Annotated in this window: 196 protein-coding genes, 10 pseudogenes and 1 riboswitch (2 of these 207 cut by a window edge); of the genes and pseudogenes, 33 read left to right on the plus strand and 173 right to left on the minus strand. The window is 45.2% G+C overall.

The genetic code is table 11. The annotated features are described in order from the left end of the window. The 19 genes and pseudogenes from ASD40_RS25175 to ASD40_RS25270 form a co-directional block, all read right to left on the minus strand. Nucleotides 1-1,953, minus strand: partial view of an AraC family transcriptional regulator gene (locus ASD40_RS25175; RefSeq protein ID WP_057305873.1) — the 5' portion only. 246 nt of this gene lie to the left of the window's left edge; 1,953 of the gene's 2,199 nt are visible here — the first part of the coding sequence; the start codon lies at nucleotides 1,951-1,953; its stop codon lies beyond the left edge, outside the window. Between the two features lie 165 nt (nucleotides 1,954-2,118). Continuing rightward, the gene (locus ASD40_RS25180) at nucleotides 2,119-2,877 is read right to left on the minus strand and encodes a DeoR/GlpR family DNA-binding transcription regulator (protein WP_057305874.1); all 759 of its coding nucleotides are present in this window, start codon (nucleotides 2,875-2,877) and stop codon (nucleotides 2,119-2,121) included. A gap of 29 nt (nucleotides 2,878-2,906) precedes the next feature. Next, nucleotides 2,907-3,455 (minus strand): D-lyxose/D-mannose family sugar isomerase, encoded by a 549-nt coding sequence (locus ASD40_RS25185; RefSeq protein WP_057305875.1) that lies wholly within the window; start codon nucleotides 3,453-3,455, stop codon nucleotides 2,907-2,909. Between the two features lie 3 nt (nucleotides 3,456-3,458). Further along, entirely contained in the window at nucleotides 3,459-4,682 is a 1,224-nt protein-coding gene (locus ASD40_RS25190) for a carbohydrate kinase family protein (RefSeq protein ID WP_082562432.1), read from the minus strand. Nucleotides 4,683-4,684: 2 nt separating this feature from the next. Then, nucleotides 4,685-5,842, minus strand: a complete 1,158-nt coding sequence (locus ASD40_RS25195; protein ID WP_057305877.1) for a Gfo/Idh/MocA family protein — start codon at nucleotides 5,840-5,842, stop codon at nucleotides 4,685-4,687. A 29-nt stretch (nucleotides 5,843-5,871) separates the two neighbouring features. After that, nucleotides 5,872-6,711, minus strand: a complete 840-nt coding sequence (locus ASD40_RS25200) for a class I fructose-bisphosphate aldolase (RefSeq protein WP_235549374.1) — start codon at nucleotides 6,709-6,711, stop codon at nucleotides 5,872-5,874. Nucleotides 6,712-6,960: 249 nt separating this feature from the next. Next, nucleotides 6,961-7,493: pseudogene (locus tag ASD40_RS25210) on the minus strand (ABC transporter ATP-binding protein). A gap of 70 nt (nucleotides 7,494-7,563) precedes the next feature. Beyond that, a pseudogene (sigK, locus tag ASD40_RS25215) lies at nucleotides 7,564-8,085 on the minus strand (RNA polymerase sporulation sigma factor SigK); the annotation flags it as partial. A gap of 129 nt (nucleotides 8,086-8,214) precedes the next feature. Beyond that, on the minus strand, nucleotides 8,215-9,231 hold the full coding sequence (locus tag ASD40_RS25220) for a mannose-1-phosphate guanylyltransferase (protein ID WP_156396878.1): 1,017 nt from the start codon (nucleotides 9,229-9,231) through the stop codon (nucleotides 8,215-8,217). Nucleotides 9,232-9,257: 26 nt separating this feature from the next. After that, the gene (locus ASD40_RS25225) at nucleotides 9,258-10,232 is read right to left on the minus strand and encodes a 3-oxoacyl-ACP synthase III family protein (protein WP_057305881.1); all 975 of its coding nucleotides are present in this window, start codon (nucleotides 10,230-10,232) and stop codon (nucleotides 9,258-9,260) included. A gap of 25 nt (nucleotides 10,233-10,257) precedes the next feature. Beyond that, complete coding sequence (locus ASD40_RS25230; protein ID WP_057305882.1) at nucleotides 10,258-10,794, minus strand: NADPH-dependent FMN reductase; 537 nt, start codon at nucleotides 10,792-10,794, stop codon at nucleotides 10,258-10,260. Between the two features lie 24 nt (nucleotides 10,795-10,818). Then, entirely contained in the window at nucleotides 10,819-12,396 is a 1,578-nt protein-coding gene (locus ASD40_RS25235; protein ID WP_057305883.1) for a nitrilase-related carbon-nitrogen hydrolase, read from the minus strand. Next, on the minus strand, nucleotides 12,389-13,348 hold the full coding sequence (locus ASD40_RS25240) for a sll0787 family AIR synthase-like protein (RefSeq protein WP_057305884.1): 960 nt from the start codon (nucleotides 13,346-13,348) through the stop codon (nucleotides 12,389-12,391). The genes ASD40_RS25235 and ASD40_RS25240 overlap by 8 nt, the downstream gene beginning before the upstream one ends. Continuing rightward, nucleotides 13,323-14,492, minus strand: coding sequence for an MSMEG_0565 family glycosyltransferase (locus ASD40_RS25245; RefSeq protein ID WP_057305885.1), 1,170 nt, complete (start codon nucleotides 14,490-14,492; stop codon nucleotides 13,323-13,325). The genes ASD40_RS25240 and ASD40_RS25245 overlap by 26 nt, the downstream gene beginning before the upstream one ends. 32 nt (nucleotides 14,493-14,524) lie before the next feature. Next, complete coding sequence (locus tag ASD40_RS25250; protein ID WP_057305886.1) at nucleotides 14,525-15,460, minus strand: methylenetetrahydrofolate reductase; 936 nt, start codon at nucleotides 15,458-15,460, stop codon at nucleotides 14,525-14,527. Between the two features lie 38 nt (nucleotides 15,461-15,498). After that, nucleotides 15,499-16,011, minus strand: coding sequence for an MSMEG_0572/Sll0783 family nitrogen starvation response protein (locus ASD40_RS25255; protein WP_057305887.1), 513 nt, complete (start codon nucleotides 16,009-16,011; stop codon nucleotides 15,499-15,501). Nucleotides 16,012-16,063: 52 nt separating this feature from the next. Continuing rightward, on the minus strand, nucleotides 16,064-17,020 hold the full coding sequence (locus tag ASD40_RS25260; RefSeq protein ID WP_082562434.1) for an amidohydrolase family protein: 957 nt from the start codon (nucleotides 17,018-17,020) through the stop codon (nucleotides 16,064-16,066). After that, nucleotides 16,977-17,462, minus strand: a complete 486-nt coding sequence (locus ASD40_RS25265) for an MSMEG_0567/Sll0786 family nitrogen starvation N-acetyltransferase (protein WP_057305888.1) — start codon at nucleotides 17,460-17,462, stop codon at nucleotides 16,977-16,979. Before ASD40_RS25265 ends, ASD40_RS25260 begins: the two co-directional genes overlap by 44 nt. A gap of 3 nt (nucleotides 17,463-17,465) precedes the next feature. Then, nucleotides 17,466-18,605, minus strand: a complete 1,140-nt coding sequence (locus ASD40_RS25270; protein ID WP_057305889.1) for an MSMEG_0568 family radical SAM protein — start codon at nucleotides 18,603-18,605, stop codon at nucleotides 17,466-17,468. 243 nt (nucleotides 18,606-18,848) lie between these two features. Here ASD40_RS25270 and pdxR point away from each other — a divergent pair, with 243 nt between their 5' ends. Further along, nucleotides 18,849-20,288: a MocR-like pyridoxine biosynthesis transcription factor PdxR gene (gene pdxR / locus ASD40_RS25275; protein WP_057305890.1), complete on the plus strand. Its 1,440-nt coding sequence runs from the start codon at nucleotides 18,849-18,851 to the stop codon at nucleotides 20,286-20,288. A gap of 821 nt (nucleotides 20,289-21,109) precedes the next feature. Here pdxR and ASD40_RS25285 read toward each other — a convergent pair. After that, a complete protein-coding gene (locus tag ASD40_RS25285; protein ID WP_057305892.1) occupies nucleotides 21,110-21,979 on the minus strand; it encodes an AraC family transcriptional regulator in 870 nt (289 codons plus the stop codon). A 149-nt stretch (nucleotides 21,980-22,128) separates the two neighbouring features. Between ASD40_RS25285 and ASD40_RS25290 the strand changes: the two genes are divergently transcribed. Continuing rightward, nucleotides 22,129-22,902: a glycoside hydrolase family 78 protein gene (locus ASD40_RS25290; protein WP_057305893.1), complete on the plus strand. Its 774-nt coding sequence runs from the start codon at nucleotides 22,129-22,131 to the stop codon at nucleotides 22,900-22,902. 77 nt (nucleotides 22,903-22,979) lie between these two features. On the opposite strand, the pseudogene ASD40_RS38850 reads toward ASD40_RS25290, so the two are convergent. From ASD40_RS38850 to ASD40_RS25360, 16 genes and pseudogenes are all read right to left on the minus strand, one after another. Continuing rightward, a pseudogene (locus ASD40_RS38850) lies at nucleotides 22,980-23,214 on the minus strand (ABC transporter permease); the annotation flags it as partial. Nucleotides 23,215-23,425: 211 nt separating this feature from the next. After that, entirely contained in the window at nucleotides 23,426-23,857 is a 432-nt protein-coding gene (locus tag ASD40_RS25295) for an ureidoglycolate lyase (RefSeq protein ID WP_057305894.1), read from the minus strand. A 174-nt stretch (nucleotides 23,858-24,031) separates the two neighbouring features. Further along, complete coding sequence (locus ASD40_RS25300) at nucleotides 24,032-24,895, minus strand: carbohydrate ABC transporter permease (protein ID WP_057305895.1); 864 nt, start codon at nucleotides 24,893-24,895, stop codon at nucleotides 24,032-24,034. A gap of 14 nt (nucleotides 24,896-24,909) precedes the next feature. Further along, nucleotides 24,910-25,809, minus strand: a complete 900-nt coding sequence (locus tag ASD40_RS25305; RefSeq protein WP_057305896.1) for an ABC transporter permease — start codon at nucleotides 25,807-25,809, stop codon at nucleotides 24,910-24,912. A gap of 32 nt (nucleotides 25,810-25,841) precedes the next feature. After that, nucleotides 25,842-27,425: an extracellular solute-binding protein gene (locus tag ASD40_RS25310; protein WP_057305897.1), complete on the minus strand. Its 1,584-nt coding sequence runs from the start codon at nucleotides 27,423-27,425 to the stop codon at nucleotides 25,842-25,844. 376 nt (nucleotides 27,426-27,801) lie between these two features. Beyond that, nucleotides 27,802-27,978 (minus strand): hypothetical protein, encoded by a 177-nt coding sequence (locus tag ASD40_RS37465; RefSeq protein WP_156390185.1) that lies wholly within the window; start codon nucleotides 27,976-27,978, stop codon nucleotides 27,802-27,804. Between the two features lie 686 nt (nucleotides 27,979-28,664). Beyond that, nucleotides 28,665-29,444, minus strand: a complete 780-nt coding sequence (locus tag ASD40_RS37470) for a hypothetical protein (RefSeq protein WP_156390186.1) — start codon at nucleotides 29,442-29,444, stop codon at nucleotides 28,665-28,667. Nucleotides 29,445-30,294: 850 nt separating this feature from the next. Next, entirely contained in the window at nucleotides 30,295-31,080 is a 786-nt protein-coding gene (locus ASD40_RS25320; RefSeq protein WP_057305899.1) for an IclR family transcriptional regulator, read from the minus strand. Nucleotides 31,081-31,109: 29 nt separating this feature from the next. Further along, nucleotides 31,110-31,895: an AAC(3) family N-acetyltransferase gene (locus tag ASD40_RS25325; RefSeq protein WP_057305900.1), complete on the minus strand. Its 786-nt coding sequence runs from the start codon at nucleotides 31,893-31,895 to the stop codon at nucleotides 31,110-31,112. A gap of 17 nt (nucleotides 31,896-31,912) precedes the next feature. Beyond that, a complete protein-coding gene (locus tag ASD40_RS25330; RefSeq protein ID WP_321166611.1) occupies nucleotides 31,913-32,320 on the minus strand; it encodes a RidA family protein in 408 nt (135 codons plus the stop codon). 23 nt (nucleotides 32,321-32,343) lie between these two features. After that, entirely contained in the window at nucleotides 32,344-33,177 is an 834-nt protein-coding gene (locus ASD40_RS25335) for an amidohydrolase family protein (RefSeq protein ID WP_057305901.1), read from the minus strand. Between the two features lie 62 nt (nucleotides 33,178-33,239). Beyond that, nucleotides 33,240-34,358, minus strand: a complete 1,119-nt coding sequence (locus ASD40_RS25340; protein ID WP_063860427.1) for a mandelate racemase/muconate lactonizing enzyme family protein — start codon at nucleotides 34,356-34,358, stop codon at nucleotides 33,240-33,242. A 5-nt stretch (nucleotides 34,359-34,363) separates the two neighbouring features. Then, nucleotides 34,364-35,131 carry an amidohydrolase family protein gene (locus ASD40_RS25345; protein ID WP_063870854.1) on the minus strand — a complete coding sequence of 256 codons (768 nt, stop codon included), beginning with the start codon at nucleotides 35,129-35,131 and terminating at the stop codon, nucleotides 34,364-34,366. A 39-nt stretch (nucleotides 35,132-35,170) separates the two neighbouring features. Further along, the gene (locus tag ASD40_RS25350) at nucleotides 35,171-35,908 is read right to left on the minus strand and encodes an amidohydrolase family protein (protein ID WP_057305904.1); all 738 of its coding nucleotides are present in this window, start codon (nucleotides 35,906-35,908) and stop codon (nucleotides 35,171-35,173) included. Continuing rightward, complete coding sequence (locus ASD40_RS25355; RefSeq protein WP_057305905.1) at nucleotides 35,905-36,933, minus strand: Gfo/Idh/MocA family protein; 1,029 nt, start codon at nucleotides 36,931-36,933, stop codon at nucleotides 35,905-35,907. The genes ASD40_RS25350 and ASD40_RS25355 overlap by 4 nt, the downstream gene beginning before the upstream one ends. A gap of 21 nt (nucleotides 36,934-36,954) precedes the next feature. Continuing rightward, a complete protein-coding gene (locus ASD40_RS25360; protein WP_156390187.1) occupies nucleotides 36,955-37,884 on the minus strand; it encodes a U32 family peptidase in 930 nt (309 codons plus the stop codon). A gap of 120 nt (nucleotides 37,885-38,004) precedes the next feature. Here ASD40_RS25360 and ASD40_RS25365 point away from each other — a divergent pair, with 120 nt between their 5' ends. From ASD40_RS25365 to ASD40_RS25395, 7 genes are all read left to right on the plus strand, one after another. Continuing rightward, entirely contained in the window at nucleotides 38,005-38,778 is a 774-nt protein-coding gene (locus ASD40_RS25365; RefSeq protein ID WP_162251310.1) for a creatininase family protein, read from the plus strand. 304 nt (nucleotides 38,779-39,082) lie between these two features. Then, on the plus strand, nucleotides 39,083-40,483 hold the full coding sequence (locus tag ASD40_RS25370) for an ABC transporter substrate-binding protein (protein WP_156390188.1): 1,401 nt from the start codon (nucleotides 39,083-39,085) through the stop codon (nucleotides 40,481-40,483). A gap of 59 nt (nucleotides 40,484-40,542) precedes the next feature. After that, complete coding sequence (locus ASD40_RS25375; protein WP_057305909.1) at nucleotides 40,543-41,421, plus strand: carbohydrate ABC transporter permease; 879 nt, start codon at nucleotides 40,543-40,545, stop codon at nucleotides 41,419-41,421. An 11-nt stretch (nucleotides 41,422-41,432) separates the two neighbouring features. Beyond that, a complete protein-coding gene (locus tag ASD40_RS25380) occupies nucleotides 41,433-42,275 on the plus strand; it encodes a carbohydrate ABC transporter permease (RefSeq protein ID WP_057305910.1) in 843 nt (280 codons plus the stop codon). Between the two features lie 31 nt (nucleotides 42,276-42,306). Then, nucleotides 42,307-43,758, plus strand: a complete 1,452-nt coding sequence (locus tag ASD40_RS25385) for an aldehyde dehydrogenase family protein (protein WP_057305911.1) — start codon at nucleotides 42,307-42,309, stop codon at nucleotides 43,756-43,758. 160 nt (nucleotides 43,759-43,918) lie between these two features. Continuing rightward, a complete protein-coding gene (locus tag ASD40_RS25390) occupies nucleotides 43,919-46,375 on the plus strand; it encodes a hypothetical protein (protein ID WP_057305912.1) in 2,457 nt (818 codons plus the stop codon). A gap of 275 nt (nucleotides 46,376-46,650) precedes the next feature. Beyond that, nucleotides 46,651-49,221 carry a LamG-like jellyroll fold domain-containing protein gene (locus tag ASD40_RS25395; protein WP_057305913.1) on the plus strand — a complete coding sequence of 857 codons (2,571 nt, stop codon included), beginning with the start codon at nucleotides 46,651-46,653 and terminating at the stop codon, nucleotides 49,219-49,221. Between the two features lie 73 nt (nucleotides 49,222-49,294). On the opposite strand, the gene ASD40_RS25400 is transcribed toward ASD40_RS25395, so the two are convergent. The 28 genes from ASD40_RS25400 to ASD40_RS25535 form a co-directional block, all read right to left on the minus strand. Continuing rightward, nucleotides 49,295-50,797: a sulfatase-like hydrolase/transferase gene (locus ASD40_RS25400; RefSeq protein WP_057305914.1), complete on the minus strand. Its 1,503-nt coding sequence runs from the start codon at nucleotides 50,795-50,797 to the stop codon at nucleotides 49,295-49,297. Between the two features lie 41 nt (nucleotides 50,798-50,838). Further along, complete coding sequence (locus ASD40_RS25405) at nucleotides 50,839-51,714, minus strand: SMP-30/gluconolactonase/LRE family protein (RefSeq protein WP_057305915.1); 876 nt, start codon at nucleotides 51,712-51,714, stop codon at nucleotides 50,839-50,841. Nucleotides 51,715-51,741: 27 nt separating this feature from the next. Then, entirely contained in the window at nucleotides 51,742-52,869 is a 1,128-nt protein-coding gene (locus ASD40_RS25410) for a DUF4432 family protein (RefSeq protein ID WP_057305916.1), read from the minus strand. Nucleotides 52,870-52,899: 30 nt separating this feature from the next. Then, nucleotides 52,900-55,344 carry a hypothetical protein gene (locus tag ASD40_RS25415; protein ID WP_057305917.1) on the minus strand — a complete coding sequence of 815 codons (2,445 nt, stop codon included), beginning with the start codon at nucleotides 55,342-55,344 and terminating at the stop codon, nucleotides 52,900-52,902. A gap of 29 nt (nucleotides 55,345-55,373) precedes the next feature. Further along, nucleotides 55,374-56,684, minus strand: a complete 1,311-nt coding sequence (locus ASD40_RS25420; RefSeq protein ID WP_057305918.1) for an aspartate aminotransferase family protein — start codon at nucleotides 56,682-56,684, stop codon at nucleotides 55,374-55,376. Continuing rightward, nucleotides 56,650-59,604, minus strand: a complete 2,955-nt coding sequence (locus ASD40_RS25425; protein ID WP_200957463.1) for a family 78 glycoside hydrolase catalytic domain — start codon at nucleotides 59,602-59,604, stop codon at nucleotides 56,650-56,652. The genes ASD40_RS25420 and ASD40_RS25425 overlap by 35 nt, the downstream gene beginning before the upstream one ends. Before the next feature lie 12 nt (nucleotides 59,605-59,616). Beyond that, entirely contained in the window at nucleotides 59,617-60,516 is a 900-nt protein-coding gene (locus ASD40_RS25430) for a Gfo/Idh/MocA family protein (protein ID WP_057305919.1), read from the minus strand. Beyond that, nucleotides 60,492-61,781, minus strand: coding sequence for a DegT/DnrJ/EryC1/StrS family aminotransferase (locus tag ASD40_RS25435; protein ID WP_057305920.1), 1,290 nt, complete (start codon nucleotides 61,779-61,781; stop codon nucleotides 60,492-60,494). Before ASD40_RS25435 ends, ASD40_RS25430 begins: the two co-directional genes overlap by 25 nt. A 24-nt stretch (nucleotides 61,782-61,805) precedes the next feature. Beyond that, nucleotides 61,806-62,831 (minus strand): Gfo/Idh/MocA family protein, encoded by a 1,026-nt coding sequence (locus ASD40_RS25440; protein WP_057305921.1) that lies wholly within the window; start codon nucleotides 62,829-62,831, stop codon nucleotides 61,806-61,808. Beyond that, on the minus strand, nucleotides 62,828-63,655 hold the full coding sequence (locus ASD40_RS25445; protein WP_057305922.1) for a sugar phosphate isomerase/epimerase family protein: 828 nt from the start codon (nucleotides 63,653-63,655) through the stop codon (nucleotides 62,828-62,830). The genes ASD40_RS25440 and ASD40_RS25445 overlap by 4 nt, the downstream gene beginning before the upstream one ends. A 193-nt stretch (nucleotides 63,656-63,848) precedes the next feature. Continuing rightward, the gene (locus ASD40_RS25450; protein ID WP_235549375.1) at nucleotides 63,849-65,000 is read right to left on the minus strand and encodes an N-acetylglucosamine-6-phosphate deacetylase; all 1,152 of its coding nucleotides are present in this window, start codon (nucleotides 64,998-65,000) and stop codon (nucleotides 63,849-63,851) included. A 59-nt stretch (nucleotides 65,001-65,059) separates the two neighbouring features. Further along, complete coding sequence (locus ASD40_RS25455) at nucleotides 65,060-66,640, minus strand: extracellular solute-binding protein (protein ID WP_057305924.1); 1,581 nt, start codon at nucleotides 66,638-66,640, stop codon at nucleotides 65,060-65,062. A gap of 108 nt (nucleotides 66,641-66,748) precedes the next feature. After that, on the minus strand, nucleotides 66,749-68,437 hold the full coding sequence (locus ASD40_RS25460; RefSeq protein WP_057305925.1) for a hypothetical protein: 1,689 nt from the start codon (nucleotides 68,435-68,437) through the stop codon (nucleotides 66,749-66,751). Continuing rightward, nucleotides 68,434-72,210 carry a hypothetical protein gene (locus tag ASD40_RS25465; RefSeq protein WP_057305926.1) on the minus strand — a complete coding sequence of 1,259 codons (3,777 nt, stop codon included), beginning with the start codon at nucleotides 72,208-72,210 and terminating at the stop codon, nucleotides 68,434-68,436. The genes ASD40_RS25460 and ASD40_RS25465 overlap by 4 nt, the downstream gene beginning before the upstream one ends. Beyond that, complete coding sequence (locus ASD40_RS25470; protein WP_057305927.1) at nucleotides 72,188-73,303, minus strand: alanine racemase; 1,116 nt, start codon at nucleotides 73,301-73,303, stop codon at nucleotides 72,188-72,190. Before ASD40_RS25470 ends, ASD40_RS25465 begins: the two co-directional genes overlap by 23 nt. A 14-nt stretch (nucleotides 73,304-73,317) precedes the next feature. Beyond that, nucleotides 73,318-74,076: an SDR family NAD(P)-dependent oxidoreductase gene (locus ASD40_RS25475; protein WP_057305928.1), complete on the minus strand. Its 759-nt coding sequence runs from the start codon at nucleotides 74,074-74,076 to the stop codon at nucleotides 73,318-73,320. A 53-nt stretch (nucleotides 74,077-74,129) separates the two neighbouring features. Beyond that, nucleotides 74,130-74,525 carry a Rid family detoxifying hydrolase gene (locus ASD40_RS25480; protein WP_200957464.1) on the minus strand — a complete coding sequence of 132 codons (396 nt, stop codon included), beginning with the start codon at nucleotides 74,523-74,525 and terminating at the stop codon, nucleotides 74,130-74,132. Nucleotides 74,526-74,530: 5 nt separating this feature from the next. Further along, nucleotides 74,531-75,817 carry a M20 family metallopeptidase gene (locus ASD40_RS25485; RefSeq protein WP_235549413.1) on the minus strand — a complete coding sequence of 429 codons (1,287 nt, stop codon included), beginning with the start codon at nucleotides 75,815-75,817 and terminating at the stop codon, nucleotides 74,531-74,533. Nucleotides 75,818-75,828: 11 nt separating this feature from the next. Beyond that, on the minus strand, nucleotides 75,829-77,145 hold the full coding sequence (locus ASD40_RS25490; RefSeq protein ID WP_057305931.1) for a hypothetical protein: 1,317 nt from the start codon (nucleotides 77,143-77,145) through the stop codon (nucleotides 75,829-75,831). 16 nt (nucleotides 77,146-77,161) lie between these two features. Next, entirely contained in the window at nucleotides 77,162-78,007 is an 846-nt protein-coding gene (locus tag ASD40_RS25495; RefSeq protein ID WP_057305932.1) for a sugar phosphate isomerase/epimerase family protein, read from the minus strand. Between the two features lie 104 nt (nucleotides 78,008-78,111). Further along, complete coding sequence (locus tag ASD40_RS25500) at nucleotides 78,112-79,050, minus strand: GNAT family N-acetyltransferase (RefSeq protein ID WP_057305933.1); 939 nt, start codon at nucleotides 79,048-79,050, stop codon at nucleotides 78,112-78,114. 39 nt (nucleotides 79,051-79,089) lie between these two features. Next, complete coding sequence (locus ASD40_RS25505) at nucleotides 79,090-80,157, minus strand: response regulator transcription factor (protein WP_057305934.1); 1,068 nt, start codon at nucleotides 80,155-80,157, stop codon at nucleotides 79,090-79,092. Beyond that, nucleotides 80,150-81,964 carry a sensor histidine kinase gene (locus ASD40_RS25510; protein ID WP_057305935.1) on the minus strand — a complete coding sequence of 605 codons (1,815 nt, stop codon included), beginning with the start codon at nucleotides 81,962-81,964 and terminating at the stop codon, nucleotides 80,150-80,152. The genes ASD40_RS25505 and ASD40_RS25510 overlap by 8 nt, the downstream gene beginning before the upstream one ends. Nucleotides 81,965-82,084: 120 nt before the next feature. After that, entirely contained in the window at nucleotides 82,085-84,058 is a 1,974-nt protein-coding gene (locus ASD40_RS25515) for a DUF4838 domain-containing protein (protein WP_057305936.1), read from the minus strand. A gap of 15 nt (nucleotides 84,059-84,073) precedes the next feature. Then, the gene (locus ASD40_RS25520) at nucleotides 84,074-84,940 is read right to left on the minus strand and encodes a carbohydrate ABC transporter permease (protein WP_057305937.1); all 867 of its coding nucleotides are present in this window, start codon (nucleotides 84,938-84,940) and stop codon (nucleotides 84,074-84,076) included. Nucleotides 84,941-84,970: 30 nt separating this feature from the next. Beyond that, entirely contained in the window at nucleotides 84,971-85,939 is a 969-nt protein-coding gene (locus tag ASD40_RS25525; protein WP_082562442.1) for an ABC transporter permease, read from the minus strand. Nucleotides 85,940-86,053: 114 nt separating this feature from the next. Continuing rightward, nucleotides 86,054-87,661, minus strand: a complete 1,608-nt coding sequence (locus ASD40_RS25530) for an extracellular solute-binding protein (protein ID WP_057305938.1) — start codon at nucleotides 87,659-87,661, stop codon at nucleotides 86,054-86,056. Between the two features lie 120 nt (nucleotides 87,662-87,781). After that, complete coding sequence (locus ASD40_RS25535; RefSeq protein WP_057305939.1) at nucleotides 87,782-89,152, minus strand: hypothetical protein; 1,371 nt, start codon at nucleotides 89,150-89,152, stop codon at nucleotides 87,782-87,784. A gap of 229 nt (nucleotides 89,153-89,381) precedes the next feature. Between ASD40_RS25535 and ASD40_RS25540 the strand changes: the two genes are divergently transcribed. Next, complete coding sequence (locus ASD40_RS25540; protein WP_057305940.1) at nucleotides 89,382-91,211, plus strand: hypothetical protein; 1,830 nt, start codon at nucleotides 89,382-89,384, stop codon at nucleotides 91,209-91,211. Nucleotides 91,212-91,268: 57 nt separating this feature from the next. Here the strand turns inward: ASD40_RS25540 and ASD40_RS25545 are convergent, their stop codons facing one another. From ASD40_RS25545 to ASD40_RS25580, 8 genes are all read right to left on the minus strand, one after another. Further along, the gene (locus ASD40_RS25545) at nucleotides 91,269-93,026 is read right to left on the minus strand and encodes a hypothetical protein (protein WP_057305941.1); all 1,758 of its coding nucleotides are present in this window, start codon (nucleotides 93,024-93,026) and stop codon (nucleotides 91,269-91,271) included. After that, a complete protein-coding gene (locus ASD40_RS25550; RefSeq protein WP_057305942.1) occupies nucleotides 93,023-93,790 on the minus strand; it encodes a 6-phosphogluconolactonase in 768 nt (255 codons plus the stop codon). Before ASD40_RS25550 ends, ASD40_RS25545 begins: the two co-directional genes overlap by 4 nt. Before the next feature lie 9 nt (nucleotides 93,791-93,799). Then, nucleotides 93,800-94,420 carry a fumarate hydratase C-terminal domain-containing protein gene (locus tag ASD40_RS25555; protein ID WP_057305943.1) on the minus strand — a complete coding sequence of 207 codons (621 nt, stop codon included), beginning with the start codon at nucleotides 94,418-94,420 and terminating at the stop codon, nucleotides 93,800-93,802. 15 nt (nucleotides 94,421-94,435) lie between these two features. Next, nucleotides 94,436-95,341: a fumarate hydratase gene (locus ASD40_RS25560; RefSeq protein ID WP_057305944.1), complete on the minus strand. Its 906-nt coding sequence runs from the start codon at nucleotides 95,339-95,341 to the stop codon at nucleotides 94,436-94,438. Between the two features lie 21 nt (nucleotides 95,342-95,362). After that, on the minus strand, nucleotides 95,363-95,725 hold the full coding sequence (locus ASD40_RS25565; protein ID WP_057305945.1) for a hypothetical protein: 363 nt from the start codon (nucleotides 95,723-95,725) through the stop codon (nucleotides 95,363-95,365). Nucleotides 95,726-95,813: 88 nt separating this feature from the next. Next, the gene (gene sdhC, locus ASD40_RS36665) at nucleotides 95,814-96,227 is read right to left on the minus strand and encodes a succinate dehydrogenase, cytochrome b556 subunit (protein WP_057305946.1); all 414 of its coding nucleotides are present in this window, start codon (nucleotides 96,225-96,227) and stop codon (nucleotides 95,814-95,816) included. Nucleotides 96,228-96,321: 94 nt separating this feature from the next. After that, nucleotides 96,322-98,058 (minus strand): FAD-binding protein, encoded by a 1,737-nt coding sequence (locus ASD40_RS25575; RefSeq protein WP_057305947.1) that lies wholly within the window; start codon nucleotides 98,056-98,058, stop codon nucleotides 96,322-96,324. Beyond that, nucleotides 98,058-98,780 carry a succinate dehydrogenase/fumarate reductase iron-sulfur subunit gene (locus tag ASD40_RS25580; protein ID WP_057305948.1) on the minus strand — a complete coding sequence of 241 codons (723 nt, stop codon included), beginning with the start codon at nucleotides 98,778-98,780 and terminating at the stop codon, nucleotides 98,058-98,060. The genes ASD40_RS25575 and ASD40_RS25580 overlap by 1 nt, the downstream gene beginning before the upstream one ends. A 123-nt stretch (nucleotides 98,781-98,903) precedes the next feature. Here ASD40_RS25580 and ASD40_RS25585 point away from each other — a divergent pair, with 123 nt between their 5' ends. From ASD40_RS25585 to ASD40_RS25610, 6 genes are all read left to right on the plus strand, one after another. Beyond that, on the plus strand, nucleotides 98,904-99,650 hold the full coding sequence (locus ASD40_RS25585) for a GntR family transcriptional regulator (protein WP_057305949.1): 747 nt from the start codon (nucleotides 98,904-98,906) through the stop codon (nucleotides 99,648-99,650). A 32-nt stretch (nucleotides 99,651-99,682) separates the two neighbouring features. Further along, nucleotides 99,683-100,468: a sulfite exporter TauE/SafE family protein gene (locus tag ASD40_RS25590; protein ID WP_057305950.1), complete on the plus strand. Its 786-nt coding sequence runs from the start codon at nucleotides 99,683-99,685 to the stop codon at nucleotides 100,466-100,468. Between the two features lie 123 nt (nucleotides 100,469-100,591). Beyond that, nucleotides 100,592-100,870, plus strand: coding sequence for a UxaA family hydrolase (locus tag ASD40_RS25595; protein WP_057305951.1), 279 nt, complete (start codon nucleotides 100,592-100,594; stop codon nucleotides 100,868-100,870). A gap of 3 nt (nucleotides 100,871-100,873) precedes the next feature. Further along, entirely contained in the window at nucleotides 100,874-102,031 is a 1,158-nt protein-coding gene (locus ASD40_RS25600; RefSeq protein ID WP_057305952.1) for a UxaA family hydrolase, read from the plus strand. A gap of 203 nt (nucleotides 102,032-102,234) precedes the next feature. Continuing rightward, nucleotides 102,235-103,008 (plus strand): FadR/GntR family transcriptional regulator, encoded by a 774-nt coding sequence (locus tag ASD40_RS25605; protein WP_057305953.1) that lies wholly within the window; start codon nucleotides 102,235-102,237, stop codon nucleotides 103,006-103,008. 60 nt (nucleotides 103,009-103,068) lie between these two features. Next, on the plus strand, nucleotides 103,069-104,118 hold the full coding sequence (locus ASD40_RS25610) for a YeiH family protein (protein WP_235549376.1): 1,050 nt from the start codon (nucleotides 103,069-103,071) through the stop codon (nucleotides 104,116-104,118). A gap of 370 nt (nucleotides 104,119-104,488) precedes the next feature. Here ASD40_RS25610 and ASD40_RS25615 read toward each other — a convergent pair whose 3' ends face one another. Further along, a complete protein-coding gene (locus tag ASD40_RS25615; protein ID WP_057305954.1) occupies nucleotides 104,489-104,776 on the minus strand; it encodes a hypothetical protein in 288 nt (95 codons plus the stop codon). Between the two features lie 503 nt (nucleotides 104,777-105,279). Between ASD40_RS25615 and ASD40_RS25620 the strand changes: the two genes are divergently transcribed. Continuing rightward, a complete protein-coding gene (locus ASD40_RS25620) occupies nucleotides 105,280-105,843 on the plus strand; it encodes a spore coat protein (RefSeq protein WP_057305955.1) in 564 nt (187 codons plus the stop codon). A gap of 751 nt (nucleotides 105,844-106,594) precedes the next feature. Here ASD40_RS25620 and ASD40_RS39505 read toward each other — a convergent pair. From ASD40_RS39505 to ASD40_RS25655, 9 genes and pseudogenes are all read right to left on the minus strand, one after another. Further along, nucleotides 106,595-106,735, minus strand: a complete 141-nt coding sequence (locus ASD40_RS39505; RefSeq protein ID WP_414858799.1) for a hypothetical protein — start codon at nucleotides 106,733-106,735, stop codon at nucleotides 106,595-106,597. After that, on the minus strand, nucleotides 106,680-106,847 hold the full coding sequence (locus tag ASD40_RS38855; protein ID WP_235549377.1) for a hypothetical protein: 168 nt from the start codon (nucleotides 106,845-106,847) through the stop codon (nucleotides 106,680-106,682). Before ASD40_RS38855 ends, ASD40_RS39505 begins: the two co-directional genes overlap by 56 nt. A 130-nt stretch (nucleotides 106,848-106,977) precedes the next feature. Then, nucleotides 106,978-107,652 carry an ABC transporter ATP-binding protein gene (locus tag ASD40_RS25630; RefSeq protein ID WP_057305957.1) on the minus strand — a complete coding sequence of 225 codons (675 nt, stop codon included), beginning with the start codon at nucleotides 107,650-107,652 and terminating at the stop codon, nucleotides 106,978-106,980. 60 nt (nucleotides 107,653-107,712) lie between these two features. Further along, a complete protein-coding gene (gene sigK / locus ASD40_RS25635; RefSeq protein ID WP_082562446.1) occupies nucleotides 107,713-108,279 on the minus strand; it encodes an RNA polymerase sporulation sigma factor SigK in 567 nt (188 codons plus the stop codon). A 361-nt stretch (nucleotides 108,280-108,640) separates the two neighbouring features. After that, on the minus strand, nucleotides 108,641-109,840 hold the full coding sequence (locus ASD40_RS25640) for an MFS transporter (RefSeq protein WP_057305958.1): 1,200 nt from the start codon (nucleotides 109,838-109,840) through the stop codon (nucleotides 108,641-108,643). A 4-nt stretch (nucleotides 109,841-109,844) separates the two neighbouring features. After that, nucleotides 109,845-110,459 carry a nitroreductase family protein gene (locus ASD40_RS25645; protein ID WP_057305959.1) on the minus strand — a complete coding sequence of 205 codons (615 nt, stop codon included), beginning with the start codon at nucleotides 110,457-110,459 and terminating at the stop codon, nucleotides 109,845-109,847. Between the two features lie 320 nt (nucleotides 110,460-110,779). Then, nucleotides 110,780-111,520: pseudogene (locus ASD40_RS25650) on the minus strand (ABC transporter ATP-binding protein). 284 nt (nucleotides 111,521-111,804) lie between these two features. Next, nucleotides 111,805-112,106, minus strand: a pseudogene (locus tag ASD40_RS36670) (SUMF1/EgtB/PvdO family nonheme iron enzyme); the annotation flags it as partial. A 351-nt stretch (nucleotides 112,107-112,457) separates the two neighbouring features. Beyond that, nucleotides 112,458-113,348, minus strand: a complete 891-nt coding sequence (locus tag ASD40_RS25655) for a ketopantoate reductase family protein (RefSeq protein ID WP_057305960.1) — start codon at nucleotides 113,346-113,348, stop codon at nucleotides 112,458-112,460. Between the two features lie 100 nt (nucleotides 113,349-113,448). Here ASD40_RS25655 and ASD40_RS25660 point away from each other — a divergent pair, with 100 nt between their 5' ends. Continuing rightward, the gene (locus ASD40_RS25660) at nucleotides 113,449-114,084 is read left to right on the plus strand and encodes a TetR/AcrR family transcriptional regulator (protein WP_235549378.1); all 636 of its coding nucleotides are present in this window, start codon (nucleotides 113,449-113,451) and stop codon (nucleotides 114,082-114,084) included. A gap of 255 nt (nucleotides 114,085-114,339) precedes the next feature. Here ASD40_RS25660 and ASD40_RS25665 read toward each other — a convergent pair whose 3' ends face one another. From ASD40_RS25665 to ASD40_RS25740, 16 genes are all read right to left on the minus strand, one after another. Then, nucleotides 114,340-114,792, minus strand: a complete 453-nt coding sequence (locus tag ASD40_RS25665; RefSeq protein ID WP_057305962.1) for an SUMF1/EgtB/PvdO family nonheme iron enzyme — start codon at nucleotides 114,790-114,792, stop codon at nucleotides 114,340-114,342. A 91-nt stretch (nucleotides 114,793-114,883) separates the two neighbouring features. Beyond that, nucleotides 114,884-116,230, minus strand: coding sequence for a sulfatase family protein (locus ASD40_RS25670; protein WP_057305963.1), 1,347 nt, complete (start codon nucleotides 116,228-116,230; stop codon nucleotides 114,884-114,886). A gap of 41 nt (nucleotides 116,231-116,271) precedes the next feature. Then, entirely contained in the window at nucleotides 116,272-117,099 is an 828-nt protein-coding gene (locus tag ASD40_RS25675) for a carbohydrate ABC transporter permease (protein WP_057305964.1), read from the minus strand. A gap of 8 nt (nucleotides 117,100-117,107) precedes the next feature. After that, entirely contained in the window at nucleotides 117,108-118,409 is a 1,302-nt protein-coding gene (locus tag ASD40_RS25680) for a carbohydrate ABC transporter permease (RefSeq protein ID WP_082562447.1), read from the minus strand. Nucleotides 118,410-118,503: 94 nt separating this feature from the next. Beyond that, nucleotides 118,504-119,832, minus strand: coding sequence for an ABC transporter substrate-binding protein (locus ASD40_RS25685; RefSeq protein WP_057305965.1), 1,329 nt, complete (start codon nucleotides 119,830-119,832; stop codon nucleotides 118,504-118,506). 108 nt (nucleotides 119,833-119,940) lie between these two features. Next, the gene (locus ASD40_RS25690) at nucleotides 119,941-120,954 is read right to left on the minus strand and encodes a LacI family DNA-binding transcriptional regulator (RefSeq protein ID WP_057305966.1); all 1,014 of its coding nucleotides are present in this window, start codon (nucleotides 120,952-120,954) and stop codon (nucleotides 119,941-119,943) included. A 244-nt stretch (nucleotides 120,955-121,198) separates the two neighbouring features. Next, a complete protein-coding gene (locus tag ASD40_RS25695) occupies nucleotides 121,199-122,398 on the minus strand; it encodes an MFS transporter (RefSeq protein ID WP_057305967.1) in 1,200 nt (399 codons plus the stop codon). 20 nt (nucleotides 122,399-122,418) lie between these two features. Further along, nucleotides 122,419-123,156: a gamma-glutamyl-gamma-aminobutyrate hydrolase family protein gene (locus ASD40_RS25700; protein ID WP_057305968.1), complete on the minus strand. Its 738-nt coding sequence runs from the start codon at nucleotides 123,154-123,156 to the stop codon at nucleotides 122,419-122,421. A 79-nt stretch (nucleotides 123,157-123,235) separates the two neighbouring features. Next, a complete protein-coding gene (gene opp4C / locus ASD40_RS25705) occupies nucleotides 123,236-124,090 on the minus strand; it encodes an oligopeptide ABC transporter permease (RefSeq protein ID WP_235549414.1) in 855 nt (284 codons plus the stop codon). A 76-nt stretch (nucleotides 124,091-124,166) separates the two neighbouring features. After that, on the minus strand, nucleotides 124,167-125,117 hold the full coding sequence (locus ASD40_RS25710) for an ABC transporter permease (protein WP_235549415.1): 951 nt from the start codon (nucleotides 125,115-125,117) through the stop codon (nucleotides 124,167-124,169). A gap of 24 nt (nucleotides 125,118-125,141) precedes the next feature. After that, on the minus strand, nucleotides 125,142-126,116 hold the full coding sequence (locus ASD40_RS25715; RefSeq protein ID WP_057305970.1) for an ABC transporter ATP-binding protein: 975 nt from the start codon (nucleotides 126,114-126,116) through the stop codon (nucleotides 125,142-125,144). Then, nucleotides 126,113-127,123, minus strand: a complete 1,011-nt coding sequence (locus ASD40_RS25720) for an ABC transporter ATP-binding protein (RefSeq protein WP_057305971.1) — start codon at nucleotides 127,121-127,123, stop codon at nucleotides 126,113-126,115. The genes ASD40_RS25715 and ASD40_RS25720 overlap by 4 nt, the downstream gene beginning before the upstream one ends. Before the next feature lie 68 nt (nucleotides 127,124-127,191). Beyond that, entirely contained in the window at nucleotides 127,192-128,604 is a 1,413-nt protein-coding gene (locus ASD40_RS25725) for an amidohydrolase (protein WP_057305972.1), read from the minus strand. 20 nt (nucleotides 128,605-128,624) lie between these two features. Next, nucleotides 128,625-130,289 carry an ABC transporter substrate-binding protein gene (locus ASD40_RS25730; RefSeq protein WP_057305973.1) on the minus strand — a complete coding sequence of 555 codons (1,665 nt, stop codon included), beginning with the start codon at nucleotides 130,287-130,289 and terminating at the stop codon, nucleotides 128,625-128,627. A gap of 220 nt (nucleotides 130,290-130,509) precedes the next feature. Continuing rightward, the gene (locus ASD40_RS25735) at nucleotides 130,510-131,016 is read right to left on the minus strand and encodes a GNAT family N-acetyltransferase (protein ID WP_057305974.1); all 507 of its coding nucleotides are present in this window, start codon (nucleotides 131,014-131,016) and stop codon (nucleotides 130,510-130,512) included. Between the two features lie 93 nt (nucleotides 131,017-131,109). Beyond that, nucleotides 131,110-132,459: an LLM class flavin-dependent oxidoreductase gene (locus tag ASD40_RS25740; protein ID WP_057305975.1), complete on the minus strand. Its 1,350-nt coding sequence runs from the start codon at nucleotides 132,457-132,459 to the stop codon at nucleotides 131,110-131,112. Nucleotides 132,460-132,650: 191 nt separating this feature from the next. On the opposite strand from ASD40_RS25740, the gene ASD40_RS25745 reads away from it, so the two are divergent. The 3 genes from ASD40_RS25745 (at nucleotide 132,651) to ASD40_RS25755 (ending at nucleotide 135,063) form a co-directional block, all read left to right on the plus strand. Next, a complete protein-coding gene (locus tag ASD40_RS25745; RefSeq protein ID WP_057305976.1) occupies nucleotides 132,651-133,436 on the plus strand; it encodes a methionine ABC transporter ATP-binding protein in 786 nt (261 codons plus the stop codon). Further along, nucleotides 133,433-134,101, plus strand: coding sequence for a methionine ABC transporter permease (locus tag ASD40_RS25750; protein WP_057305977.1), 669 nt, complete (start codon nucleotides 133,433-133,435; stop codon nucleotides 134,099-134,101). The genes ASD40_RS25745 and ASD40_RS25750 overlap by 4 nt, the downstream gene beginning before the upstream one ends. 74 nt (nucleotides 134,102-134,175) lie before the next feature. Continuing rightward, entirely contained in the window at nucleotides 134,176-135,063 is an 888-nt protein-coding gene (locus ASD40_RS25755; RefSeq protein WP_057305978.1) for a MetQ/NlpA family ABC transporter substrate-binding protein, read from the plus strand. 350 nt (nucleotides 135,064-135,413) lie between these two features. Here ASD40_RS25755 and ASD40_RS39510 read toward each other — a convergent pair. The 15 genes and pseudogenes from ASD40_RS39510 to ASD40_RS25820 form a co-directional block, all read right to left on the minus strand. After that, nucleotides 135,414-135,507 (minus strand): annotated as a pseudogene (locus ASD40_RS39510) (macrolide ABC transporter ATP-binding protein); the annotation flags it as partial. A 142-nt stretch (nucleotides 135,508-135,649) separates the two neighbouring features. Further along, nucleotides 135,650-135,796: a hypothetical protein gene (locus ASD40_RS37480; RefSeq protein ID WP_156390191.1), complete on the minus strand. Its 147-nt coding sequence runs from the start codon at nucleotides 135,794-135,796 to the stop codon at nucleotides 135,650-135,652. A 127-nt stretch (nucleotides 135,797-135,923) separates the two neighbouring features. Next, the gene (locus ASD40_RS25765) at nucleotides 135,924-136,727 is read right to left on the minus strand and encodes a carbohydrate ABC transporter permease (RefSeq protein ID WP_235549379.1); all 804 of its coding nucleotides are present in this window, start codon (nucleotides 136,725-136,727) and stop codon (nucleotides 135,924-135,926) included. Between the two features lie 30 nt (nucleotides 136,728-136,757). Further along, nucleotides 136,758-137,504 (minus strand): carbohydrate ABC transporter permease, encoded by a 747-nt coding sequence (locus ASD40_RS25770; RefSeq protein ID WP_235549380.1) that lies wholly within the window; start codon nucleotides 137,502-137,504, stop codon nucleotides 136,758-136,760. A gap of 119 nt (nucleotides 137,505-137,623) precedes the next feature. After that, complete coding sequence (locus tag ASD40_RS25775) at nucleotides 137,624-138,991, minus strand: extracellular solute-binding protein (RefSeq protein ID WP_057305981.1); 1,368 nt, start codon at nucleotides 138,989-138,991, stop codon at nucleotides 137,624-137,626. Beyond that, nucleotides 138,988-139,929, minus strand: coding sequence for an amidohydrolase family protein (locus ASD40_RS25780; protein WP_082562494.1), 942 nt, complete (start codon nucleotides 139,927-139,929; stop codon nucleotides 138,988-138,990). Before ASD40_RS25780 ends, ASD40_RS25775 begins: the two co-directional genes overlap by 4 nt. Before the next feature lie 113 nt (nucleotides 139,930-140,042). Further along, complete coding sequence (gene argH / locus ASD40_RS25785) at nucleotides 140,043-141,557, minus strand: argininosuccinate lyase (RefSeq protein ID WP_057305983.1); 1,515 nt, start codon at nucleotides 141,555-141,557, stop codon at nucleotides 140,043-140,045. 38 nt (nucleotides 141,558-141,595) lie between these two features. Next, the gene (locus ASD40_RS25790; protein ID WP_057305984.1) at nucleotides 141,596-142,606 is read right to left on the minus strand and encodes a 1-aminocyclopropane-1-carboxylate deaminase/D-cysteine desulfhydrase; all 1,011 of its coding nucleotides are present in this window, start codon (nucleotides 142,604-142,606) and stop codon (nucleotides 141,596-141,598) included. 11 nt (nucleotides 142,607-142,617) lie between these two features. Continuing rightward, nucleotides 142,618-143,604, minus strand: coding sequence for a cysteine synthase A (gene cysK / locus ASD40_RS25795; protein ID WP_442952728.1), 987 nt, complete (start codon nucleotides 143,602-143,604; stop codon nucleotides 142,618-142,620). A 27-nt stretch (nucleotides 143,605-143,631) separates the two neighbouring features. After that, nucleotides 143,632-144,252 carry a thioredoxin family protein gene (locus tag ASD40_RS25800; protein WP_162251314.1) on the minus strand — a complete coding sequence of 207 codons (621 nt, stop codon included), beginning with the start codon at nucleotides 144,250-144,252 and terminating at the stop codon, nucleotides 143,632-143,634. Between the two features lie 114 nt (nucleotides 144,253-144,366). Next, complete coding sequence (locus ASD40_RS25805; RefSeq protein WP_082562450.1) at nucleotides 144,367-144,678, minus strand: GNAT family N-acetyltransferase; 312 nt, start codon at nucleotides 144,676-144,678, stop codon at nucleotides 144,367-144,369. Next, a complete protein-coding gene (locus ASD40_RS37485) occupies nucleotides 144,679-144,846 on the minus strand; it encodes a hypothetical protein (RefSeq protein WP_156390192.1) in 168 nt (55 codons plus the stop codon). Between the two features lie 123 nt (nucleotides 144,847-144,969). Next, a complete protein-coding gene (locus tag ASD40_RS25810) occupies nucleotides 144,970-145,803 on the minus strand; it encodes a sulfurtransferase (RefSeq protein WP_057305987.1) in 834 nt (277 codons plus the stop codon). Between the two features lie 31 nt (nucleotides 145,804-145,834). Then, nucleotides 145,835-147,139: an LLM class flavin-dependent oxidoreductase gene (locus ASD40_RS25815; RefSeq protein WP_057305988.1), complete on the minus strand. Its 1,305-nt coding sequence runs from the start codon at nucleotides 147,137-147,139 to the stop codon at nucleotides 145,835-145,837. A gap of 23 nt (nucleotides 147,140-147,162) precedes the next feature. Next, nucleotides 147,163-147,378, minus strand: a complete 216-nt coding sequence (locus tag ASD40_RS25820; protein ID WP_235549381.1) for a hypothetical protein — start codon at nucleotides 147,376-147,378, stop codon at nucleotides 147,163-147,165. A gap of 371 nt (nucleotides 147,379-147,749) precedes the next feature. On the opposite strand from ASD40_RS25820, the gene ASD40_RS25825 reads away from it, so the two are divergent. After that, complete coding sequence (locus tag ASD40_RS25825) at nucleotides 147,750-149,168, plus strand: hypothetical protein (protein ID WP_057305989.1); 1,419 nt, start codon at nucleotides 147,750-147,752, stop codon at nucleotides 149,166-149,168. Between the two features lie 23 nt (nucleotides 149,169-149,191). On the opposite strand, the gene ASD40_RS25830 is transcribed toward ASD40_RS25825, so the two are convergent. Beyond that, entirely contained in the window at nucleotides 149,192-149,554 is a 363-nt protein-coding gene (locus ASD40_RS25830) for a winged helix-turn-helix transcriptional regulator (protein ID WP_057305990.1), read from the minus strand. A 174-nt stretch (nucleotides 149,555-149,728) separates the two neighbouring features. On the opposite strand from ASD40_RS25830, the gene ASD40_RS25835 reads away from it, so the two are divergent. The 3 genes from ASD40_RS25835 (at nucleotide 149,729) to ASD40_RS25845 (ending at nucleotide 152,052) form a co-directional block, all read left to right on the plus strand. Then, nucleotides 149,729-150,406: an amino acid ABC transporter permease gene (locus ASD40_RS25835; RefSeq protein WP_057305991.1), complete on the plus strand. Its 678-nt coding sequence runs from the start codon at nucleotides 149,729-149,731 to the stop codon at nucleotides 150,404-150,406. A gap of 18 nt (nucleotides 150,407-150,424) precedes the next feature. Then, complete coding sequence (locus tag ASD40_RS25840) at nucleotides 150,425-151,198, plus strand: amino acid ABC transporter ATP-binding protein (RefSeq protein WP_057305992.1); 774 nt, start codon at nucleotides 150,425-150,427, stop codon at nucleotides 151,196-151,198. Nucleotides 151,199-151,272: 74 nt separating this feature from the next. Beyond that, nucleotides 151,273-152,052 carry a transporter substrate-binding domain-containing protein gene (locus ASD40_RS25845; protein WP_063870856.1) on the plus strand — a complete coding sequence of 260 codons (780 nt, stop codon included), beginning with the start codon at nucleotides 151,273-151,275 and terminating at the stop codon, nucleotides 152,050-152,052. A 310-nt stretch (nucleotides 152,053-152,362) separates the two neighbouring features. Here ASD40_RS25845 and ASD40_RS25850 read toward each other — a convergent pair whose 3' ends face one another. From ASD40_RS25850 to ASD40_RS25920, 15 genes are all read right to left on the minus strand, one after another. Beyond that, a complete protein-coding gene (locus ASD40_RS25850) occupies nucleotides 152,363-153,133 on the minus strand; it encodes an IclR family transcriptional regulator (RefSeq protein WP_235549382.1) in 771 nt (256 codons plus the stop codon). A gap of 55 nt (nucleotides 153,134-153,188) precedes the next feature. After that, entirely contained in the window at nucleotides 153,189-154,715 is a 1,527-nt protein-coding gene (locus ASD40_RS25855; RefSeq protein ID WP_057305994.1) for an HAL/PAL/TAL family ammonia-lyase, read from the minus strand. Nucleotides 154,716-154,756: 41 nt separating this feature from the next. Further along, complete coding sequence (locus ASD40_RS25860) at nucleotides 154,757-155,854, minus strand: DUF917 domain-containing protein (RefSeq protein WP_057305995.1); 1,098 nt, start codon at nucleotides 155,852-155,854, stop codon at nucleotides 154,757-154,759. A gap of 46 nt (nucleotides 155,855-155,900) precedes the next feature. Further along, nucleotides 155,901-157,541 carry a urocanate hydratase gene (locus ASD40_RS25865; RefSeq protein ID WP_057305996.1) on the minus strand — a complete coding sequence of 547 codons (1,641 nt, stop codon included), beginning with the start codon at nucleotides 157,539-157,541 and terminating at the stop codon, nucleotides 155,901-155,903. Nucleotides 157,542-157,584: 43 nt separating this feature from the next. Beyond that, nucleotides 157,585-158,844: a Zn-dependent hydrolase gene (locus tag ASD40_RS25870; protein ID WP_057305997.1), complete on the minus strand. Its 1,260-nt coding sequence runs from the start codon at nucleotides 158,842-158,844 to the stop codon at nucleotides 157,585-157,587. After that, nucleotides 158,841-160,211 (minus strand): dihydroorotase, encoded by a 1,371-nt coding sequence (locus tag ASD40_RS25875; RefSeq protein ID WP_057305998.1) that lies wholly within the window; start codon nucleotides 160,209-160,211, stop codon nucleotides 158,841-158,843. Before ASD40_RS25875 ends, ASD40_RS25870 begins: the two co-directional genes overlap by 4 nt. Nucleotides 160,212-160,315: 104 nt before the next feature. Then, the gene (locus ASD40_RS25880) at nucleotides 160,316-161,233 is read right to left on the minus strand and encodes a DMT family transporter (RefSeq protein ID WP_082562451.1); all 918 of its coding nucleotides are present in this window, start codon (nucleotides 161,231-161,233) and stop codon (nucleotides 160,316-160,318) included. Nucleotides 161,234-161,257: 24 nt separating this feature from the next. After that, nucleotides 161,258-162,091 carry a DUF427 domain-containing protein gene (locus ASD40_RS25885; RefSeq protein WP_057306000.1) on the minus strand — a complete coding sequence of 278 codons (834 nt, stop codon included), beginning with the start codon at nucleotides 162,089-162,091 and terminating at the stop codon, nucleotides 161,258-161,260. A 14-nt stretch (nucleotides 162,092-162,105) separates the two neighbouring features. Beyond that, entirely contained in the window at nucleotides 162,106-163,464 is a 1,359-nt protein-coding gene (locus ASD40_RS25890; RefSeq protein WP_057306001.1) for an LLM class flavin-dependent oxidoreductase, read from the minus strand. A 26-nt stretch (nucleotides 163,465-163,490) separates the two neighbouring features. Further along, nucleotides 163,491-164,432: an ABC transporter substrate-binding protein gene (locus ASD40_RS25895; RefSeq protein WP_057306002.1), complete on the minus strand. Its 942-nt coding sequence runs from the start codon at nucleotides 164,430-164,432 to the stop codon at nucleotides 163,491-163,493. Nucleotides 164,433-164,459: 27 nt separating this feature from the next. Further along, nucleotides 164,460-165,110, minus strand: a complete 651-nt coding sequence (locus ASD40_RS25900) for an ABC transporter permease (protein ID WP_057306003.1) — start codon at nucleotides 165,108-165,110, stop codon at nucleotides 164,460-164,462. Then, nucleotides 165,107-166,249 (minus strand): betaine/proline/choline family ABC transporter ATP-binding protein, encoded by a 1,143-nt coding sequence (locus tag ASD40_RS25905; RefSeq protein WP_057306004.1) that lies wholly within the window; start codon nucleotides 166,247-166,249, stop codon nucleotides 165,107-165,109. Before ASD40_RS25905 ends, ASD40_RS25900 begins: the two co-directional genes overlap by 4 nt. 272 nt (nucleotides 166,250-166,521) lie before the next feature. After that, complete coding sequence (locus tag ASD40_RS25910) at nucleotides 166,522-167,352, minus strand: DUF427 domain-containing protein (protein ID WP_057306005.1); 831 nt, start codon at nucleotides 167,350-167,352, stop codon at nucleotides 166,522-166,524. A 623-nt stretch (nucleotides 167,353-167,975) separates the two neighbouring features. Then, a complete protein-coding gene (locus tag ASD40_RS25915; protein ID WP_156390193.1) occupies nucleotides 167,976-168,737 on the minus strand; it encodes a hypothetical protein in 762 nt (253 codons plus the stop codon). A 526-nt stretch (nucleotides 168,738-169,263) separates the two neighbouring features. Beyond that, nucleotides 169,264-169,704, minus strand: a complete 441-nt coding sequence (locus ASD40_RS25920; protein ID WP_057306007.1) for a CBO0543 family protein — start codon at nucleotides 169,702-169,704, stop codon at nucleotides 169,264-169,266. A gap of 271 nt (nucleotides 169,705-169,975) precedes the next feature. Between ASD40_RS25920 and ASD40_RS25925 the strand changes: the two genes are divergently transcribed. Next, entirely contained in the window at nucleotides 169,976-170,686 is a 711-nt protein-coding gene (locus ASD40_RS25925; protein ID WP_057306008.1) for a hypothetical protein, read from the plus strand. A gap of 292 nt (nucleotides 170,687-170,978) precedes the next feature. Here the strand turns inward: ASD40_RS25925 and ASD40_RS25930 are convergent, their stop codons facing one another. The 23 genes and pseudogenes from ASD40_RS25930 to ASD40_RS26035 all read right to left on the minus strand — a co-directional run bounded on the left by ASD40_RS25930 (nucleotide 170,979) and on the right by ASD40_RS26035 (nucleotide 195,213). Next, nucleotides 170,979-172,211: a M20 metallopeptidase family protein gene (locus ASD40_RS25930; protein WP_057306009.1), complete on the minus strand. Its 1,233-nt coding sequence runs from the start codon at nucleotides 172,209-172,211 to the stop codon at nucleotides 170,979-170,981. A 52-nt stretch (nucleotides 172,212-172,263) separates the two neighbouring features. Then, a pseudogene (locus tag ASD40_RS25935) lies at nucleotides 172,264-173,336 on the minus strand (NADH:flavin oxidoreductase). A 58-nt stretch (nucleotides 173,337-173,394) separates the two neighbouring features. Beyond that, nucleotides 173,395-174,147, minus strand: a complete 753-nt coding sequence (locus ASD40_RS25940) for an amino acid ABC transporter ATP-binding protein (RefSeq protein WP_057306010.1) — start codon at nucleotides 174,145-174,147, stop codon at nucleotides 173,395-173,397. Further along, nucleotides 174,144-174,872, minus strand: a complete 729-nt coding sequence (locus tag ASD40_RS25945) for an amino acid ABC transporter permease (protein ID WP_327205308.1) — start codon at nucleotides 174,870-174,872, stop codon at nucleotides 174,144-174,146. Before ASD40_RS25945 ends, ASD40_RS25940 begins: the two co-directional genes overlap by 4 nt. Nucleotides 174,873-174,904: 32 nt before the next feature. Continuing rightward, nucleotides 174,905-175,030 carry a hypothetical protein gene (locus ASD40_RS39285; protein WP_321166614.1) on the minus strand — a complete coding sequence of 42 codons (126 nt, stop codon included), beginning with the start codon at nucleotides 175,028-175,030 and terminating at the stop codon, nucleotides 174,905-174,907. A 342-nt stretch (nucleotides 175,031-175,372) separates the two neighbouring features. Next, nucleotides 175,373-176,074, minus strand: coding sequence for an amino acid ABC transporter permease (locus ASD40_RS25950; protein WP_057306012.1), 702 nt, complete (start codon nucleotides 176,072-176,074; stop codon nucleotides 175,373-175,375). Between the two features lie 21 nt (nucleotides 176,075-176,095). Then, complete coding sequence (locus tag ASD40_RS25955; RefSeq protein WP_057306013.1) at nucleotides 176,096-176,932, minus strand: transporter substrate-binding domain-containing protein; 837 nt, start codon at nucleotides 176,930-176,932, stop codon at nucleotides 176,096-176,098. A gap of 39 nt (nucleotides 176,933-176,971) precedes the next feature. Continuing rightward, nucleotides 176,972-178,288 carry an LLM class flavin-dependent oxidoreductase gene (locus ASD40_RS25960; protein ID WP_057306014.1) on the minus strand — a complete coding sequence of 439 codons (1,317 nt, stop codon included), beginning with the start codon at nucleotides 178,286-178,288 and terminating at the stop codon, nucleotides 176,972-176,974. After that, a complete protein-coding gene (locus tag ASD40_RS25965; RefSeq protein WP_057306015.1) occupies nucleotides 178,278-179,297 on the minus strand; it encodes an MsnO8 family LLM class oxidoreductase in 1,020 nt (339 codons plus the stop codon). The genes ASD40_RS25960 and ASD40_RS25965 overlap by 11 nt, the downstream gene beginning before the upstream one ends. 24 nt (nucleotides 179,298-179,321) lie before the next feature. Further along, the gene (locus ASD40_RS25970; protein WP_057306016.1) at nucleotides 179,322-179,807 is read right to left on the minus strand and encodes a GNAT family N-acetyltransferase; all 486 of its coding nucleotides are present in this window, start codon (nucleotides 179,805-179,807) and stop codon (nucleotides 179,322-179,324) included. Nucleotides 179,808-180,124: 317 nt separating this feature from the next. Further along, nucleotides 180,125-180,595 carry an Rrf2 family transcriptional regulator gene (locus ASD40_RS25975; RefSeq protein WP_057306017.1) on the minus strand — a complete coding sequence of 157 codons (471 nt, stop codon included), beginning with the start codon at nucleotides 180,593-180,595 and terminating at the stop codon, nucleotides 180,125-180,127. An 869-nt stretch (nucleotides 180,596-181,464) separates the two neighbouring features. Next, a pseudogene (locus ASD40_RS25980) lies at nucleotides 181,465-181,773 on the minus strand (ABC transporter ATP-binding protein); the annotation flags it as partial. A gap of 60 nt (nucleotides 181,774-181,833) precedes the next feature. Then, nucleotides 181,834-182,355: pseudogene (sigK, locus tag ASD40_RS25985) on the minus strand (RNA polymerase sporulation sigma factor SigK); the annotation flags it as partial. A gap of 252 nt (nucleotides 182,356-182,607) precedes the next feature. Continuing rightward, a complete protein-coding gene (locus ASD40_RS25990; protein WP_057306019.1) occupies nucleotides 182,608-183,258 on the minus strand; it encodes an SGNH/GDSL hydrolase family protein in 651 nt (216 codons plus the stop codon). Nucleotides 183,259-183,368: 110 nt separating this feature from the next. Continuing rightward, nucleotides 183,369-184,442 carry a peptidyl-prolyl cis-trans isomerase gene (locus ASD40_RS25995; protein WP_057306020.1) on the minus strand — a complete coding sequence of 358 codons (1,074 nt, stop codon included), beginning with the start codon at nucleotides 184,440-184,442 and terminating at the stop codon, nucleotides 183,369-183,371. A gap of 80 nt (nucleotides 184,443-184,522) precedes the next feature. After that, nucleotides 184,523-187,330: a carbohydrate binding domain-containing protein gene (locus ASD40_RS26000; RefSeq protein ID WP_057306021.1), complete on the minus strand. Its 2,808-nt coding sequence runs from the start codon at nucleotides 187,328-187,330 to the stop codon at nucleotides 184,523-184,525. A gap of 143 nt (nucleotides 187,331-187,473) precedes the next feature. After that, nucleotides 187,474-188,292, minus strand: coding sequence for a carbohydrate ABC transporter permease (locus ASD40_RS26005; RefSeq protein WP_057306022.1), 819 nt, complete (start codon nucleotides 188,290-188,292; stop codon nucleotides 187,474-187,476). Further along, on the minus strand, nucleotides 188,292-189,164 hold the full coding sequence (locus ASD40_RS26010) for a carbohydrate ABC transporter permease (RefSeq protein ID WP_057306023.1): 873 nt from the start codon (nucleotides 189,162-189,164) through the stop codon (nucleotides 188,292-188,294). Before ASD40_RS26010 ends, ASD40_RS26005 begins: the two co-directional genes overlap by 1 nt. 60 nt (nucleotides 189,165-189,224) lie before the next feature. After that, nucleotides 189,225-190,568 (minus strand): ABC transporter substrate-binding protein, encoded by a 1,344-nt coding sequence (locus ASD40_RS26015; protein WP_057306024.1) that lies wholly within the window; start codon nucleotides 190,566-190,568, stop codon nucleotides 189,225-189,227. A 164-nt stretch (nucleotides 190,569-190,732) separates the two neighbouring features. Then, nucleotides 190,733-191,455, minus strand: a complete 723-nt coding sequence (locus tag ASD40_RS26020) for an extracellular solute-binding protein (protein WP_057306025.1) — start codon at nucleotides 191,453-191,455, stop codon at nucleotides 190,733-190,735. Then, on the minus strand, nucleotides 191,401-191,811 hold the full coding sequence (locus tag ASD40_RS26025; RefSeq protein ID WP_057306026.1) for a hypothetical protein: 411 nt from the start codon (nucleotides 191,809-191,811) through the stop codon (nucleotides 191,401-191,403). The genes ASD40_RS26020 and ASD40_RS26025 overlap by 55 nt, the downstream gene beginning before the upstream one ends. A gap of 29 nt (nucleotides 191,812-191,840) precedes the next feature. Continuing rightward, on the minus strand, nucleotides 191,841-193,448 hold the full coding sequence (locus tag ASD40_RS26030) for a response regulator (RefSeq protein ID WP_235549416.1): 1,608 nt from the start codon (nucleotides 193,446-193,448) through the stop codon (nucleotides 191,841-191,843). A 1-nt stretch (nucleotide 193,449) separates the two neighbouring features. Beyond that, nucleotides 193,450-195,213, minus strand: coding sequence for a sensor histidine kinase (locus ASD40_RS26035; RefSeq protein WP_057306028.1), 1,764 nt, complete (start codon nucleotides 195,211-195,213; stop codon nucleotides 193,450-193,452). Nucleotides 195,214-195,584: 371 nt separating this feature from the next. Here ASD40_RS26035 and ASD40_RS26040 point away from each other — a divergent pair. Then, a pseudogene (locus ASD40_RS26040) lies at nucleotides 195,585-196,310 on the plus strand (IS6 family transposase); the annotation flags it as partial. A gap of 231 nt (nucleotides 196,311-196,541) precedes the next feature. On the opposite strand, the gene ASD40_RS26045 reads toward ASD40_RS26040, so the two are convergent. Then, entirely contained in the window at nucleotides 196,542-198,353 is a 1,812-nt protein-coding gene (locus tag ASD40_RS26045; protein ID WP_057306029.1) for a beta-L-arabinofuranosidase domain-containing protein, read from the minus strand. Between the two features lie 194 nt (nucleotides 198,354-198,547). On the opposite strand from ASD40_RS26045, the gene ASD40_RS26050 reads away from it, so the two are divergent. Together ASD40_RS26050 and ASD40_RS26060 are read left to right on the plus strand one after the other, a co-directional pair. Then, nucleotides 198,548-199,423 (plus strand): AraC family transcriptional regulator, encoded by an 876-nt coding sequence (locus ASD40_RS26050; RefSeq protein WP_057306030.1) that lies wholly within the window; start codon nucleotides 198,548-198,550, stop codon nucleotides 199,421-199,423. A 663-nt stretch (nucleotides 199,424-200,086) separates the two neighbouring features. Beyond that, nucleotides 200,087-200,983 carry an AraC family transcriptional regulator gene (locus ASD40_RS26060; RefSeq protein ID WP_235549384.1) on the plus strand — a complete coding sequence of 299 codons (897 nt, stop codon included), beginning with the start codon at nucleotides 200,087-200,089 and terminating at the stop codon, nucleotides 200,981-200,983. A 38-nt stretch (nucleotides 200,984-201,021) separates the two neighbouring features. On the opposite strand, the gene ASD40_RS26065 is transcribed toward ASD40_RS26060, so the two are convergent. From ASD40_RS26065 to ASD40_RS26120, 12 genes are all read right to left on the minus strand, one after another. Next, the gene (locus ASD40_RS26065; protein WP_057306032.1) at nucleotides 201,022-203,733 is read right to left on the minus strand and encodes a glycosyl hydrolase family 95 catalytic domain-containing protein; all 2,712 of its coding nucleotides are present in this window, start codon (nucleotides 203,731-203,733) and stop codon (nucleotides 201,022-201,024) included. Nucleotides 203,734-204,334: 601 nt separating this feature from the next. Continuing rightward, entirely contained in the window at nucleotides 204,335-205,009 is a 675-nt protein-coding gene (locus ASD40_RS26070) for an ABC transporter ATP-binding protein (protein ID WP_057306033.1), read from the minus strand. Between the two features lie 60 nt (nucleotides 205,010-205,069). Continuing rightward, nucleotides 205,070-205,771 carry an RNA polymerase sporulation sigma factor SigK gene (gene sigK, locus ASD40_RS26075; RefSeq protein ID WP_057306034.1) on the minus strand — a complete coding sequence of 234 codons (702 nt, stop codon included), beginning with the start codon at nucleotides 205,769-205,771 and terminating at the stop codon, nucleotides 205,070-205,072. A gap of 183 nt (nucleotides 205,772-205,954) precedes the next feature. Beyond that, nucleotides 205,955-207,556 carry a response regulator gene (locus tag ASD40_RS26080; RefSeq protein WP_057306035.1) on the minus strand — a complete coding sequence of 534 codons (1,602 nt, stop codon included), beginning with the start codon at nucleotides 207,554-207,556 and terminating at the stop codon, nucleotides 205,955-205,957. After that, nucleotides 207,549-209,387, minus strand: coding sequence for a cache domain-containing sensor histidine kinase (locus tag ASD40_RS26085; RefSeq protein ID WP_057306036.1), 1,839 nt, complete (start codon nucleotides 209,385-209,387; stop codon nucleotides 207,549-207,551). Before ASD40_RS26085 ends, ASD40_RS26080 begins: the two co-directional genes overlap by 8 nt. After that, entirely contained in the window at nucleotides 209,329-210,651 is a 1,323-nt protein-coding gene (locus ASD40_RS26090; protein ID WP_162251316.1) for an ABC transporter substrate-binding protein, read from the minus strand. The genes ASD40_RS26085 and ASD40_RS26090 overlap by 59 nt, the downstream gene beginning before the upstream one ends. A 196-nt stretch (nucleotides 210,652-210,847) precedes the next feature. Then, nucleotides 210,848-211,894, minus strand: a complete 1,047-nt coding sequence (locus ASD40_RS26095) for a glycoside hydrolase family 43 protein (RefSeq protein ID WP_200957469.1) — start codon at nucleotides 211,892-211,894, stop codon at nucleotides 210,848-210,850. 29 nt (nucleotides 211,895-211,923) lie between these two features. Beyond that, the gene (locus ASD40_RS26100) at nucleotides 211,924-212,754 is read right to left on the minus strand and encodes a carbohydrate ABC transporter permease (RefSeq protein ID WP_057306037.1); all 831 of its coding nucleotides are present in this window, start codon (nucleotides 212,752-212,754) and stop codon (nucleotides 211,924-211,926) included. 6 nt (nucleotides 212,755-212,760) lie between these two features. Beyond that, the gene (locus ASD40_RS26105; RefSeq protein WP_057306038.1) at nucleotides 212,761-213,660 is read right to left on the minus strand and encodes a carbohydrate ABC transporter permease; all 900 of its coding nucleotides are present in this window, start codon (nucleotides 213,658-213,660) and stop codon (nucleotides 212,761-212,763) included. Between the two features lie 73 nt (nucleotides 213,661-213,733). Then, nucleotides 213,734-215,056: an ABC transporter substrate-binding protein gene (locus ASD40_RS26110; RefSeq protein ID WP_057306039.1), complete on the minus strand. Its 1,323-nt coding sequence runs from the start codon at nucleotides 215,054-215,056 to the stop codon at nucleotides 213,734-213,736. 422 nt (nucleotides 215,057-215,478) lie between these two features. Further along, nucleotides 215,479-216,138 (minus strand): FusB/FusC family EF-G-binding protein, encoded by a 660-nt coding sequence (locus tag ASD40_RS26115; RefSeq protein WP_057306040.1) that lies wholly within the window; start codon nucleotides 216,136-216,138, stop codon nucleotides 215,479-215,481. A 261-nt stretch (nucleotides 216,139-216,399) separates the two neighbouring features. Beyond that, the gene (locus ASD40_RS26120) at nucleotides 216,400-217,134 is read right to left on the minus strand and encodes an MBL fold metallo-hydrolase (RefSeq protein ID WP_057306041.1); all 735 of its coding nucleotides are present in this window, start codon (nucleotides 217,132-217,134) and stop codon (nucleotides 216,400-216,402) included. A gap of 83 nt (nucleotides 217,135-217,217) precedes the next feature. Between ASD40_RS26120 and ASD40_RS26125 the strand changes: the two genes are divergently transcribed. The 3 genes from ASD40_RS26125 (at nucleotide 217,218) to ASD40_RS26135 (ending at nucleotide 221,157) form a co-directional block, all read left to right on the plus strand. After that, a complete protein-coding gene (locus ASD40_RS26125) occupies nucleotides 217,218-218,960 on the plus strand; it encodes a sensor histidine kinase (protein ID WP_057306042.1) in 1,743 nt (580 codons plus the stop codon). Nucleotides 218,961-219,032: 72 nt separating this feature from the next. Beyond that, a riboswitch (purine riboswitch) is annotated at nucleotides 219,033-219,131 on the plus strand. Between the two features lie 58 nt (nucleotides 219,132-219,189). Further along, nucleotides 219,190-220,614: an NAD(P)/FAD-dependent oxidoreductase gene (locus ASD40_RS26130; protein WP_057306043.1), complete on the plus strand. Its 1,425-nt coding sequence runs from the start codon at nucleotides 219,190-219,192 to the stop codon at nucleotides 220,612-220,614. Between the two features lie 180 nt (nucleotides 220,615-220,794). Continuing rightward, the gene (locus tag ASD40_RS26135; protein WP_057306044.1) at nucleotides 220,795-221,157 is read left to right on the plus strand and encodes a LytTR family transcriptional regulator DNA-binding domain-containing protein; all 363 of its coding nucleotides are present in this window, start codon (nucleotides 220,795-220,797) and stop codon (nucleotides 221,155-221,157) included. A 103-nt stretch (nucleotides 221,158-221,260) separates the two neighbouring features. On the opposite strand, the gene ASD40_RS26140 is transcribed toward ASD40_RS26135, so the two are convergent. The 7 genes from ASD40_RS26140 to ASD40_RS26175 form a co-directional block, all read right to left on the minus strand. Further along, entirely contained in the window at nucleotides 221,261-221,659 is a 399-nt protein-coding gene (locus ASD40_RS26140) for a hypothetical protein (RefSeq protein ID WP_056836124.1), read from the minus strand. A 114-nt stretch (nucleotides 221,660-221,773) separates the two neighbouring features. Further along, nucleotides 221,774-223,042: an MFS transporter gene (locus ASD40_RS26145; RefSeq protein WP_057306046.1), complete on the minus strand. Its 1,269-nt coding sequence runs from the start codon at nucleotides 223,040-223,042 to the stop codon at nucleotides 221,774-221,776. After that, nucleotides 223,039-223,488, minus strand: coding sequence for a MarR family winged helix-turn-helix transcriptional regulator (locus ASD40_RS26150; RefSeq protein WP_057306047.1), 450 nt, complete (start codon nucleotides 223,486-223,488; stop codon nucleotides 223,039-223,041). Before ASD40_RS26150 ends, ASD40_RS26145 begins: the two co-directional genes overlap by 4 nt. Before the next feature lie 817 nt (nucleotides 223,489-224,305). Next, a complete protein-coding gene (locus ASD40_RS26160; protein WP_057306049.1) occupies nucleotides 224,306-225,391 on the minus strand; it encodes a lactonase family protein in 1,086 nt (361 codons plus the stop codon). A 75-nt stretch (nucleotides 225,392-225,466) separates the two neighbouring features. Beyond that, entirely contained in the window at nucleotides 225,467-226,105 is a 639-nt protein-coding gene (locus tag ASD40_RS26165) for a DUF2238 domain-containing protein (protein ID WP_057306050.1), read from the minus strand. A gap of 85 nt (nucleotides 226,106-226,190) precedes the next feature. Further along, a complete protein-coding gene (locus ASD40_RS26170) occupies nucleotides 226,191-226,994 on the minus strand; it encodes a VanW family protein (protein ID WP_057306051.1) in 804 nt (267 codons plus the stop codon). Between the two features lie 110 nt (nucleotides 226,995-227,104). Then, nucleotides 227,105-229,612, minus strand: coding sequence for an HAD family hydrolase (locus ASD40_RS26175; RefSeq protein ID WP_057306052.1), 2,508 nt, complete (start codon nucleotides 229,610-229,612; stop codon nucleotides 227,105-227,107). A gap of 97 nt (nucleotides 229,613-229,709) precedes the next feature. Here ASD40_RS26175 and ASD40_RS26180 point away from each other — a divergent pair, with 97 nt between their 5' ends. Beyond that, nucleotides 229,710-230,525: a glycosyltransferase family 2 protein gene (locus ASD40_RS26180; protein WP_057306053.1), complete on the plus strand. Its 816-nt coding sequence runs from the start codon at nucleotides 229,710-229,712 to the stop codon at nucleotides 230,523-230,525. Here the strand turns inward: ASD40_RS26180 and ASD40_RS26185 are convergent. Beyond that, nucleotides 230,514-230,686, minus strand: the end of a protein-coding gene (locus ASD40_RS26185) for a helix-turn-helix transcriptional regulator (RefSeq protein WP_057306054.1). 673 nt of this gene lie beyond the right edge of the window; the window shows 173 of its 846 coding nt (coding positions 674-846); the start codon falls outside the window, past its right edge; its stop codon occupies nucleotides 230,514-230,516. The genes ASD40_RS26180 and ASD40_RS26185 overlap by 12 nt on opposite strands.

Below are 230,686 nucleotides of genomic sequence, written 5' to 3' on the forward strand. Positions count from 1 at the left end.
GGCAACCATTTCAACAGATAACTCCGTATTGGCGTAGCAGCCTTCAATGAAATCTCGGATTCGCCCAAGGAGGTCAGAATTGAGATGCTTTCTTTTCTCCTTAATTCGTTGCATTTCATGAAGAATATAATAAGCGAACCAGAGCTTCATCTGCTCTAAAGTCTCCAATCGCCTTAATTTGCTAACCGCATTATTAAAGTTCGTTAGAATGTCATCTTTCACATACTGAATGGAAAGCTCAGTCGTAATAAACACAGTAAGCAAAAGATGATTGACCGATAGCTTTATTAATTCGAAATGGCACTCTTTTAAAGCATTAAAAATATCATCCAGTGCTCCCCTAATAGGCTCCTCTTTGCCTAGCTTGATTGCATCCAAAAGTGTTTTTAAATGTTGATGCGGATAATCAAACTCATGTTTCAAATTTGCAAAGACGGTTTCATACGTTAGCATGCTGCCTAAGCCGTACACCATTCTATAATGCGCTACTTCCAAAGCAGCTTGAAACGAAGCATGATAATTCGCTGTATCATTTACGTACGTCCCCCATCCTGCGGTGACAGTAGTATCCATAGATTGCTTGAACTGGTCTTGCAGCCTTGTTACTTTATCCAATAGAAGTTGATTATTCATGAAAGCGTTGTCATTATTGATCAATAAAACGATATCTTTATTGATTTCAAGGGATTCATAGGCATGGTTAGGGTGCATGTGCTCGTATATCATATTCTGCAGGCTCAGCCTCATTTGTTTATGTACTTCTTCTGCAACCTCTTCTACTTCCAAAGACGCTACATCAAAATGCTCATCAATTCGAAGGATCAGGATGCTCGTACCCTCTTGCAAATCAACACGCAAAGGAAACTCCAGTTCACTGGAAGCCCGCGGCTCCCTCACTCCGTAGAGGATCTCTTTTAAATAATCGACCTTCAGATTGTTCTTTGATCTCTCTTTCATTAACTCCAAAGTCTCAACAAGTCCACGTAATGGCGATGAAAGCTTCCCGCTCACGAACAATGAGGCTATCCCGCTAAAAGCAAATAAAATGAAGCTGATCCAGATCACAGTGTTTCTAAGTTTACTGATACTGACAACAGCTGCTTGATACGGTACAACATGAAGAAAATGCCACCCCAATTTATTAGAAAAACTATGTGTTACTAACACTTTTTCACCACTTAAGCTAGTGTCAACGAAACTGTTAGTACCCGACTCGGTCAGAATCTTTTTGATAGAGCCTAGAGTGGAGTAGTCCTTCAAAAATTCGCCACCCGTCGGATCCGAAATCACTTTGCCGCTTGAATCTACAATTAGAATGTTACCTTGATCTACCCTTTCGTCTGGATTAATGCCATTTCGAACCGCTTCCTCCTTCACATTTACAATGAGCGCATTGAGAACGGCATTGGTTGATTTATCCCGATTGTAATAAAAAATAGAATACACATTTTCTTCTGGATTTTTGCCCGAAATCAGCTTTAATTTTCGTGGTATCAGCCGGATTTTTGTTTTGGGATCGGAATTTCGCAATAACTCGATAGCTTCGTTATCTATATTCGGGTAGTCGCTCGTTAAAAATGAGGCATTATTCCCATTGTAGATGCCAATCGAATAAATACTTTCATTGATGAAGATGATGTCATTCAGCTTTTTTAAAGAATTGTTTTCTACAATAGGGTCACTCTCAGCGGTATTCATTTGTTGTATGATCGGATATTCGAATGATAATTGTGCGGAAACTTGCATGGCTTGGTTTACGAGATACTCTGTAGAATTTTGGCCTTGCATCAGTGTCCGATAGGACAGCTCATTGATTTGACGAATGGCGCTGTTTGAAAAAATGTGAAATAACCAAATCGAAATAATCGCAATTGCAAGCGTTAACAAAAGAAGATACGCGAAAAAAAACTTGGTAAACATTGCTTTGACAGGAAACCTAGTTTGATCCACCATGACACCCCGCCTTACATTCTTGATAATATTCTATCTCACTTCATTTTATATTCCGTCCATCTGGCTTTTACCATACGTTCACAGAAAAAATCCCTCTAACACAATGAAGCCGTTAAACTCTCGCTGTTGCAAAGTTAACGGCTTTTCAGTAGGGGATCAAATGATTCAGATACTTGCCAAAATTTCCACAGATTGTTCCTTAAAGGCTTCGTCTAACTCTTGTTCAGGACATTGGTCCGTAATAACGCGGTCCGCTGCCTTTAGGCTTGCGAATGAGAATAAGTCCTGCCTGCCAAACTTTGAATGATCCATCACAATGTTTACTTCGGATGCCTGCTGGATAGCAAGTCGTTTGACCTCAGCTTCGTGCATATTGGAGTTGCTGAAGCCATGCTTCAAGGTCAAGCCTGTGGTACCGATAAACGCCCTGTTAAATGCCATTTTCACCAATGCTTCCGCAGCAACGGGACCTACTAAGGTTGAGGTTTGGCCCATCAGCATACCGCCAATAACAATCGTCGAAATCTGCTTTCCTTGCAGCTCAGCAGCAATATTGAGTGCATTGGTAACAACCGTGATATTCAGGTTGGCCTGTATAAACCTAGCCACCTGGAGCGTTGTTGATCCGCCATCAAGAAAGATAGACTCCCCAGGCTGAATCAGCTGCGCGGCTAGTTTACCAATCCTCATTTTTTCTTCAATGAAGACCCCGGACCGTTCGTGTAAGGTAATATCATTACCGACTAATATCGCTCCACCGAACGTTCGCCTAATGTGTCCCCATTGCTCCAGCTTCTCCATATCTCGGCGTAGGGTCATCTCTGTGACCTCGAACATTTCTTTTAATTCAGCCATTTTGACTTCACCGTCGATAGCCATGCGATCTAGAATTTGCTGCTGTCGTTGATTGATAGGGTTTTGCATTTTGAGTGCCTCCGTGTTAGTTGTCGATCCTACTGTTCATCTTCAATAAGCGGCATTCGCTCAATGCGCGGGTCGGTGAATACATCAAACTCATCTCGACTCGTGCTGGAAAATTCAGAAACAACTGCGCCTTCATCCCCTGCTTGAAACCAATGTTTAATGCCCGGCTCAATGGTATACTGATCACCTGGCAATAATTCAATTTCGTGAAACACTGTATAGTAAGCCTCGCTTCCGGCAGGAATTACCGCTTTAAGGCCAGCAGCAGCTTCTCCCTCCACATATAGCCAAACGCTTCCTGAACGGCAGCGAAACGTTTCCATTTTGCCGGGATCATGACCTACTGGAGGATGCTTATGCTCTGGGCAAGTTTGCCTCGGGAACAGGACTAATTCCTTCGCGCAATAACGGTCTGTATTTACATAGGTAATCAATTCGAGGCCTTGTACCTCTATTTGATCGAGCCCGAATGCCGCTACCTCAATGCGCTGAATTTCCCCTTCTGACAATACAATCCCGCTCATCTTTAGTATGTGCGCTGTGCGCTCCTGCGCTTGACGAACTTGGCTTCTTTTCATGGCTTATCGGCTCCTCTTGAATTTTTTATGATGCGGCCCGATCCATACCTGATGCTCATTCAAAACCCAGTTAGGTAAATCTAACTTCATCTCACGCTTAGCCCAACCTTTATTCATACGCTCCCAAACCTCTGAACCCGTTCGAATACCGCTTACGGCATCGGTATGCTCCACATTGAAAGCACCGACACCTACAGCGGTTTGCAGCGCATGCTCAAGATTCATTCCCATCAAAAGACTATATAAAAAACCTGCAATCGTACAATCACCAGCTCCTGTTGTGCCAACAACATCAACTTGATAGCACGATGAAATGATTTCGTTATCCAGCCAATTCTCACGTAAATCTTCCGTAGGTGAACATCCTCCCATTGCTGAAAGACGTGCTTCCTCAGAGGTCGTACGCACATACAGACCGTGCTCACCCAGTTTCAATCCGACGATTGCGGCTCCCATTTCTAGCAGCTCTTCCGCTATCTGAGAAAGAAAGTCTCCTGTAGCAAATGAAATCAAATTTCCCGAGTCTGATTCTCTCATCCACGCTTCATACTGATCCCGATGAAGCATATAAACAATCTCTTCAAAGCTAGGCAGAAACACATCAACATAGGGTAGGGCATATGTTAAAATAGCACGCCAATCCGCGCTGCCTGCATCTGATGCAGGGTCCGGCTTCGCCAAATCAAGGGATACGGTCAAGCCTGCAGTCTTGACCTTCTTAAGCAATAACGCCAGCTCTTCACCATTATTCCTATACATACCTCGCATTAATGGCGGATATCCAAAATGGAATAAACGAGCTTCTTGAAGCTGCTCGTCGCGCAGATCAGCGGCTGAATACGTATCGTTGGCTCCAGTCGAATGCAGAAAAATTCGATCGGTCCGCGGCGGACTAATGACAATCGAATAAGAGCTGTTTTCACCTGGAGCAACGATCATGCCGTCTACTAAGGTTGGATTGTGCTCGCCAAGAATAGATAGTATAGCTTCGCCAAATAAATCATTACCCACTTTCCCCATTAGACGAACATTGCTTCCGAGCCGATGAAGCGCTATTCCTGTATTGGAAACAGCTCCTCCAGTTGAAATAACCGCCTTTCCAACATCAACAAGCTTTCCGGGTACGAATAGCTCATCCAGCCCTATTTGCCCGCCACGAATCGTTGGGATAATATCCAAACAAATATGTCCGGCTACAATCACTTCCGCTTGACTCTGCCTGGGCAAGTTTAGTTCCTCCAGTCAATGGGTATCGTTTGGCCCGTTCGATTCGATGCCAATGCCGCGGTAAAGAGGATATGGCTATTACCCGCTTCTTCAGGCGTAGCACAGTGAAAGGGCTGCCGTTCAACTTTATTGTGAACCAGCTCATCGCAGAATGCTGCCCACATTTGGAGAATAGAATCGGAGAAGCCGAATTCGAAAATACCGCCAGTAATCGTAGCATAGGCTGATTTATAAGGCGTATCCGCCACATGCCAAGCTTGAACCCCGCCTGGCTTGTAGGGTAAGGAGGCCACCTGCTTCGGATTTTTCGTCGTGAATTCGGCAGAAAATTCCGTTCCCGTTATACGGATAAACCAAGTATTGGCATGGCCTGGAGCAATACGTTTCATAGAGAGTACCATTGGGAACTGCTGGCTCTCCGTCTGAACATCACAGGCAAGAATGGCATTATCCCAAGTCTCACATGGCACCATATTTCCGTTGCCGTCAGGCCGGGTTGGCACAATTTTGGATAAGAGCGCTCGCACAGATTGCGGCTTCCAACCAAACCGCATTGGCAGATGCAAGACATGCATGCCTAAATCTCCCATACACCCATATTCGCCATTCGTTGCGATTTGCCTTTTCCAATTAATCGTTTTGGTTGGGTCCAAATCGCTGGAATGCCAAAAGCCTGCTTCAACCTCAATAATTTTCCCGAATTTATTTTCTTGCACCCACGCCACAATTTGTTGCGCCCCTGGGAAAAATGGAAACTCGGAGGAGCATCTAACCATCACATGGGGATTTTCTTGAATGGCTATCTGAATAAGCTTATTCGCCTCTTGATCAATACCGAATGGCTTTTCCCCTAACAGATGCTTGCCAGCCTTGATAATATCTATATAAATTTGAGCATGTAGATTGTGCGGAACGGCGCAGTAAATCGCATCCACATTCGGATTAGCAAGCAATTCTTTATAGTCCGTATATGCAGTTTCCACGCTGGGGACATGCTCTTGAAACCATTGAGTAGTGGAAGCGTTTGCATCACATACAGCTATAATGCTTGGAGCAAAATCGACCTGTGTCAAATGACACCAACGGGCAACCGCGCTGGCAAATTCCTTGCCCATAAGCCCGCAGCCAATAACACCAAAACGGATAATAGTTTTAGTCATACATGCATACTCCTTTTGTATGATTTGTCTTAAATGGATAATTGTGCAAGTGCTTGCTCTGCTGTAGCTCCATGATGAACAATGGACATTAACGCCTTGGTCATTCCTGCAGGATTCGGATGTTGAATGACATTTCGACCATATACGATTCCGGAAGCGCCTTGCCTCATCAATTCAACCGTACGCGTCATGATTTCTTCATCACTTGCTCGGCCTCCCCCGCGTACAAGCACAGGAATACCGGAAGCAATCTCAATGACTCGGGCATATTCCTCTACGTGATCGCATGGATCTGCTTTTATGACATCTGCCCCCAACTCAACCGCCTGCCTAACCAGAGGGAGAATCTTATTGATATCCCCGTCTACCATATAACCACCTTTAGCTTCGTTAGCCAACATGACGAGGGGCTCAACCATTAAGGGCATTGCATACTTCTCACATTCCGTTTTGAGGCGGGAAATGTTCTGTATACATTGATAATGAAGCTCTGGCTGATTAGGCAATAGGAGTAAATTGACACAAACGGATACCGCATCCATACGAACTGCTTGCTCGATTGCTTGATGAATGAGTTCACTGAATACAAAACGAGGAAGAACATTTCCATAGATGTTAGCTGCGTCAGTACGAAGAACAAGCCCCGGTTTCTGACCACCAGGAATCGATTGGAGATGTCTGGCTTGACCGATGCTGAGTTGAATGCAGTTCGGACCTGCTTCCACAATCGTTTCAATCGCTTGCTTCATGTTTTCAATGCCGGATAAGAAACTTACTTCATTAAAAAAGCCATGATCAATAGCAACATCAAAGCATTTCCCCTGCTTGCTGAACATCCGGTTAAGTCTAGGTTTTAGTGACATTGTCATGATTCACCTCACTCGTTTTAATGTTATTTTATAACGCAAATTGTTTGTTTACAACATCTATTTTTCTTTTCAAACACAAGCCTTTGCCCGGGTATTGATTGATTATTTATGAATGCGTTATTCTTTAAGTCAATGTGCATATTTTTTGGAGTTCCTTTAAGTTCGAATACAGTAATCGCATAGTTTAATAAAACAAAAATAAACAAAAATAAACCGGCACTCCTAACGGAGTCCCGGTCCTTATTCAACTTATCCAACCTCACTCAACCGACAATCCCGAAAATACACAACCCGCTTCGCCTCCTGAGCAATGGCCTGATCATGCGTAATCAAGATAATCGTCCTTCTCTGCTCATTCAATCTTTTGAAAATATCCAATATCTCTGCACCTGTCTGAGAGTCCAGCGCCCCCGTCGGCTCATCTGCCAGAATAATCGCCGGATCTCCGGCCAATGTCCGGGCAATCGCAACCCGTTGCTGCTGCCCACCGGAAAGCTCCGAAGGCAGATGCCGCCTGCGGTCCACTAAATCTACGGCTTCCATAGCCTGCATAACTAGCGGCTCCCGCTCTTTTTTACTCATGCCACGATAAATAAGCGGCAGCTCCACATTCTCATATGAATTAAGTCGCGGCAGCAAATTAAAGCTCTGAAAGACGACCCCGATGGTCCCATAATCGCCACGAACTCGCCGTGATCGATCTCTAACGAAACATCATCCAACGCTCGAATCGTTTCGCCGCCCATCACATAATTCTTGCTCACATGCTCCAACTGGATTATGGTCATATTCTTCGCCTCCATTATCTGTGAACAAATAAATGAAGTATGCGACTCCTCCGACTGACCGACCTTACCGTTTCGCCTTATAAAACTCATGATACAGCTTCATCAGCGCCCGCTTCTCAATCCGAGACACTTAGGAGCGGCTAATGCCCAGCTCCTTCGCAATCTCCCGCTGCGTCCGCTTTTCCCCGCCAAGCTCTAACCCAAACCGGCCAACGACGACTTCCTTCTCGCGATCATCCAAGTTCTCCAAATCGCGATAGATTTTACTCTTCTCTATCTTAAGCTGCACCTTATCTACGACATCGTCAGCCTCCGTGCCAAGGATGTCGATCAACGTAATTTCGTTCCCCTCTTTGTCCGTTCCGATGGGATCATGCAGAGATACATCCTTACGCGTTTTCTTCAATGAACGCAGATGCATAAGGATCTCGTTCTCGATGCAGCGAGCCGCAAACGTAGCGAGCTTGGTCCCTTTGTTTGGCGAGAACGACTCGATCGCTTTGATCAATCCGATCGTCCCAATCGAGATCAAATCCTCGAGATCTTCACCTGTGTTGTCGAATTTTTTGAGGATGTCAACACAAAGCAACGTAAATTCCCTCTAAAAATCTGCCCATAATTTTATTAAAAAAGGAGCCCCAAATAAGCAAGCTCCTCCATTTAACAATCATAATAAAAAAGCACTTATATACCTAAAAAGGTTTACAAGTACTTATTAGCGCTGTGACAAATTAAACTGATTAAATACATGTTTCACTTTGTGTGAAGATCCTCGTTTGGATATTAGAATACCATTCTTTGATGCAACAATAATCAAATCTTCGACATCAATTAAAGCAACAGGCACGCTGTCCGAAAGAAACACATTGTTGCTTGATTGAAATTGAAATATTCCGGGTTTTTCAGAAGACATTACCGCAGATTGCCGGAAATACTCGGCAAGGTCTTCTAAAGTGCCTATATCTGACCATCCCGTTTGCAGCAGTACCATTTTAAGACGAGTACTTTTCTGAAAAACTGCTCTGTCGATACTCTCTTCAGGGATACAATCCATATCCGGATAACTGAATTGATTGGAAGATCGTACAATCTGTTTCTCGTAAACTCTATTACTGCTTTCCCAAATGGATGGAGAATGATTTCGAAGCTCTTCTAAAAGAACCCCGGCTTTGAAACAATAAATTCCACTATTCCAAAACCAATTACTCTTTTTCAGAAATTCGACAGCTTGATCAACTCTTGGTTTTTCACAAAAGGAAATAACGTCCTCACCTTCCGCTAGAATGTAACCATATCCTTCATAAGGCCTCGTTGGTCTTATACTGATTGCTGCTAAATAATTCTGTTTAGCAATTTCAGTTGCTCGCTCCACCGCTTTATCATACTCTTCCTGCTGATCAATCCAATGATCGGAGGGAGTCACTAGGACGATTTCGTCGGGCTGGAGTCCGAAGCAAGCCAATGCGATGGCTGCCGCAGTATCGCGAGCACTGGATTCCCATAAGAACTCTATATGACCGCATTGAATTTCTTCCGCCTGACCAATGGCAAGAGAAGAGTGCCTTTCATTTGCAACGACAACCGTTTTATCACAGAGCAGTCGATTTCTTAGGATGGTTTGTTGAAACATGGAAGGTTGACTGCTGAACTTGAGAAACGATTTAGGACTTTCATCATTCGATAAGGGCCATAATCTTCTGCCATGCCCTCCGCAGAGTATTAGGTGAATCATGATTCTCTCACGCTCTCTCTCAATAGCTAGAATCGGATTAACGATGAACCCCAAACAAATCCAGCACCAAACGAAACCATAAGTACCAGGTCTCCGCGCTTTATCCGTCCATCCATTTTGGCTTGATGTAACGTTATTGGAATAGTAGCAGAACAGCTATTCCCATAGAATTGAATCGTTTTAATGATCTTGTATGCTGGCATGCCCAGATTACGGGCAACCGCATCGATAATCCGTTCATTCGCTTGATGAGGGACGACCCAATCAACGTCTTCAGGTCTCAGACCATGAAGCTGTAAAATTTCTTCTGCACCGCTAGTCATCGACTTAACGGCAAGCTTAAACACTTTGGAACCGTCCATCACCATTTTCGCCTTATGTTCAGCTGAGGCAGGATGTCGGCTCCCACCCCCGGGAACAAACAAAGCTTCAAAAGCTCCTCCATCCGCAAGCAATAAGGTAGAGAGTATTCCTGCTCCATTGGTCTCTTCGCTTCTAGAAACAATGACTGCCCCTGCGCCGTCACCGAACAATATGCTGGTAAAAGGATCCGTATAGTCGGTCAGTTTAGACAATGTATCTGCGCCAATGACTAAAATGTTCTTACATGTGCCCAGCTTGATGTACTGCTCTGCGATTTGAAGCGAAGACAGAAATCCAACACAGGTCGAGTGTATATCCATCACCCCAATGCTGCGACAACCTAATCGATGCTGAATTTGACATGCTACTGGAGGGAGAATATGGTCCGGTGTTTCTGTGGCGACAAGGATCATGTCAATGTCCGAAGGAGCGAGACCCGCATCTACCAAGGCGCCAACAGCTGCTTGATAGGCAAAATCGGAGGTCGCTTCTGATTGATCCGCTATTCTTCTTTCTTTAATGCCTGTTCGACTGGTTACCCAATCGTCCGATACCGCGACCATCTTTTCCAAGTCAGCATTGGTCAACCGTTTCTCAGGTAATGAAGATCCTACTCCATTGATCGTTGCGCTGTACATTTCCGCTCACCTCATTTGATGTTTGCTAAGATATCAAGGATTTGGACATATGAAGCACCTGTGCGGCAAGCGCCTGTATACGCTCCACAACGGATGAATCTACAATTCGGTTATTTGAATCAAAATGTTCCCGATTTGCGTATACATAATCCGGTGCCGTATAGGCACGGAAGTAACCTGCAATTGGCTTCAATTGATTTTCGATAACAAGAAAATGCTGATAGGTTCCGCCGGTGCCCACGAAGCCTATAACTTTGTTGCGAAAAGCCGTAGGAGGCAAGAGGTCGAATAGATTTTTTAATGGAGCAGCGAGAGAAGCTTGAAAAATAGGAGTGCCGATGATAAAACAATCCGCAGATAGAATAGCCTTGATTACCTTCTGTGTATCTTCATTATATTCAGCAACTTGTCGCCCATCACAAAACTCTACCTTATAATCTCTTAAATCTAATAGATCAGTCTCTAATCGTTCGTCTAACGATTTCGCATGTTCAACGACTTGTTTCACGGCAGAAGCCGTTTTTTCGCCAATGATCGTTCCTGAAATTCCCAATAGTTTCATTCCGCTCATCCCCTCAAGGTATGGTTAAACCAGCAAGTCATACAGATGCGTCTTCGAGCGTCTCATAAAAGTTCTGCTCCGAGCTGCAGCCGTCATTTCCGGATCAAATTTTTGAAGAAGCGGAGAAGCTTCAAGCCCACTCTCCAAATTCACTTGTCGATGCAAAAACAACAGACTCCCCGATAGCGTTGCGCATGCAAGTACGGCATCGTTCTCGAATGCCCATATCCTTTTCATCCATAAGGTCTCAGAGGTATGGAATGCTCCACTGATCGCGATAATATCCGCCCCTTGCTTAGCTAGAACCCTGTATGATTCCGGAAGCTCCGCATCCTTCTCTGTCAAAAGCCCCACTCTGCCGAATGGCAGCTCGAAAGTGCGAAAGCCCTTCATATTGATACTCTTTTTCGAACCCGAAGCATCCCCCTGAACCTGTTCGTAGGAACCAACAATCCCCTCTGCCCCGATGAGGAATGACTCTATTTTCAAAGAGTTCCCTAGAGAGAATGCGATGTACCCATCGTAAACAGCTGCAAGTTGCTGGAGTTGAATGACAACAACCGCTAATTCATCTGTAGAGGACGCCGAATCATTCGGCAGTTCCAATTCAGGCAGCACATACAATCTATTTTTTGTGAACAAATGAGATTTGGTTTGATCGAGGATGGAGCGAAGCTCCAATAATAGCTTGTCGTTCAATTTGGTTTGGCTCAGCGGACAAACAACAATCTCATAAGGAAGGGGCTCGTTAACCACCCAGGTCTCCCCTTCTTTCCACAAATAGGGTTGGAGCAACAACTCCTGATAAGCTTCAGTCTTTCGGGAATCCAGCAGGCTCCGTCTTACTTGGCGATCTAGGCTGATTTCTCCATATACGATCCCTTCACCGGATAAAAGGGAATGCTGGACATCGCCGTTCTGATCAATAATCGCGCTGCCCCCGGTAAACTGCGCTCCCCGTTCCGTGTCTGATCGGTTGGAAGCAATCCAGAACAGACCGTTCTCCTTGGCGCGCAGGCACCACGTCTTACTAGGAGGATTATTCGAAGCCCCGACCCAGTTTGTCGGGAAAGCGATGATATCCGCCCTCTGAAGAGCGGCTATTCGCGAAGGCTCAAAGTACATGGCGTCCATGCAGATCAAGAGGGCGATTCGCCCAATTTTCGTTTCAAACACCTGAACACCGTCGTTGCCCTCCCGAGCCCACCTTGGGTCTGCGGCAAAAAGGTGCGTTTTGCGATAAGTACCCACAACGCCTTCTGGTCCGATCAGTACTGCGGAGTTATAGTAAGCTCCATTCCCTGAATCGACCTCTGGCAAACCGACAACAACATAACATTGATACTTACGGGCTACCGCGTGCAAAACCTCCGTGGTTGGACCCGGTATCGTCTCCACATAGGGCGAAATTTCTTTCCTGTCCTCCCACACATAGCCACTGCTCGCCATCTCCGGAAACACGATCAGCTTAGCGCCTTGATCAGCTGCATCTTCAAGCATATTCACCATTCGGCAACGGTTATTTTCCACATCTCCAAGTACAGGATTAAATTGCACCGCTGCGACTTTGAAACTGGATAAATCTTCAAGCGTTCTACCCATGCAGCCCCACCACCATCACTTCATTCGCCCAATTAATGAGATCAGCTTCTTCTGTACCCTGCTGAACGATTACACGTGTATCCGTCGTCAACTCGCCGATTACAGCAGCGGCAACCCCTTCCTTAGCAAAAAGCGTTATTATCTCATCTGTTTTACTCGAATCTGCTGAAACAATAAAACCATAACCGGGAAACATGTTCAACCAACGCTCCAGATCAACCTCATCAGGTTTAGGGATGCGATCAAGTTGAACGACTGCGCCACAACCCGTATTTTCAGCCAGCATCGCGATTGTACCTAAGATTCCTGCATTGCTTATATCTCTCGCTGCCGTAGCTAACCCTCTCTCTGCTAGGGTCGGCATTATCTCTAGCTTTCTCTGCAGTTCCTGAGGTTCTTTATTACTGGTACAATCCCACTGGAGATAATGCTTGACAGGTTTCCCATTCAGATCAATTGCGATGAGTAAGGATTGTCCTGCTTTTCCCTGTGTGGCTCTTAGTAAATGGCTTGCTTTGCCAACTATCGCAGTCGCAACCCCTTCTGATTCCTCAGGCAAATAGTGGCCACCGACCATGGGAACACCGAGCTTGCTGCACCCTTCTGCCATCCCTTCTGCGATTAGCGCGGCTTTCTCGTCATCAGGCGCACTGAGCAAATTGACAACTGCCAGTGGACGACCGCCCATCGCATAAATATCGCTTACACTGACAAGCACCGCACAATAGCCAGCCCAGCGAGGCTCATCTTGGACAAGCTTCGGAATAATGCCATCACAGGATACAAGCAAATATCCATCGTTCGTAACTAATATAGCCGCATCATCACCGATTGGATCCAGCATCTTTTCGGGATCCCAAGCAAACATCTTGAGGGGAGCTTGAATGTTTTTTTTGCGGCTAAAGCCCTTAGATATAACAATACGCTCAACGAGATTCTGTAATTCGCCCATGGGACACCAACCTTTTCTCGTAAAATTCGATATGTTTTTCAGCAGCCCTCGCCCACGTATACTGTGAAGCCGTCTCATAACCGTTTATGGTCATTAGTCGGTTACGATCCTTCTCCGATACTGCCTCTGTCATCTTCTCAGCAATAGCTGGGATGTCTTCAGAATCCGCAAGCAGCGCGTTATAGCCATCTCGCATAAATTCTTGAAATACATCGATCGTTGAAGCCACGATAGGAGTCCTGCTAGCCATTGCTTCAAGCAGAGCGAGGCCCCACCCCTCTTTCTTCGAGGTTTGTACATAGCAATCTGCCAATCGATAAAGTTCTTGAACCGTGTCATTGTCTGGAGATCCGATGATCTGAACATCTTCCTGAATGGAAGGTGGCATGATTCGAAGCAGGTCATGAAAATGTTCCAGGTAATATTTATAATCAAAAAGTGTCGTTCCACCGACAATCAATAGATGAGCATCGGGAATCGTTTCTTTTACTCGTTCAAAAGCCAATAGGGTACCGATTGTATTTTTTCTAGGCTCAATTCCGCCAATCGTGAGATAGACGGTTCTATTTTGAAGTCCGTATTTAACTTTCAATGCCTGTTGATCCTGCTTACTTTGAAAAAAGCGGCTCTCCACGCCGTTGTGGATAACCGATGATGGACGACCGTAATCTATTTGCAACCTTTGCTGCCAAGCTTCACTAACCGTGATAAGCGCCTCCGGCAGCATAACGGACCGATTCTGACAATCAACCAGCGCTGGCGTCGTGAAATCGTCAAGATGATGAACGGTTCGAACAAAGAACGGGATTCGCCCCTGCGTCATCAGACGATGCAGCGCATTTGCACTTATGCAATCCTGTACATGATGAATGTCGAAGACTTCTAAAGATTCTTGTGACAACCCTTCTGCATACGTGTCAATGTACCGAAGAATTCTGCTTTCAAACGCTTCATGCTGCTGAACGGCGAACGGAAACACCTTTGTTTCCATTCGTACAGGCCGAAAAAACTGCCTCTCCCCATTCGCGCCAAGAGCGAATACCGTCACGGAACAACCTTGTTCCTTGAGCGCTTCAGCCAAAGCAAGTGTATGCACAACGCCGCCTCTCGGCTTTGTATTATAGGTATAGAGAGCAATTCTCATCTTGCAGCCCTCCTTGGCTTCTTCACTTCTGTTTAAGCTCCTAAAGCTCCGATAGATAGCGGTGTAATCGGCATAAGCCCAGCGGCTTTTACAAGATTATTAACACTGTCCTCTGCGCCGCCGATCGGACGGATATGGACGCCTTTAATGCCTTCAATACGGCGAAGCTGAGTGATCAATTCTGCTGCAATGGCAATTCCTTCATCCTTAGAATCGGAGGCAGCAAGTCTAGCATGGAACGATTCGGGTATGACTATGCCCGGTATTTTTAACGCGGTGTTCACATGATCAGCATTTCTCAGCGGCAGTACACTTGCCATTATCGAGGCTCTTTCGTGAAGTCCGCGTCGGCGAGCTTCAGCCATCCACTCTTCGATCAAATCCATATCGAACACCAACTGGGTCCTAACAAAGTTAGTGCCTTTGTCCACCTTCGATTCAAGGCGGTCGATTAGCTCTTTGATCGGCTTGCCAGCGATATTTTCAACCGTGCCAATTGTAAACTTTGGCGCTTCCTCCATTTGGGTACCGTCAAACAGCTTACCTTCGTCGACCATCTTACGGACGTATCGTACTAACTCCATCGTTTCCAGATCGTACACTTCTTTAGCGTTGGGTTCAGTCCCCACTTTAGCTGGGTAACCGCCAAGAATTGTAATGTTTTTAACACCTAGCGCTGCAAGACCCAACAAATCACTTTGAATCCCCATTCGGTTGCGATCCCTCAGGTTAATTTGTACGATCGGCTCAACACCGACTTGACGGACGAAGAAAGCTCCGACTACGGGGGATAAACGCGCAATGGCGAGCAAGTTATCGCTGAGATCGACGGCATCTACATATCCTCTATAGCGCACCGCCTGTTCAACGAGTGGACGAGGATTCCAATTGCGGGGCGGAATCAATTCCGCGGTAACTAAGAAATTATCGGGTCGCATGGACGACCCGTGACCCAAATAAATAGTCATATTCACTCACCTATTCTTTATTTGTATAGGATTACCGATTAGATTTGGAATGTACTTAAAATAAATGCGCCTGCACGCGAATATTCGATTAAACAATCCTGCAGATCAAGAGGATGTGCGGGTATGGTACCTTCTATCAAATCTTCTTCACGAAGTCCATGGAGCCCAAGACCGAATCGGCATACATACACTTTTCCGCCTTCTTTGATGAACGTTGCCAAACCATCATTTATATTCATTTGCCCCCCGAATGCAGCTTGACCTACTGTTGGAAACCCTCTTGTTGCAAGTGCATTAATGGCACCAGTGCCGTAGAAATAAATAGCCGTTTCATAACCCTTGCGCTGAGCACGGGTCGCTTGCAGAATCGCTACATAAGATAAAGATGATTCATGTGCAATACCATGGATAATAGCAAGAAACTTTTCACCAGGATTTGCTTTGTAGTCGGGGAATATCTTTGTGCCCCCATAAAGTTTTGTGCCATTCGGTAAAGACGGGTGTGGAATCTCGTTCATAGATTGAATTTCAAGTTCTGTAAATTGTGCCATTGTTCATCTTCCTTCCAATTTTTAATTTTTATATGGTTAAGAGGGTTAACCCCTATGCCAACTTCGTAAAGTATTGCTCTTGCGCGTTGCCCCAGAAAATTCTTTCTTTAATTTCGTCAGAGATTCGAGCGCCTTGGATTTTCCAAAATTCGCTTTCATAATCACTCCATGGTTCATCACAACCAAACATAATGCGATCAGCGCCAATACCGGTCTTATCAACTTCTTGAAGGAGATTCCTTACGGCAAAACCAATCGCCCAGCTCGTATCGAGATAAACTTGATAACCGCCTTCGATGAGGTCCTTCCACTGGGAAAGCAGACGAATATGGCCGCTAACGCCCCCACCCATATGTACCAGGTGGATTTTCATATCTTTACCCCAACGCTTAATCAGTTCGAAAAATCCCAATATATCAGACCCACCTCCTGGACTCGTATGAAAGTGAATGGAAATATCCTTCTCCATGGCAGCTTGGAAAATCTTCTCATGTTGTCTAAGCGTAGGCTCATCCCATTTGCGGGGATCTGCTGTTCCACCAAGTAAATAACTCATCTTAAGTGCCCGAATTCCTGGTTCATGAATGAGCTGAAGAGCTTCATCTGTCAAATCCCTATTCTGTGGTAGACCTGAAACCCAAAGCGCTCCCGCTACTTCCCCTGCTCCATCTTGGCACAGCTGAACGACTCTCTTGTTATGTGAAAAGGGCTGTGCCTGAACAGGAATGCCATAGTTAGGAATAATCAACGTCTTTTCGATACCACGGCATTTCATAAAATGATTTAATTCTTCGGTTGTCATCGGACCCGGTTCAGCCGGAGAAATAGGCACCTCTGATTCGTAAAAGGGCCAAGGCGGCAAATCGCCAACATGATTGTGCACGCTGAATACACGTCTTCCAAAGCCCATTGTTAGCGGGATCTCGTGTTCAGGACCCGACTCATGACCGCATGCAGACATAGAATCAGATCCTGCTGCTTTGTTTATGTTTCCGTGCATCATGCACATGTAAATTCGCCTCCATGATTTGATGTGGAAGTCCTTGAGCAAACGTTGGCGCCCCCACTTTGGTCCATCCCAACTTTTCAAATAATTGAACATTCTGCTCCTGCACCTGAGCCCTGAAACAAGGGACTTGCCGCTGCTTCATTTGCTCAACCGCAGCCTCAATCAGGTAAACACCTATTCCTCGAATCCGGTACTGTTCATGAACCGCAAGCCTCCCCCCCCACCATAAAGAGGGAGTGTTCCGATCCGGATAACATCTTACTGTTCCTACAAGGATGGTCCCCTGCTTCCAAATATTGATCGTGATCGACGAAGAATCGTTCTCATCCGCATCACTCTCTTCAAACAGCTGCTGCTCCTCAACGAACACTTGCCGACGCAGCACTAGGGAAGCTTGCGTTTCTATTTTCGTTCCAGCGATGCGAATCTCATAATTTTTCATTCCTCAACTCCCCGTTTGAGCTATCTTCTCGAAAGAAGGAAGGGCAGAGCAAGCTCCACATTTTGCACACCCCGCACTGCTGCCTGATGAAGATAAGCTTTCATCTGCAAGAATATCGGCAACATGCCGGTACATCGTCTCCATGTATTCACTGGAAGGTGGCGGCGAGTCTTCCAGCATCGTTCCGCGAAGCGGCCGTAATGGAACGACAAATGGGTAAACGCCAAGCTCTGCGGCGCGCTTGCATCCTTCTAACGTTTTCTCCATATTTTCACCCATACCCAAGATGACATAGGTACTTACCTGATTGCGGCCAAATACCGCTACAGCCTTCTCGAATGCTGTGTAATAGGTTTCTAAGGTAACGCTGGATTTAGAGGGCATCATCTTGCGCCGCACATCTTCATCGAACGATTCCACATGAAGCCCGATCGTGTCTGCTCCCGCTTCTTTAAGGAATTGATATAAGCTATCATCCGTAGGGGGCTCACATTGAACTTGTATGGGAAGCTTGCTAACCATGCGAATCGCTCTTACGCATTCTGCCAAATAGAGTGCACCCCGATCGATCTCATTCGGTGTGCCTGTCGTTAACGTAATATGTTTAATGCCATCTAGCTTTTCCGCAGCCTGTACGACTTCTGCAAGCTGCTCGGGTGTTTTCATGGCAACTGTATTTCCCGCTTCAAGCGACTGTCCAATGGCGCAAAATTTACACCGCCCGCTAGGAGCCCAGCGAATACAGCTTTGAATGACCGTGCTCGCCAAGACATCAGCTCCGTGCAGCACTGCAATGTGATTGTAAGGGACACCATCTTTAGTCTTGAGATCATAAAAGCGAGGTCTCGCGATCGGATCCACATACATGAGTGTTCTACCCTCATACTGCAAGGAAAGTCCAGATTGTGTTTGTACTAAGGAATAAGGGGAATGTTCAGCAGGACCATTTAGAGTCGGAAGCATGACGGCTTGACCTCCCAGCATAAATGCACGATCATCAGAAGGACCTGCTCCCCCGCGTCTTCCTCCCTCAATTAATCCGGAAGTACGTAAACCTTTATTCTGAAGATCTACTAACCAGCTTGCATCGTCTTGAAAAGATGATGTGTCATCCACACTTTTGATTTGCTTTGTAGGGTTCATTCTACCCCTCCTCTTGGTTATGTTACTTTTCATTACATTCGCGTCTCTTCCAACAATTCATGTTACGTTATATGCCATATCATATCGAAAGAATCGATCGCCTACCCCATCCACCCTACGTTTTTTTTTGCCATCCACTGCTATTCTCATCATCCATCCACTTATTTACCCTTTAGAAAAACATTGATACATACGATTATGTGAGTTAATATGACATATATAAGAATTGTTTGGAGGTGTATGATGAGTTGGTTACCAAACAAAACAAACGGAATCCCTGTTTATAAGCAAATCTCGAATTATATGGAATCTCGAATTATGAACGGCGAATACCCTTCTGGCAGCACCTTACCCTCTGAACGCCATTTGGCTGCAGAACTTCATGTTAACCGCAGTACGATCGTTTCTTCTTACGATGAACTATACGCGATCGGACTCGTTAAACGGGTCAAAGGGATTGGTACCGTAGTCAGCATCGACAATAAAGCAGGAGGTACCTTCAAACGCATTCCAAACTGGGAAGAGTATGTGAAAAGCGGGGTATTTCAATCGAATAATCCTTTGAATCAGCAGATATATAAAATCATCCAATCGGGCGATCAACATATCAACTTTGCTATTGGCGAACTAAGCCCCGATTTGCTCCCGATTCGATTGATGCAAGAGGTTCACAATTCTATGGAAATCAGTGAATTCTTGGGCTATGAACATATGCAGGGGAATATGAAATTGCGGGAAGCGATCACTTCTCACCTCAAGACCTATCGAAACGTAGAAACGAATGCCTCATCAATATTAATTACCTCCGGTGCCCAACAAGCTCTGCATTTGATTATCCAGTGTCTTCTCAAGCCGGGAGATTCCGTTGCTATAGAAGACCCATCTTATGCCTATTCCCTGCCTATCTTCCAATCTGCCGGTCTCAAAACATTTCTTCTGCCGATCGAAGAAGAAGGAATAGACCCTGAGCAAATTGTTTCTTTATACAAAAAACACAGAATTAAGATGGTCTTCCTAAACCCCATTTTCCAGAATCCAACAGGGAATACGATGTCCTATGAAAGACGGAAAAAGGTATTGGAAATTTCAACCCAATACGGAATTGCGGTCGTTGAAGACGATCCCTATAGTGTTACTGGATATGACAATGAGCCCATACGCTCGTTAAAATCCATGGATCAAGACGGTTCAGTTCTCTATATCAGTTCATTGTCCAAAATTATCTCCTCAGGACTGCGAATCGGCTGGATTGTAGGACCTCAAGCCGTGATTCAACGTTTAACTGACGCTAAACAACAGATTGATTTTGGCCACCCGAACTATCCGCAATGGATAGCCGCGCAACTACTTTCCTCCGAAGGCTTTGAAACGCACATCCAGCACTTGCGAATCGGGTTGAAACGAAAGCGAGATATAACTTTACATGCTTTGCAATCTGCATTTAAAGACAATATCGAGTATGGGATTCCAAGCGGCGGGATACATCTCTGGTGCAAGCTGAAGGAGGAATTGAACGAACAGCATTTGTTCAAAGAATGTGTCAAGAACGGAATCGTATTCGCTCCAGGAAGCACGCTTGGTTCAAATGATCGGTACATGAGGTTCACCTACAGTCGAGTTGATGATCACATGATTGAGGAGGGCATTCGAAGATTTGCTGAAGTTATAAAGCCTATCGAATAAAAGAGAATAGAAAAGCCCGGAAATCTTGATGTTCCGGGCTTCTTTCTTATTCAATGAACTCAATCTCAAATGTGTTGCACGAGCGGATAAACCTTCTTAAACGAACTTTGTATTACTTTATTATGATCTAAAGAGCATTCGTTCAAAGGCCCCCCGTTAATTCAAGGAAATCAAAAGGACCGCATCAATGCAAGCTCCTCCACTATTGTTCTGCCAGTCATAAACTTCCCAAATAACTCCATAGTCGGAGGAGTCCCCGTAATTAATTCCAGTAATCATTCTTTGGAACTGTCAGAAAGCTAGCCGAAGGAACGGTAACCGATTTTAATTATTCTTTGATTTGAGTATTAACGAAACGTCAAATAGTCCCCACCCTTTGAAAGGATAGGGACTTCTTTATGACTAAATCAACATTCTCACCCTGAAATACTAATAAACCCTTATAAAACTTGGACAAACATCGCTGTAAACTTATCGGAGATTTCCTGGAATTGTTGTTCGGTGAGCAAAAGAATTTCTTGGAAAGCTAACTTTAACAAATCAACCAATAGCAATAACGTTGTTACTTAGAAACGCTTAGATAATTCAAATAATCTTTCAGACAATGAATACAAATCTTGGATTGAAGCCGCGATCTCTTCTGAAGTAGAAGCTTGAATTTCAATAAGACTGGATTGGTCAATAATTTGAGGTTGTGTACACGAAGCAACGTAAAATTCTTCGGATAATACAATGTTAGGATGATTTTCATATATAAGAACGACAGCCATGGCCGTAAAAATGATCCTCGACTTTCAGTTCAGCTGTTTCCAGCAATTCCTTTAATTAGAGCCACTCTGGCGATAACTGCTCGGTGTTTTTCCGACAATTTTTTTAAATCGTGCAATAAATGAATTGATATCTTTATACCCTACCGCCTCGGCAATTCTACTGATTGCGAGCTGCGAACCGCGTAGTTGTTCGCAGCTTTTTTGGATTCGTAAGTTTTGAAGATAACGATTGAAGGTTTGGCCCGTGTGCTGTTTAAATAAACGTTGAAAATGGCGTTCGCTCCATTGAAACATATCGGACAAATGGGATAGTGTGATATCCTCTGCATATTTTTGTTCTATATAATTAAGAACCTGAAGAAAGTGGGTTCGCTTACTAAGCATTTTATCATATACATCATTTTTCAATCGATAAATGGTTACAATCAACTGCAGTAAAAGGGTATTCAAATAGGTAGAAGTACCACTAAGCGTCAAAGAATATTCCCGATAAAGAGAAAGAAATATATGATCAATCACAGCATCGGAGTCGAAAACTGAATGAAAGGTGAGCGTCTCTTCTTTTAACCCTTCCATATAAGCAATGATTGGCTCATCCGTTACAAAGCTAATTAAGCGATCGATGAGCTGCTGAGTAAATATACAGTTATAGACAATGAGCGGATCTTTTAATGCATCCGTGGAAGTGGGGCGAAAAACATGAGTAACTCCCATGGGAATAACATATAGTTGGCCCTTATGTACGCGTTGAATTTCGTCTTCAATATAATGAAAGCCCTTCCCTTCAGCAACATAAGCCAACTCTATGAATTCATGGGAATGCAGCGGTAAGTTAAAGGTTTCTGTAGCTCGATTGACCAAAAGCATCAAATTACTTGAAAAAAAGTGATCCTCTTTTAGTATATGTTTCGGAGGCTTCATTTTTAGAGCTCCAATCTGAATAATGTCGCTTTTACCTATATGAAATGTCTTTTATACCAAGATAATTGAACAAGATATTTAATATAATTATAAATGAAATGGAACGAAAGGTATATTTACTATCTATCTTTGAAAGGCGGGCAAATAGGATGTCTATTGTCAATAAGCTGCGTTGTGAGTATATGGAGAATCCAATCGGTATCGATGTTGGGCAACCGCGAATTAGCTGGCAAATTCAAACTGATACGAGATCGTGGCTGCAATCTGCTTATCAGATTCGGATTTCAACGGGGGCTGAATTCGCTAGCATACTTTGGAATTCCGGCAAGGTACAATCGGAGCAATCCACTCATGTTGCATTAAAGGGATTAACTTTAAAATCGCGTCAGCGTTATTATTATCAAGTACGGGTTTGGAGTGATCAAGATGAATCGTCAGATTGGTCTGTGACTGCTTTTTGGGAAATGGGCTTGCTGCAACCAGGTGATTGGAAAGCTGAATGGATCAGCGCTCCAACCAAGCAATTCCCCATGGAAAGTGAACATTGTCCGTTGTTCAGACATGCGTTTAAAGTACACTCCACAGTGAAGAGTGCCCGAATTTATGCGACTAGCTTAGGGCTCTATGAAATTAAACTAAACGGTCACAGAGTAGGAGAAAATTATTTCACGCCACTCGCCTCCATATCAAAGCCTATCCGCTGCAAAGAGGATCGGAATCCATTCGCGTTGTCCCATAGTTTTGTTACTAAATCCGACAGGCACCAATCTCCAAAGCTGAGCGTCTGCGGTTCTTTCGCCAGACAGCCGCCGCTATCCACGGCAAAATTGCCGATCAAGAAAGCATTCCCTGCGCGAACCAGAAGTTTCACAGCCGAAACTATAACCAGGCAAATCCGAAAGCAACCAAGCTGGAGGAAATGACCGTCGTAAACAAAAGTCCTGCCATCAACAAGAAGAAATGACAAGTTTGTTTCTGCGAAAAAGTCTAGTGTCCCATGCCCCTTTTCAGATTCATAGAACACCCAGTACTTGGATGATAGAAAAATGATCGAAGTTGAAGCTGCGATAATGAGTAACATAATCCATGCAAGACTGGAGGCATATCCCATTTGCAGTTGGCTAAAAGCGCGTTCATACAAATTTAGGGCAAACATAGGTAGAGTTCATAGGTCCGCCCTGCGTAATAATCATAGCCGGTGTGAACATTTGAAATGCCCCAATGATCCCCAATAATTCTCGAACCCATTACTTACCTGCCCCTTTCCGACTTTTAGCCTGAATTTTATTAAACTTACCTGCCCGTCAATGAAATCAAAAAAAGGAGCTGCTTCAAAGCAAGCTCCGACACTGTTATTTCCCGGTAGGCAAATGGCATCTCGAGAACCCGATAATGTTTCTACTCTAAAACGGAACCATTTTCAGAGCACTACTTCTAACAAGTCCTCTACTCGCCGATCAAGCCAACCTTAAATTCTTGCGCCAAGATATGACCATTGGACTCGATATCGTTGGCATTTTCAATAATTTTAACGGAAGCGATTTCGGATAGTGCTATAAGCTGATGCCAAGTATCCTTAAACAAACAAATCGGTTTATCCAATAAGAAGGATTGTATTTTGTCGGGCTCATCCTTCGTTGCTACAACAATGACAGCAATCCCACATAAGGGTTCAAACGATTCTCTTGTATTGGGATGCATTCCGAGTGATTTCACCGTACGTTTGTTCGTCAAGTTGGAAACGGCAATTCGCCAGCCTGGAACATCCTCCTCAGCTAATACAACTTGGAATCTTTCTGTTGAATCGGGATTAAGCGCAATAATCGTACCATATGGGGCAAAGCTTTCTTCAGTAATATTCTGCAATTGAATATGCATACAACTATACTCCTCACATTTGTAATTAAGCTTATTCTACCATTGAAGGGCTCTGCCACCTCCTAGCTAGTTGCTAAATATACTCGAAATGTTACTCACAAAATGCTGTCCGTTAGCGGAGAAGGCTGCTGATCCCTCAGCAGCCTTCTCCTTTCAGCTTGACCGCCGAATGATTTATTCCTTTAAGGAGCCCAGCATAGCACCTTTAACGAAATATTTCTGCAAAAACGGGTAGACGATCAATATCGGTATTGTTGCGAATAGTACGATCCCCGCCTTCAGCTGCTCTGGACTGTAGAAAAGAACCAGCGAATCCGATTCAACGCCGGAGCTGCCGTCCATGACCATGGATTTCAGAATAACCTGAATCGGATATTTTGCTTTGGAATGCAAAAAAATTAACGCATAAAAATAAGAGTTCCATTGATCCACCGCATGAAACAACCCGATTGTGGCAATGGCCGGTAGCGACATCGGCACGGCAATGCGGAAGAACATACCGTACTCGCTGCATCCATCTATCTGTGCGGCATCAAATAATTCGCTCGAGATTCCCTGAAAGAACGTTTTGACGATCAGCGTATTAAACACACTGAGCGCACCGGGAATCATCAAAGCCCATAACGAGTTTTCCATTCCGACTGTGCGAACAACGAGGTAAAACGGAATAAGAGGAATTGAAAAGATAAAGGTTACAATCAATGCCCTTAGAATCACTTTTCTACCACGCATCTTCGGTCTTGTTAAGGCGTACCCCAACGCCGAAGTAATGTAAAGGGAAATAAGCGTACCAAATACCGTGATATATACGCTGACTCCCATCGCGCGCCATAGCCGTGATTGTTGAAAGACATCTTGGTATACATTTAAATTGAACCCGCGTGGCCAAAAATACACCTTGTGCGCATTGGAAAAATCGGCTGAGCTGAGCGAAATAGCCGCCAAGTGGACAAGGGGTGCAAGCATCGCAACTGCAACAAGGATGAAAAATAGTCCGTTTATCAACTGAAACAGACGTTCGGAACGATAAACCGGCATTTCCTCGTCCCCCTCTAATATATACTCTCACCGGTCAGCTTACGGCTGAGCCTGTTCAAGCCAAGAATGAGTGTAAGTCCGACAACCGATTTAAACACTCCGATGGCTGTCGTATAGCTGAATTGCCCGTTCAATAAGCCGGCCCTGTAAACATATGTGTCTATAACTTCCCCGACGTCACGCACAAGCGGGTTAAGAAATACGAGCATCTGTTCCACATTTGAATCAAGCATGTGGCCGATTCTTAGGAGGAATAGAACGACAATGGCGGGCAGCAGGCCAGGCAAGGTAATATGCCACATTTGCCTCCAGCGGCTAGCACCGTCCACAGTTGCTGCTTCATAAAGGTTCGGATTGATTCCGGCGATGGCCGCTAAATAAACAATCATTCCCCAACCGACCTCCTTCCAAATGCCGATCGATACAATGAGACTACGGAAGTAAGCAGGTTCGGTTATGAAGTCGCTCGGTTTGATCCCGAACCATGCCAGGATTTGGTTGGCCACACCGTCTGTGCTGAGCAAATTCAGAAAAATGCCTCCCACAATGACCCACGACAGAAAATGCGGCAAATACAAGAAGGTTTGCACGGGCCGCTTGAACCACATTTGGCGAATTTCGTTGAGCAGCAGTGACAGCAGAAGCGGAGCCGGGAACCCGAATACGATCGAATACAGATGAACTATGACAGTATTCCGCAATATTTTGAGAAAATCGGGGTACACAAGCAGCTCGTGAAAATGAGCAAGCCCTACCCAACGACTGCCGGCGATGCCTTTAAACATATCGTAGTTTTGAAAAACGATGACATTGCCAAACAGCGGCACGTATTTGAACAAGATCATGCAGATCAAACCGGGAAGCGCTAGAACTAACAAGGCTACAGTCGGATGGTTGTGAATTTTTCTCCACATTGCGCTTACCTCCTTCACGGTGTTAAAGAGCCTTATTTTTTGTTAACGCTATTGTACCAATCGGTTGCCTGCTTCATTGCATCGTTGCCACCGCGGGATTTCCAGTCGGAGACGAACTTGTCGAACGCGCTGTCAATCGGTTGTTTTCCGGTTACGACCTTCGAGAACATATCCAAGAACAGACTTCCCGTGAGCAGAGGCGATAGCTCTGGGTGTGCTTTATAAGCATCCAGAAGCAGCATAAACTCACCGTCGTCGGGCATCGTGTTCGTCTGAGTGAGTTGAATTCCCTTCTTCAGCATAGCTGCATTTTTATTTTTCTCAATGATGAGTGGAGACATGCTGTAGCCCTTGCTCGGACTCATTTGGACTTGATAGAAGGCCGAAACACCTTTAGTAGTATTTTCAGAAGAATTCGCGCTCCAGTTGATCTGATCGTTGGCCACCGTGTAATTTTTTTCTTTGATTCCGAAGGAAAAGAACGTATCTTTATCTTTGTCGTCGGACCATGCCCAATCGAAAAATTTCATGACGTCCTCCGGGTGCTTTGTTTTGGCGGAAATCGTCATGACGTTGGCGAAGCCTTGATTGACCGGCGTCAAATATACCTTACCGTCCGTTCTCTGGGGACCCCCAAGAACATCAAGTGTTGCGTTTTTGTTCGCGAAGGTGGAAGGGTCCCAATCCGTGCTGGCGCTTGGAATTTCGTGCATCCACATGCCGACCTTGTCAGCATGAATGTCGGCAGCCCATTCATCCCGTGTTTTGGTAAACATGTCTTTGTTGATGTACCCTTTTTCATATAGCATTTTGTAGAAATTGATGGCATCCTTCATCTGAGGCATGATCATTTCCGGCAACATTTGACCGTTCTCATACTTCCAAGAGGAAGGATACACGCCGAAATAACCGAAGAACGAACCACCGTAAGACAGGTCCTTCCGCACCGAGAACGGAATCTCGTCGTTTTGTCCGTTGCCGTTCAGATCGTGTGTTTTAACTGCATCGAAATAGGCCAAATAGTCATCGAGCGTGACGGGCGCCTTCATCCCCAACTTGTCGAGCCAGTCTTTTCTGACGTATATGACCAAGATGCTGGGCAACGGGGCCATTTTAGGCAACGCATAAATCTTGCCGTCCTTGCTTAACTTGTTGCTTTTCCAAATTTCGGGAGGAAGCGCTTTCTTAATATTTTGTCCATATTTGTCGAGAAGGTCATTAAGTGGCAGGAAAATTCCATCCTGCACCGCCGTAGGGTGGGCCGGACTATCGATAGCAGTCGTGTGTATGATATCCGGATAGTCGCCGGAAGCAAGCCTTAGCTTCAACTGCGGGTCATAATCACCAGTGATAAAGTCAAATGTGATATTATGCTGGCCGCCAACCCATTTACTAAATAATCGGGACATTTCTTTAAAATAGGGGTCGTCTTTTTTTGCTTCCACCGCATAAGGGATAGATCCGTCTCGCATCAAAAACGATATATCGACCGGTGCCTGATTCGTGCCGGGTGACTCACTTCCCTGTGGATTAGCATCATTATTGCTGCAAGCCCCTAGCACCAGAGCTAGCGTAAAGCTGATAGCAAGAGAACGATGCATGTTTTTCTTATCCATACCGATTCTCCTCCGTTAAAAGATTTAATTGGCATTCTTCCAATCTCATAGGTAACCTGATATTCTTACACATAGGCGCGTTTTCATCTTACCAATCTTATAGTTCGAGAGATTTCGAATACAAATAATCCACCCAGAGCATGGTCGCTTCCGGGTATCTTTTGGCGTCGTTATCGCAGAGGTTCCACGATATGGAGGGGGATTCTCTATCGATGCATCTCCTTTCTCTTCCCTATACAATAAAGAATAAAAAAAAATAGCTATCAAGAATATGGTTTTTGCTATTGAATTATGGTTTTTTATAATTCAATTCATTTTTGTTCAGCTGGCAGCTGGTTTAGTAGAGAAGATTGAGGTTCCAATGTCGATGACAATATTAAATGGGGTTAGTAGCGGAGGAGTTCGAAGTGTTCATAACTGCTTGCTGGATATGCTTTGTTATGCCATCTTCGCCCGAAATACTACTATGTGCCGAGACTGGTATGACCATCGTCATTACAATGGCAATTGCCATAACAATACTAAGTACCTTACGAGTGTAACCTCTCCTCACGATAAACCCTCCTCGTATAATAGTAATTGAAGCTAGATCTTAAACCAATTTCGGCAACACCATTCTGGCATAACCCAGATGAAATCGCAGCTTACTTGAAGAATATCGCCCACTCTTTAATGCTGCCTATACAAACCATAAGACCGCCACGCCACAAATAAGCTTTTCTCGGTGATTTTCTCCCCTCCTCTAATCAAACACTTTCACCCCATATCATAAATCTCCCTCTTATTTTGAGGTATGGGTGAAATTGCAGAAGCATGTCATTTTATAAATAAATATAAACGATAGAAAAAAGGGACGACCCCCTCGGTCATCCCTAGTTCATTGTACATGCTTCATTTTATGGTACAAAATATCCGTTCACGTAACTTCTTTTATTAGAAAGTCGTCCCCAAAGATCTAATCGAATTTGCTAAAGGATTGGCACACGCAGCATAATCAGTAACAGCATTATGCCCTCCACAAAAGTCTTAGCGGCTAGAGGACTCCACCGAATTTATGATCGGCTACCAGTTAGCTAGAAATGAAGTAATTCCACCATCCTCATAAATTAAAAAAACCGCCATATAAGCGGCTTGTAATGCGATATTGTTCTTGTCATCTGACATTTAATAATTACAATTGTTGTTTGTTTATATTCGCCGGGAATAGGTTAATTTTCACATTTTTTTCTATCACTCTGCTTACAGCAACCGGGATATTACAGCTTCCGCGGTTGACTCAAATAATTGCTCGATGCTCCGGTCCCAACGCGATGGATAACCCCATGTTCGCCATGCATCCACCTCATATCCTCCTTCGTCGTACATCGACCGGCGCGGGATATAGCCGATTTGGGCATGGCAATACCCTAGGGTGATCAGCTTCATACGCGGATGACGTTCCTTCAGGCGAAGGCCGTAAGCGGACGTCACTTCTCCCGGATGTCCCACGATATAGACGTCGCCAATCCGAAGTCCATGAAATCGGGCTTCTACGCCTCGGGGCCAAACAGGTTCATCCTGAAATCGCTGCAGCTGATAGCGTGCCCACCGAGCGTCGCCGAGATGTGCGCCGTTTGCATGCTCCTCAAGTTCGGTACGGCCAGGGAAATGTTCAAAAGAGAGATTGCGAGAAATGGTGGAACTGGATAAGGAATTGCCTGATACGGGTTCCATTTGATGCGCCAATATAAGAAGCACCTTCCAGGCAAGAATGCGACCGGCTGCCTCCATATCCTCCCATTGGTCGTCCAGAAGGTAGCGTTGCTTCTCGCTACTATGGACACCGACCACCGCATCGGCGCCGCAGCCTTGAAGGAACATAACCCGGACACCCGATATACGGGATTCGATTACTCGGCGCGCAACTCCGGGATATTCTGCCGAGAAAAGCAAATTGTTCGTCATGGTAGGATGACAGCCATAGCTGAACAAAATGAGTTTACTGCTTCCATCGGGACGGATGGCGGCAAGTACGGGCACCTCATGATCCACCACCGCAAACGGGTTCGCGGCGAACTGATTTACGCCATCTACGATCAGGCGTCGCGAAACTGCCAGGTCACAGCTACCGCTTCCGAATGAAAACATTACGGGCTCTAGATTCTCTTTGGCCATTCGGCACACCTCTAGGACATCTTCGAGCAGCGTTTCGAAATAAATCGTGGAGAACACTGCGTGTTCAAAGCCCGGCGTTGGTTCCCTATAGAGCGGTGCGCAGTGGGTATGGGTCCAATGGACAAGCACCTGATCGGCGTTAAGCCCCCAAGCCTCGAAAAGCCGTTTCTGCAAAGCATCAGTCCATCCTTGAGTAATCCCGACTTGATCCAATACGACCAGGACATGTTCGAAGTCCGAGCTTTGCAGCCATGCCGCTTGGGCGCGAAGATCGTCCCGAACTCCTTGCGAAGGCTCCGTCCGACTCGAAAAGCCCCCTAACCAAGTGCCAACGGGGGGCGTGACAATACGTTCAGCAAAACCCAACTTCATTTAGCTCATCCTCCCTGCTCATCCATATACAAGTCGGTTTAACCATAAACGTTATCACTACCATCTTACGTTTGCCAGTAATAACCGGATCGACTTCCAGCGTGACAATCGAATCGAAATCTTAATTAGCGAAAAGTTCTAAGAACCGTTCGTCCAGAGTCAATGCAAATAAAACAGGCGATTTTCCGCCTGTATTGTGTATGATCAGGCGCATCGCACAGAGAAGGGCTAAGCGAAAAACCGCGATGCTGTCATGTCCTCGATTCGATCCATATGGTAAATGTTCGGATCGTCCGTTCCAGCATACGATCTCCGATAGACGGACCCTATGATAAACTTCTACTTAAGATTGCAGCGGCGGACAGCCGAGAGCCGATGAAATCCGCTCAGCTATCTCCATTACCTTCTTGCCGAACTCGGGAATGCGAGTGACCGGCAGTTCCCGGTGCAAGCCGATGATGCTAATCGAAGCCGCCACCTCACCTAAGTGGTTCCGAATTGGCGCGCCGATACACCGTACACCCAGCACCTCTTCCTCGTCCTCAAGCGCGTACCCCATCTCACGAACAGTTTGCAGCACCGCCTTGAACTCTGCCTTTGTAGTAATTGCTTTATCGGTTCCACCCCCTAGTCCTCGGGCAGTGATAATCTCATCAACCTGTTGATCAGTCAGGAAGGCCGCGATTGCTTTCCCGACGGAGGTCATGTGTACCGACGCCCGCTTACCGACGTAAGTGTCGAACTTGATAAAGCCTGTGCCTTCTACCTTCTCCAAATAAACAATATCCGTGCCGTCCAGCATGGCCAAATGCACCGGTAAACGAATTTCATCTCGAAGGGCGATCATATACGGGAGCGCTGTGGACCGAATGTCCAAATTGTTCAGAACCCGGCTGCCGATTTGAAAAAGCCGCAGCGTGGCACGAAAATTGCCTTCGGGGGTTTTTTCGACGTATCCCTTCATCTCCAGGTTCTCCAAAAGAACAAAAGCGCTGCTTTTGGCCAGTGACAGATGCTCGTAGATATCGGCAAAGCGCATCCCATGAGGGGATTCGCTCAACAGCTCTAGAATCTTGAATGCCCGGTCAACATTGGGGATCAATTGGGATTTAGATTCCCGTTTATTCATTGTTTAATTTTCCACTCCATTCCTTAAACTTACCTTAGTCGTTTACGGCCCTGGCTGCAACGATAACAGTCTGGATCGCTGCAAAGCAATTCCGCGGCGTTTCGCTCTAGCAAGTCCGTGACAGCGGAGATCACATCCTGCCCGGCCATCCACTGCACAAGCCCCTTTCCGATCAAACCGTCTCGAATTACTCCACGCATACGAAGAGATGCTTCGATGACTCCGAAAGCGCGGCTGCAGCCAGGGTATTCAGTTATGTTTACTTCCCGTTGAATGGCTCCCACGATTGGAATAAGACTGGGCCAACCGGGATTAAAGGGAATATCCAAATAAGGGACATGAGCATAAGATTCACCCACATGTACCGTAGAATTGCTTGTATGACCTACACCCAGCAGCAGAATACCGCCGCCCGCCTTAGCCATTCTGTCCATAGGACTATCGATGCCTAGCCCCGGAACTTCGTGATGTCCATCGCAGAATTTCGCGGCATCCTTACCGATTGCCGCCACCGAATGGGTAGGGTGGTGGGAACGAACGGCGTCGCGGCGCATCCGTAAAACCTCGTTTAACATGCCGGTTCTGCCCGGTGTCGCTTCAGGGTCAAAGATATCATTATTGTACGTGAAAGTAGGTCCCATCAACAAACCATTTTTCCCTATGCACTCCAGTAGCGCGTCAAGAACAGTCTCTGCGCCGCCATCGATTGATCCTAGACTGCGAAGAGAGCTATGGATGACGAGATGAGTGCCGTTTTGGATGCCTAAACGGCGGAACGATTCTACCAAAGACTGCTTTGTTAGTGCCAGGGGCATAGAAGGATTCCCTCCATTCACTCGTTCCGGTTTGTCAGCTGATTCAATGGAGAATACGCAATTACATCAATCTCCACAAGTGCGTTGGGCAGAAAACTGCCTACCGTAGTCCTTACTGGTTTGGGGGGTGTGAAGTATGTGCCATATACCCGGTTGAACGACTGAAACAAGTTCATGTCCTTCAGATGAACCGAAGATTTTACCACATCATTTAGCGTTGCACCCCCCGCTTCAAGAATAGCAAGAATATTTTCCAAAGTACGAGCCGTTTGAGCCTCAATGCCCTCCGCTAGCTCTCCGGTCGCCGGATCTCGCCCAACCTGCCCTGAGACGAACACGAAGTCCCCGACCCTCAGCCCCTGAGAGTACTCGCCTACCGCAGCCGGCGCCCGATCTGAACACAACTCCTGTTTACCCATGTTCATCTCTCATCCTCCATTTCATGCATTTACACCAGATTTAGATCCGCCAAAATGTCGTTGTTCAAGAGAGCCTCCATATCCTCGGGTGTGAAGCTTGGGAAAGGCATCTTTTGAGCGTATTCCGTCATTTTCCAAAGTCCTTTTATCGAGTCGTCAACGGTGCAAATCGGGTAATCCGTTCCGAAGATTAATTTTTTCCAAACCCCGTATTCTTTAGCCAATGTGAGGGAGTTATAGAGCTGCCAGGGTCGATAATAAAGCGCAGAGACATCGGCGTAAACATGGGGATGCTTACGGATTACACTAATGGTCTCGCTTTCCCACGGATGGCCAAGGTGCGCAATGATGATTCTGAGCTCAGGGAAAGCCAATGCAATCTTCTCCACCTGTTCCGGGTGTGCCCATTGCATGGGTGCCCGTCGCGGGAACGTGGTCCCTTGATGGGTCAGAATCGGAACCCTGTTATCCTCGCAATAACGGTAAATTCGTAGCATCCGCTCATCCATCGGATCGTAGGCTTGGTAAATGGGACTAGTTTTCAGCCCCCTTAGACCCAGATTTTGCACACAATCCTTTAGTTCATCCAAAGCATTGTAGTCGTGTGGATCCACACAGGCAAAACCGATCAGCTTTTGCGGATCCCTACGGCAATACTCGGCTACGTACTCGTTAGGTACTTCAAATCCCAGGTGACGGCTGCGAAAGGCCAACACGATACATTTATCAACCTTCTTCATTTCCTCGTAGTGCTCATCCGGAGTAGTTCGCTGAACGGGTTTGCCGCGCATCTTAAAGCCTTCCGCCAAATATTCAGGACTATAATGATTCGGTTCCCCCAAATGCGTATGGTAATCTATCAAAGCATATCCCTCCCAATCTGCCATTCTACTTCACAATCCTGTGAAATTCGTTGCAAACTTTGCTAACGGACCCTGTAATGCTCCACCTTTTGCTCGTCGAGCTCTACTCCTAGTCCTGGCCGTTCCAACGGACGCGCCTCTCCGCCTTTTATCGGAAGCGGCTCCTTCAGGAGCATGTCTTCGTAGAAAAAAGGTCCAAGAATATCACACGGATACTCTTCGGCTCCAATTCCTTGTGTTGCCATAGCGAGATGAATCATCGCCGCGCTGGCAATTCCGAGCTCTAGATTGCTGCCAACCGTGCAGGTGATGCCTGCCGCCTCAGCAACAGCGGCTGTTTTGCGGGCAGGACCGATGCCGCCGCCTTTGCCTATATACAAAGAGAGAACGTCCGCAGCGCCTGTTCGTACAAGAGCCATCGCATCCTGCAGCGAATTAAGGCTTTCGTCTGCGATGATCGGAACCGGTACTTTTCCCCGTACATCGGCGAGCCATGACATATCCAGCGCCGGCACCGGCTGCTCGGCGAAATAGATGCCTGCCTCATCATACAAACGGCGAATCGTCTGTATCGCCACCCGGGACGACCAACCGCCATTGGCGTCTACGCCCAATTTGACTTCTGAACCGACTGCTTCCCGCACCGCTTTGACACGTGCAACGTCGTACTCAGGTCCCGTCCCTACCTTCACTTTCATCTTGCGAAAGCCTTGCTCCACCGCCCATGCAGCAATCTCTGCGGCCTTAGTTGGCTCTACACCAGTGACCGAAAACTTGGTAGGCACGAATTCTCTTACCTGCCCTCCCAAGAGTCGATAGACAGGGAGACCGGCAACTTTGCCAAGAATATCCCATAAAGCCATTTCTAAAGCTGCCTTGGTAAAGGTGTTATGCGCGATTCGTTTCTGAATGCGCTGCGTTAATACCTCAATGTTTAAGGGGTTTTCCCCGATGATTAGAGGTGCAAGGAAATTTCGGATGAAATGTTCAGCCGTCACTTGATCCTCACCGCTCCAACCTGGCGTACAGGAGACCTCTCCCAAACCTATGAAGCCTTCATTAGTATGAACTTTAACCAATAAGAATGGCGAGACCAAATGGTTGCCGCGACCTGAACGAATGGCACGTTCCGGATGAAGAGGGACTTGTACCGGGATCGTTTCGATGTGGGTTATTTTCAACAATTTCATCTCCTTTCTTCAACGGGTCTGCCTAATAGCCGAAGGGCGTTTGACCCTAGAATCCGATCCTTGACTGTCATGGGTATTTCCAGCGCGTCAAATTCACGAAAACGGTAATCAACATAAGGCTGCTCGGCTGTATGAAACAACCCGCCGTCCGTCCCGAACACAATTTGTTCCAGCGGGACCTGCGCTACGATTTGCTCCATGGCAAAGGGCGGCGTCGCACACATGCATAAGTAGACGTTGTGATGTCGTCTACCCGCAGCAATTGCTTCTGGCCAGAGATCGTGAAGCCCAGCATGTCCGAGGATCACTTTAAGCTTCGGGTGACGTGCCGCCAGCTCAGCAATCTGCAACGGCGAGGAGTAAGGCGGCGTACCGTCATGAAAGAAAAGTGGAATTCCTAAAGCCTCAGCTGCCTCACAGATAGGTGCCATAAATGTTTCTAGTGGACTGAATCCCTGCAGCCAATTATGAAACTTAACCCCTCTCATCCCAAGTTTAGTAACGCACCGCTCCACTTCCTTGTCAGCCCCGACTTTTCGCGGATCTACCGTACAGAAGGGCACGAGCCGATCTGGAAACGAGACGCACCATTCAGAGAGGTAATCATTACAGGCTACCGGATCCTGCCAAAATCCGTCTATCGTAAGCATCACGCTAATATCGATTCCATGCTTATCCATGAATTTGATATAGTCCTCGGAACGATAAGGATAGTTGCCGTCCCCTAACCTTCCTGGCTGGTGTACGTGAAAGTCGATCTTCATGATCATGCCTCCAGACATTCTATAATCCACCCTTAGGAATTAGCGGAACCGTGCGGCCAACAGCCGCTCCATATTTCCGCCTAATATGGCTGCCTTTTCAGCTTCGGTTACATCGATAGCTCTGACCTTTTCCACCTCGAGAGTCATGCGGGAAACAGGATGATTGCTGGAAAATATAATACGTTCAGGCCCAATGACCTTGCACAGGCGAGCCATACCTCGCTCCGGAAAATCATGAGCAGTATCCCCAAAAATATTCGATGCTCTTTCCAGCGCCGGAAAGGCATCGATCCAAAAGTCAGTCTTACCGTTCTTTCCCATTATAAACGCAACTTCTGGGTAGGTTAAAGCAAGCTCCGTAAGCTGCAATGGCAAGGCATAAGCTGGTGTCCCAGTGTGAACATAGACCGGTGCGCGATGACGAGCAGCGACTTCGATCAGCGGATGAACCAATGACTCCATGATCATAAATCCTTGCAGAGGCGGATGCAGCTTGACTGCTGCCGCCCCCTCCCCCAATGCCCTCTCCAACTCAGCAACAGCCGCCCCTTCGTACCAAGGGTTGGCTGTTGCATATGCGAGAAACCGGTCCGGATAACGCTTAGCAAGCGCAAGCACCCGATCATTGCCTTCCCGATTATGAACGGCCATCTCTCGATCGATCGGGCTGATCAACGCTCGGTTAATACCGCAGCTGTCCATCTGCTCCAGCATACGTTCCGGAACTACCCGGTGGTAGCGTCCTTCACCGATCTGTACATGAGCGTCAATATTCACATTATCCCCTCCTGTTTCATTTCCACAGGGTTCCCGGTCGCCATCGCATCAGCGATAGCTAAAGTGAGACGAAGACTTGCGATGCCTTCGCGACTGCCAGGTACAGGGGTACGACGCATACGGATATAATCCGTAAACTTCGAAAGCTGCGTCCGGAAGCAAGACCGCGCTCTATCCTCTGACAATTGCACCCTTTCGGTTATCTTTCCCTCAATTATAACAGCTTCATTGTTAATCCGGTCTAAATAAGCCATTCCGCCTGGTCCGAGGATATGGAATTCTCCTTTTGGCAGGTGAGGGTAAAACCAGCCGATTTCCAACTTTGCCCGATCGCCATTAGCAAACTCAATATGGGCGGCATTATAATTGGGCGAAGGAAATTCAGGTCGGGAGGTCAATCCGTACGCGACTACACGCACAGGGGACGAGCCCGTTAAGTAGGCCAAATAATCCGCTGCATGGGCGCCGTCGTGAATACAGGGCGGTCCATGGTGTAACGTGTTTAAAATACGTTCGTAATGCTCAGGATTACCCTCAGGGTCCAAAAGTTCATCGAAAATACCTAGTCGGAATTGCAAAGGACGACCAAGCCGGCCTCTTGCAACCCAGCCTTGCAATGCTTCCATTAACGGACCGTGCCGGTATGTAAATCCTACCTGAAGCAAGCTCCCGCTTTGCCGTTCGGCAGCCGCCATCTTCTCCGCCTCCGCAACCGATGTGGCCATTGGCTTCTCACACAGAACATCCTTACCGGCGTTCAGCGCATCGATTGTAATGCCGGGTGTTACCCAAGGGGGTGTGCAGACCAGAACTGCGTCCACGTTTGCATCGGCAAGAATGCGCTGGTAATCTGTCGTATGATAGACATCGCCGCAATTGAGTGCGGCATTCTCAGCCCGTTGTGGGTTTGCATCACAAACAGCTATCAAGCGAACCGCTGGATTCTCCATCAGAGCCGGCAGGTGCTGTGCTATAACAATATCGCCGCAACCGATAATACCAATACCTAAAGAACGGTTAGACACTGAGTTTCCCCCATTCGGCGGTTAAATTTGAGGCACAGCCAGATCGCTGGCACCCATCTCGGACATGACAGCCTCTGGATAATAACGGCGAAGAATTTCAAGGCCAATGGCAGCCCGCCGCACCTTCTCCCGACATTGAGCCACGGCCATCTGCTCAATATGAACACCGCTCGGATAAACATTAACTGCATTACGTAGCCCGAATTTCACATAGACAGGGGATACCACGCGCACGATTTCTGGAATTTCATAGAAGCGGATCGAACCGCCAAAATCATCCGGAGACTCCACATAGAGGTCAAGTGGGATGTTAACAGCTTGGCGGATTGCTCCCAGTCTCGTAAGTGTAAGTGACGAGGGTACATTGTAGGTGCCCGCTCCCATCTCCTCGAGATGTCTGATTGATACCGGGTTTGCGGCGCCCATGGATACAGAAACCTTAACCACTAAATCGGCAGGAAGCTGGCCTGCCTTCTTCATCTCGTTTACGATAAAGAGAAGACCTTCGTCAGCCACCAAAACACCACGAAGCCCCAGTCGGCAGCCGCGCTTGATGTCCTCCAAGGCATAAACCAGTTGATCCATCCCCTCATGGCGCAAAGCTTGACCTTTACCCGACGGAGTATGACTAGCAGCCGTTATATCCCAAGTCGAGCGCGGTCCTACAAATAGGCTCACCTCAATACCGTGACCGGCTGCAAGCGCTAACATCTCGCGGATTTCTGCATCGGTACAGAGCATGATACCACTTCCTTGAGAGACACGATGGATAGGCACTTCATACTCTTTTGACGCCTCTATTACTGCAGCAAGTACGTTTGGACCTTCTACGCTTGGTATTTCAATCCGGACTTGGGCACCATCTGGAAATCGTTTAGTAGAATTGGGAAGTTGGTGAACATCTCCGGTAGGCAAACCTAATCCTGCTAAAAACTTATGAGTTTCTTCCACAAAAGCACCTCCAATAGAATTGGTTCATTATTTTGAAACACACTTCAAATTTTATTAAAAAAAGTATAATATAGAACTAAGACATATGTAAAGGAGGTATTTCCAATACAAATATCCAACGTGAGACCTAGGAGTTTGCGATTCCACGAATTGACCCGCACAGAGATCGGACATTGGGCGCCCGAAACGACCGTCGTTCTTCCTGTGGCGGCGATAGAGCAACATGGACCTCATCTTCCCGTACATGTAGACTCCATAATCGCTGAAAATATCTCCATTGCTGCCGCCTCGCAGGCCAATCAGGAGATTCCGATTTTGGTCTGTCCGGCCATCGTTTATGGTGCCTCGCATCACCATCTGATCTATCCCGGCGCTTTGTCTCTCTCCACTGAAACACTGCTTCGAGTGTTGAATGACTTAACAGATTCTTTAGTAAGCAGCGGCTTCCGACGAATTTATCTCCTCAATTCCCACGGCGGTAACGAGGAATGCGTTAGGCTCGCTGCCCGTGAGCTGGCCCTACGTCACCCCGTGATTGCAGGAGCCGCATCCTATTGGACGATCGCTTGGGAGGCGATCTTGCGTGAGGGAAGAGCGGCGAGCCTTGGTATTGTGCCCGGCCATGCCGGAGGTTTCGAGACATCGCTAATGATGGCCTTACATCCGGAGTTGGTGCAAACGGATCAGCTTCCTCTCCCACTGCAACGCTCAATCCCTACGGTGCCTAAAGATCCGGCTGCCGGACCGCTCGTCCAACGTCACGGTAGTTGGGCAGCCATAGACGGTTACAGCGACAACGCAGGACAGGCCAATGCCGAACACGGGAAACTGTTGATTGATCTTATTAACCGAGCTGTAGCTGCGGAATTTGTCCGATTCCATCAACTACTATGAATAAGAAGTTGGATCAAAGTGTCTGAAATCAAAATGAAGAGGAAGTCATAGACTGACTTTCTCTTTTTTCTATCTATCGTTCGACCTGCCACTAATCACGTCATATATCCTAACGTGTTTTTTTGTTTTTTTAATGGATAATTTACTAATATTTATGTAAACGATATCATTTTCGTTTTTCGCCATGAAATAGCGTCATATTACATAACATCAAGATATTTTTTTTGCATTTGCGTCTTGAAATTAAGTCATCAAGATGATAAATTAATTCTACAATCGATTTCTTGTACTCAAGTTCAATATATTGAACCTAAGGGGGAACGACATGCACCGTAATTTGAAGAACTATATTGGCTCTATTCTCTTTACTAGTCTCTTAGCGACGACCGCCTGCAGCAGCTCTACACCAACCTCGACTATTGGCGACACCAGCACTCCTACTCCTGCTAACCAAACTCCAGCAACCCAAGCAACAAAAGTGATTAAAGGCGGCCCATTGGAAGTTGGAGCGCTTTGGCCCGAAGGCTCTGATAATTTTAAAGCAGTCCAACGTGTAGGCGATAATTTGGCAAAGCAATTCTCCGGTACTCTGATGACTTACACTTTTTCTAATACGAAAGCTCGCCCGCAACTCGAGCTGCGTTGGAAAAGCGGCGATCCGTTGGATGTAGATAACATTTTCAACGGGGCCAATGCCAGCTCTTATCACTGGGTGGAAGAAGGCCAATTGAAAAACATCACCGACACTTTGAAAACGACCAAGCGTTCCGATTACGACGGTAAAACTTGGGAGGATTCGATCATGCCGCTTTTTCGCTCGTTCTCACAATATAAGGGCCAGTATTATGCAGTCCCCGATCAGGCAATCGTATTAGGACTCTATTACAATAAAAAGATGTTCGAACAGCACGGACTCAAACCTCCGGCCACATGGGATGATCTGATTCAGGTATCCGCAGCTCTAAAAGCTAAAGGCGTGGATCCGATTGCAGTCACTGGAACAAACAATGGCTATATGGGCATGTGGTGGGACTATTTGCTGCAAAGGGAGGTCGGTACACAGGCCGTGATGGACGTCGCTTGGGGTAACAAAAAGGCCGCCGATAACCCCGGCTTCCTGAGGGCTGCGAAGAAGCTGGAGCAACTGGTGAGCGATGGCGACTTCCTGAAAGGCTTCGAAGGGACAGACTTCACCGGTGCACAGACTGAATTTTTCCGTGGCAAAGCCGGCATGATTCTGATGGGCTCATGGCTGGTTGGCGAGATGAAGCAGTCCATTCCCGCTGATTTCCAGATCGGAATCGTACCGTTTCCGACGATACCGGGTGGCCAGGGCGACCAGAAGGGTGTCTTAGGCACCGTTTTCCAATGGAGCACCGCCAATAAATCGAAGAACCCGGATCTCGCAGTTGAATATCTTCGGACCCTTACCTCCAAAGAGGAGCAGACAGTCCGGTCCAAAGATCTTGGGTTCATCTCACCATACGAAGGCGTTCCGACCCCTGCTTCCATTCCCGGGCTGGACAGCATGCTGAAGGATGCAGCGAACGCCTCACTCACTTATTACTATTATGGGATCATCTTTGACAAGCAACGGGCTGATGCTTGGTACTTGCCTGTCACTCACCTCTACTTCAAGAGTGTCAAAGCGGAGCAAATGGTGCAGGAGATCGATACCAATCTCACACGACTACGTGGCCAATAAAACATCAATGTGCGGGGTGGCAGTCGCCCCCCGCCACTATTTTTTCTCAGGAGGTCCATATGCTGGAGAGACTTCGCCAACGCTTGTTCTGGCCATTCGTTCTGCCGGCGATTGTGCTTTATACAGTCGTACTCATTTTACCTATGGTGCAGACGATTCTCTATTCTTTCACCGATCGCTCCTTGAAGACCAGCTATAGCTTCGTAGGTTTGAAAAATTACATTAACGCAGTCAATGACCCATTCTTCTGGACGTCTTTGCAACACACAATGATCTATACTTGCCTCAGCTTATTTATGCTCTTCGTGCCTGCCATTTTTTTGGCCTGGTGCCTATCCCAACCCATACGCATTAAGCGTTTTTTTCGATTTATCATCTTCACGCCGGTGGTCATATCGGTGTTAGTCACATCCCTGATATGGAAATTTTTCCTCAACCCCAATTGGGGGCTGCTCAACGCCTTGCTGAAAGCGATAGGATTGGAAACGTTTGCCACTCCGTGGCTGGGAAATACCCATACTGCGTTATTGGCAGTAACGGCAGCATCTGTCTCGCACAGCATTGGCATGTATGTCGTTCTCATTTCTGCAGGTCTGGAGCGCATTCCAACCGATATGTACGACGCCGCTAAGGTGGACGGGGCTAACGACCGACAGCAGTTTTTTCACATCAGCCTTCCCCTTCTTTGGGACGTACTCCGTTCCCTCATCGTTCTATGGATTATCCACGCTATCCAGGCTTTTGCTTGGGTGTTCGTAATGACCCAAGGTGGCCCAATGAACTCCACCGAGGTTGCAGCTACATACGTATACAGCATTGCCTTTGTTTCCAACAAGTTCGGATACTCCACTGCACTAGCAACGCTGATGATGCTTGTGATCATGGTGATCACCTGGCTCGCGAATCTCTTGAATCGTCGCGAATCCTATGAATTTTAGGAGGTTGATCTATGTCTCTCGCTATCCGAGCTAAAATGTTAATGATTTATCTGATTCTCTGCATTTATACATGTCTCACTATCGGGGCTTTTATCTGGGTTGCACTGCAGTCGATAAAGAATAATTCCGAATTTATCACTTCCCTTCCCTGGCATCTCCCCCAGACATGGAAATGGTCCAATTATACGGAAGCCTGGCGGCGCGCCAAGATGAACTCATATTTCGGCAACAGCATTGTGGTTAGCGTCATCTCGACGACACTCTCACTGCTTGTAGCAACGCTGGCGGCTTATGCTCTTTCACGAATTCGTGGCGTAAAATGGGTAGGATTTTTGCAGCAATTTTTCCTCGTGGGGATTATGCTGCCTGTCATTCTGGCCGTCGTACCCCTCTATTTTCTATGGGTGAATCTTCATTTGGTAAATACCACGATCGGATTGATCATCATCTACACAGGGTTAATGCTTCCGTTTTCAATCTATTACTTGTCCGGATTTTTCAAGGCGATTCCACACGAATTGGAAGAAGCCGCAGCCGTCGACGGGGCACCTCTTCTGCATTCCTTCATCAGGATATTCCTTCCAATGGCCGGCCCGGGGCTAGCCGCCGTATTTGTGGTAAATTTTCTATGGGCCTGGAACGAATTCTTCTATGCACTTGTGTTCATAACCCGCTCGGCCAATTATACCGTCGCTGTAGGTCTATACTACCTTGACGTTAACGCTGAAGTTACCGCTCAGTGGGTATACCTCTTTGCTGGGATGTTAATCGCGCTGCTGCCGGTCTTAATTCTCTATATGCTGTTGTCGGACCAAATCACAAAGGGATTAACGGCTGGAGCACTTAAGGGATAATTCATACATTAATAGACAGGAGCTGTGACAGATGGAAACCTATCATAACCTTATCGGCGGACAATGGACCGCCTCCCGTTCGGGTCAATTGCGCCCCAACCTCAATCCCAGCCGCAGCTCAGAGATTTTAGCGCAATTTCCGGACAGCGACCCGCTTGATCTGCAGGATGCCGTATCTGCCGCTGCAACAGCTTATCCCGGATGGCGAAGAATGGGTCTTTTGGAAAGAGGGGAGATTCTATACCGCGCCTCCGATCTGCTTGCCGCGCGAGTCGATGCAATAGCCCGGGACCTGTCCCTCGAAGAGGGTAAAACATTTATAGAGGCAAAAGGCGAGACGATGCGCGCTGCTGCAATTCTGCGCTACTACGCTGGCGAAGCACGTCAGGAAACGGGAGAAGTATATGCAGCAGCCGACCCCCGTACTATGCTCTATACTCGTCGGGAACCGCTCGGTATTGTCGGTGTAATCACACCTTGGAATTTCCCTATCTCTATTCCGGCCTGGAAGATTGCCCCCGCTTTAGTCTATGGCAATTCGGTTGTATGGAAACCAGCGGATTTAACACCACTAACGTCATATCACCTGACACAGGTGCTTTTGGAAGCGGGTCTTCCGGAAGGCGTACTAAATGTAGTTTATGGTCGGGGATCTGTTTTGGGTACCGCCTTGGTGAATGATCCACAGGTGCACGCAATTTCTTTCACCGGCTCCAACGGCGTTGGTCGAAGCATCGGTATTTCATGCGCCTCCCGTGGTGCTAAATATCAGCTTGAAATGGGTGGGAAAAATGCAGCGGTTGTGCTTTCCGACGCCGATCTCGAACTTGCTGTGGAAATGACTGTTCGCGGTGCTATGCGCTCGTCAGGTCAAAAATGCACCGCCACCAGCCGGGTGATCGTTGAAGCGCCATTAATGAACGCTTTCACAGAGGCGTTGGTTGATCGCTGCCGTACTTTGCAAGTTGGCGACCCTTTCGATCCTAAAACTTATTTGGGGCCATTAGCTTCACTTGATCAGCAGCAAACCGTACTCAACTACATTCAAATCGGTCAACTCGAAGGCGCCCGCCTAGTGTCGGGCGGAGATTCCCCCGACTCAAACGGCTATTTTGTATCGCCTACGGTTTTCATGAATGTAAAGCCCGAAAGCCGCCTTACGAAGGAAGAAATATTCGGCCCAGTTGTCTCTGTTGTCTCTGCCGTCAACCTTAGCGAAGCCATTGCACTTGTGAATCAAAGCAACTTCGGTCTGAGCACATCGGTCTTTACCCGGGATGTCGCAAAAGCCATGCACTTCATCGATGAAGCGGATTGCGGCATCGTGCATGTTAATTCCGAGACGGCGGGCGCGGAACCGCATGTCCCGTTTGGCGGCATGAAGGAATCGAGCTCCAATTCCCGGGAACAGGGCAAATCAGCCAAGGAATTTTACTCCCAGATCAAGACCGTCTACCTCGACAGTCCGTCCATAACAGAATAAGTAAAGCGTTCCGACGCGTAACGTTTCTACTCCTTCTTTCAACTGGCATCAATTCCTTGATTCATCGTGTTCAGATGAAGGGATGTGATCATGCATGTAAAATTGGTCGTTTATTTCTATAAACTATAATCCTATTATGTAAAGGAGTGATTTTTAGCTTATGCTTATGCAAAAATTAGTCAAATCAATGTTCATGAGTTTCGTCATTCTGTGCCTATTCCTAACGGCTGCACTTCCGGCTTCTGCAGCAGGTTCAGAATCGGCGATCGCGATAGGACTTAATCCCGGAACGCTCGGATGCACGCCCGGTACAGAGCTACCTGCTCTCAGCGCCCAGTACAAGAGCCGTGTAGTTGAGGCATTGACTACAACACAGGATGTTTACGGTCAACAGATTCTTGCCAAGCCTGAGGGTCCTACTTTTGACAACGTGAAGGACTTCTTCACACCCATCATGTACACGATTGCCCCTGCTGCGCAAGGAGGGTTTTTGACGGATACGGGAGTCTATTACATCCCGTTCGGGCAGCCTCAACAGTCAACCGCCCGCGGTGATTTGGCTTTGACTTCAGCCGATGGCAGTCAAATTATCTCGAATAAAGCCGATAACCTTAGTCTTAGCACTAGAATTTTTGTCGGTGCGGGTGGTCAAGAGCAATTCGGCTCTTGTTTGACCAACCTAAGCACTCCTGCATTGTACAAAGGATATCTCCCGATCCTACAGTTGCAATACCGCGATCATGACGGGATCGAGTATCAACAGGAGTCGCTCGCAACCAACCTGCCAGGTACTGATATTGTAGCCAGCTTCGTAGAGATTACGACCGACCATCTCAAATCGAGCCCTAATCCTGCTAACGTCCGGTTCCAAGTATGTAGTAACTGCAATCTCCACCAAGAGGGGAATCAATTGCTTGACGAGCAGGGTCGTACCTATCTGTATTTCAGCCCCGGTGCCACGTTCAGCAATTCAGATCTGGTCTACAACCTCGATAACTACAATAACGGAAAACATTCTGTATTTATCGTGAGGCCCGTCACCCCGATCGTCAATGCACCCGCAATTATTGCAGATAAAGATGGACAAGAAAATGCCCGCATTGAATCTGCAGCATACTGGGAGAATCGGTTATCGGAAGGAACAATCTTCCAAATACCCGAAAGTAATGTAATGGATGCCCAGCGCAACCTGTTGATTCAGGATCTACTAATGACTTGGCGCTATAGCTTAGGAAATGCCTACGAGGCCTTTTATCAGCCGGAAAGCAGCACAACTATGGAGACACTAGGACGCTATGGTTTCACAAATGTGTATAAAAATGCACTGCAGGACTTATTGCCCAAATCCAAAGGCCTCAACCGTCGCAACTGGGAGATTGGCGAGAAGCTTTCTCATGCTGCTGACTATTACCGATTAACAGGCGACCCTTCTCTGATTATCGAAAATTTGGAGGCATACAAAGCTTATGCAGTCGATCTTGCAGCCCAGCATGCTAGCGATACTGTTAATCATCTGCTGGAACGTCAGCAGTACTCAAGTGATGTTAAGGGACTTGTCTATGGACTGCACCAAATCGGGACGGCTCTCTTCGGTTTGCAAAATATGGTTTCTGTCTGGAGAGAACTGGGTAAAACCGATCTGGCCGAACAATACGGCCCAATTGCAGACGATCTGCGACTTTGGTTTGATAAAGCCATTAAACAATCTAGCACCGTAATGCCGGACGGCAGTCTTTTCACGAAGGCAATGCTGCTGGATAAAGAAGATCCCTATGACCATTTGCCGGTTACTTTACTAGGCAGTTACTGGAATCTGGTTGCGCAATATGGATTTGCAGCTCAGGCATATGCTCCCGAATCCCCGGAAGCGAAAGCTACTCTCCAGTATCTCTACAACCATGGATCGCGCCTGATGGGGCTATTAAAGGTTCGGGACGGCGCGATCAACGATGTTTACGAGGCTGAGCAGGCTAAGTTTCTCGCAGATAACGACCAATCCGATCAGATGGTTCTGAGTCTATATAATCAACTGGCCCACGGCATGACAAGAAATACTTTTATAACCGGCGAAGCGGCAAATGTGGGTCCTCTTGCCTCCAAATGGCCTCTGCAGTTTGGCGCCTGTGCGATCGGAGCCCCCTGCACGCCGCCAAGCTTTGAAAATGGCTGGAAACCAAACGAGTACTACCGTGGGATGTACCTCTCGCCGAACACCGCTAACAACGGCTTCTTCTTGCGGCTCTTGCGGTTAATGCTAATCAATGATGTGACCAACAACAAGGGGGAACCGCAAAGCTTGCAGCTAGCCTTTTCCACGCCGAGGGGCTGGCTTGAGAATGGCAAGAAAATTCAAATTAACGATGCCCCTTCCCTGTTCGGATCTGTTAGCTATACCATTACTTCCAAAATCGAGCAGAATCAAGTTATGGCCGACCTTGATGTACCTAGCCAGAAACCTATCGGTAACCTCCAGCTGCGGCTTCGGGTTCCTGCAAACAAGCATCTAATCGGCGTCAAGGTGAACGGTCAACCTTACACCAAATTCAATGCTAGTAACGAGACGATTGATCTGACTGGACTTACGGGCAAACTCATTATACGTGCTGACTATCGTTAAAACGGTTATAAGCTGAAATTATTGGAGATCGTCATTTGGGTACTTCCCTGGGCGATCTTCTTTTTTTAAAATCTCCACAAAACCAGTTAATCATTAAAAACCATGATTTATCATAAAACAACATGCTTACGCCAACTCATAAGCACTATAGATAAATTAAGGATTGGTAAACAGTTGGGCTGGCAGCATTGTAGTTCAACTGAGGTGTCCAACAAGGAGGTGAAGGAAAGCTTACCAAATTCATCACAATCCAATTTTGAAATGGAGTGAATTCGATGAAGATTTATCGAAAGGTCCGAAAACGTTTTGTGGCCGCTCTCACCCTTCTCATGCTTGTTCCCGTTACTTTGATTATACCGACACAAATCGCTCTAGCCGCATCTGAGTTCACCGTCAATACTGGCACTGTCGTTGTATCGGATTACATCGGAAACGGTGCCGAGTTCAATCAAAACCTGTACGCCTCCATCAGCGCGGTCGATGGTATCACAACGGGGAACGTAGAATTGCTGGAGAACGAAGTAAAGGCAATGAAACCGCAAATCGTCAGGATCTTTTTTGACACGAAAGCCTTCGATACCACAAACTATCCCGATTACATGTCCTCCTTCGAAAAAACGGTGCAGCTCGCACAGAATTCAGGCTCCGAAATTAACATCACTTACTGGCATGGCCCCTATACAAACGTTTCTCAACAAATGCAGGATTTCGCCAATGAGCTTTACAACCTAAGAGTCACCAAAGGTTATACGAATGTAAAATATATCACCATCCAAAACGAGGTCAACTCCACATCGATCACCCAAACGGATTACGAGACCTTTTACCGGACTCTGAGCACGGATTTAACCACTTTAGGAATTCGGAGCTCGATCAAGCTAATCGGCGGCGATTTGCTCTATAACAACCAGCAGTCATGGTTCGATTATATGGCCAATAACATGAGCGACGTTTTGGACGGCTACTCCGTTCATATTTATTGGGATTACGACAATACAGCCTATGCCATACAGCGATTGACGGATATCCGTACCATCGTCGACGGAGAGCCGATGGCGGGACGTAAACCCGTCTATATCATGGAGTACGGAATTCGGGGGGATAAAATCTCATGCACGCAGGATCCCGGCTGCCTCAACGGAACCTCTATACCGATTGAAGATACGATTATCAACGCTTACGAGCATGCCTGGTTCACGATGAATGCGATGAACAAAAAGTTCGTGGCCACCACCAAGTGGGACGCCTATAAAGCGAAATATGATAATGGCACCCAGTACTACGGTGAAATTGGTAGCGGAACGGATGGGTATCCGATGAAGCCGATTTATGATGTCACCCGTTTGTTTTCGCATACCTCCAATTCTCATTGGCAGTTAGTCAGTGTCACCGGATCTGTCACAGGCAAGCTGGTTACCGCCTTGAAGGATCCGAGCTCCAGCAACATGGCTGTCTATGCGCTGAACGATACAGGCGCATCCACGACCATTTCAATTGGCGGACTCGGGGCGAACAAAATTTTCCGCATGTATGTATGGAATGATAACGGAGACGGCGGCATTACCGATGAAAGCTCCGTTCAAGCCGATTCCTCTGGTAACATTACCGTAAGGCTGAACACGCAAAGCTTTGCCGCTTTCACCACGCTAAATCCCGTTGATCTGGAACGAATCGCTAATTACAAATTTGATGAAACGAGCGGCACTACAGGTGCAGACAGCACCGAATTCGTGCATAACGCAACCATTGTGAACGGAACGTGGACGTCTGGCAAAATCGGGGGCTCCCTTAATTTTAATGGAACATCCAGCTACGCTACGACACCTCATGTTCTCGATCCTGCGAGTCCCTCCAATGTACGTGGCTTTACCGCAGCCGCATGGGTGAAGCTCGATAATTCCTCCGGAGGCGTGCAATTAATCTTGCAGCAGGACGGCACCAACGGAAAAATATGGCTCTGCCGCCGTTCCGACGGAACATTGGAAACGTTCCTCGGCGGCACGGCGACGATTTCTATGGGTACGATTCCTCTCGGCACATGGACGCATGTAGGCCTCACTTATGACGGAACGACTGCCCGACTTTATTTAAACGGCGTCTTGGATACGAGCCACAATGTCACGGCGAATTCGGAAGCAGTCGGCGGCATGATTATCGGCGCAGACAAATTATTAGGCGAGCTCTGGAACGGCGAAATCGACGATGTGTCGATATATAACCGCAAGCTGACAGCACAGGAAATGAAAGATATTTGGAATAGCGGCTGGTGGAAATTCGACGAAACATCTGGCACGACGGCGGCTGATTCTAACGGCTACAATCAGGCTGCGACGCTCGTTAACGGTGCGAACTGGACGACCGGCAAAATGAATGGCGCGCTTCATCTGGACGGCGTGAACGATTATGCCACTCTGCCGAACATACTCAACCCAGTAGGCAATTATTTCACTGCCACAGCCTGGGTTAAGCTGGATGCTTCCTCCGGAACAGTTCAGGAAATTTTGCAGCAAGACGGAACGAACGGTAAAATTTGGCTGTATCGACGTCCGGAAGCAACGCTTGGAACCTACCTTGGCGGTACGCCTTTACTCTCGACGAATACGATTCCTATCGGATCCTGGGTGTTTGTTGCAGTTTCCTATGACACCTCGACGGTTAGACTGTATTTGAACGGTTCGCTCGAGGCTTCTGCCGCCAAAACTTTACAATCTGAAACGAGCGGTATGCTAGTCGGGGTGAGTAAAACTTCGGACTCTTATTGGAACGGGGGAATTGATAACCTGCGCATCTACAACCGCCAATTATCCGATAACGATATTCTAGATGCTTATAGACTTGGCCGATAAACGGTTATAACTAGGGAAAAGCCCTCAATACTTCCGTCAGGAGGTATTTGAGGGCTTCTTTATGTCGTTCTCCTTACACTTCCCTCATTCGTTTGAAAAGCTTTAGCAATCCGTCTTGGTGTTCGTTCATCCATTCCGCCAACTTTCCTCTCATGAACGCGAGCGAGGATGCGTATGTTGGATTAGCGACCTGATTGAACATTTCATGCGGGTCCTGATTAAGGTCGTATAGTTCGTCCAGGTCACCGCAGTTAAAAACGTACTTTAGATTGCTGTGCCGAATCATCCGCTGCGTGAATAGCACATTTTCTAGGCCGGAGCATTCCGTCACGACGCAATCCGGCCAATCGGTGACGGATTCCTCATCCAAAAGCGGCACGAACGAACGACCGTCTCGGGAGTTTGCCGTTTCCCGAGGTACCCCGGACAGCTCTAGAATCGTGGAATACAAATCGCAGGAGCCGACGAACCGATTTTCTCTTCGCATCTCTTGTTTGGACCCGGCTGGCTTTACGAGCAACGGAATGCGGCAAGTCTCTTCATACATGAAGAACGCTTTATCACTCAAGCCACCGTGTATGCCAAGCGATTCGCCATGGTCAGCTGAGAAGATGATCGTCGTATGATCAAACAAATCGTTTCGCTTCATATAATCGAGAAGTCTTCCTATTTGTTCATCAATCGAGCTCATAAAACCGTAATAGTGCTTAACGTAAGGATCAAAAGCCGACCAATCCTTGGAATTGGCCATTCGGGCTTTATGAATCGATGGCTTATTCTCGTTGTTGTCATAAAAATTAGGCCAGGGTTCTAACTGCTGATTCCGGTATAAATCGAGATGCTTCGTCGGGGCCATATAGGGCTCGTGAGGTCCCCAAAAATTCAAAGCGAAGAAGAACGGACTGCTGCGACGACGGAAACGGTCGATGTAATGAATAGCCCTATCGGTTAAATAATACTCCACTGTCGATTCGATTGGAGACACGACCTCCGATGCGGTATGTACGTCAAAATTGCCGGATAACGTGTTTACCGTTTCGAAGCGGAGATTGTTTTCCTCCAAGTAGTGTAGATACTCCGGATATTCGTAACCGCCATCCCCGTGCCCAGGAAAATCGTCGCCTTCGTACCCCAAGTCGGTGGGCAGGCTGCGGATATTATATTGAAACTCGGGAAACGTAATCGATTTCTTGCCATATCTTCGGAAATCCTCAGTTTCGATAATCTCTTTTCCGTGGCCCAGATGCCATTTCCCGGTGTATCCGGCACTATAGTCTTGCTTCAAAAGCTGGCGGCTGAGCAGCATCGGGTCATCAGGCAGCTCGCGGATCAGACAATGGGCTCCATAGGTATTGGCCTGCATGCCGACGTTGAACGGATAATATCCTGTTTGCAGAGACGCTCTGGCTGGCGTACAGATGGGGCAGCTTGCATACGCATTATCAAAAACAATGCTCCCTTCCGCCAATAGGTCGAGATTTGGCGTCTGACATACCGTGCCCCCATAACATTTCATCGTATCGATACGCTGCTGGTCGGTCAAAATCAACAAAATATTTGGGCGTTTCTCATTCATTTCGCTTTTCTCCTTTCCCAACTAATTACAGGCTAAGAATGCTACCCTCTGAAGAGATATGTCGGACGGCCTTTGATGCCGATTTTCGCACGGAACAAACCGCCTGCCGATGGTTGTTCTGCGTGGGCATCCTCCGATAAAGGGGAACTGGCCGACGTGATGTACAATTCGTCCATATCCTTACCACCGAAAACACAGGATGTTACATATTTTACCGGCAATTCAACGACCGCCAACCGCTCACCCGTAGCAGGGTTCCACCTACTCACTTTCCACCCGCCCCATTCAGCTACCCAGATCATACCTTCTACGTCAGAGGTCATGCCGTCGGGTAAAATCTCTGTTCCCGGATAAGAGATCACCGTGCGTTTACCGGCAACTAGTCCCGTTTCCATGTCATAATCAAAAGCGTCCACTCGGTAGGCAAGTGAATCGATATAGTACATCGTCTTTTCGTCAATGGACCAGGTGATACCGTTGGAGCAACCGATGCCTGCATCCAATTGCTTGTAACTCCCATCTGGGTAGAAGACATACAGCGCCCCTTCCCGCTTGTTCCCCTTGGAGGCTGTACCCGCAAAAAATCGACCTTTCGGATCGCATTTACCGTCGTTAAAACGGTTCTGCGGAAGGTGGCTTTCCGGATCGCAAAATAAATCTAACTTTCCATCTTCCGGATTATATAAAGCCAATCCTCGTTCTCCCGCAATTAGGAGGCCTCCACTTTCCCTGAGCGCAAATGAAGCGATTCTCATCGGCAGCTTTCGTATGCGGTGAATTCCGCTGGAAAGGTAATAATCGTGTAAAGTCCCTTCGTCGTAATCAATCCAAAGGACCTGTTGCCAGGAGGGGGCCCAGACAGGACCTTCCCCTAATGAACATTTTGCATCGACAACAAGCTCAGCCTTGTATTTCATGGCGTCTCCCCCCTTTTCAATTTTGGCTCATTCAGGCGAGCGTGGTAACCAATCATTGGCCTTAGCACATTCCTGCCATTGTACCTCCCCGTCCGGTGTAATCCGCTGCAATTTCCCTTCATAGGCAAAAGCTACCGTGTTAAACGTGATGGATTTCTTTTCGAATGGAGCAAAAAGCATAGCAGTGCCGTTGGCGACTGCACCAGCTAATCCCGGCAAGTCCGGTCCAGGAATGCTGCTGAAAGGCTCAATTCCCATCGTGTAAGCTCGGCCGAACCATGGAGCGCCGGTCGTTCCGCCAAACTCTTGCCAAATCCAAAGATGCGGCCAAACTTCAAGTGGCCAGCTTATTCCAAACCCCATCCCCAGCTGTGGATTACATGCCGCTACCCAACCTTCTTCTAGCTCTGCAGCAAAAAGCATATCAGCAGCCAACTGTTCGCGTGGCGGCATTCGTCTCAAATCGACGGGCTGTCCTTCCCGTCCCGGCAGATAAGGCCATTCGCCGGACGTCCCAGGCACAACTCGTCCCGGCAAGTCTTCCCCGCCTGCTGAACGAGTAATACGGCAGGGTGGCAAATGCAGCTCTAATCCCGGACCGAGGAATGGCTCGCCTATTGCTGGATGTTGCCCCCACATGCAATGAACTTCTACAGGGCTAACATTTTCTACCGTTTCACGAATTTGTAGCGTACCGCTTCCCCGTTTGAGTCGCAGCTCTCTTTCCATGCGGAAAGGCAAACGTTGCGTCTCCACCCGCATCAACAGGGCGACTTCGTCGGGTGTATCCAATAATACTTCATACTCCCAAGCCATTAGACTTGCCTCGCCATGCATTCCTTGCTCAGCCCCCTTGTAAGTGGAGGCCATACTTCCTGCTGGAAAGATCACTTGCCAGCCGCCCGGATAATGGTCCGTCCAATTGCCTCGGGGGTTTGATGTGGTTGGAACCCATTTCCCCCATGTCCGCATTCCCCACGGAGCCCGGTACATGACATCCACATCCAAAGGTTTGTAGCGGAATTCCACAATGCTGCCCCCCTGATCTAAAAGCAGAGTGACCGCTATTTGTTCATTCTCTAACACAGCCATTCTTTGTCCCTGATATATGATCTCACAGCTGATACGCGCAGCGCTGCTCCGTGGTAAATACACGACCTCTCCTCCTTTTCACTCGGGCTTTATTTAAAAGTCCAAAATTTCCGTCGAATCTGGCGCAAGTTCGATCATTCGCCGATACCCTTTAGCATGGTGAAGTACAATCGAGGCGATTTTCTCTCTCCGATTCGTCAAATATAGACGATTAGGCAGCGCTGATATCTCTAATGTACATGAACCCGTTTGCCTTGCATCTATCATCTCCAACGTCCATTCACTACTTAGAAATCCGCTCGTAAAAGCGTCCAATTTGCCGCTCCAGAAGTACGTATTCTCTTCAATCCGATTATTTCCTTCGTATAAGGGGAATCGGTTCAGTTTCAAATTACTTTCCCTTTTAGTTTGGACCGTCAGACCAGATGTATTGAAATTTGTGAATACTAACTGTCCCTCACATTCAAGCAGCACAACCCCATCTTTTTCACAAGTAAAAAGGTGCGTTTGATTCGCAATGGCATTCGTCTCCTCCTTGGTTCGGTTAGGCAAGCTGACCACTACAAAAGGCGCCAGTGTGCTTGGACAATTGAACGTTTCTTCGCTGCGCCTGTTTAAGATGAGAATATCCTCTACGCCCTTCCATTTCGGATATTCATGCTGATTGACGTACCGTATTCCTTGGGAACCGAATAGGACATATCCGATTTCCTCATCCACCTGAACCCATTTCGTCGGATCAAAATCTGTCATCCTATTCGGTTCACGACCGTAAAACCCTTCGTATGAAACGGTTTGATCTGGGAAGTAAAGCGTCTTGCGGCCCTGTGCTAACTCCGGCATAGCGCTGTATCGTTCATTGCGGATTCCAATCATCCCGGTATTCATTTCAGCAATCTTACAAGACTTCAAAACTTGAATACGTTCTATATAGACCGTTTTCTGATCTGACAAAGATACAAAAGCTACATCCTGCCGAAGCTCTCCGTCCCCCCGCATAAACGAAGCTATCGCACCGAAACCATCTTCATAGGCACGAATGTTTTCCCTCTCGGTTTGCAGAACGAATCGTTCGTTAAAGAGCAAGGATCTCGGCGAATCAACCTCAAAATTTACTGTACCTGTGTAACTAGCAGGCAGCGGCGTGATGCTCCAACAACCTTTTGCAGGGAAAGTCAGTCCCATCACACGGTTACGCCAACTGAAGCTTGAAAAGCTATCTCGCGTCCTGTGAATCACCGAACAGCCATACGGATACACGTAAACTCCACTCAGTCTATCTGCCATTTCGTCCGAATCGCTGACATCCGTACCCGCGCCTCCAAACAAGTGAAGTAAGCAGGAAGTGACCAAGTCCTTAGCGGATGTATGCTCCATATCTTTGGCCGTTTGATAACCGGAGATGATGCATTGCTCCCCGTTTTCCTCCAAAAGGCAACCTTGTTCATTACTATTCTGAATACCTTCAATGATGGCAAGAGCTCTTCGTTCTAACAATGACGCATCCCTATCCTTGTGAATCACATTCATAAACGCATGGGTAAATTGACGTTCGTGCTGCCTGTTATACCACCAATCCTGACCTTGTACGGGGACAGCTAAGCCGTCAAACTGCGCCCACACTTTAATCGTTTTATTGTAGAGAGACTCATTGTTATACAGCACCGTTTCCGCAATGGGTTCATCTCCCATTAAGGAAAATACTGCATGAATCCCTCGTAGATTAATGCCCGCACAAATATATCCGGGGTGTGCGAAACCGTGGTTTTCCGTCGTAAAGTCGGGGTGGAACGTAACGGTATTTATGGATCGCGGTTCCGCAATTCGATCAATCGGCGTCGTGATGGCGTTTAATGACCAGGCTTCAAAACCCTTTTTCCACATTTCATGCTGAGGGTGGTTAGGAAACAGCGCAAGTGCCGCTGCAATTCCACCTGCAGTCCAAGCATTCTCCTCGGTTTGCGTGTCATGATAAGCTCCATTTCTCGGATCCTCTTCGCACCAGCGGTCGGCATAACTGGTCAGCACATTCGCGACCAAATATCGTGTTTCTTCGTCTAGATCTTCCCAGAGCAGCCACGCCGATAACCCGAAGGAAGCAACCGTCACGCCGGTTTGGCTGGCCGGAAAGAACTTTTGCCCTCTTCCGCCCCATTTCGTCAAGCTGCAAAAATGGTTCCTCCCTTCAGCCCGCACACAATCCTCCGGACCTGTATCGTGAGTGAAACCTAAATAGCGGATCGCTGCAATCGCTTTCCGCTTTACTTCTTCACGAGGGATTCCTGTCAACTTTTCCTCATAATTCGAATGTTTCGCAAGCAATGCATATACGGATGCCGTATAGGCGGTTTCCAGCCCATACCAATAGGCACCGCCAAAGAAGTGCCCACATGCAGGGCGCCAAGACCAATCTTCAAACTGCCTGTCAGCATAGGGAAGCCACTTTTGCAAAATACGGCGAATTCGTCCGGACATTTCATTCTCGGAAGCTTTATGCCATGCGATCATTCGAATACGCAAGCTCTCTCCGTTGGACATAAAAGGATCTCCAATCTCGCTTTACAATGTTAAAGGCTGCTAAAAACAAGGTCAGCGACATGAAGTGTTTGATTCACTTCTTTTTCTCGATGGACTGTGGAAACGTACCATAAGCCATTTGGTCTTACTAATACTCCTTGCTGCAGCATTCGCTCCGCAAATGTCGCATATTTACCAGCATCCCGTTTGGAGAATGCAGCAAAATTACTCACCTCCGGAAGGTCGACGAACATCATGTGAAATACCGGTCCAACCTGGTTCACTACTCCAGGAATTCCATGTTTCTGAAGCAGCCCGCGAAGTCCGTCGACCAAGCCTTTGGCTGTGTCTTCCATCTGTTGGAAAACAGCACCGCCATCCCTTGAAAGCACGTCTAAAACCGCAAGTGCTGCTGAAGTGGAGATACAGTTGCCATTCAACGTCCCTAAGTGACTGACCTCTCCTGTAGTGATAAGATTCATCCATTCCTTTTTACCGGCTACCGCACTTAACGCGATACCGCCAGCTAAAGCTTTTCCCATTACAATCAAATCAGGCAGGATGCCGAAACGACCATGAGCCCCTCCAAGACCAAGCCGGAATCCGGTAATCACTTCATCGAAAATAAGCGTAATACCGAGTTCTTCGGTCAGCTTCCGCATCGACTCTAAGTAACCAGGCTGAGGCGCGAGGCAGCCAGAGTTGCACATGACAGGCTCTGTAATGACAGCGGCAATCTCATTGTGATGCGCTCTAAGCAGGTCCTCCAGCGCTTGCAGATCATTCCACGGCAGCAAGATGACTTCCTGCAGGCAAACTTCGCTCTGCCCTCCTGTTCCTGGAAGGATGACAGAATCTGCGTTCGCCTGACCGACTCCTTTTTTCATGTCGGCACTCGGGAATGAAGTGAATATAGAATCCGACCAACCGTGGTAATGACCGTGGAACCGTACGATTTTGCGTTTGCCTGTGTAAGCCTTCGCTACGCGCAACGCAAGCATGACAGCCTCGGTGCCGGAACCGCTGAAAGCTGCTAATTCTGCACCTGGCAGCACCTCTACGAGCCGCTTCGCCAGTTCTATTTCTCCTTTGTGCTGTAGCCCGTACGTGAATCCGCCCTGCATAGCCTTGTGGATGCGATCCGTTAGCTCCGGATGGGCATGACCCAGAATAAGCGGTCCATAGGCTAGTAAATAATCGACATATTCATTGCCATCGATGTCACGAATATAGGCGCCGGAAGCGGAATCAGCGAAGAGCGGAGCAGGTTTCATCGCTGCCCGAAGCGAACTGGCTACTCCCCCTGCTAAATATTGAGAGGATGTTTCAAAATGGGACTTCGATTGAGCATAGCTTTTCATGGGTTTCGCCTCCGTTTGCAGCTGTATTTTGTACGAGCTCAACCCGACCTTCATAGCCGTTTGGAACCTGAATATTTACGCAAATATGAGACGGGGCCTCGACCCGAATCGCAATCTTACCGACTTCCTCCACTTTCCACGATACATCAATTCGTCCCTTTCCAGGCAGAGGCACGCTGCCCCGCGCCCACTCTAATCCGCATGGATTCGGTTCAACAATGATTTCCTGCCAACCCGGGCCCCTACTTCGAACCCCCAAAACATAGGCTCCCAAAAAATATCCGGGTGCTGCCGACCAGGCATGACAGTGACTCCGAGAAAGAAACTTGTCATTTTGCCGATTGGTAGAATTCGGAAACATCTCCCAGCAAGCAGTTGCGTCATGCTCGATCATCTGCCCGAACCGATTTCGGATGTCATCTAACATCTGCCTGTAGTGTCCCTTTTTGGCCAAAGCTTCATAGTAAAAAAAGGACATGAACGGACTTCCAATCTGTACAAACTCAGAAGGAGTTTCAACGAGGTAATTATCAATAATCACTTTACGATCCCCATCTGCTGCATCACATAACGAAGCCACTACTTGGGTTTGCATGCTGAAGCGATCCGATTTACGTCCATCCGCATGGATACAGTCAAAATAGGCTTTTCTTTCCTCCGACCATAAATAAAGGTTGATCGCTGTTATGAGCTTCTCAGCTGCCTGATCATAAAACGCGCCTGTTTTGGGGTCACCCGTTATTTGTGCTAATTCCGAAGCATCTTGCAGAGCCTTCTTCAGAAATAAATTTTGATGCGTTACAATCCCGTCATTAGGCTGATCAATTTCCGCCCAGTCGAAAAAGTTCCAGCCTTGAAAATCAAATAAACCTTTTTCATTCAGATGAGTTAGGTAATGTTCTAATGTAAAACGGATATGAGGCCAAATCTGTACTACGAATGCCACGTCAGCGGTACGATAATAATATTCCTTACAAGCCGTTATCCAGAAAAATGTCCAATTCGGTATGACGGCGCTCCAACCGCTTGGGACTTGACTGACATAGTAAGGTGATTGCCCTGAAGAGCCCGGTACTAAGTTAAGAGAGTGCCGAACGAGCGGCTCAGCATCAAACAAGTAATACCCAATTAGCGCTTCGTTGCGAGCATCTCCTACCCAGTACGTCTGTTCATAGGTGGGACAATCCACAAATGTATCTTCCATACATAACCGGACGGTATGCTGGCTAATATCCCATATTTTTGTAAGCAGCGAGTCGGAGCATTGAAACCGTCCAATCTCTGCAACTGGATAAGTGCTTTGCCTTATTCCTACGTTATAAAGTCGAACAGGTCCTTCCCCTTCCATTTCCCCACGACGTACAGTCACCATCAAATAGCGAAGGCCTCGGCGAACCATAGACACATAAGATTGAAATCCATCTCGGCACACGTAACGAAGTGTATTGTTTAACTTGTAAGTTTCCTGGCGCCATCCGTCTTCCATAAATTCAAATCCGTAAAAATCTAGGATCGTACCCGCGGGACATGCAGCTTCTAATGTAAGATAACCCGATGTTAATCGTCCAAAATCAATGATGATTTCAGTATCTTGTCCGTCAAACAATGGAACTTCGCCAGGTAACGAGTTCGCTTTTATGATATTTTGTAGCTGACTGGGCACGGCGAGTGCTTCCGCACGGTTTTTCCATACACTCTGCGTAAACACGTTAGCGTCGTCAACGAGCGCCTTCGGTACCGGCCGGACCCATTCCTGAAAGTCAGTTAACTGTTCTTTTGAAGATAACCCCTTCGCCCGGATATAGTCAGGATGAACACACACCACTTTTCGGTCAACGGGGCGATTGGCAACTACCTCATATTCGAACGGCCCTAACGTAACAAACGAGGATTGCGAGTCATCCGTTGAGAGTGGGGATACGACCTCAAACTGCTCCTCACAGTCAATACCCATATAAAAGCCTACCGAATGATCAGCCCCGGTGATGTCCATATAAAACAGGTTGTCGCCTTCTGCTAGCTCAACGGCCACATATTTTTCCGGTACCTCTCCGTAAAACTGATCGGTTGTGTATGGAACTCCTCCTAAAGTAAGGGGCCCGAAGATATTTGAATTGGGAAAGCCCAGTACTGCTTTCGTCTTTTTTGGTACTCGAATGACTGTGGAAAGATATCCTCCAAACGTGACCGCGTTCATATGGCCCTCACTGCCGGGCACCATTTGATTGCGAATGTCGATATAGGCATTCCATCGAATCGGCTTAACTTTGCTTAAGCTTTCAATTCGCGCTGCATATATGGGTTCTTCCGTCAGGAAGGGAATATCTCGAGGAATAAGCCTTGTCCACGGTTCCGCTCTTACAGGCCCTATAAGGGTTGCCGGTGTCCAATCGGTGTCGTCATAGTCGGGACTTACCCAAGTGTTATCCCACTTTCTTGCATCAATTCGTTCTGCAAAAGCATTCTGCGTCGACATCCTCGGCGCACGAGGGTCTTGCCCTAGGTGACGTGATGTCAGCCATGAAACATCGGAGCCTAATACCATAACCGTCTGCTCCTGTGAAAGGAGCTCAAGCTGTGCAAGCAGACCGCCACGTCCCCTCAAATAATAAAAGGTGGACAAACCGAAATGCTGAACAAGCACTGCAACGGTATTGCTCTTACCTGGCTTTAGCAGCCTCCCAATTTCATATACATCGTAGATTTGCTCTGAAGGCCACGAGCGAGCCGGACCACGGCCCAATAGCTCGCCATTTATATAAAGCGCGAATCGTGAATCGGCTGTGATTGCAATTTGGGCTGAAGTCCAACCTTTTGCCGGCACATCAAACGATTTGCGAAAACATCTCCATTGGTTGCGTGGACTCTCTTCACCGTCTGACCAGATCCATTTTGCCAAGCCATCCATTTGTATGTGCATACTGAACTCCCCCTAGAGCGAAACGGTTTTTCCGGAATCTCGGCTTTCATTGACTGCCTCAATGAACCGGATAATTTCCAAAGTCTCATGCGGGATAATGCGGGGCTCTCCGGTACGAAACATATGCAAAATATCCTGTAATAAATTCGCATACTTACGCAGCCCGTCAGCGGCTGTGTCCACGTACTCCGAGACTTTTTCCCGATGAATCAAAGTTCCATGTGTACCATTGTGCAGATTGCCCCGCAAAGTTCCAATACGACCGTCCTTCCAAACCGCCGTAACCGTTTCATGACCATTCTCCGAGAAGGCCGTAACAGAACGACAGCCGGTTCCGAGTATCCGATATAGCACATCGACAAGGTGAATGCCGTACCAATAATAGCCAGGTTGAGTAGGTGTAAATTCAATCGGACCATAACAGTCGACCCCAGTGATGTTACTGTTGTTCTCCCTGTTTAACGCCGCGTTTAAAGCGTCCGCATAGCGTCGAACTGAACCGCTCATCCATGGAATACCGTGTAACTCCGCAATATGGGCTATTGTTTGCGCTTCCTTCAGACTAATAGCTAAAGGTTTATCAATAAAAACAGGCTTTCCATAAGGGGCAATCTTAGCAAATTGCTCTAGATGCACCCGGCCGTCTACAGAAGTGAGCAGAATAGCATCACAGCTCATCGCCACCTCTTCTGGAGACTCCGCAATGTGAACCCCTAACCCATCTCGCAGGTCGGCTGTATATCCATCCACACGTGTAGCACTCGCTTTAAAATCCGGTGATCCACCCGGAAAAGCCGCAATTACTCGCCCCCCCGAGATGTGATTAGGATCATTCGAATCGTTTAATATTTTGGAAAACACTTTAGAATGGGAAGTGTCTAGGCCAATTAGGCCAAGCTTGAGTTCGACCATGCGATTCCCTCCAGCAGCAGTCCTTTGCAAACTTTAACCACCGCGTTTATGATATCCTGTGTGTCTTCTTCCGTCATGATTGGGCTTACTGGAAGGAGCGTAGTCCGCTGAAGTAAGTCTTCCGCGTGCGGGCACATCCCTTTGCTGTAGACGACCGGTTTTTGGAACGGAAAGTTGAAAGGAAAGTTATCTTTGTCCGTCGTTTTTTGATTAAAGATAAAAGATTGCATGTAAATCGGCTCTCCTCCGTACATTTTGAAGCAGAAGATGTTCTCTGCGTTCATAGCTGCCATGAACGCATCTGCTGCAGCTTTTGTTGAATGCTGCAAAGCAAAAACGCAGTCAACATCGCCCTGCAGATCAACCGACGGACGAATTCGAATGCCTGATATTTGCGTATTCAATGCCTCGCGAATTGTTAGGTGATGCTTCTGCATAGCGGAGATGACCGTATCAAGCTTTTTCCACTGTTCAATCATGACGGCACCGGTCATTTCACTCATCCGGTAGTTTTGACCAATAAACGAAAACTGAGGCGTAATTTGATACTTGCCTTTGTCCCGAAAATTGCCCTGATCGTGGTATCTAGCAGCCCGCTCGAACAGTTCCGGCGAATTCGTGACCACAGCTCCGCCTTCTCCAGCAGTGAGAATCTTTTGCATTTGAAAGCTATATACGCCAATATCCCCGATCGTGCCACAATAGCGCCCCTTATAGGTACAGCCAAGTGATTGCGCAACGTCTTCAATAACCGGAAGATCGTACTTACGAGCGAATGCCATAACTCGGTCCATATCGCAAGCACTGCCATTGATGTGAACAGCGATTATCGCCTTCACTTCATCATCCATGACCCTTTCCAAATCGTCCACATCCATATTTAACGTGTCATCCATATCGACAAACACCGGAACGGCATTCGCGCACACGACCGCTCCCGCTGTTGCTGTGAAAGTGTTTGCTGGAACGATCACTTTATCGCCATAGCCAATTCCGAGTGCCTTTAATGCAACAATTAGTGCCGCTGTACAAGATGAAACGCCAAGAACGTATGAAACATTCAACCGTTCTGCCATAAGCCGCTCAAACTCCTCAACCGCTCCCTGCAGGTTCGGCCCGTAATAACGGAACGGAGAGCCTGCGGCAACAACCTTAGCTACATGCCCCGTCTCTTCCTCCCCGTAAACCATTGCACCTCTCAACATCGGCGGAAGCGGTTTACTGCGAACCGGTTCTCCACCATTGATAGCCAATTGCTCTTTCATGGACTATTCCTCCTTGACTGATTATTATTCGAATGGGACTGGTTTACCACCCATATCCGATGATCGGCGAATCAACTCAATAAGGCGAACCGCGTCTCTGCCGGCTTCACCCGTCACTGCTGGCTTTCGCCTTTGGCTGACGGATTCAATAAAATCGATGATCTGCATTCTATGATAAGAGGAGTTAAGATTTCGCGGATCAGCTCCGGCATTTCCACTTATCTTGTCATTTTCAAAGTGTGGAACCGGGATACCAGGAACCGTCCAATGGGAGATCTCTTGACCTACGGTTTTAATAGTTCCTTTATCTCCATACACGTTAATGCTAGGTGGAAATCCAGGTAATGCGGAGGTTGTGCTCATAAGGGTTGCAAAGCCTCCGTTCTCCATGGTTAACATGGCGAGCCCCATGTCTTCTGATTCCATTTGATGGGTTTGCGTAGCTGTTAGCCCAGCAACAGATTTCACCTTACCGGCAAGCCAGAGCAGCAGATCAATCGAATGGATACCTTGATTAAGCAAGGCCCCGCCATCTTCGGCTTTCGTTCCGCGCCAATAGGCTTCATCATAATAAGCCTGGGTTCGATAAAATGGACGAGAAACCTCCACAAGCAGTAGTTTACCGATTTTGCCTTCTTCAATCGTCCGTTTGAGCAGCTGATGATGCGGATAAAACCGAGTTTGTGACATGACAGACAAGGTCAGTTGTTTCTTCTCCGCTAAGTCAATCATTTCCGAAGCCTCATCAGCCGTCATGGCTATCGGTTTTTCAACGAGCACATGTTTTCCAGCCAATAGGGCTTCCATGCCGATACGACTATGAGTGCCGCTTCCCGTCGTAATGCAGACGATATCAATGTCTCGGTTATCCAAAATCTCTCGGTAGTCGGTCGTCCATCCGCAAGCATACCGTGCACTCGTCTCCCGCACACGCTGCTCTGTTCTGCTGGCAACGGCTATAAGCCGTGCATGATCAATACTGCTTAAAGCTTCTAAATGAACGTCAGCGATTGAACCACAACCTATCAGTCCGAATCCCCATTGTTTCATGTTAGCTGCCACTTCTCGATCTGTTCCTTGAGCTTCATCAATGTTAGGTGGGTACCATCCATTCTCGTACCGCCATCGGGGACATAATGGGTTTCAATGGTATAAAGCCCAGAATAACCATCTCGATTGAGCGCTGTCAGTTGATGTAGAAGCGGGTCTTGTCCTTTAGCTACATACCAATACTTCAGATGAAAATGATCAATTAAATCCCTCACATGTTCATAACCGTCTGGGTAAGAAGGGCTCCATCTTTCTTCATTTCCAGGGTCCCAAAGCACCCTCAGCGCGGGAGAATTCACTTCGCGAACGATACGAGCGACTTCGGAAGCATAGCCTCCATTACAGGAATGTTCGTTTTCCAGCAGCAGTAACATATCTTCCCGTTCTGCTTCCGCCGCTGCCAGACTTAAATGCCCGACGATCTCTGCTGTGTACCGTTCAGGCTCATCTTCCCGCCAAAATGAAAAAATGCGGATTCGTTTCGTACCTAGCGTACGAGCAATGTGAAAGGCTCGGGGCAGCCAATCCATATGAGTTTCCACCGTTTCGTCGGGATTACCGAACTTATCTCCGGATGCAACGGGGCGGTTCGAATCTAATGCACATTTAAACAAAGGCGAGGAAACGGCAGAGACATACAATCCTCTCGAAGCGACCTCATCTCTCACTCGTTCAATCTGCTGATCATTCAAATGCAGGATGTTTACGCCGTCCACCATGCGTATCTCAACATGCTTAAGTCCCTGATCCGATACCCAATTCAGCGCTTCAACTAGCGATGGTGAGACTTCGTCCGTGATAACACCAAGACGATTCCAAATCATAGAAAGCCCCCTTTACCCAGATATATATTCAGAGTAGTCAATATGAGTGGGTTTGAACATGTTTTTTAGCGTTAAAACATGTCATTTTGTGCCTCAATCCAGAATAAACGCATGCGTCCTTTAAGGACGCATGCGTTTACCAAGATCGATGCGAAGCAAAATTTAAGTCGGCAGACTTATACTTTCTGATCTATTAAATAACGGGAAATCCCTGTTTATAAGTCTCGCAGATGAAAATCCCTCCGTCCTCCTCTTTCTTAAACAGCACTAGATCAGCTGGACTCCCTACTTGCAACCCGCTGCTAGTTGACAAATTCATCAAAATAGACGGACGAACAGAAGCCATATCCCATGCTTCATGCAAGGGACAAAGCTTCTTACTAATTAAATGTGCGATCCCCCATGGAAGCATCTGTGCTGAGCCCGCTAACAACAGAGGCTCATCCGCTAATTGAAGTCGGCCTTCATTCGTCTTCACAACATGGATGCGATTGTGTGAACAGTATGTCCCTGGAGGCATCCCACTTAAATGCACAGCATCACTTACGAGAATGGCATGTTCCTGCTTCATGCGCATGACGACTTTAAGAAAAGATTCCGGCAAATGGAAACCATCCGCAATTAAGGAAACCCATAGGGAGTCCTCCGCTAACTGTTCCCACAAGTAGTTAGGGTGACGGGGAAGTGTTAAGTGGGACCCGTTGCCAAAGTGGGTCGACATTCTGGCACCGGCAGCGACCGAATTCCGAATTTGCTCTGGAGATGCGGCAGTATGGCCAATGGCGACTGTAATCCCACTTTCTGAGCATCGGCGTATGAAATCAATGGAACTCGGCCACTCAGGAGACAGTGTTACTATCCTAATTCGCCCCCCTGCCGCCTCCTGCCAACGTACAAAGGCATCCCAATCGGGCTCACAAACAAATTCCCGTTTATGAGCACCTCGAGGGCCATTCTCAGGTGATATAAACGGTCCCTCTAGATGAATGCCCCCCACTGTCGCAGCTGTTACAGCATCTTCATCACAAGCCTTTGCGATCGCCGTCATTGCTTCGATAAGGTTAGCGCTTGAATTTGTCGTGATCGTTGGAAAAAATGTCGTAACCCCCTCTTTCCAAACCTCACGGACAATGGAATGAACTCGCTCTGAATCCATGGGGAACACATTCAGATCAATCCCGTTGCATCCGTTAATCTGCAGATCAACGAGCCCCGGCGCAATCAAACGATCATCGTTCCGACCTCCTTCATCAAGCGCTGTACGGATTTCCGTAATGAAACCTTGGTTCATCGTAACGGTGATCGGTTCTCCGGTTATATAATGGATCCCATTAATCTTTTGCAAAATGCTCTCCTCCCATGAAAACAGCCCGTCTATTCATATAAACGGGCTGTTCAATCCGATCATTTTTTGTAATAGGTTTCGTACCATTTCGTTGCCTCTTGAATCACCTGTTCTCCACCCAGTTTTTCCCAGTCATTCACAAACTTGTCGAATGCAGCTTCAAGTGGGTCTCGGTCTGTCATCACTCTGATGAACATGTCCATAAATAATGAGCCGTCTCGATAGCCTAGCTCGGGCTTCTTTTTCAACAAATCGGGAGTCGGCATATACATAGACTCATCTTTGAAGGCATTCATTTTCGTATATTCGATTCCTTTTTTGGTCAGATCGGCATATTTACCAGCGTTAATGACTAACGGAGACATACGGGAATCGCCGGCCGGATTAATCATGACTTGATAGAACGTTTTAGCGCCTTTGTCCATATTAACCTTGGCATTCGGATCCCAGTCAATGTTTCCATTCTTAACCTGGTAGTTGATTCCTTCGATCCCAAAAGCAAATAACTTGTTTTTGGCAGGATCATCTGAATGAACCCAATCAAAAAACTTAATGATATCTTCCGGATGTTCAGCATTCGCAGAGATCGTATAGACGTTATTGACTCCTGTTCTTTCGGGAACAAGATTCACTTTCCCTTGAGCATTGACCGGCCCGGGCAGTACCCCGACCCTGGCGTTAGCATCTTTAAATAAGTACTCTTGTCCTCCGCTGGACAGTACTTGTACCTGATGCAACCACATACCGACTTTGCTTTGTTGAATGAGGTTCCCCCAGTCGTTATCCTTCATTGTGAACATATCACGGTTTACGTAGCCCTTATCGTAGAGCATTTTGTAAAAGCGGATCGCGTCCTTCATGTCGGGTACAATCAAATTCGGGACGAAGCGTCCGTCGCGATATTGCCAGGCATCCGGATGGGCGCCGAAATAGCCGAAGAAAGCTTCGGAGAACGCAAGACCTTTGCGCATGGCGAAAGGCACCTCGTCGTCCGTGTTTCCATCGCCGTTCATATCGAACTTCTTCACTGCGTCGAAAAAGGTCAAATAGTCGTCCATCGTTTGAGGTTCTTTCATGCCAAGCTTGTCAAGCCAATCTTTGCGGTATAACAAAACGAGCGTATTGGGAGACGCCGACATTTTGGGAATACCATAAATTTTCCCATTTTTGCTTACACGCGGATCTTTCCAGGCTTCTGGCGGAATGTTCTTTCTCAAGTTCGGTCCGTATTTGTCAATAAGCGGTCCCAGTTCTAAAAACACACCGTCTTCGACTGCGTTCGGATGGGCTGAACTGTCGATCCGGGACGTCCACATAATTTCGGGAATATCACCGGAAGCAAAACGAATCGCAAGTTGTTTGTCATAAATGCTGGAGCTGATCATTTCAAACTTCACATTATAGGGGGTACCGGAATATTGGCTGAAAAGCCTCGACATTTCCTTGAAATACTTATCGTCATCGGTAATGTTCTGTGCGTATTGATTCCCGCCGTCCTGCATGAGGATGGTGATATCAATCGGCTTTTTAGAAGCATTGCTAATAGATTGCGTAACTGTTGATTTATCACCACTACAACCTGTTAGAAAGCCACTCGTGCCCATAACTGTGACCAGTAGCATTAAAAGACGTTTACTCATGATCCCTCGTTCCCCCTTCGAAGTAAGCGATCTTCATCTCCTTTAATACTAGCGAATAACCATCCATTTAGTAAACACATTTTATTAGAATTTTCAGCCTATTCCAGCTCACCCTCTTTTTAGTTTTACACACTTGACGCCAAAGCGTTGTTCAACAAGCTGTTCAGCCTCTTGTTCCTCTTCCATTAGCATTGGACGCCAAAAAACGGCATTCTCAGCATCGTGTTCATTGTTCTCGGTTATTATCATGACATTCCCTATTTCATCTAAGCCAGTAATTCTCATTTGCCTCCGTTTTCGCTCCCAGTTGTTAATTTGTCTTCCAGTCCAGAAAGTAAATCCACGCTCCTTTGCTATATGCGCCGTTTGAAGCAAAGCCTCACGGACTTCCGGTGATCTGTGAATGCGTCCTTGATGAAATAAGAAATGCGCCACACCGCGTACCTTTTCCACCTCTTCTAAAAAGGGGACAATAACGCTCGCGTCCGTAAATTGCGGAATATCCTGTGTCAAAAATCCAATTTCCAGCACATCATAAAGACGGTTGCTTTCATTCGACCAAGCCATTGGATAATACGGTTGGCAAGTTCCGAAAAGAAACCCAGCCGCTCCCAATTTACTTGGCCCTCGCGTCTGATCGGATTCGATTCCGCATTCTTCACACCACTGAAACAGTTCTCCCCAACCTTCAAAACGGGTAAAGTGGTTTTTATTACTAGTCACCTTACTCTGGACAGTGTCCCGCAGCCACTCGTACTGCCGATTGAAGTCCGCTTTATCCCATCGCCCGCCTTCGTTGATATTGGCGTTGAAATGAAGCGCAAGCTCATGACCCTTTTCCTCAATTCGCTCATAAAGCCAAGCACTATAGCCCGGCTTCATCATGCACCAGGAGGAGTGAATGCCAGCCTCTTCCAGTGTTTGTATGGTAGTGATCGCATCTTCGTCAAAATTACGGTCACTATCATGAGAAATCATGGCAACTTTGTCCACACCTTCGGGCCAATAGTCGGAAAAAGGCACATGTTTTTGTTTTTCAATCATGCGTCTGAGAATATGAGCAACAACCACTTCCCGCCATAAATCAGCGTAAGGATGCGCGAAGTAAGGTTTTCCTGTATCGGTTATTTTTCTATCATGTTCCCAGTCCAGCTCAATACCGTCCTCCGCTTTTAGCAGCCCGTCGTTCAAGTTCCCGGTCCCATCTGAAGCTGGTTTACCGTCCTCCAGTACGGGTCCTGTCCCCTGCTGCAGCCCAACAATCGTTCCTATCACATCGACGCTCCACCGCTCGAGTTTCCCTAAGCCGATTGTAAATTGTTGCAACAGTGGCCCATTAGAAATTCCATGAGGTACAGTTGCGATTGTCCCCCACTCCTTGCATGCATCTGCAGGCTGTTTCTGCTCCACCCATGTCGAGGCGCCTAGAAACCGCAAAGGTCTCGTGTCCCCCAGCCCTTCCGGCAGTTGGGCATAGCCTGCGGTAAGTGACTCTTTTACGGTGAAGCCAAGCTGCCGAGCCAGGCCATTTAATCCGGCGAAGGAGACGATAATGCCGCCTCGCTCCGCATACCGACATAGGATATCATTAGCCGTCTCGTGACTTGGCGCCGATGCAATGAGGATAAGATCATACGTATTCTCCAATATTTGATGCAGTTCATCGATCCACTCGAAAGGGATGCCTGCATGAGAAATTACTTCACCAGCATAAAGACCGAACGAATTCAGCCCATATTTCAATCGCTGCTCAATGGACTGTTTGTCGCGCAATATCCCGATTCGCGCCATGTTCATGTTTCATTCTTCCTTTCCAGGTTAAGTCGAAGTACATTCGAAAGCTTGAATGAATCACCGAGTTTTACGTCCATATACACCCTTTTACCTCCATATTCGATGACCTTCTTATTCCCCATTCCAAGCCGCTTATGCGGAGAAGGCCAGCTTTCTTCCAGCTTAATAAGCGTCATATCTGATCGAAAAGATAGTAGTCGTCCGTCCAGCTGCGGATCATATATATAGTAGGCAGACGGCTTCAAGTAATCCGCGGAGTCAATTAGGGCAACTTGCCCTATAAACGCTTGTTCCAAGCTCTCGTCAACACGCTCAAGCTCAACTCCAATGGTGCGGGTTTCTGCATCCACCTTAGTTACAGCCCCCCGGTAAGCTGAATCGTCTGCTGTCCACTCACCCTCAGCAGTCCGGATGAGGGAGTAGCGTACAGCCTCAAGTTGGACAAGCTGGTCTTCCTGATACCGCAGCAACAGAGCCTTGGCATCCGATTCAAAGATTCGTCCTAGGGAATCGCGGTAACGCACCTTTTCACCTTCGTTATAAGAACTGAGAACAACATCCCGATGCACACCTCCCTTATACTGAATCACAATGCCCGTAGACATAGGGTGATGAGGTGTAAAATCTAAGACTGGCTCGAGCGGATGAATAGATTGCAGAAACGACTTTCCCTCAAACGGCTCCAGTACACTAATAAAACCTGTTGAATGAATCGCAGCATCGTCGTTGTCTTCATCTCGCCATAAAACATAAGGTTCCCAACGGGATTTCTGCATTTCCTCCCCGCCTCTTTCTCCAAGGCATAAGATGAGTTCGCGCTGCTCTCCTTTTGGAACTGTGTGGATTTTCAAGGATGCAGCACCATATGGGAATGTCCAGGAAACGGGTCGACTCACCTTTGCCTTGCGCAAAGCCTTCATCCAACCGAAGCCGGGTCTACTGTATAATGGAACATCCGAACCAGCTAGTGTACCTTCCATAGGCAGCCATTCCGTTTCTTCGATGCCTTCGAATAGCACGAATTCTGGCGTACAGTCCATTCCTACCGTATTATAATCGAACGTTTTCCCACCCGATAAGCCATTAAAATCAACAATATAAGCGTTTTCCAGATCAGGGGCCTGAACGATCCAACACCAACGCTCGTAATGCGTACCCGGGTAAGCGATCGTATTATCGAGTCCCGCCATTTGGAGCATGACACCCTCGTAGTGGCCTTTTTGACGTGAATAGGAAGGTACTTGATCCTTACCATCGACTAAAGCAACTGTACAGGCCGCCGCATGTGTTTCCCACGCCTCAAATTTGGGACTGAGCCAAGTAAATGGATATCTGCCAGCTGAGGCAAGCAGATGATACCCGTAGCCCCCAATCCACAATCCCAGTTTATCGCCATGACGGTGTCCGGCGGATGGCTGTCCGTATAGCATCACATGCTTGCAGTTGTGAGCATTCGTCCCTACACGGAACATACTCGTTTCGGAATCTTGCAGAAGGAAGGATGGTTGCAGCTGTTCGGACTTCGCCTCAAATTGTTGGTATTCCTCCCACTCAGCCGCCGTAGCAAGCAGTAAAAACGAGTGCTTATTGTTCGTCTCTCGAACACTCCGGAGGCGATAGACGATTAACTCATCCTGATCATATCTGGACAAAAGCCCGCCTATTACCGAACGAAGCGATGGCGAACGGCAATAAATAATTTCATAGGAAGGTGTATAAGCGATTTTGCCTTTCCGGCGATCTTCAGATATCGGTTCGTCATTATCCGCGAGCGTGTCGCCAAACATTGGCGTAAGGCTTCCCGAACGCAGCTTCGCAAAGAGTCCAATCACCTGTTTAAGACCAAAATCCGAATCTTCAAACAGATCAATTCCGTTTGGAAAATGCTCCTCATCCGTGAACCCGTAGTTGTTGTTCGCCATCATGGATACTTGCTCGCAAATGGCCGCGATATAACCTAATGAATCATAAATATAACGGCCATCTCGGAAAAAGTTATTACGAAACTTCGATTCCAAGCTATATTTTCCTCCATACAAAATATGACGCATTAGCTTGCCGCTTCCCATATACGAGGCGATAAGCAACTGTAGATAAATCCAACGCAGAGACCAATCGGCGTCGCGGGTTTTCTCAATTTCGCAGCTGTACAAAATGTAAGGAATCATTTCGTGGATTGCAGTGTTCACACGGAAAGGATCAGCCCTCGTCTTATTTTCTGCATCGGGTTTGGTTGCAAAAAAGCGATCCAAATCAGGACGAAGCTCTTCGCCAGCTTCATAAAGCAGGTCCGCAGCTTCAAAGAAGTTAGAAAGCCAATGGGATTCCGTCGTTGTCGGCTCAGATATCTGTACGGTATCGTAGTAGCCCGATCCATAGTTGCCGTTCATATATGGAACCAGCTCGGCAATTCGCCCAATTAATAGCAAAGCTTTGAAGGCATATCTTGTATCGCCAGTCAACAGGTACGCGTATGCCAAGTTATTGATCGCACCGGAGTTTTGCATGCCGGTCGTCTCTTCACAGACAGTTCTATCCTCCAAGACGGAGCAATACGGATTTCCCATCAACATGGAGAGGATGAATAAACGGTACGAAGCCGTAAACATATACCGTACACCCGGATTTGGAAATCCTTCCGGTGCTAAAAACCCTTGGCCGTCGTCGTCCATAACGACCTCTTCGCCCGTTGTAGGGTTTTGCAGCTTCATCCCGTTATACCACCATGTTTGGGTAGTAGGATTATAATATTGGTAAGGCCTCTCTAGACAAAGCTGGTAAGCTGTCCGCTTGCCGCCTGTGAGAGGATCCCCGAAATATTGCCCAACTGAAAGCGCCCTAGGGTTGCCCACTGGAACCAGCTCGAACAGTTCATCGTCACTTTTGGCAGCCCAGTATTCGGCAATCTGCAGGATCTCTTCTTTCACTCGCCCGCCCCAATGCGTCGTATTTGCGGACTCCCTAGCTCGGTCAACATCGGCTCTTGTTAATCTAGCAGTAAAGCCCTTACGTTTCTCCGTCATATAGCCGTATATTTCTTGGGGAATCTTCCACTTTTCCCATCGAGTGAAAAAGAATGTACTCTCCGCTTGAACCTTATTCTTTCTCGTCTCGATCTCCTCTTCGCTCATCCCCCGAGTCAGCAGCAAATCGCCCATTCCAAACCCCATCGTCGGCCTATCACCTGGAATACCCGACCACGTAATCAGTGTCGTCTCGGATCCTCTCTTCAGCGTACGAACCGCATTAAACCCGAGGATTCGCTGCTCTTGCGACTCGATTCGCAAAAAACGAAGCGGCATACGCAAAGTCAGGTCTGCATAGCCTTCCGAAGTCGAAATCGAAAAATGGATGTCCTGCGGAATCTCCAGCCGTTCAATCTCGTACAGGAACTCCTCATACATGACGCTGCCATCCTGTTTAAACTTCATCGAAAATGCCTGATGCCGTTTCCTGCGCGTATGGCCAAAATTGAAAAAAAGCGCGACTTCGCCGTCGGCTTCGGGAGGGACAGTCTCATAACGCAAATTCATGCAAAAATGATCCAATTCCGTGTATGCTCGGAATGAAATTGTGTGATCCGCATCCACTAGTTTAACAATCTTCGCTCGGAAACCTGGATCGGCAATCTTAAACTTCTCCGATTGGGAAGCTTCAAAGAAGCTATTTTGCTCATTTACCAAATAAATGGGATAACGGTTGACCTCTGTTGTCATGATCGACTGCTCTCCTTTCGGTTCAAGAGTCTCCAGCTTACTGAACTTTTCCGCGCGCATCTACCTGTAGCACCCTTTCCATTTGGCCGTTACGAATGCCGATTAACTGATCGTGCATGTTTGTCGTCGTGCAGCAGTGGTTCGGGAGAAATAGAAGCTGCTGCCCAATCGATAGCTTCATTCCTTCTGGAACCCTTATGGTTCCGTGCTCTTCGCTTAACCATTCAATAATTACGTCCTCACGGCCGTATAACGTTCCATAGCCCTTCCGATGGGGGTTTAAATCACTGGAAAAAGTCTTGGAGCCCCCATCAATGATGACCATCCCGTCCCGCGGAGCGCTCACTACTGTTGCTGCCACATAGAGGGCACAGTCTTCAGCTTCAGCTACGCCAAGATCCCGTTGGATGCCGTCGTTGTACACATAGGAACCGGGACGCATTTCGGTTACACCGATTTGTTCGGCTATAAAGGCTGCAGTTGGCGTTGACCCAACGCTAATTTGTTCGACAAGGATCCCATCTCTCTTCAGCATCGCCTGTGTCATCACTAACAACTCGGCTTCTTTTCTGGCTGCAGCACACAGTTCTTCTGTACTCTTGGATCCATACGAATTTCCAGCATGAGTCATGAGCCCGGTAACCCTCAAACCGGGAAGAAGGCTCATTTCCTTCACTAGCAGCGCTGTTTCTTCGCCAGGCTCTCTGCCGCAACGGTCCAAGCCGGTATTGACGTCAACGTAAACCGCCACTTTGCAGCCCGTGGCCTCCCCTAGATGGGACAATCCACGTGCCACCTCAAGATCATCTGTACTGACCGTCACATCCGCACGAAGCATTAATTGGTGCAAGCGGGTAAGTTTTGCCTTCCCTACAATGGGATAGGCAATAAGGATATCCCGAATCCCTGCGTTTGCCATCACTTCTGCTTCGCTAAGCTTGGCCACCGTAATTCCGTTCGCTCCTAATTGGAGCTGCTTGTGGGCAATCCATGTATTTTTGTGGGTTTTTGTATGAGGCCGGAGTTTGACTCCAGCAGTCTGAGCCGATTGCGCCATCCTTTTGAGATTGCGCTCCATGATATCCAAATCTACTAAGACACTAGGGGTTTCAATTGTTTGAAGCGCTTCGGGCAGTTCATAGATTTCTTTCATAATCGATCCTCCCATTACGCAAGTTTGATGACTTGACCGCCATCCACCACGAGGTTATGGCCCGTCATGTAACGAGATTCATCTGTTGCTAGAAATAAGGCAGCATCCGCTATCTCATCCGGTTGTCCGACTCGTCCCATCGGTATGGTTTTGACATAATCAGCTATGGCCGGAGGATCGTCAATCAACGACTTCGTGAGCCGAGTTTCAATAAAGCCAGGACATAGTGCATTCACCCTGATTCCGTAAGGTGCAAGCTCAAGCGCCATGGACATACTGAGCAGGTTCATGCCGCCTTTGGTCACATTGTAATGTGCCTGCATGGCTTCCGCGTTAATACCATTAACGCTTGACATATGAATGATTGAGCCGCCGGTACGCCGTTCCATCATTTCTCGGGCAACTCGCTGACCGACGAGAAAAGCTCCCTTTAAATTCACATTCATGTGTTCATCCCAATCTTCCTCAGAGATGTCTAAAAATGCGCTCAATCCACAAATGCCTGCATTGTTAACTAGTATATGTACGGCACCCCAACATGCGATGACTTCGTCTACCAATCGGTCAACCTGACTCTTCACCTGAACATCAACCTGAACCGTCATTACCTCGCCGCCCTCGCGCCGAATTAGATTAGCTGCCTCTTCTAGAGCGGTGAGACTCCGTCCAGCAATTGTCACCTTCGCGCCTTCTTTAGCGAAACGAGAGGCCGTCGCCAGTCCGATGCCGAGCGAACCTCCTGTAATGATTGCCACTTTACCCTCAAGTCTCATTGCGATTCCTCCTTAATCAATCCCCCATTATTAGGGTATGATGCCCTGAACTCTTAACCCTCCGGTATGACAGCAACAACGTCCACTTCCACGCGTACGGTCAATTGGCTGCCGACCGTTGTTCGAACGGGACGAACAGGTCCTGGAAAAAGCTCTTTGTATACACTATTAAACCGTTCAAAATCATTTATATCTTCCAAATGTGCCGTAACTTTAACCACATCATGCAAAGAAGCTCCCGCCGCATTCAGAATGGCTTCCAAGTTACGAAACACAAGCCGTGTCTGCTCTTCAATCGTTCCCTCCACAATCTCTCCCGTTACAGGATCTAACGGTCCTTCTCCTGATGTATAAATAAGATTACCTACTAGAATTCCCTGTGAATAAGGACCGGTATTTTGCGGAGCTCCGGTTGTGCTAATCTCCTCTTTGACCCATTTAATAGCCATTTGAATTACCTCCAGCTTTCTACTCCGCACCATTCAACAATGGCGGTGATATAAATTTTGGTTAGTTTGATCAAGCTTTCAATGTCTACAAACTCGTCTGGAGCATGAGCATTCTCTCCGACCGGTCCAAGAATGACAGCCGGTGTATCAGAGTAACAATTAAACATAAAAGCGTCACATGCGAATGGCGCCGTATAGGCTCCAACCGGCATTCCCCACTCCTCTTCCGCCTGCTGCAGCAAAATGTTAGTAAGGGGTGTTTCGGCACGGCTTCCAGGAAGAAAACGAGTGATCAACTCCCAATCGACCTCAAGCCCAGCCAGTTCCGGTAGTGAACTTACGGAGCGAATCGCACCAATAAATTCAGACTCCAAAGCTGCGAACGACTCGTCTGGCAAACATTCGACCCATATCTCAATCATGCACGTCTCCGGAATCCCATCCGCCATGCCGGGCTCGAAACTTCCGGCTCCAATCATTGACAGCACAACAGCAGGACTTTGAGACTCACCCGTCGGTGTAATGAAACCTTTTCTCTTCTGCATGTCATTCTGGTAGCTCTCAATGGCTCGAACAAGGTGTGCCATTCCGTAAACCGGATTTCGCAGATCTTCACCTCCGAACCCCATGCCCCCTTTGCCTCGAACTGTAATTCTCCAGGCTGCTCCACCCATGTGCGAAGCACAAACCCGCAAGTTACTTGGTTCGGGAACGATCGCAGCATCTGCTCGATTACCGCGAACACGGCCTGCCAAAGTTCCGTTGGCACCGCCCATCTCTTCATCCACTACGCTCTCGAAACTTAGATCTCCGAGCAAGTGAATTCCTTTTTCCTGCAAATATTGAAAAGCAAGCAGCGCTGCAGCAACACCGCCTTTCATGTCGTTCGAACCCCGACCGTATAAACGATCACCAATGATGACAGGTTGGAAAGGGTCCTCTGCTGTTTTGCCGGGAATGCCCGGCACGACGTCCGCATGAACGGCAAAGAGCAGCGACTTGCCTACGCCCTTTCCCTTTTTGGAAGCATATAAATTCGGCCGATCCGTATAGTTGCGGTCTCCCCAGAAAGCCTGATGCGTTCTCAGTCCAACTACCTCAGATAATGCGTACTGCTCTGTATCGAAATCGAGCTCTGTTAACGCTTTCTCTAGGTATTTCTGCATCGGCAATTCGTTTCCATTGGGAGGTTTATTTTCACTCGGAATGGCTACCATTTCCAAAAGCATCTTCACTAGATGGTCTTTTCGACTTTGTACCCAGCTTTCCAGATCTTGGTCTGTAAATATCACTTTGCTCAATGTTATTTTCCTCCATCCGAACCGCATAATTGATGTAAAAGCCCTAGCACCGCTTCGACCATTCGTTCTCCGGAGTCAGGGGCCAGCCGGGTCCGAGACGTTAAACGAGTCTCGTATCCGCCTTGAACGAACGCTTCCCGGGTGGCTACATACCCGTTGACGCCGTTGGCATAAGTAGCGATTAGAGTAAGGGGAAAGGGTGATCTTTGTTTAAGGTTGTGACCGAACTCCACAAATAATTCACATGGAAAAGCTGCAATGGCGGACGCTCCAACTCGAAGCGCCTGAATTTCGATGACTGCGTTCGTTTCCTGTCGCTCTCGGAGAGTATGAAGCTGCCTGGCAAAAAAGATATCTGCCTCCGGAATTGCTTTGCAAGTCTCAGGTTGTTCAGCCGTACGAAGCAGTACTTCAGCCTGCAGGAGTTCATCTGATGAAGGTTTACGAACCGTAAGGGAAAGCTGCTCGCATCGCCCTTCTACATGAAGCGAATTCTCCGTGATGGCTTTTTCTCTAATTTTGATAACCTCACCCGCCAGCACTCTTCCCATATGACGAAAGGCATCTGGCTCAGGGTGCGAAGTATGCATAAAATCAAGATGATTAATATTCCCGCAAGCCCCGTTAAGAAAAAGACTTACAAATGAATCACCGTAAACCGCTTTCAATACACGGCTAATTTCCCCCGGGTAGTCGGCACTATATTGCTTTCCGCCTATCGTGTCAGGATGACAGGCGAAATTCGTAATGACTCCAAGCGGACTGCCGTCTTCACCATCCAGACGAATGACGAATACGTCTGAATCGATAGGACCTGCCGGCTCCACAATATCTGGATTGTTATAGCCTGGATTCGTCCGCAGACTTCCATCCCTCATAAAATAACGGCGGTTGAAAGAGATTCCCTCCGCTCCGCCTTTGGCGAAACCAATTTGGGCTTTACGCTTGATCGCATAAGCCAAAACCGCTGCATCCGCAGCCTTTTTGATTAAGAAAGTCGTATACTCATCGCCATCCGGACCGCGATCCCGATAAACGGGTCCGCCCGTGTGGGTATGTGTAGCAGCAACTAAAATATGGGATGCTGGAATTCCGGTCCCCTCTGTCACCTGTTTGCGGATGGCGGCTACTTCTTCCTTTTCAATCCCTATCGCATCGAGTACGATAATAGCCGTGAAGCTTTGGCCGTTTCCGAGCACAACGGCTTTGGCGTGCAAGTTGTCTTTGATCCCTAGGGCAGGTCTCGGAGTAAAATAACCTGGAATGGCAAACCCCAGCGGGGGCGTGATATCCATTTCGTATAAGCCGCATTCCATCATGGTGTGTTCCTCTCTTTCAGATCCGATTTCTCACGGATACGCCAAGTTTCTGCTCGACATAATCCCTACAAACCTTCAAACTGTTCAGAGGAGTGCTCGTTGACTGATCAATTTCGATCGTCATCCAACCGTCGTAATGGATTTCCTCCAAGAGACGAACAACAGCCGGAAAATCAATTGATCCAAGCCCTAGCTCGCAAAATATTGGCAGGGCCTCGTCCCCGGTCAAAACGGGGAATTTGCTGCGATCTGGGTCGTCCGGAGTGACGTCTTTGATATGCATATAAGCAATTCTATCCTTGTATCTCCGCATTACGGTGACTGGATCCATGCCCGCCTTCGTGAGATGGGCTGTATCCGGGCAAAAGAAGACGAAGTTCGGATCCGTCATTTCCATAATGGCATCGAGTTCGTTTTCATTCTGAAGTTCCGTATGCAGATGCGGATGCACACAGGCTTTCACGCCGAGATCGTAGCATCGTTTGGCAGATTCATTCATCGCTCTTGCTGCGATCTTTAATTCCTCTAACGTCGTTCCTCCGGCTGTTCGCGGTCCTCTAGGTCCTAGTACGATCCGATCGCTTCCGTTCAGAGCGGCAAATTTAGCGACACGGGTATTATATGCCACTGTTTCGTTGAATTGCATAGGATCGCTGAATCGGCCCCCACCGTATAATGCGGACAATACAAGATCATGTTGCTCAAATAATGCTTTGAATTCATGAATGCGATCCTCATATTTCAGCGCGATTCTAGTAAAGGTTTCACAAGCTGGGAAGCCCAGAGACGACGCTTCCTCCATCCCTTTGACGAAATCTTCTTCCCATGTAATTAAGTGGCAGGATACTTTCATCTTCAACATTGTAACTCCTCCTAAGTCTCTCTTTATTGCCCATTGGGAGATATCCTTAAGGTATCCTATTTGTCCTTGAATAGGGATGGTATTTTATATGGAATTATGTCTTTTCATGAGAAACCTTCTTTAGTATATGGGTGATAGCTTTTCCAGATAGTAAACCCTGTTTTCGCATAGAAATCGACTTCTGACGTCCAATCGATGACCATTAGATGATGGTTCCGTTCCTGTAATACCCTCATGGCTGCTTGAAGAGCGGCTTTTCCGTATCCATAACCGCGATATGAAGCCGCGATGCCCAGTGGACCGATGCCGCCGCATGGATCCTGAAAACACGGACTCCAGAATTGATTGGCGGCCAGAATGGGAGAATAATCGTCATTAATACGGCAAAAACCGATTATCTTACCCGTCTTACGCAAGAGGATAAACTCTCTACCAGTCCCTCCTGATGCAAAATATCTCTTCGTCGTCTCTTCCCAACGTCCTGGAAAGTGTAAGTTCATGAAAGTGAGTATATCTCCGCGATCTGCTTCTCCAGCAACAGATATCGTGACCTCAGGCCCAACATCGTCCTCAATTAGCGCCTTACCTCGTAAATCTCCTAGCAGATCATAGGTTATACCCCGTTGTACGAACCCACGACGCTCTAGCCATTGTTTCATACCCATATAATGAGAGGGGACTCCGGGGAAGAAATGTCCAGAATCCCCGCCTAAAGCAATCGTGTTCATTCCTGCGTCCTTTAACGCTTTTTCAGCCAATTTGAGCAATGTACTGCCTAAACCTAAAGTTCTATAGAGAGAATCAACGAGCAGCACTGAAATGTAACCCACACCGAATCGTGAAACTTTACCTATGACAACGCCCACCAAATTGTCGGACGATTTATCCTCAACAACAAAAGAACCCTCCGATAAAAAATCCGGGTGGTTCAAAACGTTTTGACGCAAAAGACGAGTGCGGAGCGGAAAATCGCACCCAATTTCCCGATTCCACAGCTCACAAATTCCTTCAATATGTCTTGGACTTAGCTTCTCCGTTCGCAAATCCACCCTCCTCCTTATTTTAATAGTTTCGGGGGTAAATTAGGCCTGCTTTGAGGATATTTCTAAGGAATGGCGATATTCCGTTGGAGAAAACTTGTAATACTTCTTGAATACTTTAGCAAAATGCGCGTATTCGTTGTAGCCGACCGCATAAGCTACTTCGTACACCTTATTGTTCGAATCACTCAAAAGCTCGATCGCCTTTTCCATTCGCAATTTGGCTATGAATTGGGTGTAGCTCACGCCTACTTCTTCTTTGAACGACTTACTGAAATAAGTAGGCGACATCCCTGCAAGCTCAGCTGCATTCATCATGGAAAACGATTCGTTTGAAAAGTTCTGATTGATCTGTTTCAAGGATTCCAACATATTTTTGTGCGAACCCCAATTCCGAATATGCCGAATTTCTTCCATCGCACTTTGCAGCACCAACTTAATATGTCGTTTCAAAAGCTCGGCTTGACCGTTCCATTCATAGTCGGGAAGAGTTTGTATTTGAATTCGGTTTCCACTCATACCTGCTATTTCCGCTTGCAGCAAGTAAAACAAGTGAATATACATCTCCTTAAGTCGCGCTGAGTTTGCTCGATATGTCTGCAGACGATCGTGAATCTCATCAAGTTGCTCCCAAACAGCTGCTGTGTTGAGTACCCACATGTGCTTGGCCATCAACTCCGCTTCTGTCTTGCATAGGGCAATCCATTCACCCCGTTCGACAATTCCCTTGTAATCATTGCTCAGTTTCTTTTCAGTACAGACTAGCACTCTCAATACTTCATCTACATCAAGAGGCTTAAGCAGATAATCGGTCACTCCATGACGGAGTGCCTGTTTCGCATAACTGAAATCGCTGTATCCGGAAATGACAATCACTTCAGTTTGGATTCCACGGTTTCGGATCTCCTCAGCTAGCCTCAGCCCATCCATTAATGGCATTCGGATATCGGTAATGACAACATCCGGCATGGAGTCGCAAATAAGATCAAGTGCTTCTTGACCATTCTCTGCAAATGCGATGACTTCAAATGAAGATGTCTCCTTCTCAATGATTGTCTTTAAGCTTCGTTTCACAGATGGCTCATCATCAACAATGATCACTTTATACATGCCTCTTCCTCCCTGGCAATATAATGTCCATATGCGTTCCATTCGGCCCTGACTCACGGATGTAGATTCCGTATGGTTCTCCGAACGTAAGTCGAAGGCGGCTGTGCACGTTCCACAAGCCAATGTTTTTCTCTTGAAACTGATGCTCGCGAACCATTTGCCCCAGAGTGACATCTGTAAATAATCGATTCATCCTCTGGAGCGTCGCCTCTGTCATTCCATTCCCTCTGTCAATTAACGAAATGACGTATACACGGTCACCTGTAAAACGTCCTGATATTTTCAAATACTCTGGTTTGCGATCATGTTCTTCGTAACCGTGCTGAAAGGCGTTTTCTACAAGCGGTTGTAAAATGAGACGAACGGTGGAAACTTGCATCACTTCGCCTTCATCTACATCCCATTCGACTACAAGAGCTTCATAACGCTCTATTTGAACAGACAAGTAGGTTTGTATATGCTCAATTTCTTCCAAAAGTGTTACCGTTTTTTGTGGATTTCCTACATTATAGCGGAACATTTTGGCGATGGAGGTCAACATTTTACTTATCGGCCTTACTCCCGCTTCAATGGCATATGAATTCACTACCTCCAAAGTGTTGTAAAGGAAGTGTGGATTAATTTGCGACTGCAAGATGAGCAGGCTTGACTCCATTTGCTTGACTTCCATTTCTTTATTCTTCAACTCAGCCATATGTACGACTTCAATTAGCCGTTTGATTTCGGTGACCATGTTGTTAAAGCTACCGAATAAACTCCCAATCTCCTTGCCTTTATGCTCAGGTGCACGAACATCCAAATTACCGTCCTCAGCTTTTCGCATAAGCTTCTGAAGGAGAAGCAAGGAACGTGTTAATGGGAGTGTAAAAGTTCCAACCGCAATTAGAACCAAAACAACTAAAATGATACCAATCGCAAGCGTAAGATAACGTAGATTCATCAAACTGCCGATGAGCTCCTCTAACGGAAGTTCATCCACAATGACCCAGCCTGTAGATTTAAGATCATCGTAAATAATGAGTTTCTTTTTGCCTGATGACTGATCGATATAAAAGCCGTCCTTCTCTTCACCTTGTAGACCAGCGTAAGTTGGAACTGCCTCATTAACGTATTTTCCCCACAACTGTTCATCCGGGTGATAGATGATTCGATTCTCCGAATCCATCGCCCAGATCAAATCGGAATTGCCTAGCTTTACGTTTTCCAGCAAACGGGGAATCACTTTATAGTTCATGTCAATGATGAGCATTGCTCTTATTTTGTTTTTGGAGATATCCCGCAAATCGCGCGTGATCGTAAGCACATTAGAGGAGTTGACTTTTCGGACTCCTTCAATGTTGAAGTTTTTGAATGTCCGGTTCGTTGTACGCTTCCCCTTATATTCGCTAAAAGCTTCAAGAGAACCGCGGTCCTCGTAACTGCTGACAATCAGTCCGTCATCCGAGACAATGGAGAGATTGATAATGTCCGTTCGTACAGATAAAATACTTAAAAAAAGCTCATTTTCTACTCTTCGTTTCATCAAGTACATATCATACGTATCTGCATTTTTCGAATTTAAAAATTGATTCACTAAGGGGGAAGTTAATACGGGTGATGTAATAGTGCCAAGCTCCACGAAGTAAGAGTCGAGGTTATCATTAATTTGTTCCACAATTTGACGGCTGTAGTGTATCGCGTTGTTTTCGATACTTTGGGTAGACTTTTCGTACCAGATCATGCCGGATACTAAAAAAGGGATACAGACAAAGCCAAGAACCAGGATGGCTAATTTCATTTGCATCGATAGTTTCCCAATTCGGACCATCCGCATCCCACCTAAAAGTATTTAAAACATATTATATCATGGAAGCGTTTCATTTTGGACAGCCTTTTTTCGACATAGAGACTGTCCGACGGATTGAATAATACTTCTTCGGACTGACTCTTAGGTGACTTCTCCGCCGAAATGAGTTTTAGTATGATCATCAAACATCTTGTGCAGCGTTTGAATATATAGAAACACATCAAAAACTGGTTGGTACAGATCTTCATTCCGTTCTACATAATCGGACGTCTGAGACCACAGTTGTCGAGCATCCTCCGCCCTGCCTTCTGCCCTAGCCGCTAAAGCAGAAGCAAGAAGACTAACTATATCCGCATGAAATTGTAAATATTCCCATGACTTTGTGAGCGTTGGATGAAGTCCTGCTGCTAGGTTTCGATCCATAACAGGTCGAAATTCGTTAACTACCTCTTGCACAGACCGCAGTTTTTCAGCTGCTTCAATGCTGACCCTTGGCTTCTCCCCTCTCATATAAGGCGGATCAAAAAGGTCAGAGATCGTCTTCAAGTAAGTTAAACAGGCTTCACCCTCGTCTCCAAAGGAAGCCATGAAATATTCTTTGGCTAACTGTGTGAATTCTGCTTCGTCGTTCCATAACGTTTTTCCAAGTACATACATGCCCAAACCAGTTGGGAAAAAAGAGCGCTGTGTTTGATCACTGACGATTCCGTTTAATCGAAGGATCTTTAAATTTTTCACGTCTTGGCTGATCATATCCGCCATTTGAAAATATCCAGGATCCAAATAATGATCCCACATATGATGATACTCGTATGTGAAGCCATCTCCGTCAAATAATTCTTGCCACGCTTTCAGGAAGGCCACATTCTCCCGGATGTTCGTCGGGAACTTTAGACGATTTCGAACAAAGGGTTGGATTTCAATCCCCGTTGTATCTGAATCGTAGCTGCTGCTGTAGGTTCGGCTGATGGGTGCAAACAGAAGCATGAATCTACCTGGATTTTTCAACGTTTCGGTCTCTGGTACCCAAAGTAGATCCAAATACAGCAAGAACACGACTTTGGTGCTCAGATTCCTTGAAGTCAATTCCTCGTCCAATTCGTTTAACATCATCATATAAAAATCGGATGGTAACGCTTTTACGCAGTCTTCACATTCACAATGATTATTGAACGCATCAGCTAACCAAAAATGCAACATATCGATATGAGGGTTCTTTTGCGCATGATCAGCTGCATATTGGACAACTAACTTTCTTGCTTCTGGATTAGAAAAGCATAAATTCGTGTTCAGCGGAACACCGTGCCAAAGCTCCCTTTTTCCATCCACTAAGGCAAAGTAACGAGATTTCTCTTCATCGACCGCATAATCAACGGAATCCCAACCTAGACAAGGAAGTCCAAGCGGTTCTCCAGTCCAGCCGTGACCTACCGCATGATAGATTAAACCTCGTTTTTTGATCTCCTTCTCCATTTCAACCGTAAAGGCGTCCACTTGTTCGACTGTAATCGTCTCAGGTTGCTTGTACTTATTGTGTCGGTGACCATACCAACGATCAAAAAATGTATAAGGGGTTTTGAATTCCAGGAAGTAGGAATTGAAGCCTGCCTTCGGCGCCCAATGAATGTTATCAAGCATATTCTCAATACTGACGGCACCCTCGATGCAAAGCCCTCTATGTCGATAGGCAGCTTTTTCGTTAACCTTAGCACTTATGGACTCAAGAGCTTTCTTAGGTACATAATCTCCATCTGCTCCAGGTCGTAGAAAGCGGCATCCAGCCTCTTCAAGGAATCGATACACCCCCAACAGAACGCTGCGTGGATTGGAACCGGCAATATGTCCCTTTCCGCCCATTACGTTAATGTATATGGCATCATCCAATTCCGGATCTTCCAATTCGGTCATGGAAATACCAAATTCACCAAATGAACCTACCCATAAGTAAGGTGCTTCACTCTCGGAATAGATGGCTTCTTTGCGAAAGTCAATATGGTGCTCAGGCGACATGCGAAGCAGATAGTTTGTAAGTTCTTGGATAGCAAAGTATATGGTAGGATGTTCCTGAATGATCGCAATCGTTACAGCTTTGACCTGGGTATGGTTTAATCCCATATACGTAACCTCCTCCTATTCTTTTAAGGAGCCCACCATGGCACCTTTGACAAAATATTTTTGCAAAAATGGATAGACCAGTAAGATTGGAACCGTAGCAAAGATGATGACAGCGGACTTCATCGTTTCGACTGTAGAGTTTTCGATTTGCGTTTTGTCAAATTCGAGTCCGAGTTCACTATTTTGGACAATTCCCCTCAAGATAATTTGAAGTGGATACATGTCTTTGTTACGAATGTAAATCAGCGCATCAAAGTATGCATTCCACTCGCCAACAGCATGGAAAAGCCCAAGTGTGGCAAATACGGGCAGCGATAGGGGAATCGTAATACGTGCAAAAATGCCAAATTCACTACATCCATCGATTGACGCAGCATCAAACATTTCCGAAGAGATCCCCTGAAAGAAAGTCTTCATAATAATGACTCCAAACGCGCCAACAGCTCCTGGGATTATGAGCGCCCAGAACGTATTTGTCATTCCTAAATGATGAACGACCAGAAAGCGTGGAATGAGCGGAGCCGAGAAAACGAATGTGACAATCATGAGCTTCACAATGAGTTTTCGGCCAGGCATAAACGGTCTAGAAAGTGCATAGGCCATCGTCGAGGTAAAAAACAAATAAAACAAAGTGCCCATAACCGTAATATAGCAAGTAACGCCCATAGCCTTCCACATATGACCCTCGGTAAGGATAATTCGATATACAGACGTATTAAACCCTTTGGGCCATAAGAAGACTTGATCTAAATTCACGTATTCGTTAGAACTTAGAGAAACCGCGAGCACATGCAGCATGGGAGTAAGCATTGTACAGCCAAGAACTATGAAAAACAGTCCGTTAAGGATATGAAACATTCGTTCGGATTTATAAATGGGCATTAAATACTTCCTCCTCCGACAAGCGATCCCTTAGTAAATGCTTTCCCCAGTCAATTTCTTAGCTAACTTGTTCATCCCAAGAACCAATATAAGTCCAACTACCGCTTTGAAAAAGCCGATGGCTGTCGTATAGCTGAACTGAGCTTGCAGCAATCCAACCTGATATACGTATACATCGATCACATCCGACACATCCCTCACAATCGAGTTGGAGTAGATTAAGATTTCTTCAACGCCAGTATCGAGAAGATGTCCGACTCGCAGCAGAAGTAGAACAACTAGCGTAGGCATCAAACTGGGCAGTGTAATATACCACATCTGTTTCCAACGGTTGGCGCCATCTACAGTCGCAGCTTCATACAAGTTCGGGTTGATTCCCGCTATAGCGGCTAAATAAAGAATCATTCCCCAACCAACCTCTTTCCATATTGCAGACCCAACGACAATGCTTCGGAAAAACTGGGAATCCTGCAGAAATATTATTCTTTCCATCCCTAACCATGCAAGGAGATCATTGAAAATCCCATGCACATCGAGCAGTTGATAGAAAATACCTCCTACTATAACCCACGACAGAAAGTGAGGGAAATAAAGCACAGTTTGCACTGTCCGTTTAAATAATATATGCCTGATCTCGTTTAGTAATAGGGCGAGAATAATCGGTGCCGGGAAACTAAAAACTAATCGGTAAAAGCTGATAATAAGTGTATTTTTAAGAATACGGTAAAAATCCTGATACTCTATCATCTTCTGGAACTGCAAGAGTCCGACCCATTTACTTCCAGTAATGCCTTTGAACATATCATAGTTTTGGAAGACAATAATATTTCCAAACAAAGGTACATATTTAAAGATAAGAAAATGCAACATACCAGGTAGGCAAATAAGGACTAGAACCAACTTTCGATTGGAGCCAATCTTGTTTAATAAGGCTGGTATGTTGAAAAGTGCCGACTTCCGATTGGAAGAGATCTTGTTAGATAAGGTTGTATTGTTCATCAAAAAAACCACCTTTGCTCGATTACTTCCAAGCGTTTCTGGATTGCTTATGATGGGGATGGAAAGCTGAGTTTAAAAGGGGAAGTTTTCACTTCCCCTTCAATTATTTTAGCTTTATTTCTTTTTGTTCTTTGCGTACCAATCATTAGCTTCCTTGATAGCAGCATCGCCACCGCGTTTTTTCCAATCAAGTACAAAATCGTCGAAACCTTTGTCTGGGTCCAACTTGCCTGTCATGATCTTGATGACGGTATCTAGGAAAAGACTACTTTGAATATAGTTGAGCTCCGGCTTTGTTTTGATCGACTCTAGCGGCGGCATGTTAAGGCTCGGAAGATCGAACAGATTTTTATCTATGTAAGTCATGCCTTTTTTGATCAGCTCTGGATCGAGTATGCCTTCTTTTTTCACGACGTCGGGATTCAACTGTGTACTTCCAGCCGGATAAAGCAGGGATTGAAAGTGAAGTTTTTCCTTTGAGTTTACGTCGGATTTGACGTCATAATTAATTTGCCCATTTGATTCCGTGTAGTTAATGTCTTTGATCCCATAATTGAAGAACGTGTTCTTCTTCGCATCTTCCGTGTATGCCCAGTCAAGGAACTGAATGAAGCGTTCAGGATTTTTTGCTTTTGCATTAAGGATATACACTTTTGCAATACCAGCGCCACGAGGACCGAGTAAATATTGCCCGTTGCTTTGCTTAGCTCCTGGCAGCAAGTCAACAACCGCCTTTTTACTGTCGAATTTATCCGTTGTCCAAGTGTTTAGGTTTCTCAGATCGTGGCTCCACATGGCAACTTTATCGCTTTGGATCGCCTTGTTCCAATCCGCATCCTTGACATTTACAAAGTCTTTGTTAACGTAACCCTTATCATAAAGCAATTTATAGAATTTAATGGCATCCTTCATTTTGGGATTGATAATGTCAGGAAGGAATTGGCCGTTCACGTCGTGCCAAGCTAGCACATTGTTCTCTCCACCTGTAAGACCGAACGCATAAAAGAAGAAGTTACTAAATCCGAACCCTCCGCGCAGTTCATAACCAACTTCGTCATTTTGACCATTTCCGTTTAAATCTGTTGTCTTCACCTTCTCGAAAAAGGCGAGGTATTCGTCGAGTGTTTCCGGTTGCTTCATACCTAGCTTGTCAAGCCAATCTTTACGTATAAGTAATGCTTGTGGAGACATCGGAGTTATTGGTTTAGGAATCCCATAAATTTTACCATCTTTGCTAACGAGGGGATTCTGCCAGACGTAGTCTGGTATTTTTGCCTTAATATTTTTGCCGTACTTGTCGAGCAGATCATTCAGTTGAAGGAAAATGCCGTTCTCCACTGCGGTAGGGTGAGCTGGATCCGTAATTGATGACGAAGTAACTACTTCTGGAATGTCACCGGAGGCAAACCGGACTGTAACCTGCGCTGAATAATCGGAAGATGGGATGAACTCAAACTGGATGTTGGTGGGTTGGCCGATATAATCAGAAAACAATTTGGACATTTCAGTTGTGTACTTATCGTCTTTCTTCGCCTGTTTGGTGTAGGCGTACGCACCGTCGTTGGACAAAACGTTAAACGTTGCCGGGACCGGTACTTTGGATGTTTCTGTTGCTGTAGCTTTAGCATCTGTAGCTACAGGTCTATCCTTAGAACTGCATGCTGTTAGCAATGCGGAAATACTCATCGCAACTGTCAGTGCTACGGGTAACCACTTTTTCATGTACTTTTCCCCCTTTACCTTGCTGCAAATTGGGTGATGCTTAAATGTTTCTACGTTTCTTCAAGCTTAAAAGAAATAGATTCATCCGAATATGGAAGAAATAGCTGATGTTATGTGCTTTTATGACTTAATTACACTGTTTTCACCATATTGAAGAGTTTGAAATCTTTTCTCTGCCTCTATAACTGCACCTATGATAATCCATTCATTTTCCGGTACAAAAGGACCGCGATACCCGTGGAGGACGAATGCCTCCGCTTCATAACCGCCTTCTATCAGTATTTGACGTGTAGGAATGTAGGTAGGAACTCCGTTACTGTAGCCTAGTACCATTACGTTCATAGTTGAGAATAACCTTTTGATATGTATCGCATATTCAGAGGGAATCTCTCCTTCCAATGCAATCATCCGGAACCTATCTCCCAAACCCCACACTGTGATTGTAAAAGGAAGAACTTGCCGTACCCTTCCTTCTTTAATGGCATCAACTGTTCGTCTTGCCGCTCGTCTTTTGTACTCGGTTTTCGTTTCGTCCTCTGCGATGGCGAGCATTTCATTTAGCCCCCAAGGCTCTGTGAATAGTCGAACTTCAAGCTCAACAGTCTGTATGGAGCCCGTAAGTGGCATAGCTTCACACTTCGAAATCGTTCGCTTTACATCTTCCGCCAATTCCACGCCCGCTTCTCGCATTTCCTCCACCGTGCACGATTTAAAGCGGTCTCCAATTACGGTTTTCAGCGGTTTAATGTCCGCCCCGCAGCCCTGTAAATAAATCGCAATATTGTCTGGAAACGACGCCTCCAATTCCGTGCATGCTTGACCTACAAACTCTGCTGAAATCTTATTCGTTCCAATACAGGTAGGATGACAGCCGTAGCTGAACAAAAGTCCCTTCCGCTTGTTCTGTGCATCAAGCAATTGAAGCACGAAAAGGTCTTGATCCGTTTCCGCTTGAAAATTCGGCTTTAACATCATACCTTCATTTGTCAACAGCCTTCTGCTAACCCCTGCATTCGAAACTCCCTTCGAAAGTAGTAGGGTACCCTCTACTAAGTTTTCCGAACATTGCCGCACCAGACTGATTATAGTATCACGAATAAATCGAAAATAGCGGATGTCCTCTGCATAATCGATATCATCCTCCTTTTCCGGCCATTTCTCCTGCCCAAGACTGTACCCCCCTCTACGCCTTTCATGAGCCTCCCCTGTCAAATAAACGGAACAATGTGTATGGGAAAAGTTAATTAATACCTGCTCAGCTTTTAACCCGAATACTTCTAGTAAAGCTTCCTTTATGCCCATTACAAAGCTGCCGTCCCCACCGAGCGCATCCAAAGTAATGACGACAAGCTGACCCATGCTTTCAATCAAGGCAACTTTAACGAAAATATCATCCAGCACCCCTTCACACTTTCGATCCCTTCCCCCAAAACCAGCCAAAAAAACTGGATTGCCGGGCGTGATGTTATTTTTTGCGATCGCGAATTTCAAAGGTATCAACTCCTATCTGAACGAGTTGTGCCAAGTCAAGCACTTAATTAATAGTACTAGGGACATTGAAAAAGGAATATGTACAGAAAGCAAAATTCATGTGTTTTTATTACTGCATCAGAAAACAACATATTTTTGCTGAATATACTATATTTTTAACTTCATAGTTTTGTTACGATCTTTGTGAATCTTTATTTATTATCAATAAATGTTAGGAGGTTTTGTATCCATGTTGAAAGTTAATTTTCATCAAAAGTCTTTGTTTACTTTCATTTTAACTATTCTATTGATCCTATCCTTATCCGGAGGTGCAATCGCGATTACACCGGATCAAAACAGCACAAATGGCAGTGATAAATCTCCATTTACGCTTGATGTGCATGCACTGCGCGATTCACAAAATGCAAAGCTGTATGTAACCGTGTTGTCTGGTGAACCACAAACTGATGTACCTAATGAATTTAAAAAAGTACAGGTCAAAGTATCCCGTCCTGATGGACAAGAAAAAAGTACAACGAACTATAATGACGTCTCTGCACCGGGAGGTAAGGCGATCATAGAGCTGGGGGATGTGCCCTTGCTTGATATCATTTCGGTAGAAGTACTTGTCCAGACCCAACAAACCGTAAATACAGAAGTATTAAACGGCACGACGGCGGTAACCGAATTTTCCGTTAATGCTCAAAAGATTGTAGTACCGGAGTTTCAAGGGTACGGCGCCCAGATGAACATGCACTTGTATACGGCGCTTAATGATCCTACAAGGGGTTTCGTGGGCAATGAACCGCCAAAAGAGTTGGAAAACGTAGAGGCTAAAGTCAAAGCGATGAAACCGGGGCTTGTTCGCATCTTTCTTTCCCCCGTTAACTTCGATCCCGGCAATGAGAACCGGATGGACTCCTTCATCAAAACCGTAAATCTCGCCCAGCAGGCTGGATCCACAGTGAATGTGACATGGTGGTTTATTGAAAGGGCAGCAAATGACGATCCAGTTAAACAGAAAGTCCTTATGGAAGAGAATATGCGACAATTCGCGGATACTTTAATTGATTTGGTCAAAAATCGCGGACTGACCGCAGTCCAGCAAATTACGATTCAGAACGAGGTAAACACGTCGTGGGTAAAACCGGAATTATATGAACAATATTATCGCTTACTTGACAGCTACCTAAAAGACGCAGGAATCCGTGACCACATCAAGTTCGTAGGCGGGGATCTCGTCTATAATAATCAATTAACCTGGTTTACTTACATGGCTGACCATATGGGAGACATCTTGGACGGTTGGTCATCCCATATCTACTGGAACTATTGGGATACGGCTTACATGAAGCAACGTATTTCCGATATCAAAGGGATCTATACAGGCATTGCTCCGGAGAAACGGAAGCCTCTTTCGATAACCGAGTATGGTACTCGGGGTTATAAGTTCTATGATAATGATCCCAAGAAGCCAATCATGGATATAAATCCTTACCGAGTCGGTGCCTTAACCGCCACACTCGCCGGTAAATACAACGACCTCGTTACTGGAATCAACGAAACGAACATGGCAGCTTTCGAACAAGCATGGTTCAATATGTTGGCGGTAAACGCAGGCTTTACGGGATTAGCTAAATGGGATGCCTACCGTGCGCAATATGACTTCAGCTATCAGGATTACAGCCTGATCGGTTATCTTTTCAATCCAGCTCCGGGTGAAGATCGTTGGCCGTTACGTCCTTCCTATTACATGCAATGGCTAATGGGGAACACCACAGGCAAAGCTTGGCAGGTTTTGGGGTATGAAGGCTCATCGGGCGCCAAGCTGATCACACCGTTCCGAAGCCCGTCTGGCGATTGGACGATTTTTGCCCTGAGCACCGATCAAACGGCGGCTACATTTAGCGTAGGCGACCTGCCGGCGAACACCGATTTCAAGGTTATGGTCTGGAACGCTGATGGCAGTGGCACGGTGACAAGCTCCGGCAGCGTGAACTCTGGTGTTACAGGTACAGTCAATGTCCAAGCACCCGCTGGAAGTATGGTTGTTTTAACCACCGTAAATATCACTCCATAGATTAGCAGAATGAAAAGGGGACTCGGAATTTGAATTTACCGAGTCCCCTTTTCGTTTCTAATCGAATGGAATGATTGTATTCCCCTGTCTAACATCCAGGATTATTTCGTGAAACGATAATCCGAACCTCTGTTTGAATCTTATCGAACGAATGGTTCCGTTATTACTAGGAATACCCATCTTTGAAGGCAGCTGCGTAATCAGTACTGTTAACCCTTTACAAGGATGCTGTGCCGAGATGTAAAGCTGCTTTCCTTCATTTGTTCCTGGTTGCACGGATACGTCAATCCCCCGTTTTATCTGAAGCCAGCGAAATAACTGCTCACTTGTCCACCAATGCAATCCCTGCATCCTTCCGTAGTTCGCCAGATCAACCAAAGCAGGTCCCACTTCTTCGTTAACCAAAGCCGCCGGATGAAACAAAAAGTGAACCACGCCATTCACTTGGGCAGAAAGCTCGATAATCGATTGAGCCTCTTTCAAAGTGCATCGCAGTGAAGTTGGCGGGTCCCACGCCAGTGTCGGAAGGCTGAACACCTGCATAAGCCTATTCCTCTCAAGGGCATTGCTGACTGGTATATAGGGGTGGCAAGTACCCGCAAGAAAACCTTTATTGCCTTGCTTCGTTCCTCCCTTACTTTGCTCAACAGCAATGCCGGCACGTTCACACCATTGGTAAAATTGAATGTCTCCCTCCCACCTGAGATAATGGTTCTTATTTGTTTTAATGCTCACCCTATTTTTCAATTGTTGGTTGAGCCTATCAAGTTGTAAGTTAAAATGCTCTTCATCCCATAAACTATTTTCTTCCGTACTCAGGGCGTTGTAATGCAGTGCGATCTCATGTCCAGCTTCTATCATCTTCTCATAAACGCTTTGAGGATATCCTGGCATAATTACGCACCAAGTAGAATGGATATCAGCTTCCAACAATTTTTCCAGCATTAGCTCAGCGGCATCAATCGAATTTCCATCTGAGTCATGCGAGATATGACCAATACCGTCTATTCCCTCGGGCCAGAACCATGAATGCACCATCGCCTCCCCCATTTTTTCATGCAACAGATGTAGTGTACGAATGAAAAAAATCCTCATTTCATCTACGATGGGGTACATAAAAAAAGCAGCGGACATAGGGTCCGCCTTGTCACGATCATGCAGCCAATCCAATACCGAGCCATCGTCCGTTTTCAGAATGTCATCATCAACCGATGCTGTTCCGTCCGACGCTGGTAAACCGTCCTTTTCTACAGAAATTCCTTGTTGGATCATGCAAAACGACTTTGCAATATCAAAGCAAATCATGGCTGCATAGCTAGATGCATAGGGTCTCATCGTGAAGGCAGGAAAAAGAGAAACTTCGCCGTTTCTGCGAATCAGCGAACCCAGCGCCTCTGTGTCCGGACACGGTTCAACTAATGACGCACCGAAAAAGTGAAAAGAACTTCTCAGGGATTCCGCTAGCTTACAATCATTCCACTGAATCCAACCTTCCTGAATCTTTTTTCCTTCAGGCTTATTTAAGCCAAGCACATCATGAAGACCGAATGAAGACCCTATGGTCAGAACACTGTTACCGTTTTCACAATACTGTTTGAAAATTGAGGGCCATTCTGAATGATCATCCAACCCAACCACAATCGTAATCCCGCTTGGTTGATGTTCCATCCATGAATTCGGCGTCCATTTGCTAAAGACAATCCCAAGATAGTTTAAAATCTCGAACATATACGGGGTATAATCGTTTCTTCCTTGCTTCCAACTTTTCTCGGCTTGCTGCTCATTCCAAACCACGTGAATCATCTGAATACTCATAGATCCTCTAGGACGGTTGAATAACTTTCATCATCCAAATAAATTTTGAAGCATTTGGCCTGACGAAGTAAGGAGGCGGGACATTGAACGTCTATCGGCCCGTATAACGTTTTACGAACGGCATCCCGTTTTCTTTTGCCAGGTACGGTACAAAAAATCAAGGAAGCGGATAGAATTGTGGGAATCGTCAAAGTAACGGCTTCAGAGGGAACCTGTTCGTACGTTTCGAAGCAGTCGTCGTGAACCTGCTGCATGCGACTGGCTTCGTCGAGCTTTACAACTTTTACGGCTAGCGGATCCTTAAAATCAGCCGTATGCGGATCGTTGAACGCGATATGACCGTTTTCCCCTATACCGATACAGGCAATATCAAGGGGATGCGCTTGAAGCAATTGACTGTACCGTTCACATTCATCAGCGGAGTTGTTCATGCCATTAATGGCATGAAATTGTTTCGGTACTCGCAGGTTAAACAGCTTTTCTCTTAGGAAGTTCGAAAAACTTTGTGAGGCTTCTTCGGAAAGACCTATGTACTCATCCAGATGAAAACAGACAATACGCCCCCATTGTATGCTTGTATCGGCCCGAAGGGCATCCAGAAATTCATTCTGTGAAGGCGCTGACGCAAAAGCTACGGAGATGGTTTCTTTTTGTGTAAGCAGTGTTTTCATGCAGGATGCCACACCCTCAGCTACAGACTTACCCAATTCCTTGCGTGACGGATAGTGCCAGACTTCCATTTGACTGACAATAGACTGATTCATGGTACCCTCCTATTCTGTATGACTCTTATGAATTCCCATTCTCTCATAAACCTTATCCAAATTATTTACGGCTTGAGCTTTCACATCTTTATACAGATTTCCTCCATAGCTGTCCACAGAAACGAGCAGTGGTCCGAAGTTTTTGACTCGCAGCTTCCAAATCGCTTCCGGCATTAAATCTTCCCACCACACATCTTCTATTTCTTCAATTTGAGTGGTTTCAAGTGCGGCTGCTCCACCGACGATCGAGAAGTAAACGCCCCCAATATCGACACAGGCTTGTGCTCCGGGTTCAAGCATCCCGCCTTTGCCGGTAATTGCCTTAACCCCGAATCGTTCGAACAATCCTCTTACAAAACGATCCATTCTCGTACTGGTTGTTGTTCCGATACATACCTTTTCATATTTACCATTTTCCAGTTCCTTAACCCCTGGTGCTGTATGTATGGTTACAGCTCCACTTAGTTGCGGGATTAAATCTTCCGGCGGATCAATCTTATGATCAAAAATCCGGATCAAGTTAGCGTCACGGATTCCAAAGATATGACCATCGACAGTAACGGTGTCTCCCGCACGAAGTTTCTTTACAAACTCGTCTGTCATGGGCGTCTGTAAATGATGGTGTGCCATGGAAATCCTCCTTCTTTAGTAACTAATTACAACCAATTGATTTTCTTCAAAGGTAGCTCTTATCCGGCGTGCAGGCCAGCACATCATATTGACGGCAACCGGATTCATCGTAATATGTGTATCAGCCGTTTCGATATGAACGGCAAGCGCCGTAACAGCCCCTCCCAATCCATTCGGACCAATTCCGGTCAGGTTAATCGCATCCAGCAGTTCTTCTTCAAGTGCCGCAATGGTCGGATCGGGGTTAGGCTTACCAATCTCTCTTGCCGCAGCTTTCTTGGCCAATGCCGTACAGAGGTCTGCCGTACCGCCCATTCCCACCCCTACTAAGGTTGGAGGACATGGATTCGCACCTGAATTGATTACGCAATCAATAATAAATTTTTTCGCGCCATTAAGCCCTTCAGCCGGATATAACATTTTGAGATAACTCATATTTTCAGATCCGGAACCTTTGGGCAGCGCCATCAACTCGATGGACGATCCCTGGGCAAACTCCCAATTGAGCACTGGAACTTTCTTACCGATAGCCGTTCCTGTATTTTTACGGGTAATCGTATCACATACACTGGAGCGTAAAGGATGCTCCAAAGTTGCTCTTTTCGTACCTTCACGAATGGCTTCTTCCAGTCGGATCCCATCGAAACGAACATTTCTGCCGATTTTAATGAAATACACAGGTATGCCCGTATCCTGGCAAATCAGCATATTTTCTTCGTCCGCCACATCAATATTTTTTAAGATTGTACTTAGAATTTGTTTTCCAGTCTCATATGTTTCCTTATCATAAGCCCGCTGTACAGCTGCCCGAATATCAGGAGGAAGATCTTTTAAAGACCGAATATATATTTCCTTACATGCTTCCTCTATTTCCTTATAGGTCTTTTCCTCAACTTGCCAGTTCGATTGCATAGTGCTCATCCCCATACCTCCCCAGTTTTATTAACCCATGGTCATAATTTTAATTAAAGCAGCTCCACCCCAAAGTGAAAATACAATTCCAATCATCATCAATCCTAAGCTCCAACGTCTAATTAGACGACTGTTGCTTGTATAATCAAGAACGATATTGCGGACACCGTTTAACCCATGAAATAACGCAAGAGCAAGCAAACTAAAATCCAAGGCGATATACCCAATCGTCCGCAAACGTTCTATTAAATTCGGATAGCTCGGATGCACGTCGGGATGAGCATAGTGCAGGCTCCACATATGAACTGCAATTAAAAAAATAAGGGCGACACCGCTGACTCTTTGAAAAAACCAAGCGAGAACATTTCTTCTTATTTTAGATGCCGTATCCATAGTTATATCTCCTTCCTAATTAGGTATGGGGTCCCCGAAAAGTAATAGGAATAAGCTACAAAGCATAACGTCACTTTTTGGGGTTTTGTTAAAGGAACGCTCGAGTAAACAGCCAAATAAATATAACTACAGCAAGACAACAAATGAGCGCAAACAACTCTTTTTGTCTTTTAACAAAAAAGCCCATATCCATTAACACCAATCGAATCCCGTTTAAAGAATGAATAATTACACCAGCAAGAATGATTAAATCAAAAAAGAGAAAGACAGGATTATGAAAAAGAACCTGAAAGACTCCTTTAAAAGCTTCCTCCCCCATGAACATAGCCATTCCCATCGTCCCAATGTGGGCAAGTAAATATAGTAATAACCCTACCCCGGAAATGCGGTGAACAAGCCAAGCTTTCATCCCTACGGAATGGCGTCGCAATACATCTACCTTTGAAATCTGGGGATCTACGTCAACTAATCTGTGATCTTTCGTTATTTTTACTTCCTGCATCTGTTTTACACCTCCTACTGTTAATTTCGGGGCCCCCACAAAGTAATCGGAATATGCTTCATAGCTTGGTGTCACTTTGTGGGGTATTGTTGTGTTAACTTGCTGCAACCTTAACTCTGGCAACTTCTCCAAATATTTCTTCAGGCTGCACATGAGTAAATTCAACATGATGAATCTCAGTCTCAGGCCCATTCTGGCCCTTTTTCATAAAAATATTTTTGAACCAATTCTCATTATCCGTTATAGGACAATCTGTACGGAAGTGTGAACCCCGGCTTTCTGTACGCAAATAGGACGCTATGGCAATCATTTGTCCAATTTGTACGATGTTTTTAACATTCAATACTTCATGCCATGCGAGGTTATAATCTCTTACTCCAGCTACACTAATTCGATTCACACGTTCAGCATACTCCGCTAACTTATCAATGGCATATTTCAGATCAAGGCCATTTCTTACGAGACCTACCTTCTCCCACATCAAGTCGCCAACTTCTTTGCGCAATTGAAAAGGGTTCTCGCCTTTTTCCCGTTTGAACGGCTGCATCATTTGTTCAACAAACAGATCAACCTGACTTTCAGACACCTTATGGCGTTTCACCGCCATCACATATTCAGCAGCAGCATCTCCGGCGCGTGCTCCAAAAACCGTAGAGTCTGCTACTCCGTTACCGCCAAGACGATTCGAACCATGAATCCCTCCAGCATCCTCTCCGGCAACAAACAATCCGGGGATTCCGCTAAAGCAATCCTTATCAATGGTGACTCCACCCATGTGGAAATGGCCAGTAGGACTTACATCCACGGGCTCCATACTTAAATCGCGACCCACATCTTTGCATCGATCAACCATGCCTGGGAACATTTGCAACACTTTTTCACGCCCCAAATGAGCAACCGATACTTGTACGCCGCCCAAACGAGTACCGCGTCCAGCCATAATTTCCATGTACGCTGCTCGCGCTACACGGTCCCGCGTCGAACGCTCCATCCGTTCCGGATCATACTTTTGCATAAATCGTTCACCGAGTGAATTATAAAGGTGGCCGCCTGCTCCCCGAAGCCCTTCCTCCAATACGCCACCATTCAAACGCGAGTTTTCGGCAAGCAGTCCCGTAGGGTGGAATTGCATCATTTCCATATCTGTGAACTGAGCACCCGCCCGATAAGCCATTGCCATGCCGTCTGCAGCTTTTTCCAGGGATGGCGCAGCAATTCGGTACATACTTGCCCCGCCGCCAGTTCCGATAATGACAGCCAAAGACTCTACCACGATAAATTTTCCTGTACGTAAATTTAGCATTAAACACCCTGCCACAACACTTTGATCGTCATTATATAAAAGCTCGACAGCGCGCACTTCATCCCAACAAGTGACACTTTCCTTCGCATAAAGTTGATCCCTTAACCGGTTAATAATTTCTATTCCCGTTAAATCTCCTCTATGTACCGTGCGGTCAAACGATTGTCCAGCAAAAGCCTTCTGATGTACCGTCCCATCCGGATTGCGGTCAAAGAAGCAGCCCATCTTCGTTTCCAACTCACGAATTCGTTTGGGTGCGTCGCTGACTAAAGTCCACGCCAATTCTTGGTTGTTGATCATACCACCGCCCTTAAGCGTATCTTTGAAATGCATATCGATGGAATCGTTCGGATTCAGAACGACATTATAACCGCCTTGAACCATTCGGGTACATCCGCTTTTTCCGACGAGTCCTTTTGCGGCTACAATGATCTTCAATTTCGGATTGCGGTCATAAGCATGATGGGCAGCAAATAGACCCGCACCACCGCTGCCAAGAATGAGAATATCACAATGGACACGTTCCATTATTTACTCCCTCCCTTTAATGCAGCTGTAACCGCGCGTGATTTCAATTTTTGTATGGACCAAGTGGGAGCCAGCTTTTTCGGGCATACTTCCATGCAGTTGAATAGAGTATGACATCGAAGAACGCCATCCTCACCAGCAGCCACCTCCATCCGTTGGCCAGTCCCTTGATCCCGTTCATCCGCTACTAGTGTATAGGCTCGATTTAATGCGGCAGGACCAATATAGCTATCATCCAAAGATACTAATGTACAGGCCGAATAACAGGCTCCACAGGTAATACAATCAATGTTCTGATCAATAATTTCACGACGGCCAGAGTCCGGAGGAATAACAGCAAAGTCAGTTGCTGCTTCTGCTGTTGGTACAAAATATGGTTTGATTCGCTGCCATTGTTTAAAGAAAGGGTCCATATTCACGGCAAGATCTTTAATGATCGGCAAATTCCTCAGTGGACGCACAGTAATCTCCGAGCCCAACTTTGCAATTTTTGTCCGGCAAGCGAGACCTTCTTTATTATTCATGATCATGCCACAAGATCCGCACATGCCAAGACGGCAAGAACACCGAAATGAAATCGATTGATCCTGTTCGGTAAGAATAATAAATAGCGCATCCAATACTGTCATATTCTCTTTCGCATCCACCGCATAGGTATCGTACCTGGCCTCCGAATCAATATCCGGAAGATAGCGAAGCACTTTGATTTTGACATCTGCCACAAGGATCCTCCTCATTTCAAAATCTTTTCATCAATACATTGTATTCAATCGTTATAATTTGTATTATAATGTTATAGAACGATTCGTCAATCATTAATTTTTGATTAGGAGGCTTATTTTTATATGATAGATCGTACTAGTCACATCAGCATGTATGCTCAAATTGCAGCCATTCTCGAGTCTGCCATTCAATTGGGAGAGCTTCAACCCGATCAGAAAATTCCTACTGAGGCAGAGCTTATGGAAACATACAATGTAAGCCGTATGACCTCCCGCCAAGCCATTGAAATTTTGCATGAAAAAGGATTAGTGGTCAGAAAGCAAGGGAAAGGAACTTTCGTTATTGGTCCGAAGCTTAAACAAGAGTTAGGCGGCATGGAGGCGTTCTACGATTCTTTTTTACAAAAAGACCTCGAACCCAAACTTCTTGAAATGAAGGTAACAGATACGCCTGATGATGTCATAAGCATTCTAGGGGAACATTTTACACAATCCCTATTCCTTAAAAGGATCTACTACCGGGATGAAGAAGTTTTTGGTTTCAGCCTCATGTATTTGCCAGTGAACCTGGCATCCATCGTAACTTGGCCATTGGCCGAACAAAATGCTGGCTATACACTGCTTACTAAGCATGGAGGATACACGCTGAAAAATGCTAACCTTACCATTCGTGCCCTATCTGCCAATAAAGAACAAGCTGAACTCTTGAAAATTGCGGCTAAGGAGCCTTTGATCCAATTGTCGCGAACTAGCTTTACTGCAGAGGAGCAGGCCATCGAGCATATCAAGCTTTATTTGCGGGCTGACTTGTGTGAACTGAATATGAATGTACCGGGCAATTCCTTTTTGGTTGATGGGATTAGAAAATAGGACAAATATGTAACTAATGAGGAGATGATGACATGTCATTTGCTTTGATTCTCATTGGATTTACAGGTGGTATTTTAACGGGGTTGATGTCAGTTGGAGGCGGGTTAATTCTCACTTTTTTATTGCTGCTCATCCCTCCTATGTTCGGACAGGAATACAGTATGCATATGATAGCTGGAATGGTCATTGTGCAGACTCTTTTTTCCTCAAGCTCTGGATTGGTTACTTACTGGAGAAGTCGTCTCATCGATAGATTCCTAATTCGGAATATGGGACCTCCATCTTTGATCGCCGGAGCTTTTGGCAGCGCTTTATCTGAACAGATGAGCCATGAGCTGCTAACCGCCATTTTTGCCATACTTGCCCTGTTTGCAACGGCCTCCATGTTTATCCGTCGGGTTGAAGATAACTCCACTCCCTACCGAAGTAGAACTTGGGCTATTTGTTTAGGCCTCGGCATCGGATTATTAGGCGGTATGTTTGGATTAGGAGCTGGTTTTTTATATTTACCTGTCATGATGAATATATTTAAAATCGAATCTAGAACTGCTGTTGGTACTGGACTAGCGGTTGGATTACTTCTTGTATTCGGTGCCCTCATCGGAAAAACGGTCGGAACTGCTGGAACAGAATTCCCTTGGTTCGATGGTTTAATTTTAGCCATAGGTGCGATTCCTGGAGGACTAATCGGATCACGACGCGGGAAAAGGATGAAATCTAAATCTCTTCAGTCCACCATGGCTGTTGCGATTATTATTGTTTCGATCAAAATTTGGGCGGATCTACTTCATGTATATGGACTCATACCAAAATTTTGAAAATGGTATTGCTAAAACTAAGTTGTCAGATTATACTGATTTCATGATTGGTATTACCACTTACCACTTACCTATTACCATTATGTTAGGTATCAGAAAATCATCTTCAAGGAGGCTAACACGATGCACAAGTTTCTAATTCACAAACAAGGTGATCATGTCGGTGTGGCTACATCGGACATCGAATCCGGCGAGAAAGTGATCGGCGTCTATATGGATGACGAATCAACCATTGAGGTAATAGCCAACAGCTCCATCCCTCTTGGTCATAAAGTATCCATTGCTGAATTGGCTCCAAAAGGTCATGTACTAGAATATGGCTTGCCCATCGGCTATGCTCCAGACGGTTTTAAGATCGGTGATTATGTTCATACCCACAATATCAAAACGTTGAGGTGGTAGAAGATGACAAAACAACTTTATGGTTATCGTAGAGAAAACGGCGATGTAGGTATTCGCAATCATGTAATTATTCTTCCTGTAGACGATATTTCCAATACGGCTTGTGAAGCGGTAGCTCGCAATATTCAGGGCGTTATGTCCCTTCCCCACGCTTACGGGCGCCTTCAATATGGCAAAGACCTAGAACTGCATTTCCGCACCATGATCGGTACAGGTTCCAACGCTAACGTAGCAGCTGTGATCGTCATCGGGATTGAACCGAATTGGACCAAAGTCATTGCTGATGGTATTGCCAAAACCGGAAAGCCAGTTGCCTGTTTCTCCATCGAAGGAACCGGAGATCTGGAAATCATTCGTCAAGCTTCGTGGAAAGCAAAAGAATTCGTTCAATGGGCTTCCGAGTTGCAGCGTGAACCTATCGAATTAAGCGAACTGAAGGTTAGTATAAAATGCGGTGAGTCTGATACAACGACAGGACTAGGTTCTTGCCCGACTGTCGGTCAAGCCGTTGACCGTCTGGTCGATGCTGGTGCAACTGTATTCTTCGGCGAAACTTCTGAGCTGACAGGTGGCGAGCATCTGATTGCTGATCGTTGTGCTACTCCAGAAGTCCGCCAGAAATTTATGTCTATTTACGACGATTACATTACGGAAATTAAATCCCAAGGAGTTGACCTGCTGGGTTCTCAACCGACGCAAGGTAACATTGCCGGCGGATTGTCAACGATCGAGGAAAAAGCACTTGGCAATATCGAGAAAACAGGCAGCAAGCCTGTAATTGGTGCTCTTGAACCAGGTGAAATGCCGCAAAACGGGCCTGGGCTCTACTTTATGGATACATCGTCCGCTGCCGCAGAGTGCATCACGCTTATGGCCGCAGGTGGGGCGGTTCTCCACTTCTTCCCTACGGGACAAGGCAATATTATCGGCAATCCGATTGAACCCGTTATCAAAGTTACAGCAAATCCAAAAACAGTAAAAACAATGAGTGAGCATATCGATGTTGACTGTAGTGGTCTGTTATCTCGTGAAATCAATTTAACTGAAGCTGGCGATCTGCTGATGGATTACCTCTGCCGTGTTGTAAACGGCCGTTTGACTGCTGCAGAAGCGCTTGGACATAAAGAATTTGTTATGACCAAGCTGTATAGAAGCGCTTAAGATACCTGAGTTCACATACACAGCAATACATCATAGTTGGATGCCCTTCGAGGTATCCAACTATACATGTATTTGTGAGCTTCATCCTTCCGAATATCGTGAAATGGATGTCTTTAGATCGCTATTTTGCTATAATGGAGCCGTTCATTCACGAAGTTACGTCTGTCCCTTGTACAGGGTTAAGAGAAAGAAGGTTGGTATGCTTGTTTAAATCAATTAATGAGGAACGTAAAACATTTTCACGCAAAGTGGTCGATCATATCCATGAACTGCTCGCTTCCGGTCAGCTTAAACCGGGTGATAAGCTTCCCTCTGAACGTGAGTTGGCGGAAATGATGAATGTCAGTCGGCCAACCATTCGGGAAGCGTTCAAAATTTTATCTGCCATGAATTTACTTAACATTCGTCAGGGACACGGCGTTTTTGTTGCAGACCATAGCGCGCGTCTTGACAACTTGGCCTCCTATTTGTTTCTGCAAACCGACACGATTTATGAATTATTCGAAGTTCGAAAGATGATTGAAACGGAGAGCGCCGCCAAAGCGGCTAAGCGGGGAACGTCAGACTTCTTGGAACAAATCTACGAAACGACACGAGACTGTTACAATAAAGTTATCGTGGAGCAACAGTTTCAAACCAAAGAAGAACGTGACAAGTTTTTGTCTGAAACCGATCAGCAGTTCCATCTGTCGGTCGCAGAGGCGGCTGGTAATGAAGTTGTCATCCGGGTAATGACGAATTTGATTGATTTGCTGCGGGAAAGCAGGATGCAATCCATAAAAATTCCGGGACGGGTTGAACAATCTCTTAAGGAGCATATGTTAATCGCTGAGGCCTTAATTCAAAGAAACACAAAACTGGCGCGCTCTAGGATGTTCGAACATCTTAGCAGTGTGGAAAGAACTCTTCTCCTTGAACTCGAACTTGAAGGAATACCGGTCAGCTTAATGGAAGAAAGCGAACCTGCTGATCAATGAATCTATTAAGCCGCTCTAGTTAAATTGTAAAACGAAATTTGGCGATGGGAGATGTTAGTTTTGCAGATTCCTAATACACAGCCTGGTCCTCTCGGAACAACCATTGTAAGTAATACGGCCAGTTGGAAAAAGCCTCTGAAAGGACTTGCATTAACGGTAACACTGGCTGTATTGGCTGGCCGTATCGCTGAAGTTCCCTTCTTTTCCATAATGGGAATTATGATTATTTCCATCATGCTTGGTGTCTTATGGAAATCCGTGATGGATATCCCTACGGATGCTAGTATTGGCATTACGTTCAGCAGTAAGTTCTTGCTTCGGGCTGGCATCATCTTGATGGGAGTTCGTCTGAATTTCAGTCAAATTTGGGAAGCAGGGCTTTCAGTTGTGCTGATCGATATGATCGTAATTGTATTTACCCTGACTATCATGATCCTTTTGGGGAAATGGTTGTCCGTGGATAAGACTTTTACCGTATTAATTGCCGTTGGCACCGCGGTTTGTGGGGCTGCTGCCATTGTCGCTGTCGCTCCATTAATAGGCGCCAAAAAAGAGCAAACGGCAATATCCGTTGCTTCTATAGCGATTTTAGGTACTATTGGGACTGTTTTTTATATTTTTTTATACCCCTATTTAGGGCTTGATCCTTATACTTACGGAGTTTTTGCAGGTTCTACGCTGCATGAACTGGCACACGTCATAGCAGCTGGAGTTCCCGGCGGAGATATAAGCAGCGAGACAGCTATTCTAGTCAAACTTGGCAGAGTGGCTCTTCTGATCCCTGTTGCTCTTATATTGGGTTACTTCTACCGTACAGGCGAGCGAACAGAAACGGATAAAAAGAGTTTGAAAAACCTACCCATTCCTTGGTTCATCTTCGGCTTTTTAGCTATGAGTTTGGTAAACACGACTGGCCTACTGCCTTCTTCAGTTATTCACTTCTTGATAGCGGCAAGCGTATTCTTAATGTCTATTGCAATGGCAGGACTTGGACTGAGTATCAACATGACTGACTTCAAAAAAGTAGGAAGAAACACCATTGTTATGGCTATTGTGGGATTTGTTGCGCTGACAATACTGGGGCAAGTACTTATTACCGTTTTTTACTAATTCTAACTCATCAATATTTAAATAAGGTGTTCGACAATAACGGTAGCCGTCAATCTGATGGATTGCCGTTTTTTTGTTATAGGACTGCCTCACATTAGCCTATTACCCTTCCGATCGCCAATCATCTTGCTTAAACTCCTTAAAATAACAAAGGAATGCGACGCATAGCAAAAAACTGCATACAATTTCTTTAAGTAAAAACATAGAGATCACCCTCACATTATTTAATTCCGATTGGTTTACTTGTATTAAGAATACATGTGATTTTAAATTTTGTCAATCATCTAAACTCATCATGGATATGGAGGTACTAACAATTTCCCATTTGTCAGACGAAAAAAGCCACTTTGGCAAGTGGCTTTTTGATCATTTAAACATTACCCCGATTTCTTATCAGAAATAAAGTTCCTGATTTGTATCGCACGCTATTTCTTTGTTGTGTACGTTCAGCTATAGCCGCATTAATTGCCTCTTCATGTCCTTCTCTAACTAAACAATTCCATCTGAATGAACACGCGCTGATACTGCTTCCAATACGCTCGGCAGCTTCTGAAAATGCCTTTAATTCGTAACTTCCTTGACGGATATGCTTAAGTGTTATTTCTGCTAAAATTGCGTCATTTTCGGGGATCATCAAGTCATCATTTCGTTGTTTCATTTGCTCACCTTCATTTCCTTTTTCTCCATTTTCGCCTACTTAGATGCATTTTATTCTCACCCATAGAATTTGTGCCTATTGAGTCGAATAGTCGAATATGTCTAAAATCTTGCGGGTTGAGACTGTCGGCCAATTATCTACCGAATCATTGAAAGATGTATGAATTGCTAAGTCCGGATATTCAAGCTGAAATCAACAAGTATAATACTGAGCTACTCGACTAATTTTCCTTAAGGATCATAATATTCTGCAGCATTGTGATCTATATTTTAATATTTAATTAGATAACAGAGCCTGTAAACCCCACACGATTCCATTTTTGTTGTTGCAGAATACGTTGGAATTTGGTGTATGTATAAATATACAGTAAATATTTGATAGTTAGCCCCATTGCAGAAATTGAATAAATTTTTAACTCCAGAACACAGATAAACCAGATGAGCATAAAAAATGAGTAATTAGATAGAATATGGTTCAACGAAAATTTTAAGGGAGTGCGTTAAATGAAGCTTAGTATTCAAGAAGCCAATGAATTGAACGAACTACTTATGAGTTGTACCAAGACAATAAATTGCATGGCATTGTTCATCCATCAAGTTAAAGATAAAGAGTTAAAGAATTTGATCACAAGTCACCTTTCCACTCATTTACAGGATTACAATATTAAGGTCGAATTCGCTTCTCTACCCAACGGATCCACGGATCAATTAAATTTCCCTCCATTAAAAACCACATCAGTATCTATGAACGCTACTAAAAAATATGAAGCCATACAACCTCAAACCAAATTATTCGAACTGGACGATCGGTCGATTGCTACGGCGTACTTACTCACTTTAAATCGTGCTGGTAAAGACAATGCATGGTCAACTTTTAATTGCTCTGTACCACAATTGCGTTCTTTTTTGGAAGATTCTTTCAAGATGTGTTCTCATCAGTCTTTCGAAGTGCTGGAGTATATGGTTCGTAAGGGATGGTATCAAAACCATGAAGCTCCAACCGAAATGTTACAAGCCATGGAACAGATCTATCAAAAAGCTCAGCCACTTGTTGCCGACCACCAGTAATGTTGCTTTTGCTAACAGAGTTTAAAAATGAGAATGCAATTAAGGACGCTCAGCGAATAAATGTACTACAACGATATTTAGCCGCGTTGATACAGAATTACTTAAAAGTGATAGCGGTCCAACAGTTCCAGATAGTTTTAGGCAAATAATCAAGTTGCTTAAAAAATGACTATAGAAACGAAGATTAGGAATGTTTCGTATTATGAGTTCAGCCAGTATTTAATGGTTGAACTCTTTTTCATTAAGGGGTTTAGTACGGGTAGCCGGGATAGAACGTCTTTGTCCGTGGAGCTTCAACCATTGTGCTAAACTGTTCACCCCTACTTGTAGAAATATGTTTGAGGCTGGTTGAGACATTGATCTCGAATAACAAGCTAAGCTATGACACTACAAGCGGGACTAAGGGCAGCCGGCAAATACATTCAAGCGAAGGTGATCTTATGAATCCTGTTGCTGGTCTAGATATTGCGAAAGGAGAAAGTCAGGGCCAGCCTTACGGCAAAAGCTTCACTGTTTATCATACTCAAGAAGGTTTGAAGGCCTTTCATTGAGGAAGCTACTAATAAACAACCGATGATGATTTCGAGTCTACAGGTCATTACTATCTCCCCCGTCACTAGGTTCCTAGAGGAACATAACTTCCTGTTTGTTGTGGTTGACTTCGAGCATCACAAGACAAGAGGCATTCAGCAACTATATCTCCGAAACTTGACGAGACAGCACTATACGTTCAACGGTCTATATATTCAAATCAAGTTGCAGTTCCAATCCTGATTCTGATCCAAATGAATGTTTCAGCATGATAATGCTCTGACTTCCCAACCCCAAAGTACTTTTTAAATAATCTTGAAAAATACGTACGTTCCATATAACTCAGCTTTAACGCAATCATTTCGATATTTGCGTAAAGCTTCGGACTTCGAATCAAAGATTTGCTCTACTTTATCCTCCATTAAACCTGCTTCAACTGCCTTGTTCACAGCTTCTTCGATCCAAGAAGACACTGTGCTTCCTCTGCCCAAACAGCCTTCTAAATTACTGTGAATGCAAAAAAAGCATACTTAATCAATGATAAATTCACTGATCCAGTATGCTTCAAGTATAATTTCATATTATTTATCGAATACTGCAATTTTAAACACTCTCCAACAACCGCCCATCCCGAAACCTCACAATCCGCTTCGCCTGCTGCGCAATTAATAAGTCATGGGTAATCAAAATAATCGTCCGACCTTGTGCATTTAATCTCTTAAAAATGTTTAAGATCTCCACACCTGTCTTCGAATCTAACGCTCCCGTAGGTTCATCCGCCAAAATAATCGGAGGATCACCTGCCAACGTTCGCGCAATAGCAACACGCTGCTGCTGCCCGCCAGATAACTCTGATGGAAAATGCTTCTTACGATCCAGCAAGTCCACCGATTCCAGTGCATGTAAAACGAGAGGCTCTCTTTCCTTTTTACTCATTCCCCGATAGATCAAAGGCAACTCCACATTCTCATAGGCACTTAATCTCGGCAGTAAGTTGAAGCTTTGAAAAACAAATCCAATCTTCTGATTACGAATCTCAGCAAGCTGAGAATCCTTAAGCACTTTTATTGCTTGACCATCTAGGTCATAAATTCCTTTATCAACAATATCCAAACACCCGATGATGTTCATCAGCGTTGATTTGCCGGAACCTGACGGTCCCATAATAGCCACGAACTCTCCATGATCAATATCTAACGAGACATCATCTAATGCTTTAATCGTTTCCTCGCCCATCGTATAATACTTACTGGCATTTTCGATATGAATTAACGTCATAATCTTCACCTCCATTACTTGCACAATGTCCAAATAAATGAAGTATCTGACTCATAACCCTTACCGTTTCGCCTTATAAAACTCATGATAAAGCTTCATAAGCGCCCTTTTCTCTATCCTTGACACATACGACCGCGAAATCCCCAACTCCTTAGCAATCTCCCGCTGCGTCCGCTCTTCCCCGCCAAGCTCCAGCCCAAACCGGCCAACGACGACTTCTTTTTCTCGATCATCTAAAATTTCCAAATTACGGTAAATTTTACTTTTCTCTATCTTCAGCTGCACCTTATCCACTACGTCATCTGCTTCCGTACCGAGAATGTCGATAAGCGTAATTTCATTCCCCTCTTTGTCCGTTCCGATGGGATCATGCAAAGACACATCTTTGCGCGTTTTCTTCAGCGAACGCAGATGCATCAAGATCTCATTCTCGATACAGCGAGCGGCAAACGTCGCGAGCTTGGTCCCTTTGTTCGGCGAAAACGACTCGATGGCTTTGATCAAGCCTATCGTCCCTATGGAGATTAAATCCTCGAGATCTTCTCCTGTGTTGTCGAATTTTTTGAGGTTGTGAACACGAAGCAACGTAATCTTGGTCCTCCAATAGCTTGTAGATAGTCTGATCATTGGCGCAAATGATTTATTTCAATCCTTTTGCTGAGGACCAGCATGAGGACCAGCAGAAATAATTCTCTTCTCACACATCGATAAATTACTCAAAATTTGTAAGTAAAAAATTTCACCTACTCCTAAGCAGCTTACTCATACGCCTTTTGGTCCTGCCAGTTGTCACGAGGACTGACATCTCTGTTACACTTTCTTTATCCTCCCTGTTCACATTCACGTAAATAACTTAAAAAAACAAAAAACCATCCTCAGCAGGATGGTTCAGCAAAAGTTCATATTGTGACTCCTGTATTTATGAGAAGTATGAAAATTAAATCGATAATAAAGCTTACGTGCCAGAAGATGCTAACTCCATTTTGGCTTAACGCGACTGAACGATGCCAATTCGAAACGCTTGCCAGCAACTAATCGCATAGACGACCATTGCCGCAGCAAACCAAGCGCTAATCCCGAAACGAGCAATGATAACACCACCTACTAACGGACCTGACAAGCTGCCAAAGAACATCCACGAATTTACCATGGCAAACGTTTGTCCTTCCATCCCTTTACGAACCATACTCCTGACCTGGGCCTGGATGTTTGGCATCATGCCAGCAACGCACAACCCGAGGATAAATCGGCAAACAAGAATAACCGGATATATATGCGTTACTGCTTGCACGAAGCAAAGTAATACGGCAGTCCCCGTTGCCACTTTAAGAAGCAGAACTGGACCAACACGGTCAGAGAGCGAGCCTAGGAACGGTGAAAACACAATGACTGCGAATGAAGTCGCCGATAAAGTAACACCGAGGAGCCACTGTTCGTTCAAGAATGTGAAGGTATGCGTAGCCTGCATAACATAGTACGGCATGACGGGGTTCATTCCAACAAGTGCGAAATTAACGCATAACGCACTGAGCAGCAGAGATGGTAAGGGCTTCATTTTCCATATTTGCTTCCAGTCGGTTAGCATAGTGCTCCGATCCCTTGTCTTAACTATCGTGCTGCGGGGACCTTCTTTTACGAAAAGTAAAACGCATACGGCCGCTAGCAAAATAAATAGACTCATCGCTGGATACGCACTTTGCACCGATACAAAAGAAAGCAGAGATGAGGCTATAAGTGGGCCGATTAATGAGCCCGTCTCCCCCATCATCTGCATCGTCCCAGCTGAGACGCCAACCTTTCTTTCCGAAGCACCAATCAGTACAAGAACCATTGCGAACGGCAGTATTCCTGTAAAACAGCCTTGCACAAATCGCAACAGAGCTAGCTGCCATGGCTCATAAGCAAGTCGCATAAGCGCTGTGACTATGGCCATTCCGAAGCCAGACCAAAGCATAATGGGTTTACGTCCGTAACGGTCGCCAATGCGTCCGAGAAAAGGCATCGCAAGCATCATCGCAATAAAGTTTGCGGAGAATGCCGTTCCCGACCACAAATAGAGCGAATAACCGCTAACATGCCCCACATCATGCAGGAAGCTTGGCAGCAGCGGAATAAACATTCCATGTGCCGTTGATACAAGCAGTTGTACGGTAAGCAAAGCAGCGAACTGCCGATTCCAATGCCTCATGCAACTAGAAAGAACCTTCAATAATGCTCTCGTCTAGTGACCTACGGCCATTTGGCAGTTCACGCTCTTGCAGAGCTTCCGGCAGCGTTTCGCGCGGTCCACGATATCCAAGCGCAATAACTGCATGCAGCTCATAATTTGCAGGAACATGGAGCACCTCGCGCGCTTTGTCCTTGTCATATCCGCCTACAGCTCGTGTCGCTAGACCCAATAAATGCGCCTGAAAGGCAATCGACGCCCAAGCGGCACCGGCATCAAACGCGTGTGCGCCGTTCAATTCACCATCCTGACGAAGCTTGTTGGAGATGATAAGCAGCAAAACAGGTGCATCATCCGTCCACAAGCGATTATTCGGCTTAATAAACTCTTGGAACTTCAGCTTCTGTGACTCTGTTTTTGCAACGATAAACCTCCAAGGTTGCAGATTGCTTCCGGACGGCGCCCAACGGGCTGCTTCAAGAATCGTATAAATTGTCTCATCCGTAACCTCCTTTGGCTCGAATGCACGGGATGACCAGCGATTAAGAAAAATGGAGTGTACCGGATAATCAGCTTTCCGATTTTCTTCAACTTCTTGCGTAATTGCAGCTTGATAACCTGTTTGTATGGTTGTCGCCATGTTCATCGTTTTCCTTTCGTTACCACTGGTAACCAATTATTTTAAAATCCACTGATTCAGATCAAAATCTTTTCCCGCCAGCTTCTCTTCAACTAAGAATTTCTTCGTACCGTCAAGCAGTTTAACGCCATCGTCGGTAAACATCCTTGATTGTTGAAATTGGGGTGACTTTCTTGTTCAAGTCAGGTGTAAAGCCGTTAAGTTCGGTTTAACTGTTGTTTAAACCTCCGTTGTTTGTCAGACAGATTAGGTTTCTGAACAATGTTCGAATCGCCCACTGCCCATTATCCTTGTTGGCTCATAGCAATTCCCCCTTCGAACTAAATACCGGAACTGTCTACTAACTCCAGCTCTTCAATTTTTTCAAATTCACTAAGTACTTTTAAACGCAGTTCTTGAAACGATGTGGTTGTTTTTTCGGGGTATCGGCAAATCACTGGAGACTATATTCCGAATCTCGCCGGGACGCGGTTTGAGGATGACCACCCAATTGCCTAAATAGATGGCCTCATCGATGTCATGCGTCACAAAAATCATCGTCGTCTTATTTTTTTGCCAAATATCAATCAGCACTTCCTGCATGTGTGTTCTCGTAAAAGCATCCAAAGCCCCGAACGGTTCATCGAGCAGCAGGACCTTTGGATTTCGTAGTAACGCTCTGGCTATCGCCACACGCTGAGCCATCCCGCCGGAAAGTTCTCTGGGGAATGATTTTTGGAATCCTTCTAATCGAACAAGCCCAATCAGTTCATCAACTTTCTTGCGGACTTCAGCATTTCTTAGCGAGAGGTCGGCAGCTATATTGTTTTCTACAGTCAGCCATGGAAATAATCGTGGTTCTTGGAAAATGAAACCCTTATCAATGCCCGGTCCCTTGATCAAATGTCCAATCCTGCAATAATTTTGAGTAATGTACTTTTGCCACAGCCGCTAGGACCAATGACTGTAATAAATTCTCCTTCTTTCACTTGCAATTGGATATTATGGAGCGCTTGAACAGACCCTTTGATTGACTGAAATGTTTTGTTTAAATTTTCGATTTTCAATAGTGGTTCGACCATAACATTCATCTCCTCTTTGAAATAAAAAAAGAGACACTCTTCTCTGGGTAGAGAAAAGAACGTCTCCGTGCAAACGGTAGTCACATTCCAAACATATAGAAAAATAGAATACCCATAACATAGTTAGTCAATTCGAATAATAAGAATAGTGATTTACTATTCATAGATTACCATCCTTTATTAAACTTCGTCAACGTTATTTTTAACTAATCCGATAGATATTATCGGAAAATCATTATTTACTCAACTTTAAATGTCTTACTTTGGCCCTTCGGATTTATGAATCCATATTGATCTGGATTAACCGTAAACCAGTCTGAGCACCATTCCCATGCATTTCCAATCACATTGTATAAGCCGTAACCATTCGGTGGGAATGACTTCGCTGGCGCCGTTCCGGCATAGCCGTCTGAAGCGTCGTTCTATATGGGAAGAGCCCCTGCCAAATGTTGCACATATGCTGTTGAACCGGCATCAACAGGTTTCCCCATGGATATGTTTTTTGCACCAAACCGCCTCTTGCGGTATATTCCCACTCTGCCTCCGTGGGCAATCGTTTCCCTGCCCACTTGCCATATGCAACCGCTGTTCAGCGAAAATAAAGTATTAGACTGGATGTATTGAATTCGTGCGGTTTTTCGAATTGCAAAACTGTCAGGCTCTGAAAAACAAGTATTAGACTGACCCCTAAAAACGGAACAGCAGCAGCAGCCATGGACCAGAAAATAAAGTCCTAGACTGTCGCTTTTTCATTGAACTAACGTTCCCCGTCGTAATGCCCGGAGAAACCAAGGAGGCCGACGATCTTGGAATATAAGTTTAAAACATATTTCCAACGGCGCCCAGCACAGCACGACAGTATGGTTTTGCGAATGATCAAGTATGGATAAATGAAAAGAACTGGAGCTTATTGAGACCCCCATGAAAAGCTTTAATATCATCGTTGTGACATCTCTTTGTGAAACGTCTCATCCAACAACATGATTTCTGCTTTTTGATTTACGGCATGATTTCCAAGCTTAACATCAATGATAAAGTCATTACTCAACATCTGACGATAACGAGAAATAATATCGTTGTCTGGCAATTCTCCCATCACCTTCGTTTCGGGTGGGATTACCGGTATTCCAGCGTGTTCTACCAGTTGAATGTTTTGTTTAATATCAGCTGCGATCTTACATAGAATGCTTTCACTTTTTGCTGTCTCTACATCCACCATTCCATCTTCTGTGTAGAAATGCTTGTTGACGATAGCCAAGGCAGTATGAGAGATATGGAATGCCAATATGTTTTTTTGGATTTCATATTGCAAATCCACCGTTTCAAATATTTTGGCAAGATTTTTTACTCTTTCGGTTACCAGTCCATTTATTTCACCAAAAATGGTTCCTTGATGTTTTTCGGATCCGAATTGGGCGTATAGAACATCCTCTTTAATGTCTCCACCGGCACCCGGGAATCCTGGGAGTAACCGATCACCCACGATTTCAAGCCAGTGATCATATCCCATGGTGTTGGTCAAGGTGACTATGGTCTTGCTCTGATTACTCTTAATAACAGTTAAGGCAGATTCGGCCTGATCATATCGTACGGGAACAAAAATGTAATCGTAAACGTCATCATCTTCTAACTTATCTATCGTCTTGATCGGTATTTGCTTTATCGTTCCATTATCGTTGTATCGCAGTCCGTTCCTTTTCAGCTCATCCAATCTCTTTCCGCGTGCCAACACTGTTACGTCCAGTCCGTACTGTGCAAATCGGAGAGCGTAGACACTGCCAATCACACCAGCACCAAATACCAAGAGCCTATTTTGTTTAATGCCCATTATGATCCTTCCTTCAGCTAAATAGTCAGAGCTTGCTTAAGCAACACCTGCTGTTTAAAATATTATTACCGCACTCTTATGATTTCAACCAGCAGATGATGTGGAAAGTAGCTTAAACAACACTCTAGGATATTTGATGTTTAAGAAGGGATTTGATTTGGTGAATTTGCAGGATCCAAGGGTATTGCGTACACGACAGTTAATAAGGGAAGCATTCAGTGAATTGTTGCGGAGTAAAGGATTTGATGCAATATCCATAAAGGATATCGCTCAGAATGCTACGATTAACCGCGCTACCTTTTATGACCATTATGTAGATAAATATGCTTTGCTTGACGAGACAATTGAACAGGCTTTTCACGGGATGATCCCTGAAGAAGTGATGTTATCGAGGGAATTCACAGGAGAAATATGCGATCAATTGATCTTGATGACACATAGCTATATTGTAGACTTTTATCGAATATGCAGAATGGATTCCAAATCTATTGCTAAACTTGTCGATGAAAAAATAAAGAAAATGTTGGAGCAAACAATTGAGAGCATATTTTTAAAAGAAGAAAACCACCAATTACCAGCCTACGAATATATAAAGATCATTTCAGCCATGACAAGCTCAACGATCTATGGTGCTGCATATCGTTGGTTTACGGACGGGGAAAATGATCGAACTGATTTACTCGTAAAGATTGTTCGTCCTTATGTGATGAATGGTCTGGGTTTGTATCACAAGTGATGAATATTTAATCCAACGAACTCGATCCAATTGCTGTTCTTCCTCCAGCTCCTATGGGCCTGCTCGAGCCGCTGCTGTTAATCTTCCTGGGGTATTGCGGCGGCGTCGTGACCACGGCCGGGACTCCGCTCAAGCCCCTGCAGATCGTCATCCTGACCGTTAGCTTAATGAAAATTGCGGCAGTCTAATACTTTATTTTCTCAGTCTACAACTATATTTTCACGGTCTAACACTTTTATTTTCCAGTCCAATACTTTATTTTCTTAGGACAACCGCATCGTTCCAGGAAACATGGATCACGGGATGATCCCAGCGTTCCTCGATGGAAGAATCCCGTCCTTCTGGCTTACGCCAATCGGCTCCATTTATCGCGAGCCACCAAGGAACCCCATGTAAGCTGCGGGCATCCTCGCTCTTCGTTTTCACTGATACAAACAGATGGAATACGAACGACCAACCAAACCGTTCCGCTTCAGTCTGATACCCCGTATCTTGAATAAAATTAGCGAATTTCGCATTCGTTACTACGGTTTCATCGATATAAAATGGATGCAGCTCCACCTCACGCACAGGTCCTTCGCCATCCGCAGGAAAGCCTTCCTTATCATCAGTGCCCATCAAGAATTTTCCACCCTGTAGATAAACCATGCCTTCGGTTCCATTCCCCTGTTTCACCTTTACATCAGTTATCTGATCGGTTTCGGTCACCGATTGGATTTGCTCCCTAAATAAACCGAAACCCTGATTTAAGGATTTCGGTCTATTTAGCCCAAGTAGAATTTACTCAAATCTTCAGAGGTTATGGCTTTCTTTTATACGCATATGCAGTCCCATTATCGAACTGTTCCTGCCAATCCGGAGCGGCAATTCCTATAACGCTTCCTTTCAACAAAGGGTCCTTCGTACGGCTCATCCAAGCATCAACCTTAGATCTTAGCTCTATAAGAACTTTCGCATATGCTGGAAGGTTGGCAACGTTATATTTTTCAAACGGATCCTTCTCCAAATCGTACAATTCCTCCGAAACGTTAGGCGCATAATACTCATCTCTTACGACAACTCCCGAAAGGCTTCGATGTATATCCAGCGGCAAGTAAACTGCCGGGCCATCCTCAAAGTTACGGATATATTTAAATTTCTCTGTCCGTACACTCCGCATAGGGTGATATTGGTCATGCCAGGTGAGTTCTGAAAAGAAATGATCACGGGTTGTCAGACGGCTTTCCGCAGGTTCTAATAGGTTCAAAAAGCTGTTTCCATCAATCCCTTGAGGGACATCTGCTCCAATAAATTCGAGGAGAGTCGGCATTAAGTCTACGTTGCACAACAGTTGATCTACAACCTTACCTCCATCCATACGTCCAGGATAATACATGACTAGCGCTGTTTCCAATCCGGCATCCATCAAAGTACCTTTGGCTCTCGGGAAAGCGATACCGTGATCGGTTGTGTAGATAACAAGCGTATTTTGGCTAAGTCCGGTATTCTCCAAACTTTGTAAAATACGTCCAATGCTTTGGTCCAAAACCTTTACTGAGCCATGCAGCAGCGCAAAATCTTCCCTGATCTTCGGAGTATCAGGTAAATAGGGCGGAGGGACTACCTTGCTTATAGGATCAGCGATTTCCTCGTATTCGTCGAAATCTCGGTGTGTTTCAAAAAAGCCAACGGATGCAAAAAATGGCTTACCATCCGAATATGCAGCTTTTTCCTGTAAATATTCAGCAACTCTTTCCGCAACGTTAGGCCCTCTATCTCCCGGTACCGGCAGAACACGTTCGTAGCCTAATTTATAGGTGGAGGAAGTGAGCCTACTATCTGGTTCATCGATGGTTTCATGGCTAAAACCGATCAAAGCCGTTTCATACCCGTTTTTTTGAAGCTCTTTGGGCAGCGTGGCCACTTCAGGATTCATAGAAAATCCAAGGTGAGCCAAGCCCATCATGCCGTGGTTATGCGGATATAAGCCAGTCAGAATGCTTCCTCTGCTGGGACTGCATTGAGGAGCCGGGCAAAAATACTGGTCAAAGCGCACTCCCTTTTCAGCCATCGCATTCAGATTCGGAGTCTCAACTTGTTTCCCATAACAGCCTAAATATCTGCCTGTATCATGCGAGATCAGAAATAAAATATTCGGTTTATTCATCGCTTACTCTCCCTCTTGATTCCAAACTGCTATTCGTATTTTTACTCTTTTACTGCGCCAGAGGTCAATCCTGAGATAATCCGTCTTTGGAACAGCAGCACCAAGAAAACAATAGGAATTGTCACAGTGATCGCAGCGGCCGAGATTTCCCCCCAAGGAAAGGTGAATTCCCCTTGAAACATCGCAATGCCTACCGGTACGGTCATCATACTTTCCTTCGTATTGATCGTGAATGAAAAGAAAAATTCATGCCAAGCATCAACAAACACAATGATGGCAGTTGTAAACAGGCCAGGCGAGGCCAACGGCAGCAATACTTTCCTAAAGGATTGCAGGAGAGAAGCCCCATCAACTTTAGCCGCTTCTTCCAGTTCAATTGGAATTTTAGCGAAAAAAGAAGTCATATACCAAATCGATAACGGCAGCGCAAAAGTCGTATAGGGAATAATTAAGCCTAAGTACGAATTGCGTAAGCCCGTAGCTTGCATAAATAAAAAAATAGGCGAGATCGTAGCAATCTGTGGAAACATCGAAACCGCTAGAAGTATACCTAGGAACACTGATTTTCCAAAAAAATGAAGCCGGGCAATCGCATAAGCCGCAAAAGAAGCGATAAATAAACTATAGATCATCGTCATTGCAGCCACTGCAAAACTATTAAACAAATATCGGCCAAACGGATGATTCAAAAAGACACTTATATAGTTATCCAGCGTGTAGCCAGGTACGAACAGATCAAAGGCGTGCAAGCCGTATAAATACTGAGGTTGTTTCAATGAAGCTAAGAATACCCATAAAAATGGAAACATGATAACCACTACAAAAACCGTTAAGCCAGCATAAAAAGGAAGGCCCGCTTTTCTGACCATTGTTTGCTCTACCCCCTACGATTGCTGACTACGTCGCCACCCAATATTTTCACGTAAATTGTACAAATGATGGCAATGCAGATAAAGACAATGACGGCCAAGGCCGATCCTGCACCGAAATTTAACTCTGAGAACATGGTTTTATAGGCGTAAATGGACACTGATTCTGTAGAATTGGCTGGGCCGCCTCCCGTTAGTACATAAATGAGATCGAAGACACGGAACGCATCCAGTGTACGGAACATAAGTGCAACCAGGAACGTCGTTTTAATAGAAGGCAACGTAATATGAACGAACTGTTTCCACCTGGATGCTCCATCCATTTGTGCAGCTTCGTATAAGGAACCCGAAATTGTCTGAAGACCCGCAAGCAAAAGCAGCGCAACGAAGGGTGCTGTTTTCCACGTATCAGCTAGTACAATGGAGAATAATGCTCCCTGCTTTGTTGACAATAGCGTACTCATATCGGAAATAAAGCCAATTTCAGCCAAAAGCTTAGCTACGATGCCATTCTGTCCATCAAACAGGAAATGCCAAATCATCGCGGAAATCGCCGTTGGCGTAGCCCAAGGGATTAATACGGCTGCCCGTACAAGTCCTCTGCCTCGAAAGGAACGATTTATTAGAACGGCAATCAACAGGCCGAACAGCATCTCCATCGATACAGCATAGACTGTAAACAGCGATGTATTTCCGAGGGCATGCCACAAACGGGAATCGGTCATGAATCGTTTATAATGGTCCAAACCTACAAAGTTTGGCTCAATAAATGCGTCTTGGAGAGCACTTGTTAATCCGATTGCATCGTCTGGGCGTTGAAGAGCTCCAGCTCCCTTTAATTGAAGTAAACTTTGATGCAGCTCGTTCAGATCAGATTGAATCCGATCCGCCCTTTGATTACTCAGATCAATGAACTTCAATTTATCCGGTACAGGTTTGAAATCATATAAAAGTCTGTCTATTTCCTCGTACCGGGTACTCAGAGCAGTATCCGTCTCCAACTCATTCTTGATCTGTTCCGCCTTTTGTTTCAGTGGTTCTAATCGCGTTGTCATCCCTGCATTCACTGCGGCCTCTTTTTCAAGTGTTCTGAGCAAAATAGGGAATGTTTGTGTGTATTTCTCCATATCCAACGAGTACGTCGAGTGGATTTCACTTTTCGTCGGATCGTTCAGACGGATATCGTATAAACTGATCCACATCGTGCGTATTACAGGCCATATGGCAATTGCGCATATTAATACAGCGGCTGGCAAAATAAATAGATAAGCAAGTCTAGCTTCTCTGGTCATTTTGATATGTTTAAACATCCTTGGTCTCACCTGCCTTTACTCACAACATGCCGTATCGAAAGGAAAAGAAGGGCCAGCCTTGCAGCAAGACCCTTCTATTACTTTGGTTATCTTACTTATTAATGGCTTGCTTAATTTGACTTTCCAAATTAGTAAGGGTCTGTTCCGGTGTCTGCTCTCCCGTGATCGCTTTGGAAACTTCAATTTGAATCACACCGGAAATCTTTGCGTATTGAGGTGTAATCGTACGCGGTATTGCACTGCCAAGTCCGTTTACAAAATCACGGCTTGCAAATAACGGACTTGCCTTTTGCACATCAGCATCATCAAACAGCGGCAAATAGGTTGGCGTTTGCGTGCTGTTTACTGCGATAATCTTCTCCCCTTCGGGGCTTACCGCAAATTTCAAAAATTCCCATGCTTCCTTCGGATGCTTGGAGTATTTATTTATTGCTGCCAACCAACCGCCTAATGCAGCAGCCGAGCGAGCATCACCAGCTGGCAGAGGAGCAATGCCGACATTCCCTACAACTTTGGAAACCTTCGGATCGTTAGCTTGCGCGTAAAGCGCTGGCCAATGGCGAGCAAATACAGCACTCCCCTCAATAAAGGCATTTAACGTTTCTTTTTCAGTAAAAGTGTTCAAATTCGAAGGAACTGCTGGTGATTTAGCAATTTGAACTAGTTTTTTCAAAGCTTTAAGCGCCTCGGGACTATTGACAGATACATTTCCTTTTTCATCAATAATTTTCCCGCCATAGCTACTAACGAACTCGGTAAATCCAACAGCTAAACCTTCATATTGCTTTGCCTGAGTGACAAAGCCATATTTCGTGCCCCCCTGGCCCTTCAGCTGCTCAGCTTGCTTAAGCAAGTCGTCCCAAGTTTTGGGCACTTCTTTCACTAAATCTTTACGATAATATAGCAGCCCTGCATTGTTGTAACGGGGAAGCGCCCATTGCTGTCCATTAAAGTATCCGGCATCGATGCCGCCCTTTAAGTATTTACTTGTGTCAACATTATCGTCCTTAATTAAGCGATCAAGTGGAAGAATAAACCCCGCTTGCGCAAATTCTGCTGGCCATACAACATCCAGATTCACGACATCCACTTCAGCAGATTTTACGCCTAATATGGTGACGAGTTGATCATGCATTTGGGAGGAATCATTTGGGAATTCACGGACTTCAACCTCAATATTCGGGTGTTTCGCTTGAAAAGCTGCCACAAGCTTCTTCGTTCCCTCCGTTTGATCCGCACCCTGACTGAATACGATTTTGACCTTTTCACTTGTCGGCTTTTGTGATTCTACTGCTTTTTGGCTTTCTTTCGGTTGTTCATTCGATGGCTGAACTTGTTTCTCAGCGGTTCCACTACTGCATGCGGCAAGCCCGGCAGTCATTGATAATAAAAGAGTAGTATGTATAACTTTTTTCAACATTTTTCATAGCCTCCTAATAGTTTGTTTCTTGATTCACTACTTCTGAAAAGCTTTTCAGAAATGACGAAGACTCACTCGCATGAATCTCCGAATCCTCACGCTAACGGTTTATTGCGTTAAGTCACGTACGGTTTCTCGTTCAACAATCCAATGAGCCATATAGGTTCGCAGTTCTTCTAAAGATTCACCATTAATCAAACGGTCAAGTTTGCGTACAGCTAGTTCTCCCATTTCATACAAAGGCTGTGCGACTGTTGTCAATTTAGGGAAACACATGCCCGCGATTCTCGTATTGTCAAAGCCAATAACTGAAATCTCATCAGGCACTTTAATCTTATGCTCATGAAAGTAAGATATGCACCCGAGTGCTCTCTCATCACTTGTGGCAAACAATGCCGTCATTTCCGGAAATTTCTTGTGCAGCCTTCTGACAGCTTCGTACCCATCATTAAAATGGTAGTTCCCATACTCGATACATCTCTCTGGGTCAAGATCAATACCATGCGTCCTCAATGCTCGAAGAAACCCTTGAATCCTCGGCAGCCCAGAGATTGGATCCAGCATAGACCCGCTGATCATACCGATTCGATGGTGCCCTTTGTGAATCAGATATTCTGCTGCATCGAAAGCAGCTTGCTCATCATTTACTTTCACTGAAGGAATATTATATTCCAAGCTATGGGTAGCAGCAAGAACAATGGGGACACCCAATTGCTTGAAGACTTCGTAGCTGTCAGGAAAGATAGGCTCACTGGTAAAAATGATTCCGTCGATCTGCTTTTCACTCAATACCTTTAAACTAGATTGCCTGCGATCTTGATTATTATCTGTATTGCAAATAATCAAATTATTGCCGCTCTCATGCGCGGCATCCTCCATACCTTTAATTAACTCGGCATAAAACAAGTTGGAAATATCAGGTATCAGCACGCCTAAAGTTTGCGTTCGCTTGTGAATTAATCCGCGGGCTAACGCATTTGGCGTGTAATTCAAACGTTCAATCGCCTCTAATATTTTATCGCGCTTGTCTCTTGTGACAATATCAGGATTATTCATGACTCTTGAAACGGTACTTATAGAAACGTTGGCCATTTTAGCTACATCTTTAATCGTTGATTTCATCTCATTCACCTGTCATTCTATTGTGAAAAGCTTTTCATATTCATCATATCAAAGCTATCCGGATTGTTCCACAACGAATCTCCAAGTGATAGTCATTAAGATAAAAGCAAATCTTATACCTAGTATTATACTCGGTTTAATATGTTTTTCAAGAGGTATGTAATAAATTTGTATATGACGTGTCTGCCGCACCTTTTATTAAATATTGTATTCCAATGAATCTTGAAGCTGACCAGAGGCTTCCTCAACCAGGCAACCTCTGGTCAACTTGCTTAGAATCAACCATCTTCATCATCAAGGCGGCTCCAAGAAGTGTAACACCAGTAATGAGAAAGACGAATTGGATACCGATCCAACCACCGAGCACACCGCCAAGCAAAGGACCAACCACAATACCGAACTGACTCGACGATTGGTTCAGGCTCACAGCCCTTCCGCGGAAATCCGCCTCTGTATATTTGACGATAAGCACATTCAACGCTGGGTAAACGGCTGCAAAAAACAGTCCATAACTGAAACGCAGGATGCCAAAGCCGACAAGGTGATGAACGCCGAGCTGCAGCAGATTGCCTATACCTCCACCTAATAACCCAAAGAAAAGTATTTTCTCATAGCCGATTCGACCGCCAATGATCCCCCAGCGAGGACCCATGATAACTGTGGCAACACCTACTGCTGAGAAAACAATGCCTGAGCTGAGCGAAGCGTTGTTTATACTGCCTCCAATTTGCCCCACATAGATCGTCAGCAGAGGCTCCAAAATCATGACCGAAGTCGAGACTAGTAATGTTAGCCCAAATATCCGCATCAATCGTGTGTTATCGGCAGCTTGTTTAAGATCCTTGATGACACTGGTACGAGCCCCATTTTGCCGCTCGTGGACCTCTTTAACACCCACTAGGACGATGAAAGCGGAAACTAACGTAATGATGCCCGATGCCACGAAACACGCCCGCAATCCCATCCAATGACTAAGAATACCTCCCGCGAGCGGTCCAAGAATTCCCCCGGCTGCTGACGCCGTTGATATGATGCCAAGTGCGTAACCAACGTGCTTCTCCGGTGTATTCGTGCCAACTAAAGCGATGGAAGCGGGACTAAAGCCTGCCATAAGTCCTTGAAAAATCCGAACAAGAATGAAAGTAAAAGGATCATGAACAAAAAAGTTGGCGAAATGTGCCACACTTAAACCAATGCCTGAGCGAACAAGCATAGGCTTCCGCCCATATTTATCGGCGAGCGATCCCCAAAAGGGCGCACACAAACCACTAATCAGAAAGCTGATCGAAATGGAAACGCCCGACCAAGCTTCCAGACCGCTTTGAATCCCTAGGTCATTTTGCAAAAAAATAGGAAAAAAGGGCACCGAAAGAGTAAAGGCCATGTGGTTAAAAAATAACCCCAGCCATAACATATAAAGATTGCGTTTCCAGTAGCGTTCCAAGCTGTCATCACCTTTTTCCGTTATTTTCGCGCTCTACCTTCGGCCCATTCTTTACTCTTAGTAATCAATTCTTGAAAAAGCTTTTGCGTCAATTCGTCAGTCTCAAACATCGATTCCGGATGCCATTGTACACCGACAGCAAATGTTAGACGCGGATTCTCAACCGCTTCCACCACGCCGTCCGGAGAGCTTGCGGCTACAACCAAATCAGTGCCAATTGTGCGAAGCGCCTGATGATGAAGACTGTTGACACGAACCTTATTTTGCCCAAAAATCCGCTCCAAATAGCTATTTGCAGTAATAGTGACTGAATGAGAATCCTTTTCTCTAGCTATTCCTCGCTGCACATGCGCAAGCGAATCTGTAAATTGACTTGGCAGATCTTGATAGAGCGTGCCGCCTAGTGCTACATTCAGCACTTGCACACCACGGCAAATAGCCAACAGCGGTTTATCGGCTTCCAACGTATAACGTATGGCCTCCAGTTCAATGCGGTCGCGTTCAGGGAAGGTCGTGCCGAGCTCTGGAACCGGCTCCTCTCCATATGCGGAAGGATCTATATCCTCGCCCCCGGTGAAAATCACTCCGTCGCATAGATCGATTAATTGCTTGAACGTTTCCTCCGATGTAAGAGGAAGTACAATAGGCAGACCTCCGCTTGCATCGACGGATCGGTGGTAGTCCTTATGAACGTATGCGCCTTCGCTATATTCGTGCAGTTTGACAATCGTACTTGTTATTCCAATGGTAGGTTTCATTGCCTTCTCCTCTTCCTATGTTCCAAAAATGAGAAAACCCCATCCTTTGCAGCAAATGGATGGAGCTTCATCTTCTTGCTTATTGCCGGGAATCCAGCGCGTCACGCAAGCCATCCCCCACAAAATTAATCGCAAGCACGGTAATCAAAATCATGGCTCCCGGCGGGACCCAAAGCCAGGGCTGATCCGTCAGCACAGTCAAGGATTGTGCATCCGTCAGCATGTTGCCCCAGCTTGCCGTAGGCGGCTGGACACCCATCCCGAGGAAGCTGAGTCCAGCTTCGCTCATAATGGCCGAGGCAATGCCGAACGTTGCATTGACGATAATAGGGCCGATCGCATTCGGGAATATATGCTGAAACAAAATACGCGGTGTGCTCAGTCCGAGCGCCACACCCGCCTTGACATAATCGAGCTGCTTAATAGCTAGCACACTGCCCCGGACCAATCGTGCGACGCCCGGCCATGAGAACAGGGCAAGCACGAGTATGATGGTCGTCATATTCGAGCCAAGAACACTGATGATGACCAGGATGACCATCAGAAACGGAAAAGCCATGAACATGTCCGTAATCCGCATGACGGCCATATCCAGCCATCCACCGAAATAGGCGGAAACAATGCCAATCAACGTGCCGAAGGTCACATAAAGAGCTACTGTTACAAAACCGACAATCAGCGAAATTCTCGTTGCGTAAATGAGACGACTCACCACGTCCCGCCCGACCTGATCGGTTCCCAGCCAATGCTTAGCCGATGGCGCCGCAGAGAAGATGCCTGTTACCTCTTTTGGATCATTGGGGGCGAGCAGCGGAGCCAGAAGTGCAACAAGAATGAGCAGCACGGTGACGATCAGTCCCGCTAAGGCCAGCTTGTGCCGGATGAATCGGCTCCAGACCTGACGGATCACGTTATCTGCGGCATGGTCATCCAAGGTTTCGACGAAAGCCTGCTGCAAATGACCGTTGTTTAGTTGATATTCGGATAAGGCCACGCCTTTCACCTCTGGATTAGTTGTAGTTGATACGCGGATCTGCAGCCGAGTAGAGAAGGTCGGTGAGCAAATTCGTCACGAGCACGATAAAAGCAGCCACAAGATTCAATCCCATCAAGGTCGGATAATCTCTGGAGAGGATGGATTGAATGGTAAGTTGGCCAATACCGGGCCACTGAAAAATTTGCTCAATCAGGATGCTGCCTCCAAGCAGCAGCGGGATCTCCATCCCGACCACCGTAATGATCGGTATAAGCGCGTTACGCAGAGCATGCTTATTCGTCACAATGAACGGGTGAAGCCCTTTGGATTGAGCCGTGCGCAGGTAATCCTGCTTCAATACGTCGAGCATGCTGGCACGCACATACCTCACCTTTTTCCCCGCTATGACGATTCCCAGAATGAAAACCGGAAGAATCATATGGCTAATGCGATCCCAGACTCCACCTGGACCTCCAAGAGTGATCATCCCGCCTGTTGGCAGCCATTTGAACTGAACAGCAAACAAATAAATAAGACCAAGTCCTAGAAAAAACTGTGGAATGGACGTACCGATAAAGGACAATCCCGTCATGATATAGTCGAACTTTGTATTTTGCTTAACCGCGCTTATGATGCCAATAGGAATGGCAATGAAAAGTCCGAACAAAAGCGCAGTAGAAGCAAGCAGCAAAGTGGGGCCCAGTCTTTCACCAATCATCTTCGTCACTGGCGCATAGGAACTGAAGGAGTAGCCAAGCTGACCGTGGAACAAATTCAAGAGCCATTTGAAGTACTGAAGGAGAAATGGATCGTTAAGTCCGAGCAATTCCTTTCTCAAGTCCAACAGTTCCTTTGGCGTATTCGGATCGATGAACATCTCCACGGGGTTCCCCGGCGCTAATTTAATAATGAAGAAATTAATAATCGTGATTCCAAGTAACACGGGTATGGCAATAAGCACACGCCGAACGATGTAGTGAAGGATCGTAACTCCCCCTTCTCAAGCATTCTAGTTTATTGGAAAATGGCAAGCAACCCCATGTCCTCCGCCAGTAAGTGGCGGCTCCTCCTGCCGGCATCGCTCCTGCACGTAAGGGCAGCGGGTATGGAATCGGCACCCTTGCGGAGGATTAGCGGGACTCGGCACATCCCCTTGAATAATGATCCGCTTACTTGAACGCAGCGTCGGGTCAGGCGCAGGATAAGCACCCAGCAATATTTGTGTATACGGATGTTTCGGAAGCTTGAATAGTTCTTCCTTATCTCCAATCTCAACGATTTTGCCCAAGTACATGACGGCGATCCGCGTACTGATATACTTGACGGCTCCGATACCATGAGCAATGAACAAATAGGTTAGGTTTAACTCTTTTTGTAAATCCGCTAGCAAATTAAGAATTTGCGCTTGGATGGAAACATCAAGTGCCGACACCGGTTCGTCGCACACGATCAGCTTGGGCTCGAAAGAAATAGCCCGCGCGATGCCAATACGTTGGCGCTGACCGCCGGAAAACTCATGCGGGTACCTATTTTTGTAGGCGCGAGGGAGACCGACCATATCTAGCAGCCGATCCACCTTGCCTTGCACTTCATTCCGCTGGACCAAGCGGTGCGCAATGAACGGTTCGGCTAAAATATCATTGATCCGTTTGCGTGGATTAAGCGACGAATACGGGTCTTGAAAGATGATTTGCAGCTTGGTGCGAATGGGCTTCAGTTCTTTTTGCGTACTGTGGGTGATGTCTTTGTTTTGGAAAAGGATACGCCCCTCAAACGGATTTTCAAGCCGTACAATCGAACGTCCGATTGTTGATTTGCCACAGCCTGATTCGCCGACAAGCCCGACAGTTTCGCCTTCGTAGATGTTCAGACTAATGTCGTCGACCGCTTTGACGTAACCGACAGTGCGCGACACGATGCCTTTTCTAATAGGATAATACGTTTTTAAACGATCGATTTGCAGCAGTGGCGGATTTATGGTCATATTCCGACCTCCTGAAGCTGGGGAAGTTTGGACAGCACTGCTTGCTCCTGGGTGACCCAGCATCTCACCTGATGATCAGGTCCTACGGCTTTGAGCATAGGCTGTTCTTGCCGGCAAAGCTCCGTCGCCCAGACGCAGCGGGTGTGAAAACGACAGCCTTTCGGCATACGCTGAATGGACGGGACGGCTCCGGGAATCGCTGTGAGACGATTGCTGTCTCCCTCTACTCGCGGTATGGAGTTCAGCAGTCCTTGCGTGTACGGATGCAGCGGTTCGCGAAATAACGTGAACACATCTGCCTCTTCCACGATTTGACCCGCATACATAACAACGACTTTGTCTGCCATCTCTGCTACGACGCCCAGATCGTGCGTAATTAGCATAATCGCAGCGCCGCTTTCTTCACGAAGATCCTTCATCAGCTCCAGAATCTGCGCTTGGATCGTCACATCGAGTGCCGTCGTAGGTTCGTCGGCTATGAGCAGCTTCGGCTTACACGATAGCGCCATCGCAATCATGATGCGCTGGCGCATCCCGCCAGACAACGTATGGGGATATACGTTCATGATCGCTTCGGCCTGGGGAAGGCCGACCTTGCGCAGCATGTCGATTGCGTAAGCTTTCGCTTCCTTGCGTGACAGGCTCGTATGCTGCCGGATCGTCTCCAGCAATTGATTCCCAATCGTAAAGACAGGGTTTAGTGAGCTCATCGGCTCCTGAAAAATCATCGAGATGTCCTTGCCCCGTAAGCGGCGAAGCTCGGATTCAGACCATGTAACTAAATCAGAGCCATTGAAGCGGATTTCTCCCTGCTTGATTCGCCCATTCTGGCCAAGTAGTCTCATGATCGACAACGACGTTACGCTCTTGCCGCAGCCGGATTCGCCAACAATCCCGATCGTTTCTCCAGGTCTAAGCTTGAAACTAATCTCATCCACCGAAGTCACTTCTTCCTGCCCCGTCCAAAAGACGGTTTGAAGCCGGTCAACTTCCAGTAAATACGTCATGTTTTCACACCGTCTTTTCTATTGGAATGGGCAATGACAACGCATGGCGTGTGGGGATATCCCCACACCTAAACAAGAACTGGTGCCTGTACGTCATTGGGAATGGCCGGTATGTAAGGCTTGCCTTGCGTTGACCGGAGAAACTCAGCTCTCGCCTGCGACAGCAAGTTCCCACCGTCGGTCAATAGATCGTAAGTGGATAGTGCCAACAGCTTGGCGGCATGATGCATACCCTTCAGTCCGATTGGCGAGCCGAAAGCAGCAGTTGCCTGCCAGGTATGCACCTGAACGCCAAATGGCGCGCAGGTGGTCGTGATTTGCCCGATTGGCGTAATCCACGAGACATCGCCCACATCGGTTGAGCCGCCGCCCGTGATTTTGGTGGTTGGCTGGTAATTGACGAATGAGGTAGGCAGCAGGTCACTTTCTGCCAAGCCCAGCTCATGCCTCCGCTTCTCCGCGTACTGCTGCAAGGAAGGATCTAGCGATGCTGCCAGAGAAGCTGCCAATTTGTGATCTTCTTCCGTAAATACCAACGGTCCTGCTTCATCCTTTTGACTAAAAAGAAGCTCGTTCAGCGTATTGTTCACGTTAAGATCATAAGCGCCGGCTTTGATCTCCCAAGTTACCCCCGTTTCTGTCATGAGTGCCCCGCCCTGTGCAATCTTGATCAAGCGCTCAAGCAGTTCATCGACATGCGCCCGATTGGCTCCACGGAGGTAGTACCAGACACTAGCTTTATCAGGAACCACGTTGGGTGCAACCCCGCCATTCGTGATCGTATAATGAATACGGGAGCCGTCGACCACGTGCTCGCGCAAATAGTTCGCCCCGATATTCGTCAGTTCCACGGCATCCAGCGCACTGCGCCCCAAGTGCGGGGCTGCACCGGCGTGAGCCGCTCGGCCTTTGAAGAAAAACTCAACGGAAGTGAGTGCTGAACTTGGCATGTTCCATGGCGTATTGGAATTGCCGGGGTGCCACGTTAACGCAGCATCCAAATCATCGAATACACCCGCTCGAGCCATGAACGTTTTGCCGGAAAGCACTTCTTCTGCGGGGCAGCCGTAATAACGGATTGTTCCAGGCAATCGCTCCTCATCGATGCGCTGCTTGAGTGCGATGACCGCCTCTACGCCTGCCGTGCCGAGTAGATTGTGCCCGCAGCCGTGCCCGGGGCCGTTCGGCGTTACAGCATCTCGTACCGGGCTTACTTTCTGCGATAATCCCGGCAGAGCGTCGAACTCGCCCAAGATGCCGATAATCGGCTTGCCGGAGCCATACTCTGCCACGAATGCCGTCGGCACGCTTCCTACGCCGGAAACGACGGAAAACCCGGCCTCCTGCAGCACGGAGATTTGCAGCTTAGAGGCGAATGCTTCCGTGTACGCGACCTCGGGATGCTCCCATATTTGCAGCGCCTGATCTTCATAAGTCTTCTTGTTCTCGTCCAGCCATTCAACCAATTGCTTCTTCCCCATGGGCATTCACCTCTACATCTTTATTTCTTCAAATCCCATTGATTAATGTTGTTAAACATACCGATATCCAGAGGCTTGCCGACGAGTACGTTTTTCGATACGGCTAACAGTCGTTTCTCCGAATAAACAGCCAGTGAAGGAACATCTTGGTGCAGAATTTCCTGCAGCTTATTATAAATTTCATGGCGTTTCGCCGGATCCGACTCTGTCTCACCCTTCGTGATCAGTTCATCCGCCAACGGATTTTTGTACTTCGTAACGTTACTCGTATTGTCGCTTTTGAAACCCGTAAAATAGGAGCTCGGCTCAATATAGAAATCACGTGTAAAAATTGTAAGATCGTACTCGCCTTTACGAACCTTCTGAATTAACGTCGCGAAGTCAAATTTTTGCACCTCGATTTTCAACCCGACCGCCGTTAAATTTTGCACCAAAATATCTGCCGCCTGTTCACGGATTTTGTTGCCGACCGGAATCAGGAACTGGATCGGTTTACTCGCATCCCATTTCGCTTCCTGAAGGAGCTTCTTCGCCTTTTCCGGGTCATAAGTATATTTCGCAATGTCTTTGTTATAGTACGGATGGTAACTTGGGATGCCCCCATCGATGATTTCTCCCTGGCCTTTGAGCAGCTGCTCCACGATAAGCTGGCGGTTCAACGCATAAGCGATCGCCTGACGTACCTTCGGATCGCTAATTTTATCCGTATTAAAGAAAATCTCAGGCGGAACGGATGGATTGCCTGACGCCAAATCAACATTGGGGAAGCCTTTAACCTTCTCATAATCTGTAATTGGAATAAGTCCAACAGGTAAGGAATTCAGTTGAATTTCGCCCGTTTGCAGTTGTGCTACCAAGTTCGTCGCCGGCAGCACTTTGACGAAAATTCGGTCAAGCTTAGCCACATCCAGATAGTAATTCGTATTTTTCACCACTTCCGCATACTGTCCCTTTGCAAAATTAGCAAATTTGAACGCGCCTATCGTTACATCCGGTTTTTGGAAATAAGGATTTGTTGCAAGCTGCTCGGGAGTGATATCTTTCAGAATATGCTGCGGCAGGAAGAATACTTTCGTACCAAAGCGCTCTTTGAAAATAAGGGGGTCTACCGGCGTTTTCGTTTTCACTTCAAACGTTTTGTCGTCTACGATCTTCAGACCGCTAATCTCGGTCTTCCCTTCGTCTAATTTACCCGCTGCGTTCAAGCCCTCAATGAAATTCAGTTTGAAATTCGTCTCCACCTTAGGATGAAGTGCTGTCTTAAGCGTAAAAGCCACGTCTGCCGTTGTGAACGGCTTTCCGTCATTCCATTTTGCCGCAGGATTCAATTTCACTGTAAACGTCTGATTATCCTTCGTTTCAACAGATAGAGCCAGCTTAGGCAAGAACTCAAACTTTTCATTCAAGTCCAGCAGTGAGTCGTTAATCAGAGCAATCACATTATCCGAAGCCGAGTCGCCCTGATCGTTAATTTGGTTTAACGTAACAGGCGCATTAACGATTCCGATATAGACCGTTTTATCTCCTTGAGACTGAGGTGCTTCAGAAGCTTTTGTCTTCTCTGTCGCCGCTTGTGCCTGGGTCTGCGAAGAAGTGGGCGCCGAGCTCGGCGAGCCGCAAGCGGAGATAACCAGCATAAGTGCAGTAATCGCATAGAGCATCGTGTTGCGGTAATAATGTTTCATCGAATAGAACCCCTCCAAAATTTGATTATTCCTATAGATTAAGTGTGTTTTATGTCCCTAAATTTACCATTCGCATATTTGGATTGTCTAATAGATTTTTCCGATCGAAAAATGGGTGCTTTCTATCGAGAAACGATCGAAGATTGATTTGCTTAACTTATACCATCGAAAATGGAGTAACAGTTCCAATATTGGCTCACGCTTTTTGCCTCCAACAAATTCATAATTCCTTCTCATACAAGCTTCCTCGCCAGCTAATCCTTCCATTACTCAAGTCAAAGGTGCCTTTATAAGTAAAACCATGGCTACGATAAAATGTATTCAATACCTCATTGGCAGCCATGCAATCGAGTCTCAAATATCTTTTGTCTTTGGATTTCACATAGTCTTCGATCCATGCCAGAAAAAAACTACCAAATTCACGTCCTGCTTGAGTTCTGCGAACCGCAAACCGGTGCAAATATCCGGATTCCTCGTTATGTAAATCTCCCCATACGCTGGGGTCAGACCATTGTATGGCGAAGCTTCCCACATATTCATTTTTGTATTTGGCTAGAAATATTTGTCTATTCGTAAAATAGTCCAAAACAACATCTCGGTTAAAATGTTCAGGTCTCCATTGATCTATACCCTTGGACTGCATCCAATAAGCCGCTTCAAGCCATATCGACAACACCTCTTCAACTTGAGATGGGGACGCTTCATATATTTCTAAATCCTGTAACATGTTCTTCCTCCTCGTAGTTGACTAACAGCAAGTAATTATTAACTTCTCCTAGGATAAAAAAGAACCTCACAGCCAAAAGCTGCAAGGGATGTGTTACTTATTGGATGCCGACTGCGTTAAGCTGTACCGGTTTTGCGGTACCGGCAAATTCAAATGATCGCGAAGCGTATCACCTTCGTATTCGGTCCGGAATAATCCTTTCGCCTGCAAAAGAGGGACCACCAGATTCACAAAGTCTTCCAAGCTGCTCGGCAGAAGTGGTGACATCAGCATAAAGCCGTCTACTGCTCTTTCTATAAACCATCTTTCTAAATTTTTAGCTATTTTTTCAGGCGTACCGATAAAGTCGTTGACGGTATAAGAGCCAGTTAACAAAGAGTACAGTTCTCTAAGTGTAGGGTTTTCTTTGATAACGAAAGGACGAAATTTCTCATATTCGAATCGCACACCCGTCAGTTCGCCAAATCCAATATCGAGCGTTTTAGTTTCCAGCGTATGCTCACTCAAATCCAAGCCTCCAAAATAATCGGTTAGAAACTTTAAGCCTGTTTCGTCGGTTATTAAAGATTCCAAGTAGGCAAGTTTCTGCTGCGCGATCTCCTCGGTTTCCCCAATTATCGGAGAAATGCCCTGCAATATATGCACCTCATCCGGGGATCGGCCGAATGCGACGACTTTACTTTTGAATGAGCGGTAAAATTCTTGCGAATCCTCGAGACTATTTTTATGGGAAAAAATAACCTCCGCACTTCTCGCGGCAAACAGTTGTCCAGGCTCCGAAGATCCGGCTTGAACCAACACTGGATGGCCTTGTTTGGAGCGATGAATATTCAACGGCCCCTGCACCGAGAAAAACTCGCCTACATGGCCCAGCTTATGAAGCTTGCTGCGGTCAAAAAACAGCCCGCTTTCTTTGTCACGAATGAAGGCGTCATCCTCCCAGGAATCCCATAAGCCTTTGATCACATCAATAAACTCTTCGGCCCGTTTATATCGAAAGCTATGTTCAAAGTGCTCACTGCCATTGAAATTCAAAGCTGTATTCCCGGACAAATCTCTAGTCGTTACAATATTCCACCCTGCTCTGCCTTTGCTAATGTGATCGACGGACATGAGTTGACGCGCCAGATTAAAGGGCTCCACATAAGAGGTAGAGGCTGTTGCTACAACTCCGATCTTCGAAGTTGCCCCTGCTAACGCTGTAATTAAGGTAATAGGTTCAAAGCGGGTCAAAATATTCGGATGCGATTCTTCATTGATTGCCAGGCTATCCGCAATAAAAGCGATATCAAACTTCCCTCTCTCCGCAACTTGAGCCAGATGTTTGTAATAATCAATATCTATGCTGGCATCTGCCTGAGAATCAGGATGTCTCCAAGATGCAACATGCATGCCGGTTCCTACTAAATAGGCTGACAGTTTTATTTGTCTTTTACGAGCCATGAGGCTTCCTCCTTCAAATCCGAGTAAGACAATGAATTTAGTTTGCTTTAATTTACCATCCTCTCGATTAACCGTCAATCCCTTGATGGGATGCTTGAATTAACACACAAAGAAATTTTCTTGACACATTTTGGGGGATCATTTAAATTAAACTAATATAATCGGATTAATCGGAATTAAGGAGGGTCACAATGATCGTCATAAAAAACCTCAATAAAACTTACCGAACATCCAAATCAGTCTTCACTGCATTAGAAAATATCAACCTTGAAATCGAAAAAGGGGATGTTTTTGGCATTATCGGCTTTAGTGGTGCTGGTAAATCTACGCTAATTCGGTGTCTCAACCGGCTGGAGGAGCCTGATTCCGGGAGCATTGAGATCGAGGGCAAGGTCATTACGGATCTGTCAGAGAAAGATCTGCGCCTGGCCAGACTGAAAATCGGCATGATTTTTCAACAGTTTAATCTTCTTGATTCTAAGACTGTGTTTGAAAATGTTGCTTTTCCCTTAAAAGTTGCAGGACATCCTAAGAACTACATTCGCCAGCGTGTTAGTGAAATACTGGATCTTGTAGAGCTGGGCGACAAAGAGAATGCCCATCCATCGCAGTTGAGCGGAGGTCAGAAGCAGCGGGTTGGCATCGCCAGAGCTCTCGCTAATGAGCCAGACGTTCTACTCAGCGATGAAGCGACATCAGCGCTTGATCCTCAAACGACCTACTCGATTCTAGAATTGCTAAAAGACATCAATCGTAAGCTTAATTTGACAATTGTGCTAATCACACATGAACTCGATGTACTGCAGCACATTTGCAAAAACTTTGCCGTCATTGAGAAAGGCAAAATCGTTGAGCAAGGATCCGTGGACAAATTTTTCCTACATCCAGAAAGCGACACTGCCAAAAAATTCGTAAGAATCACCGATTTCTACCGGAACCAGCATCAGGTCAAAGAAAGGGTGAGTGTCAGTATATGATTGACGAATTAATCGAGTTAATTTGGCCGGCTCTTTTAGAAACACTCTATATGCTGTTCTGGTCTTCCATTTTCGCATTGATTATTGGTTCTGCGCTTGGCGTCACTCTGGTTGTAACTGAGAAGGGCAGCATTCTCGAGGCAACGAAGCTCCATAAAGTCATTAGTATGGTCATAAACTGCATTCGCTCTATTCCTTCAATCATACTAATCGTCCTACTGCTGCCTTTATCGCGTTTGATCGTCGGAACTACTTTGGGGCCTACAGCCGCTATCGTGTCACTTTCGATCGGTATCGCGCCTTTCTTGGGAAGGATTATCGAAACATCGCTCAAGGAAGTTAACATAGGAAAAATAGAAGCGGCAAAGGCCGTTGGCGCTAGCCCTTTTATGATTATTTTCAGAGTGCTCATCCCTGAAGCCCTGCCAGCGCTTGTACGCGGTGTAACAATTGCCATTATCGCTATCACTGAGTTTACTGCCATTGCCGGAGCCATCGGAGCCGGAGGACTGGGAAGTTTGGCAATCCGCTTCGGTTACCAGAGATTTCGTGAAGACGTACTCATCGCAACAGTCATTATCATTATTCTTCTTGTGCAAATTTTTCAGTGGACGGGAGATTACATCTCCAGGTCCATTCATAAAAAACGCTTCAAGCTTGATTAAAGCAATTTCATTATTGTTCCCACGGTTTCATAGCATTACCAAATATACATAAAAGAAATAGGAGTGAGTTTTTCATGATTAAAAGAGGACTATTTTCTATCGTTTCATTATTCGTCGTTTTTAGTGTTATCCTTGCTGGATGCGGTGCAAAGAGCAGCACTGAACCATCAAGCAGCCCCAAAGCATCCACGGCAGCATCAACTGCAGCAGCCCAAAGCAGCGCTCCAACAGAAGCGCCAAAGAAAGAAGTCACTTTAACAATTGGATCCGCAGAAATCCCACACTCCGAAATCCTTAATTTCGTAAAGCCGAAGCTAAAGGAACAAGGTATAAACCTTGTAGTTAAAGTCACGGATGAAGGTCTGTTGAATCAGCTTCTTAAAGATAAGCAAATCGATGCAAACTACTTCCAACATGTGCCTTACTTCGATTCTGTCAAAACGGAAAAGGGCTTCGACTTTGTGAATCCGATCAAAGTTCACGTTGAACCAATCGGCTTCTACTCTACAAAACTCAAATCGAAGGATGAAATTAAAGACGGCGCGAAAATCGGAATTCCGAACAACCCATCCAACGAATATAGAGCGCTTGTGCTTCTACAACAGCAAGGTTTAATCAAGCTCAAAGACGGTTTAACCACATACCAAGCAACACCTAAAGACATTGTCAGCAATCCGAAAAACCTAAAGTTTGTGGAAGCAGAGGCCCCCACATTAGCTAGATCTTTACAAGATATTGATGGTGCGGTTATCAATACGAACATTGTTATTGAAGCTAAAATTGATCCAAAAACAGCCTTGTTCAGAGAAGACGCAAACTCTCCTTACGCCAACGTAATTACCGTTCGCAAAGGCGACGAAAACCGCGACGAAATCAAAAAACTGGGCGCTGCTCTGACCTCTCCTGAGGTGAAGAAGTTTATCCAAGACAAGTATGGAGTTGCGGTAGTTCCTGCATTCTAATTAACTAAACGTAAAAGAAATTGTCCTTCAAGCCGGTTAAACGGTTTGGAGGACGCTTTTTTCTTGTTTGATGATTTCAAGACATATTAACTCACCTCGAAGCTAATGTTCCCGCATTTAAACCTCGACTTCAGTAGCGCCCTTTGACACAATAAGACCTCCGTCGATACCTCTTTGGCTGCTGCATCAAGCCGTATAACCACCTGCCTGTAAAGCGAGTGGCTCTCTTTCCTTTTTGTCATCCCTCGATAAATTAAAGGTAATTCCATATTTTCAAACGCACTTAATCTCAGCAGCAAGTTGAGAATCCTTAAGAAGGTTAATTGCTTTACCATCAAGGTTTTAAGCATCTCTATCTGCAACATCCAAACAACCTATAATGTTCATTAGCGTGGATTTAACAGAACCAGACGGGTCCATGATGGCCACGAATTCTCCATTCTCTTGTCATCTTGGAAGAGCGAATCACCTGCTCCCACGAAGTAACGGTTTCATTCTCAAGGTTCAAGTCGCTAACAATTCCCGCAACATTCACTAGAATATGAATTTCTGAAAAAGCTTCGACAGCTTTGTTTACCAAAAGCTTTCATGATGCAGCTGATGTAACATCAAGCTGCATGGCAATCGCTTCACTGCCAAAACGATTGATTTCATCGCCCAACTGATGAACAGATTCTTGTGCACTATACGTCAAAACGACTTTCGCGCCTTCCCATGCAAATAGACTTGCCACAGCAGCACCTTCTCAGTTCGCCGCACCGGTAATGATGGCTACTTTTCCAGATAATCTTCCCATTCCGCACACTCCTGTCTTTCATATCGATGATCCAGTGAAATGACGCGCTCTTTTCTTCAACCCGTTACTTGAACCCTGTAAGAGCTATACCTCGGATAATTTGTTTCTGAAAAATGAAAAACGTGACGATAAGCGGAATGACAGATAAGGAGGCTCCCGTCATGATCAACACCCAGCTTGCGCTGTCTTTTAATTCACTGGAGAAATAAGAGATTCCTACCGGAATCGTCAAGTGTTCTGGGGTTTGCGTCACAATCAGCGGCCATATAAACGCATTCCAACTGCCTAGAAAAGATAATATGCACAGCGTGGCAAGCGCAGGCTTTACAAGTGGAACTGCTATACGAAGGAGAATTTTCCACTCATTCATTCCGTCAATTCTTGCAGCATCCAGTAGATCCTCCGGCAATGATTCCATGAACTGCTTCATAAGGAAGATACCGAATGCTGAGATTAGGCCCGGAAATAAAATACCTACATACGAGTCTACCCAGCCGAGCTTCACGGTAAGCAAATACCATGGTATGATAAGCATTTCGGTAGGGACCATTAATGTGCTCAGAATAGCAGCAAAAATAAGCTTCTTGCCTCTAAACGAAAATTTTGCCAGGACATACCCGATCACAGTATCAAAGAAACAGACGCTTATCGTTGTTATGAAAGCTATGATGACGCTGTTTAGCACCCATTGTGAGAAAGGTGTCCGGATAAACACTTCCACATAATTAGACAATGTTGCTTGTCTCGGTAATAGGTTTAGCGTGAAAGCATCAGCCGGAAATTTCAATGATGTTGCTATCATCCACACAAAAGGAAAGATCATCCCCAAGCTTCCAACTGCTAATAAAATCAACCGGAACGTTTTCAATGTAACACCCCCTTTATCCTAACCATTCCGTCAATAGTCGATCTTTCTATTTAGTATCTTCATCTGCAGAAGTGTCAGTGACAGGATAATCACAAACAGGATAATCGTTGCTGCTGCTGCTTCCCCCATTTTAAAATGCTTAAATGCTAAATTGTAAATGTAAAGGACTAATGAAACGGTAGAGTTCAAGGGGCCACCGTTTGTCATGTTCAGAACTTGCGTGAACGATTGCAGAAAGCTTATACTCGCGATCACGACCGAAAAGACGATCACGGGATTCAGCAGCGGCAGCGTGATGTGCCACAATCTTTGCCATGAGTTGGCGCCATCAATGGCAGCCGCTTCCTCATAGGACTTCGGTATCGTCTCCAGCCCTGTCAGGAAAATGAGCATTTGAAACCCGACATTTTGCCAAATCATAACGGCAATAATGACGTAGATTCCCTGTGACGGAGACCCGAGAAATAGCTGCGGTTCGAACCCAAGCTTAATCAGCAGAGCGTTCACAATACCGTTCTTCATTAAAGTCCAACGAAATACCCAACTTACTGCCACAACGCTTGTCACATAAGGGATAAAATAAAGTGTACGAAAAAATCCTTTCAACCGATTCACCCGCTGCAGCAGGAGCGCAATCACGAGTCCGACCAGAAGCTGTGCAGGCACGCCAATGATGACATAATAGAGTGTATTTCGGATCGACGCGATAAAAACTTCATCTTGAAATAAATGAGCAAAATTGTGCAAACCGACGAAAGGTTTCTCTTCCGAAAGCATATCCCACTCCCTAAAACTAATGTTAAACGAGTATAGGATAGGTACGTTCCGAATGCTTAGGAAAAAGAGAAGCGGAATTAGTAAGCAACTGTAGATGAACAAATATTTTTGCCTAACCATTACTTTTTGTCCTGCTTGGCCCAATACTCATCGAATAGCTTTTGAGTTTTCTTGACCAGATCGTTATAAGCTTTTTCATACGGAACCTTGTTCAACACGACTTCATCGACGGCCTGGGTGAAATAATCTTTCTCGAGTTTCTCATCCACGAAGTAATGCGCATGTGCATAGGAAAGCTGGCTAATGAACGGTCCTAATTTCTCATCCTTCGTATATTTATCTTGGAGTGCTACTTCTTTTTTGGCCGGTAGCTCCCCTACCTTTTCCGCCCATTGCTCCTGAACTTCTTTACTTGTCAGGAACTGCAAGAACGCTGTAGCAGCCTCGAGCTTTTTGCCCTGCACATTTTTAGTAATCGCGTTCGCCCAGAACGAAACCTGAGTAGCTTTATCTTTATAGGAAGGCAGAGGCGCAATGGCATAATTAAGGTTCGGAGCGTCTTTTTTAATTCCTCCCAGCTGGAAGGAACCGTCGATGTTCATCGCTGCATAGCCGCCTTTGAAGGCCGTTATGTCATCATTGTAAAAGTCTTTGGTACCCACTTGATGAACAAGCGACAAGTCAATTAAATATTTGAATGCCTCTAACCCCGCAGGGGATTCATTCCATAGAATCTGACGACGGTCATCGCTGATATCTTTACCGCCGGCTTGGTAGATCAACGCATCCCGGAACCAATGGTGCAGCTGCGCTCCCGGCTGCCAAGCAATGCCCTCAACGACGAATTGGCCATTCTTATCTTTTTCCGTTAATTTCTTCCCATAAGTGATTAGCTCATCCCACGTAGCAGGCGGTTTACTCGGATCAAGCCCTGCTTTCGTAAATAGATCCTTGTTGTAGAACAACGCAAGTGTCCGGACCGCCGTCGGAATCGCAAAATATTTTCCATTTAGCTTCGCTGTTTCAACAAAAGGGAAAAACTCCGATTTAATTTTCTCTTCGGAGAACACGCTATCCGGCAGAGGCTGCAAGAATCCCGATGAGACATATTTGGGCAGCCATCCATAATAGAGATTGATGACATCAGGTCCTTTGCCGGCAGGTACGAGCGTGGCTACTTTCTCGTTGTATTGATCATACGGAAAATTCGTCTGTTTCACCGTTATGTTTGGATATTTTTTTTGAAAATCGTCGATTAATTTGGTAATGAGTTCCACCTTGGCTGGATACTGATACTGCCAGTATTCGATGGTCACTTTCTCATCGTTACTTGCTGTGGTCGTGGCCGCTGCCTGAGGTGCGATCGTATTATTTGCAGATGGAGTCGGTACTGGTTTACTATCTCCTGCCGAGCATCCGGTTAATAGAACAATGAATCCTAAAGACGAAACTGCAGCTCTTTTGGCTGTATGGTATGTAGTTGTCATGATCTTCTTTCCCCTCCACTTATAAGTGAATATGTACCCACTTGCAGTAACTTTCTTGCATTGTTTCCGAAAATAAGTTCTATATCTGATTCATTGAACCGAAGATCTCGACAGACCCGAACCTGGTCCTGCAAATATCGGTATACGAATCCTCTAGGAAACGCGTTCGAATCTGTGCCGAAAATGATGCGTTCGGGCCCAATCAGTTCATACGTTTTGCGAAATAACGTCTCCAACGTCAATTCATAAGGGCTCCACCGAATCCACTGATTAGATCCCGAAGTGTCGATATATACATTTGGACAGCTCCAGCATAGGTGCAGCAACTCCTGAAAATAGCCAGCTCCAAAGTGAGGAATAATAAAAGGGATGTCGGGGTATTCTCTAGCCACATTGAAAATCGCCAGCGGGTTGATGTTCAAATGCTGAACAATACCGCCAGTGTGGCCTAATAGGCCAAAATGGATCAAAACTGGAAGTTTTCTCTCAGCCAGAAATCGCCATACTGGAATCAATCGGGGTTCGTGAAACGGAATCTCTACGAGCGGTCCGAATATCTTATAACCTTTCAAACCTAATGTATCAACAGCTCTCTGGAGCTCTTCCGCTGCATTTGGCTCTTCAATGGAATGATGGGCAAATCCTGTCACACGATCCGGATATTTACGAATTTGTGCAGCCAGATCATCGTTATTCCACGCCGTTAAGAAATTAATACCGCCTATCGAATATCGATCTAATTCATCGATCCATCGATCGATAAGCGGACGTTTGGCCCCCTCTTCATTGTCTGGCTGGGATGGAAAATCCCAAGTCAAACGCATACGCTCGGATCGCTGCGCCTGGTGACGATCAATGAACTCATTGCGTGAAGCTAATGGCCATGGATAAGGTAAATGAGCATGAATATCAAAAACACGGAAACCATTTTTAAACACAGCCATCATCCTCCTTTTGTTATGTCTCCAAGAATGTATAAAAAAATAGATGAGTTATCTCCTCTTTGCAGAAGAAAACTCATCTCCGGATGTCCGGTCAATTGATTGATTTATTATGCTAGTTTTGCAAGTTTATCGAGTGCGCGATCCACTATCTCATGTGTGTCGTATATCGCGCTTCTCTTACTAGCGAGCCATTCTTTTTCAAAGTCTAATCGCTGCGCTTGTCCAATCAATGCCCGTTCCACCTCTGATGGATTCGGCCCGCCGATAATCTTTCGGACGCTGATGAAATTCCTGGGATTCAAAGCAAGTTTTAGCCTTTCTTCACTAATTTCCAGCTTTCGTCCAATGACTTCAGATGCGGCATCGTTTAGCAGCTCTAGGGAAAGATAACGTTTGGAATTCCCGAATTCCAACGCTTTTCGTACCACACGGCTGACAATGGAATGTGCGGTTCGAAACGAAAGCTGCTCCTCACGTACTAACGTATCCGCAAGCTCAGTAACAGTAGAAAAGCTCTCCTCTGCTCTTGCCTCCAGCACTTCCTTATTAATCGTAAGAGTTGCGATGACATTAGCAAGCAACCGATAAATGGATTCAAGTACAGCAAGGCTTTTCCACGCGTAGGGCTGCATATCATCTTCGGTATCAACAATATCGCCAAACGGTGTATTATGAATCATAGTCAACACGGTCTGTGTGAGACCTACACAACTGGACAAAAGCGAGCGCATATGTTCAATAGATACAGGATTCCGCTTCTGCGGCATGATGGAGCTGATCTGCACATAGGGAGCCGCAACTTTCAGAACGGCAAATTCCTGCGTGCTCCAAAGCAGCAGTTCTTGTACGAACCGGCCTAGATTAATTGCGGCAAGTTGAACACTTGTCGCGATTTCACCGACGTAGTCCGCTCCGCTAACCGCGTCGTAAGCATTTTCAATGAGCTCGTCAAACGCAAGTAATTCAACCATACGCTCCCTGTTCACAGGGAATCCGGAAGTTGTAAGAGCTGCAGCTCCCATACTGCTGCGGTTGCAGTTCGCATAGGCTGATTGCAGCCGGCGGATATCCCGACTAAGTGAGTCAGAAACTGCTGCTGTATAGTGACCTAGCGTCGTAGGCTGGGCTTGCTGTGTATGCGTATAGCCAATCATAATCGTATCGACTTGAGAACGTGCAAACTGCAACAAATTCTCCTCCAGAAATAGTGCGGATGCCAATGTATCCAGAAGCTTTTCTCTCAACGTGAGTCGATATATCGCTATTCCCATATCATTACGGCTTCGCCCTAAATGCAAATTACCAGCAGCTTCTCCAGCCAACAAGTGCAATTGCTGCTCGACCTCAAAAAACAGATCCTCGAATTCTCCCGTGTAAGAAGATTCCCGCAACCTTTTCACATCAATTGCCTTTAAGGAGGCTGCAAGAGTATGCGCATCATGATCACTAATTAACGATTGCTCCCACAGCATAATAAGATGCGCTTTATTAATGTCCATCATGGGACTCAGCAATTCTACTTTGGCATAGTCATATGCGGGACTTAAGACAACTTCCGCATACGTTTTCCCAGGGAACTTATGGTCCTGATCTAACGTTGGAATAGATACTTGATGAGGCATACTTTATATCAATCCTCCCTCTTGTTGGCTCCAATTCATTATTCCGATCCATAATGAAACAACAAAGGAAGCCCGCCGGTATGCATAAAGACCACCGCATCATAATCGCTTAGCTCGCCGGAACGCCCTTTAGCAATTAGAGCCGCCATCGCTTTCCCCGTATAGACCGGGTCCAGAAAGATTCCTTCCGATTGAGCGGTAATACGGAGAGCCTCGCTGCCTTCCTTGGTCATTTTGGCATAGCCTTCTCCGATAAACCGATCTTCAATCCAGATATGATCTGTGGTCACCGCAGCGGAAGAAGCGGCAAGTTCTAAAGATTCGTTTACGAGCTGAACCGTCCTTTCTTTCTTAATCTCCGTTTTTCCACTAATACTTACCCCAAGAACGTCAATATTAAATGGGAATGAAGTTAGTATAGCTCCAGAAATTAATCCGGCAAACGTACCGCAAGTTCCTGCTGCAACGGCTACAAGCACACGGCTTACATTCGGATCCAACTGCTCCAACTGACTTCCGAGCTCCTGCAGTGCCACAATATAACCTAACGTACCGAGCGCGTCAGTCCCGCCTTCGGGAATAATAAAAGCTTTTCCCCCTTCAATGGCAATATCTTGAGCAATCTCACGCATCTTATCATTCATATATTGTTGATTCGATTGACTGATGGGAGGTTCAACAAAAGTGATTTCCGCTTGTAATATTTGATCCAATAACAGATTTCCGCTGGTGCGAGGCAGATCCGATTGACCGTTTAAAACTAGATGCACTTGCAACCCGAGCTTTCTAGCGGCTGCGGCAGTCAAATGAGCGTGATTCGATTGGGCGGCGCCGGTCGTAATAATATGAGTCGCTTGTTCCGCAATAGCTTGACCCAAATGAAATTCGAGTTTTCTTGCTTTATTTCCACCGCCCCCTAGCCCAGATAAATCTTCCCTTTTCACGAGAATCCTGGTTCCCAATCGTTCAGATAACTGTCTTGCTTCCTGTAAGGGGGTAGGCCATTCTCCTAATTTGACACGGGGCAACGATGCTAAGTCTGTAGTCATGTCGTGTCCTCCTATTGGGCATTGAGCAGCTTAAACTCGGCCTGTTTATTTTCGGATGTTTCTTCATCGAATAAACCGATGCTTAGATAGCGCTCGCCGGTGTCTGGCCCAAGAGCAACCACACGTTTGCCTTTGCCGAGCTTACGCGCCACCTGAATGGCGGCCCAGACTGCCGCTCCAGTTGAAGGGCCGGCAAGAATGCCCTCTTTACGTGCCAGATCCTTAGACGTTTGCCATGCGCTCTCGTCAGAAATATGGATAATATCTTCCACAATTTTCGTATTAATAACTTCGGGAATTTGCGGCGGGCTAATCCCGTATATGTTATGCTCTCCAGGCTCTTCACCTTCAAGGACTTTAGAATTTTCAGCTTCCACGAGATATACCTTCACATCAGTCAATACTTCTTTAAGTCGTTCACCGACACCTGTTATCGTGCCACCTGTTCCTGATGTTGCCACGAAGGCATCCAATCTTCCATCTGTTTGCTCCAAAATTTCCTCGGCTGTCGTCAACCGGTGAATCGCTGGATTGGCAGGATTCTCTGCCTGCTTGGCGATAAAGCTGTTGGGCACTTCTTGATGAAGCTTCTCCACTCGCTCTTTCACCGCATTAATATCTTCATCTGCGCCGAAAGTGATGATTTTGGCACCGAACGCGCGCAGAAGGTCAAACCTCTCTTTATTGTATTTCTCACGGATAAAGATGATGCTCTTATAGCCAAGAACCGCCCCGATTGAAGCCAGTCCAATCCCTGTATTGCCGCTTGTAAGTTCGATAATCGTACCGCCGGGCTTTAACAGACCGTCTTTCTCGGCTTGCCGGATGATCCCGTACGCCGTACGATCCTTAACGCTCCCGCCAGGATTATACGATTCTAACTTTAGATAAATCTCTGCATCATCTTCACTTGCAAGATTATTAATACGCACCATCGGAGTTTGACCGATCAAATCGAGAATACTGTCACACAGCTTATTTCTATCTCCCACACTTATTTCCCCTTCCCAGTAGTAATTATCGACTTAACCGAGAATGGAACGGATAATTTCGATAATTGCAGTCTTTTCCTGCTCGCGAGCTTGTGGGCGTTGTTCTTTTAAATAATCGAACAACGATTTCCTTACGTCTTCATCCAACTCGGAAAGTGCCTTACCCCGTCCGTCCCATTCTGGATGGAGATTCCAAAAATCCTCTTTCCAACCGCTGCTTAGATCAGTTATTTGGTCGGGGCGTTCTATGAACAAGCCTAATTCCTCTCCCGCACCATTAAAAAACACATAGGTTGGAATATGATTTCGCCCATCTTCGTGCAGATAAGCGGCAGCAATATCTTGATTATCTGGATCCCGCAGTAGAATGTGCAGCATCAACTTACCCGTTTCGTGTTCGATTTTACCGAAAAGCGGTAAATTCGCAACAACATCTCCGCACCAGTCGTGGGCCAGTACCAAGACATTCACCTGCTCTGAAAGTCCCTCGAAATAAGCTAATTCTTGCTCGCTCAATATGTACTGCTCGAAATTCAATTGAAGTCTATCAACATTTACCTTTGCGCTGTTAATAAATTGCTGGTAAGTTAACGCTTCCTGAAAAGCCCGCTCCCTTCTTTCCTGCGAAATTCCTTTTGTTTTTTGAATGCTCATAATCGTCATCCCTCCATAAAAGTTTTTCATTCCCTCAGGACCACCATATAAAAAAAGAGACAAAACAAATGAATTGTTCGTCTCCGGTTGTCCGGTTCTATGCAGTAGTCCCCTTCATCTTGTTTTGCCGGGAACGTGTACCAAGTCCTTCTGATAGGCAAGCACAAGATCCCAATTTCCGCTGAAGATTGGAATACGGTAATATCCAACCCGTTCATAGAGCGCAGCCGCTTCCGGTTGTTTGGGGCCGGTCTGCAACTTAATGCTGCTGTAGCCAAATTCAATCGCCAAGCGATCAATCTCGGAAAGAATCGCTTGCGCCACTCCCTTACGTCGGTAATTGGCGCGAGTATACATCCGTTTGACTTCTACCGTAGAGTCATCCAATGGCCGTAACGCACCGCATCCAACTGGAATACTTTCAATTCAGGCGACCACAAAAGCAGCACGCGGCACTTCGACGTCAGATGGATTGAAGCCTGCGCTTCCATCAGAGTCATAGAGCACTCCCAGTTCCGTGCTGAGTTCCCAGATCAATTGCTCTGAGTCTCTGCTTCGAACATCCTCTGGAGCAGCAGTAATCTTCAAGATCATAGTTTCATCCCTCCAATATCCAATAATACATATCGGTTATATCGGTATTGTCTATCTTGATAAATTTACCATCTCTATGAAAGAGCGTCTAATTGGTCTTTTCTATCCTAAAATTCAATATTTCTATTTAAATACCTCGGTATGCTCCCAATTGCCCCACTCGTCCCAAGCTCCTTCATAGGGTCGGATATCAGAATAGCCGATCAATCGCAAAATAAAATAGGTATGCGCGCCTCGCTGATTCGACTGGCAATAAGGAACAATCGTTTGATCCGATCTTAGACCTATAGATTCGAACTCTTGCCTTAAAGTCGTATAATCCTTGAATCTTACAACACCGTTATCATCTGCCGGACCGAGCGCTTCTTTCCACTCTTTATGGATCGCTCCTGTGATATGACCCCCTCTACGATTGGTTCGCTGCTCCACTCCTGTATACTCTTCGACCGAGCGAACATCCAGCAGGATGCTATTCTCCAACCCCTCTTGAATTCTCTCTTTTGTAACTACCAGCAGTGCATCTGTAGAAATGTTGATTGTGCCCTCTAACACAGTAGGTGTCTCCGTCGATAACTCTTTGCCTGCTGCAGCCCAAGCGGTATAACCGCCATTCAGCAATTTCACTTGATCCTTGAGTCCAAAATACTCCAGCACATAAAAGACGCGCGTCGCAAGAACTCCAATACCGTCATCGTATACCACAACGGTAGTCCCATCCCTTACTCCGCTTTTTTCCAACACACTTTTAACAACATCCGCGGAAACAAACGTATGGCGGGTACCATCTTTTAAATCTTTAGCTTTAAGCTGGATTGCCCCTGGAATATGCCCGGCTTCATAACCTTGGGCTCTGGCATCCAAGAGGATAACATCGGAAGATTTTCTGTTTGCTTCTACCCAATGAACATCGACCAACAAGTGTCCATTCGGATAATTTGAAATGTTCGTGACAGTCATCGTTTAACCCCCAAAATAAGATACTTAAGAGTCAACTGAAACCCAGATTCTCACGCAAAGTCTGGCCGGTATAAGTCTCAGGGAACAACCCTCTACGCCGCAATTCGGGAACAACTAGATCAAGGAAATCCTCCACTCCACCGAAGGCTAGCTGCGGCATGACGCTGAATCCATCTGCCGCACCGCTTTTGAACCAATCCTCCATGACATCGGAAACTTGCTCAGGGGTACCCGCTACACTAAGCTGACCATTTCCTACCCAATACTTTTCGAGAAATTCTCTTATCGTCAGCTTTTCTCTTTCTACAATTTTTTTTACCATTTGATAAAAGGTTTGGTATGCATTGACTTGGCTAGAATCGGGCAGCTCAGGAAATGGATCATCCAGCGAATAAACAGAATAGTCGATTCCCAATAAGTTAGAAAGTGACATTACCGATCGTTCGATTGAACCCAGCTGTCGCAGCTCGCTCGCTTTCTCTTTCGCTTCCGCTTCCGTCGAACCGACAATAACAAGTAGATCGGGCAATACCTTGACGCTGTCAGGCGATCGTCCCGCTTTAACCGTCCTTGATTTGATATCTTGGTAAAAGAGCCGGGCATCCTCCAACGTATTTTGAACGGTAAAAATAAGTTCCGCATATTGAGCAGCCAAGTTCTTACCTTCGTCAGAAGCACCTGCTTGAACCAAGATCGGTCTGCCTTGTGGAGGGCGCATAATATTTAATGCACCTTGTACGGAAAAATAGGCTCCATGATGATGGATATCATGAACCTTGTCAACTGCCGCATAAGTTCCTGAAATTTTGTCCTGAACCAATGCGTCTTCTTCCCAACTATCCCACAATTTGAGGACAACCTCTGCGAATTCCTTTGCTCTCTCATAACGATGCGTATGGGTCGGTAATTGCTGCAGGCCAAAGTTAAAAGCCGTCCGTTCCACGCCAGTGGTCACCATGTTCCACCCAGCCCGCCCACCGCTGATATGATCAAGTGAAGCAAATAGTCTTGCAACATTATAGGGTTCATTGAAACTCGTAGACACTGTGGCAATCAAGCCGATCTTCTCGGTCACTGTGGCAATGGAGGATAACAAGGTCAACGGTTCAAAGCCAAAAATGGGGCCATGCTGAACTGCTTTCGCCTCAATAGACAGACCATCTGCGATAAACAGTGTGTCAATTCGTGCAGCTTCCGCCTTTTGTGCCAATCGATGAAAATGCTTAATGGTATGAATCTCTTCCAGTTTCGTACTTGAATGACGCCAGGCTCCCCGATGGGAGCCCGCATTTTGTAACATAAGATTTAGAATCATTCGCCGGTTTAGTTCACTCATCATTATCACCTCTGCTGCCTATTTCAAAATAATGGAACCCTGTATTTGTCCCCTTCTTCTGAATAGAGAATGGCTTCAGAACTATATAAATCAACTTGTACAAGAGGTTTTTGAATGCTCCCTAGGGTTATCTTATTCGTCTTCAACGCGTGGAGTAAGGATGGTATGAGTTTGTGATCAGTGCCTATTAAATTCACGTTCACCAATTCTTGATTAAACATGATGTTTGTTTGGATCATATACATTTCCTCCTCATAATAGTTCTTGACTGCTTTGTTCAGACCAATATGTAGAATTCTGCTCACCCATTTCATATCCACTCCTTTTTTGGAAATAAAAATAGCATGGATTCAATATCCATGCTTCCGGATGACCAGTCAGCTATTTAATTCCGATTAATTCTATGCGATTTATTTGTTTAATAAAATTACCACTATTCTACATTATTGTCAACAGCGAAATTTAACTTCGTTGTTTCCATATTAATTTGCGCTATCAAAGTTGATCCTATCGTACAAAATGAATCCTTTCATACAAAAATGTGCGTACTGTTCAAAAGAAATCGGGGTTGCTACACTATACAAAAATAAGAAAGTGAGGTGCAAGTAATATGTCGGAATATCGATTGACTTTGGAAAATAGGAGCATTGTATGGGGGGCTAGTATCGATATAGAACCGCTAATCGGCAAATTCTCTATCGATTCCATAAAGCAACAAGAAAACAAGAGGGTTGATTGGAATCTTCCCAGTGGCGTGTACCGCGCTAAAGATATTGTTATTGAATTAGATAAGCTTTTGGAGGCGATAATCGTTCAACTTGGAGAAACGGCTGATCCGGAGACGTTATTAGAAAATATCCAGGCAAATCTGGCGATTTCCGGGAGAGAATCAGTTTTACCACTTGGCCCTCTGGCCTTTGAGGATAAGGCTGGAGTTGAGCTTACCTTACAAGCCAAACGTATAGGTGAGGGTTTAACGCATTGGGCCCGCGAGCTCAATTCGCAAAAAAGGTCACTCAAACAGTATGGGGAATCAGTCCTTAACGACTTGAAATTCAGAAGCCATTGTGATCATCACTTGTTGACACCAAAGGCAAACGCATTGCTCTTTGGACCCACAGGGGGTCCGGAGGTTATGCAGCTGTTTAATGAATTACTGCATCAATTCGTACTATTGAGAGATGCTCTTATCCCTTTTGATAACTGGGAGGAAGTGCCGATCGAAGTCAAGGAAAGCGAAAATGCTAAGGGCTTAAGATTTCTAGAGCAAGCCCGTACGGAATTTCTCACAGAATTGATGGTAAGAAAAATCTCGCATAAAGCACTGATCAAATATGCGCAAAGCGTATTAAGCTCTGGGTTGTCCACAGTAGGTTATGGTTTTCAATACCGATTGGGAACCATACTGCCAGCAAGCTTGGGAGCCTCAGTGGCGGTGGCTCCCAGATATCTTCTCCACTGGTATCCGGTGCAGACGGTTTTGAACGGGACCTCAGACGAGCCTGCTGCTGTTGCTTTCGACTATGAATATCATGATTATTATTCTGCACCTCGTAGTATGGCAGGCACGAGTAGCGCCATTCAGCTTGAATTCCGCAATCACGAGTTGGGGGATGCCAGTGAAGCTCAGATTATCGTAGGCGGCGATGGTTCTGATCGTACCGTTCTTCAAATCAGCTTGCAATTCGGTTCTGCTAATTATGTTGTTGACCTTGGTCAGGCTTTTAGAGGCCATCGATTTATGTATCGTCCGAAGACGACCTCCAAGCCGGATTCTGGAACAGTTCCAGTGAATCCAACGAGTATCAGTGAACACCATGCATGGGACATACTCCGTTTAGCGGGATTAGTAACGAATGACTCAGGAATTCATTTTATCACTGCCGGGGGAAACGACCTCGTGTTATGGGCTTTGCTTGGCAAGCTCTATCCCGAGAACGTGATTGTGCTTGACAGTGTGGAAGAGGATGAAATTGAAGCGGCCAAGATTTCAGGTAAGGGGTTCGGTACAAAGTTTTTAATTCGATGAACCCGAATTAAAAACTTTGACTCTCATGCGTGTTTATGATTCAAGTCCGATTCTTCAAGATGAAAGTGGTCAACATAAATAGTACCAAATTCACAGAGCATTTTGAGCATAGGAAACATCTGACTCCCTAAATCAGATAAAAAGTATTCAACTTTTGGGGGCGCTACCGGATAAACTTTGCGAATGACAAGCCCGTCACGCTCAAGATCTCTTAATTGCATGGTGAGCATCCTTTGGGTCGCATCGGGCAACAGTCTTTGTAACTCATTAAACCGCAAAGGACCCCCTGATAAAAAGCTTAATATTGCTATTTTCCACTTACCGCTTACCAATCGAAGTACAATCTCAGAGGTACATCGGTAAGTGTTATTTTTAAAATGTATCATATAAACAACCTCGCTTCTTATTAATTTATTAATCCGATAGAAATAATGGTAATTATAACAAATGAACGGAGTGGTTACAAGAACGCTGCTGTTACACGACTCAAATCCGAGTTTATATATTGTTTTAGAGTGTATTAAGCTACTTACTATCGCATTCAATTAAAGGTGGTTCGCATGACACTTGATCGACTTGACCGCATATTAGAAATCATTTCCTTTTCAATACTGCCCATGTTTAAAGGGACTATCTATTTTACGATTCCGTTGTCCATTGTTTCGTTTGCCCTAGGGTTATTTTTTGCTTTCTTCGTTGCGATCGCGAGCTTATCGACGAAATCCTACTTACACAAGCCAGCGCGTATTTATGTTTGGATTATACGCTGCACGCCAGTTCTCGTTCAATTGTTTATTATTTTCTATGGGCTTCCGAGCATCGGAATTATCCTGTCGCCTTTTCTCAGCGTTGTTATCAGTTTAACAATCTCCGAAGCGGCTTACACTTCGGAAATCATCAGAGCCTCAATCCAGTCGATTCCAACAGGCCAGTGGAGAGCTGGATATGCCTTGGGCATGTCCAGAAGCCAGACCTTAACAAAAGTAATCCTTCCCCAGTCCATACGGGTTTGCATACCGTCATTCGGCAACCAGTTTATCTCGTTATTCAAGACATCCTCTCTCGCCGCACTTGTGACGATCCCAGACTTGTTCGGCGCAGCCAGGCTGATTGCGTCCTCCACCTTTGAACCGATGCTGCTCTATTTGATTGCGGGCTCCTTCTATCTTGTATTGTGCTCCTTATTGACAATTGGCCAAAGCCGGATGGAAAAGAAATTTATACACATAAAATCTTAGTCAGAAGGGGGAAGAGTCATGTTATTGACCATCGAACGCCTGCACAAACGTTTTGGAGATGTCGAGGTGCTCAGGGACATCCATTTGGAAATCAGGCAAGGAACGACGACAATCATCATTGGACCATCCGGCTCCGGCAAGTCGACACTTTTAAACTGCATGAATTTATTGGAGCTTCCTTCGGATGGGATAATCCGGCTGGACGAATACTCGCTTGATTTCTCGACACCTACGAAGCTTAGTCAGAGAACCATCCTAAACTTCCGTCAGCAGACAGGTATGGTGTTTCAAGGAAATCATTTATTTCCGCACATGACTGCACTGGAGAACGTGATGGTCGGCTCGTTAGTCGTTAGAAAACAGAACAAGGCTGATGTACTCGTCAGAGCCAGAATGTTATTGGAAAAGGTCGGATTGGGTCCGTATATGGATCGTTATCCTCATCAATTGTCAGGGGGGCAGCAACAGCGGGTTGGCATTGCGAGAGCAATGTCGATGGAACCAAAGATTCTGTTGTTCGATGAGCCGACGTCCGCACTTGATCCGGAATTGGTTGACGAGGTGCTGGAAGTGATGAAAGATCTGACTCGCGAGGGGATGACTCTCGTCGTTGTGACCCATGAGATGGAGTTCGCAAGTCGGGTAGCAGACTGCGTCATTTTCATGAATCTTGGTTCAATTGAGGTAAGCGGATCACCCGCCGATATTTTTAGCAATACCCGTAATGAGCGGCTTCAGTACTTTGTAAAGCGCCTTTCGCCAGGGCTACTCCCTAACTTCTTAAATCTATGACATGGATATTTAATGGGGCTAAGATGAGCTGAGCAATTCATAGGAAGCACAATGAAATGGAGGATTGTAATTATATGAAAAAGATATACTCGACTATTCTACTTGTACTTTTGTTAATAGTAACAGCATGCAGTAATAACAGCGAAAGCACGGTGAATGCGCTTGAGAAGCTGAAGCAGAAAGGAGAGATTGTCGTTGCGACGACCGGTACATATCCACCATACTCTTTTCATGACGGCAACGGTCTAACGGGGTTCGATATCGATATTTCCAATGAAATTGGAAAACGCATTGGCATCAAAATCAAATTCTCCGTAGTCGAGTTCGCCGGTATGTTCTCTGGCCTTGACGCTGGACGGTTCGACACAATTCCCCAATTGACCGCTACAGAGGAACGAAAGAAAAAGTATGATTTCTCCGATCCATACCAATTCTCCAATCTGACGCTAATTGTGTTGGAAGAAAATCAGGACATTAAGAGCTTCAAGGATTTGAATGGCAAGAAGACGAACGGATTGGCTGAGTCTGTGCAAGGAGCGCTCGCCCTTAAGTATGGCGCCATCTTGGTACCCGAGGTCAGCGAATCCGTTGAACTACTGAAGACGAAACGTGTAGACGCTCTTATATATAACAATCTTTACTTTCTTGATTTGAAGAAGAATCGTCCCGATCTAAAAATAAAAATCATAGATCGGTCCCAGGAGGTTGATACGGCTTCGTTTGCATTCACGAAAGGCAATGATGAAACAGTTAAGGCTTTCAATATAGCGCTTAGCGACATGCATGCTGATGGTACGTTTGCCAAAATTTCAACCAAATGGTTCGGGGAGGACATTTCCAAAGGTACTAAGTAGTAGCATCTAAAAGTAGTACAATAATAAAATTATAGATTGCACAGAGGACAGACGATGATTACATTCGTACTGTCCTTTTGGGTCTCTTAAATTCATTCTACTTCTCGAGAACTTACCCCTGACTCATAAAGACGAATGGCTTCGCTTTTTAATTGCTCCGTGTATTGGATAAATAATTGTCCCTTCTTTGCCATGAAAAAACCCCCTCCGGTTAGCAGCTTTCAAGTCCATTGTACCAATGGACTTTTCTTCACTGTCAACTATAAGGGGATAATATCACCCAGGTTGTCTTTTTTCATTATGGCTTCCTCTACTCTTCCGTACCCCCCAATTTGCGTGATACAAGCTCTGCTGAGACCATTACGGCTTTAATTGACTTCTTTTTAAGAACCTCATCAAAGCGATATTTCGGACCGGCAATCGACAAACTGGCAATTAATGTACCTCGGGAGTCAAAAACAGGTGCTCCGACAGCAAATACGTCCGGATCCGCCTCACCTTGACTTAACGCAAAGCCCTGCTCGCGAATTGCTCTCATATCCTCTAGTAATAACCTATGATCAGCTTCAATTGGCAGTTTTTCTAACACCGTTTGAATAACTTTTTCACTTTCATAAGCTAAAATAGCTTTGCTCGAAGCCCCCAAATGTAAGGGAAGTATTCGTCCGTTTTCGGTCGAATATTGAATAAGAGCCTTACTTTTAACATTTTGTATACAGATGGCATTCGTTCCTGAGCGAATAAATAACAGAGAAGTTTCATTCGTGTCTGCTGTCAATTCCTCCATAATCGGGAGCGAAAGCGGCACAAGCTCTCTATGTACCTGCTGACTCAAGCTTCTAGCAAGATCCAGAATTCGCATGCCTAGTCCAATCTGTCCTTTGCTCCTACGTTCAACGATACCGTTTTGCTCCAAGGTCTGTAGAAATCGGTACGTAGAGCTTTCCGGAATAGAAACCTTTTGGGCAATGTCGCTAACGGATAAAGATCCATCGGCTTCAGCAAGTGCAAATAAAATATCAAGTGCTCGGCTTAATGTTTGTGTTCCATTCATAGGTCGCACCTCGTAATTCGTACTCATACTCACCTCCTTTATATTCGTCTGCTCTTACCGAATTCCTTCAATACTCAACCACTCACATGGCAAATGATTGCCTAACTCTCGTTAATAATTTCCCGCTTTTCAATAGTTGATAGGCGGATTGAATATCAGCTGTTAAATTACGGTCTTTCGCTAAAAAAGGAACAACCGTACGAAATTCATCGTAAGCTGCTTGTGTACCTTGACCAAGCTTAACTCCCGCTCGCAAGTCAATAGCTTGCACGGCGTGCATAGCTTCAATGGCTACTATATAATACAGCCGATCTATGATTTCCCCCACTTTACTAACGACAAAAGGGGCATTGCTGCTATGATCCTCCATATCACCGGCCAACGAATAGTAGTCTGCCGAAGATGGATTGGATAAATGACGGATCTCCGCATCGAGAGCGGTAAAAGTTTTCTGAATCGTGCTAAATGCGATCGTGCTCTCATCGGGAGATAAAAAGCGGCTTAAACCCGTAAATGAAGGCGATCCGAGTTTTATTGTGCGGAAGCAAGCACTCTTGGATACGTGGCTGAGGGCGATGCCCAGCATTTCAAAGCCGAGCACCCATGCCAGAGGCTCGAAGTTCGCGCAGGAAACGATGCGATCTTCCTCCTCAAGCACACATGGGTTGTCATCGGATGCATTCAAATGAATATGCAGCGCGGCTTTCACAACCTGCAGGCCATCTAACGCTGCGCCGTGAATATGGCAGGCGCTGCGGAAGCTCAGCGGATCCTGAAGGCTAGCGGACTCCTTGTGCCAAAGTCCGCTATTTGTTAAAAATCGGCGAACCCGCTCCGCGCTGCTGCTTTGACCTGCATAAGGCCGATAGCGCTGGACACTCGGGTCCAGCGGCGTCACATGGCCTTGCAGCCCTTCAAGGGAGAGCGCGTAAACCAAATCAGCGAGCTCAAGAAGCTGCTCACAGGCATAGAGCACAAGCGCTCCCGTGCCTGCGGCGACCGCATTCGAGGAGACGATCGCCAGACCGTCTTTGGCTCCGAGGCGAACGGGCGTTAGCCCCGCCTGCGCTAACGCTGCAGCTGCGGAAGTGCGCGCACCGGCATACATCACGTCGCCTTCGCCGATGAAAGCGAGACCGAGATGCGACAGCAGCGTGATGTCGCCCGCGCCGACAGAGCCTCGAAGCGGCAGTAGCGGGTGAATGCCGGCATTCAAGAAATCGGCATATTGCTTTGCGATAGCCGGCGCTATGCCCGTTCGTCCGACGAGCAGGGAATTGAGACGTGCTAATAAGACGGCACGAACCTGCTCTTCAGACGCATACGGCTCTATGCCTGCAGCGTGCGCGTACAATAGGTTCCGGTTATACGTTTCGAATGCTTGGGCTTCGATTATTCGATCTTTATTGAGTCCAACACCGCGATTGAATCCATAAACAGGTTCGTCCAGTTCTGCTTTCTTCAGAACAAATCGGCGCGATTTTTCGAGCAGTTCCCAAGATGACTCATCAATTTCCACCTTCACTCTATGAACAGCAACTGCTTGTAAATCTTCGATAGTTAGACTTTTCCCGTCTAAAACAAGTGTATATTCCAGCTGATTCGTCATCTGCGTAATTCCCCCCTGCTGCTCTGGTCTACAAGTCTCTGTTACACGAGAATGCCATCTAATGCGTATTCAGCAAGCGAGATGCCAAGCGCCTTTTCAACTTCGGGATAGACCGTCGGATCTTTCACACTGGAGCTCAATGGGACATATTGTTTATTAATGGATAAAACAACGAGTTCGGCTCCAACCTCTACATGCCCCACACTTACAGGCAGACCCGTTTCAGCAGATAATGTTGTGATCACATCCGGATATGTGGTTAAACGTTTACCATCCTTGCCATCTACTGCCATATATTCGTTCATAACATGAAGGATTAACGTATCACCAGGCACTTCAACCTCGATTGTCCCGATATCGAAAGCGCCGGAATAATGGACATCGCGTTTAACAACGATGCCTTTACCGAGAATAGTCCCTTTTGTTTTACCTACAATGGTGTCAATCACATGATCCGCGCCCTTAGGCTGCGCAGCGATAATTGCTTTACCTAAATCAAGGGTAATGGAAATACCACCGATAGCGGCATGCTTCTTAATGTAAGAAGCGGGTAGCGGATGACGCGCCGATGCGATGAAGCCACCGGCTTGATCAGCCGCTGTGCGTAGAATGTTTGATGTCTTGGACGGAGAACCTTTGACGACGAGCTCCAGATAAGAACCCGTTTCCCGCTTGCCGCCAACAACAACTTGAATTGTTTCATAATCCTGCAGCGCAGCTAGTCCCATCGAACCCATTTTGCCTGTAGGATGAGCCCGAATATCGCCAGTAGCATCGACCACGACTAGATCGAGCAGCGCAGCAGGCAGCCAGCCATTAATCGTGCTTGACATCCCATTTTGCGGGGTCATCACGCCTATAACTTTGCCTTCATAGTTCTCCTGCAGCAGCTTCACGGCTTTAATGTAATCAGTTCCCAGCATCTGCCAATTAGTTCCAGCCGGAGCACCAATTGCTGTCGCTGTAATGACGATGGCATCATCTGGAAGTTCATCAACCGACACCAACTTTGGCTGACCAATGGATACGGCCGCATGTCCTATTTGCAGTCCATGATCGACCCAACCTCCGCCGCCGCAAGCGAAAACGGAGCCTCCTCTTACTGCTGCCCACACATCTTCTTCTGTTAATATACGCATTTCTATTCCTCCTAATGGTTATTTGAATGTATTGAGAAAGCTGCCATTAATTCGTTTTAATCCAGCGAATATCTTTGAGGCGCACTTCGTCTGCAGATTCTTCATAACCGGCATCCGCATAACGTAGAACCCCTAATCCCGTGTCATTATTCAATGTTGTTTCCAAGCGAATGTCGCTTTCGGTAGATCCGTCCGCTACCAACGTTACACCAGCGCTCGTCATATAACCGGCATAACCGCCTCCTCCCGAATGGATCGTCACCAAGTCGGCCATCGAGGAGCAATTCAGCATCGCATTCAAGAGCGGCCAGTCTGCAATCGCATCGCTGCCGTCCTTCATGCGCTCTGTCATAATATTCGGGTGTGTCATGGAAGCAGCATCAAGATGATCACGTGAGAAGGCAATTGGTCCTTGAAGTTTACCTTCCCGTACCATTTGGTTCACGGCTAGTGCGAGCTTCGTACGATCGCCATGCCCAAACCAACCGATTCGAGCTGGCAGTCCTTCTACGGGGACATGTTCACGCGCTAAGCGAATCCAATTCGCAATGACTTCGTTATCTGAGAAAGCTTCCAAAATAAATTCATCAATAGCGTGAATATCGCTTAGTTCTCCACTAAGAGCGACCCAACGAAATGGTCCAATCGCTCTTGCAAATAACGGCCGAAGGAAGGCCTCGGTGAAAATATCGATGTCGAAAGCGTTCTGGACGCCATACTCCTTCGCCTGTGAACGAATATTGTTCCCGTTGTCAAAAACGATAGCACCCCGTTTTTTCAACTCCAGCATCGCTTCAACTTCTACAGCGATTGATGCGCCTGCATCACGCTGCAGCTGCTCTGGATCGTTCGCCCTAGCTTCCTCCAGCTCTTCCACCCGATACCCGGACGGCACATAGCCATACACGAGATCGTGCGCGGACGTCTGGTCAGTCACAATATCTGGTGTGATCCCGCGACGTACAAGCTCTGGATAAATGTCAGACGCATTGCCGGTCAATCCTACGGAAACGGGATGTAGATTATCGACAGCTTCTTCAATCCACAATAGTGCCTCATCTAAGCTCCTCGTTTTACGCTGCAAATAGTTCGTTTGCAAGCGTCGATCTACTCGGTCTTCGGACACCTCGACGCATAGAATTGCAGCTCCTGCCAAGGTTCCTGCTAAAGGCTGAGCTCCTCCCATACCGCCTAAACCTGCGGTTAAAATGAATTTCCCCGCGAGACTACCATTGAAATGAAGTCTAGCAATGCTTTGGAAGATTTCATAGGTTCCTTGGATGACACCTTGAGACCCAATATATTGCCATGCTGCCGCTGTTAAGCCGCCCCAAATCAGCAATCCTTTTTCCTGCAAACGGTAGAAGTTCTCGCTTGTGGCCCAGCGCCCTACCAAATTACAATTCGCCATCACAATAAGGGGAGCAAAACGATGCGTTTTAAAAATACCGATCGGTTTGCCTGATTGAATGACTAAGGTTTCGTCCTCTTCCAATTCCTTAAGCGTTCTTACGATAGCGTGGTAAGACGGCCAATTTCTTGCTGCCTTTGCTAGAGCCGCATACACAATGAGCTCTTTTTGGTTCTCGCCATTTTCCAGCACATTCTCTAGCATTCGAAGCAATGCTTCCTGGCGCCAACCCTTACAACGAAGCTCAAGGCCTCTTGCCGCTGTTATTCGTTCCATGAACATCTTCCTTTCCAATATGCATAATTGTAACGAACCAATATTAGCTATCTAGCTTTTGGTCAAATGTAATAACAGATCGGATCAATGCCCAAACGCCAAGCGTTACGTCTTCATAGTCAGTCCACTCTTCCGGACAATGACTGCGTCCCTCCTTGCTTGGAACGAAAATCATCCCGATTGGAGCAATGCGGGACAACTGATTCCCATCATGTCCTGCTCCACTAGGTAAGCTGATCGTAGATGCCGTAGCTGAGCACGCTTCGCGAATGACTTGCTGCACTTCAACGTCAACACGGATTGGTTCTGACTTCGACAAGCTGTCGAAACTGATATGAACCCCTCGCACTTCTGCAATCTGATTCGCTTTTTCCCTATAGATAAGAAGCATTTGTTCGAGAATCTCAACGCTTAGCGATCTGATCTCCAACTCAAAAACAACCCTGCCTGGGATAACATTGGAAGCATTGGGCTCCACTTGCAGCCGTCCGATTGTCCCTACAACTGGGTCCGAATACGGTTGTCTCGCAATCGCTTCCAGTTCTAAAATGAGCTCTGAAGCGCTGGTCAACGCGTCCGATCGCATCGTCATTGGTGTCGTCCCTGCGTGATTTGGAACTCCCTCTACGATAATCCGATAGCGATGAATGCCCACTATGCCGGTAACGACGCCAAGTTTCATAGCGGATTGCTCCAGTACAGGCCCTTGTTCAATGTGTAGCTCCAGATATATGGCAACATCACCGGTTTTGCGAGAAAGTTGAGATATAAAATTAGGCTGACCGCCGGCCCAATGAATGGCTTCCTTTAGAACCAATCCGTTAGGATCTTGTCTTAGCAGCATTTCCTCGGATAAATTATTCACCATGGCCCTGCTGCCAATCGTCGATATACCAAACTCACTGGGCTCCTCGGCTGTGAAATCGACCACTTCTAGCGGATGCCTTAATCTGGTTCTCGACTCTTGTAGAACACGAACTAGCTCCAAGCTGGCCACTACACCGATGATTCCATCAAATCGACCTCCGCCTGTCACCGTATCCGTATGAGAACCAACGAGAATCGGCTTAAGGGATTCATCACTACCCGGCAAAGTGCCAATTAGATTGGATGCAGCATCGTATCTTACATCCATGCCTAAGTCCTGCATTTGCTGTTTCAGCCACACTCTTCCTTGTTCATACCAAGAAGTAAAGGGTCTTCGAGTCCAGCCGGGTTTATTAGGATCAACGAAAGTGGCGAGTTTTTGAATATCTTCGGCGATTCGTTCTTTGCTGGGTTGTGTAGGAAGCCGCTCTATCATAGGTAAACCTCCTTTTTCACGGCAGAGCCAGCGATAAATCGGCCAAAACCGGGCTTTACCTTTACTTCATACCCATCATAAACCGTTGTTCCACGTACAATGGTATGGACTACTTTCCCTTGAACCTCGCGCTGATGAAAAGGCGACAACTTCGAATGGGATCTAAAAGCATGCTCATCAATCTCCCACGTCTGGTCCGGATCAATCACGGTAAAATCCGCGTCATAGCCACTCTCAATTTTGCCTTTACCTTGAATTTGAAAGATTTCAGCAGGATGCTGCGACAGCCATTTGGCAAACACAACAGGAGATATCCCCCCTTTAATTACTGCCCATTCAAACAATAAGGGAACTATTATTTCCACCCCTGGCATGCCGGATGCTGCATCAAATATGTTCTGTTCTCCAATATCCTTCTTATCTGTTCCCCAAGGCGCATGATCAGAAGTAATTAGATCAATATGCCCTTGGAGCTGATGTTCCCACATTCCTTCCACATCTTCAGGCAGTCGCAGCGGAGGATTATTTTTCGCTTTAGGGCCATATCGCTCCAGATCATGAACATCTAAAAGCAAATAGGGATAGCATGTTTCGGCGGTCACATCAACTAGCATCTGCTTATATATCATAATAAGATCAATTGTTCTTGGATGGCTGACATGGACAATATGAAGCTTAACCCCCGTCCAATAAGCAAATTCCATGAGCTTCAATACCGCACTCGTCTCTGTGACCGGAGGTCTTGTTTCCATATGCGCTCTAGGATCAATTCGTCCTTCTTGCAGGTAAGATTCGGTAAGATTTTTGATGATTTCATCGTTTTCTGCATGGAACGCAGCTCTAAGGCCAGTTTGACGTATCAGCGCCATTGCTTTCATTATTTCTGAATCCGGTATCTGAGGAAAACGGTACGGATCGGTCTCAAACGTCGACATTTTAAAAGCAATGGCTCCCGCTTCCGCTAATGGAACAATCTGCTGAGTCCCACCTGTCTTCGCGATGGTTGCCCATAATCCAATGTCTATCAGCGCTTCTTGCTCTAACCTTTGAACTTTTTTCTGAAATTCAGTTACGTTATGAATCGGCTCAGGCAGATCATACGGCATATCTAGAATCGTCGTTAACCCACCAACCGCAGCCGAGGCCGAAGTCGTCACAAACCCTTCCAGCGGATTGCTGAAACAGTGTACATGAGCATCGATCATGCCTGGAAAGATGAGGCATTGGCCAAAATCTTGTACGCTTAATGCTTGCAGCTGACCTACGTCGGCAATTCTGTCAATTTTGCCTTCTTTGATACCAATTTCCCCATAGAAAACTTCATTTTCCAAAACGATATTGCCTCTTAGGATTAAATCAAGCATCATGCCATAACCTCTTCCATGTGGAGTAGATACTTCGATAGCTGTCTGGTTGTGTGTAAAGCTCAAAAGACAGACATGTACAAGATTTCACAGGTCTGTCCTTCTATTTAATTCCCTTCAAATTCCGACTCCAGCCGATTTCGCTTGACCTGCTTAACCAACGATCTATTGGAGGTAAATACACCTATCAAGATGCAAATCCCACCGCATATCTGAGTCAAATGAATGGCATCGCCAAGGAATAAATAACCGGTCAATATGGCAATGAATGGCGGTAAATTGTTAAATAGAGACGCTGTTCCTGGACCCACGATTGCTACGCCGCGAATCCACCATAATCCAGCCAAGACATTAAGAAGTCCGCCTGCTACAAGCAGTGACCACATAAAGAGATCTCCATGCATATCCAAATGTCCAAACCAATTCTCTCCCGCGACAAAAGGAGCCATCAGCACACCTCCAACCATCGTGGAATACAACGAGATTGAAAAAGGCGACATTCTCTTAGATAGATGCGGTGTAAACAACACACTGATTGAAAAACCAAGCATCGCAATAAGCAGATACCAATCACCTATCGAAACATGCAATGACAGACCGTTGAAACCAACTATCACCAAGACACCTAGAAAACCAAATAATGCTCCAGCAACCTTCATCCAACTAAATCTTGTTTTCAGAAAAATAACTTCCAAGAATAGTGTGGCTAAGGGTGCCACCGCATAAATCAAAGACGCATTAGCAGCTGTAGAAAATTGAAGACCAATAAAATATAAAGGCTGCTGAATCAATGTAAAAAAGACGGCAGATCCAAGGAGCAGCAGCCATTCCCTCCTTGTCGGATGCTGAATAACTTGAGTCCTAGATACAGCTAATAACAAAGTTCCTGTTACGCAGATTCGCAAGAAAGATAACAATACGGGTGAGAAAGCACGAAGCAAATAAGCGCTTAGTACATAAGTAACACCCCAAATCATGGCTACAGCGAATAACCCGGCGATCGCAGATTTATGCTCGGACATCATTCGCACTTCCTACTCTGTAAGATCTCATGAACTTTCATGAGTGAGTGCAATTTGCTTATAAGGAAGTCGGTCTTTTTCTTCCAAGGACCACTTCTCTCCATCAATCATTAACGCATCTACTTCTTCGTTATAGAAGCTTAGCAAGCCCGCTATTTCGTGAACCTCAGGTAGAGCTTCAGCGTAGCTCCAGACCACATCTTTGAACGTTCTCCCGCCAAGCGATGCTGACCAATATGAGGCTGTCCCTTTGTAAGGGCATCGCGTCACGCTATCCGAAGCGGTAAGTAGATCGAGTCTTATATCCACTTTGGGCAAATAGTACCGCGGAGTAAGTCCCGTTTCGTAGAGGATGACGGGACGTCGACTATCGGCAACAAGCTCGCCTCCCACGATCACCTGGATGTGTCGAGAACTCGGGATAGCGTCAATTCTGGAATATGGATCTCGCGCATGTACGAAAATCTCTTCTTCCTCCTCGAACCAAGCGTCAGCTTTCTTCCAAACGAAAGAGACATAGTCCTTCAAGAACCCGCTCTCTGAACTAGGATCTGAATAGCTCCAAGCAGCCCGTTCAATGGTTTGATCACCAATGTGAATATCCCAGTAATCTGCTTCTCCTTTGTTTGCATGATCTTCTCGATACGCCGCTAATGCAAGATGTTCGGTACGAACATCAGAGCGAGGGAAGTAATAAACCGGCAGCTTCCCTGTTTCTGTAACGACCAGAACTTGCTTGCTATCTGCAACCGTTACGCCCCTGAAGATAACCCGAATCCATCTCGGACTAATCTCAGCGCGAATCTGCCATCCCGTGCGGTTACCGTCTCTTAAAGACCACTGTGGGTCAACATGTGCCATTAAAATCCCTCTCCTTATACACGAACTGAATTGAATCGATTAGCAGGCCGTTGTAAATATAAATGATCTCGCAGCGTTCTTCCGGTGTATTCGGTACGGAACAACCCTCTGCGTTGCAGTTCTGGAATAACCAAATTCACAAAGTCATCAAGACTACCTGGTAAATGTGGGAAGGCAATATTAAAACCGTCGGCAGCACCATGAACAAACCATTCTTCGAGATGATCCGCGATTTGTTCCGGTGTTCCAGCAAAGCCTCTTTTGTTCGTAATTCGTTGGTACAGCTGACGAAGTGTTAACGGTTCTTGCTTCAGAAGCTCTCGAATACGCTCGAGACCACTCTTGCTTTGATTGAAATCATCAATCTCTGGCAAGAAAGGCAATGGTTCGTCTAAGGGGTAAGATGAAATGTCCTGCCCTAGATAGTGTGATAGCAAATCTAACCCCAACTGCTGAGGGGTTAGCTCCTCAATAATCGCTAACTGTTCTTTGGCTTCTGACTCCGTTCGCCCGATAATAGGCATAACCCCCGGCAGAATCTTCAATTCGTCTCGGTGCCTGTCGTATTTGGCCATCCTGCCTTTTATATCTTCATATAACCGCTGACCATCTTGAAGCGAACCGCCGGGAGCAAAGGTTGAGCCTGGCGCGAAGACAACTTCCGCTTTGGCAGCGGCAAGCTCCTTCCCTGCCTCCGAGGCACCCGCTTGAATCAGAACCGGGTGTCCCTGTGGCGGTCTTGTTACGTTCAATGGACCTCGAACAGAGAAGTCATTCCCTTTATAATCGAGATTATGCAGCTTATCTTTATCTGCGAAATACCCGCTAGCTTTGTCAAAAAGTAAAGCATCGTCTTCCCAGCTATCCCACAATCCTTGTGTCACATCGACAAACTCGCTGGCACGTTCATATCGCAAAGCATGCTGCAAATGCTTCTCTTTACCAAAGTTCCTAGCCTCTTCATCCGTCTGGGAAGTCACAATATTCCATGCTGCGCGACCATTGCTCAAATAATCCAGTGTAGCTAGCTTTCTTGCAATGTGATAAGGCTCGTTATAGGTAGTCGAAATTGTAGCAGCCAAACCGATATGCTCCGTCACGACTGACAACGCGGATAACAGTGAAAACGGCTCTGGCCGGATACTGTTAGAATGACTAATACCTGATTCAAACCGATCCCAGACATACAGCTCGTCGGCATAAAAGAACATATCAAACTTCCCGCGCTCTGCCGTCTGCACAATGCGTTTATAATAATTAAAATCGAGCAGTCCTTCAGCTTCAGCCTTCGGATGCCGCCAACTAGAGATATGTTCGCCAGCTGGAAAATACATCATCGCGCCAAGCGCCATTTGCCGTTTCACTTTGCTCATATCTGTCATCCTCCTTGGATTCGAATTTATTTTTTGATTAAATCTTTGGAAAGCAACCATTCTTTGGCTACATCCAGCGCTGGTCTTTGTTTCAATTCAACTTCGCTGTTCAATTTCTGCATCTCTGCATCCGTAATTTTTCCAGCTAGCTTATTCAGGACAGTTTTCAGTTCAGGGTGATCTTTCAGGACAGCATCACGTACTAATGGAACCGCATAGTAGGGTAAGAACACATGTTTGTCATCTTCCAAAACAACAATAGGCTTCACCGTAATTTGGCTATCTGTCGTAAATAGAATCATCGAATCAATTAACTTCTGATCGATCGCTTGGTAAGCGAGACCCGGATTCTGAATCGTTTTAATCTCTTTGAACTTTGGATTGTACGTTTTTAGAATGGGTGGCCATGCATCTGGGCGGTTGATGAATTCTTCACTGGCTCCGAAGATGAGTTCGCCTGATTTCGCAGCAAGCTGCGACGTTGTTTTAATTCCAAATTTCTCTGCTTGTTCTTTACGTAAGCCAAAAGCGTAAGTATTATTGAAACCAATTGGATCAAGAACCGTGATCTGGTTTTTCTCTTTCAAGTCTTTTTTCACTTTGTCAAAAGCTTTTTGTGGGTCAAACTCCGCTTCAGCTTTGAGAATGTTGATCAGTGCTGTCCCCGTATATTCCACATAGGTATCCACTTTATTTTCTTTCACTGCGCTCCACAGGAGCGAGTTGTCTAATTTGGTAATATCCGTTTTAAGTTTTGTGTCATTTTCAATTAAAAGTTTAAACGCATTTGCCAAAATGTCAGATTCCGCAAATCCTTTGGTCGCGATTTTGATCGTATCCGAGGAGCTTGAGGCTGATTTGGAGCAGCCGGTAAGAGCCGCTGTTAAAGCGATTGCTAGCCCAATCGTTGCCGTTTTTTGAAGCCAATACCCTTGCTTTTTGCCTGATTGTTGTTTTAGGAATTTCATTGAAATGATCCCCTTTCGTTGTACCTGTTATATTTTTGTTTGGTGACGCAAGCCTTTCGGCGTTAACCAACGATTTAATCCCAGAAGTGATAAGTTAACGATAATAACTAGCAGAGACACCGGAATGGCGCCTTCCAAAATGGTGTTCGTGTTGATCATGGCAATCCCACGTGTAATGATGTCCCCCAAACCTCCTGCGGCTATATATGTTGCAATTGTAGCTAAGCTGATGGTTTGCACAGCCACTAAACGAACGCCTGCCATGATAAAGCTTCGCGCGATAGGCAATTGAACCATCCACAGAATTTGCCACCGAGTCATTCCCATCCCTGTACCTGCTTCAATCAACGATGGTGTCACACTAGAAACCCCTACATAGGTGTTTTGTAAAATAGGGAGCAAGGCGTACAAGGTCAAAGCGATTATCGCCGGCTTCGTACCAATGCCAACTAACGGGATCATAAATCCGAATAATGCTAGACTCGGAATCGTTTGTATCACGGAGACAACCGTGATTACCCCATTCGCTAATCGCTTGTGTGTCGTCAGATAAATGCCAAACGGTATGGCAATGAGGCAAGCAAGAATGACCGAAATGAGGGACAGCTCGATGTGCTCACCTGTTTTCTGCACAATCTTAGGCCAATCCGCTTGCACCGTATTCCAAAATTGATTCATGCAATCACCTCTTCCCTATCGAATGAATGGGCAATCGCTTTAATAAAGCTAGTTTGCGTTACCGCTCCAAGCAAGCGCTGCGCCTCGTCGACAACCGGAACGATGTGATAGTTATTCAAAAGGCTGAATACTTGAGCAATCGGTGAGTGTTCTCCGACACTAGGCACATCCGTTCGCATGATATCTTCCACTTTTGTTGTAGAAGCGTTCGTCACGCTAACTCGCTGACTGAGGTCATCAATGCCGACAATGCCAAGAAATTTATTCTCCGAACATGTCACGATGATGTCTCTCACTTGGTTGTCTTGAAGCTGACGCAAAGCTTCCGAGATACCTACATGCGGTCTCATGGAGAGAATATTGTCCATCACACTGGCGACCGTACGTTCAGCCACCACGGGTTGAAATCTTTCCTGCCCTACGAATTCACGGACAAATGCGGTTGCAGGCTGTTTCAATAGCTCCTCTGGCGTTGCAGCCTGAACGACTTTGCCATCTTTGAGCAAAATAATTTGATCGGCGATCTTAAGCGCTTCATCGATGTCGTGTGTAACGAAGACAATGGTCTTTTTCACATGTTTATTGAGATGAATCAGCTCCTTCTGCAGTTGAACTCGGCTAATCGGATCTAATGCGCTAAAAGGCTCATCCATCAAAATGATGGAAGGATTTGCTGCAAGTGCCCGTGCCACACCTATACGCTGCTGCTGTCCTCCACTTAACTCGTGCGGGTATCTTTTGCGAAACAAGGAAGGCTCTAACCCGATGAGCTCGAGAAGTTCTTCCGTGCGAGCAACAAGCTGTTTCTTGGATTCACCTTTCAACCTGGGAACGATGGAGATATTCTCCTCAATGGTCATGTGCGGAAAAAGGCCGATCTGTTGGATCACATACCCGATACTCCTTCTTAGCTCTACCGGATCCAAAGCTCCAATATCCGTCCCCTCTAACAGGATTTGCCCCGCCTCTGGCTCGATCAAGCGATTGATCATTTTGAGAATAGTCGTTTTCCCGCATCCCGAAGGACCAATAATTGTCACGATTCGTTCCTTGGGAACCGATAGGTTGAAGTTCTCTAGGACGATACCCGCACCGTAATTTTTGCTTACCTGCTTGAATTCCAAAGCGATACCACTCATTCTGCTCCATCCTTTCATCAAAAATAAAAGGCCTCACTTTCCCCTTCAGGAAAATGAGACCTCCAATCGCATGGTTGATCCCTAATCATTATTAACATGTGATAACAAATAACTGTAATTCAATATTATTATGACTATTTCCACTTGTCAATCATTATTTATAGTAATCCTATCGGAATTAAATGATTTCAATATAAAAAAAGACTTCCTGTGACCAGGTCAGCCTTGATCAATCCTATTATTTTAGTTATTGAATGACAATATAAGATCAATTAGACTTCATTTGCATTAAAAAAATCAAGCGCAGAGCGGTACCATTGAGGCTCCGGCTCTTTTTCCCCATCTACGTAAACCGCGTCTACACGCTCATTGTAAAAGGAGTATAAGCCAGCGATTTTCGGGATTTCTGGAATCGGATTCTGATAACTCCACACTATGTTCTCGTATAATTGCCCCTCAATCGTAGCGTTCAAGTAAGAAGCCGTTCCTTTATACGGACAGCTCGTAAGCAGCGCCGATGCAGTCAATACTTCTTCCCGGATATCTTCCTTCGGTAAATAATAGCGAACAGGAACACCAGTCTCAAATACGATAACCGGACGTTTGCTATCAGCGACAGTAACACCGTTCAATACGATCTGTATATGGCGTGAACTGGCAATTGCGTCTACTCGTTTATAAGGATCACGCGGATGTACGAAGATCTCTTCTTCTTCCTCTAACCATTGATCAACTTTGTTCCAATAAAACGCATAATACCCACGAATTGCTTCACTCTCAGGAATCGGAGTCAAATAGCTCCAGACCGCATTCTCAATGACTCTGTCCCCCACCTGAATACTCCAATAAGAGGCATCCCCTTTCAGCGGGCAATGCGTACTGTGTGAACTTGGTATGAGCAAATCTTGACGAACATCAGATTCGGGGAAGTAATAGACAGGAAGATGGCCTCGCTCATGTAGCGTCAGTACACCCTTACTGTCTGCAATTGTTTCTCCACCAACTCGGACACGAACCCATCGTGGATTCGTTTCTACTTTAATGTTCTTCTTAGAAGTGTCTGACGTTTGGCACGATTGCTCTTCAATTGATGAACTACTCATTGTAATACCTCCTCAATTTATATCATAATTAGATAATGTATTATCATTATTAGATAATATCATCATTTCTATAATTTGACAAGAATTATTCCGATTAAAACCATTGGAATTAAAAAAAATCCTGATTTCTTCAACGTCGGCAACCGGTGAATAACATATCCATTTTGCCTTTAAAACCAAATGAAACCATAATAAGATTTGCAAAACTATCTTTTATACTGAATATTTCTATATTACCTATTAAATTTTTTACTTCTTCACTCGTTGCATGACTGCTTGAAGTAAGCTATCGGGGTATAATTCGGGTGCTTTAGAAAGCAGTCCCCCTACACGTTCACTTGAAGTTTGAGTAAGTCCATGCAACTCACAAACAATCCCACCAAACAATATTATTTAAAACCGCAGTATCTACGTTATTCAATTTAATCCCCTTTTACTTCAAACTTTCTTGCGGTTGTCTTTACATGCTTATATTACTAAATGGCTGTTCGGAATCTTGGTAAAGTTTAAGTAAGTACCAAACTATCCTGCTGCCGGTTAGCAGAATAAGTCACCAGATTTATCACTGGTAGCCTGCTAGATCTTGTTATGAAGCTATCGTTCTCCGTTAGTTGAACGTTTTTTCACTTTAAGTTCTTAAATTTTTCTTCATCAGCTTTGTCGATAAATTTTATCTGATCAAAAGCAATAGTTTGTAGAGGCTTATCACCATCTGAAAAAATAATCTTTAGGATAATTCCAGCTTTGTTATCAAACCAAATAGTTAGCTTATTTCCCAGTTTCCCTTCTTTACGGTCTATAACTATAACTGTTGAATCACGATCAAGGAACTTTTCTTCAGCCTTTAACGTGGGTTGACCACTACTAATGGCATTGTGAATAAACATTTCTGGATTCAGTAATTCGTTTACACCACCGATAGGTAGAAGTAGTCCAAGTCCATTATCTGCTGGAGATGATTGACTTATTTCACCATCAGATCCTTTAATTTGAACATTTGTTCCGTCATTTATTGACTCTTCAAATCGATCCGGTGTTTTAGAATCTAATATGTGCTTCACATAGAATCGGCTAGGCTGTTCGATAACAAGTACAACTAGCTCCTTTTCTCCAGTAGGCTCAAATGTACTTATGATCTTTCCTTCTAAAGCTGAGTATTTATGATTCACATCCAGGAGTTTATTGATAATTGCTGAGATATCACTAACTTGTTCTTTTGTCTCACCAATTTGACCCGGATTATTGGGTTCAGCAGAAGTCAATAAATTTGGATTAGACTCTTTTATTATAGGTCCATCTTGTGTAGCCGTATCATTATTCTTTACGTCGCAACCTACCACCATTAAATAAATTATTATTGTGAGCAAAAACCACCTATGCTTCAATTGAACTTCCCTCCCCATATCACTATGTCTATATCTGATCTTCTCAGCATCCTCACTTAGTAAAAAGCAAAAAGTAACCATCGAAAAAAAATGATCTCTTCTTCAATAAGCATAAATTATCACTCTTCCTGCCTAAATTACAAATAATCCCAAATATTTAGACGTTGCAAATACATTGATAGTTGCGTAAAACTCCCGTACAGTTAAAAAGTGGTAGCTTAAACTCAAGTTTCCACCACGCTCTACTGACTTTTAGTTCAAAGAAAAATCAAAAAGGAGCTGCTTCAATGCAGCTCCTGAACTCTAGTTATCCGTTAGCCATCCATGCCCCTCGCAGGGCACCACAGATGAATCAAAATTATATTCTTGGTCGACTACTTTCAGGGTAGTTCAATGTCTAAGAATTCTCTCTGTGATACGGTTCATCGTAATTTCTTAGCACAAAGTTCATTTTGACCATATATATCAGCATATAAAGACAAAACCACTCCTGCCAACGGAGTGGTTCTTTGGTAGAACTTGTCTTTTATCGTACTTTTTCTTTTCTACGCAAAAAATTAAAGTTAAACTCCCGTTTAACATTTTCATCCGATTTGATTTTTCCGAAATTGTTCATTGTACTTATCCGGAAGGAGATTAAAAAAATTGAAGAATGAATAAAGAAATCATATGTGTGATGCCAACCTTTAGCGTTGTAAAAATGAAGTTTTTCAAAAATAGGTTCTAAAATAAACGCACCTACCAAGCCAAAAACAATTGCTTTTATCAAGGGATTAATATTGGGTTTCAATTGAATAAAAAACATGACTGCTACAGGTAATAAGCACCAATCAAAAACAATATCCAACACAGGAAAAAAAGGAATTACTGTAAACGGGTATGACCATTTTCCTAACGATATAGCGATGCTCTCTATAACACAAGAGAGAAGCATAGAGGTAAAGCCTGCTAAAAGTAAACGACCCATGCTTTCTTTTTTTCCAAACGTAAACCAAATTGCCCACGGTATAATGATTAATGCAATTCCAAGCCATCATGTCCATGTAAATAAAAATGCGTTCTTTATTGCACTACTCATCAAACTATTTGCTTCATATATTTTTTGATATCCCTGCTCCGCTTGTTACAGTTGAACTCACTAGCTATGAATTAGAGAACTATTTTAATAAACTTAATCAATTAAAACTAGAAATAAAATCCGCCAAAATATTTACCAAAAAAAGTAAAGGCACTAATAAATGAAACAAATCACATGGAATCCGGCTTGGGTGAATCCTTTCGAGTCTGCTTGGTCAATTTTCGAGAAAATCAAATATGCGAATGCTCTTACATCTCGTGATTTTTCAAATGAATATATTATTAAAATAATCAATAGGTCTTACAATGGTTTACATAAATATTTGTCGGAATTTAATAAGTATAACTTAGAGAATATAACTCAAGCCATTGGATTAAATCCCTATGAACATACAAATCTTTATATGAAGCAGCTTATTGGCATGTTCCCGAACCAAAAAGATGCTGCATTCCTCATTCGTCCTGATCACACCTTTTGCGAAGAATGTTTAGGTATGGGCCATCATAGTCTCTTTCACCAATTTGGCCTATTACATAAATGCCCCTATCACTTAAGTAATTTGAAGAATATTTGTAACAGCTGTGGCAAGAAAACACCATTTAACTCTCTAAATAAAAAGAGCAACGGCGGTTTTGAATGCAGTTGCTCAAATCACTTCGTAAGTATTAAATTCAATACACTTTCAGACTGGAAATCCAATCTACCAATAAAAGATGAATTACTATTAAAATGGCTTTCTATGAGTGCCAATGAATCTGCCAAATTCAGAAATACTTTTTTATATTTCCCGAGTTTAGCATCAGATCCAAATTCCATTATTTTTCTATTAAACTACTCTTTGCAAGATAACCCTACATTGACACAACTATAACAAAATAAAGTTTAGTTAATCTGTGACTCTGTCTCTTCCACCTAACAAGAAACAACTACAAAAAAGAGGAAATCTAGTCCCCCCTCTTTACTCTTAAATTGTGATAATAACCACTTACTTCTTAAAGACTGAGATACTAATTTTCAATTACCTCAACTCATAGCTAGAGGCAAATCCAGAACTATAATTACGTTGTACTTTTGTACCAGTAACTATCCAACTCTGATATATTGCGTACGCTCTCCAAATCTACTTTCCACCATTCCGGTCCCCATCACTGTCGACCAACATTTTAAGAGTTTGACAGATCCCGATTTCTCCTCACAGCTTCACTCACCCATTGAACAAAAAGTTTGACGCCGACAGTTAAAACCTCTTCGTTCACATCAAACAGCGGGTGATGCAACGGAAATACGGCTTCCTCGGTCTGATCTCCCATCCCAAGAAAGGCAAACGCTCCGGGTATCTTCTCCACATATAAAGCAAAGTCTTCCCCAGCCAAACTGGGCTTATCCAGCAATACGACTTGTTCTGCCCTTAACGCTTTTTTCCCTGCATGTAATGTCAGTTCTACAGCAGCCTCATGATTAATTAAGGGGGTTCCGAGCCGATATTGAGAAGAGTAACTTCCTCCGTACGCTTTGGCCACCGCCTCCGCCCGATTCTCCAATATTCGATGGACTTTGTCTACCATCGCCGAGCTTAAAACCCGAAAAGTACCACTTAACTTACTCTCCCCTGCAATGGCATTTATCGCTGTACCGGCATGCAAAGTGCCGAAACATAAAACGGATGTATCGAATGGATCCAGTTCTGTCGCAATCGCGTATTTAACATCCGTTACATACTGGGTGGCCATAGAGAGAGCATCCACCGCGAGATGAGGGGTGCTGTGGTGGCCGTTTACACCCTGAAAAGCGATATGAAAATGGGATGAAGCTGCCATAGCATGGCTCCGATGAATGCCTACCGTTCCTGCAGGGAGATCCGGCCATACATGAAGTGCGAAACAAATATCGGCATCTTCTAATATTCCGGCCTCAATCATATCCCTGCCACCGCTAATCATCCGTCCGTCAATCGGACTCGGAACTGCGCTTTCCTCAGCCGGTTGAAACACAAATTTAATGATTCCCGCTATTTGATCGGGGTATTGAACGATCGCCTTGGCAGCTCCAATAAGCATCGCCATATGCGCATCATGGCCACAGGCGTGCATGAATCCTTCGTGTTCCGAGCGAAAAGAATGATGATGGCCTTCCCTAATCGGAAGAGCGTCCATATCGGCCCGGAGAACGATCGTCGGACCGGGCTTGCCGCTGTTAAGGACACCAATCACGCCCATGCCAAAATGCTTGCCAACATGCGTATGAACTTCCAGCCCCAGTCCTCTCAAATAATCGGCTACTTTGGCGGAAGTGCGGGAAACCTCAAATAAAACCTCTGGAAAGCGGTGAAATTCCCTTCGGATGGCAATGATTTCCTCTTTTAATGAATCGACGTATTGAAGGATGTTGTCCGTCATCGTATTCCCCCTTTCTCTATGAAAAAGCCCTGCTTTACGCAAGGCCGAGTACTTAGTTTAGAGTCGTTAAGATTTTGCTATCATAGGTTATCCAATCTGACAAGCGATTCTCTCTAACTTGGCTTATCCACTGCGGATTAGACAAAAGTGACCTGCCGATCGCTACCAGATCTGCCTCTCCTTGCTCCAATATTTCTGCAAGGCGCTGGATTTGTTCCGGCTGCTGCCAAAAGTCTTGCTCCAAAGCAACAGATCCAACAGTTTGGCCCAACCGGCTAGGTTCAATCGGGAATGCTCAAACTCCGGCTGCCAGAACTGGCGAGTGGAGGCGTGAAACACATCGACTCCTGCATCTACCAGCGGAGCAAGCAACTGTTCCAACTGCTCCGGAGTTTCGGCCAGCTTAGCTTCGTAGTGGTTCCCCTTCCATTGCGAGAAACGGAACAGAATAGGAAAGTCAGAACCGACAGCGTTGCGGCAAGCCTGAATATCCTCAGTTGCGAAGCGGGTACGTCTTCTTAAATCTCCTCCATACTTGTCTGTTCTCCGATTGGTTTGTTCCCAGAGAAACTGGTCGATCAAATAGCCGTGCGCACCATGAATTTCAATTCCATCAAAGCCAATTTGCTTTGCAGCGGCGGCAGCTTTTGCATAAGTGGACACCAAATCAGCTATTTCGCTCTCTGTAAGTGGTTCGTTAACCTTGTTGCCTTCGGCATTCAGACCCGAAGGACCAATCGGCAGCGCTTCTGGATTAGGTAAGCTACCAACTGTTCTTGCGGTCCCCAAATGCCATAACTGTGGAATGATTTTCCCCCCTCCTTCTCGGACAGCGGCAACGACCTTCGCCCACCCTGCAAGCGCTTCTTCACCGTGAATATGCGGCCAGTTCGGATTGGCCGCAGCAGCTGGATGATCGATAAGCGTTCCCTCCGTTATGATCAGCCCGACACCGCTTTCCGCATGTCGGCGATAATAAGCCGCAACATTTTCATCAGGAACCCCGTTTTGGGAAAAGCCTCTTGTCATCGGGGCCATGACAATGCGATTTTTTAAGGAAAGCTTGGGAATATCAAAGGACTTAAACAAGCCGTCTCGTACAGTTTCCAACAATTGATTTGCCATTTTTCATGATATCCTTTCAACGGTAAATGGTCTTGGCATTCATCATGAGCATGTAAGTCTAAATACTATAGCTATAATCGTTAATAAAACGGCGAAAAAACTGACGAGTGAGTGCTTCCTTTGGATGACTAAAAATCGTCTCAGGCGATCCTTCCTCAATGATTTCCCCATCCGTCATAAAAATCACGCGGTTCGCAACTTCCCGTGCAAAATTGAGCTCATGTGTAACAATCATCATTGTAATGCCTTCCTTGGCTATATTTCGAATAACAGTGAGCACCTCCCCAACTCGCTCGGGATCAAGTGCTGAGGTAGGCTCATCGAAAAGAATAATTTCTGGTTCCAAAACGAGTGCCCGAGCAATCCCTACACGCTGCTGCTGCCCCCCGGAAAGCTGACTTGGATATGAGTCCAGTTTATCTGCCAACCCTACTTTCTCCAATACAGCTTTAGCTTTTTCCTTCGCTGCGCTTTTGCTTTGTTTCTGCGCAACGATTAAACCTTCCATCACATTTTCCAATGCCGTCTTATGCCTAAACAGATTATAGTTCTGAAAAACCATGGCCGTTTTCCGGCGTAACTGAAGCACATCCCGCTTGTTTGGTTTGTCACAAGGAACCATCGTACTCCCGATTGTAACGACGCCCTCATCCGCCTTGTCCAAAAAATTAATGCAGCGAAGCAATGTGGATTTCCCTGAACCGCTCGGACCAAGAACCGCCATCACCTCTCCTGTCTGAACCAGTAGATCAATTCCCTTCAACACCTCAAGTTTGTTATATGATTTTTTTAAGTTTGCCAATTTGATCATACCACACCCCCTCCGCTGTAAGTCTTCCAATGCTTCTCCAGGACAGCTGCAAGTCGTTCTATGAGCAATGCGATTCCCCAGTAGATCAGCGCTGCGGCAGATAGCGGTTCAAGAAAGCTCCATCTTTGGCTCCCCACCATCATCGCGACCCCGTTGACCTCAAACAGAGAGACCAAATAAGCTAGAGAAGAACCGTGAAGGATCCCTATAACCAAGCTGCATATTCCTGGGAGGCTCGCGCCAAGTGCCTGCGGAAAAATCACACGATAAACTGCCTGAAAAGTCGTCATGCCAACCGAATAAGCTGCTTCCAGTTGCCCATCCGGCACCGCCAAAAAGCCGGACCGGATAATTTCAGACATATAGGCTCCGGCCGTAAGTGATAAAGCCGCCACAACCAACACGTACAATGAAACATCCTTGGAATAAATGCCCCAGTGATAATGGTTTGCCATTGCGTCCCAAATCGTAGGAAGACCTAGATATACGATGTACAAATGCAACACAACAGGCGTTCCCCTGGTAAAAGAAACATAGAACTCAGCCAGCGGATAAAGAACTACTGTCTTCTTCAGACGAATCATGGCAACAGTCAACCCGATGATAAAACCGATCCCCACTGCCGTACAGGTAATATATAAGGTTAGTGGCAAGGCACCGATAATTTTATTTAATGCTTCCCAAAAAAATGATAAATCGAAAGTGATGGAGATCGCCTCCTGAATCTTCTGGCATAGCGGCTATTTATGGCTGTTTCTCATTTCTTCGCCGCGTACAGCTCTTGCAAGTACTTGCCCATCGTCTTGTCGATAGCCTTCATCCCTCCGACGCCAGCAATAGCATCCGCTTCTGAATTAAGCGGACTCTCAAACGATGTAATCACCTGAAATTTGGCTTTTGCTGCCTGACTCGGTGCCGGACAAAATCTATCGCCGATTTGGCAGGCATCAGCCGGACATAGCTCAAAACCTTCAGATGTATCAAGACGAACGGCATACTAGAATTTCCCGTCCTACCCCTTGTGGTGGAGCCTGACTGATGTCAAGTATTCCATGATCGAGATGCCATAACTCATAAGGAATATTTTCTTCTTCCAATGCTAGCTTTAAGGGTTCAACCCAGCTGTCATTTTCATGTATGACAAATGCCTTTGTCATCTTTTTAGTCACTCCGCTTCGTGTAGACATTCGCTATTTTTCATGACTTTCCATCAATTGAAAATGCTTCAAGCACTTGTCATGACGCGTGAATATCGTTGCATTCTGCGCTCAATGCGCGTGAAGACATATTGAAGAATTAAACAAATAAAATAATAAATAATGGCCAAGCTGATATACACTTCAAGCAAACGATAAGATACGAGTCCGATCGCTTCCCCCCGCCCCATCATATCCATCACGCCTACAGAAAAAGCAAGTGAGGTGTCTTTCAGACTCGACACGACGACATTCGATAGATGTGGCATAGCTACACGAAAGGCTTGCGGAAATACGATGCGATAGAAGGTACTCCAGCCTGTCATACCAACAGATGCTGCCGCTTCAGACTGTCCGCGATCAACGCTATTGACCGAAAGCCGATAGATTTCAGCTAGCGAAGCTCCACTGTTTAGTCCGAATGTTAGAATTACAAAGATCGCAGGAGGGACCCTATCTAAATTAAGCCCGAAAGGTTTCATCAATTCGGGTAGGCCATAAAAAATCAGGATGAGTTGAATAATAATTGGCGTTCCTCGAAAAAAGGAAATGATAGCTGCACTCCAACCATTCGCAATCGGCCATTTATAAAGACGGGGGGCAGCCAAAATCGCCCCCACAATACTTCCAACAAACAGTGAACTTACGAGAATCACCAATGAAACTGGCAAGTACTGCAACAAAATCAATAAGTACTTCCAAACCGATTGCCAATCAAACGCATTTCCCATTCATTCGACTCACCTTTTACATTATTGAAAATCCCTTTGCAACCATTCCTTCGACAATTTGTTCAGTGCTCCATCTTTCTTCATTGCCTTCAACGCCTCATCTACCGCATTGCTTACCTCTGACCCGTCCTCTTGGCGAAAGGCGAAATATACCCCAGATTCCGTGTGAAGATTCTCTCCCACCAGCTTCAATTGTGCATTTACATCACCATTCAAGCTTCCAGCCAGACCCGAATCGATTACCGTTGCATCAGCTCTTCCAGTTTTAAGTTGATTTACCGCATTCGTATAATCACCATATATCACTTTGATCGTACCTTTATATTCCTTATTGTATTTCTCGACAAGTGCGGCTGAACTAGAGGAAGCCGGGACAATAACCGTTTTTCCTTTCAAATCTTCAATGGAGTGAATACTGGTATTGGATTCATTGACAGCAACTAATAACTTTGACGAATCATAGTATTCTTTATTAAAAAGATATTTTGCTCTTCTTTCATCGTTTTGCTCTAGATGCATCGCTATAAAGTCAATTTTTCTGGCATCTAAACTTAAAAATAAATTTGGAAAGTCCATCGTTTCAAATTTAAATTCATATTGTGGTAATCGATTATCGATTTCACGTACAACCTCAACATCATACCCAGTCAGCTTACCTGAGTCGTTAAGAAAGGATACGTTTTTTACGACTGCTGCGGTACCCACTTTGATCACCTTCGGATTGTCTTTGTTCGTCGAAGATAAACCGTTGCCTATGGTAGACTCCTTATCTTTCGTTGCCCCGCATCCTGCAAGAGAGATGGCAAAAATAAGTGTAATTAATGAAATCAAAATATTTCTAAAATTAAAAGCTTTCATCTAAAATTACCCCCAGCGATTATTATGTTACATACCAGTTTAAACTTCGGTCTGATATCGATTTTGTGGAATAGGTAACCCCAGATTTCCACGGAATGTATCCGATTCATATTCCGTTCGAAATAAACCTCTCTGCTGCAAGATTGGTACAACAAGGTCTACGAATTCCTCAAAGGCGCCTTCTTCACTAGGGCTCACAATAAAACCGTCAGCGGCTCCGGTTTCAAACCATTTTTGAATTTCATCGGCAACCTTTTCCGGAGTTCCAATAAACGGATGGCGTGGGTGTGTCACATGCAGTGCGACTTCACGAAGAGTCCAGCCATTTTCTTTAGCTTCCCTCTGAAGGCGTTCTTTCCCCCCCTGAAATGCATTATTCCCTGCATCACCAATATCAGGGAACGGCTCATCTAACGGGAACGACGAGAAATCGAAATGATCAAGGAAACGCCCTAAATAGTTCAATGTATTTTCCGGACTGAGCAGCTCTCCGATCGCTCGGAATTTAGCATCCGCCTCTTCTTGTGTTTTGCCCAGAACGGGTGAAATGCTAGGCAGAATGGAAAGCGATTCGGGACTTCTTCCGAATTCAGATGCCCTTTTCTTCAAATCCTGATAATAATCTCTTGCATTCTCAATGGATACCAGGTTTGTGAAGACGCAATCAGCATGGGTCGAGGCGAATTTGCGACCGATAGAAGATGTTCCAGCTTGGAAGATCACTGGTTGGCCCTGACGGGATCTTGAAATATTTAAAGGTCCGTTCACCGAAAAATATTTACCTTTGTGATTTAACGTATGCAACTTGGCCGGATCAAAGAAGACTCCCTTTTCCTTGTCTCCAACAAATGCATCGTCCTCCCAAGAATCCCAAAGTCCCTTCAAAACCTCAAGATACTCTTCAGCAATATGGTAGCGATCATCATGCTCCGGATGTGCCTTGCCATAGTTCAAAGCAGAACCTTCCAGAGGCGAGGTCACAACATTCCAACCGGCACGGCCTTTGCTGATATGGTCGAGAGAAGCCAATTGTCTCGCAATGTTAAATGGTTCGCTATAAGAGGTGGAAATTGTGGCGACCAGACCTACATGTTTGGTCACCGCTGCTAATGCGGACAAAATCGTAAGCGGCTCAAAACGATTAAGAAAATGGGGTAACGATTTTTCATTAATAAACAAGCCATCTGCGACAAAAAGCAGATCAAACTTCCCCAACTCCGCCTTCTGTGCTTGACGAATGTAATGATCGATGTCTACGCTTGCTTTAATATTGGCTTGGGGTCTACGCCAAGCTACTTGGCTTGTTCCAACTCCGGCTAACCCTAATCCCAGTCTTAATTGTTTATTAGTTGTCATTTAGTTTTTCTCCTTCATTACTGTGTTCAATACCGGCAGACAGCCACTCATAGGCTTGAATCCTTTGTTCAAACTCATGTGCCGTTGGTAAAATCATTACTTCTTCAATGTTATGAAGTTGACTAATAGCTTGAATTTTACTTAAAACTGTCTCTTTAGTTCCATAAATGATGCTCGTCGGCGCGGCTTCAATCGTAAAGGGTTCATTTGCCTGTTCTCCTAGCCGTTGGGCAAGCTCCAACGAATATATGGCAAGCGATTTTCCGCTATCCAGGTGAACCTTATAGGTTACCTTTTCCCCAGCCAGACGTTTAGCTTCTTCTTCGGTCTCGGCGAAAAGAACCGATATCGCTAAAATCAATCCGGGTATTCTATCCTTAGCAAAATTGAACTTGGTCCTATATACTGACAAGGAATCCTTAAGTAATTGCTCATCTCCGTTAATGAAATGTGCATATACGTAAGGAAGCCCTTGTTCAGATGCCAGCTTCGCACTGGATTCGCCAGTTCCGAGCACATATAACTCAGGCGGGACGGATGGGACAGGTTGTGCACGTAGTCCTTCATTCTCCTGTGATAGTAAATATCGATCCAGATAATCAAGTTTCTCTGTAAAGGATACAGGCTCAGAATTGGTAGTTGCCAGCAAGGCACGCGTGGTAGTCGGCAACCCCCCTGGCCCCCTTCCGACACCAAGATCTACCCTGCCGGGAGCTAGAACAGACAACAGATTAAAATTTTCTGCGACCTTGAATGGACTATAGTGCTGGAGCATCACTCCACCTGAGCCTACACGTATTCGTTTTGTTTTTGAAATCAAATGGGAGATCAGCACCTCGGGAGAGGAACTGACTAAAACGTCTGATCCGTGATGCTCTGCGACCCAAAAACGATGAAATCCCAATTCGTCGGCTTTTTGCGCCAGTTTCACTGTATTCAGGATTCCAAGTACCGAGTCCTCTCCTTCATTGACAGGACTTCGATCCAACACACTTAATTTAATAGGCATCCCATTCACCTCATGTCTACATTTTCATAATTTTTTTTCGAGAATGACGGAATCCCCGTGTTCCCCTAATTCAAGCACTACTTCATAACCTCGTCTTTTGTACATGTCAACGAGCCAAGGATGGCGAGTCGAAGTGGACAAAGTAACCGAAGGTACTTGCCATTCTTCACGAACGATCGCCTCTACACCATCCAACAACCTTCCTCCTATTCCTTGTCCTCCATAAGTTGGATCCGTGGCAAACCACCAAATAAAAGGGTAGTCAAACGGATAATCTATTACTTTTCTAACCGAATCAGGTTGAGCAACCGATACCGTTGAAATGATAACACCATTAGAGAGCATCACATAACAATGACTGTTGATGATGTTGTTTTCAACCATCTTTAAGTCTGCTGAAGCAGCAGGAAAATTAAGCCCAAGTTCACGAATGAATGCATACGCTTGATGCGTTAATTCCAACACCCTAGGTGCATTAGAAAATGTAGCTAAACGGATCCCCTCTTGCATATACAACCGCCTTCATAATTTTATTAATCACATAGGTATAATCGGATTTAAGATGCGATGAGTGTAACTGATAAAGTTTCATCCAAGGCAAAAAAAAGAAACCTCCTCTTTTACAGTAGATAGTTTCCGTTGATACGGTCAACATAAGTGTATGATTTATTGGAATAAACTACTTCAGCTTTCTATCGCTAAAACTACTATAGTTACATCCAGCTAATTTGTCAATTCTTTTATTTACCTAATTAAATTCATTTTACTATTGAGAGGTCATTACATACCAAAAGCCCCATTTCCATTTTAGGATACAGGGCTGAATCTTACTTGTCGATGTCAGGTAAATTGTCATTCATCCGAAGTTCTGACTGCTGAACAGTATCCAATAATAAATCGGCAATTGTTGATTGGGACAAGTTCGTTTTCATTGCCTGCTCTGCCTCTTCATAAAATGACTCCAACGATGTCTGAATGTTTCCGCCGATCGGGCAAACAGGGTTTGGTGTACTGTGATGATACTCAAAAAGTTTTTTCTGTTCGACCGCTTCGTAAACATCCAAAAAAGTAATTTCTGCCGGTTCTTTTGCCAAGCACCATCCTGATCCTGTTCCATACCTTACTTGAACTAGTCCTGCACTGGATAAACTTGATAAAATTCTACGAATAAATACAGGATTCGTATTCACACTTTTTGCAATAAAATCCGAAGTCAGATATTTATGCATACGTTCAGAGGTATAAGATAATAGAGTCAAAATATGGAGTGCAACTGTATATCGACTTGCTATTGCCATTTAAATACTATCTCCTTAATTGAATTCTTCTTTAAACAAATATAACACACCGTGCAAAGAAAAAAACATCTTACATGAATTAAGCTTTTTCTATATCTTGGGGGCCAAGTGCAAATCAAGACAAATGAAAGATTTAAGGAAATAATCGTGGGAGCAACAAAGCGAAAGCCCAGCGGAATATTGACGGGTTTTCGCTTTGTTCGAGTAGAATTTATAAAATGAGAACTCTGCAGCCAAATGTGTTCTCATTGAAATAGACAAGGATTTATGCTCGGAGCTGGCTGATTAGTTAGTATAAATATTAACGGCAATATATGTGCCGATTGGGAATAGGTACCTTTTGCTTCTTTACTAGCTTTCAAACTACATTCCACATTTAGTGTTTAAAGTGTTTAAAATAATCCAGGATTCACTAATAACATCACATTATAAGCATTTTGTTTTTTACTTCTTCTAAATTGGATGCAGCCCTCCCCTCAGGGACAGGCTTATTATCCCGATTCAGCCAAATTGCTTTTATTCCAACGGATTCTGCATTTAACATCTCCAATTATAGAATCTCCAATATGGAATATGTAGCGTCAAGAATATGGTGCTACAAGATGTCAAGACAGTTTTTTCAGATTTTCAAGGTGTGAAAATATGCACAAAGTTATTTGATCTGCCCCAGACAAGCGTGGCAATCACTCATCTGAGGGTCAGCGCTGGCTTGTTCACTCATGCCATGGGGGCATGATGCAACAATATTCGGTTGATTTTATCTAATGCAACATATTTGGATTGATTAATGCAACTAATTTCGGTTGAACGGACAGATATATAGCGCACCAAACGCACGTTCGTATATCTATGGTCCTTTTTTCATAATTAAATGCACTTAATCTCGGCAGCAAGTTGAAGCTTTGAAAAACGAAACTAATCTTCTGATTACGAATCTCAGAAAGCTGAGAATCCTTAAGCACGTTTATTGCTTGACCATCCAGGTCATAGATACCTTTATCTGCAACATCTAAACAACCGATGATGTTCATCAGCGTCGATTTGCCAGAACCCGACGGTCCCATAATCGCCACGAACTCGCCATGATCAATATCTAACGAAACATCATCTAACGCTTTAATGGTTTCCTCGCCCATCGTGTAATATTTACTGGCATTTTCGATATGAATTAAAGTCATAACCTTCACCTCCATTACTTGCACAATGTCCAAATAAATGAAGTATCTGATTCACAACCCTTACCGTTTCGCCTTATAAAACTCATGATAAAGCTTCATCAGCGCCCGTTTCTCAATCCTCGACACATAGGAGCGACTAATGCCCAGCTCCTTCGCAATCTCCCGCTGCGTCCGCTCTTCCCCGCCAAGCTCCAACCCAAACCGTCCGACGACAACTTCCTTCTCGCGATCATCCAATATCTCCAGATTGCGATAGATTTTGCTCTTCTCTATCTTGAGCTGCACCTTATCCACGACGTCATCGGCTTCCGTGCCGAGAATGTCGATCAATGTAATCTCATTCCCCTCTTTGTCCGTTCCGATGGGATCATGCAAGGACACATCTTTACGCGTTTTCTTCAGCGAACGAAGATGCATCAATATCTCGTTCTCGATACAGCGAGCGGCGAAAGTCGCGAGCTTTGTGCCCTTATTAGGCGAGAACGACTCGATCGCTTTGATCAATCCGATCGTCCCGATCGAGATCAAATCCTCGAGGTCTTCTCCTGTATTGTCGAATTTTTTGACATTGTGAACAAGAACCGATGTAAAAGTTCAATGTCATTCCGGGCTACCTATGATTAGCATCTCCCCTAAATAAGCGACCCAGGATAAATAATCCAAAAAACAAAGCAGCGAAGTAATCGCCTCTTCGACGTCGTCGAGTTGACCGACGCGACCAAGAGCCATAATTCCTGCGACGTGCTTGTTTATCTCAGATTATCGCGAAGTGCTCCATCGCTGAAATCAGTAGCGATGGCTCCTCGGGCAATGGCGTTGACAGGATCATAAACGTCAAAGGATGGCCAAATGGCTCTCCTGTACGACGGCTAACCACTGCCGTGCGATCAGTTCGTGGCCTGCCGCCGTCGGGTGCACCCCATCCCAGATCCAGTATGACGCATCGGCTCTCTTGCAGGCATCGTCAAACACAGCTTGTAGCGGTACGAAGACCGCGCCAAATTCGTCAGCGAGCTTTCGGACGGCTTCCTGGTACCGAGGCATTCGTTCCTGCCAAGCTTCCCATTTTGTCGCAATGGGGGCGACCTGGAGAATGAACGGCTCGCATAAGACCAAGCCCACAGCCGGGAGAACTTCTCTCGTTTCCTCCAACAGAAGACGGTAAGCACGCTCGAATCGATCGGTCGCACCTCCGGGCTCGCCGTTTACGATCCGCCAAGCATCATTGACTCCGATCAAAATACTGATCAAATCGGGCTTTAGACTGAATGTATCCTCATTCCATCGTGCATACAAATCCGATACCCGGTTCCCGCTAATCCCCCGATTGAGAAACAGCGGCCGGTTTTCTGCCAGTTCATAACCGAGCTTGCCTGCAATGATATAAGCGTAACCATGCCCCAATATATGATTAAGATCATCATTGCGTCCTCTGGCTCCATCCGTTATCGAATCACCTTGAAACAATATTCTTCTGAACTTCATCTTGTAACCTCCATTAACTTGGACTATTCGTCATGAAATCGGAATGTGGATAACTTTATTATGGAATCGACCCTTATTTTGATCTGCATGGGCAAGTGATTGTTTAATGCTTAACGCACTTTCAATCGGTCATACACGTTATGATTAATCGTTACCTCGGCTTGTCGTGCCCACTCGCTTACCGTATCCTCGTACTTGCTGTCCAGATACTGCTCCCTCACATCATTCTTGACGGATTCGAAATCCTTGAATCCACGATCTTCTCTCTCCAAGAGCTTGATTATATAATAAGCGCCGCCAAATTCGAAAATATCGCTCGTCTGTCCGCTGTCAAGCTTATCGGCTGTCTGTCTAATTGTTCCGTAAACTTGGTAATCCGCTCGTTTAAATGTCCCGTCAAATGTTTGCTCATCGGCATCGATACGGAAGGACGCTTCATTTTTCAATAGCGCGATCTCTTCGTTTAAGGTTTTGCCGCTTTTCAATTCACGCACGACTTGTTCCAGCCTTGACAATGCGGCTGTCTTTTTTCCTTCATCGATATTTCCTTTGCCGTCTGAGAAAAATAATCCCAGCTTTTGAAGCCGCACCGGTGCCGGATTCCTGAAAACGGTATTCTTGATTTGATCGTAGTAGTTTTGCAAGTCGCTATCTGTAATCTGCCAACTCTTTTCAGCCAAAGCTTTTTTCAGTTGTATCGCCATATTGCTTAGTACATATCCATAATACATTTGTTCTGTATACTGAGTCGGCCCGTAAATGATTTGTCCTTTGGCTAAAGCTGCGTTGCGCCGTTCATTTTCCTGTTTTAGCCTGGATAGAAACGCATCGTAAGAAGTATCATCGAGAATACCGTACTTCTTGGCCTCAATTTGCTGAACCTTCGCTTTGACAAGCTGATCCATGGCTTGCTGCTTCGCTTTATTCATAGGAACCTCGCCTCCGAATGAATCACTCCAAAAGGAGGGGGAATCCCCCGCGCCATATTTCTGTTTAAAATAGTCATACACCGAAGCCCTTTGCTGATCAAGAAAGAAGGCAAACTCCTTCTGCGATATGGGTTCTTGGTCAATAAATGCAACAGGCTGTTCATGCCCTGGCTTAAGCGCGACTTTCGTTATCCCTGCCCCGGTAAACGCAACAACCAATAGGAGCAAAACGCCCCACAGCAGCCTCTTTTTCATTATGTCTCCCCCATGTGCACAAAGTCTTATGGGGAATGACCCCAATTTCCGGACATTCCCCATAAGATCATTTCAGCCGGTTAGTTCTCGGTAATCACCACATCATCTGCATAAGCGGTGCCTGTTCCACTGCTTCTATAGAAGTAAATATTCGCGTTGGTGTTAGTTGCGCCAGTCGTGAACGTAACCGAACCCTGCGAATAGCTCGTGGTAGTAAAACTATAGAACGTTTCCGTGCCGCCATAGTTCTTGACGCCAATCGCTATAGTTTCGCCGGGGGTGATGACTTTCCCCCATCCGGTCATTGTGTACGTGGTGTTCGGTTTCACTAACACGTTCTGATTGACCCCTACATTGGACCCGACTAGTTTGACTGCATATAAGCCACTGTTAGCGTTGCCGTCGTTAACCACGCTTACGTTTGTGCCCGTCTTAGACCATGCGCATACATAGGCGCATGAGCCAAAATTGCCGGCCTCGAATCCAGGATTCATTACACCTGCAAGGGGGGGATTTCCGGCTATGACGGTGATATCGTCGCCGTAAGTGTCCCCGGTCCCATTGGTTTTCGTTAAGTAGAACGTAGCTGTCGTGTTGGTCGTACCCGTTGTAAATTTCACTGTGCCCATAGTATATCCCGTGCTGGTTATCGTGCTGGAAGTATCCGCGCCACCATAGCTGTTGACGCCAATAGCAACGCTATCTCCACCTGTGGTCACCTTTGCCCAACCCCTGAGTGTGTAGAGCGTATTAGGTTTCAGCCCTGTAATGGTTTGAGTGATGCTTGCCGTAGAACCGCTAAGTTTGGCGGCATAAGTGCCGCTGTGAGTATTTGTGTTCACGACAGTAGCCGAGGTGCCAGTCCATGATCCGAGAGAACCGCCCTCGAAACCTGCGTTAATGGCGTAGTTGTTCGTCGCTCCGCCTGGAATCAGAACGAAATCGTCTCCATAGGTGGTGCTGGTTCCGGAAACTTTCCAGATATAAATGTTCGCGCTCGTATTGGAAGAACCCGTTGTGAAAGTTACGGATACTTTCGTATAGCCTGTGCCGCTGATGGGTTGATAGGTTTCGGTGCCGCCAAAATTTTTGACGCCGATCGCTACGATATCCCCTGCGGTCGACACCTTCGCCCATCCGGAGAATGTATACGTCGTATTCGGTTTCAAGCCGCTCACCGTCTGGTTCACGCCGGTAGACGAGCCTGTCAACTTAACCGCATAAGAACCTGTATGCGCGTTGCCGTCATTAACCACTGTTCCGCCGGTGCTCCATGCCCCTAAGCTTCCCGATTCAAAGCCCGGGTTGGATGCCAGATTCGCATTGGCGATACCCGCACCGTTATAGGCTCCGATGTTCGGCGCCGCCGTAGCGGATACCGTATTGCCCCAGTAATCCAGTCCGCCATTGCTTGCAATCACAGCCCCTGTACCAATCGCCGGCGAACCTGTCAGCAATTGATAACCATCCACCGTATTTCTTCCGTCCCCTCCGCTTCCGGGGTTCACAAACATAGGATCGCCTGTCACTGCATGCGCATCCGTCGGCGCAGTAAAGCCGTAATACAAGTTCGAATCGTATACAAGGCCTGTTTTTTGTTCTAAGACCGATCCGGCCGCTCCAACGAAAATATTGTTGGAGACTGCAGCGTTATTGGTGAAATGAATGTTATTGAAGTCTAGGCCTTGGGTATTGTTGTTGGCAAATACCTGGTTCGGGCTGTAAAAGACGTTGTTGTATATCAACTGCCTATTACCATTTCCGCCTGCATTGATGAAGCGGCTGCTGCCCTGATTGATATTATAGCGAAGCACTTCGATAGTACTATTTGGTTGGTTGTCACATCTTGCGCAGTTGAGGAAAAATCCACCCGCATTGTCATGACTGTAGTTATACTGATAGGTGCATGTCCCGGACATCGCCCAATCGCAATCCCAAGCTTCGGAATCCTGCGTCTTCAGAATGCGGGCAGTTTCGTTGTATTGATAAGTAGGACTTTTGGCAGCGGCTGACCACATTTGAGCGATGGATCCGGAACTGGCTGCTTGGAAACCGGTGTCGTATGCCGAGTTATACTGAATCAATGGCGAATCCGCGGCGCCGACAAAGATGGCATCCGCTTGGGCACTTTGGATATTGTTGTTTTGCACGATCAAACTTTTTATATAGTTGTTCGTCAAGCCTCCATTACCCGCTGTTGACGATATTCCCATGCAGGTTACATCGTGCACGTTATTGGAATCGACGAGTACATTTTCAAAATGTCCTGTACCGGACTGGCTTATACCCGGAACCCGGACCAGAATGCCGGCAGACGAATACCTGCCTGTTGCGGCTCCATTCGATATTCCTTTCACATTATGCACGTTATTATTTTTTATCGTAATGCCATAATACGTGTTATTATCGGTAACCTCCGCCAAAATCCCGCTTCTCTGCGCTTCCAGCGAAGCATCGTTGGTGACTTCCAGATTTTGCACGGTCCAGTAGCTGACATTTAGCAGATAGACAGCTGCTTCTGTGCTCCCGCCGCCGTTGATGATTGGAGGGACTCCTGTTCCATAGGAGTCGATTATAATTGGAGAAGTGCTCGTACCGGAACCTGTCGGCGTCAGATTTCCTGAGCATGCGGTGCCTTTTTTCAAATAAATGGCGTCTCCAGGACCAAACCCTCCCGATTTATTGTTTGCGCTAACCAATGCATTCCATGGGCTAGCCATGGTGCCAGATCCGTTCACGGCTGCTGAACAATCGATGTAGTACCCTGTTCCGGCGGCATAAGCCGTCTGAGCGCCGCTTGGGATAAAGCCGACCGTCGGCGCAAACAATTGAAATGCGAGCAGCGCCAATGCGAAACAAACCGCGAGCCTTAACTTTAGCTTCAACATCCTTCATCTTCCTCCTTGTTGTCATTACGTTAATACCAAGTGCAACTGCCCATTCTAGATTCTTCCGACGTCCCCAAGATTGCGATGCAACTTACCGCGCATAATCGGAATGGCTTTTCACCTCCCTTCAGGGTCGAAATGCTTCAGCCCTTGATGGCTCCGCTTGTCAGCCCCGAGATCACGTAGCGCTGCAAGAAGATGTACATGATCAGAACGGGAAGCGAAACAAAGACCAGATCTGCGAATACATAGTTCCAGTTCGCCGAGTGCGTCCCGAAGAAGAGGAATGTAGTCATCACAAGGTTGTATTTAGCCTGCGAATTTAGAAAATAAACGGATGTACTGAAGTCGTTCCAAATAGCCAAAAACTGAATCACAATATTGGTCGCGGTAATAGGCATTAACAGCGGCAAGATAATCCGAAAAAAGAGCGCATAAGGCCCGCAGCCGTCCAACAGCGCGGACTCGTCGATTTCCCTCGGAATCGTTTTATAATAACCGGAATATAGAAAAACGCCAGTCGGAAGGCCGATCGCAATACTGACTAGAATCATCCCTTCCAAACCACCGGTTAAGTGCAAATTTTTCGCTAAGATATAGGTAGGGACCATGAATACGGGAATGACTAAGCCTAACATTAAGACGAGGTTCACCAATTCTGTAAACATGTTCTTTCTGCGCTGGATGACATAACCGGCCATCGCTGATAACAACACCAGCCCTGACACTGCTGCGAACGTAATCACGACACTATTTTTCAACGCCTGCAGGATCCGTGCTTCATGATAGACGGTAACGTAGTTTTCAATATGCCAAAGTTTCGGAAGGGATAACGACATTTCCGCTGCGCCTGCCGCATCCTTGAGCGAATTCAAAACCATCATATAGATGGGGATGATAATCAACAAACTCAGCAACACTGCTACAACCTCGACAACAAGATGGGGTAACGTTCGTTTCATTACATTTCCACCTCTCTTTTCCGCAAAGCATAATAGGTAGAGATGGAGACCAACGCTACCAGTAAAGCCAAAACAACACCGCCAGCGCTGGATTCCCCTAGGCGCCCTGATCCATAAGCTTTGTATATCCAGGTATTGATCACTTCGGTGGCCGTACCCGGTCCCCCGTTGGTTGTTACGACAATCATGTCGAAAACTTTTAAACCGCCAATGAGATTTAAGACGAGCACATTATTGATCGCCGGCATCAGAAGCGGCAAGGTGATATGCCAAAACTTCTGAAAAGCAGATGCACCAGCGACCTCCGCCGCTTCATAGAAGTCCTTGGAAATCGTCTGCATGCCTGCCAGCAGGATCACCATATTAAATCCAGTCCATTTCCAAATTTCTACGAAGGAAGCCCCGAATAGTGCTATATTCTTGTCATGCAGCCAATCCAGTGCCAGACTTTGAAGACCGAGACCATTCAGCAATTTGTTGACTATTCCTGCCTCAGGATGAAGAAGCGCAACAAAAATCAAACCTACAGCAATATTGCTAAGAATGACCGGAGAAAAAATGACCGTCTGTAAATAATTCTTAGTCTTTAATTTTTGGTTAAGGAATACCGCTGCCATAATACCAAGACCAACCTTGAATAGCGTAGTAACTCCAGTAAAGACCAACGTATTCTTCACTACCTTGCTCAAATCTGGATCTTGGAAGAACGATTTAAAATTATCGAATCCCACCCAATGTGCCGTAAAGCCGTCCCAATTCGTGAAGGAATAGTAAAACCCTTGACAGGTGGGAACGATAAACATTACCAAAAAAATGAGGCATCCGGGAAGCAGCATAATATATGGATAATTTCGTAACAACGTTTTGCTCATGATTCTCTCCACTCTCTTTCTATAAAAAGGTCGATTCCTTTCGGAACCGACCTCCCATCATCATTGCTTCCAGTTTGGATCTGCTTTAGCCTTGGCGTCCTTGGCAGTCGCCGCGTCCATAGCTGGAAGGATTTGGTCAATCGTTTTGCCGCCGGTAAAGTAGTCCAGAATGGAATTATTTGTATCGCTCGAATCATATTTGGTCAGGTTGCCCCAGAAGGTGTCCGTGTTGCCTTGGTCTACATAAGCCTTGAGATCGCTTTGTGCAGGAAGCAGCGCGGAGGTAATCCCTTTTTGATACGGAATTCCACCTTGAGCGTCAAAGAACTTCTGCTGCGTGGACTGCGAAGTGAAGTAGTCGATGAACTTCTTCAACAATTCCTTATCCTTGAATTGATCCGTAACGGATAGGTTGAACGGGACAAAGAGGCTGAGCTTGTTGTTTCCGTCGAACGGCACACGGAACGCTCCGATATCGTTCGCTTTATCCGGGAACTTCTTCTTGATATCGTCCATAATCCACGTTGCGTTAATGGTCATCGCCGCCGTACCTTCAGCAATTGCCTTCTCGGAGCCGTCATAGGAGTCAGAAAGGTACGTTTTCTGAATATAACCTTTATCCAAGAGCTCTTTATGCTTTTGAATGGCATTCTTGAAACCGGAGAAATCAGTGTAATGCGCCTTGTTGGTATTGATTTTCGCAAAAATGTCATTCAGCGGTTGACTTTCCGTGAGCCAACCCTCATGGTCAAAGACGTTGACCGTCCACGAGTCTTTACCAGGCAAGTAGATCGGCGTGATACCCGCCGCTTTAATCTTATCGCTGTCAGCCAGGAATTCCGCATACGTTTTCGGGACGGCAAGGTTCAGCTTTTCGAACACTTTCTTATTGTAGAAGACACCGAGCAGGTTGATGCTGTCGAACGGAATCCCGTACACCTTGCCGCTGTCAGTATCCGTAAACTGGGGAGCTTTCATAATTGATTCCGGAATATTTTTCGTCCAATCGCCGCCTACTTCTTGGAAATGCCCAAGTCCACCGAGATTGCCTTTAATCCAGTTAACCCCGTAGTTGGGAAGCAGCATCGGGAGCTCATTGGCCGCAGCGCGCGCCTTATAGAGTTCACTACCCTGTTGGCCGCCGGCGACCTTCTCGATATTCAGCTTGAATCCCAGTTTGTCGGCATTATCATTGATGTCCTTCTCGACGGCTTGGATGCCTGACTTATACCAATCCGTAAACATCAACATGGTAATTTCTTTCGGCGCCGCATTTCGTTTTGCCGCGTTTGTCCCGCTTGGACTTGCACTAGCTCCCGGACTGGACCCCCCTGTTCCGCAAGCAGTTAAAGAAATGCTGGCAAGAGAAACCGCCATAACAACGCTTAGTGCTCTCTTTTTCATTCTGTGACCTCCTCGTAATAAATAAGTTGTTTGCTTTACATTCTGAGTATAAGCCAATTCATGTCCGCAAATATTTCAAGATTCTCCGAATTACTATAAAAATATACGATCCAAGCTTTGTTCTACTAAATAATAAAAGAGAGGGCTTTCGCCCCCTCGTTTCCTTAATTCCAATTGCGATCACCCTTTGCATGCGCGGCCCAGGAAATTGCCGCATCCATCGCAGGCAAAATCTGATCGAGCTTCTTTCCGCCGGTAAAGTAGTCTAAGATATCATTAGTTGTATCATCAATATCATATATTTTGAGATTGGCCCAATAGCTTTCGGTATTGCCAGTATCGAGAAAGTGTTTGAGGTCCTCCTGCGCCGGAAGAAGCGCAGACGTTACACCCTTCTGGTAAGGGATGCCGCCTTGTGCGTTAAAGAATTTCCGCTGCGTCGTCTGCGATGTGAAATAATCGATAAAACTCTTCAAAAGCTCTTTATCTTGAAATTGATCGGTGACGGACAAGGAAAAAGGCACGAATAGACTGATCTTGCCATTACCGTCGAAAGGCACTCGGAAAGCTCCGATATCGCTCGCCTGATCCGAGAACTTGCGTTTGATCTCATCCATAATCCATGTGCAGTTAACCGTCATCGCAGCCGTCCCTTCGACAATGGCCCTTTGAGAACCATCATAAGTATCGGAAAGATACGTCTTCTGAATGTACCCCCTGTCCAGCAGTTCTTTATGCTTCTCTATAGCAAACTTATAGCCCGAGAAATCCACGTAATGTGCTTTGTTGGTATTGATATCGGTAAAAATGTCACTCAGCGGCCGCTTTTCGGTCAGCCAGCCCTCATGGTCAAAAATGTTGACCGTCCACGTATCTTTAGCAGGCAAATAGCCTGAAAATGCTGCAGACCGCCAAGATTTGCTTTCGACCAGCTTACGCCATAGGTGGCGATCAGCATTGGCAGCTCACTCGCCGCAGCGCGCGCCCTGTATAGATTCTCGCCTTTCTTGTCGCCTGTGATTGTTTCTATATGAAGTTTAAACCCCAGCTTTTCTGCTTGTTCGTTGATATCTTGTTCAATGGCTTGCATACCTTGCTTGTACCAGTCCGTAAACATCAGCATGCTGATTTCTTTTACATCGGCTGAACTTCCGCTTGCATCACTGTTGCCGAATAGAGCTTTGTTAGCGTTTTCTTTACATGCGGTAAGCAGCAAACACACGATCGAAACAAGTAAGAACATCCTCTGTACCGCTTTCTTCTTTCCGCCCCCTAAGCGTCATGCCTTAGAAATTCTTTTGGCGTCATGCCGGTTTTCTTTTTGAAAACTTGAAGAAAATAAGTATATGAATTAAAACCGCATTGCTGGGATACTTGTTTCAGATCCATCTTCCCTTCGGCAAGCAGCAGCTTCGCCTTGTTTACCCGTAAATCGCTGATAAACTCAGTCAGACTGATGCCCATTTCTTCCTTGAACTGCGAGCTCAAATAATTATTGCTGATGGCAATCGCACTCGCAACGTCGGAAAGTGAAATGTCCTCACAATAATGGTGATTGATGTAATGGACGGCTTGTTGGATGGAAATCGACAAGTTTTCGTTTTTCTTGCATGCCAGCATCGTTAACAGCCGATCAAACACGGTACAAATCCAGGCTTTGATTTCATTCAAGGTTTCCAGCCGGGCCAAAACCTCGTGCGGAACCTCGCCCTGATCGTAAAGTTCAGCCATGTCCAAGTGATATTCTTTGCAAAGGCGGTTAATGGTGCTAATCAATTCGCTGAACACCATTTTTGCCCTCACCGGACTTGCCATATTCCCTTTTATTTGGGAAAAGATGCGTTCCAGAATTTCCGATACGTCATCACGATTGAGCGATTTCACGCTTGCAATCAGTCTCAGTTCATCGTTAGGATCGAGACTGAGCATAGGACTGGTGTTGAATTTAGCTGCTCCGCCTCGAACGACACTGCTCTTTCCCAGATAAAATTTTTCCCGCAGCGCTTCGACGGCCTGCTCGTAACTTTTTCCCACCTCAAGGATGGAGACGCACGGCTTCCCTATGGCAAAGCTTGCCGAAACCTTGACGAATTTCTTGAGACAGACACTGGAACGGTCAATGATTCCCTGTATGAATTGATCGATAAATGCCTTACTCTTCGTGTTGGTAAAAGAAAGCAGCAGAATGAATTTTCCGTTGCCTAAATGACTAATAATCCCTTTATCGTATTCCTGCAATATTTCTTCCACAATGTTCGTAATCGCAAACTGAAGAATCGATTCCTCCTTCAATCCCCTGCTGGCGACAATTTCTTGGAAGCCGTCGATTTCCATCACTACAGGCTGCACGTGCTTGGTATCCAATCTCATCTGCAGAAGACGCAGGTGTTCCTCCGCTTCTTCCGATTTGACGTATCCGCTTAACAACTGGATCACAAACTTTTCTCTTAACGCATGCAGTTGGTCTGCACGTGGACGGATTTGGCCCGGCTCCCGCAGCTTGCTTCGAGCCTCGATGACTTGCGCCTTCGCCCGATCCAGCGTTTCCAGCAGCATCGAGGCGTTCAGACGATGCTTTAATAAGTAATCAACAGCGCCATTTCGCAAAGCTCCGCGTACCAATTCAAACTCATCATAGTTGCTTAGCATAATGATTGGAATATCGGGATATCGCCGATTTTTCTCGCTGGATAACGCCACCCCATCCATTTCGGGCATCCGAATATCCGAGATCACGATATCTACGGCGCCTTCTTCCAAGAATTGAAGTGCTTCTCTCCCGTTCGACGCTTCCCCGGCAAGCGTGTATCCATGCTCCTCCCATTTCACCAACAGTTTCAAGTGGGTTCTTGATAAAAGCTCATCATCTACGAGCAGCACGCTATACAATGACTGCACTCTCCTCAGTGGAAATAATGGGAATGGCGATCTCCACGATCGTAAATAGGTTAATCTCGCTTGATATGGTAACACCATAAGGTTCGCCGTAGGAAATCGCAAGCCTAGATGCCACGTTGCGAATGCCCAGTCCTCCTTGACGGCCCGCGAGCACATCATCTATTTGTTCTTGAGACATACCTATACCATCATCCTGGATTTTGAAAACAATCGTATCTTCATGGCGATACCCCTTGATCAGAATGAACCCGGGGCCTTTCTTCTTCCCGATGCCGTGAATCAAACTGTTTTCCACAAAGGGCTGGAGCACCAACTTGGGAATGAGATGCGAGAGAATATCATCGCTGATCATGAATCGATACGTAAACTTGTTGGAGTATTTATATTCCTGAATATTTAAGTAGCTTTGCAAGAACTCCATTTCTTCTTCGACCGTGTTATAAAGTTTCTCCTGCATGTTAATGTGCATAATTCGAGACAAGGATTCCGCTACGTCATGGATGTTATCGGCGCCATGATAAACCGATAAAAACTTGATTGTATTTAGAGTGTTGTACAGAAAGTGCGGGTTGATTTGGGCTTGCAGTGCACGAATCTCGGCTTTCCGTTTCTCTTGTTCACGAAGCTTGATGTTCGTAATGAGCTCTTGAATCCGCTCAACCATCAAGTTAAACTGTCTGGACAATTGACCAATTTCATCGCTGGAGTTCGTATCCAGACGGACAAGCAATTGATTCCCGTCAAACATTTTGATGGCTCTGCTGAGACGCAGAATCGGCTTCGTCAAGACGGAGGTCACGACGATGGAAATACCTGCAGCGACAATGCAAAATAACAGGGAAAGAAGCAGTGAAGTGTTCCGAGTCTGGCTAAACTGGTTAAGCAGCGTTTGTTTGGGAATGACGCCCACGATTAACCAGTCCGTAGTCGGCATGTAGCGGTATACAATAAACATATCTTTTCCGTTAATCTTCTTATAATAGTTTCCTTCATTACTTTTCATGTCTGGGGTTAACTGCGCAAATTGCTTGGAGGTGATCCCGCTATCAAGCGAATTATAGACTGTCTCGCCGGAACCGCGTACCGCTACGAGCATGTTAACATCGTGCATATTGCTGGAGAAAATATCGCGAAGCAGATCACTCCTGACATCGGCAATCACAATGCCCAATACCAGATTCTGATCCCGGACTGACCGTGCAATGGACATAACCCTATCGTCTCTGAACGAAGTGACATAAGGCTGAGAAGAATTATAATGCGGCTGAATAAATGCGATTTCTCCGGACGGATTTACGATTTTTGAAAACCAACTCTGCTTCTTCAGATAGTCAAAAGAGATCGTATTTCCATTTGAATACGTTTGTCCATCCAATCCTGCAATCATAAGGTCATTTAGATAATGCTTGTAGACAAACATGTTTCCTAAATACTGCGATGCTTCGCGAGTCTTCTGCAGATATTGGTATCCATCCAGACCTTTGTTGTTTGCTAAGAGATCGACCACGTATTTATCACTGCTCGCAATACTGACAAGCGCGTAAATATCCTTTAAAGCTACCGTCAAGCTATCCCCTGACATCTTAAGCATATCGCTAATATAGTTATTGGCTGAATGCTCCACTTCATTTTCCGTTCGCGTGTCCCAAAAGAAGATAATCGCCGTACTTAAGACAAAAGTCAAGATCAGATTCACAAAGACAAACTTATATCTTATGCTATTATATTTTTCGAATTCCCTTTTCATCCTCCTCCCTCCTCTTGAAAGACAACCTCGGGAGTGTAAGCAGACATAAAAAGAATAAGTGCAAGCATGAGGGGAAATTTTGTCCACCGTTTGTTCAAGATGTATTCAGCTCCTTAGCCGTGCTGCTATACTGCTAACGGACAACAATTAACGTTTCCATTGATGAATATAACGAGGATTTGCGCGGAATTCTTCACATGGAAGCGGTAACAAGTTGTCCGTTAGCAGTACAGTTAAGTACATAGAAAGGACAAAGTTCCTTTCACTTACATATATAAAGAATTATCCGTTATAACGCATACCCTTCCAACCAATATTATTCGACATAATGTTACAATACCCTTTTGGGTTGTGGTGCAAAGCTCTAATTCATGATAATATCATTGAAATTAAGTCATGAGAGTGGGACATTTACTTTGGAAACGGGATTAGATTTATTTAAGTGGAAGCAGTATGAATCGGAGGTTATCTTGCTAACAGTAAGATGGTATTTGAAGTATAGTCTAAGTTATCGTGATTTAGTAGAAATGATGGAAGAACGGGGCTTACATATCGCTCATACAACGATCATGCGATGGGTTCATCAGTTTGGGCCGGAACTAGACAAGCGAATTCGTCTCTATTTAAAGCCGACTAATGATTCCTTTCGGACGGATGAGACCTACATTAAAGTCAATGGACAATGGAAATATCTTTACAGAGCGTTGGATTCAAACGGCAATACGATTGATTTCATGTTGTCTGAAAATCGAGATGCTCCTGCGGCCAAACGATTTTTCAAGAAGGTGTTGATTTCACCACACAATCAATCGCCACGCGTGATCACTGTCGATAAAAACCCAGCGTAACCTGCCGCAGTCCAGCAATTGAAGGACGAGAAAGTTATGAATCAAGAAACGTTACTCCGACAACAGAAATATCTCAACAATATTATTGAACAAGATCACCGATTCATAAAGAAAATCATAAAACCAATGTTGGGATTCAAGTCTTTCAAAACTGCCGAAAAAACTATCGCGGGAATCGAAGTCATGCACATGATAAGGAAAGGACAGGTCGAATGCAATCATTCGTCTGTCCTCTCTGCAGTTGAATTANACTGCCGAAAAAACTATCGCGGGAATCGAAGTCATGCACATGATAAGGAAAGGACAGGTCGAATGCAATCATTCGTCTGTCCTCTCTGCAGTTGAATTAATCAAAAAATTGTTTGGTTTGACAGCATAGTCAACCAACAATAAGGCGGCTATCTTTGATTAATTTCAATAGTTGCACCAAAACCTTGTTTGAGACCGATTCCCCCTTGAACTTTTGGCGAACCTATCAGGTCATTCTTCATACGCTGTGCTACCATCCTTAGCAAAGGAAAAACTGCTGTATTCTTTAGCATTTTCATTTAAGTCTATATATACTGTGTGCTCTTCATCTTCAATTCGAAATAGTGGAATGAGCATAGATTCATTTCCTTGATTGTCTGCTGCATAAAACTCTAATTTATCACTGTCACGTTTTAAAATTTTGTCATTGATATTCAAATTTGAAATATTATTAAAACTCATCCCCCGCCCAACCTGAGCGAGCAATATGCTGCCGTACATCACAGCTGCCACGCTATCAGTCCCCTTAAGAGGAACTAAATGCAAGAACGCATCAATTTCAATTTCAATCCTATCCTTTTTATTAAAAACACGCTCTATTACAATGAACCTGTCCTGTTTCTTCAGCTCAATTAACTCAGAATTAATTTTCACGGATTTAACCGATTCTTCTTTTACCAGTAGTTTAATCTCTTTCGGCTCTTTAACATCAAATTCGAGAATCGAATGAGAACTATCAGGAAATTCTGAAATTTGAGTGATCTTGGCATTCATTTCAGTCCACACCACGGAGGAAGAAATAAAAGCATTAAGCAATAGCGAGTTATCACTTTTAAACCATATATTTTTCTGAAGTTCACTCATAGCTTCAATCCCAGAAGCCGTACAACACCAGAAGGAATCGTATAAGCCGCTGAATTTCTTTGAAACACAATTTCCCATAGGCTGATGGTACTGTGATAGTCCTGTCATTTGACTTGCGCTGTTTAAAATAGCGTTATACTTCAATGTTTCCATATGATGTAGATAATCCACGGAATCTGACCATTCAAACAACCCCTGAAGAATCCTTTCCGTATTGTGTGCACAACAGCTCTCGCTTTCACCTCCGGTCAACGCTTCTCCTAATTCGCCATAGCCTCCCCAATGCTCCGATTTTTCAGAAACTCCTCCTTTGATAAAAGTAGTAGCCCGAGAACTGTTGTTGCCATTTGCAAATGTCCTTCCAAGTAAGTAATTATAGAAATGCAAAGCTGCTCGTTTATACTTTTCCTCACCACTAATATTAAATCTATGCATTGCCGCAATTATCATGGGAAGGTGCGTGTTGGCATGCAAATCTTCAAGCACATCCTTGCCCGTTGCAAGATGTTCAAGAAAATAATCTCTGTCAAAAATCTTAGCTAGTACAAACAGTTTGTCATCTCCTGTTAGGGTGAACAACGTATAGATAACATCGCCATTACCGCCGAACTCATTTACAGGGTTGACTTTGGTACAACGTAGAATGCCGTCTATTTTCCAGAAGGGAAGTTTCTCAAATCGTTCATGAATGTAATAAGCCAAATTCACAGCAAGGTTAAGGGATTTCGAATTTCCTAGATAGATATAACAGTCCACTAGACCCTGCATAATTTTGTGTAGCGTATAGTAAGGTGCCCATACATTACGATTTTCCTCGAATTCCAACACATCAAGCTTATCTTCTTCAAAAGCACTTAGATATCCATTTGGTTTTGCACACATTTCCATCGTGTCAACAATCGCATTAGCTCTAAGTTTCAATTCTTCATCCTTGTCAGCAAATGCAAATTTCGAACAAGCCGAAAGAAAATGTCCTACAAAATGCCCACGGAGACCACATTCAACATCTTCCCAACCGCCTAAAGGAATTGCATTTGACGGAATCCCCGCATTAATTTTAAACGTATGCATCAGTCTATCCAGGTCAAATTCAGTTACATACTTTTTCACTAGCTCTCTACGATATGCAAAATATTTGTCTGTCAACGTTACTTCATTTAAGTTGAAATTTCTAAACATGATAACACCTCAGCATTATTTTTTTTGAAAACTTATATCTGTTTGATATCTGTATTTTATAACTTCTATTCCTAACTTTGAATTCATTCACTTTGGTTTACATATATTATTTTCGGTTTTAAACTTGTAAACAGTTGTCAGGTATTATCATATAGTTAAGTCATATAACTTCTTAATTAATAAGGAGATTGGGTATGTCATACAACATTGAAATACGTCTTGATAGTATAATAAAAATACAAGATTTGGGTTTTCATAAAATTAACAATGAATATTCCCACCCAAATCGAACACTAGATTGGAATGTTTTCTTATATGTTGCCAGTGGCGAGATGGAAGTTTGGGAAGGTGACACGGAGTATGTTATTAAGAAAGGTGAATATCTTTTTTTGAAAAGTGGTTTGCATCATTGGGGAGAGCCTAAAACACCCGCGGGTACCTCATGGTATTGGATTCATTTCTTCAGCGATAATAGTTTGGTGGACTGTCAGGAGTTAAATATTAACCTTAATTCTTACCAATCGCTTTCACTAACTCAAGATGAATATGATAAATATATTCAGTTACCCAAACAAGGGATAACCTCTAACGGTCAAAAATTCGAAGCTAGATTAGATTCTATCATTCAACTATCTAAGTCATCGAATCCTTTCCGTGCTATTAGCCTCAGTATGCAAACAATGGAACTTTTTTTTGAACTCTATAATGACTTCTCAATTACGTATCCACTTACAAAATCAGATCGTACAGTACAGAGGCTAATTGACTATCTTGAACAAAAGGAATCTTATAGTCTTGACTCTGAAGAAATTTCTACCTATCTCGATATGAACTACAGTTACTTATGTGAAGTATTTAAATCTAAGACGGGGAACACCATTCAGATGTTTAATTCGCAGGTTTTTATGGATAAAGCAGTAGAAATGATGAGAAATTCAAATATGAATATATCCGAAATAAGTGAAATATTAGGTTTTAAAAACCCCTTTTATTTTAGCCGAGTTTTCCGAAAGGTTAATGGCATCTCGCCCTCGGACTACATGAGCAGAATTTATAGAACGAACAAATAATGACACTGTGCAATATAACATGTTATTCAGAATATGGTGATTTTCATTTGAAAAGAAAATTTATTGAAAACAAATTTTTCTTCAAAATTCTTATTACTTATTGTGTGATCATCATAACAGGACTATCTCTCATGTCTTACTACATTATTTCAAATATGATGAATAAACTAATCGAGTCAGAATCGAAATACGCAAATGAGTTGCTTGAAAAAACCAAATTTTATAACGAAAATATGTTTCAGAATATTAATGGAGTTTTTTACCATTTTTACACCGACAACTATTACAGCAGCAGCATCGTCGATATTTTAAGTAATCAATCCCCTATTCCCCGAGGAACGGAAAATTATTGATAGCCTTCAAACGATTGGCAGAGCACATTCCTTTATTGCCGACATACTCATACTCGATTATCAGCATCAGAAAGTATTTTTCTATTCAAATGAAAGCATTGTATGTCTATATGTCTAAATTATAATTTGAAGGGTACCTACGATGATACGGTTCATTTCCAAGATAAGTGTGCCTATTTTAAAGCTTTAAATACCATTGTTAAGTACGAGCTTGCGTTAAGCTTGTTGAACACACATAATAAAATTAAAGGGCTGCTTGAAATCTTCTTACGAAACAATTTAAAGAATCTGCAAAGGGGGGATTGGTCAAGTGGAGCTCCCAAAAGTTAATGTCGAAAATATGAACGTTAAGATTTCGTTAGGCGGTTTATTGTTAAACGTCTTGTATATCAGATTCGGGGTCTTTTATCAATCCTTTCTCGAACACAGCCATAGCATGAAAAGCTACGAACTGCATTATATTCCTCAGGGACAGGGAATCTTGGTAGCAAACGGCCGAAATTATCCGATACATCCTGGCACTCTTTATATGACTGGCCCAGATATTGCGCACGAGCAAAAGACGGTTCTCTCCGACCCTATGGCGGAATACTGCATATGCTTTGAAGTGTTGGCCAATAACATTAACGATGATCCGGATCTTTCCTCTATAGCAAACCAATTCGTTCAAACTACTTTTTGGTTCGGTCAGGACAAGCAGAATTTGTTGCCATTGTTCGAGCAACTCTCCTATGAAATAACCAATCAATATATCGGCTACTACCTGACGGTTCAACATATTATCGAGCAGATCGTCATCAAGCTGGTCAGAAACTACACAAATAATGTTCTGACCTCCTCTGCTATGCCGCTTAAAACCTTAGACGACGAGAGAGTCGTTATCATTGAAAATAGTTTTTTATACAACTATGATGATTTAACTATACAGAAGCTCGCTCAAAAACTGGGACTAAGTGTGAGACAGACGGAGAGAACCATTCAACAGTATTATGGCCAATCGTTTACACAAAAAAAGACCCAATCAAGAATGACAGCTGCCGTTCACCTTCTTACTACAACCTCAATGACCATTAGTGAAATAGCGCGACATGCCGGTTTTTCTTCATTGGAACATTTTTGTACTGCTTTTAAGAAATACTACAATACCTCGGCAGGTGAGTTTCGCTCCTTGCGCAGGCCCTTTGATCACAATGTGACCTGTCATTGAAGACAAACGGTGAAAAAGTGTACAACTCGAACATCGCATCAATTGGACAAAATAAATACAACTGTAACGTCTATGCCAGAATTCAGCGTTAAGCGAATATGTTTACCAAATTCATCGTCAAGCGCCTCTACTTCTTGGGCGTTAACCATTGCTTTTGTCCAAGGAATACCCACTTTTACTTTTACTTCATTTTGATTTACAACTGATTTTAATGTAACAAATGCAATGTTAGTGTCCCAAAATAACCCACTAACCTCTACCCGGGTCCTTGCCATTAATCCTTTTATTGACCCCGATTTCCATTCAGAGGGTAGCGCCGGAAGTATTTCAATTTCACCTGTATTGGAAAATAGCAGCGCTTCATTTACTGCTCCCACAGTACCAAATAATGTATCCGTACAATAGCAGTCGTTTCTTCTGTTTGTGTCATGGTCTGTCATCAAGGAAGTGTAATAACCGGAATCCATCATCATCGGCAGAAGGGACGAGACGACCCCGTCGCCGTTTTTTAACCTGGCATAGACCAGCGCCTTATGCATCCAGCCGTGCCCCGCCGTCGCATCTCCTGTATTGTATTTATTTCTGTTTTCAACCGCGATAATTGCTGCTTCCGTCAACTCCGTATTGTTCTGCGTTTCGTAAGCAGGCCATGCCGGATAGAGATGGCTTAAATGGCGGTGGTTGTTGTTTTCCGTATATTCACTCATCGCCCATTCGCGTAAAGCGCCGTCTTTGTCAACCTTATAATCCGGCATTAGTCCTAACAATACTTCCCATTTGGTGACAGCAGTTTCATATCCGTCGCGCTTTACTGCTTTTTCCATGGATATGACCATATGCAGTCCATCCCGCGCTGCAGCAATATCCATCGTGGCATTTGCCGTAATCGTACTGTTGTAACCGATCGGGTTATTCTCTGGAGAGTAGGTAGGGATAAGCAAATATTTCTCGCCTGGATTTAACGCAGTTTTGCCTTTCTCATAGCACGCATTACCGTTTATATCCGTATAGTATTCCGGCGTACATAGCTGCTCCCAGAAATTAGCCTGCTTTGTCAGCAGCGGAAGTAAAATATCCTTTTCCAAATCTAGAAATCCATTTTCGATCAATTGACTGAACTCTTCATCCGTCAGCCCACCGTCCTTTATACTGAGAAGCGGTTTCAGATCATGAATTCTCATGTTGTCTTTGATCGGAATCTGCCCATTGCCGTAACACTGCCAATACTCGAAGATCGGGAGCAGACACCAGCTCGCTCCGGCATTCCAATATTCAAACGGATAGTCATTGTCGTATTCCACATGCATTGCCCTGTCGATGTCCGAGTTTACCGACACCTGCAGGGCATCATGCATCCCATAGGCCATTCGCGCATTGTATTCGAAGTCGGGCGTGTTTCTCAAAAAGAAAGTGATGTATCCAAGCTGCGCTTGCGTGAAATGGCCTGTATTCATCGGAGAAACCTGTAAATTCACATTGGCGTCAAGCGTATAGATACCTCGCCAGCCAGGATTCCACTCCCCGGTCCACATCCCATACAAGCGCGGAGCGCTTGAACCGCTGCAGCATAGTAAGGCATATCGTCCTTGGTTGTACACCTGCTCCATAAAAGCATGATTGATTCTAGTTTTTGATGCCTTTTGTGCGTTGATTAGCGTTACGTTGTCAGCGCTCTTGTCATCCTCGTCGCCTGTAAGAGTAAATTGTGCAGCGTTAAATTCTGCGGAATGCTTTAGGACGTGAGGCGTGAGTGCAGCTTGATAATCGAATTTACCATAGGCATCTTTATATTTTTCAGCGACCGCATTCGTGTTCTGAAATAAATTGTCTACGATAGCGTATTGCGTCATTCCGGCAAAATCTTCGATTTTGCCCATATCAAATGTCCTGTTCGATTGCGTAATTAAATATACGGCGTCGGCGTCGATCACTTGGATCGCAGGATTCTGTTCCATTCCTACATTCATCGGTTCATTCGTGTCAGCGAGCAGTACTCTCTTCTTGGTTCCATTAACAACTATAATCTGCGTCAGACCTGCATACCCACCATTGCTCAGCTCGCTGTCCTGATAGGATGGGTAATGGGCAACCTGCGCGATATATGCCGCACTCGGTTCCACGAGCTTTTTGTATTGAAGCGCCGTTAGCTCAGACATACCATCCCTCGATTTGTACATGCTCGAAATGTCATCAATGGAGATGATCATGTTGATCTTAGCGCCTTCACAGGATTGTGAGATCTTCGTAATCGAAACATTGTCTTCTCTGGATGTAAACGAGGTTCGGATCCACTCGCCAAATTCATCGGTGTATCGTACTCCGGTTTCGGCCGTTTCATAATTCGTCCATCTCTCATAATCAGACACGGCTCCCTTATCAGTCACGCCTAATCTGAGCTGGTGTCCCGGATGATAACTATAAAAATAGGTTCTTACCCTCGTTTTACCGTCCGGAAAAGTAATCTTCCATTGATCGTTTTGTTTAAAAACATTCCATCTGGCATCAGCAAGCTGCCCCGTTAATTCTCCTGGAATCGCTCTTGGATCTCGAGACGGATAGTTGAACCACATATTTTGAAAAATAAAGCTGTCCGTATAAGGCGATCCTGACGTGATATACCCATTTTCGCCATTTCCACTAATCATGCCTTCCCGCCACGCCAATCCGGGATTTGTTGCTGCCACCTCTTTATAGGTGTTAGCGTAATTGCCTTTTTCGTACATTCGTGTAATTTCCGACATTTTAGTCATACTATCCCCTCCTGATCTGTTTGCTATGGTATTTATTATATCTGGCAGGGGAAGGTTCATGAATCGTTCAGAGCGACGTAAAAGAAAGCAAATATGTCGCAATTTAGCAGACAGTGGGGGTAGCGCCACACGTTCTCCTTTAATTTTTGAGGAAGAACGCCGACATCAGCTACTTAGGTTACCTACGTTTACGTCAAGGAGACTAAGAGACTACGAGACTTCCCTCGTTTATCTGCACATTCTATTCCATCCATCCTGATCCTAATCACGTCGATGAGCCTGGAAGGTCATATCCCTTTGTTTGTTTACCTGCAAGATATACATATTTGCATAAGTTTCCCCGTTTGTTTGGCGGGTCACCCAACATCGCCGCCACCTCTGGTTCACCGCTTTCCGGGCTGGATTTTACCTGCCCTTAGGATTCCCTCTTACGAGAGACACCCTGCCAATCCTAACCCCGCTGGATTAGGAGACCTCTACTTCGGCTGCGGCACTTTAAAGGGTAAAGTTTACCGAGTGGATTTGAACCACTTAGATTGTGCGACTGTGAGGTGCATAAAAAAACCGGAACCCCTTATTCGGAGTTCCGGCCTTATAAACACTAAACAACTTCATTCAACCGCCCATCCCGAAACCGCACAATCCGCTTCGCCTGCTGGGCAATAAATAAGTCATGCGTAATCAAAATAATCGTCCGACCCTGTGCATTTAATCTCTTTAAAATGTTTAAAATCTCCACACCCGTCTTAGAATCCAGCGCACCTGTAGGCTCATCCGCCAAGATGATCGGAGGATCTCCTGCCAACGATCGCGCAATCGCAACACGCTGCTGCTGTCCACCAGATAACTCTGATGGAAAATGCTTCTTACGATCCAGCAAGTCCACCGATTCTAGTGCATGTAAAACGAGCGGCTCTCTTTCCTTTTTACTCATTCCCCGATAGATCAAAGGCAACTCCACATTCTCATAGGCATTTAATCTCGGCAGCAGATTGAAACTCTGAAAAACAAATCCAATCTTCTGATTGCGAATCTCAGCAAGCTGAGAATCCTTAAGCACATTTATTGCTTGACCATCTAAGTCATAGATACCTTTATCTACAATATCCAAACACCCGATAATGTTCATCAGCGTGGATTTGCCGGAACCTGACGGTCCCATAATGGCCACAAACTCTCCATGTTCAATATCTAATGAGACATCATCTAATGCTTTAATCGTTTCCTCGCCCATCGTGTAGTATTTACTGGCTTTCTCGATATGGATTAACGTCATAACCTTCACCTCCATTACTTGCACAGAGTCCAAATAAATGAAGTATCTGATTCATATCCCTTACCGTTTCGCCTTATAAAACTCATGATACAGCTTCATCAGCGCCCGCTTCTCAATCCGAGACACATAGGATCGGCTAATGCCTAGTTCCTTCGCAATCTCCCGCTGCGTCCGCTCTTCCCCGCCAAGCTCCAGCCCAAACCGGCCAACGACGACTTCCTTCTCGCGATCGTCCAAGATTTCCAAGTTCCGATAGATTTTGCTCTTTTCTATCTTGAGCTGCACCTTATCCACCACATCATCCGCTTCTGTGCCGAGGATGTCGATCAAGGTGATTTCATTCCCCTCTTTGTCCGTTCCGATGGGATCATGCAAGGACACATCTTTGCGCGTTTTCTTCAGCGAACGCAAGTGCATCAAGATCTCGTTCTCGATACAGCGAGCCGCAAACGTCGCGAGCTTGGTCCCTTTGTTCGGCGAGAAAGACTCGATGGCTTTGATCAATCCGATCGTTCCAATGGAGATCAAATCCTCGAGATCTTCTCCTGTGTTGTCGAATTTTTTAACAATATGCGCAACGAGTCTTAAATTATGTTCAATTAACTTATTACGGGAGTTGTCGTTCCCCTCAGCCATTAAGCGTAAGTGCTTTTCTTCTTCTTCCTCTGTGAGAGGTTGTGGAAACGCATTATTTTTGACGTAGGACACAAGTAGCGTTAGCTGCTTGATCAATAAAGCAATTGTACCAAACAATCCAGGCATTCCAGCTACCCCCTTGAGCGTATTGCGGAGCATGACTGCTTCGGTAGCCTCCGCTTAGAGATTACTATTAGTCTATGTGGGGGAATGCCTAGAAGTGCACGTACACAAAAGTTTACCTATTCACTTCGATACTTCAAAAAGTGAAAAAACCATTCAAAGTTAAATGACTTTGAATGGCTCAGGTTATATCGTATTCTTACCCTCACGGTATTCGGTAGGAGTTCGATTCGTAAGCGTTTTAAACACGCGATTGAAGTGCCGAATATTCGTAAAGCCCGTTGAATCCGAGATCACTTGAATTTTCTCATCCGAGTAGAGCAGCATCGTTTTCGCTTTTTCAATTCGTTTTTCCGTAAGAAAATCGATAAAAGACTGACCTTGCTTGCTTTTAAATAAGCTGCTTAGATAGGACGGACTCAGATAAACGATTTCTGCCATCATGTTTAGGGTAATCGATTCTGCATAGTGTTCTTCGACATAGCGCACAACCAATTCAACTGGACTAGTTACAAACTTTTTCTTGCGATTCGCCATGCAAACACTTAAATCACCTAACAGTTTCTGGCAGCGTTCGATCAATTCTTTACTGGACGAAATGGAGTAAATATCCATCAACACTTGCTTCACATCAGTAGCCTGCAGCCACTGTTTAACCACAGCCAAATTGACAGCCTGTTCGTAGAAGTGAAGCAGCATTTTGCATATTTGCTGTTGAATGATTTCGGGGTCATGCCATTGTTGGCAAAGCTTGGTTACGAATTGACTAGCTTGGTATTGTACATTAACCAAATCGCCTTCTTGGACAAACTGATTGAGCAGGTTCCAATCGGAGGAATGCCATTCGAACTTCTCCATCTTCATCTCGGCGATGGTTTCGCTAGAAAGCAAGCGATCTCCGCCAATAACCAATCGGTACAATAAAGCTAATCCCGCTTCCTTGTAGGATTTAGAAATCGACTCCAAGTCCTTAGCAGGACTGCCTAGTCCGAAGGTGATCGTAAAATTGGATTGCCCGCGAATTTCTTTGCGGATCCGGTTTGTTAGTTTCTCTATTTCTGAATACGAGGATTCTCCTTCCTCATGATTGATTAAAGCGACAACCTCGTTATCATGTAAAATAAAGACATGCCCAAGTAAGGATTTGTCGATGCTCTCTTGAATAAATTGCTGCATGTAGACGGTAAACAAAGATGGATTCATTTGGTAATATCTCTCATCCGTTACTGAGTCTCGATCAAGCTTAGCAACCAAACAGCTGGTATTAGGATGTGGAAATAGAATGCCTACATTCTCAAGCAGCTCAGTCTCTGCATGATGAATGCTCCCCGTTAGTAGACCTGCTAATACATGGTGACGCATTTGATTCTGTACTTGTCTATCTTTGGCATTGACTTTATTTTGCTGCTTTTCTAGCGCCAACTCTTCCTGCAGCTTGCCAAGTAAATCATATAACTCTTCTCTTTCAAAAGGTTTCATTAAGTAGTCTTTTGCCCCTAATCTTAGGGATTCACGAGCGTATTGGAAATCGTTATACCCGCTCATCACAACACAAGCAATCTGCGGGTAACGTTCTTTCACAATATATTGCAGCTGGATACCGTCCATCCGTGGCATTTTGATATCTGTAATAATCAAATCTGGCTGCAGTTCTTCTATTTTTTCTAAGGCTTCCGCGCCATCCATAGCTTCCGCAATAACAATCCATTCAGATTGCATCTCTGCAATCATTAGCCGAATACCTTTACGAAAAATCGTTTCGTCATCTACGATTAGTATATTAGGCATCCATTTTACCCCCTTCAAGATGATCTTCTATGAGCGGTAAAGTAAGGAAAATGGTTGTTCCTTGTTTAAGGCTGCTCTCTATCTTAATGCCATACTGATTACCATAGCGCAAAGCAATTCTTCGGTGTACATTCATTAAACCATGGCCGCCTGTGCCCTCCTCAGATGAGGCAAAATCAAATTTTTTATCAAGTAAATTTTGCAATTCAACCGCGCTCATACCTGCTCCATCATCTTGAATGGTGATCAGCATATGATCTTCCTGTTTCTTTCCTGTAAGAATAATGTTGCCATAACCATTCCCCTTATCAATGCCGTGCACAATACTATTCTCAACGATCGGCTGTAAAATAAACCGAATTACGGAATAGGAGAGCAGCTCCGGCTCAATATTTATGTGGAACTGAATTTTATCCTCAAAACGGATTTGCTGGATAGCCGTATAACCTTTCACATGGTCTAGTTCCAAGCTAAGCGGCACTTGGCTTTTGTGACTATTGATGCTGTAACGCAGCAGTTTGCTTAAGTTATTGGTCATTTTAACCACTTCTCGGTTGCCTTGTATTTCTGCGTACATGCTGATCGAACCTAACGTATTATACAAAAAATGCGGATTAATTTGGCTCTGCAAAGCAGATATTTGCGCATTCTTCTCTCTAATTTCCGATTCATAGAGACGATAACCTAAGTCACTGAGCTTTGACACCATGATATTAAAAGATTGACTTAGCTGCCCAATCTCATCACGGCTGCTGATGGGAATCGATACATGTAAGTCTCCGACAACAACTTTTTTCATTAAATTGCGCAATTCACTAATCGGATTCGTAATGCGCAAGGCGAAAATAGTGAAAATGATGAATGCAAGGAGCAAGCAAACAGCTCCGATCAGGATAATATAGTTCTTCACATAAACGGTATCCTGAAGCAGAGTGGCAAGCGGTACCATTTCGATCATCGTCCAGCCCGTAAAGGGTGAAGTATAGTAGGATAACAGCTCCGTATCCTTGTCTTGCTTATAAACAACAGTTCCCGCACCTTTATATGGCAGCAATTTATCGGAATCAATCCAATATTCCATGCTTTTATAGATCATCGATCCCTCGCTATCGACGATCATAATGTTCTTCTTATCGTTGGAAATAGCTTCAATTTTGTTGCGAATAACGTTTTTATCCACATCCAGCACCAAATAGCCTAAAACCTTCCCCGTGTCTACACTGCGTATTTTTCTGGCAAAGGAATACACCTGGTTATTTGTATCTAAACCATTTTTGTTGAAAGTACCGATATAAACGACTTTTCCCGTCTTGGATACTTTTTCATACCAAGGTTCATCTTCTACACGTTTTAGCGAATAATTAGCTTGCTCCTCCAACATGGCCGTGTAAGTACCGCCAGAGACTCTATACAGGGTTAGACCTGAAATATCCACTCTTCCATTAGCAAAAACACGCTTCGTAAAATCCTCGATTGTTACCCTTTCGTTAAACGAAAGATTTGCATTCGAGCCGCCAGCTTCCATATATTTCAGTATTTGCTGTGATTGGTAAGGCAGCAAGGTTAACAAATTGAGTTCATTCATATAGGTATCAATATTAGCTGTTAATTCCTTCACCACGTCCATCTGATATTTGCCGGTGTTTTTTTGAATAGATGCGGAATAGCTCGTATAAGTCAAATAACTGGCAATACCAAGCGGAACGGCAATAAGAATAAAGCTAATAATAATGAGCTTTGCAGCAATAGGGAGATTTTTGATCCACTGCAATCTATTTCGGAGCTGTATTCTGCTGAATCTGAAGATTGGTATTAATGATCTTTTGCGCATTATGCAGCACCTCTTGTGGTGTTGTCTGTCCCACCATCATCTTTTCAAACTCACGCACAAGTTCATCATTAATCGTTCCCTGTCGCGGTTGATTCGGAAAATATGTCACATCATCCGCCGAGCTGGCATAGTCCGGACGATATTTAAGCTGCTGAAACTCCTTTGATTCTACAGCTTTCTTAACAGCCGGGATATGACCGGCTTTCGCCCAGCTTGCACCGTGAACCGCTACCCAATTGGCAAATTTAAGGGCTGCGATCTGCTTTTGCTTATCCGGGTTCTCATGATAGGGAAGAGAAAACGTGTGAGAGTCTCCCCAAACCGCTGGATGATCGTAGATTTGAGGTATTTTGGTGACACCAAAATTCAAATCTGCAGCTTTTTCAAAAGTACCCGTTGCCCAAACACCCGTAATTAAAATAGCTGCATTGCCTTTAGCAAAGGTTTGAACTGTATCGTTAATATTAGGATGGATGAGCTTACTGGTATAAAGAGAATTCACAAATTTCAAGGATTGCAGTGCAGAAGGATTATCAATGGCTGCCGCTTTTCCATCGTCGGTATAGAATCGTCCACCATCCATATTCATCTGATTATAGAAAGAATACCATAACCAGAAGGAATCAATTCGAACATTCGGCTCGGCCAGAGGAGATATCTGTTCCGGTACACTCGCACGGATTTTTTGCAAAAATTGAATAAACCCCTCTTCGCCGTTGGATAAGATAGGCTTTTCTTTCTCATCTAGAAGGCCGGCTTGCTTCAGCCAAGTTTTGTTATAGTACATGACTTCCAGATGTGTATCTAGCGGAATTCCCAAATGCTTATCTTCGGCAACCGTGCTTTTCAAAATGGTCGGATTAAAATCGTTCCAATTAACGCCAGCCTCGACTGCCAGTTCATTCAAATCTGTCAGGAAGCCCGCTGGCGCATATTGGGAATACTTGGCTGAGTGTACAATCGCGATATCAGGCGCTTCCTCTGTCACGATTGCCGTTGAGAGCTTGGGGTAATAATCTCCTGAATTATTATTAATCTGTTCTATTTTAACGTGATCTTTATTCTCATTATTATATTGCTGGATTAATTCCGCCATAAATTGTCCATCGCCTCCACTAAACGGAGACCAAAAGGTGATTCTCAGCTTATTAGAGCTTGCTTCTTCTGTATGGATGTTCGGCTGTGGACTGCAGCTTATTGTGAATGAACTCATTAGGATAAGGAGTAATGTGGCGCTTAATCTTGATCGTTGCTTACCGCTCACTTGAATCCCCCGATTTAAAATATAGTATCTCTTAATTATACAAAGTAGGATAGATGAATCCAATGACCTAATTACTCCAGTAATGGACATATTTTTAGATTCGATATCATGGGCAGATATTCGCACATTTAACAGAAAAAAATAAGGCTATCCCTACGGTCATTGACCTTGAGGACAGCCTCGTTTTATCAAATTTCTATTCACCGCTAGGCACAGCAATTGGAATGCCTTCCGCAATCGGAGTTCCAAGATTAGGCGATCCATCCGGATTCCACCCAAAAGGCTGCATACGTACATTACGATTCCAGCCAGAGCCTTGCGTTTTCGCACCATGATACAGAATCCAGTCCTCTTTCCCATCTGGTGATTTCGCAAAAGAGTTATGACCAGGTCCGAATACCTGATCTGTTTTTGAAAATACGGCTTTCTCATGTTTTTTCCATGAGGCAGGATTCAACAAGTCACTTTTCATCTGTGTACTCAGCATCCCTAAACAATAGTCATCGGTCCAGCTGCCGCTTGCCGAATAAATAACAAAAACTTGATCCTTATGCATCAATACCTGAGGACCTTCATTAATCGTAGGATTCCCGACCAACTCCCAGTCATAGGTGGGTCTTGAGATTTCTACTGGTTTTCCGCTAATCGTGTACGGATTGCTCATCGGTGCAATGTACAAATGTTGACTCACGTTCACCGTACCTTCCCAGCCCGACCAAATGAAATATAACGATCCATCTTCTTTTTGCAGAGTTGTTCCATCGATAGCCCATCTGCCGGAAGTGTCCATCATTCCCCTGTCTATGTATTTCCCTAGTGGATCCTCTGTCTCCGATTCAAGCACGAACATCCGATGGTTCTCATTCTGACCGTCATCTGCTGCATAGTAGATATACCATTTCCCATTGAGATAATGTAATTCAGGTGCCCAAATGTTTGAAGTATTTGAGCCTGAAACAGGTGGAAACCAGACGTCCTTATATTCAGCATTAGAAAGCCCTGTTAACGTTTGCGACTTCCAAATTCGAATCGAATTTCCCGTTGTATGTGTATAATAATAGGTCCCATCCTTCGAAGTGACCCATGGATCGGCTCCGTTGTCTAGTATGGGATTCGTAAATGTTTTCGCTTCCTTTGACGGCGATGCCGTAGTTTTGGTTTCCTTCACAGCTTCCTCTACAACCCCTTTCGAGCATCCCGCCAATAGCAGGAGACAACCTAATAAAGTAATCAACATGCGCATATGAAAACCACCTTTGACAGCGTTCCTTTTTACTGTTTAACTCCTGTGGCTGTAATAGATTGAATGAATTGCTTCTGACCAATTATAAATATAATTAGTGTTGGGATCGTTGATAATGTGGCTAACGCCATTAATTTACCATAGGAAGCCGTAAAGCTTCCGGTTGCCATAACGGCAACTCCTGCTGTAAGTGTTCGCATTCCCAAGTCTGTAACTGTGAAGAACGGCCACACGTAATCATTGAAAACATTCATAAAGGTGAAAATAGCAAGTGTTGTAACAATTGAAACGGAAGAAGGCAGCAGTACGGACGTGAAAACGTGCCATTTATTAGCCCCGTCGATTCTAGCAGCTTCAATAATTTCATGTGGAAAGGATTGAAAAAATTGAATTAACAAAAATACACCGAGAGCTCCGCCGGAATACGGCAAAATGAGTACATAATACGTATTGATCAAATTCAAATTACTGAAACTCAAATATTGAGGCAGGAAGGAAATAATCCCTGGGACCATTAATGAGCCAATGAATAAAGCAAACAATGTTTTTTTGAAAGGAATATCGAGCTTGGTTAACGCATAAGCGGCCATAGTATCCAGCAATAGAACCAAGACCGTTGCGGCAAAGCCTACGAAAAATGAATTAAAAATCCAGCGAAAGATCGGAACCTCAACATCTCCGCCTACAAAAATCGTATGGAAATTATCCCATGTAAATTCTTTAGGCAGCAAATGAAACACGGGCGCCATCACTTCAGCATCAGTTTTAAATGAATTTGAAAACATCCATAGCATTGGAAGGATAAAAACAATGCCTAGCAGCGAAGCCAACAGCACATAAAAAATCTTCGAAGGTTTCATCGTCCTCTACTCCTTTCTATTTGTGACTTTAAATTGAATAATAGAAACAACCATAATCATTAATCCCATCAAAATAGCCATGGCAGAAGCAGAACCAATCTCTCTGGCTGTGTAAGCCGTTTGCAGAATACCTATTAATAAAACCTTCGTCTCTTCAACCTTATCCCCCATCATTAAATTGGGCTGGGCGAAGACGTTATAGGAGGCAATGGTCGAAGTAATGAGTACAAAAATAATTACGGGTCTAATAAACGGGACTGTAATGCTTTTAAGTCTGTCCCAGCCGTTCGCTCCATCTATTTTTGCTGCTTCATAAAGATCCTCAGGTACACCATTTAATGCATTTACAAAGATAATCATATTGAAGCCAATGGTCCACCAAAGCGTAGCAATAACTAATGCGAACCATACGAAGGGGCTATCCAGCAGCCATGGAACCGGGTCGAATTCACGAATTCCCAGCTTTGCTATAAACATATTGATAAATCCGCCGGTAACATCGAACATTCGCTTCCAAATTACGGCCATTACCGTTGCCGAAACCGCATAGGGAATAAAATAAATCGACCGAAAAAGTGACCGGAGTTTTGCGGGAAGTGCATTTAGCAGCAAAGCAAAGCCTAAGCCTACAATAACTAAAAATGGAACCGAAAAGACGACAAACTTCAAAGTCGCTTTCATCCCAATGAAGAAGAGGTCATTAGGTTGCGTACCCTTCGTAAAAATTTGCTTATAATTGTCTAATCCTACAAACGGATGTACAGGATCCAGTAAATTATATTGCTTTAAACTAATGATAAAGCCATAAATGATTGGAAAGAGCGTAAACGCTAAAAAGGCTAGAAAATACGGCAATATGAATAAGCTTGAAGTCAGCTTTGATTTCCAATTGGATGTTGTTGACAACGAATTCCCTCCTATACTTAGAATTGAAGACGGGTAAACGATACCCGCCCGCCTTCCTTCCTTTCACTATGAATTACTTTTTCATCGCTTGTGTAGATTTCGCTGCTGCATCATCGAGCGCAGCTTTCGGATCCTTCTTACCTTGCAAAGCATTCGCTAACTCTGTCCAAATACTGTCAGAAATTGGGCCCCAATTTAATACTTTAGGAGCAAATTGAACATAATCAAATTCCTTAGCAACTTCTGTTTGTTGCTGTGTCATTGCTTTAAACGCAGCGCTGTCACGTACGACTTTCGAAGCAACCGCTTGACCGGACTCTGCCCAATCAATCGAATTGGCTGATACGAATTTCAAGAAATCACCTGCACCGGCAAGAACATTGGCATCAGTAGTTGATTTAGGAATGACGAAGTTATGTGATCCGCCGAAAACGGCTTGTTTAACTGTTCCTAGTTGTGGAACGGGTGCAACACCATAGTTGATCTTGGCTTTGTCGAAAGCATCCTTGGACCAAGGACCATTGAAGTGCATAGCGCTTTTCCCTTGTTGGAACAAGTTAAAGTCACCATCTTGCGCAACAGTAGGAGGGGATACTTTCATCTCCGTTAAGCTTCTCATAAATGTAACGGCTTCAACACCTGCTGGTGAGTTATATGCGATATTTCCTTTATCATCTAAAAAGCTTCCGCCGTTTTGGAATAGGATCGTTGGGAACAAGAAATTTTGAATCCAGAAGGTCGGCATTGCCGCTCCCCAAACACCTTTGGAAGGGTCAGTTAGCTTTTTCGCTGCATCTACAAATTCTTGCCGGTTTGTTGGGGGCGCTTTAATTCCCGCAGCTGCGAACAAATCTTTGTTGTAGTACATAATCAATGGATGAACATCAAGTGGAATGCTGTACCATTTGCCATCCTTTGTTGAATAATCCACGGTTGCCGCAGGGAAGTTGCTTTTTTCAACACCAACGGATTTTGCTACTTCGTCCAATGGCTGCAGCAAATCTTTAGCAATATACGTAGGCGTTTGGTCAAGATGCATGATCGCTACATCCGGAACACCTTTTTTCGTTGCAATCGCAGTATCCAGCAGCTTATAGTAATCGCCGTTCGGCTGAATCGTCATTTTCACGGTATATTTTTCTTGTGATTTATTGTAATTGTCGACGATTTTTTTCATAAATGGACCATCATTACCTGAGAATGGCGTCCAGAAGTTCACGGTAACTTTTTCCGCGCTTTTCGCAGGTTCAGGCGCTTTAGTAGCTGCCGCGGAAGCTGCAGGTGTTGCCGCAGCTGGTGACGAAGTTGCCGTTTTAGCTGAAGAACAACCTGATAGCACCATTGCCAAGGATAGCCCGGCTAAACCCATCATTTGATAACTTTTCATCTTAACCATGTATGTAATCTCCCTTCAATTTGAACACAGAATAATGGACTTGCTTCTCTAACTCGATTTGTGTCAAAATTGTAGTGACGATTGAATTTCGCAAGAATTCAGTCTCACTACCGACGAGCGATCAAAAGGAAAACCCACGCCAATGGAGCCTTTTATCGCTCTTTCTTTTCAACTCCCCGTACCACTAGAACGTTTACGCTAACCTTACAATCGCTTATCCTTCATCACCCCGTTGCTCAATTGTTTACCACAACCTAACTATAATAACTTTGCGAAAACGTTACCATGACGATATTCAAGGACCATTGGACATATTTTCAGATAAGACGCACATGTGAGAAAAGGAGCTGCCCTTCAGGTCTTGATGACCTTCGGGGCAGCTCCTTTATTGATTCCTTCCTCATCTATACATTGCGCGGCGATTACGGACCAACCAATACATCCTGTATGAATTTCTCCAACACGGCAACATCGGTTATATTCTTATTGCAAGCCTCGCTGTTCACACACAAGTAATTGCCAATTGCTCTGTAGTAATCAGGCGTAGCGCTTGCCGGCTTCCATTTGGTCACCGCCGTAAATAACGCAACCTCTTCATGCCGATTACATACGAAGCAAACGCCTTTCTTATTCGTCGGCGTATATTTCCCTTCTATTCCAACGAGTTTCCCATTCAGATGATAAACGAGGAACAATTTATTCGTCGCGATATCGATCCAGCCGAGATACGTCACGTATCGATAGTCGATGGCCGTTAAGTCGGGCACCTTCAATTTTTTGATTTTGGGAAAAAGCTTCTTCAGCTGATTTTCCGTCACGTGCGCAAATTCCGCCAAATAAGGCTCCAAGGAACGCAAATAGCGCTGGAACTCTTCTGCTGTTTGCAGTAACGTTATATTCCCCAGTGCTTGCTTTTGCAGCTCATTCGCATCCGGGAACACCTCGTTCAGTTTGGCTTGCGCGTTATATCGCACCGACTCTACCACTTTCCGATCGGAAACGGAGTTACAAGTACTTTGCAGCAGACCGACCTGCTTCTTGATATCATTATATTGATGGTTTCTAATGAATGGTTGATTCATTGCTTTTCAGCCCCTTATTTTTGATAAAAACAAAATAAGTTGCAAAGCCCCATTACTAGAAACGATTTAAGCTTTCTTGGGCGATCACGACTCCAATCACCCCATGCAAAGATCGCCCTAATGAAAGGCTTTGCATGAGTCGTTACTTATTCCGGCAAATTGATTTGCCATATTTACCGCCTCCCTTGTAAGAACTATTATAAGGTAGGTCCTTCATTAGCTGCAAGATATACACTGCTTGAGGCTTATCAACATGTCACTCTATATATACCCTAGCAAAGGCTCAGCCAACCGAAACTTATACTCCTGATGAAACTTCTGCCGCCGATCAGGCTGCACATAATCATCCACGTAATGCATTAGAATCATCTTCGCTTGAATGCTTTCTGGCAGCGTCAGCAGTTCCTCAAGTGACGTATGCGACGGCAGCTGATCATCTTGCATATGACATTCGTGATAAATGGTTTGCACCTCATCAGCGATACTCCGAATGTAGCTTTCATCCAACCTAGTATCCCCGCTAAAGTAGAAGTACGGCTTGCATAGAAGGCCGTAACTAAGCATGTCTGGCACATGCAAGGTAGGGACAAGTTCGAATTCCACACCCGCTACCGTAAACTTATTTTCCACACATTCGACGTCAAAATAGTCCTCAAACACACGCTTGCCCCGCGTTGTCAGCTCCAATCCGTGGCGCAAGATTTGCCACAAATCGTTTTTTAAACCGGTAGGTACATAAAGCTTCGGCTTCACTCTGCCTGGGTACACCCGGTGATACAAAGCGAGTTTCTGCAAGCCATTCACGTGATCCTCATGCAGATGAGTGATCAAAATATGCTCGATCTGATTGAGCTTCATTCCCAATTGATGCAGCCCAAGATGATTAGACTCAGGGAAATCTATACATAAATTCGTATCTGCAAAAGTAAGAAGAGCACTATTATGCCCTTGCTCGATACTAAAACCGTCTCCGCAACCCAGAAATGTTACTTTCATAAATACCTCCATTATACGTGTGTATTCTATGTATTTTTATACTATGATAGTTGATAAGATATGGCCATTTTTAGGAGGATAATATGAATAGACCACATAAACCAAAACCGAAAATCCACCTTCGCTCCTCGATCTCTATCCTAATGATTTCCTTAATAATTGTACTACTTACGGATAGCGTATTCTACTATTATACGAAGAGAATGCTAACATCTGAGCTTGAAACCAAGCTGCAGCTTATCGCCGATAACGTCGCCATCTCCATTAAACATTCCAAAACAGGTGAGAAATATGTTGAAAATCTAATCGGTCAAAATCTGCGTACAGCTTCCTTAGCAGCACAATACCGACTCGATCCTGACATTGAGAAAGTAACGAATGAAGAGCTTACCGTTCTCAGTAAGGAGTTAATGATCGATCATATTACGTTAATGAAACGAAGCGGTGATGACATTATTGGCTACAAATCCTCCGAGCCCAAGGAAATTAATATGAGTACCAAAACGTGGAGCCGAGATTGGTTTCAAGCGTTCAATCAGCTTCTGGACACCAAAGAAACGAAAGTACAAAGCGGCCAAGCGCTGCCTCATTATTGGTCAGGACCCATGAATACGTCCATGACGAGTCCTCAATTTGTTGACAAATGGGGCTATTATTACGATGGCCGCACGAATTATATTCTCGATCCCTACGTGCATGATACGTTCTTCCGAGATTATCAACGGGAAACGGGTGTGGATGCTGTTATTAATGAAATGATTCATGGCTATTCCAACAATGGCGCCAAAGAAATTGCCGTATACAATCCACCGATCTTCCTGAAGCAGCAGGAACAGTATAAAAAGGAAGGCTACACTTGGTTCACAGATCGGGAGATATTGTTCGGTTCCTACACGATGAAAGATAATCGGGATCAAGAGATGGTGCAAGCCGTCATGCAATCGAAGCAAACAAAGCAGCTTATCACCACGATCGATGGGAAAACTTATCTCAAAATGTTCATTCCGCTTCAACTGGATTCTCCTGTTGTTATCGGTTTGACAGCCGATTATGAAACCGTACAACAATCAATTCAACAACAGCAAGTGAACCTGCTCATTCTGATCGGATCAACTGCACTAATCGCATTCATTCTAGTTATCCTGAGCATCCGCTTCATCAATCGGAATCGTGAAGCGACCGCGGAAAGCATCCAAGAAGTTTATGTGGATCATATCGGCTCTCTGTTCCGTTCCATGAAGGAACAGCGCCATGATTTCAATAATCATGTGGCTACGATACATTCTCTCGTTCATTTGAAAGAATATACGGAATTAGATCGTTACACCACCGAGATTATTGGTGAAACGACCGCTTTGAATGACATTATTCAAATTAACGTGCCCGCTTTGTGCGCGATTGTACAATCTAAGGTTATACAGGCCGTCGAGCGCAAAATTACATTCATTCATGAAGTCGGTAATTTAAATCAGATCAACCTTGGAGCTGTCAAAGCGACAGATCTCGTTCGAATCATCAGCAATTTAATCGATAATGCGTTTGATGCTGTTACTATTTCCAAAAAGGCAGAGGACAAAGAAGTCCGCTTAATTGGTGTGTTGGAAGGAAATTTACTTACATTCAAGGTGATCAACAATGGAGACCCTATCCCAAGCGATCGTCTAAAAAGTATATTCGAGCCTGGCTTCTCTACGAAACAAGAATCCGGACTCCACGCCGGCTTAGGTTTGAGCATTGTCAAAAAATTAGTGGATAAGTATAACGGAACCGTTCAAGTCAGCAGTTCAGAAACCGAAACCAGCTTTACGATTTCCATTGTTGTATAAAGATTTACACGAACATTATCCGATTGACATCATTTAATGTTCGTATTATGATAATCAAGGCAGTAAGTAATAGCCACATACGCATAAATCGTTCGTATATCCTTGAGGATTGGCTTAAGGGTCTCTAGAGGGAGCCATAACTTCCTAGCTACGACGGGTACTTGCTTTCGCATACCCGTGTGGCTGGGTTTTTTTGTGTCCAAAATTGAATGATCCAGAGGAGATTGCAATGAAAACTTATGATTTTATCGTTGTTGGTGCAGGACCTGCCGGTATTTTTGCCTGTTATGAAATGACACTGCTTCACCCTAACGCTAAAGTATTGCTCATAGACAAAGGCCATGATATTTACCATCGCAGTTGTCCGATCCTGGAAAGTAAAATCAAACTGTGTCCTCCCCCAGCAGGCAAAAAGGACTTCTCAGGCTGTCTTCCTGCCTGTTCCATCACGGCTGGCTTCGGAGGCGCTGGCGCTTATAGCGACGGCAAATTCAACATCACCACCGAATTCGGCGGCTGGATGACGGATTATTTGGCACCAACCAAAGTGATCGATCTGATTCGTTATGTGGATGGTATAAATCTACAGCATGGTGCAACCGAGAATATTACGGATCCTACGACAGAGGCCGTAAAAGATATAGAACAGCGCTCCTATGCTGCAGGCTTAAAGCTGCTTCGCGCTCAGGTTAGACATCTGGGAACCGAGCAAAACTTGATGATTTTGAAATCCATCTATGAACATTTGAAAACACGTATCGATATGCAGTTCAAAGCTGAAGTTGAAGATATCCTAACTTTCAAACGGGAGGACAAGCATGTCATCCAAGGCATTCGTATGAAGGATGGCACTGAAATTCATAGTAAACAAGTGATGTTAGCTCCAGGTAGAGATGGTTCTGCATGGTTAACCCAAGTACTTAAAAAGCGCCGACTTAAAATGTATAACAATCAAGTCGACGTAGGCGTCCGCGTAGAAACGTCGGATGTCGTTATGCGCGAAATCAACGAGCATCTTTATGAAGGTAAGTTCATTTATAATACATCGGTGGGTACACGAGTACGTACATTTTGCAGCAATCCATCCGGTCATGTTGTGGTCGAGAATCACAGCGGAGTCATGGCAGCGAACGGACACTCTTACAAGGATCCAGCCCTAGGCTCCAGTAATACGAACTTCGCCCTGCTCGTTTCTCATAAATTCACTGAGCCTTTCGATAAGCCGAATGAATATGCGCGGGAAATATGTAAACATGCGAATGACTTATCCAGCGGCGGTGTTATCGTGCAGAAATATGGAGACATCATGCGCGGACGCAGGTCAACGGCTGATCGGATTCGCGAAGGCTTCCTTGAGCCGACATTATCTGAAGCTGTTCCTGGTGATCTAGGACTTGTTCTTCCATACAACACCATGAAAAGTTTAATTGAAATGATTCATGCGCTTGAAAAGGTAACGCCAGGCATCGCTTCTGAGCATACTCTTTTCTATGGTGTTGAAGCGAAATTTTATTCCGCTCGACCTAAACTTAGTGCAAGTTTCGAAACCGAGATACAAGGCTTGTTCTGCGGCGGTGACGGGGCAGGAATTACAAGAGGCTTGGCCCAAGCTGGGGCTGCAGGCGTCTGGGTAGCCCGCAACGTAGTCGTCTAATTATTTCCGGGGAAATACGATCTCTTTCGTCAAAATCTGCTGTTAACTATCGGATCTAACTCATTAGAGTTAGATCTTTTGGTATCTAACGTTTAAAACTACTTTAAATCTCTTATAAAATATGGTAAGATGAAAACGTTCTCAATGTAAGCGTTATCATTTTAAAAGGGGGATTACAAAATGAATGTAGCGCTCGAAACTAGAAACACCTATGAAGATTTCGCACTGGAGAAGGATATTATGTACTTCCGTGTCGGAGAACATGGGCTCGTCTCTTTCCATGGGAAAAACTATCACATTAAAAAACGCATGACCACTGAGCAAATTCAAGAAATTACTACAAATAGCTCCTTTTTCAAGGTCAATACGGATTGCTATGTGAATACAAGGAAGATTCTACAGATTCAGGATGGCAAAGTATTTTTCGAAATCAAGGGTGCTGATTCCAAATTCGCATCGATTACGAAGCTTCGCCAATTCCGACTGAAAGAAATCGTGCAGCAGCACAAAACGGAAGCCGCTGCAGGTGAATCAGCAAAATAAAGAAACCTTCCTTAAGGCCAGCATTATAATAAACTACAGCGCCGCGAGGTTATACAGAAAAGGAGCTAACGAGAATCCTCGCTAGCTCCTTTTTGGTCGAATCCTATGATATTTTTGCGAGTGTTTCTTGTTGATGCTCACGGATAAGAAAGCGTATGTAGTCGACTGTTGTATCTTTCACCTTTTTGGCTTCTTCCAAAGTCGCGAAGCTGTACTCAGCATGATCTGTGCTTTCGTACTTCTTCAGCTCTTCATAGTTCATTCCAAGTGTGGAGAAGTTATAAACCAGTTCGTAGGGTGTCTTAATATCCACATTTTTCACGAAAATATCTTTGGAAAAGAATGAGCCTTGTTTCTCCACTTTAAAAATCACACGAAACGGCTTGTCTTTATCCGACACAAAGCACTTGATAACAACGTCGATTTCCATCGTTTTATAATCCACAGCGTTCGTAGGTTCCTGCTTTGGTGTATGCATCCATTTTTTCAAAAAGCCCAGCACAAGATTCCCTCCCCAATAACGACATGAATATAACTCATATTGTATCGGATACACCAACAATTGACAATCCAAAAAATGGTTATTTTTGCTATAAAAAATAACATTTCCTCTCATTTATGAGGCAGTTCCTATCTCTTCTAGTGATTTTCCAGGAGATTTCTTCCTATAATTCCAAATAATAATCAGACAAAGCACACCAGTTAACACTCCGCAACAGACGAAAGCCCCATTTGCACCATATCGATCTGCAACAAAACCAGCAAAAATACTTCCTATTGGCGTGGAGCCCGCAAATACAAGTGAATACACACTCATTACGCGCGCGCGATACTCTTCTTTGGCATGCATCTGAAGAGAAGAATTACTATTTGTTGCAAATATGATGTTGAAAAATCCAGTTAAAGCTAACAATCCACCACAGACCCAAACGGAGGTACTCAGTCCATTTAAGACCAAACAAACCGCAACTACTAAGCTAGCTACAATACTTAATTTCAGCATTGGCCCTTGCTTACTGCGAAATGACATCGTAAGAGCCCCCGCGAAAGAACCTACTCCCAGACATGACATTAACGTGCCATACGTCGTCTCTCCCATGTGCAGCACACTTTTAGTAAAAACCGGAATGAGTACATTAAAGTTAAAAGCAAGCGTCCCGATCACCGTTACGAGAAGCACAGTCTGTGCTAGTAAGGGATCCCTCGCAATATAGACAATTCCATCTTTAATTTCCTTCATTATTCCATCGCGTGAGTTCTTCTTCCTAACATAAGGTGCTGCTTGAATATGAAACAATCCATACAGAACAGCTAGGAAGCTAACCCCATTGAGCAAGAAACACCAACCAGCACCCAGCCAAGCCATCATCACCGCACCAATAGCAGGCCCAACGATTCTTGCCATGTTAAATGTCGTTGAATTAAGAGCTATGGCATTCATAAGGTCTTCTTTTCCCACAATTTCTATATTAAACGACTGTCTTGTTGGCATATCCAGCGTGTTATTAAGTCCAAGCAGCAGCGCTAGCACAATAATGTAGCTGTACTTTACCGTATCCGTCAAGACGAGTATAGCTAACGTAAAGGCTAGAATCATCGCGACCGTTTGGGTAACAAGCAGGATGTTCTTCTTTGGAAACTTATCGACAATAATGCCTGCAAACAAGGAAAATAAAAGAATGGGGAGGAACTGACATGCCGCAACAATGCCAAGCTTAAGAGGCGAGCCAGTGATCGTTAGAACGAGCCAAGACTGCCCAATATTTTGCATCCATGTTCCAATGAGCGATACACACTGACCTAACCAAAGATACCGATAATTACGATGCGTTAAAGCATGAAAATGCTTATCGACAAACAGTGAACCTGCAAGCTTCATATTCATGACTTCACCTGCTCCTCTGCGAAACGGGACGCATTATCTCCCATTTTCTCCAAAATCGTCAAAGCCATTTGTTTCTCCTCATCTGTTAAACCATACGTAAGACGTTCTCGCCAATCTGTTAGGACCTTCCGCACATCACCCTTAATCAACAGCGCCTTTTCGGTTAGATGAACTTCGTTGCATCTCTTATCTTTTTTACTGACCGTGCGGGTTATGTAGCCTTGCTCTTCTAACTTTTTAAGCGCTTTTGCTGTCGTACCTTTATCAATCTTCAAATAATCCGCCAACTCTTCTTGCGTAAGACCATCTTCTTTATACAGCGCGTTGATGAAAATATGCTGTCCTCTGCCGATGTCGTATTTCTTCAAATGCTCGCCAATATACATCTGTCCGTAACGGTAAATGAGTGAGACCCACCTTGGTATCGAATTTCTTTTTTCGATCATAAACACGTCTCCTTCGTTTGAGCTGTAGTAATCTTCCGAATCGTTGCACTTGCTACTGTTTTATCATACGCCTGATTAGTTGCATGTGCAACTAATTTTCTCGCCTAATTTATGACCAAAGATAAGAGCGATATTACGGGCAGGAGCAACACCTACACCCTAACACCTAATACCCAGCACCTAACACCTAACACCCAACACCCAACACCCAACACCCAACACCCAACACCTAACACCTAACACCCACACCTAACACCCACACCTAACACCCACACCTACAAAAATATAGCCTACTTTGCTGCGGCTTCTTACTAAATTTGCTGCTATATCAGTGAGTTTTAGTTGGATAGGTAATTCCGAGGCATTAAGCATGTTTTTCATCACTAACGAGACTTGAATTCAATTTTTCATGCGTTTAACGATGAAAAACATCGTCTCAGACCATCTCTTTGGTCAAAAAATGTAAAACCGCCATCTTTAACGATGTTTTTCATCACTATGAGGGCAAAATTGGTCTTCTACCTCACTGTAGCGATGAAAATCATCGCTACAGTGAGGTAGAGAAGTCCCGATCCTGGGCGTTCAGCAATCTCCGAGCTTAAGGCAGTATTAAGGAAGGATAGGTGAAGCGAGGAATGAAGCAAACAAGAATAGGCTCGGAAAAMGAGCCTATTCTACCGTTGACTGAGATAGGCTCATTTTCCAAGCCTATCGTATGCGAAAACCCTAGCAAGGCAGGAATTGGCCACCTGCCAACAAGACAAAAAAGAGCAAACACCCAACAGCCTACGCTGCGTGGGTGTTTGCTCTTTATGTCCTAAAGAAACTTAATGCAAACCGGTCGCGATACCGCTACCGTTTGCCCTGTTTCACGCAGCATTCCAGTGTCCGCATCGATGCGGAATACTGTAATGCTGTTCGAGTCCTGGTTCGCCGCGAGGAGGAACTCCCCCTGCGGTGACAAAGCAAAGTTCCGCGGCGTCCGCCCGAGCGTCGCCTGCCAACCCACGACCGACAGCGTGCCGCTTTGTCGGTCAACTTCATAAACCGCGATACTATCGTGTCCGCGGTTAGATGCATACACATAACGGCCATCCTCGGAGAGATGGATGTCCGCACATGTACTTTCGCCGCTGAAGCCTTCCGGCAGCGTCGAAATGCTCTGCAGCGCGGTCAGAACTCCCGCGTCGGCCTCATAGCCCAGCACGGTAACCGTGCTGTCCAGCTCATTGATCGCGTACACGTACCGACTGTCCGCGCTATAAACCAAATGCCGCGGGCCTGCGCCCGGCTTCATCGCCGCATCGCCATGCGGCAGAAGCAAGCCGCTCTCCGCGTCGATACTGCTAACCACCAGCCGATCAAGGCCCAGATCGGCTGAAATCGCATACCGATTGTTCGGTGCCGGAACAATCGAGTGTGCATGCGGAGCCTCTTGGCGATCCGCACGCGGCCCTAATGGGCCTTCATGCTTCACCAACTGCGTATGCTCGCCAAGCCGCCCGTCCGCTTCTACCTGATAAACAGTGACGCTGCCGCTTGAATAATTCGCTACATACACTGTTCGGTTAGTCTGGTCCAAGCTGATATAACAAGGAGCAGCTCCGTCCGTAGGCTGCTGATTCAACTTCTTCAGCCTCCCGGTGCCGGCTTCTATCGCATAAGCTGCCGCGGAGCCTCCGAAACGACCATTATACGTTTCGGTCTCACTCACCGCATACAATATCGTCCGCGCATCATTCAGTGCAAGGAAGGAGGCATTCGGTAAATCCGTATACGATTCCACCAACCTCATTTCTCCGTTCAAAGGATTGAACGCATACAATGAAATCCCATTTGCATTGCGCTCATCTGTATAGGAACCCACATAGACATACAATTCTTTCTGTTCTCCTACTGACATTAGCAACCAGCCTCCACGATAGCGATTTCTGCTATAAATAGTGTCACTTCTATTGTACTCATTTCCTACTTCATCTCATAATCCTGCTTTCTTGACTTTACTACCCACCCGCATCTTACGCCAAACCGCAGTGATCACCATAGCAATCACCGCCCCATACAAAGCAAGCTCCATATCGTGGTGCGTATCCCAGGGATCACCTTGTGTTCCGAGGAACAACGTCCCAATCTCAGGAGCCACAAGCAGCGCCACCCACATTTCAATAAGCTCATAAAAAGCCCCCATTGCCAACACGATGACACAAGTAATCACATAAAGCCATTTACTGCCTAGCCGCGTCCATGCACTCATCGCTTCCCGAATCGGATAGGCAAGGAGCAATCCAAAGCTGAAATGCACCAAACGGTCATAATGATCACGTTCCGTATGAAGAATTAGCTTCAACCAAACATCCACCCAATTCTCGTTATACGAATAATGAGCCCCAAATGTATGCAGCAACAGGAACAAAGCAATCCATGCATAAGACAGATTTGTAAATGAAAAAAACTTATACGTACTTACAAGTCCAATTAGCGCTGCCCATATCAGCAGATTTTCCAGAACCCAGTCATACCTGCTGTAAGGCTCCACCGCCAGCCAAATCCATATCCCTACATACAGAACGATCATCATTTGCAAAAACCAGTTTTTAGTGAATGAAATGGTTTGCATGGCTTAGTCCCCCTTGTTATTTCTATAAACTCAGGTTACCTCGCCACTATCTTTTCCAAAAGTACTAACTTCAACTAGTACCTTTTTAAGACGTATTGAACAAGTCATACTTCACTTCAGAGAAGTTATGAATCATTTGCTCCTCCGCAGCTATGTTTCCAGTTCTTTTATCAACAACCTTGCGCCAAATTTCATTTTCACGATAGTTCCGGCCCTCTTTCTCAAGAAAACGGTGGTTTCTCTCCTCGATATGATAGGCATGCGGTAAAAGCACGTCACAATGTACAGACCCTTTCAAATGCTCATCCGTCAGCCACAACCGGAACTGGAAAGTATGCTGGGTAGCATTATAAATGCGCAGGTCGATATAATTGTAAAATACACTCGCTCCGCTCCCAAAAGGTAGAACCCGATGATCATCCGGAAATGGATCAAAGCTGTGGTGATGCCGCTCCACGACTTGAAGTGGGGTATGCAAAGCCATCCAAAATAGCAAATTGCCCAACTGGCATATCCCGCCTCCAACACCACGTTTCACACCGCCTTGCGATAACAGCAGGCCTTCTATGTAGCCTTTAGCCGACGTCGTTTTCCCAACTAATTTCCAGAAGGAAAAGGTTTCACCTGGTCGAATCACAATGCCATCCATACGTCCAACGCTGATCCGAAGATTTGTAATTTTGTTTTCTTGTAAAATAGGATCAGAAGAACCGAGCTTTCTTCGCAGTAAGGATTGGTGCTTTTTGCAAGTATAGGGAAGCGCATGGACAACTCTATGCTTAGCGTAGGTAATCGATGGATTCAAATTCTTGAAGTGCCGTTTAAGTCTCAACTGGGCAATTCGCAAGCGATAAAGCACGGGAAACAAGCTTAGTAACTTTTGCTTCATCCTATCCACCTTCCTTTTTCAACCAAAATAGGTTCATCCTGCAAGCTAATAAATCTCTAATTAAGATGTTCCATCCATCGATTTGGTTCAATGACTTAAGGCGTAATTTCCTAAGGACGAAGCTCGTAAAAAATCGGCGTTACCTCACTACCCTCATATACATGCAAAATATGGCTCTTATATTCCTTCATCTCAGATAACGTCGCGATCAAGAAAGCGTGAGAGGTATTTCCTTTCTCTACCTCTGTCTCTTTCTCTATCCCAAATCCAGTCTCAGCCCTTGTCTCTTCCACTATCTCTGCGTTGGTCCCCCCATCTCTTACCTCTTCCAAAGTAACATAAGCAAACCGCCCCCAAGGCGCAGCAGTAAGTCCAACTTGCGGATCAATCCAATAACGAATCTGGAGTCCGTAAAACCAAGCCATCTTCAAGGCCTGCTCGGCAAAAGCCCCTGTTCCATACAAGTGAATGGCACATGTCCCATTCTCTTTTACCCTTTGAATCGTCTCAAACAACATCACCTGGGTACCAAACCCATCTTGAAGCCGCAAATAGTATGTATATAAATAATACGGAAATCGTCTAGTCACAAGGCCCTGCGGCCAATTCGCATTCAAAATCGACGGCCCATAGTTACAGGAATTCAAAAATGCTTCAGGCCCCTGCGCGAACCATTCCTCGGCCACATCTTCACAAATCGGTGCAATGTACTCGGTACAGAAATTGTCCTGATGCGTTAAATCCCCCAGCAACCGCGCTTCGTCTGGTCTCGGCATATCGAGAACACGGTGCAGCGGCTTGCTCCACTCCACAGGCTGTAAGGATGCGCGCTGCAATCGCCCCTCTTTCTGCTGCAGCAGATAGGCATAATAACCTTGGAACGCCAAAGCACCTTCTTGGCATGCCCGTTTCATCGCATACTCTTCTTCTGTACGTTTCAGTTCTGCCGTAATCGGTCCAATTTGACCGAACTCACCTTCAGCATAACGCAGCGTCGAACCGAAATCGCCCATCATGAGCTCCTCCAAAAAAGCCGGCGTCCTTGCGATGCGTCTCCCCTCATCACTTCCCCCGCTACGCGAGCGCAGCATACTACGGATATCCATACCGCGCATGCTCAGTTCATCCAGCCGATTAGCGCCAACAGCAAGCAAATGCGTCATTTGCGGCTTATGTCCAGCTAAGCTTACGATTTTTTCTAATGATTTTTGTATGGTTCCATGAAAGCCAATATCGACCGTTACCAACCGTTCAGGCGAACCAAACTCTTGCTTCAAATAACTTACAAAAAGCTGCCTATGCCGCTGCACAGACGCCATAATCTTAGTTTGTATAGGTGCACTTCGTAGAAAACCCACAACTTGATCGTAGATCGAGCTTCCATTTTCGCCAACCATATACTTGCAATTTTCAATTCTTTCCTCCAAAAACGCTTCAAAATGAACGCCTTCCTCGCTGATATCGAGTACCTCGAGTAGCTCGCCTATTTCCAAACCGTGAATACCTAGCAAAAGCGCTAGCTCATCATCACCAAAGCTCTCCAGTCCTGCCAAAAAAGTAGCTTGTCTGGAAACATAGATCGGCTTAATCTGAAGGTCAATACCTCGAATACGCGCAGCATTTTCAAGCATCGGCGCTAACAAATAAGCTTCTCTCATTAGTGGATGAACAGTCTGGATGCCCTCATCCACGCATTGATCAATGACCCATTCACACAGGGCTTGCAAGAACGGTCCTATTACACTGGTACCTATCTTATAAAAAAAACGATCAAGCTCCCCCATTCCAACCGTCATATCCGAGGCTTCAGCTAACTTGCGCAGGGATTTCCATTCCGGCAGTACATGTCCATGTCTAACAAATTCCCAGTGCTGCAAGCTCTCGAAATGCTCAGGAACGACATGGTAGTGAATGCTCCTTATTTCTTCTTTGGAGGCACCTTCCACATCTGCGGCTATATTGTCGCCAATATGTACAATAGCGTGACTCGTGATCTTAGGGTAAAGTTCCTTCAACCTGGCGAATAAATGCCCCGATGACTTCCCTTCATGTTCCTCTGAAGAAACAAGCAATGTATCCACACTTGATAAATCTAGACCTGCTGATGAAAGAATCCAACGCAGCTGCGCTGAGGATAAATACATATCCGATAACAGCGCTACCGGAATCTGTTTGCTTTTACAAGCAGCTAACAATGACGCCACATGTGGGTTCACATAGCAAACTTCCGCCTCGATCTGGACTTCTATCTGAGCCATCTTATCCCTGTTGCAGATTCCTTCCGGCATCTCAGCATAAATGAGTTCCAAAGTGACCTCGCCAAAGCCCGTTGCGGCAGTTTGCCGATCACGAGCTTTGTTCTCAGCACGAATCCGCATCTCTTTGAAAGCAGCTGGCGTTATGGATGCCTTCAGGCAGCCAATACGGTGAGCTTTTTCAGCAACCAGAACAAAAACATCAGAGGGATTCGCACATGTACGAAATAATAGTGTATCGAAAATATCCAAACTGAGCAGCTCAATCGCGTCGATATCGCCAATCAAGCTGCTTAGAAAGCGATCTTTTTTCCATAAATGAAGATCAGTAAAGCTTATATTTGTATGCGGTACCTCCAGCATTAGGAACCTCCTTAATTATTCTTTGTAACTTATATTTGAGAAGTACACCAAAATTGAGGTAAGCTTAAAATACCATAATTCGGAGGTGCGCTTTTTCATGTCATTTCAGCCATTAGTATCCATTATTATCCCTACGTATAATCGCCAAATTGAACTCGCTGAGCTCGCAGAATCATTATACCGCCAAACGTACAAAAACCTGCAAATTATCATCGTTAACGATTGCGGCCCCTCCGTCGATTTCATTCAGGAATTATACCCGGAACTGGCTATTCAAATCATCAATATGCCGCAAAACTTGAAGCATGTTCATGCGCGCAACCGCGGATTGCAAGAGGTGAAAGGCGATTACATCATGCTTTGTGATGACGACGATCTGCTGCTTCCGATCCATATCGAGCGCATGCTGCAAGAAATTGAAGGCTATGACCTCGTCTATCCAGATGTAGAAATTTTCGATTATGTTTATGAAAATAACGCCCGTTCCATCACAGATCGGTTCGTTTTTGCTTATGAATTCGATGTGCCTGCGATGCGCAGGTTTTCGACCTTCTTTTCTTCCGGCTGTATATTTCGACCCGAGGTTATCAATGCTCTTGGCTCTTTTGACACGGACGTATTTCATTATTGGGACTGGGATTTCTTCTTACGGGCAACCGATCAATTCCGCGTGAAACGTGCGCCAATAGCCAGCGTACTCTATGCATTTTCGCAGCAAGGCAGCAGCAATATGTCAGGTCAATTAGACAATATGCGCCCCTTTTTGGACATGCTCTCAGCCAAGCATCAACTTGGTGAATTGCCAACGAAAAATTTCTTCCTCCTGCTGGAAGAACCGGAAGTAAAAGCGCGCCAAGCAGTGACCGAAATCATCTGGGACGGGAAACCGATTCGTTCTCGCTTATCCAAATAAGCTTTTGGCATAAAAGCTTCGAAACTCGCTTGGCGTCATTCCTTCATGTTCTTGAAACCGCTGGTTGAAATAACTCGCGCTGGCATAACCTGATTCCTTGGCGATGTCTTTGATCGGCCAGTTCTCCTTCTCAATTAAACGCTGCTTAGCAAATTGAATGC

The organism is Paenibacillus sp. Root444D2 (genome assembly GCF_001426375.1).
In the GTDB taxonomy this organism is placed as follows: Bacteria; Bacillota; Bacilli; order Paenibacillales; family NBRC-103111; genus Paenibacillus_E.

Bases quoted from the DNA above. Each gene is read 5' to 3' on its own strand.
- ASD40_RS26070 (WP_057306033.1), bottom strand. From the start codon at position 205,009: ATGACGTTAATCCATATCGAGAAAGCCAGTAAATACTACACGATGGGC.
- ASD40_RS25640 (WP_057305958.1), bottom strand. From the start codon at position 109,840: ATGAGGCATTGGAATCGGCAGTTCGCTGCTTTGCTTACCGTACAACTG.
- ASD40_RS25290 (WP_057305893.1), top strand. From the start codon at position 22,129: ATGTCTATTGTCAATAAGCTGCGTTGTGAGTATATGGAGAATCCAATC.
- ASD40_RS25260 (WP_082562434.1), bottom strand. From the start codon at position 17,020: ATGTGCATGATGCACGGAAACATAAACAAAGCAGCAGGATCTGATTCT.
- ASD40_RS25585 (WP_057305949.1), top strand. From the start codon at position 98,904: ATGATAGATCGTACTAGTCACATCAGCATGTATGCTCAAATTGCAGCC.
- ASD40_RS26035 (WP_057306028.1), bottom strand. From the start codon at position 195,213: ATGAAAAGGGAATTCGAAAAATATAATAGCATAAGATATAAGTTTGTC.
- ASD40_RS25310 (WP_057305897.1), bottom strand. From the start codon at position 27,425: ATGGATAAGAAAAACATGCATCGTTCTCTTGCTATCAGCTTTACGCTA.
- ASD40_RS26095 (WP_200957469.1), bottom strand. From the start codon at position 211,894: ATGCGCATGTTGATTACTTTATTAGGTTGTCTCCTGCTATTGGCGGGA.
- ASD40_RS25955 (WP_057306013.1), bottom strand. From the start codon at position 176,932: ATGAAAGCTTTTAATTTTAGAAATATTTTGATTTCATTAATTACACTT.
- ASD40_RS26150 (WP_057306047.1), bottom strand. From the start codon at position 223,488: ATGATCGAAAAAAGAAATTCGATACCAAGGTGGGTCTCACTCATTTAC.
- ASD40_RS25745 (WP_057305976.1), top strand. From the start codon at position 132,651: ATGATCGTCATAAAAAACCTCAATAAAACTTACCGAACATCCAAATCA.
- ASD40_RS25475 (WP_057305928.1), bottom strand. From the start codon at position 74,076: ATGAGACTTGAGGGTAAAGTGGCAATCATTACAGGAGGTTCGCTCGGC.
- ASD40_RS26045 (WP_057306029.1), bottom strand. From the start codon at position 198,353: ATGTTTAGAAATTTCAACTTAAATGAAGTAACGTTGACAGACAAATAT.
- ASD40_RS25685 (WP_057305965.1), bottom strand. From the start codon at position 119,832: ATGTTGAAAAAAGTTATACATACTACTCTTTTATTATCAATGACTGCC.
- ASD40_RS25400 (WP_057305914.1), bottom strand. From the start codon at position 50,797: ATGAATGAGAAACGCCCAAATATTTTGTTGATTTTGACCGACCAGCAG.
- ASD40_RS26175 (WP_057306052.1), bottom strand. From the start codon at position 229,612: ATGCTGGAGGTACCGCATACAAATATAAGCTTTACTGATCTTCATTTA.
- ASD40_RS25885 (WP_057306000.1), bottom strand. From the start codon at position 162,091: ATGGCACATGTTGACCCACAGTGGTCTTTAAGAGACGGTAACCGCACG.
- ASD40_RS25830 (WP_057305990.1), bottom strand. From the start codon at position 149,554: ATGATACATTTTAAAAATAACACTTACCGATGTACCTCTGAGATTGTA.
- ASD40_RS26170 (WP_057306051.1), bottom strand. From the start codon at position 226,994: ATGAAGCAAAAGTTACTAAGCTTGTTTCCCGTGCTTTATCGCTTGCGA.
- ASD40_RS25845 (WP_063870856.1), top strand. From the start codon at position 151,273: ATGAAAAAGATATACTCGACTATTCTACTTGTACTTTTGTTAATAGTA.
- ASD40_RS25375 (WP_057305909.1), top strand. From the start codon at position 40,543: ATGCTGGAGAGACTTCGCCAACGCTTGTTCTGGCCATTCGTTCTGCCG.
- ASD40_RS26010 (WP_057306023.1), bottom strand. From the start codon at position 189,164: ATGAGCAAAACGTTGTTACGAAATTATCCATATATTATGCTGCTTCCC.
- ASD40_RS25820 (WP_235549381.1), bottom strand. From the start codon at position 147,378: ATGATCCAAACAAACATCATGTTTAATCAAGAATTGGTGAACGTGAAT.
- ASD40_RS25440 (WP_057305921.1), bottom strand. From the start codon at position 62,831: ATGAAACAATGGGGATTCGGACTGATAGGTTGTGGTTCAATCGCTGAC.
- ASD40_RS25930 (WP_057306009.1), bottom strand. From the start codon at position 172,211: ATGACGGACAACATCCTTCAATACGTCGATTCATTAAAAGAGGAAATC.
- ASD40_RS25675 (WP_057305964.1), bottom strand. From the start codon at position 117,099: ATGGTCAGAAAAGCGGGCCTTCCTTTTTATGCTGGCTTAACGGTTTTT.
- ASD40_RS25995 (WP_057306020.1), bottom strand. From the start codon at position 184,442: ATGAAAAAGAGGCTGCTGTGGGGCGTTTTGCTCCTATTGGTTGTTGCG.
- ASD40_RS26115 (WP_057306040.1), bottom strand. From the start codon at position 216,138: ATGAATCAACCATTCATTAGAAACCATCAATATAATGATATCAAGAAG.
- ASD40_RS25910 (WP_057306005.1), bottom strand. From the start codon at position 167,352: ATGAGTAGTTCATCAATTGAAGAGCAATCGTGCCAAACGTCAGACACT.
- ASD40_RS25860 (WP_057305995.1), bottom strand. From the start codon at position 155,854: ATGCGTATATTAACAGAAGAAGATGTGTGGGCAGCAGTAAGAGGAGGC.
- ASD40_RS25510 (WP_057305935.1), bottom strand. From the start codon at position 81,964: ATGGTCCGAATTGGGAAACTATCGATGCAAATGAAATTAGCCATCCTG.
- ASD40_RS25395 (WP_057305913.1), top strand. From the start codon at position 46,651: ATGAAGATTTATCGAAAGGTCCGAAAACGTTTTGTGGCCGCTCTCACC.
- sigK (WP_057306034.1), bottom strand. From the start codon at position 205,771: ATGCCTGGATTGTTTGGTACAATTGCTTTATTGATCAAGCAGCTAACG.
- ASD40_RS26025 (WP_057306026.1), bottom strand. From the start codon at position 191,811: ATGTTCTTACTTGTTTCGATCGTGTGTTTGCTGCTTACCGCATGTAAA.
- ASD40_RS25560 (WP_057305944.1), bottom strand. From the start codon at position 95,341: ATGAGCACTATGCAATCGAACTGGCAAGTTGAGGAAAAGACCTATAAG.
- ASD40_RS26015 (WP_057306024.1), bottom strand. From the start codon at position 190,568: ATGAAAAAGAGAGCACTAAGCGTTGTTATGGCGGTTTCTCTTGCCAGC.
- ASD40_RS25255 (WP_057305887.1), bottom strand. From the start codon at position 16,011: ATGGCACAATTTACAGAACTTGAAATTCAATCTATGAACGAGATTCCA.
- ASD40_RS26145 (WP_057306046.1), bottom strand. From the start codon at position 223,042: ATGAATATGAAGCTTGCAGGTTCACTGTTTGTCGATAAGCATTTTCAT.
- ASD40_RS25940 (WP_057306010.1), bottom strand. From the start codon at position 174,147: ATGATCAAATTGGCAAACTTAAAAAAATCATATAACAAACTTGAGGTG.
- ASD40_RS25925 (WP_057306008.1), top strand. From the start codon at position 169,976: ATGAAACAAATCACATGGAATCCGGCTTGGGTGAATCCTTTCGAGTCT.
- ASD40_RS26100 (WP_057306037.1), bottom strand. From the start codon at position 212,754: ATGAAACCTTCGAAGATTTTTTATGTGCTGTTGGCTTCGCTGCTAGGC.
- ASD40_RS25540 (WP_057305940.1), top strand. From the start codon at position 89,382: ATGTTGAAAGTTAATTTTCATCAAAAGTCTTTGTTTACTTTCATTTTA.
- ASD40_RS25265 (WP_057305888.1), bottom strand. From the start codon at position 17,462: ATGAAAAATTATGAGATTCGCATCGCTGGAACGAAAATAGAAACGCAA.
- ASD40_RS25620 (WP_057305955.1), top strand. From the start codon at position 105,280: ATGAAGCTTAGTATTCAAGAAGCCAATGAATTGAACGAACTACTTATG.
- ASD40_RS25345 (WP_063870854.1), bottom strand. From the start codon at position 35,131: ATGAAGATCGACTTTCACGTACACCAGCCAGGAAGGTTAGGGGACGGC.
- ASD40_RS25520 (WP_057305937.1), bottom strand. From the start codon at position 84,940: ATGCCCATTTATAAATCCGAACGAATGTTTCATATCCTTAACGGACTG.
- ASD40_RS26135 (WP_057306044.1), top strand. From the start codon at position 220,795: ATGAATGTAGCGCTCGAAACTAGAAACACCTATGAAGATTTCGCACTG.
- ASD40_RS25975 (WP_057306017.1), bottom strand. From the start codon at position 180,595: ATGGCAATAGCAAGTCGATATACAGTTGCACTCCATATTTTGACTCTA.
- ASD40_RS25965 (WP_057306015.1), bottom strand. From the start codon at position 179,297: ATGCCTATTAAATTAAGTGTGTTGGATCGAAGTCCTGTCAATGAAGGA.
- ASD40_RS25875 (WP_057305998.1), bottom strand. From the start codon at position 160,211: ATGATGCTTGATTTAATCCTAAGAGGCAATATCGTTTTGGAAAATGAA.
- ASD40_RS25565 (WP_057305945.1), bottom strand. From the start codon at position 95,725: ATGGATACGGCATCTAAAATAAGAAGAAATGTTCTCGCTTGGTTTTTT.
- ASD40_RS25330 (WP_321166611.1), bottom strand. From the start codon at position 32,320: ATGAACATGGGTAAACAGGAGTTGTGTTCAGATCGGGCGCCGGCTGCG.
- ASD40_RS26050 (WP_057306030.1), top strand. From the start codon at position 198,548: ATGTCATACAACATTGAAATACGTCTTGATAGTATAATAAAAATACAA.
- ASD40_RS26160 (WP_057306049.1), bottom strand. From the start codon at position 225,391: ATGTCAGTAGGAGAACAGAAAGAATTGTATGTCTATGTGGGTTCCTAT.
- ASD40_RS37485 (WP_156390192.1), bottom strand. From the start codon at position 144,846: ATGATCTTGAAGATTACTGCTGCTCCAGAGGATGTTCGAAGCAGAGAC.
- ASD40_RS25755 (WP_057305978.1), top strand. From the start codon at position 134,176: ATGATTAAAAGAGGACTATTTTCTATCGTTTCATTATTCGTCGTTTTT.
- ASD40_RS26085 (WP_057306036.1), bottom strand. From the start codon at position 209,387: ATGCGCAAAAGATCATTAATACCAATCTTCAGATTCAGCAGAATACAG.
- ASD40_RS25900 (WP_057306003.1), bottom strand. From the start codon at position 165,110: ATGAATCAATTTTGGAATACGGTGCAAGCGGATTGGCCTAAGATTGTG.
- ASD40_RS25680 (WP_082562447.1), bottom strand. From the start codon at position 118,409: ATGTTTAAACATATCAAAATGACCAGAGAAGCTAGACTTGCTTATCTA.
- sigK (WP_082562446.1), bottom strand. From the start codon at position 108,279: ATGATCAGACTATCTACAAGCTATTGGAGGACCAAGATTACGTTGCTT.
- ASD40_RS25295 (WP_057305894.1), bottom strand. From the start codon at position 23,857: ATGCATATTCAATTGCAGAATATTACTGAAGAAAGCTTTGCCCCATAT.
- ASD40_RS25865 (WP_057305996.1), bottom strand. From the start codon at position 157,541: ATGGAACGAATAACAGCGGCAAGAGGCCTTGAGCTTCGTTGTAAGGGT.
- ASD40_RS25880 (WP_082562451.1), bottom strand. From the start codon at position 161,233: ATGATGTCCGAGCATAAATCTGCGATCGCCGGGTTATTCGCTGTAGCC.
- ASD40_RS25690 (WP_057305966.1), bottom strand. From the start codon at position 120,954: ATGAAATCAACGATTAAAGATGTAGCTAAAATGGCCAACGTTTCTATA.
- ASD40_RS25470 (WP_057305927.1), bottom strand. From the start codon at position 73,303: ATGAAAGAAATCTATGAACTGCCCGAAGCGCTTCAAACAATTGAAACC.
- ASD40_RS25730 (WP_057305973.1), bottom strand. From the start codon at position 130,289: ATGAAACATTATTACCGCAACACGATGCTCTATGCGATTACTGCACTT.
- ASD40_RS25555 (WP_057305943.1), bottom strand. From the start codon at position 94,420: ATGGCACACCATCATTTACAGACGCCCATGACAGACGAGTTTGTAAAG.
- ASD40_RS25390 (WP_057305912.1), top strand. From the start codon at position 43,919: ATGCTTATGCAAAAATTAGTCAAATCAATGTTCATGAGTTTCGTCATT.
- ASD40_RS25655 (WP_057305960.1), bottom strand. From the start codon at position 113,348: ATGGGCATTAAACAAAATAGGCTCTTGGTATTTGGTGCTGGTGTGATT.
- ASD40_RS25250 (WP_057305886.1), bottom strand. From the start codon at position 15,460: ATGACTATTTATTTGGGTCACGGGTCGTCCATGCGACCCGATAATTTC.
- ASD40_RS25430 (WP_057305919.1), bottom strand. From the start codon at position 60,516: ATGGTCGAACTCAAGCTTGGCCTAATTGGCCTAGACACTTCCCATTCT.
- ASD40_RS25550 (WP_057305942.1), bottom strand. From the start codon at position 93,790: ATGAATCAGTCTATTGTCAGTCAAATGGAAGTCTGGCACTATCCGTCA.
- ASD40_RS25245 (WP_057305885.1), bottom strand. From the start codon at position 14,492: ATGAGAATTGCTCTCTATACCTATAATACAAAGCCGAGAGGCGGCGTT.
- ASD40_RS25505 (WP_057305934.1), bottom strand. From the start codon at position 80,157: ATGTATAAAGTGATCATTGTTGATGATGAGCCATCTGTGAAACGAAGC.
- ASD40_RS25815 (WP_057305988.1), bottom strand. From the start codon at position 147,139: ATGAGTGAACTAAACCGGCGAATGATTCTAAATCTTATGTTACAAAAT.
- ASD40_RS25220 (WP_156396878.1), bottom strand. From the start codon at position 9,231: ATGATTCACCTAATACTCTGCGGAGGGCATGGCAGAAGATTATGGCCC.
- ASD40_RS25195 (WP_057305877.1), bottom strand. From the start codon at position 5,842: ATGACTAAAACTATTATCCGTTTTGGTGTTATTGGCTGCGGGCTTATG.
- ASD40_RS26125 (WP_057306042.1), top strand. From the start codon at position 217,218: ATGAATAGACCACATAAACCAAAACCGAAAATCCACCTTCGCTCCTCG.
- ASD40_RS26165 (WP_057306050.1), bottom strand. From the start codon at position 226,105: ATGCAAACCATTTCATTCACTAAAAACTGGTTTTTGCAAATGATGATC.
- ASD40_RS25615 (WP_057305954.1), bottom strand. From the start codon at position 104,776: ATGAAACAACGAAATGATGACTTGATGATCCCCGAAAATGACGCAATT.
- ASD40_RS25835 (WP_057305991.1), top strand. From the start codon at position 149,729: ATGACACTTGATCGACTTGACCGCATATTAGAAATCATTTCCTTTTCA.
- ASD40_RS25405 (WP_057305915.1), bottom strand. From the start codon at position 51,714: ATGAAATACAAGGCTGAGCTTGTTGTCGATGCAAAATGTTCATTAGGG.
- ASD40_RS25740 (WP_057305975.1), bottom strand. From the start codon at position 132,459: ATGGCTCGTAAAAGACAAATAAAACTGTCAGCCTATTTAGTAGGAACC.
- ASD40_RS25545 (WP_057305941.1), bottom strand. From the start codon at position 93,026: ATGAGTATTCAGATGATTCACGTGGTTTGGAATGAGCAGCAAGCCGAG.
- ASD40_RS25590 (WP_057305950.1), top strand. From the start codon at position 99,683: ATGTCATTTGCTTTGATTCTCATTGGATTTACAGGTGGTATTTTAACG.
- ASD40_RS26000 (WP_057306021.1), bottom strand. From the start codon at position 187,330: ATGTTGAAGCTAAAGTTAAGGCTCGCGGTTTGTTTCGCATTGGCGCTG.
- ASD40_RS39505 (WP_414858799.1), bottom strand. From the start codon at position 106,735: ATGATTGCGTTAAAGCTGAGTTATATGGAACGTACGTATTTTTCAAGA.
- ASD40_RS25800 (WP_162251314.1), bottom strand. From the start codon at position 144,252: ATGAGCATTCAAAAAACAAAAGGAATTTCGCAGGAAAGAAGGGAGCGG.
- ASD40_RS25525 (WP_082562442.1), bottom strand. From the start codon at position 85,939: ATGAACAATACAACCTTATCTAACAAGATCTCTTCCAATCGGAAGTCG.
- ASD40_RS25575 (WP_057305947.1), bottom strand. From the start codon at position 98,058: ATGGAACGTGTCCATTGTGATATTCTCATTCTTGGCAGCGGTGGTGCG.
- ASD40_RS25850 (WP_235549382.1), bottom strand. From the start codon at position 153,133: ATGAGTACGAATTACGAGGTGCGACCTATGAATGGAACACAAACATTA.
- ASD40_RS25840 (WP_057305992.1), top strand. From the start codon at position 150,425: ATGTTATTGACCATCGAACGCCTGCACAAACGTTTTGGAGATGTCGAG.
- ASD40_RS25715 (WP_057305970.1), bottom strand. From the start codon at position 126,116: ATGACCATAAATCCGCCACTGCTGCAAATCGATCGTTTAAAAACGTAT.
- ASD40_RS25720 (WP_057305971.1), bottom strand. From the start codon at position 127,123: ATGACGTATTTACTGGAAGTTGACCGGCTTCAAACCGTCTTTTGGACG.
- ASD40_RS25895 (WP_057306002.1), bottom strand. From the start codon at position 164,432: ATGAAATTCCTAAAACAACAATCAGGCAAAAAGCAAGGGTATTGGCTT.
- sdhC (WP_057305946.1), bottom strand. From the start codon at position 96,227: ATGCAGGAAGTAAAAATAACGAAAGATCACAGATTAGTTGACGTAGAT.
- ASD40_RS25465 (WP_057305926.1), bottom strand. From the start codon at position 72,210: ATGCGCGCGGAAAAGTTCAGTAAGCTGGAGACTCTTGAACCGAAAGGA.
- ASD40_RS25495 (WP_057305932.1), bottom strand. From the start codon at position 78,007: ATGTTGAAGATGAAAGTATCCTGCCACTTAATTACATGGGAAGAAGAT.
- ASD40_RS25480 (WP_200957464.1), bottom strand. From the start codon at position 74,525: ATGGCTATTAAATGGGTCAAAGAGGAGATTAGCACAACCGGAGCTCCG.
- ASD40_RS25185 (WP_057305875.1), bottom strand. From the start codon at position 3,455: ATGAAAAGAAGCCAAGTTCGTCAAGCGCAGGAGCGCACAGCGCACATA.
- ASD40_RS25990 (WP_057306019.1), bottom strand. From the start codon at position 183,258: ATGAAGTTCAGAAGAATATTGTTTCAAGGTGATTCGATAACGGATGGA.
- ASD40_RS25435 (WP_057305920.1), bottom strand. From the start codon at position 61,781: ATGAAAGAGCAATTGGCTATCAATGGTGGAGAACCGGTTCGCAGTAAA.
- ASD40_RS25890 (WP_057306001.1), bottom strand. From the start codon at position 163,464: ATGAGCAAAGTGAAACGGCAAATGGCGCTTGGCGCGATGATGTATTTT.
- ASD40_RS25670 (WP_057305963.1), bottom strand. From the start codon at position 116,230: ATGAATAAACCGAATATTTTATTTCTGATCTCGCATGATACAGGCAGA.
- ASD40_RS25420 (WP_057305918.1), bottom strand. From the start codon at position 56,684: ATGAAAAGCTATGCTCAATCGAAGTCCCATTTTGAAACATCCTCTCAA.
- ASD40_RS25905 (WP_057306004.1), bottom strand. From the start codon at position 166,249: ATGAGTGGTATCGCTTTGGAATTCAAGCAGGTAAGCAAAAATTACGGT.
- ASD40_RS25460 (WP_057305925.1), bottom strand. From the start codon at position 68,437: ATGAACATGGCGCGAATCGGGATATTGCGCGACAAACAGTCCATTGAG.
- ASD40_RS25735 (WP_057305974.1), bottom strand. From the start codon at position 131,016: ATGTTACAGGATTTAGAAATATATGAAGCGTCCCCATCTCAAGTTGAA.
- pdxR (WP_057305890.1), top strand. From the start codon at position 18,849: ATGAGTTGGTTACCAAACAAAACAAACGGAATCCCTGTTTATAAGCAA.
- ASD40_RS25920 (WP_057306007.1), bottom strand. From the start codon at position 169,704: ATGGGTCGTTTACTTTTAGCAGGCTTTACCTCTATGCTTCTCTCTTGT.
- ASD40_RS25240 (WP_057305884.1), bottom strand. From the start codon at position 13,348: ATGGGCGAATTACAGAATCTCGTTGAGCGTATTGTTATATCTAAGGGC.
- ASD40_RS25270 (WP_057305889.1), bottom strand. From the start codon at position 18,605: ATGAACCCTACAAAGCAAATCAAAAGTGTGGATGACACATCATCTTTT.
- ASD40_RS25230 (WP_057305882.1), bottom strand. From the start codon at position 10,794: ATGAAACTATTGGGAATTTCAGGAACGATCATTGGCGAAAAAACGGCT.
- ASD40_RS25950 (WP_057306012.1), bottom strand. From the start codon at position 176,074: ATGGGAAATGCGTTTGATTGGCAATCGGTTTGGAAGTACTTATTGATT.
- ASD40_RS25325 (WP_057305900.1), bottom strand. From the start codon at position 31,895: ATGCCCCTGGCACTAACAAAGCAGTCTTTGGTAGAATCGTTCCGCCGT.
- ASD40_RS25825 (WP_057305989.1), top strand. From the start codon at position 147,750: ATGTCGGAATATCGATTGACTTTGGAAAATAGGAGCATTGTATGGGGG.
- ASD40_RS25515 (WP_057305936.1), bottom strand. From the start codon at position 84,058: ATGGGATTAAACCATACCCAGGTCAAAGCTGTAACGATTGCGATCATT.
- ASD40_RS25455 (WP_057305924.1), bottom strand. From the start codon at position 66,640: ATGAGTAAACGTCTTTTAATGCTACTGGTCACAGTTATGGGCACGAGT.
- ASD40_RS25385 (WP_057305911.1), top strand. From the start codon at position 42,307: ATGGAAACCTATCATAACCTTATCGGCGGACAATGGACCGCCTCCCGT.
- ASD40_RS25970 (WP_057306016.1), bottom strand. From the start codon at position 179,807: ATGCAAGAGGGGATCCGTTTAGCTACATTTTCTAATGCACCTAGGGTG.
- ASD40_RS25870 (WP_057305997.1), bottom strand. From the start codon at position 158,844: ATGATAGAGCGGCTTCCTACACAACCCAGCAAAGAACGAATCGCCGAA.
- ASD40_RS25770 (WP_235549380.1), bottom strand. From the start codon at position 137,504: ATGCTTTCGGAAGAGAAACCTTTCGTCGGTTTGCACAATTTTGCTCAT.
- ASD40_RS25700 (WP_057305968.1), bottom strand. From the start codon at position 123,156: ATGAAACCTACCATTGGAATAACAAGTACGATTGTCAAACTGCACGAA.
- ASD40_RS25225 (WP_057305881.1), bottom strand. From the start codon at position 10,232: ATGTACAGCGCAACGATCAATGGAGTAGGATCTTCATTACCTGAGAAA.
- ASD40_RS25300 (WP_057305895.1), bottom strand. From the start codon at position 24,895: ATGCCGGTTTATCGTTCCGAACGTCTGTTTCAGTTGATAAACGGACTA.
- ASD40_RS25960 (WP_057306014.1), bottom strand. From the start codon at position 178,288: ATGACAACTAATAAACAATTAAGACTGGGATTAGGGTTAGCCGGAGTT.
- ASD40_RS25775 (WP_057305981.1), bottom strand. From the start codon at position 138,991: ATGACAACTACATACCATACAGCCAAAAGAGCTGCAGTTTCGTCTTTA.
- ASD40_RS26110 (WP_057306039.1), bottom strand. From the start codon at position 215,056: ATGGTTAAGATGAAAAGTTATCAAATGATGGGTTTAGCCGGGCTATCC.
- ASD40_RS26180 (WP_057306053.1), top strand. From the start codon at position 229,710: ATGTCATTTCAGCCATTAGTATCCATTATTATCCCTACGTATAATCGC.
- ASD40_RS25235 (WP_057305883.1), bottom strand. From the start codon at position 12,396: ATGGGTAGAACGCTTGAAGATTTATCCAGTTTCAAAGTCGCAGCGGTG.
- ASD40_RS26130 (WP_057306043.1), top strand. From the start codon at position 219,190: ATGAAAACTTATGATTTTATCGTTGTTGGTGCAGGACCTGCCGGTATT.
- ASD40_RS25855 (WP_057305994.1), bottom strand. From the start codon at position 154,715: ATGACGAATCAGCTGGAATATACACTTGTTTTAGACGGGAAAAGTCTA.
- ASD40_RS25790 (WP_057305984.1), bottom strand. From the start codon at position 142,606: ATGACTACAGACTTAGCATCGTTGCCCCGTGTCAAATTAGGAGAATGG.
- ASD40_RS25320 (WP_057305899.1), bottom strand. From the start codon at position 31,080: ATGAATAAACGGGAATCTAAATCCCAATTGATCCCCAATGTTGACCGG.
- argH (WP_057305983.1), bottom strand. From the start codon at position 141,557: ATGCCTCATCAAGTATCTATTCCAACGTTAGATCAGGACCATAAGTTC.
- ASD40_RS25595 (WP_057305951.1), top strand. From the start codon at position 100,592: ATGCACAAGTTTCTAATTCACAAACAAGGTGATCATGTCGGTGTGGCT.
- ASD40_RS26005 (WP_057306022.1), bottom strand. From the start codon at position 188,292: ATGAAACGAACGTTACCCCATCTTGTTGTCGAGGTTGTAGCAGTGTTG.
- ASD40_RS25285 (WP_057305892.1), bottom strand. From the start codon at position 21,979: ATGAAGCCTCCGAAACATATACTAAAAGAGGATCACTTTTTTTCAAGT.
- ASD40_RS25415 (WP_057305917.1), bottom strand. From the start codon at position 55,344: ATGTCCAACGGAGAGAGCTTGCGTATTCGAATGATCGCATGGCATAAA.
- ASD40_RS25305 (WP_057305896.1), bottom strand. From the start codon at position 25,809: ATGTGGAGAAAAATTCACAACCATCCGACTGTAGCCTTGTTAGTTCTA.
- ASD40_RS25750 (WP_057305977.1), top strand. From the start codon at position 133,433: ATGATTGACGAATTAATCGAGTTAATTTGGCCGGCTCTTTTAGAAACA.
- ASD40_RS25600 (WP_057305952.1), top strand. From the start codon at position 100,874: ATGACAAAACAACTTTATGGTTATCGTAGAGAAAACGGCGATGTAGGT.
- ASD40_RS25380 (WP_057305910.1), top strand. From the start codon at position 41,433: ATGTCTCTCGCTATCCGAGCTAAAATGTTAATGATTTATCTGATTCTC.
- ASD40_RS25530 (WP_057305938.1), bottom strand. From the start codon at position 87,661: ATGAAAAAGTGGTTACCCGTAGCACTGACAGTTGCGATGAGTATTTCC.
- ASD40_RS26065 (WP_057306032.1), bottom strand. From the start codon at position 203,733: ATGACTAAAATGTCGGAAATTACACGAATGTACGAAAAAGGCAATTAC.
- ASD40_RS25645 (WP_057305959.1), bottom strand. From the start codon at position 110,459: ATGGCGACAACCATACAAACAGGTTATCAAGCTGCAATTACGCAAGAA.
- ASD40_RS25490 (WP_057305931.1), bottom strand. From the start codon at position 77,145: ATGATGGAATGCGGCTTATACGAAATGGATATCACGCCCCCGCTGGGG.
- ASD40_RS26120 (WP_057306041.1), bottom strand. From the start codon at position 217,134: ATGAAAGTAACATTTCTGGGTTGCGGAGACGGTTTTAGTATCGAGCAA.
- ASD40_RS25445 (WP_057305922.1), bottom strand. From the start codon at position 63,655: ATGATTTGGAATCGTCTTGGTGTTATCACGGACGAAGTCTCACCATCG.
- ASD40_RS25180 (WP_057305874.1), bottom strand. From the start codon at position 2,877: ATGCAAAACCCTATCAATCAACGACAGCAGCAAATTCTAGATCGCATG.
- ASD40_RS26080 (WP_057306035.1), bottom strand. From the start codon at position 207,556: ATGCCTAATATACTAATCGTAGATGACGAAACGATTTTTCGTAAAGGT.
- ASD40_RS25725 (WP_057305972.1), bottom strand. From the start codon at position 128,604: ATGGGGAAGAAGCAATTGGTTGAATGGCTGGACGAGAACAAGAAGACT.
- ASD40_RS25200 (WP_235549374.1), bottom strand. From the start codon at position 6,711: ATGACAATGTCACTAAAACCTAGACTTAACCGGATGTTCAGCAAGCAG.
- ASD40_RS25630 (WP_057305957.1), bottom strand. From the start codon at position 107,652: ATGACGTTAATTCATATCGAAAATGCCAGTAAGTATTATACGATGGGC.
- ASD40_RS25425 (WP_200957463.1), bottom strand. From the start codon at position 59,604: ATGCACATACAAATGGATGGCTTGGCAAAATGGATCTGGTCAGACGGT.
- ASD40_RS25810 (WP_057305987.1), bottom strand. From the start codon at position 145,803: ATGACTGTCACGAACATTTCAAATTATCCGAATGGACACTTGTTGGTC.